Raw genomic sequence first — 230,686 nt, 5'->3', positions numbered from 1 at the left:
CTTCACAGGAAAGCTCCGGTACGGGGGCAAGCTCACAGGCTGCTTCGAGCACGTCGTCGGGCACGTCGTCGTCTCCCGTTACGCTGCCCAAGGGCGTGAAGGAAATGAGCATTGCCAATTCCGGTTCCCAATACAATAATATATGGGTAAAGAATACGAATAAAAACCATACGGTCGACATCGCTTCGGAGCTTCAGAAACAGCCTGCGGTAAAAATCGTCAAAAATTCGACGCCGCAGGTCCTGATTTACCACACCCACACAACGGAGGCGTTTCTGGGCGATACGCGCAGCCAGGACAAAGCGAAAAGCGTGGTCGCCGTGGGCGACCAGATCGCCGCCCAGCTGAAGGCCGCCGGAATCAACGTGGTGCACGACACCACCTTGCACGACTACCCGAGCTATAACGGCTCGTATGACCGTTCCAAGGTGACGATGCAGAACAACCTGAAGAAATATCCGGGCATCCAAGTCACGCTCGACATCCACCGCGACGCGATGGGCACCTCCGACGGAACCAGGATCAAACCGACCGCGACGGTCAACGGCAGGAAGGCCGCGCAGGTGATGATCATCTCCGGCTGTGACGACGACGGCACGCTCGGCTTCCCCAACTGGGAATACAATTTCAGGCTGGCCGTGCGGCTGCAGAAGTCGCTGGCGGATTTATACCCCGGTTTGGCGCGGCCGCTGAATTTCTGCGCGAGGAAGTATAATGAAAATCTGACGAAAGGTTCCCTGCTGATCGAGTTCGGCACCGAGGTCAATACCCTTGACGAGGCGGTGTACTCCGGGGAGCTGTTCGGGAAAGCGCTGGTCAACGTTCTGAACGGCCTGACATAAGCGGAAAGGAAAAGATGTTAAAAAAAATGGAAAGAAAAAGAAAAAGGATTTTCTTTGCGTCGTTTTTCAGCACGCTTTGCGTCTTTGCACTGCTTTTCGGCATGGCGGAGGTCGACGCCAATTCCCGCAGAATCGGCTTTGGCGACGACAAAACCCTTATTTACCAGATTACCGGCAAAACATGGCAGGAAACTTGCAATGTGGCGAAAGTATGGTATAATAATTTCGTATTATCATTGAGAGAGAATGCTGTGGAGGAAACGTATCATGAATCAACATAAGAAAATATGGTTTTCAGTATTCATATTGATCTTTATGTTTTCATTGTACTCCGTCACCGCTCTGGCAACTGAGATAACGCCGGAACAGGTGGAACAGATCCTGAACCAGCAGTCCTCCCAGGCTCCCTCACAGTCCGTCGCGAGTACCGTTTCCAGCAAACCGGCCGTCAGCTCCAGAAGATCGGTCACGAGCAAAAAGCCGGTATCCTCGGAAATTATCTCCGGAGCTTCCAGAGATGCCTCCGGTGACGTTTCCGGTGGGGTTTTCAGCAGCGGTGAAGAATCCAGCGAGATTGTTCTTCCCAGCGTGGACAGCATAGAGGAAAACAACCCGCTCAGCTCCGTGATCGTAGATACCGCGGCCAACAAAAAAATGAACTGGATCGGGATTCTTTCGTGGGTGTGTATCGCGCTGGGCATCGTGGTGGTGCTGATCGTCGTGTTCAGCAACCGCCGTCCGCCGAGAGGCGGAGGCCGCAAACGCTACCGCCGCCCGAACCGCCCGCACAAGAAACGCCTGCTGAACGACAAGTATTACAGAAATCTGAAATATTGATCATGGCGGCGCGCCGGAGAAGAAATTTTCCGGTACGCCGCTGTTTTTGTGCGCGTCTCACAGCCCGGACTTTACCGGGCTTTATTTCGCGCGTTTTATAAAAATTTTTCCCTGCCGCACATAAAATTTCTCCCCGCCGCAAGGCATACTATTCAGAATTCGTGATCTGTGTTATAATATATTATTCATTATCTTTCCAGCATTTTCAGTCTGACTGCCGGGTCGTTTTATGTTTTTTCCCGGAATTGGCCGGAAAACGGAAGCCATATTATCTTTGAGGATTAGGTGATAAATTTGTCGATACCACGCGAGAGAATACGGAATTTCAGCATTATCGCGCACATTGACCACGGGAAAAGCACGCTGGCCGACCGCATTTTGGAGCAGACGAAATCCGTCGCGCTGCGCGATATGGAAAATCAGCTGCTGGACAACATGGATCTGGAGCGCGAACGGGGCATCACCATCAAGGCGCACGCCGTTACGCTCGTTTACAGCGCGCAGGACGGTCAGGACTATGTTTTCAATTTGATCGATACCCCGGGCCATGTGGACTTTAACTACGAGGTTTCGCGTTCGCTCGCCGCCTGTGAAGGCGCGGTGCTGGTGGTGGACGCTTCCCAGGGAATCGAGGCGCAGACGCTGGCGAACACCTATCTGGCGGTGGACGCCGGGCTGGAAATCGTTCCGGTCATCAATAAGATCGACCTGCCCAGCGCTCAGCCGGAAAAGGTGCGCACGGAAATAGAGGACGTCATTGGGATTCCCGCGGACGAGGCGCCGTGCATTTCGGCAAAGCTGGGAACGAACATCGACCAGGTGATGGAGCAGATCGTCAAACACGTTCCGTCTCCGCAGGGCGACGAAAACGCGCCGCTCAAGGCGCTGATTTTCGATTCCTACTACGACGCGTACAAGGGCGTAATCATCCATGTGCGGCTGAAGGACGGGCAGGTGCATCCGGGCGACACCATCCGACTGATGGCGACGGGCGCGGAATTCACCGTGGTGGAGTGCGGCTACGGCCGCGCGACCTGTCTGGAGCCGAGCGCGGGGCTCAGCGCCGGAGAGGTCGGTTATATCGCCGCTTCCATCAAGGCGGTGAAGGACGCCCGCGTGGGCGACACCGTTACGCTGGCGGACAACCCCGCGAAAACGCCGCTGCCGGGTTACCGCTCGGTGCAGCCGATGGTTTTCTGCGGGATTTACCCCGCGGACGGCGCGCGCTATCCCGATCTGCGCGACGCGCTTGACAAGCTGCAGCTGAACGACGCGGCGCTGTCGTTTGAGCCGGAGACGTCCGTTGCGCTCGGTTTCGGTTTCCGCTGCGGCTTTCTGGGCCTTCTGCATATGGAAATCATTCAGGAACGGCTGGAACGCGAATACAACCTCGACATTATTACCACCGCCCCCAGCGTGGTTTACCGGATCACGAAAACCAACGGGGAAGTGATTCATATTGACAACCCGACCAATTACCCCGACCCGTCGCTGATTTCGCAGGCGGAGGAGCCGATTACCAACGCCCATATCTATACGCCGAGCGAATATGTCGGCAATATTATGGAGCTTTGCCAGGACAGGCGCGGTGTCTTCAAGGATATGAAATACATCGACACCGACCGTGTGGACATCCATTACGAGCTGCCGCTGAACGAGATCATCTACGACTTTTTCGACGCGCTGAAATCCCGTACCCGCGGCTACGCCTCGTTCGACTATGAGCTAAGCGGATACAAAAAGAGCAGCCTCGTCAAGCTGGACATCATGCTCAACGGCGACGTGGTGGACGCGCTTTCCTTTATTATCCACGCCGACAAGGCGTATCCGCGCGCGCGCAAGATGGCGGAGAAGCTGTCGGAGAAAATCCCGCGCCAGCTTTTTGAGGTGCCGATCCAGGCCTGTGTGGGCGGCAGGATCATCGCGCGCGAAACGGTCAAGGCGATGCGCAAGGACGTTCTGGCCAAGTGCTACGGCGGCGACATCACGCGCAAAAAGAAGCTGCTGGAAAAACAGAAGGAAGGCAAGAAGCGCATGCGCCAGCTCGGCACGGTGGAGGTGCCTCAGGAGGCGTTTATGAGTGTGCTGAAGCTGGATGAATAACAGAAAGCCTTTCGGCCTTTATCTCCATGTGCCATTCTGCGACGGCAAATGCCCGTACTGCGACTTTTATTCCCAGCCCGCCGTCGGAGAAAAGATGGACCGGTACGCACAGCGGGTGATGGAAGCGCTCGGGTCGTACGCGGGGCGGTACGGGCGGCGGGCCGACACGCTGTACTTCGGCGGCGGCACCCCGAACCTGCTCGGCGCAGAGCGGCTGTCCGCAATCCTTGCGTGCGCGAAGGAATGCTTCGGACTGGACGGCGCGGAAATTACCGTGGAGGTCAATCCCGCGGAGGACTTGCGCGGCTTTTTGCAGGAAATCCGCGCGGCGGGGGCAAACCGCCTGTCGATCGGCCTGCAGTCCGCAAACGAGGACGAGCTTTCGCTTCTGGGCCGGCGGCACACCGCCGCACAGGCGAAAAAAACGGTTGCTTACGCACAGGACGCGGGTTTTGACAATTTCTCCCTCGACCTGATGCTTGCCATCCAGAAACAGACAAAGGAAAGTCTTCTGTACTCCATTGATTTCTGCGCGGACGCGGGGATTCAACATCTTTCCGCCTATCTGTTGAAAATTGAGCCGGACACGGTTTACGGAAAAAAGAAAGAAACGCTGTGCGTTCCGGACGACGACGAAGCGAGCGGGCTCTATCTGTTCGCCTGCGAAGAGCTGGAAAAGCGCGGGTTTCACCAGTACGAAATCTCCAATTTTGCGAAACCGGGCTTTGAGAGCCGACACAATCTGAAATACTGGCGCTGTGAGGAATATCTGGGAATCGGCCCGGCGGCGCATTCGTTCATGGAAGGGAAACGGTTCTATTATCCGAGAAGCCTTTCGGAGTTCCTGAACGGCGGAGAACCCGTGCCGGACGGGGAGGGCGGCGGATTTGAGGAATACGCCATGCTCGCCCTGCGCCTGACGGAGGGGCTTACGGACGAAGGCTGCCGCGCGCGTTTCGGCACGGGGCTTCCCGCGCGGATGCTGAAAGCGGCAGAGCTTTATGAAAAGGGCGGGCTGACCGTCTGCACAGACAGCGGGTTCCGCTTCACGCCGCGGGGATTTCTGGTTTCCAACATGCTGACGGCGGAGATTTTGTACAGCGCGGAGAACGGATAACGAAAAGAGCCGCGGGATGCTCCGCGGCTCTTTTTTCACGTGACGATGAAACTGCACAGCTTGAATCCGGGCCGGTTTACAAACAGACCCCGCTGCGAAACGCGCGGCCTACCATTTTTTCAGCCATGCGACCGTTTTTTTGAGGGAATCGGCGCGGCTTTCGGCACACTCTTTCGGGCGGCGCCTTTCAATGGCAAACGCTTTGAAGGGGGCGGATTCCGGCGTTGGGGCGGGAATCAGGAAATGACTGGCGTATGGATAATCGACATGCTCGTACGGAAAAGGAAAATCCTGTTCTTTCAGCCTTTGTACCGCACGTTCGGCAAATTCACTGCTTGGGCAGATGGAATCTTCTCCGGCTGTGAGAAAAAGAACGGGCCCGTTGATTTTTTCAACCGGAATCCATACGTTGTCGGGCGCGGACCCGATCCCTTTTTCATAAAAATGTTTGGTATACAGCTCCTTATGGCGAACGCTCATGGGAATGGCGCCGATCAGGGAGTAATTGATTTCCATATAAGGCACGGGCTGATTCCTCCACGTCCAGCAGGAGGTGTTTTTATAATGGACACCGTTGTCCGCCTGGGAAACGGCGCACGGTGCAGAGACCGCGACGGCACAGGTAATCCGGGGAAGAAGGGAAGCCGCCAGCAAGGCGTATTCGCCGCCGCTGGAAATACCGTACATGCCGATTTTGTCAAACCCGTTTTCAAGCAGCCACTGAACGGCGTTTTCTGCGCTTTCCACAGGGGCTTCAACGGTATGCTTGGGTAAACCGGGAGCGTTCACGTAAGCCAGTGCCAGCACATGGACGCCCTGACTGCAAAAGGTTTCGCCCAGCTGCTTTGTCAAGGCAAAATCGCCGTCGCTTCCGCCGCAGACAATGACGGCCTTTTTTTCTTCCCATGGCCGTTCCGAACAATAAAAACAGCCCTGAAAGCCGTGCGTTTCGACAGTAAAGTTTTTTGTTACAGACCAATTCTGATTCATATATGCACTTCCCTTTACCCGCCGGTAATAGAACGCAGGCTGTCGCCTGACGTCAATACTCAGTAACCGGCTGGATTATATTTTAGCATAATCTGGAAAGGCCGTAAAGCGGGTTTCTTTTTACAAACACGCGCTACCATGCCGACGGGCGGCGCAGCCCGTCGGGAAGCCGGGTGTTCCTGTTGCCCTTCGCGGAGTTTATCTGCATTTGTGTCAGAAAAACGCTCCTGCTCAAATCGGTATTTTTCAGGTTTGCGTCGCGGAGATCGGCCCCTAAAAAGACGGTTTTGTCCAAACTGCAGCCTTCCAGATCAGCCGCGATCAGGAGCGACATGCTGAAGTCTTTTCGGTCAAGGCTCGCTTTCCTGAAATTTTTTCCTAAAAAGTCGGCCCTTTGGCGTGATTCAGGGTCTTCAGATGAAATGCTCCCGATGATTTTTTTCAATATACGGTTCGCTTTTGATTTGTGCCCGGCAATGTCCGGCTCCAAAAGACTGCCGCGGGAAAATTGGGACATTTGCTGATTTTCCTCGATAAGAGCGTCGACGGCTGCCGCCGTCTTTTCGTCCGAGGTCAGGGAAGCCGCTTCTATGAGGTACCATAAAATCTGGTGGAGCTGAAAAAGAACGGAAAAGGTTTGAAAGATCGCTTCCGCCTGACCGGGGGCTGTCTTCCAGTCGCCGACGGAAGAATAAATTTGTGTCGTTTTCTGTCCCGCTCCCAGGCATTCGTAAGCAAGGCAGCCGCTCATTTTTCTGCCTTTTAAATCGGCGTGAATCCCGCAGCGGAAATCAGGCGCTAAATATCGGCAGGGCTTTCCGGCGTCTTTATCGTCCGGAAAGCCGTCCGTTTTTGCGCAGTACAGCGCTACACAGCACAGGCCGCTGCATTTTTCGCAGTCCGGCTCTAACTCTTTGATCAGGCGGGCGTAGTTGCCGCCGAAGGGATTCTGTTCCATGGTTTCTCCATTTCCAATGCCAAATAATATTCGTTCGGTATGAAAATAGTTTAGCATAACTCCATAGAAATGAAAAGCGGCGTTCCCCGTTCGCCGGAAGAACATAATTTTTACGATTTCACAAAGAGTTTACAAATACTATATTGACAATGGGGTAAAGTAATGGTAAATTATTAATTAGATTTAGCACTCGAACTATTAGAGTGCTAAAATATAAAACAGGCGAGGTGAAAGGGTTGGAGTTAAGCGAACGGAAACAGAAAATTCTGGCGGCTGTCGTTGATTTGTACGTTGCGACCGGCGAACCGGTGGGTTCCAAGGCGCTTTGCGACACCCTTGATTTCACCGTGTCCTCCGCGACGGTGCGCAATGAAATGAGCGACCTTGCGGAAATGGGGCTGCTGGAGCAGCCCCACACCTCCGCGGGAAGAATTCCTTCCCACAAAGGCTACCGCGTTTATATCGACACGCTGATGAAAAAGCATTCGGTTTCCAGGGAAGAGCAGCGTTATATCGACAGCCTGCTGCTGCCGAGCGCGTACGACCCCGAAAAGCTGCTGGACGGCGTTGCGCGGGCGCTGGCGGGAATGACCCGGTTCGCGGCCGTTTCCACCACACCGAGCGGAAGCTCGGCGGACATCCGTGCCATTCAGTTTGTGCAGACCAGCCGAAGGACCGCGATGGCCATTATGATGACCTCCGCGGGCACCATGAAAAGCCGCGTTTTCCACTGCGATTTCGATATTACCCCCGAAATCCTGCGCGTGTTTTTCAGGGTGCTGAACGAAAAGCTGGTCGGGCTGCCGGTTTCCACCATTACGCCGGCATACATTCAGTCCCTTGCCGCGTCTCTGGGGAACATGACGATGCTGATGAGCGACGCGCTGATGGCGGTGCTGGACGTGGCGCAGGACACCATGCAGACGGAGGTCTGTCTGGACGGCGAAATGAACCTTTTATTCTGCAGCGAGCTGGGGCAGGCGGGCATCCGCCGCATTATGGATTTCCTCTCCCGGCCGCAGGAGCTTTCCCGCCTTCTGATGCAGCAGAGCAACAGCATGAAGGTGCTGATCGGTCAGGAAAGCAAGCGGCCCGAGCTGAGCGAATCCAGCGTGGTGGTCTCCCGGTACTCGGTCGGCGGCAGGGACGCGGGCGCGATCGCCATTATCGGCCCTACACGCATGAACTACGGAAAGGTCATTTCCAATATTGAATATCTCTCCGGCTCCGTCGGAAGAATGCTGACAGAGCTATTGGATATGGAATAGAAAGGGGTCACTGTTTTGGAAAAAAACCAAAAAGAACAAGCGGATAAAAAGAAAACTTCCGGAACGCCCGAAAAAACCTCTGCGGGCAAGCCGGAGGAAACCTCTAAGGCAGAGAAGGCCTGTGCCGGGGAAACTGCGGCGGCGGAAAATCCGGCCGGACAGGAAAAACCGAAGGACGACGCACAGACTCAGTTAGAACAGGCGCAGGAGGAGCTGAAAAAGCAAAAAGAGCTTTTGCTCCGCACAGCCGCGGAATACGACAACTACCGCAAACGTACGGAACGCGAAAAAACGGCGGTATACGCCGACGCGACAGCCGCTGCGGTCACGGAATTTCTGCCCGTGGCGGATAACCTTGAACGGGCGCTGGAACAGCAGGACTGCACCGTGGAGGACCTTCGCAAGGGGGTCGAAATGGTCGGCACACAGCTCAAAGGCGCGCTCGCAAAGCTCGGCGTAACCGAGATGGGGGAAGCCGGGGAAGTCTTCAACCCGGACCTTCACAACGCGGTTTCCCATGTGGAGGACGAAAACGCCGGGGAAAACACCATAGTGCAGGTGTTCCAGAAGGGCTACAAAATCGGGGATAAGGTCGTGCGCCACGCGATGGTGCAGGTTGCTAACTGATTTGGCCGATTTCAGGTGATTTTAAAAATTCTTATAGATTGATTATTCAATTCAAAAACTTATTTTTTGGAGGTAAACAGTATGTCAAAGACAATAGGTATAGACTTAGGTACTACCAATTCCTGTGTTGCGGTTATCGAGGGCGGCGAGCCGGTCGTCATTGCGAATGCAGAAGGCGCCAGAACCACCCCTTCCGTTGTTGCTTTTTCCAAGACGGGCGAGCGTATGGTCGGTCAGGTTGCGAAACGTCAGGCGATTACCAATCCGGACCGCACCGTCTCTTCCATAAAAAGAGAAATGGGTTCCAACTATAAGGTCAATATCGACGGGAAAAGCTATACTCCTCAGGAAATTTCCGCAATGATCCTTCAGAAGCTGAGGGGTGACGCGGAAGCTTATCTGGGTGAAAAGGTCACTTCCGCGGTCATCACCGTCCCGGCGTATTTCACCGACGCACAGCGCCAGGCGACAAAGGATGCCGGTAAGATCGCCGGACTGGATGTAAAGCGCATCATCAACGAGCCGACAGCTGCCGCGCTTTCCTACGGCATCGACAAGGGCGACGACCAGAAGATCATGGTTTACGACCTTGGCGGCGGTACATTCGATGTTTCCATTATTGAAATGGGCGACGGCGTGCAGGAAGTTCTGGCCACCGCGGGCAACAACCGCCTTGGCGGCGACGACTTCGACAAGCGCGTCATGGACTGGATGACTTCCTCCTTTAAGGCGGAAACCGGCATTGACCTTTCCGGCGACAAGATGGCGATGCAGAGACTGAAGGAAGCCGCGGAAAAAGCGAAAATCGAGCTTTCCGGCATGACCTCCAGCTCCATCAACCTGCCGTTCATCACAGCGGACGCCTCCGGCCCGAAGCACCTTGACCTGACCCTGACCAGGGCGAAGTTCAACGAGCTGACCGCAGACCTTGTGGAAAAGACCATGGGTCCGGTCCGTCAGGCGCTTTCCGATTCCGGTCTGAAAATTGAGCAGATCAACAAGGTTCTGCTGGTCGGCGGTTCCTCCAGAATCCCCGCCGTGCAGGACGCTGTCAAGGGCTTTACGGGAAAAGACCCGTTCAAGGGCATCAACCCGGACGAGTGCGTTGCCATCGGCGCGGCGATTCAGGCCGGCGTACTGGGCGGCGAGGTCGAAGGCCTGCTGCTTCTGGACGTTACCCCGCTGTCCCTCGGCGTAGAGACCATGGGCGGCGTCATGACCAAGATCATCGAGCGCAACACCACCATCCCGACCAAGAAGAGCCAGATCTTCTCCACCGCGGCGGACGGCCAGACCCAGGTTGAGGTCAACGTCCTGCAGGGTGAGCGCGAATTCGCCCGCGACAACAAGCAGCTCGGCCTGTTCAAGCTGGACGGCATTGCCCCGGCGCCGCGCGGAATCCCCCAGATCGAGGTCACCTTTGATATCGACGCCAACGGCATCGTCAACGTATCCGCCAAGGATATGGGTACCGGCAAGGAGCAGAAGATCACGATTTCCTCCAGCTCCAACATGAGCAAGGACGACATCAGCAAGGCTGTTCAGGAAGCCGAAAAATTCGCGGCGGAGGATAAGAAGCACCGCGAGGAAGTCGACCAGAAGAACGAAGCCGAGAATATGTGCTACGCGGTCGAGAAGCTGCTTAAGGACAACGGCGACAAGATCGACGAGTCCGACAAATCCGACCTGAACGCAAAGGTCGCCTCCCTGAAAGAGGCCATCTCCGCAAGCAATGTCGACGATATGAAGGCAAAGTCGGAAGAACTGCAGAAGGCGATGTACGCGGTCAGCGAAAAGCTCTATAAGAGCGCGGCGCCGCAGCAGCCGGCCGATGGACAGCCCGTCCCGCCGGCGCAGGACGCAAACGGCGGCAACGTCTACGACGCAGAGTACAAGGACGTAAACGACGATGACAAAAAGTAATCTCCGGCTTGCTTTTTACAATGAATAACGATTCATGAAAGATGAATGACTGTGGTGGCCAGCTCTTCGTTTGGGGAGCTGGCAATCATGGGTTGAGCGGCAATTTCAGCAATAACAGTTAAAATGCATTTTGAAGGAACGCCAAGGGACTCTTCCTCCTTCATTTATTCATTTTTCATTATTTTAGGAGTGATTTGGTTTGGCTGATAAAAGGGATTATTATGAAGTTATGGGCGTGCCGAAAAATGCCACGGACGAAGAGATCAAAAAGGCTTACCGCAAGCTTGCGAAGCAGTATCATCCGGATTTAAACCCGGGGGACAAGACAGCCGAGGCAAAATTCAAAGAGGTAAACGAAGCATACGAAGTGCTTTCCGATAAGGATAAAAAGGCGCGCTACGACCAGTTCGGCCACGCGGGCGTCGACCCCAACTTCGGCGGCGGTGCGGGCGGCGGAAGCCCCTTTACCGGCGACATTGATCTGGGCGACATATTCAACAGCTTTTTCGGCGGCGGGTTTGGCGGCGGCCGTTCCGTCAATCCAAATGTGCCGCGGCGCGGCAGCGACACCGAAGCGACGGTGAACATAAGCTTTGAGGAAGCGGCAAAGGGCTGCCGCAAAAATATATCCTATCAGAAGATAGAAACCTGCGGCGACTGCGGCGGCAGCGGCGCGAAAAAGGGAACCTCCGCGAAAACCTGCCCGAACTGCGGCGGAACGGGACAGGTGCGCATCAGCCAGCGCACGCCGTTCGGCGTGGTACAGACCAGCAGGAGCTGCGACCGCTGCGGCGGAACCGGAAAGGTGATTGACGATCCCTGCGGAACCTGCGGCGGGACCGGACGGATACGCCGGCAGAAAACGATCGAGGTCAACATCCCCGCCGGGATCGACAACGAGCAGATTCTCAGCGTAAGCGGACAGGGAAACGCCGGAACCAACGGCGGCCCGAGCGGCGATCTGCGCGTGTATGTCAATGTGCGGCCCCATCCCATTTTTGAGCGCCGCGGCAACGACATCTGGTGCGAGGTGCCGATTACCTATACTCAGGCGGCGCTCGGCGCGGAAGTCGTCGTGCCGACCATCGACGGCCGCGTCAGCTACCATGTGCGCGAGGGCACACAGCCCGGCGACGTGTTTAAGCTCAAGGGCAAGGGCATCCCCCGGATCGGCGGTCGCGGTCGCGGAGACCAGTTCGTGCGCATGACGATTGAAGTGCCGAAAAACCTGACCCAGAAGCAAAAGGAAATTTTACAGGAATTCGACAATGTCGCCGAGGAAAAGAATTATCAGAAGCGCAAGAATTTTATCGATAAGATCAAGGATATGTTCGGCGAATAGGAAACAGACCGAAGAGTATCCCCGCCGGATTTCCACGTACTCCCTCAGTCAGGCGCTGCCCGCCAGCTTCCTCAAAGAGGGAGCCAAAAGGTTGCGCGGCTTGATCGACAACAGAAAGACCCGCTGGGAGGCGGGCTTTTTTGTTGCGGAAAGGAAAATTTTTTCACCGCGGCGGACTCTGTATTGAACGGAGGATTTCCTGCATAGAATTGAAACAGGAAAAGGGAAACCGGGCTGCGGCGAAATACGCCGCGGCGGTCAGATGAGGAGGGCGGTCATATGGAGTATTTCGGCTTGTTTTTTCTGGCGGTCATTGTGGAAGGGGTCATTACTTATATCAACCAGTTCTTTGTCAAAGGAGTCCTGAAGTGGGAAATGGTATTTTCCATCCTGCTGGGCGTATTTGTTACCGTCGCCTACGGGGTCGACATGCTGGCCATGGTGGGGATGAAAACCTCGGTTCCGCTTGTCGGCAGCATCCTGACGGGAATCCTCGTCAGCCGGGGCAGCAATTACGTGTTCGACCTGGTCAAAACCCTTACTTCCGGGCGCGGAGGCATGAAAACATCCAAATAGAAAACAGCATGGAGTTCGGTCGGACTCCATGCTGCTTTTATTTTGGCGCGGGGGTTGGATTATTTGTCCGGCCCAGGAGATAATCGGTGGAAGTATGGTAAAAATCAGCCAGACTGAGAAGATGCTCCACGGGGATGGTCTGATACCCTCTTTCGTACCGGGAATAGACCGTCTGACTGATCTTCAGGACCGCCGCGATATCCTTTTGCAGCAGATCCCTGTCGTTGCGTAGATCCTTCAGCCTTGGGAAATACAATTGCACCACACCTTCACCTAGTACTTTTTTATACTATTGACAATACCATAAGCAGGTGTTGTTCTGTTTTATATAGTACTTATAAGTTCTATATAGGGAATGCAGAAAGGAAGAATGATGATGTCTGATTATCGAAAAATGTATGGCGTTTTATTCTCTGCACCAGGCGGGAAGGGAGCCTTTTACCGCCCACCAGCGCCTGACAATGCGTGTTGAGAATCCTGCCCTTTCGTAAAGCCGGATTGCGTTTTCACTGGCGGCGTCCAGAAAGAGCAGCTGATTTGAAGCTTCGGCTTTGATTGCTTCCATTAAGGCCGCCGCATAACCGTTACCGCGGGCGGACGGGGTGGTGTACAAGTCGCTGATGTATGCAGCGCCCTTCAAACATCCCAGCAGCGCCATGCAAACCGGACTGCCGGATTCGTCATACGCGGCAAACAGGCGGTATCCCGCTTTGATCTGACGGTTGATCATATCCACGCCGTAGGTTTCACCAAAATCCTGTTCAATGCAAAGGGCATATTCAGCACCTGTCAACGGTTGAGTAAACAGACGAATGACACATTTTTTGATGTGCCGTGCTTTCGGGAGCTTTTCAAAAATCATGAGTCTCTCTTCAAATTCGCGCAGTTCATAACCGTGTCTGTCAAAATACGGACGAAGGAGACTGAGTGGCAATGAATCCGGTTGGTAAAAAATTTTTGGGACGATTTCTCTTTGATTGTAATAGGCTTCAATCTCCCCAATAGCCTGATCAATATCAATGTTCTTGTTGATGAGCGCGTAGTTGGACATGTAGCTTTCCTTGTTGTCTTCGTCGCTGAAGATTCTTCCCCATACAGTGAGCTCATAATCCAGATATTCCATAGGGCTGTTGATGGTATAAAAATCGGTCAATTCCGAATTTGTCATAAGAGGTCTCCTTGAAAAAACAGGAGAGAATGCCTGGCACTCTCTCCTGATAATTATTCGTCTTTACCGCAGCATTTTTTGTATTTTTTGCCGCTGCCGCACGGACACGGGTCGTTGCGCCCCGGCTTCTTGCCTTTGCGCACGGTGCGGTTCGTGTCGCTGCCGTCGCCGCCGCTGCTCATGGTCGGCGTGGCCACCTGCTCACGCTTCGGCTCTTCCGCAGAACGGAGCTGGACGGTGAGCATCATGCGCGCGGTGTTTTCACGGATGGTCGCGATCATCGCGTCGAACATGTCGAAGCCTTCCAGACGGTACTCGACCACCGGGTCGTGCTGGCCGTAAGCGCGTAGCCGGATGCCCTTCTGCAGCTCTTCCATGGCGTCGATATGGTCCATCCACTCGGAGTCGACGTTTTTCAGAAGGATGACGCGTTCAAGCTCACGGGCGATTTCCTCGCCGAACTGCTGCTCGCGTTTTTCATACAGCGCTTTCGCTTTTTCGATCAGCTCGTTCTTGACAAAATCGGGCTCCAGGCGTTCGATCTCTTCCTTGCTGTAAACCAGGTCCTCCGAGGTGAGCAGCCAGCCCATGTAGTGGTCGCGCAGACCCTGGAAATTCCAGTCGTCGTGAAGCGCGGTTTCGGGCATGTACTGGTGTACCTGGGACTCGATGGCCTGCTCGATCATCTTGATGATCTGGTCCTTGATATTTTCTCCGTTCAGCACCTGGTCGCGCTGTCCGTAGATGATTTCACGCTGACGGCTCATAACGTCGTCGAACTGGAGGACGTTTTTGCGGATGCCGAAGTTGCGGCCTTCGATCTTGCGCTGGGCACCCTCAATGGTATTGCTGAGCATTTTGTTTTCAATCGGGGTGTTTTCATCCACATTCAGGCGTTCCATCAGGTTGTTGATACGCTCGCCGCCGAACAGACGCATGAGATCGTCTTCCAGCGAAATGTAGAAACGGCTCATACCGGGGTCGCCCTGACGGCCGGAACGTCCGCGCAGCTGGTTGTCGATACGGCGGGATTCGTGGCGCTCCGTACCGATGATGTAAAGGCCGCCGGCGGCTTTGACCTCTTCCGCTTCCTGTTTGATCTGGGCCTTGTATTTTTCATCCAGCTCCGCAAAGGTCTTGCGGGCGTTTAAAATTTCTTCATCCGCTGTCTCGGAGTAGGCGGTGGACTCGCTGATGAGCTCTTCCGAAAACTGCAGGCGGCGCATTTCCGATTTCGCCATATATTCGCTGTTGCCGCCCAGCACAATGTCGGTGCCGCGTCCGGCCATGTTGGTGGCGATGGTAACGGCGCCCTTGTGGCCGGCCTGAGCGACGATTTCCGCTTCCTTGTCGTGGTATTTCGCGTTCAGCACTTCGTGCTTGACGCCGCGGCGGCGCAGCAGTCCGCTGAGCTCTTCCGACTTTTCAATGGAAATGGTGCCGACCAGAACCGGCTGCCCGTTTTCATGATGCTCGATGATATCCTCGATGACCGCGTTAAATTTCGCTTTCTCCGTCTTATAAACAACATCCGGGAAGTCCTTACGGACCATCGGCTTGTTGGTCGGGACCTCGACAACGTCCAGCTTGTAGATTTCACGGAATTCTTCCTCTTCCGTCATGGCGGTACCGGTCATACCGGAAAGCTTGTCGTATAGCCGGAAGAAGTTCTGGAAGGTGATCGTGGCGAGCGTTTTGCTTTCGTGCGCGACCTTTACGCCCTCTTTGGCTTCAATTGCCTGATGCAGGCCCTCGTTGTAGCGGCGGCCGTACATCAGACGGCCGGTGAACTCGTCGACGATGATGACTTCGCCGTCCTTGACGACGTAGTCGATATCGTTCTGCATGACGCCGCGCGCCTTGATCGCCTGGTTGATGTGGTGCTGGATCGTGATGTTGTCGGCGTCGGTCAGGTTGTCAAGCTTGAAATAAGCTTCGGCCTTCTTCACGCCGGACTGCGTCAGCGTGGCGGTCTTTGCCTTTTCGTCCACAATATAATCGGCACCCTTGTACAGCTCGTCGTTGTCCTCTTTGTCGTTCAGCTCCGCGACTTTCACCATTTTCAGGGTCTGTGCGAAGTGGTCGGCCACATTGTAAAGCTCCGTGGATTTGTCGCCCTGGCCGGAAATGATCAGCGGGGTGCGCGCCTCGTCGATGAGGATGGAGTCCACTTCGTCGACGATGGCGAAGCTGTGGCCGCGCTGCACTTTGTTTTCCTTGTAAATGACCATGTTGTCGCGCAGGTAGTCGAAGCCGTACTCGTTGTTCGTGCCGTAGGTGATGTCGGCGTTATACGCCTTCTTGCGCTCGTCGTTTTCCAGATCGTGTACGATCAGACCGACGCTCAGGCCCAGAAAGCGGTAGATTTTGCCCATCCATTCGGAGTCGCGGCGGGCAAGGTAGTCGTTGACGGTTACAACATGGACGCCCTTTCCGGAAAGGGCATTTAAGTAGGCCGGAAGGGTGGCGACCAGCGTTTTTCCTTCGCCGGTCTTCATTTCGCTGATGCGTCCCTGATGGAGCACGATCCCGCCGATGATCTGCACCGGGAAGTGGCGCATCCCCAGAACGCGGTCCGAAGCCTCGCGGCAGACCGCGAAAGCGTCCGGCAGGATGTCGTCGAGCGTTTCCCCGTTGGACAGGCGCTCCTTCAGCGCGGGGGTCTGGGCAATCAGCTCTTCGTTGGACATTCCTTTATACTTGTCCTCCAGTGCCAGAACGGCATCACAGATTGGCTGAATGCGCTTCAGTTCGCGTTTGCTGTAATTGCCGAAAAAGGCGGTCAGAATATTACTCATAAAGTCACCTCTGAAATATCATAGAAAATCAATAGTATAGATTTTGCATATAAAATCAGTATATCATACGGCTCAATAAAAATAAAGAAGAATTCATGAACATTGGCCCCGCAGGGTCCGAAGAAAAAAGACGGCGGAACCCTGTCCGCCGTCTGCGCTGAACCGATCAGTAACTTGCCGTTCCGATGGAATAAAAGAACGAAAGCAGGCTTGCTCCGAAAATGATGCTGAGAACAAGGACGACCAACATCATGATCAGGACTGCCCGGGCATAGTTTTTCCTGTTGGTGTTGGCGCTGCCGCTGAACGCCCACACAAGCATCATGACGAGGCCCACCACGGGGATCGCCCCCACGAGCATCATGACCAGATAATTGCCAATGGAAAGAGGCGTGCTGTCTTCGTAGACCGCAGGGTTTTGGTACGCAGAGTTTGGTTCTTGCATTTTTATCTCCCCAATATATTAGATTTGTCTCTATCGTAGCATTTTTCGACGGCTCATACAAGAATTCGACTTTTATTTTTTTGTGGGAATTTATGGCAGGATTTCAAGCCCCCGGCTTCCCGCTTTTTATTTGTTAAATTATTAATTATTGGGCATGTTTCTATTGATAAAAGGCGAAAGATAAACTATAATAAAACAGTATGTTTGGTTATATGGTAATAAAACCAAAAGACACTGAAACCGAAAGGAGTACCGATATGAATTATTCCCCAGAAGTGGAAAAAATGTGTACTGTAACAAAGGGACCAAAACACGGCCCCGCACCGATTCCTGAAGAAGGAAAATGGGTCAAGGCATATGAAATCAAGGATATATCCGGTTTAAGCCACGGCATTGGCTGGTGCGCTCCGCAGCAGGGCGCCTGCAAGCTGACTCTGAATGTGAAGGATGGTATTGTGCAGGAGGCTCTGGTGGAAACCATCGGATGCTCCGGCATGACCCACTCCGCGGCAATGGCCGCCGAAATCCTGCCGGGCAAAACCATGCTTGAGTGTCTGAACACGGACCTTGTCTGCGACGCGATCAACGTCGCCATGAGAGAAATCTTCAAGCAGCTCGCCTACGGCCGCAGCCAGACGGCGTTTTCCGAGGGCGGACTTCCGATCGGCGCAGGTCTGGAAGACCTTGGCAAGGGGCTCCGTTCCCAGGTCGGCACCATGTACAGCACCGGCGCGAAGGGCGTCCGCTACATGGAAATGGCGGAAGGCTATGTTTTGAAAACCGCGCTGGATGAGAACAACGAGGTAATCGGTTATCAGTTTGTCAAGCTCGGCAAGATGATGGAGGACATCCGTCACGGCGTGAGCCCGGAAGAGGCTTATAAAAAGAATATCGGTCAGTACGGCCGCTTTGACAACGCGGCAAAGTATATTGACCCGCGTGAAGAATAATAAAGACCATAAAGGAGGACAAACTATATGGCTAACGATGTCATGTTTGAAGGAAAAGAAAGAAGAATGGCCAAAATAGAGAAGTGTCTTGCCGAGTATGGCCTTGCCAGCCTCGAAGACGCTCGCGACCTTTGCCTTTCCAAAGGGATCGATGTAGATAAAATTGTCAAGGGCGTACAGCCCATCGCATTTGAGAACGCAAGCTGGGCCTATACCCTCGGCTGTGCAATCGGAGTCAAGACCGGCGTAAAGTCCGCCGCTGAGGCCGCCGAAAAGATCGGGGCCGGTCTGGAAGCGTTCTGTGTTCCCGGTTCCGTCGCCGAACAGAGAAAAGTCGGCCTGGGCCACGGCAACCTGGGCGCTATGCTCCTGCGTGACGAGACGAAGTGCTTTGCTTTCCTGGCGGGCCACGAATCCTTTGCCGCCGCCGAAGGCGCCATCGGAATTGCCCGCACCGCGAACCGCGCCCGCAAGGAGCCGCTCCGGATTATCCTGAACGGCCTCGGCAAGGACGCCGCGTATATCATTTCAAGAGTCAACGGCTTTACCTATGTAAAGACCGATTTCGACTTCTTCAACGACGAGCTGAAGGTCGTTGAGACAAAGGCTTTCTCCGACGGTGAGCGCGCGGCGGTCAAATGCTACGGCGCGAACGACGTCCGCGAGGGCGTTGCGATCATGCAGGCGGAGGGCGTCGACGTTTCCATCACCGGCAACTCCACCAACCCGACCCGCTTCCAGCACCTGGTCGCTGGCACCTACAAGAAGTGGGCGCAGGAAAACGGCAGGAAGTATTTCTCCGTTGCCAGCGGCGGCGGCACCGGCCGTACCCTGCATCCGGACAACATGGGCGCCGGCCCCGCTTCCTACGGACTGACGGATTCCATGGGACGCATGCACGGCGACGCTCAGTTTGCCGGCTCCTCTTCCGTTCCCGCACACGTGGAAATGATGGGTCTGATCGGCATGGGCAACAACCCGATGGTTGGCGCTACGGTAGCCTGCGCGGTTGCGGTTTTCGAGGCACAGAAATAATCTTTCAGAAGAAGCAACCGTTACACGTCTGTGACAATCCAAAGCAAATAATAACAATGATTACAAGGGCATGACAGTTTTGTCATACCCTTGTTTTGTACTTCCCAAAAAACAGGTTTTGGGGTATAATAGAACCCGTTGGAACGTTCCAAAATCAGCACGACAGTGAGGGCAACAAATCAAGAGGGAGTATCGAATTACGGTTTTTCTTAATGCGGAATAAGAAAAACCGTTTGAAATATCGTCGCTTTATTTTGCAGATGGCTGTCAGTAAACGCGGGGTGCAGTTATATGCAGGTTACAAGGTACAAACAATACAAAAGAAGGCGTTTTTTTCGAAGATTGGCCATTTGTATCTTTCTGGCGGGAGTTCTGTATCTGATCGGGCTGGGCACCTTTGCCGCCTTCAGGGGAATCAGCCAGATGGTCCACGGGGCAACGCGGACGCAGAGCTCCGTTCCGGAGATATCCGCGGTGAGCAGCTCTCCGCCGGTGAGCAGCAGTCCGTCAAAGGCAGAGTCGGCAGCGGTCAGCCTTCCGCCCGAGGTGATTTCGTCGCCCGCCGTACCGCTCAGCAGCACCCCGCAGGACGCTGTTGCTCCGGCGGGATATTTTGACGACGCGCTGTTGATTGGGGACAGCCGGACGGAGGCGCTGCGAAATTATGACGGGCTGGACAATGCGACCTACTATGCCGTAAAAGGGCTGATGGTCAGCACGATCTTCACGAAGCCGTCCATTGAAATCCACGGTAAAAAATTGCCGGTGATGCAGGCGCTTAAAGAGAAGAAATATGGGAAAATCTATATTATGCTGGGCGTAAACGAGCTTGGCTGGAGCAGCTTCAACACCTTTGTTGGGGACTACCAGAAGGTCATTGACGAAATGAAGGCCAGCCAGCCGGGCGCTGTGATTTACGTGCAGTCCATCCTTCCGGTGACGGCGAAAAAATCCGGAACGGATAAGGTGTATAACAACCAGAAAATCGAAGCATACAATCAGGCGATCGAAGAGATGGCCGCGAAAAGCAAGGTGCGCTATCTCGCGGTCAATACGGCGGTTTCCGATTCGGAGGGGAACCTGCCCGAAGACGCTTCGGCCGACGGAGTGCATTTGAACAGGGAATACTGCAAAAAATGGTGTGAGTACCTGAGGGCGCACACGAATGGGGAAAGGGATTAGGAAGAAATGAAGAGAGCGATCATGGTGATTTTGGCGGGCGCGCTGCTGTTTGCGGCAGGCTGTGCCGCGAGCACCCCGAAGTCGGTAGACACCGGGGCGGTTGCAGAAAAACTGATATCCTCGATCCGGTTTGCGGATCAAATGTCGAAGCTCGACAGCAAAACGGCGCTTAAGCTGTACGGACTTGACGAAAGCACCGTTTCCAAATCGGACATTTATGAAAGCACCGGGGCCACGGCGGAAGAGGTGGCGGTTTTTGAAGCGAAGGACGAAACTTCCGCCGGGAAGGTGGAAGAGGCCGCGCAGAGCAGAATTGAAGACCAGCGGGCGGGTTTTACGGATTATCAGCCGCAGGAAATGGCGAAGCTGAAATCGCCCGTTCTGGTGAAAAGCGGAAAATATGTCATCCTGTGCGTGTCCGACGACAACGCCGGAGCGCAGAAAATTATCGACGGCTTTCTGAAATAGCCGATTCACGGGAGCGGACTTTGCAATCTCTCGTGGATGGAAACAGAAAAAAGACCTGAAAAGACGGAACGTCTTTTCAGGTCTTTTTTAGTTGCTTATCAGGGGTTTCCTTTCAAGGGGGAACCATTTCGGCATCCGGTCGCCGAAAAATTTAATCAGCGGCCCCATGCAGAACGCGGTGATGACGGTGCCGATCCCCGCCACGCCGCCCAAAGCGGCGCCGATGAGGACAGCCGTAACGTCGTAGCCGACGCGGCACCAGCGGTACTGCGCGTGAAGGAAGCGGGCGAGGATAAAGCCGATGCTGTCGTAGGGCGAAACGCCCAGATCGGGATACATGTAAAGCGCGGCGGTAAAAGCGAGAATGCCGATGCCCAGAAGCATGCAGGCGATCCTGAGAAAAAGCGGCGGCACGGGCGGCAGGAAAAACGTGAAGAGCCAGTTGAAAAAATCCACCAGAAAACCGATGGCGATCATGTTGACGATCGTACCGAAGCCGATCTTATCGCGGGCGAAGAAAAAGGTGAAAACCAGCATGATGCTGTTCATGATCAGCTGCCATACGCCGAAGCTCATGCCGAGCAGCTGCGCCAGCCCGGTATTCATACAGGTGCAGGGGTCCGTTCCCAGGCGGGCATATACGGAAAGGGACACGGCAAAGCCCATGATCAGGGTGCCGACGCACACCATCGCCATGCGCTTATAAAGGTCTTTCTTCATGTGTTCTTTCTCACAATCCGTGTTAAAATCAAGGCTTGCGAAGCCTGGGCACAATCAGGATTGCCGCCGCCCAGAACAGCTCGTAAATCATCAGCGCGGTGACGGTCAGCTGGCCGAGCCCGGAATAGCAGGTCAAAAACGCGACCAGCAGAAGGCCGAGAATCACCGCAACGTTCTGCAGGGCAAGCGCAATGGAGATGTTGCTGCGCTGGCGGACGCACGCCGTCAGCAGACGCATCATGGCGGTCGGACGGCCCTTTGTGGCCATGACCGCTTCGGAACGCTCCTGCGGGGAAGCCGTCATTTCGGTATAGATGCTCCCCAGCCGCTCGGGCAGCACGCGCACGGAGTGTTCTTCCAGCCCGAAGCATTCCGCCAGCAGAGCCGGGGTGATGTTCGGGTCGCAGGTGCGCACGATCAGGCTGATGCCGTTGTCTTCCATGCGCCTTAGCTCCATGGCGCGGCGGCGGTCGGAATTGTAGGAGACCACAAACATGGCGACCAGTTCCCCGCCGGAGGCCAGATAAACGATTCTCTTTCCGGTGCGGATGTATTTTTCTTCATAATCGCGCGAGGGCGGCTCAATGCTGTGGGCTTCCATCAGCTTGCGGCTGCCCACCAGAATCCTTCGCCCGGAAACCCACCCGGTAACGCCCTTGTCGTCCTCATAGACCGTATTGTCGATTTTCGGAAGCATGTCGCGGCGGCTCTTGATGATCTGGTCGAACAGGTCGCTTAACGGCCCGCCCACCGCGCACATCAGGGCGGTGGCGTCCACAATGGCGTCGTCGATGCGCTGCCCGCCGAAGGTTTTGATCGCGTTCAGCACGACGGTCCCCTTGGGGAACAGCTCTTTCGCGTCCACCAGCACGGCGTTGACCCCGCTGAACCGGTCGATCGCGGGATAGCCGACGATCATTGCGCCGCAGCGGGCGGCGATACGGCTGACCCGGTTGACCGGAAGGTTGACGCTGAGCATATTGACAAAGGGGACGCAGATGCACGCGGCAGCCGCGAAGGCGGTCAGCGCGCTAAAAATATCCTTAAATAATATGAGCGTAACAATGCACAGTATGAGAGAAGATACGAATCCGATGGGAGCCGCTACCTGTGAGGACTGCTCGCTTGGGTCCGGCTCATAGGAAAGGCTTAGGAACTGTTTCAAAAAATTCGTCTTTGTCTGATAGGCGATGACCGGCGCGTCCATCACGCAGCCGCTCGTCATCTGCAGCGCGATGTTGTGGTCGTCGAAAAGCTGCACGGCCTGTTTCTGGTCGGGCGAGGCGACAAAATGGAAATTGCGGTCGATCCGCCTGGCAAAGCTGAGCTTCCCTGCGGCGTTTAAAAACAGGGCCATCACCACAAGAATAGAGTACAGATGCAGATTCCCGGTCTGCAGGCTCTGCACGGAAAACAGCAGGGAAATATTCTGGATGAGCGCGGCGATATCCGCAACGGCGACGCCGCTGTCCGCGTTGGCCTGGAACGTTACCAGCCCCTTTAATCCGTTCAGGATGGGCGTGATGCTGAAAGCGGTGGCAGTCAGCAGGAATACAAGGTTCAGAATTATGTACGGCTGCGCTCCCGTCCAGTCCCGGACCGCTTCCGGCAGCAGGGAGGAATAATCCCGCAGGACACCGGAAATAAGGAGAATCACAAAGCTGATGCCCGTAACGGCCAGCCGGAGATACAGCGTTCGGATATTGGCGCTGAGGTCGTGGAAGATGGAGGGAGCGTCCGACGGACTCTGGTAGTCGTCCAGCTCCTCCGGCTCGCCGGGCAGGTTGTCGGTGGAGTCGTTGTCCTCTTCCTCGTTTCCGAACACGCTGAAGCTTTTCTTTTTCTCCGGTTTGGCTCCGTCCTCTTCCTCCGGCTGGAAAGAGCTCTCGAGCGCTTCTCCTTCTTCGGGGTCCATGGCCAGGGAAGGGACGGGCTCGGGGAAGGGGATGGGCTGCGGAGCTTCGTCGGAAAAAACTTCCGCCTGCTCCGTGCCTTCCTCCAGCACGCCCGCGCCGCCGGACGGTTCGACGGGAATCCGGATCGGCGGCGGAGGCTGCTTCGGCTTGGCGGGCGGATAGCCCGCCGCCGCTTCAGACAAAACTTCCTCATAATTATTCAGCTGGATAAAATGAACGGGTTTTCTGAAATCCGCCCGGTAGCTGCGGACGTTTTCCGCCGACCGCGGCACCGGCTTCCCCGGTTCCCTGACGGGGGGCGGAGGCGGGACTTCTTCCTTTACCGCCGGCGCCGCCACAGGCTCCTTGACAGGCTCTTCCGAAAGCCGGCAGCGGATGGAAGGAACGGCGTCGGGCTGGAACGGCGTCTGCGGGGTCATCGGCGGGGCCGGCGGCTGGAACACCGGTTCCGGGTGAGGCTCACGTATTTCCGGCTCCGGCGCGGGGCCGGGCGCTATCTCCGGCTTTGGCTGGGGAGCTGGACCGGGGGCGGGCCGCGGTGCGGGAGGAATCACGGTGGGAGCATACGGCTCCTCGGGTTCTTCCGGCTCCGGCGGCGGTTCTTTTGCCTTCGGACCTTCGCCGGCCGGCTGGTCCTCGTACAGGGAAAAGATATCGTCCTCATCCAGGCCGACCTGGCTCATGATTTTTTTCACGCGCTTTTTGCGTTCGCTGTGAAGGCGCTCAAACCGTTCGGCAACCTCGTCGTCCACCACGTCGTCGCCGGTTTCGCTGAAAAGATAGGAAAAGACCGAGTCTCCCTCTTTCTTCTCCGAATGGGGCACGGGGGGCTCTATTTTTCCGTATTCCGCGCGGTAGTCCTCCAGCGACCGCAGCTGAAGGCCGTAGTAAATGTCTCCGTCCTCCTCCGGCTCCGGAAAGTCCTGCTTGCGGCGTTTGAAAAATCCCCTGCCGCGGCCCTTTGTCTTTTCCGGTTCCGGCGCGGCGGGGTGCTGCGGAAGGGAGGACACTTTTGCGTCCAGAGCGATTTTTGCCTGCCGGGCAATTTCCTCCGGTGTGGCAACCGCTTTTTTTCGTCCCGGGTCAGCCTTTGCCTTTTGTTCGGTGGGCGCAGGCTCCTGTTTTCCTGTTTCCAAAGTGCGCGCTTCCGCTAAAATCTCGTCTAACGAAAATTTGTCGCGCGGAGCTTTTTGATTGTCGCCCATATTGATCGCTCCTGTATTATTTTGTCTTAATCCCACTGCGCTGGCGTGCAATTTCATAACAGATGATGCCGCAGGCGACCGAAGCATTAAGCGAATTTATTTTACCCTTCATCGGCAAAGATATGACAAAATCACATTTTTCTTTTACCAGCCGCCCGACACCCGCGCCCTCGGAGCCGATCACAATGGCGGCCGGGCCGGAATAATCCACGCCGCACCAGGGCTCTCCGTCCATATCGGCGGCGTAAATCCAGACGCCGCGCTTTTTCAGCTCGTCGATGGCAGCGGTGATGTTCGTCACCCTGGCAACCGGGACGTATTCCACCGCGCCCGCGCTGGCCTTTCCGACCGCGTAGGTCAGGCCCGCCGCGCGCCGCTTGGGAATGATGACGCCGTGCGCGCCGGCGCATTCCGCCACCCGCAGAACCGCGCCCAGGTTGTGCGGGTCCTCCAGCTCGTCGGCCACAATGATGAACGGGGGCTCGTTCCGCTCTTCGGCAAGCCGGAAAATATCGTCGACGGTCGCGTATTCCCTGACCGCTGCTACGGCGACCACACCCTGATGATTGGCGTTGCCGCACAGGAAATCCAGCTTTTTGCCGTCCGCTTCCTTAATGGCGATCCCTTTCTCCTTTGCCTTGGCGATCAGCGCGCTCAGGCTGCCGGTGTGCGCCCCGCGGACAACGTAAAGGCTGTCGATGCTGCGTCCGCTGCGCATGGCTTCGCTCACGGCGTTCCTTCCCGCAATAATATCGTCGCCGCGCTGTTTTTTTTCTTCGTTCATCTATTTTTACTCCCTATTTTCATAAATATGGCACAATCTTCCAAAATTCGCCCGGAGTCCGGGAAAGGGCGGATTTTCCCCGCCTACTTTGAATTTCAAATTAACTATACATTTTCTATTTTAGCAGATATGGACATGCCCGTCAATGAGCGGAACTTCAAAACTTTTCCGGTTTGCTCATACTTTTCCCCGTCTGTGCATAGGAAAGATTCAGGAGGTACGGCAATCATGATCGTCACAAGACATAGTATTCCGCGAATTATCATAAAAAAACGGTTTTGGGCAGCCGCCGGCATCCTGCTGATGGTGCTTCTTCTGATCGTTTCCGTTGTAAAAAGTTGCGCCGGGCAGAAGGAAAGCCTGAGGGAATACGCGCTGGAAACGGTGTCGGAGGATTTCAAGCCCCTGGTTTCACAGGTGCTCCTGCGTACCCCTCAGGGGGAACAGATCAACACACAGCTGCTGTATGCCGTCTACATCACCCTGTTTGACAACAGCCGGTACCCGAACAAAAGCAATGTGAGGGAGCGCCTTGTAAAATGTTTCTATAGAGAGGAAAAGGATACGCCCATACCCTTTGAGGATACGGACGGGATTTTTGAGAGGATCGAGCTGGAATTCGGCCTTTCGGTCGACAGTGCGCAGAGGAAGTCGATGACGGGACTGAGTACGGAGCTGGCGCCCGGGTATGTCGATTCCGTTTCCCTGCTGCAAAAAAATCTGAAAAGCGGGGATGGGCTGAAAAACAATATCGGCCTTGCCAATTTCGCCTGGAACGCGCTGGCCTGCAAAAGCGGCTACGTTTACGGGGCGGTCGGCCAGACGATCCGGATGCCCTTTCTGCAAAAACAGCAGCAGCGGTTCGACGGGGTGGACCGGGCGGACCTGAGCGGGGAGCAGGTAAACGCCATCTACCTGAATTTTGGGGGGAGGCCGGGCTTCGACTGCAGCGGGCTGATCAAGGCGTATTGCTGGCTGGACGAGTCGACGGGGGAAATCTCCGCAAAGCGGCAGGGCGCTCTGCCGGACTGTACGGCGGACGGCCTTTTCGAGTCGGCTGAGGTCAAGGGCGATATTTCCGCGATGCCGGACACCCCGGGGCTGGCGGTCCACAGGAGCGGCCACATCGGCGTTTATGTCGGCGGGGGCGAGGTGATCGAGGCCAGGGGGAACCGGTACGGCGTTGTAAAGACCGAGCTTGCAGGGCGCGGCTGGGAACATTATCTGCAGGTGCCGACCCTTACCTATGTCAGGGACGGAACCTACAGAATACAGGACCGCAAGGTCGTTCTGTGCGACGGGAAAATTGAGGATGCAGAAGAATAGAGCAAGAGACCGGCGTCAATGCAGAAGCATTGACGCCGGTCTCTCCAGATGGAAGAAATTGTGCGTGAGTGAGATGGAGATGTATCATCATGAAATCTTGTAATCTTATAAATTTGCCCTGAAAAAGGCCTGAATATCCTTGAATGTCTGCTCCTCGTCGGAGCCTTCCACCGTAACCGTAACCTCTTCGCCCTTTTTGGCCGCAAGGCTCATAACGGAAAACAGTTTTTTTGCGTTTCCTTTTTTTCCGGTTTTGCTGATGGTGACTTCCGAGGCGTGCTTCTGTGCTTCCAGAACCAAAAGGCCGGCGGGTCTGGCGTGGATTCCTTCCTTATCCTGAATGACATAGCGGAACTCTTTCATCATTTTTCACCCCTTTATTGTTTTAAGAAGAGCGGAAACTTCTTTTCCGGTCGCAAGGTTTTCGGAAAATGCGCTGGCGCTTCCGGCGGCGATCCCGGTATGGAAGGCTTCGAGAAGGCTCCTGTTTTTCAGGTATCCCGCCAGGAAGCCGGCCACCATGGAATCCCCCGCGCCGACGGTGTTGACAACCCTGCCCTGCGGGGCCGCGCTCTGATAAACGCCGCCTGTTTCACTGACAAAGATTGCTCCGTCGCCGCCCAGCGACACAAGAATGTTGCACGCGCCAAGCACCTGAAGGTCCTTGCAGGCCAGGATGATTTCTTTTTCGCCTTTCAGCGCCCGTCCGCTCAGCTCTTCGAGTTCCTCCCGGTTGGGCTTGATCAGAAACGGCCGGAATTTCAGGACATTCAGAAGCAGCTGCCCGGTGGCGTCCACCACAATAAGGATCTTTTTTTCCTGCAGCCGTTCCATGATGGTCTCATAGGTGTCGGCCGGCAGGGAGGAAGGAATGCTGCCTGCAAGAACGAGGATATCTCCGTCGGAAAGGGAGCTGAGCTGCAAAAACAGTTCGTCAACTTTTTCCGGAGGGATGGGCGGGCCGCCGCCGTTCACCGCTGTTTCGCGTTTGGAACGGATTTTCAGGTTGATACGGGACAGTCCGCCGTCCAGCCGGATGAAATCGGTGTTGCAGCCGAAGGACCGTACGCCCCGTTCGATTTCATCCCCGGTAAATCCGGCGATGAAGCCGAGCGCCGTGCTGTCGATCCCAAGGTTTTTCAGCACAATGGAAACGTTGATTCCCTTTCCGCCGCTCAGGATTTTTTCACCGCTGCTCCGGTTGATTTCGCCCTCGCGAAAATCAGGGACATCCGTGATGTAATCGAGCGCGGGATTAAATGTTACGGTATAAATCAATGGTGTGTACCCCCGCAGTCCTATTGATAAGTTTTCAGCCGTTCAGTCCGTAATGCGCAAACAGAATCTGTTCCGCTTCGCTGTTCCACAGGCCGCTGTGCTTTTCGCAGCTGTCCGCCAGCTTTTTGAACAGCTCATCCTTTTCGCCTAAAGCGCGGAAATCGTCGATGGCCGTCAGCGGCAGATTGATATGGGTGTAAATCAGCTTTTTGCCGCCGGGGATAGAGGGCAGGTTTTCGGTTGCGTCGGCGACACAGTCCAGGCCGCCCACATGGGTGACCATCACCGACGGATTGATGGTTCCGGCGGCGGACAGGTCGAGCGCTTCCACAAGGTCGTCGGTGTTGCCGCCGGTGGAGCCCATGATGTGGGTGCTTATATAATGGGTGTTATACATATTGATATTGGCGGAAAACTTGTTGTCCGTCGGGCCCGCAAAGAAATTGAGGCAGCCGTCAAAGGCGAGCAGGCTGTCCGCCTGTTCTACCAGAGGACGGATGGGCGCCATGACGAGGATGTCGTCGTAGCCCTTGCCGCCGGTCAGCGCTTTCAGGCCTTCGTACTGGTCCGCCAGCTGATTCGGATTGACATATTTCAGCGTTACGCCCTGCGCGGCGGCCTTGGAAACCGGGACCACCGTTTCCGCGCGCGCGATGCGGTCCTCGCTGACGTCGGTCACAACGACCAGGTGGGGCTTTTTCTCAAGGCAGATGGCGTATTCCACCGCGCCTAGGCCCATGGGGCCCGCGCCGCCCATGATCAGTAGCGCACCGTTTTCTTTGACGCCGGAGGCGTGGTCGTAATTGCGCTTATTGGTGTGGTAGTTGGAATGGAAGCCGCCGATGATACAGGACATCGGCTCGCCGAGCGAGGCCTCAAAATAGCTGGGGCCGTGGTAGTGCAGCAGGCATCCCAGCTCCATCACCTCGTGCGGGATGATGCAGTAAGTGCAGTCCCCGCCGAAAAATTCATAGGAATAGCCGGGGGAATTGAGGCTCCCCTTGTAATTCAGGGCGGGCTGCTGGGCGAATTTTTCGCCCGGGGTGAATTCATCCTGCCACTTTGCCCCTACCTTTACAATGTCTCCGGCAAATTCATGCCCGACAATCACGGGATTCGTGTCAATATTCTGAGGGGCGCGCTTGTGCTTTTTCCCCTGCTTTACCAGCTTATAGGTGGACATGCAGATACTGTCGCTGACAACCTTGACCAGTATTTCATCGTCCTTTATTTCCGGCAGCTCGAATTCCTCAAGCCGCAAATCGTCTGCTCCATACATTCTGACTGCTTTCGTCTTCATAGTGATTCCTTTCTCCGGCCCAAGCGGCCGGAAGCCAAAATTCAATCGCCGCTGAATAAACGGTAAATCTGATCGGCGTCCCCGCTTTTTACAAGGGATTCCACCTTCTCCGGCGTATCCAGCTTCTCAACAATATTTCTTAAAATTTCCAGATGCTCGTCTCCGACCGCGGCGATGCCCACCACAAGGTAGACGGTTTCGCCGTCCCATAAGATCCCGTCCGGATACACCAGGACCACCAGCCCGGAGGACGCGATTTCCTTTTTCACTTCGCTTTCTCCGTGGGGGATGGCGATGCTGTTGCCGATACAGGTAGAGAGTTTTTTCTCTCTCGCGAGCATGCCGTCGACGTAGGGTTTTGCGACATAGCCGCTTTCGACCAGCAGCTCTCCCGCGCGCCGGATGGCCTCCTCTTTGTTTCCGGCGCTGCAGTTCAGGATAATGTTCCGCTTCATCAGAAGCTCCGGCTTTTTTGTGCTTTTCTTAAAAAACATAATGTGTGTACCACCTTCTTTGAATGGACCGGCTTCACAGGTAGAGCTCTTTGATTTTCTGTGCAAAGTAGCCCTCCAGGATCTCCTGTATTTTTGCGTAGGAAACGTCCCGGTCCCCGGATTTGAGCGCGTTCAGAAAATCTTCGTCTTCAATCAGCGCGCTGCTGAGTTTCCCCATCATCTGGCTGTTTTCCTTCCCGTCGGAGCCTGTGGGGATGAGCATGACGACCGCCAGCACGGCGCCCTTTAAATATTCGCTGCAGAAGGGAGGATGGTTGGGCAGGATTACGGAGAACACCGGTTTTCTTACGCCGCCGGTCCTCGCGTGAAGCAGGGCGAACTGATAGCTGACCACCACCTGTGAACTGATTTTCTCCCTGGCGAGAAGATCGTTGAAAATCAGCCTGCGGTCTGTGTCGCTGTCGCCGAAGCGCTGGCTTGCCTGATTGACAAGCTCCGCGAACTTGATGTTCTCATCCGTGTACGAAATCCCGAACTGAGAAAGCACGGACTGGATGCTTTCCGCCATATCCCAGGTTTTGTGCAGGTGGCCGGAGGAGCTCCCGTTCTTCGTTTCAGGCGGGAGCTGACCCGTTTCCACATAGGCGCAGCGGTTGATCTCTTCCCGAATTTTTTCCAGATCCTCATCTGTAGGCAGGGGGCTGACCAGCAGATACGGGTACGGAATATCCTTGAGGGGAAAGGAGGAGACGAGGATGTCGATATCCGGCGGGGTCCCTTCGGCCAAATCCTCCTGTGCGTATGTCTTTAGCAGGACATCCGCCTTAAACGTGTTTTTTATGCGGGAGGACATCAGATAGGAAATCCCGATTCCGCTTGCGCAGACAACGCCGATAGTGACGACCTTGCGCTGGAGCTTTCTCTCTTTCAGGCGGATGACCGCCGCCCCGAAATGGGTGGCAAGGTAGCCTGTTTCCGCGTCGGGTACGGCAAAGCCGTAGCTTTCCCAGATGACCTGCGCGGCATTTTTGCTTTTCTCAAAGATATCCGGATACATGGCGCGGATCTGGTCCAGCATATTGTTCTGGATGGCCATGTTGTGCTTGAGCCGGATCAGGGTGGGGTCCAGGTGGACGATCAGCCCGCTCAGCAGGACTTCATCCGTTTTCAGCTCCTGAGCCATCTCCGGGTCGAACCGCTCGATCATCCGGTAAATCATGCGGATCAGGTCATAATGGTCGATAAAGAAATCGTCGTCCGGATTTTTATCAATATATTTTTGTTTTGCACTTTTAATATGGATACAGATATATGCCCTTTCCTCGTCGCAGATTTTGAACTGGAAAGAATCCTCCAGCATATCCGCGATGGTGTCGGCGAGCACATAGTCCTCAGTTGCTTTCAGTTTTTCGATGGTTTCCGGTTCCATGGAGATTGTTTTCTGTCTGATAATTCTTTCTACCGCGATGGAAAGATAGATGACCAGCCTGAAGCGGGAGGATTCCGTGAACCGTTCCAGCTTCCTGTTCGGAATCGTTTTCAGCGCGGAGATCACCTGATTGAAAATTTTGGCATCCAACAGGGGATAAACGTCTATTTGCTCAGCCGGGTTTCCGCTGATACCGGAAGATGCCTCCCAGTATTCCTCGCGGCCGATATTTTCATAAATAAATTGGGAAAGCGCCCGGCGGTAGGCTTCCTCGGTGCCTTCCAGAGCAACACCGTAGCCCTGCCGCCGGGATAGATCCAAATCGTTTTCCCGGAACCAGTCGGCAATGACGTCCATGTCATTGCTGACGGTCCCTTCACTGACTTTGAACAGATTAGAGTAATAGTAAAGCTTCTGTACGCTTTGATTTTTCAGAATCTCCAGAATCAGGCGTTTCCTTCTGGATTCCTTATCCATGGGTTCCGGTTCCTCTTCACTGAGAAGCGCCTGGGCAAGTCTTTCCCTGTCCTGTTCGCTTCCTTCCAGCCGGATTCCCACCCCTGACTTTGCGTTGATTTTCAGGTGAAAGGCGCGAAGCTGGGAGTCGACGTTTTCCATATCGCGGAAAAGCGTCCGCTTGCTGGTGTTCAGCAGAGAAGCAAGCTCGCTTACAGAAACGGGCTCCGTATTTTTCAGTAAAATACGGAACAAATGATTTAAACGCGGTGTAAAAGTCATTTGTAACCCCTCCTGATACCCAATGGTACTATTTTTTGCGCGCTTCGTATACCGTGTTTATGTACGGATTGAAACCGGTTTTCTTTGCTATATTGCCGAAGCGAGGCCGCCCAGCTGATTGACCAGCTCGTCATACTCCGGCGCCGCCATAAAGTTGGTAATGGTTACGAGCTGCGCGTTCGGAACGGCTTTCTTCACTCTTTCCATCAGCTCGTGATGGGTAACGACGATCTGAACGTCGCGCGGAATGTCCTCGATCGAGGAATGGAGAACCTGAATGTCCAGACCGGCTTCCCTCAGCTTTTTGCTGAGAACGGTTGCGCCCATTGCGCTGGAGCCCATGCCTGCGTCGCACGCGAAGACGATTTTGCTGATGTTGACTTTGCGCAGAGCGGGTGCGGTTTTTCCGGCTTTTCCGGCCTTCATTGCCTTTACTTTGTCTTTGGCTTCGTCAAGGTTGTCTTCGTCCTTCGCCGTTGCCTTCAAAAGTACGAACGAAAGCGCGAAGCTGACTGCCGCGGCGCAGGTTACGCCGACAATGGTAGAAAAGAATCCGCCCCTCGGGGTCATCAGAAGAAAAGCGATAATGCTGCCCGGAGCCGCGGGAGCGACGAGTCCTGCACCCATGATACCCTCTACAAAAGAACCGGTAATGCCGCCGGCAATAACTGCCAGAAACAGAATGGGGTTCATCATGACAAAGGGGAAATAGATTTCATGGATACCGCCGAGGAAATGGATGATGATCGCGCCGGGAGCGGAGCTCTTCGCCGAGCCCTTTCCTGCGATACAGTATGCAAGCAGCAGTCCAAGGCCGGGGCCCGGGTTTGCTTCGAGCATAAAGAAGATGGATTTGCCGACCTTGCCGGCCTGCTCAATTCCGAGCGGGGTCAGGATGCCGTGGTTGATCGCGTTGTTGAGGAACAGAACCTTCGCGGGCTCAATAAAGATCTGTGCCAGCGGCAGCAGGCCCGCTTTTACGAAGAAATCGACGCCGGCAGCCATGCCGTTGGTCAGAGCTACGCACAGAGGGTTGATCAGCAGGAACGAAATGATTGCGAGGATGCCGCCGATGATGCCTGCTGAGAAGGTATCGACCAGCATTTCAAAACCGGCTTTGATTTTTCCCTGTACCAGATTGTCAAACTGCTTGATCAGATAGCCGCCCAGAGGACCCATAATCATAACGCCGAGGAACATTGGGATGTCCGCGCCGATGATTACGCCGATGGAAGCAATCGAACCGACGACGGCGCCTCTCTGTCCGCCGACCATGCGGCCTCCTGTGTAACCGATCAGGAGCGGAAGCAGGTACTTCAGCATCGGGTCCACCAACGCCGCAAGCTTTTCGTTCGGCGTCCAGCCGGTGGCGATAAACATTGCAGTGATAAGGCCCCACGCAATAAAGGCACCGACGTTCGGAATAACCATGCCGCTTAAGAATCTGCCGAAGCTTTGAACTTTCTCTCTCATTATTTACTCCGCCTTTCAATAAATTGTTCCGAAATATTTCTGCTATGATTATAAGCCGGAGCGTAATACTTTCTCAAGAGAAACAAAAACAGATTTGGCACACGGAAATGATGCCAAATTTTAATAACTGCAATTCTATATTTTGTGCAAAGTGCCAGATTTGATTTTTGCGGAGCCAAAAAATCCCCATGGAATCCCGCTTTGAAGCGCCAAAAAATGGAGACGGGCCGCCGCCTTTTCGACTCCTATACAGAGAGTAACTGGAATATGCGCCGCTTTTTTCCAGTCGTGGAGCCATTTATACACACAGTATTTGCAAAAGTTTACATAACGTCGTGGAATACTCCCGATTCTCTGTTGAAAACTCTGTTGAAAATGTTAATAAGTGTGGAAACCACCCCGCTTTCCCGGTTGTGAATAGGAAATGTATACATAATTATGTCAACCCGCCATTTAAAACTTTGAAAACAATCAGTATTCTAACCTTTACCTAACTGTGCTATAATCATTTTGTGATAGAAACGGAAGCAAAGCTTTCCGGTCTGCGGACGAACCGGCAGACTGCGGCAGAGCCGCGTAACGCTTTGGAAAAGGGGGACGGATCTACGGGGAAGAAAACAGACAGCTTCGATCTGGAGCAGACGCTGGACTGCGGGCAGTGCTTCCGCTGGGACAGGCAGAAGGACGGTTCCTACACGGGCGTCGCCTCCGGCAGGATTTTAAATATTTCTGAGGAGAACCGGGAACAGGCGCTGCGGGACCCCTTCTGGCGGAATTATTTCGATCTGCCGCTCGACTACGGGAAAATCCGGGAAGACCTGGCGGCAGGCGACGCCGCGCTGGCCCGGGCGGCCAAATTCGCGCCCGGCATGCGGATCCTGAATCAGGAGCCGTGGGAGGCGCTGTGCTCCTTCATCTTTTCGCAGAATAACAATATTCCGCGAATCAAGGGAATCGTGGCACGGTTCTGCACCGGCTTCGGCGAAAGGATCGGGGAAGGCGTTTTCGCTTTTCCGAAAGCCGAAAAAATCGCGTGCCTGCGGGAGGAAGAGCTTGCGGAAATCCGCTGCGGGTTCCGCGCCAAATATATTCTGAGCGCCGCGCGCAAGGTGGCGCAGGGAGAAGTCGACCTGGAAGCGCTCAAAACCGCGCCGCTCCCCGAAGCCCGCGAACGCCTGATGACGATTCACGGCGTGGGGCCAAAGGTGGCGGACTGCACCCTGCTTTACGGGCTGCACCGGCTGGAGGCGTTTCCGATGGACGTGTGGATGAAGCGCGCGATGCGGGTGCTGTTTCCCGGCAGGGAGCCGGAAAGCTTCGGCCGCTACGCCGGGATCGCCCAGCAGTACATCTTTCATTACAGCCGCAGCAATCCGGCACTGTTTGAAAAGGACGCCTGACGCAGGAACGCCCGGTTTGAAGGGATTTTGCGGGTTGTTAAAATTTAATCTTTCCCTTTCCCTTTTTTTGGGATATAATAGTCTTATCATATCATTGGGAGGTAATTACCATGCCATTAGTCAATACAGTAGAAATGTTCAAAAAAGCATATGCCGGGGGATACGCCGTCGGCGCGTTCAACGTCAACAACATGGAAATTGTTCAGGGTATTACCGAGGCCTGCCAGGAACTGAAAGCACCGGTTATTCTTCAGGTTTCCGCGGGCGCGCGTAAATATGCGAACCACACCTATCTGACAAAGCTTGTCGAAGCAGCCGTAATCGAAAACCCCGATATTCCGATTGCCCTGCACCTTGACCACGGTTCTTCCTATGAGCTGTGCAAGGACTGCATTGACGGCGGATTTACCTCCGTAATGTACGACGGGTCCTCCAAGCCCTACGAGGAAAACGTGGAGGAAGCCCGTAAGGTAGCGGAATACGCGCACAAATACAACGTGACCGTCGAAGCCGAGCTGGGCAAGCTGGCCGGTGTGGAAGACGACGTAAAGGTCGAGGACGACAAGGCCCAGTTCACCGACCCGGACGAGGTGCAGGACTTTGTCAAGCGCACCGGAGTGGACTCCCTTGCGATCGCGATCGGGACAAGCCACGGCGCTTATAAGTTCAAGCCGGGCCAGAATCCGAAGCTCCGCCTGGATATCCTGCAGGAGGTCGCCGTCCGTCTGCCGGGCTTCCCGATTGTGCTGCACGGCGCTTCCTCCGTCATTCCCGAGTTCGTACAGCAGATCAACCAGTACGGCGGGCAGATGCCGGACGCCATCGGCATTCCGGAAGAAATGCTCCGCGAGGCCGCGAAGATGGCTGTCTGCAAGATCAACGTGGACTCCGACCTGCGCCTTGCCATGACGGCGAGCATCCGCAAATATTTCGCGGAAAATCCGAGCCATTTTGACCCGAGACAATACCTTGCTCCCGCACGCACGGCAATCAAGGACATGGTAGCGCATAAGATCACTACCGTTCTGGGCTGCGCGGGCAAAGCATAAAATAGTTCGTTTCCATGTAAAAAGGTCCGTCCGGTTTCCGGACGGGCTTTTTTACGTCTGCGGCCGAAAAACACCCGTTTTGGCTGTGCGCGGCGGCAAAGGGGCTTTCCGGGGCAGATTATTGCATGAAAAGCGGAAATTTTAGCAATTTGGGATTGTAATCATTGTAAAAACAAGCTATAATTATCGTAAATTTGGTTGCACAATTGTATGGTTGTAACAATCAATCCCTGAAAGGAGTATCTATAATGAAACAGTATCATGCAAAGAACATTCTCAACATTGCAATTGCGGGACACAGCGGCGCCGGGAAAACCAGCATCGCGGAGGCTATGCTGTATCTGTCCGGTGCTACCGACCGTTTTGGCAAGGTCGGCGAAGGAAGCACCGTCTGCGACTTTGACCCCGAAGAAATCAAGAGAAAAATCACCGTGACGACTGCGGTGGCCCCTTTGGAATGGAAAAATCATAAAATTAATCTGATAGATGCTCCGGGTCTTTTCGATTTTGAGGGCGGCATGTGCGAGGCGGTCCGCGCGGCGGATTCCGTCCTGGTTGCCGTCTCCGGAAAAAGCGGCGTGTCCGTGGGTACGGAAAAGGCGGTGGAAGCGGCGAATAAACGCGGCCTTGCGAAAATTTTCTTTGTCAACGGCCTTTGCGACGAAAGCGCGCGTTTCTATAAGGTGTTTGAAGATTTGAAGGCCAGCTTCGGCCCGTCCGTCTGCCCCGTTGTGGTTCCGTTTATTGAGGACGGCAAGGCGAACATATACATCAACATGCTGGAATACAAGGCTTATGATTACCAGAACGGCAAACCGGTGGAAGTGAAGATGCCGGACATGGGAACCAGGCTGGAAGGGCTGCGCACCGCAATTTACGAGGCGGTCGCGGAGACCAGCGACGAAATGTTTGAAAAATATTTTTCCGGCGAGCAGTTTACGCCGGAGGAAGTGATCGTAGGCGTCAGCAAGGGTGTGAAATCCGGCGCGATCAGCCCCGTGTTCTGCGGGGACGCGCTGCTGATGCGGGGAATGGAGCAGTTTTTGGACGGCCTGACCTGGCTGGCTCCCTGTGCGGAGGAGAAAAGCGGGGAAATCGGCTCGGATGTGGACGGCAACCCGGTGGAGCTTTCGGTCAATGACGACGCTGCCGCCGCCGCGATCGTGTTCAAGACCATCGCCGACCCGTTTATCGGCAAGCTGTCCTACCTGAAGGTGATTTCCGGGAAAGTGGGGACGGATTCCCAGCTGATCAATATGCGCACGGGAAATGTGGAGCGCATCGGCAAAACGGTCATGATGCGCGGCAAGAAGCAGGAGGACGCTCCCTATATCGGCGCCGGCGATATAGGCGCGGTACTGAAGCTGCAGGGCGTCAGCACGGGCGACACGCTCTGTTCTCCGGCAAGAAAGGTCACTCTGGAAGGGATCACTTACCCGAACGCCACGCTTTCCATGGCGGTGGTGCCGAAGAATAAGGGCGAAGAGGATAAGGTCGCACAGGGCATTTTCCGCCTGGTGGACGAAGATCCCACCATTCAATTTACAACCAACGCGGAAACGCATCAGATGGTGCTGTCCGGTATGGGCGAGCAGCATCTCGATATTATCATTTCCAAGTTAAGAAATAAATTCGGCGTGGAGGTCACGCTGCAGAAGCCGCGCGTGCCTTACCGCGAAACCATCCGCAAGAAGGTGCAGGTGCAGGGCCGGTACAAGAAGCAGACCGGCGGACACGGGCAGTTCGGCGATATCTGGGTCGAATTTGAGCCCTGTGACAGCGAGGGCCTCGAGTTCGGCGAGCGCGTCGTGGGCGGCGCGGTGCCGAAGAACTTCTTCCCCGCGGTGGAAAAGGGTTTGCGCGAGTCCATTGGAAAAGGGCCGCTCGCCGGATACCCGGTGGTCGGGCTGAGGGCGACGCTGTACGACGGCTCGTACCATCCGGTGGATTCCTCCGAAATGTCCTTCAAAATGGCGGCGAACCTCGCTTACAAAGCGGGTATGCCGATTGCGAACCCCGTGCTGCTGGAGCCGATCGGTACGCTGAAATGCACGGTGCCGGACGCCAACATGGGCGATGTCATGGGCGAGGTCAACAAGCGCCGCGGCCGTGTGCTGGGGATGAACCCGGCGGAGAACGGCAGGCAGGTCGTGGAGGCCGAGGTGCCGATGGCGGAGATGCACGATTTTACCACCTTCGTGCGCCAGTCCACCCAGGGCAGAGGGTCGTTCACCTTTGATTTCTGCCGTTATGAGGAGGCCCCGCCGCAGGTGGCCCAGAAGGTGATTGAGGAAGCGAAAGCCGCGGAAGCGCAAGAATAAAAGACGAATGCAAACAGCCGCCGGAAACGGGGGCTGTTTTTGCATTTTTTTCCGTCCTCCCGCATATTTATCTTTATACAAGGGGGCGGGAATATGTTTATTTTTTCGATTAAAGCCGGCAGAAAAAAGATATTGATCGGGCTGGCGGCAGTTTTACTGGTGGTGACCGCGGCGATCGTTGTGACGAAGCTGTTCCATTCCGGACCGGTTGCTTCGGCCGACGGGAAGAAGTATACCCTTACCGCGGGTTCAAACGACCAGCGCGTTTCCTTTTTGAAACAGTTTGGCTGGCAGGTAAACACCGAACCGATTGAAGTGAAGGACGTGATGATTCCGGCACAGTTCGACGACGTCTATCTCCAATATAACAATATCCAGAAAGAACAGGGGCTTGACCTGACCCCATACGCGGGGAAAACCTGCAAGCAGTGGATCTATGCGGTCACAAACTATCCGCAGACAACCGACGTGCGGGCCACTCTGCTTGTTTACGACAACAGGGTGATCGGGGGCGACCTGAGCACCGTCCAGCTTGACGGCTTTATGGCGGGTTTCTCCGGGGAGAAGAGCAGCAACGATTACGGGGAGCCAATCCAGGAGAATCCGAACGCGGCTTCCGCTGATCCGAACGCGGCCTCGGCGGACCCCAATGCCGCTTCTGCGGCGCCCAACGCGGCTTCCGCCAGCCCGAACGACGCTGCCGCCGCCGCTGCTTCTGAAATTCCGGCAAACGCCTGGCCTACGGACTGAACGGGCGGGGGCAAAGTGCGCATTGACCGGCGCGCCGGAATCGTTTAAACTAAAGGGACAGTGAAAACACGGGGGATGAGCAAATGAGCATGGAACGGCTCGACAAAATACTGGCTTCGCAGAATCTGGGCAGCCGCAGGGACGCCGGGGCGATGATTCGCCGCGGCGTTGTTGCGGTGAACGGCAGCGTGGTCAGAAAAGCCGACTACAAGGTGGACACGCAGTCCGACGAGGTGACGGTGAACGGGGAGCCCCTGAATTTCCGGGAGTTCCTTTATCTGATGATGAACAAGCCCGCCGGGGTGCTCTCCGCTTCCCGGGATACGCGCGCGCGGACCGTGGTGGACCTGCTGCCGCCGGAGCAGAGGCGGCGCGGGCTCTTCCCCGCGGGGCGGCTGGACAGGGACACGGAGGGCCTGCTCATCATTACCGACGACGGGGCGTTCGCCCACCGGATGCTCGCGCCGAAAAGCCATGTGTACAAGCTTTATGAGGCGGTTCTGGCCCGCCCGGTCGGCCCGGAGGACATCGCCGCGTTTGAAAACGGGGTGGAGCTGAAAGACAGGACGTGCCTGCCGGCGCGGCTGGAGGTCCTGGAGGACGGGGAGCATCCGCTTGTCCGCGTACAGATCCGCGAAGGGAAATTTCACCAGGTGAAGCGGATGTTTCTGGCGCGCGGCAACGAGGTGCTGAAGCTGAAGCGGGTACAGATCGGCGGTCTGAAGCTGGATGAAAAGCTGGCCCCGGGAGCCGTGCGGGAGCTGGACAAGCAGGAGAGATCCGCCATTTTCAGCCAATCTTCGCTATCCAATATACACTAAATTCGGGACCTGTTTTTGTGTTTTATCAGATTTCCATAATTCTAAAACGCAAAGTTTGGATAAAAAACGGCTGTTAATCCCCGGTCGCATCTGTTATCATGAATTCACGAAATGAGAAACGGTTTGATTTTACAGCGTGCCGTTGTTCCCCCAAGTGCGGATTGGGTTTCTTTCCCAATGGAAATGGAAACGCTGTGGGAGCCGTTGAGACGAACAGTATGAGATTCAGGAGGATAATTATGGCAAACGTTACATTAAAGCATATTTACAAGGTTTACGAAGGAGGCGTGACCGCGGTTACGGATTTCAATCTGGAAATCGCCGACAAGGAATTCATTATTCTGGTCGGTCCGTCCGGCTGCGGAAAGTCCACCACCCTACGGATGATCGCGGGACTGGAGGAGATCAGCAAGGGCGAGCTGTTTATCGGGGAGACGCTTGCGAACGATATTGCGCCGAAGGACCGCGACATCGCAATGGTGTTCCAGAACTACGCGCTCTATCCCCATATGACGGTTTTTGACAACATGGCTTTCGGCCTGAAGATCCGCAAGGTGGCAAAGGAAGAAATCAAGCGCCGCGTGGAAGAGGCCGCCAAGATTCTGGATATCTCCCATCTGCTCGACAGAAAGCCGAAGGCTCTGTCCGGCGGCCAGCGCCAGCGTGTCGCGCTCGGACGCGCCATTGTCCGCGACCCGAAGGTTTTCCTTCTGGACGAACCTCTTTCCAATCTGGACGCCAAGCTGCGCGCGCAGATGAGGACCGAAATTTCCAAGCTGCACAAAAGGCTGGGCACCACCTTCATTTATGTAACGCACGATCAGACCGAGGCCATGACCATGGGCGACCGCATCGTGGTGATGAAGGACGGCTTTATCCAGCAGGTCGATACGCCGCAGAACCTGTACGATTACCCGGTAAACGAGTTTGTGGCCGGCTTTATGGGTTCCCCGCAGATGAACTTTATCGACGCGGAGGTCGAAAACAGGGACGGCCGCTTCTTCCTGAAATTCGGCAAGTACAGCGTTGCCGTTCCCGAAGGAAAGGACAAGGACGGCGTGCTGAAGGATTATGTGGGCAAGACGGTTGTGTTCGGCATCCGTCCGGAAGACGTGCACGACGAGCCGGACTTTCTTGCAAAGGCGACGGAAGGCATTGTAAAGGCCGGGGTGGAGGTAACCGAGCTGATGGGCGCGGAAACCTATCTGTACCTGAGCTGCGAGAACAGCGACATTACGGCCAGAGTGGAGCCGACCTCCACCGCCAAGACGGGAGACACCATTGAGATCGCCTTTAACCTCCAGAAAATGCATCTGTTCGATAAAGATACGGAAAAGACGATTCTGAACTGATGGGAGCATCCCTTCTGTGAAGAGGCAAAACCCTTCCGCAAAATTGTAAAATAAGTTTTACGACATTCTTGGGGCCGTGTGAACACGGCCCTTATTTTTTATTGAGAAAAATAAAAACGGTTTTTTCCCGACAGAGAAGCGATAAACAGGCAAAAAAGGGGATTTTATTGTCAAATTTCTCCTTAAAATGATATTTTTTTATTTTATGTTCAATACATAGTTGAAAAATGCATTGAATTTATGTAAAATGTATGTAGCATACTATAATATTTCAGCAGATTACACAAGTTATATAAAGTGAGGGAGAGCTATGTCAAATAGATTATTTCAGGGAGTTATCCACCAAATGCGCGACGCAATCGACCGTACGATCGGTGTGATCGATGAGACCTCGGTTATCATAGCTTGCAGTGAGCTTGGCCGTATCGGCGAAGTGAACGACAGCATTACCGCCGAGGTTCTGGCGACGCCGGGAACTTTTGTGGTCAACGGCTATACTTTTAAGTCGTTCGGCAGCCGCCCAAGACCGGAATACGCCGTTTTTGTTTCCGGCAGCGATCCGGAGGCCGGCCGCTACGCTTCCCTGCTGGCTGTTTCACTGAGCAGCATCAAGCAGTATTACGATGAAAAATACGACCGCAGCAACTTTATCAAGAATGTGATTCTGGATAATATTCTGCCCGGCGATATCTATTTGAAAGCCCGGGAGCTCCGCTTTAACGCTGATGTGAACCGCGTATGTATGCTGATTAAAATTACGAACAAGTCCGATATTTCGGCTTACGATGTGGTACAGAATCTTTTCCCGGATAAAAACAAGGACTTTATCATTAATATTAACGAAAACGATATCGCGCTGGTCAAGGAAATCCGTGCCGGCATTGAGCCGAAGGATCTGGAAAAACTGGCGAGTTCCATTGTGGACACCCTTTCCAGCGAGTTCTACACCCACTGTGTGGTCGGAATCGGCACCACGGTGACCGGAATCAAGGATCTGGCCCGCTCCTTCAAGGAAGCCCAGGTCGCGTTGGAGGTCGGCAAGGTGTTCGACACGGAGAAGCCGATCGTCAGCTATGACAACCTCGGGATTGCCCGCCTGATTTACCAGCTGCCGACGACGCTGTGCGACATGTTCCTGAAAGAAGTCTTCAAGCGCGGCTCGATCGAATCGCTGGACCACGAGACCCTGTTCACCATCCAGCGCTTCTTTGAAAATAACCTGAACGTTTCCGAAACCTCCCGCAAGCTGTTTGTCCACCGGAATACGCTGGTTTACAGGCTGGAAAAGATCAAGAAGATCACCGGTCTGGATTTGCGTGAGTTTGAAGACGCCATTGTTTTCAAGGTCGCTCTGATGGTCAAGAAGTATCTTTCTTCCAACCCAGTTAAATTCTGACAGGGAAATGAAAAAAGAAATCAAAAATATTACAGATTTATTACAAATTAATTCTATAAAGGAATAATAAATCAGCTGCCCATTGGTATTATGTAAACATGCCAATGGGTTTTGGTTTTTTTGGTTTTTTATGGTGGATTTTGTGGGAAATGAATCCTTATCCTGACCTTTTATTTACGCAATGAAAGATCAGTATGAATGAATTTAATGGAGCGATTACATTGATAGAATTTCAGAATGTAAGCAAAACATATTCCAATGGGACAAAAGCGCTCAAAGATGTGAACCTGAAAGTGGACAAGGGCGAATTTGTCTTTATTGTCGGCTCTTCCGGCGCGGGGAAAAGCACCTTCCTCAAGCTGATTATGTGTGAGGAAAAAGCCAGCGAGGGCGAAATTACCGTCAACGGCAGAAGGCTTTCCACGCTGAGAAAGCGGGACGTGCCGTATATGCGCCGGACGATGGGGATCGTCTTTCAGGATTTCCGGCTGATCGACAATATGACGGTGTTCGACAATGTGGCGTTCGCCATGCACATCGTAGGGGCGACCAACAGGGAAATCCACAAGCGGGTCCCGTACATCCTGAGCCTTGTCGACCTTCAGAACAAGGCGATGTGCCATCCGGCGGAGCTTTCCGGCGGGGAGCAGCAGAGAGTGGGCCTTGCGCGGGCGCTGATCAACAACCCCAAGCTGATTATTGCGGACGAGCCTACGGGCAACATTGACCCCGCTCTTTCCTTTGAAATCGTGGATTTGCTCAACGAAATCAATCGCCGCGGCACCACCATCCTGATGGTGACGCACGAACATTCTCTCGTCAAGCACTTCCACCGCAGAGTGGTGGAAATCCACGGCGGAAGCATCGTGGCGGACACCGCTTTGCAGAAGGAGGCGCGCCATGAGGATTAACGGACTGGGGTACCTGATGAAAGAGGGTATCAAAAATATCTGGAACAACCGCACCATGAGCTTTGCGTCTGTCGGCGTGCTGATTTCATGCCTGCTGCTGACGGGCGCGGCGGTGCTTTTTTCCTATAATATCGATTCCGCGATGAAAACGCTGGAGGGCAACAATTCCGTCAGGGTCTATATGACGCAGGACCTACCTACGCTTTCCGCCATCAAGGTCGGGGAGGAAATCAAAAAGCTCGACAATATCGAAGCCTGTGAATTCGTGCCGAAGGACGACGCCATCCAGCAGTATATGGATATTCTGGGCGATAAGGACGGCACCATGCTGCAGGGCATGACCGGGAAGGAAAACCCTCTGCCGGACGCTTTCAAGGTTTCGTTCAAGGACCTTTCCAAGTATAAGGAAACCGCGGCGCAGATCCAGAAGATTTCCGGTGTCGCGAGCATCAACGATTATTCGGATGTGGCGCAGAAGCTGACGAATCTGGACCGCATGATCACCATGGTGGGCTTCTGGATCATCCTGCTGCTCAGCCTGGTTTCGCTGTTCATTATTTCCAATACCATCCGGGTCACCATGTTTTCGCGGCGGGTGGAGATCAGCATTATGAAGTCCGTCGGCGCGACGAACTGGTTCATACGCGTCCCGTTTATCGTGGAGGGCATGATCATCGGAATCCTTTCGGGGCTGATTTCCAGCCTGATCCTGCTTTTGCTCTACGATAAAATGATTACCTCCATTACATCCATTATGATGTTTTCTCCCGTTGACATACAGCCCCTCGCGTGGAGCATTACCTTGGCGTTTATTCTGGCCGGAATGCTGTTCGGCGCGGTCGGCGGAGTGATTTCCATCAGCAAATATCTGAAAAAGGAAGGAGGGGAGATCGTTGGCTGGTAAAAAATGGGTCAAAGGATTGCTCGCCGTCGTTCTGGCGCTGGCGATGATTTTTACTCCTCAGGTCGCCATGCCGGCGTCCGCCGCCAAAAGCCTGAGCCAGCTGCAAAAGGAGCAGGCCGATCTGAAGAAAAAGCAGGCGGAGGTTGCCGCCAAGCTGAAAACGCTGAAAGCAGATAAGGCCCAGAAGCAGCAGTATAAAGCGGCGCTGGACACGCAGGTAAGCACCGTGCAGAGCCAGATCGACGTTTTGAATCAGCAGATCAATACTCTGGATTCGGACATTTCCCAAAAGGAATCGCAGATCGCCGATAAGCAGAAAAATATCGACGCAAACTACGAACAGCTCAAACAAAGGCTGCGCGCACTCTATCTGACGGGCGAGGCGTCCAACCTTGAAATTATCCTAAGCGCCAAAAGCGTGGTGGATCTTGCGGATAAAACAGAGGCGATTCAGGCCATTACCACGCATGACACCAATTTGATCAATACGCTGAAGTCCGATATGGACAGCATTAAGGCGCAGAAATCGGAGATTGAGACCAACCGCAAAAGCGTTGCCGAAGCGAGGGTGGCGCTGGACACAAAGCAGGGCGAGCTCACTTCGCTGGTCAATGAAACAAAGGCGGTCATTGCGGAGATTTCCCAGAACGAATCGAGCGCCAATCAGGAGAACGCGAAGCTGGCCGAGCAGCGCAAGAAAGCGGATGCCGCAATCGACCAGTGGTATAAGGATTATTACGCTTCCCAGAAAGGAACCGGCGGCAGCGGCGGCTACGTGAGCAAGGGCAACTTTGGCTGGCCTCTGCCGGGCGTTACCAATATTACCAGCGGCTACGGCTACCGGTGGGGCAGCCTGCACAAGGGAATCGACATTTCCTCCGCGGGCGTTTACGGCAAGCCGATTGTCGCGGCCGATTCGGGCAAGGTGATGATGGCGGGCTGGGGCAATTACGGAACCGGCTACGGCGGGTACGGCAACGTGGTGGCGATCGACCACGGCGGAGGGTACTCCACCCTGTACGGCCATTGCAGCAGCGTGGCGGTCAGCAAAGGACAGACGGTGAAAAAGGGACAGGTAATCGCCTATGTCGGCAACACCGGAGATTCGCAGGGGGCGCATCTTCATTTTGAAATCCGTGTGAACGGTGTGGCAAAGAATCCGCTGAACTGGTTCAGCAAATAGGCGGAAGGAAAATCCAGAATAAGGAATGATTGATTCGATATGAGCAGAAAGCTGACCTGGGGCGCGGCGGTTGCCCTTGTTGCCGTTACGGCCTCCATTACGGTTTCCCTCACCTACGTTTACGCGATGAAAAACTTCAACACCAAGGTCGCGGATGTCAACGCTCGCCAGGCGATGTATACCAAGCTGAGCGAGATCGACCAGAAGGCAAGGCAGGACTATATCGGCGCGGTGGACGAAACCGCTTTGAACGACGGCATCTGCGCCGGATACGTGGCCGGGTTGGGGGATTCACAGGCAAAATATTTGTCGGCGGAGAAATATAAGGCGTATGTCAGCGGAAACAGTGGAAAGAATATCGGCGTGGGCATCAAGACGGCCCGCGACAACGACGGCAACATGGAAGTCATTGAAGTAATGCCGAATTCCCCCGCCGAAAAAAGCGGAATCAAAAAGGGCGACACCATTGTCAGCATGGATGATAAGGAAATCGTACGCATCACCTACGGCGATGCGCTCAACAAGCTGGACGGCGTTTCCGGTTCCAAGGTAAAGTTCGGCATCCTGCGCAGGACGGAGGACGCCGGAGCTTCCAGCGGGACGGAAACGAAAACGGAAAAGCTCAGCATTACCGTGACCCGTGCGGAGTACACCGAGCGGACGATCACCTCCTCCATGATCAACGGCAACGTGGCCTATCTGAAAATCAGCGAATTTACCGATAACAACGCGGAGCAGTTCAATACGCTGCTCGCCCAGCGCATCAAGGAAGGCGCGGCGGGCATTGTCGTCGACCTCAGAAGCAATTCCGGCGGAAGCGTCGGCGGGATGGCCGCCATGCTGGACACGCTCTTGCCCGCGGGCAATACGGTCAGCTACAGGAACAAGGCCGGAAAGGTTACCGTGGAGTACACCTCCAACGCAAACGAGGTCAGCCTGCCCATTTCGGTGATTGTCGACCGGAACACCTTTGGCGCGGCGGAAATTTTCGCGTCCGATATCAAGGACTATAAAAAGGGACTGCTGGTCGGGGAAAAGACGGCGGGCTTCGGCACAAAGGATGAAGTGATGCCGCTTTCCGACGGGTCGGCCATTATCCTTTCCGTGGCAAATTACCTGACTCTGAACGGCAATGTCTTTAACGGCAAGGGGATTGACGCGGATGTCAGCAAAGAGCTTACCGACGCCCAGCGCGAGCTGCTGGCGAAGAATCAGCTGGCGGGCGATCAGGACGCGCAGCTGCAGGCCGCGGTTTCCGCGCTGATCCGGCAGGGAGCGAATGTTTCCCAGGCCCCCGGCGCCGCTGCGGAGGTACCGGCGGAAAGCGGAGCCGCGACGGACTGAACCGGTCTTGGGGATATGCGTTTGCATATCCCTGTTTTTTCTGGAAAATCCGCCCGCCGGGGCGGATTTTATTGACAGAACGGTACGGCATCACTATAATGTATTTATTATAGAAAAATATAGCAATCCTGTTTACAGTGACAGGTGGAAGGGTGTTCCTCCCCCGCCGAAAGCGGAGGAGGAACACGGAATTATTCTGCCATTGTAAGGGAAAACGCTGTAGAAAAAGTGCAAGAAATTGCATTGAAAAGGTGGTTATTATATATGGTTAAACAGGTAATTTTGACAAAAGAAGGTCTTGAAAAGCTTGAAAACGAGCTGGAAGAGCTGAAAAGCGTCAAACGCAAGGAAGTGGCGGAGAAAATCAAGATCGCTCTTTCCTTCGGCGACTTGTCTGAAAACAGCGAATATGACGAGGCGAAAAACGATCAGGCGATCGTGGAAGCCCGTATTGCGGATATTGAGGTCATGCTGAAAAACGTCAAGGTAATCGACGAAGACGAGCTCAGCAATGAGAATATCCATATCGGCTCCAAGGTAGAGGTAAGGGTGACAAACCCCTCGACCGGAAACAGCAGCGTCGCCAACTATAAAATTGTCGGCTCCAACGAAGCCGACCCGGTGAACGGAAGCATTTCCGACGAATCGCTGGTCGGAAAATCCCTTTTGAGCCACGGCATCGGCGATAAAATTGAAGTTGAGGTTCCCGCCGGAACGATGGAATACGAGGTTCTCACCATCTCCAAATAACGTTTTTCAGCGGGAGTGAATTTATGATTTAGGAGAGTTACAAATGAGCGAAACAATCAATGAGACGAAGGAAACCTGCCAGCCGGAGCAGGATGTCAGCGAACTGCTGCAGATACGCAGGGATAAGCTGACGGCGCTTCAGCAGGCCGGCAGGGACCCGTTTGCCATTACGGTCTGCCCGCGGGATACGACCGCGCAGGAAATCCGCCAGTCCTTTGAAAAGCTGGAAAACAGCGACGTATGCATCGCCGGCCGCGTTATGAGCTGGCGCGACATGGGCAAGGCGAGTTTTCTGGATATCCACGACCGTACTGGCAGGATACAGGTTTACCTGAAAATCGACCAGGTGGGCGAGGAAAGCTATAACGACCTGAAAAGCTACTGGGATCTGGGCGACATTGTCAGCGTAAAGGGATATGTTTTCAAAACCCGCAGGGGAGAAATTTCCGTTCACGCCAAAGAAATAAAGCTGCTCTCCAAATCGCTGCTGCCCATGCCGGAAAAATTCCACGGGCTGAAGGACACCGACCTGCGCTACCGCCAGCGCTACCTTGACCTGATCGTCAACCCGGAGGTAAAGGATACCTTTATCAAGCGCAGTGAAGTCATAAGGACCATCCGTAACTTTCTGGATGAGAAATCCTATATCGAGGTGGAAACGCCCGTGCTCAGCAATATTGCGGGCGGCGCTACCGCACGGCCGTTTATTACGCATCACAATACGCTTGACATCGATATGTACTTAAGGATCGCGACGGAGCTGCACCTGAAAAGGCTGATCGTCGGCGGGATGGAGCGCGTCTACGAAATCGGCCGCATTTTCCGCAACGAGGGAATGGATGTCAAACACAACCCGGAATTCACCACCATCGAGCTTTACGAAGCGTACACGGATTACCGCGGGATGATGGAAATTACCGAGAATATGATCCACGAGTGCGCCGTGAAGGCGTGCGGGTCCGATCAGATCACCTATCAGGGCGAGGACGTCAGTCTGGCCCTGCCGTTCAAGCGCCTGTCCATGAACGACGCGATCAAGGAATACGCGGGAATTGACTTCCTCTCCTTCAAGGGCGACACCGAAAAGGCGAAAGCAGTCGCAAAGGAGCTGGGGCTTGTAACCAAGAGCACCGACAAATGGGGCGATATCATGTCGCTGGCGTTTGAGGAAAAGGTGGAAGAGCATCTCCTGCAGCCGACCTTTATCTACGATTATCCGGTGGAGGTCTCTCCGCTGACCAAGCGCAAGCAGGACTGCCCGGAACTGGTGGAGCGGTTTGAGCTGTTCATTACCCGCCGCGAGCTGGCGAACGCCTACTCCGAGCTGAACGACCCGATCGACCAGCGCGGACGTTTTATGCACCAGATGGAGCTGCGCGCCGCGGGCGACGAAGAAGCCAATATGATCGACGAGGATTTCCTGACCGCTCTGGAGTACGGCATGCCGCCGACCGGCGGCATGGGCATGGGTATCGACCGGCTGGTCATGCTCCTGACCGACAGCGCGTCCATCCGCGACGTGCTTCTGTTCCCCACCATGAAGCCGAAAGACTAATCAGAATCTTTACAAAAAAACAGGCAGCCCTTATAGCCCCGTGTCAATAAGGATGTTTTCAGTTTTTAAGATTTGCCGTAGGATATCAAGTCCTACGGTTTTTCTCTTGCCTACACTTTGCCTACAAAGTTGAAATAGACATCAACCTGCTAGGTATCGTTTTTCTTCCTCCATGGCTCGAAACGCTGATTCACCACTATCTTCTCGACAAACTCCCACACGATTTCGGGTGTCCGCTTCTGAATATCGGTGTACCTGTCCATAATAGCCAGAAAACGGTCGGCATTCAGCATGGTGCCTTTCCCCGAACTGATTGCCTGTTCCAGCTTGCCAAAACGCTGGGTAAGCTCTCGTCGTTCCGTTTCGTAGTTTCCAGACAATGCTTTAAACTGTATCTCAGACAAGTTTTCCAGTGCCATTCGCACTTTTTTGCCTCTGTGGAGCAGGAAAACTATCTGTGCACCGCAAGGGGCGAGGACGAATGTCCGACAGATAGGACGCTTGCCACACCCTTTGGGCGTGAATCCGTCTCCGTTGTCTGAGGCTCTTCCCAAAAAGAGAAGAGAGTAAGAGTGCAAAATACCCTATATAGGCAGTTTTCCATTCTTACCCGCAAATGGACGCAAAAATAGCTCAGTGCGAAAAATTACACAGAGCTATTTGGTCAAAATGCTATTCTGCAAATGAACATATTATCCCCTTGGAACCGGCTGTTTCTTTTTAAAAATATGGTTTTATAGTGCATAGGCCTGTGAAATTGCAAAGCATGAGTACCATCATAAAAACATAAATTTTTGCATTTGCTTGTAGCATGCCATAGACAGATGAAATGATTCGCCCGTATTAAGAACATCATAAAACATTTGTTTCATTTCATCCAGTGAATGAGAAATATGACCTTGAATCATTAACTGTGTTTCTTCTGTGCTATACATTTTTAATAATGCTGGAAGCAGAATCCACATTGGTAAATAATATAGTGCTTGAGGGTATATTTTCCACGCATGTATTTTTAATGTGGCGCATACTTTAAAACCTTCGCGAATTACTTTTACTGAGTGTCTGATATATTGAATATCCGAAACGTAGTTTACACTAGTACCCGCTTCCATGACACCTGCGACCAGTCCATTTGCCTCAGCATAATGGGTATAAAGCCATGCAAGAATATCCTTGCTTACTTTAGGATTTAAATTAGCTTGTTGTATCAGTTTTTCGATTCTTATTACCTGCTCTGTTTTACTTCCGTCTTTTTTTCCTATCATAGTCGGTGCAGCTTTATTGCCGAAAATAGTACATGTAATAATATTTCCTTTTTTTCCACCACCCATAATATGAGCCTGCCCATATATAATTCTAGAATCAGGAAGGTAGCTTTCAATAAGCCCTATGTGCTTTACCCATAAGTTTTGTAGAAAAAGAACATCTATATGTTTTTCCGTCTGAGCTATTATTGGTAAAATGGATTCAAGTTGATTTGCCTTGACTGGGACAATAATCAAATCATATATATCATTTATTTGTTCGGTCACTTCAGGCTGGTATAATGTTTCTACGACAGTTTTGTCAGCTTTTCTGGCATCAAGGCAGCGAATTAAAAATCCTTCTTTATCAATATGTTCTTTTTGCCCTTTCCGAACAAAATGTGTAATCACATTTCCGGATTCATACAACTGCCATCCATATATACACCCAATTACACCTGTTCCTATTATTAATATTCTCAAAACTATTTTGCTCCCTTCTCTGTTATATTTATACTTTTATAAACTATCAAGTATTAAATTAAGCCCATACATAAACTCTTCGTCAATATTTCTTTGTGAAAGGTTTTGGAATGCATTCAAAAGATTAGGAAGTGTTTTCAAATTTTCCTCGTCTTGATAAAATTGTTTTTCATTCGATTTTTTATTTTCTTGCTGGCTAGTTAGGCTCATTCCTGCATGTCCAATGATATAGGCAACTATAATATGCATAAGCGAAAAAGCACATAATCCTGCCTTATTTATCCCATTTAAAATAGAAAGAATTTTTTCCGCTTGTTCTAATCCTTTTGCTGTAACAGGTGAATGTGTAGATATGATCGGAATGACGTTAGGGTGGCGAAGCAAAGTGGCATGAAAAGAACATGCAATACGTCTCAAATCTTTTTTCCAATCTGATGTAGGTTCTGGGATTAAGACTTCCTGCAAAATTATTTCTACAACACCGTTCAATAGGTCTTCTTTGTTTTTTATATGATTATACAAAGACATCGCTTTCACGTTTAAATGTTTCGCAAGGGTTCGCATGCTAAGGGCTTCAATACCAGACTCATCTAAAATAGTAAGTGCTGTTTTTAAAATAATTTCGCGATTCAGGGCAGTATGGTTAGGCCTCAATATACATCACCTCATTTTAATAAGATCGGCAAAACTTACACTGTAAGCTTTGCCGATCTTATTGTATACCTAATTATGATTTTGTCAATACAAGAAATAAATTACTATAAATTTTCTAAAAAAGATTTTATGGTTTACACTTAAACAAAGAGAAGGATTATCTATTTTAATAAAAAAATATGCAGTACAATTCATCTGCAATTTCTTGCGTCAATCCGCATAAACGAGTACGTTCCAAGGTATTCCCCAAGTTGTCAAGCTTGGCTTTTCAGTCAATTTCAATATTTGGATACAATAATCCATCAATCTCTGTGTATTCAAAGCTATAAAACAAATCCTCCAATAAAGATTATTTACAATTCATCGGTAATTGTTCGGCTGCGAGCTGAACAATTATGATTTTCGTAAACATCCTTATTGGAGGATTGTTATCGGGGCCGCCTGTTTTTTTGTACTCTTTATGCGTAGGGAGAAAAGGGATGCAGCCGGCTGCTGAGCCGGTCAAAGTCAAGGTGATTCACGTTCTCCAGCTCACGGACCAGGGAATCGGGAAAGTCCGGGTTCATTCCTCCGCAGATCGCCGTGGAGATGGCCCCGATGGTATCCGTATCCCCGCCGAGCGACGCGCTGATTTTCGCGGAGGCCAGGGGGTCCCCTTCGGACAGCTCTATCACGGCGAGAACGGACGGAATGGTCTCGATGGTTTCCACCCCGGTGCCGACGACGTCATAGAGTCTTTTCATCGCCTCCGCCGCGGTGCGGTTTTGAATCAGCTGTTTTGCCAGCTTCATTCTTTCCGTGAGAGAAGCCGACGGGATCTGGAACCCGCTCGGTTTTGCCCGTACGGAAATCTCCTCCGCCAGCTCCCACATTGCAGGAATGTCGTTTCCTCCTGAAACGGCATAGCTGACCATTGCCGCGACAACGCTGGCGCCCTGAATGGCGATGGAGGTGTTGTGGGAGGGCTTGCAGATCGCGCTTACGCTGCCGATCAGGGCGTCGGGTCGGCGGTAGTCCGAAAGAATTCCCACAGGGCTTATTTTCATTGCGGCGCCGTTTGTGGTGCCGAGCTTTCCGGTTACCTCCACGGATACGCCCCGCTCGATCGCCTCCAGAGCCTTTAAGGTGCTGGGGCCGCATACGAGGGCGGCCACCTCCGATTCGTTTTTCCACGCGATGAGCCTTTTAAGATAGCTTTCCGTATTGATCGTGCCGTGATTTTCCGCGAGCATGTCCGCAATCATGACGGTATTGATGGTATCGTCTGTAATTTCTCCGGCAGACATGCTCCTGCCGAAAAAGTCATCCGGCTGGGAAGGAAGAAGACCGCCGACCCCCTGAGGGAATCGGGAAAGGATGTGCTCCTGCGTCCAGAACTCCGTGGGCATTCCCATGGCATCCCCGTAGGCCCCGCCGATCAGAACGCCCCTGATTCTGGAATAGAGCGCCGTGTTTTTTTCAGTTTTCATTTAAGCCTCCGCCAATTTTCCGGCGTTTTCCTTTTTATTGGGCAGCACCCGGATCAGCTGCTCCAGATAATCGACGCTTTCACTGGTGGTTTCTACAATATCGAAATAGTCGTCGCTGTTTGTGACGAGCACGGGGGTAATCAGGCTGTAGCCTTCCTTCGTGATGGCGTCAATATCAAATTCCACCAATACGTCGCCCTTTTTAACCCTGCTGCCCTGCTTTGTACGGATCGTAAAATATTTGCCGTTCAGCCGGACGGTGTCGATTCCCACGTGAATTAAAATCTCGCATCCGTCGTCGCTGGTAATGCCGAGCGCGTGGCCCGTTGAAAACAGGTTGGAAACGATTCCGTCGCACGGGGCGACCAGTTTTCCCTCCGACGGCGAAATCGCGATTCCTTTTCCCAGAACGCCTTTTGAAAAGGACGCATCCTGCACGTTCTCCAGCTTGACGGTTTTCCCTTTCAGAGGGGAATGAATCAGAAGATTGGCCGTTCCGTCGCCGCCGGACGCCGAAACCGCGCCGGGGTTTTGCTCGTTAAAGGTGAAGAAGGTCAGCAGGAAGGAAACAACCATGGAAATGAGGGTGGCGATAATGGCAATATAGAATCCGCCCATATCGCCGTTCGGATTAATAAACGCAACGGTGCCCAGCACGCCGACGCTTACCGCGTACATCTTCGCGCCGAACAGGGAAATAATCACGGCGCCTACGGTCGCACCGGCAATGCTGAAGGCAAAACGCTTTTTGACCGGCAGGGTGATTCCGTAAATCGCAGGTTCAATAATGCAGAAGCAGCCTGAAATCATGGCGGGAACGCAGATGTTTTTGATCTTTTTGTCTCTGGTTTTGCAGTACACCGCCAGAACGACCGCCGTCTGCGTAAAGGAAGCGGTGAAGATCATCGGGATAATGTAGTCGGAGCCCACTGCCCCCATATTGGTGATGCCGATCGTAATCAGGGGCCAGTGCAGCCCCAGAATGACCAGCGGCTGATAGACAATGCCCACGACAATCGAGGTGATAACGGGGGACAGGTTGTTCAGGTAAGTAATGACGGCCGTTATCAGCAGGGAGAGAAAGTTGGCGATGGGTCCGACGGCAAGGATCGTCAGGGGGACGCAGACCGCTATTGTCAGAAAGGGGACGATCGTAAAGGCGACGATGTCGGGAATGTGATTTTTCAGGAATTTTTCAAATTTAGAGGTGAAATACATGGAAATGATGATGGGCACGACCGTGGAGGTATAACCCGTCGTCGGAAATATAACCGGGATCCCGAAAAACGTTTTATAAACGGGCGTACTGAAAATGGTTCCGGCAAACAGAGTAAACAACGGGTCGCCTGACGTCAGGTTTGCCAATATGGTCGGAAAGACCAGACAGGCGCCGATCGCCATACCGACAAATCCGTCCATCTTGAATGCCTTCGCGGCGGTATAGCCCAGGAAAATGGGGAAGAAGTTAAACAGGGCGTTTCCCATCACGTTCAGAATGATGTACGCGCCGTCGGTGGTTTGTAAGACACCGCAGGCCACCAGCAGGGCCAGCACGCCCTGAATCAGGCCGGAGGCCATCAGAACCCCCAGAACAGGGGTGATCGATTTTGTAATAACCTGAATAATTCTGTTCAGAAGGGAATCGCTCTTTTCCGCCGTTTGGGAATCGTCGCTTTTCAGTCCCAGAAAAGAGGACAGTTCTGCGTGGATCTCCCCCACCATTGTTCCGACCACCACCTGATATTCTCCGCCGGCTTTCTGCGCGGTGGCGATTTTGCTGTTGGAAGCGATGTTCGCTTCATTGATCAGCGAGTAATCCTTCAGATGGAACCTTAATCTCGTCATACAGTGGCTTACAGAAAGAATATTGTCTTTTCCGCCGACATTTTCGACAATGAACGATACCAGATCGCTGTATTTTGCCATTTTGCTCTCTCCTTTTTATGGTTGATTTATGTGCTGCTCATAGAGCGCTCAATGTGAATGGATAAATATATTTTTTCCTCGTCCGTGACCGACAGCCCGCATTCCGTTTCCAGATAATCCTCGATTTTGAGGACGCATCCGTAGGCCATGGAATACTTCTCCTTGACCATTGCAAACAACTCGTTGTCCATGGATTCATCGCTGTAGGTTTTGTTCGCCAGAGTCCTTTGGACAAAAAACCGCAGGTGGGTAATAAAGCGGTGGTAGGAAAGGGAAGTGACATCGAAGTCCCGCGCATAGGTATACTTCACAATGTTTGTCAGGTCCTTCATGATCTGTGTGACGCGGTACATATCGTCGTCCGCGTCCTTCTGGTCCGCATTGACAATGTGCAGGGCAATGAAGCCCGCCTCGTCGTCGGGCAGCCGGATGCCGTACTGTTCCTCGATCAGATTCAGAGCCGTCAGGCCGAACCGATATTCCTCCGGATAAAATCTCTGAATATCCCAGAGCAGGGAATTCCGGATATTCACGCCCTCTTTGAACCGCTTAATGGAAAAGCTGATGTGATCCGCCAGGGAGATATAAATTGCGTCACTGATCTTTTTCCCAAGCTGAAGCCGCGCCTCGTTGACAATGCGTTCTGCCAGCTTCAGCTGATCCAGCGGTAGCTTCATAATCAGCTCCTCAAGCCTTGCTGCCTGCGTTTTGTCCTGCAGGTAAAATATTTTTTCGACTTTGCCGGTTTCGACGGTCGCACCGACTTTTTTGCCGAAGCAGACGCCTCTGCCCATAATAATTTTTTCGATGCCGTCCTCTTCTTTTACAATTGCGAAATTGTTGTTCAGAATTTTCACAATTTCCACGTTTTCACCCCCTCTTTGTAAAAACAAAAAAACCTATCATCCGTCCTGAACGGATGATAGGTTTAGCTTGTTTCATGAAACAACAATTACTACCCTGTGACCTTATTATAATAAAAAATTCATAATTGTCAATGACTATTTGACAAAAAAAGCGTTTGCTTCCAAATATTTGACAACAGATTGCCGATTTTTTGTCCGGAAATAAGAAATTTGCGAGGTCCCCTGAAAGGTGTCCGGTTGCAGGAAGCAGGCATAGGGCATGTCGTATTTTCCCCGTTTACGCGGCGGTCATTCTTCAATAAAGCCTTTCAGCCCCGCTTCATCCAGAATCTGCACCTCCCGGTAGCGGGCGGCGGTCCAGCCCCTTTGGGCGAACCGGGTCAGGATGCGGCTGACGGTCACGCGCGACACGCCCGCGAGCCCGGCGAGATCGTCGTGGGTGGCGGAAACGGTTCCGCTTTTTTCCAGGCTGAGCAGCAGCCGCGCAAGCCGCTGGTCGGCCTGCAGAAAGGTCATGGAATTGACCTGGGCGGAAAGCATGCGGATGGTCTGCGACAGGTAGGTCAGCAGGTACATGGCGAGCTGCGGCTCCCGGCGGATACAGTCCATCAGGCTTTGCCGGGTGACCGTGATGATCTCGGATTTTACCAGCGTTTTGGCGCTGGAAACTCGTGGCATTCCGTCGAAAAAGGCCGCTTCGCCGAAGATGCTTCCCGGCTCCAGAACGGTGAGGGTTTTTTCCATGCCGTTTTCCGAGCTGAGGAAAATTTTTACCTTTCCGTGCTTTAAATAATAAAATTCACCGGCGGGGGCTTCCTGCCAGTAAATCATACGGTCTTTCCCGTAGCTACGGGGCGTGTGGGATTTTTCCAGCACGCTCCCTATATTTTTTTGCGGAAAAAGCTCCATTTTCATCCCTCCGGTTTCTCCTTTTGCGTCGATTCTCTGCTGCAAATCGAATCGGTGGTTCTCCCTGTCCCGGACGGGGGGAGAGCCGATAATATTTCTATAATTGTATCACATGTTACATTCTTTTTTCAAGTTTCCTGCCATAATACGATTAATGACACGGCCGCTGGCCGCCGTCCGATGCGGGAACGGTGGAAGGCGGACGGATGATAGGAGGATATCACGATGGGAATGACGATGACGCAGAAGATTCTGGCTGCGCACGCCGGGCTGGAGCATGTGGAGGCCGGGCAGCTGATCGAGGCGAGGCTGGACCTGGTGCTCGGCAACGACATCACCTCGCCGGTGGCCATCAACGAGTTTGAAAAATGCGGGGCTTCGTCGGTTTTTGATCAGGATAAAATCGCGTTGGTGCTGGACCATTTTACGCCGAACAAGGACATCAAGGCGGCGGAGCAGTGCCGTCAAGTGCGCGGCTTTGCGGAAAAATACAGCATTACCAATTTTTTCGACGTGGGGCAGATGGGTATTGAACACGCGCTGCTGCCGGAAAAGGGGCTGGTCGGCCCGGGCGACTGCGTGATCGGTGCGGACTCCCACACCTGCACCTACGGCGCGCTCGGCGCGTTTTCCACAGGCGTCGGTTCCACCGACATGGCGGCGGGCATGATTTCCGGAAAGACATGGTTCAAGGTTCCTTCCGCCATCCGGATTGTGCTGAAAAACAAACCCGCCAAATGGGTCAGCGGTAAGGACGTGATTCTGCACCTGATCGGAATGATCGGGGTGGACGGCGCGCTGTACCGCTCGCTGGAATTCACCGGCGAAGGGGTGAAGGCGCTTTCGATGGACGACCGTCTCAGCATTGCGAACATGGCGATCGAGGCCGGGGCCAAGAACGGCATCTTCCCGGTGGACGAAGTGACGCTTGCCTACGAAAAGGACCGCTTCCAGCGGGAACCGGTGGTCTACGCGGCGGACGAAGACGCCGTTTACGACGAGACCTATGAAATCGACCTGTCGCAGCTCAGGCCGACGGTTGCGTTCCCGCATCTGCCGGAAAACACCAGAGTCATCGACGACGTGGGGGAAATCAGGATCGACCAGAGCGTGATCGGCTCCTGCACCAACGGGCGGATCGAGGACCTGCGCATCGCGGCCTCCATCCTGAAAGGCAGGAAGGTGGCCAGGCACGTGCGGTGCATTGTCCTGCCGGGAACACAGGCCATTTACCTGCAGGCCCTGCGCGAAGGACTGGCGGAAATTTTTGTGGAGGCCGGCGCCGTGTTCAGCACGCCGACCTGCGGTCCCTGCCTCGGCGGGCATATGGGGATATTGGGCAAAGGGGAGCGCGCGGTTTCCACGACGAACCGCAATTTTGTGGGCCGCATGGGACATGTGGAATCGGAGGTATATCTTGCCAGCCCGGCCGTTGCCGCGGCGAGCGCCGTGGCGGGATATATTGCCGACCCGGATAAACTGGACTGAGGAGGGCTTGAAATGAACGCACACGGATTTGTACACAAATACGGAGACAATGTCGACACGGACGTGATTATTCCCGCGAGATACCTGAACACCGCCTCCCACACGGAGCTGGCGTCGCACTGCATGGAGGATATCGATCGGGATTTTGTAAAGAATGTAAAAAAAGGCGACATCATTGTCGCGGCGAAAAATTTTGGCTGCGGTTCGTCGCGTGAACACGCGCCGATCGCGATTCAGGCCAGCGGGGTGTCCTGCGTGATCGCGTCCACCTTTGCCCGTATTTTTTACCGCAACGCCATCAACATCGGGCTGCCGATTCTGGAATGCGCAGAGGCCGCCGAGGATATCCGGGCGGGCGACGAGGTGGAGGTCGATTTCGACACCGGCGTGATTAAAAACCTGTCCAGCGGGAAAAGCTATAAGGCTCAGCCGTTTCCGCCTTTTATTCAGAATATCATCGCAAAGGGCGGATTGTTAAACAGCATCATGAAATAACGGGCCATGCGGCTCTGTTGCCATGAACTTTGAAGGGGGCGCTGCGGCGTTCCCTTTTTTTATGACGGAAACCCGCGTGCCCCGGAGCGGTACAGCAGGCCTGCAATTCATATATTATTTAAAAACTTTTATAAAAAATTCATGACTTTTCGGGGGAATTCCCTTATAATCAGATATATACATTCAGATTGGAGGCAGTTGAGTCCGGAATCAAAAATCAGGTGTATTTTCGGATGCCGTCCAATTTAAAACGCTGCGGCTGCGGGGTATGAAGGAGGAAGTAAAAAATGCCGGCTGGAAAAATTTTAGTGGTTGATGACGACCAGAATATATGTGAGCTGTTAAGGCTTTATATCGAAAAGGAAGGCTTTGAGGTTGCGATCGCCAACGACGGACGCAAGGCGCTGGAGGCTTTTGACGCGGAAGCCCCCGACCTGATTATGCTTGACATCATGCTGCCCGAGCTGGACGGCTGGCAGGTCTGCCGGGAAATCCGCAAGAAATCGCAGTGCCCGATCATCATGCTTACTGCAAAAGGTGAGGTCTTTGACAAGGTGCTCGGCCTGGAGCTGGGCGCGGACGACTACGTGGTGAAGCCGTTTGAGGCAAAGGAGGTCGTGGCCAGAATCAAAGCCGTGCTGCGCCGTCTGGGCAAAAACAGCGAGGAGCTGGTGAAAGAGGTCAAATACGACAAGCTTTCCATCAACCTTACAAACTACGAGCTGCGGGTCAACGGCGTTCAGATCGACACGCCGCCGAAGGAAATGGAACTGATTTACCACCTTGCGAGCAACCCGAACCGCGTTTTTACGCGCGACCAGCTGCTTGACGAGGTGTGGGGCTTCGATTATTACGGCGACAGCCGGACCGTGGACGTACACGTCAAGCGTCTGCGCGAGAAGCTGGAAGGCGTCTCCGACAAGTGGGCGCTCAAAACAGTCTGGGGCGTCGGTTATAAATTTGAAGTTAAGGAATAAAAAATGCAGAAAACACTGTTTAAAAAGTATCTGCGGATTACCTCCTCGATTATTTTCATCAGCTTTCTGTTCCTGAGCTTCGTCATGCTGATTTTCTTTTCGAACTACTGGCAGACGGAAAAAAGGAACCTGCTGAGGAAGAACGCCCAGAGCGTGGCGGCAATTGCGGCGGACAGCGTTACTTCGGTGGAGGACAACGTCTATACGATCCACACCGACCGGATGAAGGCATTTATCGCAGCCTTTTCCGACAACATCGACGCGGATATCTTTGTGACAAAGCTGAGCGGCCAGATTGTGATTGCCTCTTACGACAGCACCAGCGGGATCAACGACGGCCGGAATGTCAGCGAGGAAATCATGAAAAAGGCGATCTCCGGCGGGTACAACAATCAGGGAACCATGGGCGGAATTTACAGCCAGCCTTATTACATTGTCGGGGTGCCGATCAACGTGGTGAATACCGACGGCAGCAAGACCGCCATTGGCGCCGTGTTCACGGCTTACAATGTGCGGTCGTTCAATTCCTTCCGCGGGGAAATCCTGCGGATGTTCCTGCTGGCCGCCATCGCCGCGTTTATGGTATCCTTCTGTGCGGTGTGGCTGTTCTCCTATAAGCTGGTCCAGCCGCTTCGCAATATGGCCGCGGCGGCGCGCTCCTTCGGGGACGGAAACTTTTCCGTGCGCGTGCCGGTCACCAGCCAGGACGAAATCGGCCAGCTGGCGATCGCCTTCAACAACATGGCGAGTTCCCTCTCCACGGGCGAAAACGTAAGGCGGAATTTTATTGCGAACGTATCGCACGAGCTGAAAACACCGATGACGACGATCGCGGGCTTTATCGACGGAATTCTGGACGGCACGATTCCTGCGGAGAAAGAGAGCCACTATTTGAATATCGTCTCGCAGGAGGTCAAAAGGCTGTCCCGGCTGGTGCGCACCATGCTGGACCTTTCCAGAATCGACAGCGGCGAGATGAAGCTCCGCCCGGGAAGGTTTGACCTGACCAATACGATATTGATCGCGCTTTTGTCCTTTGAAAAGGCGATCGAAGACAAGAAGCTGGAAATCCGCGGGCTGGAGGATACGGAAAGCCTGTTTGTGGACGGCGATCCGGATATGATCCATCAGGTCGTATACAATTTGATCGAAAACGCGGTCAAGTTTACCAACGTGGGCGGGTATATCGAGATCAAAATTCTTGACCAGCCCGACAGGAGCAGCGTCGCGATCAAAAACAGCGGCCCGGGGATTGCTCCGGAGGAACTTTCGCTGATTTTCGACCGTTTCTACAAGACCGATAAGTCCCGCAGCCAGGATAAAAACGGGATGGGTCTTGGACTGTATATTGTCCGTACGATTATTAAGCTGCACGGTGGGGAAATTAATGTCAGCAGCGTGCAGAATGAATACTGTCAGTTTGAATTCTGGCTGCCCAAAATCAACGAACCGCACCTGTTAAAGGACGGATCATCCGAGCAGGTCAAAGAATAAATCATTTTCAGAAAGGGTATTTCTTATGAGTGACAGCGAGTTCGATCACAATCATAACGGGGAAAAAGACCCGTGGGATACCGGAGACATCAACCAGCCCGCGAACGAACAGCCCCCGGCAGCGGAGCAGGGGAGTGAACCGGAGCAGGAGAAGCCGGAGGACCGCCGGGGACAGGACGCACCGGCTTCCGCTGAACAGGAGGGTACGCCCGGTTCCCGCGGCCCGGAGCCGGACAGCCGGAATACGGAACAGACGCCTCCTCCTTACGGCCAGCCGCCGTATCAGGATCCGCAGAATCCTTATCCGCCCTACGGCCAGTACAACAACAACCCGTATGGCCAGTATCATCAGCCCTACGGGAACTATAACGGCCCCTACAGCGGCTATCGTCAGGATCAGTATGGTCAGCAGCCGTACTGGTCGTATCAGCCGTACGGCGGTCTGCATCCTGACCAGAATCCGCAGGATCCGAAACCACCCAAACGGAAAAACACCGGCCTGCGCGTGTTCCTCTGGATTCTGGGAGGGCTGACGGCGGCGTTCGTGCTGGGCTTCTGCATTTACGGCGTTCAGACGGCCGTCAGCCAGCAGAGCGGCTGGCCGCAGAGCACAACCTCGCAGCCGGAATATAACGACGGGGAGGATTCCGCCAGTTCCGGGAGCGCATCCAGCCAGGCGCAGATTCAGGGCGGAATCAAGGGCGACGGAACCAATCCGAATTCTTCCGGAATTACGATTGTACCGGAGCCGGGCACCGGTCAGCTGAGCGCCAAGGACGTCTACAAGAACGTAGTGGAAAGCGTGGTCGGGGTGGAAACCACCGTGGCCGGCACAACGGCCAGCCAGGGCGGCGTGATTCAGGGCACCGGCATTGTGGCCAGCAAGGACGGATATATCCTGACGAACGCGCATGTGGTCAATTATTCCCGCGCGAACAAGGTAAAGGTCATCCTTCACGATAAAAAGGAATATGAGGCGACGGTCGTCGGCTACGACAAAACCTCAGACCTCGCCGTGCTGCGCATCAACGCGAGCAACCTGAGCGCCGCGGTGTTCGGCAATGCGGATCAACTCGAAATCGGGGACGAGGTGATCGCCATCGGCAATCCGGGCGGCATGGAGTATTCCAGCTCCCTGACGGGCGGCTATGTGTCCGCGCTGAACCGCACCATCGAAAGCCACAGCGACAACGGCATGACCTACATCCAGACCGACGCGGCTATCAATCCGGGCAATTCCGGCGGTCCGCTGGTCAATATGTACGGGCAGGTCATTGGCATCAATTCCAATAAGATTGTCGCCACCGGCTACGAGGGAATGGGCTTTGCCATTCCCGTCAGCAAGGCGAAAACCATCATCGACGACCTGGTCGCGCGCGGATATGTCAGCGGGCGCAGCCGTCTGGGCATTACGGCGACCACCATCACCGATATCCAGTCGCAGCTTTCCGGCTATCCGACCGGCGTAATGATCCGTGAAATCAGCTCGGAAAGCGACCTGACGAAATCCGGCGTCGTCGTGGGCGATGTGATTACCAAGGCGGACGGCCAGGCAATCGCCAGTCTGGACGATCTGTACGCGGTGCTGAACAAGCACAAGGCGGGCGACACCATCTCGCTGACCATTTTCAGAATGAGTACCGGACAGAGTACCACCGGCAGCACCCGGACGGTGAAAACCAAGCTGCTGGAAGACAAGGGCGAAACACAGGCAAAATAATGCAAAACAATGCGCCTCGACAGGGCTTTTCAAAGCCGTACCGGGGCGCTTCCTTTTTTGGGGACTACGACGGATTCCAATAGAGAGAGGGAACGAACTCCTTTTGCCGCGACGGGCGCGGCACCTCCCTCACGGAGGGAGGCGGGGATGGGTCGTCCCGTCCTTTCGTTCCGGCGGTTTAACGGTGTGTGCCGAGGAAAAACAGCGCGATGGTTCCCGGGCCGGAGTGTGCCCCGATCACCGGGCCGACGTAGTTGGTCACGACGGTCTTGACGCCGAATCTGCTTTTCACCTGTTCCGCCACATAGTCGGCGTCCTTCTGGGAATCGCCGTGGCTGATGAACACGACCTGCGAAGTGGGGTCGATTGCCGTTTCTTCCATATGATCGACCAGCGCGGTGAGCGACGCGCGGCGTCCTCTGGTCTTGCCGACGTTGATCAGGTGGCCTTCGTCGTCCACGTGCAGGACGGGCTTGATGTTCAGCATGGTGCCGATCAGGGCGGTCGTCGCGGAGATTCTGCCGCCGCGTTTCAGGTGGTTCAGATCTTCCACGGTGAACCAGTGGCAGAGGTGCAGCTTGTTCTCTTCCAGCCAGGCGCGCACCTCGTCGATATTTTTGCCGCTGCGTTTTTGCTGGACGGCATGGTAGATCAGCAGTCCCTGCCCCAGAGAAGCGCAGAGCGTGTCCACGGCGTATGCCCGGCGCTCCGGATATTTTGCCGCCAGCTCTTTGCAGGCCATCTGCGCGGCGTTGCAGGTATTGCTCAGCCCGCTGGAAAACGCAATGCAGAGGACGTCTTTTCCGGACTGGAGAATCGGCTCCATTGCGCCGGCAAAGGCCTCTACATTCACTGCGGAGGTCGTACAGGTTTCCCCCGCGCGGATACGCCGGTAAAATTCCTGAAAGGAGAGCTCACGCCCGTCCAGATAATTGCGGTATTCCTTTTCTGCCAGATTAAAGGAGAGAGGGAGCACGGTAAGCTCCAAATCCCGGGCCATTTCCGCAGTCAGATCACAGGAGGAATCCGTCACTATGACAAAATCGTTCATACGCTTCTCCTTACCTTCTGTAATAAAATTTACCCATTAAAAACAACCGATTTTAAGAATATCCACAGCATTTCCAGTTGATTCTGAAACAAGGTTGTGTTCCTTTCCCGCCGAAGGCGGGGGAGGAATATGTTTTATCTTGCAAACTGAAATAGATTTGCTGCAAAATTCTCTTATCATAAAATATATTCTATCATTTTCCAGTTAAAATATAAGTCGAATTTAGAATTAATTCGGGAATGCAATATAAAAAATAAGATGATGTAATATGGAATATTAGGTTCAGCTAACAAAAAAAGGAACGGATTTCCGTTCCTTTTTTTAATGCCCTAATTTTCTTTGTTGTCCAGTATCTTACAGGAGATATAATAGGAAACCACGGAAAAAATCACGAGAAAAACGGGTGAGATTTTCAGCAGAAACAGAATCTGTGCGTCGCTCGGTGCGGCGAACCGCGCCTGTTTCAAAAGGTAAGCGCCGAGTGTGGGAATCAGAACGACCACCAGAAGCGCGAACCTTGCTTTCTGTGTTCCGAACCGGTAAAACAGCGGGATCAGAATTTCGCAGAGCAGCAGAGCTGCCCCGGAAGCGGCGTAGATAGTGAGACCGGTTTCTTCCGACAGGCTGCCGGACAGCAGGTTCGCCAAAAACGGAATCAGGGCCGTCAGCAATATCAGCGAAAACGAAAGCAGATATTTGCTGAAAGCAAGCGTCCCTTTGGTGATGGGAAGGCTGAGCGCGTAGGTGTTCCATTTTGACAGTTCATCGTAGGCGAAGGAGTTGACGATGACAACAGTCGGCAGCATGGCGATCAGCGTGATAAAAATGGAGTTGAAGTGCTGGATTCCGTCGTCGGATAGAAAAGAAAGAACGGCGTAAAAGGCGAAAATGACCAGCAGAAATTTCCCCTGCCTTTTCAGGTACAAAAGGTCTTTCCGTAAAAGTCCCGTCATGATCTGCCCCCCTTTACATAAATCAGCATGATATCGTCTATGGTGGCCGGGTCGACGACCAGGCCGGAATATTTCCGCCGGGCGGCGTCCCGGTCCGTTACCAGCGCTTCATAGCCGAAATCGGTTTTGCGCCAGCGGACAAGATCGTCCGGATCGATCCGCTGGAAATCCTTCGGGCCGCATTTTATAATCCCGTACTGATAAATCAGGTCGTCCTTGGAGCGGTCGAAGATGATTTTTCCTTCGTGGATGAAAACGACATAATCCGCGACCTTTTCAAGATCGCCGGTAATGTGGGAGGAAAACAGAACGGAGTGGGATTCATCCTGAATGAAATCGAGGAAAATGTCGAGGATTTCGCTGCGCACGACCGGGTCAAGCCCGCTGGTCGCCTCGTCGAGAATTAAAAGGCGCGGGCGGTGCGCCAGTGCGCTGGCAATGCTCAGCTTCATCTTCATCCCCTTGGAATATTCTTTTATCGTTTTATTTTTCGGCAGCTTGAACTGGTTCAGATACCGGTTGAACAGCTCGTCGTCCCATGTCCGAAAGACCGACCGCAGGATGGAAGCGATGTCCCCGGCTTTAAACTCGCTATGAAAGTAGCTTTCGTCGAACACCACGCCGATCTGTTCCTTGATTTTCTGTTCGTCCTTTCTGTTGTCCAATCCGAAAATCTGAACGGAGCCGCCGTCCCGCTTCATTTCATTTAAGATCAGCTTGATGGTGGTTGTTTTCCCCGCCCCGTTTTCGCCGACAAAACCGACGATGCTGCCGGACGGGACCGTAAAGCTTACGTCCCGCAGATGAAACGACGGGTAATCCTTACAAAGATTGCTGACTTTGAGAATGTCCATAGTTACCTCCATGGCGCTGTGCCAGAATTTTTAATCGCCGTTGTACAGAAGGGCGAGTATTTCGCTGAGCTCCTCCAGCGTGATTCCGCCCGACCTTGCCACATCCACGGCGCTTTGCAGAAGATTTTCCGCTTTGCGCAGCTGCTCCTCGCGGATAAACTCCATGTTTTTCTGCGCGACAAAGCTTCCCTTGCCGGCGACCGTTTCAATAAACCCCTCCCGCTCCAGATCTTCGTAGGCGCGTTTGGTGGTAATGACGCTGATGTGCAGTTCCTTTGCCAGCAGCCGCATGGACGGCAGGGCCTCGCCGGCCTGCAGCGCGCCGGTGATGACGCTGTTTTTGATCTGCTCGGTAATCTGCTCATAAATCGGTTTCCCACTTGCGTTGCTGATGATGATGTCCAAATAATCACCTCGAAGCGAATCAGGCTGTCGATCAAGCCGCGCACACTTTTCCGACGCCCGACAGTTTTTTGATATGCTAATATTGTATATATCGTATATATACAATAACTCGTTTATCCTCCTTTGTCAAGAAATAATTTTTGGTTTCCTTTCCTCTTTTTGGGAAATAAACGGGGAAATGTACCGGAGGGTTGAAAGGAGGCTGAAGGTTTGGAAAGCAATTCGGAAACAGGCGAAAGAACCCGCAAACGGGTGCGCAGAGGATACGAAAGGCTGGCCTACGGCGGGATTGCGGACGCGGTGCGGCTGCTGTTTACGGAGGAGCCCGATCTGACGGCGCTGGACAAAATGGACCTGTACAACATTGCGGAAATCAAGCGGCCGAAGGGCGGCGGGATGGAAATCAAATTTTTTGACCGCATCAAAGCCCTGCAGAGTCTGGAAGAGCTGAGCGGGACCGGCGGGGATTCCCTGCCGCTGTACCGTACCCTGCAGGAGTGCGCAAGGTCCCTCGGCGGGAGCGAAGATGGAGTTTAAGGCTTTTTCGAGAAAGCAGCTTCAGGCGCTTTCCTGGTGGTGCCCGGGCAGCCCGTATGAAAGCCGGGACGCGGTGATCTGCGACGGGGCGGTGCGCAGCGGAAAAACGCTCTGCCTCGGGATTTCGTTCGCCGCGTGGGCGCTCTGCCGCTTTCAGGACCGCTCGTTTGCCATCTGCGGCAAAACCATCCGCTCCCTGAAACGGAACCTGATTACCACGCTGCTGCCGGCCCTGCAGGAATCGGGCTTCCGATGCGAGCTGAAGGCTGCGGAAAACCGGCTGGACATTTCCTGCGGAAAGCACAGCGACCGCTTCTATCTGTTCGGCGGGCGGGACGAAGGGTCGTCCGCGCTGATTCAGGGAATTACCCTCTCCGGCGTTCTGTTCGACGAGGTGGCGCTGATGCCCCGCTCGTTTGTGGAACAGGCGCTCGCGCGCTGCTCGGTGGAAGGCTCGAAATTCTGGTTCAACTGCAACCCGGAAAACCCGCAGCACTGGTTTTACCGCGAATGGATTCAAAAAGCGGAGAGAAAAAACGCGCTGTACCTGCATTTTACCATGGAGGACAACCCGTCGCTCAGCCCGCAGATCCGCGCGCGGTACCGCGGGCTTTACGCGGGGACGTTTTACGAGCGCTTCGTGCTTGGGAAATGGGTGGCGGCACAGGGGCTTGTCTACCCGTTTATGACGGACCCAATGCTCTGCGCCGCGCCGAAGGACTGCGAAAGCTACGCCGTTTCCTGCGACTACGGCACCGTGAACCCGTCCTCGTTCGGGCTGTGGGGGAAAAAGGAAGGCGTGTGGTACCGGGTGGACGAATATTATTACGATTCGCGCGCCGTCGGCGCTTCCCGCACGGACGAGGAGCATTACGCCGGGCTGGAACGGCTTTGCGGGGAACACGAAATTGAGAGCGTCACCGTCGACCCTTCCGCCGCCAGCTTTATCGAGACGATCCGGCGGCACGGAAAATACCGCGTCCTGCCCGCGCAGAACGAGGTGCTCGACGGGATCCGGCAGGTCAGCGTCGCTTTGAAGCAGGGGGACGTGAAAATCTGCCGCAACTGCACGGACGCGGTGCGGGAATTCGGCCTGTACCGCTGGAACGACGACAAAAGCCGGGACGCGCCGGTAAAAGAAAACGATCACGCGATGGACGATATCCGGTATTTTGTAACGACGCTTCTCCGCAGGGAGGACGCCTTTTTTGCAATTGCCGCGCCGCGCGGGAAAGGAGAGCAATGATAGGAAAAAGACAGAAACCGCAGCCGGTCGCCCGGGCGGTGCAGACCGCGGCGTCCGCTTCGCCCTTTCCGGCGCTGGACAGCTACGTGCCGCTGCAGACGGGCGAAAACAGGCTTTACAGCGCGCTGCGCGAGGCGGTGCCGATCATCGACGCGGGCATTGATAAAATCATCCGGCTGATCGGCAGCTTTACCGTGCGCTGCGGCGGCGGGAATACGGAAGCCAGCCTGAATTCCTTTTTACAGAACGTAAAGGTGAATTCCATGGAGGCGGGCGTACAGAGCTTTTTAAACGACTATTTGTCGCAGCTTTTGACCTACGGCAACGCGGTGGGGGAAATGGTGGTAAGCGGCGGGACCGTCGCCGCGCTGTACAACGCGGGGCTGGAGGATGTGGAGCTGAAAGCCGTCAGCCCTCTGCACACCGAGATTTACCGCCGCGAGCCGGGCGGAAGCGTAAAGGTGAAATACCCGGAGCTGGTGTTCTGCTCCGCGCTGAATCCCCCGCCCGGCAGCGCGCGGGGGGTATCCCTGCTGCACGGACTGCCGTTCGTCAGCGGAATCCTGATCCAGATTTACAATACCATCGGCGTGAACTGGGAGCGGCTGGGAAACGTGCGCTTTGCCGTGACCTATAAGCCCACGAACGACGCGGCGGACAGGGCCTACGCGAAGGAGCGCGCCCAGCAGATCGCCGGGGAGTGGAGCCGCGCGATGCAAAAGGACAGCGTGAGCGATTTTGTGGCCGTTGGGGACGTGAGCATCAAGGCGATCGGCGCGGACAACCAGATACTGGACAGCTCCGTGCCGGTGCGCGAAATGCTGGAGCAGATCGTGGCGAAGCTGGGACTGCCGCCGTTCTTGCTGGGGCTTTCGTGGTCCTCCACCGAGCGAATGTCGAGCCAGCAGGCGGATATCCTGACCAGCGAGCTGGAAGCGTACCGCCGCATTCTCAATACGGTCATTCACCGTATCTGTTCCCTGTGGTTGCGGCTGAACGGGTACGAACCGGAGTTTACCGTCGAATGGGAGGACATTACGCTGCAGGACGAAATCGAGTCGGCAAACGCGCGGTACCTGAACGCCAAGGCGGCGCAGATGGAAGCCGCCGCGAAAACGTGAGAAAGGAAGGATGACTTGAAAGAGGGATATGTGCTGAAAAGCAATCAAAAGCCGGACAAGGACGCGCTGGAAAAAATCAACCGCTATACCCGCAGGGAGTTTTCCGCCGATGAAATCTATACATTTTCGGTGGTGCTGTGCGACAACGAAATCGACCGCGACTGCGAACGGTTTACGGTGGAGGCACTGGAAAAGCTGGCGGTGCTGTTTGTGGGGAAAACCGGGATTTTTAACCACAGCATGCAGACGCAGAACCAGACGGCGCGCATTTACGACTGCGCGGTGGAACGGGACGGCGAACGGACGACCGAAGCGGGCGAGCCGTACTGCCGCCTGGTTGCGCGGGCGTATCTGCCGAAAAGCGACAAAAACCGCGATTTGATTCTGGAGCTGGACAGCGGCATCAAAAAGGAAGTCAGCGTGGGCTGCGCGGTCAAAAAGATCACGTGCAGCATCTGCGGCGCGGACCTGAAAAAAGGCGGCTGCGCCCATGGGAAAGGGAAAAGTTACGGCGGGAAAACCTGCTGCGCGGTTTTAAGCGAGCCGACGGACGCCTATGAATGGTCGTTTGTGGCGGTGCCCGCCCAGCGCGAGGCCGGAGTCATCAAGAACTTTTCCACCGAAAACGCGGAAGAGGTGGAAAAAGCGCTCGCGCTCGCAAACGGAGAGGTCACCCTGAGCACGGAGCAGGCGCACCGGTTTTCCAAAAGGCTGGAAGCGCTGAAAGAGCAGGCCGAGTGCGGAAAGCTGTACCGCGGCGAGCTGGAAAACAGCTTCGTGAAATACGCGGGCATCGCGCAGCCGGAAATCCCGGCGCGGACGGCGGCGCGTGTCGCCGCCGAAATGGAGCTCGGGGACCTGAAATGCTTTGAAAAGGCATACCGCAAAAAGGCGGAGGAGGTTCTGCCCCTGGCACCGCAGCTTGCCGCGGTGCGCCGGGCCGAGACTTCCGGTTTCAATGCGGAATTTAAAATATAAAACAAACGGAGGAGAGAAAATGAACATTTCTTTGAACGGTTACGGCGAACAGATGGCAACCTTTGAGGCGGAAAGCGGCGTGGCGCCGGGCATTCCGGTAAAAATGACCGGAAACGGCCTTGTCGGCGTGGGGCAGGCACAGGACGAATTCTGCGGGGTGGCGGTTTCCGTGCGCGGGGGTTTCGCGGCGGTACAGCTGCACGGCTATGTGACGGTGGCGTATTCCGGGACCGCTCCGGCGGTCGGATACCGGTTTTTGAGCTGTGACGGGAACGGCGGAGTCCAGGCCGAAAGCACGGGCAGAAGCCTGCTCGTCACCGACGTGAACGCCGCGGCGCAGACCTGCGGAATCATTCTTTAAATAACGGGAGGAAAAAAGATGGCATTTTATGAATCGGTAAAACTCGAAAAAGGAATGTACGGCACACCGGGGAAAAGCTTTACGGAGGTTCTGGAAAGCCTGGACCCCACCGAAAATTACGCGGGTACCGGGCTGGAAGGGCTTGACGCGTACCAAAGACAGCTGAAGCGCTTCGATATCCGCGTGAGCGGGACGGATTCCGACCGGATCGAAAAGTTTTTCCAGACGGCGGATAGCTCGGCACTTTTCCCGGAGTACGTCAACCGCGCGGTGCGGCAGGGAATGGAGCTGGCGAACCTGCTTCCGAACCTCGTCGCGACGACGACCAACATCGGCTCCATGGATTACCGCACCATTACGTCCAATCCGGGCAGGGACGACAAGGCGCTCAAGCCCGTCGCGGAGGGCGCGCAGATTCCGCAGACCGTCGTCAGGACCCAGGACCATCTGGTGAAGCTGCAGAAACGCGGCAGGATGCTGGTCGCGAGCTATGAGGCGCTCCGCTTCCAGAAGCTGGACCTGTTCACCGTCACCCTGCGCCAGATCGGCGCTTACATTGCCCGCGCGCAGCTTGCGGACGCGGTGGAGGTGCTGTTGCGCGGGGACGACGGCCAGTCGCCCGCCGGTGCGGTCCAAACGGCCGGGTCCAAACCGGATTACGCCGATATGGTGAACCTGTGGGGCTCCCTTGCGCCGTATTCGCTCAATACCATGCTGGCTTCCACGGCGACCGTGAAGGACATCCTTTCCATCAGCGAGTTTAAGGACGCGAACGCGGGACTGAATTTTCAGGGTACCGGTAAGCTGGCCGCTCCGCTCGGCGCGAACCTTCTGCATGTGCCGGATCTGGCGGACAACCAAATCATCGGGCTCGACAAAACCTGCGCGCTGGAAATGGTGCAGGCCGGAGGGGTGCGCACCGATTACGACAAGCTGATCGACCGCCAGCTGGAGCGTGCCGCCATCACGGCGATCGCGGGGTTTGCCAAGATTTTCGACAGTGCCGTCAAGGTGCTGAGCTATCCGTTCTGAGGGCACTGATATGGTAATTGAGGATGTGACCGAACGCTTTGCGCTGATGGCGGACTTAAGCGCCGAGTCAGCCGCCCGGTTCCTTCCCCTGTGTGAGGACGCGATGACGGAAATCAGCCGCCGCGTGAAAGAGGACATTCCCGAAGCGCGGGGGCTTCTGTGCGCGGCGGCGGCTTCGCTCGCGCTGTACCGCTGGGCGGTGATGACGGCGGGGTCCGGGGTGGAGAGCTTTTCCGCGGGGGATATCAGGGTGACGAAAAGCTGCGCCGGGGTGGAAATGGCCAGACAGGCGTGGCGGGAATCCGTCGCCGCCGCGGCCCCGTATTTAAAGGACGACGGTTTTTTATTTGAGAGGATTTGCCCATGAAGCGGAAGGAAGCGCTGGAAAGGCTCTTTCAAAAATACGGTGAAAAAGTAACCGCACGCGACCGGGAAGTCAGCGCGATTTTACGGCCGTTGCAGTACAAAAGCGGCGCGTCCCTGAATCTGCCCACGGAATATTACGATAACCTGCATTACCTTTACACCGGCCCCACAGGAGAACCGCTTTGTACCGGGGATGAGATTTACGGCGGCGGGCGCAACTACGTTGTCAAGCGCGCCGACACGGCCCTGATGGCGGGGGAGGAGCTTTACGTCTGGGCGGTTTTAAAGGTGCTGGACGACGGTGCGGACAGGGAGGTCTATCTGGAAGCAGACGGGAAGCGGGCCGCGGTCGCGGACAGCTACACGGTAAAATGTGTGCAGCAGAGCCGCACGGTTTCGGCCTGGGGCGAGCAGGACGCGGTTTCCACCGCGCCCGGGCGGATCAGCTATGAGCTGACTGTTCGAAATGTCCGGCCGGAAAACGGCGCGGATTTGTGCGCGCTTTCCGGCTTCCGCCTGATTGCCGCGGGAAACGGTGGTCGGGTGGTCTATTCCGGGTGCAGATGGAAAAACATCACTGCGGAGGGCGGGGCGGGCAACACGCCCCGTCGGAGCATGGAACTGGTGGCCGCGGCGCGGACACAGGAAAAGGAGGAGGAAAGCGGTGAACGATGAGCTGGACGAAATTTCGGAAGGGCTGGAACGGGATTTCCGCAGGTACCCCCATCCGCTGGACACGGGGGAGGAAAACGCATGAAAATACAGCCCATGAGCTATAAAAATTATGTGTGGCCCTTTAACCCGAAGCAGGTGGAGGTCGCTTATTCCAGAAATATTCAAAACCTGAAGCTGCCCCTGTACGGAAGCGTTCTGCAGGATATGGGCTTTGACAAGCGGGTCGTGACCGGGTCGGGGGAATTTATCGGCAGCGGGTGCATGGAGGAGTTCAGCCGTCTGGCGGCGGTGTTCGCCTCCGGAGAAAGCGGGCTGCTACGCCTGCCGGGGGACACGCCGTTCCCGGCGGCGTTCGCGTCGCTGAAAATGATCGGCGAAGCCCAGCCGGACTGCGTTTCCTACAGCTTTGTCTTTGTGGAGGACGACGCCGGTCCGGGGGAGACCTCACTTTCCGAAACAAGCTATGTCTGTAAGGGCGGGGAAAGCCTTTGGGAAGTGGCGGACCTTTATGGGACGGACGTGGATACGCTGAAAAATCTGAATCCGCTGATTCAGTGGCCGAACGCGCTGGAGGCCGGGCAAAAGGTGGTGCTTCCGTGACCTATGTGGGTGTAACGCCGCAGGGGGTGGGGATTTTGCTCCTGCCCCCGGTTTCGGCAAGGCTGGTTTGCGGGGAGGATGCGCCGGCGGACGGCTTCACCGGCGTGTTCCCGCTTAAAAAAAGCCTGGGGCGGCTGACGGGGCTGAAAATCTATGACCGGACCCGAAAGCTGTGCTTCGACGGAATCGTGGACGAGCAGAAGGAAAGCGTTGGCGGCGGATGGAAGCTGACGCTTTCCGCCCGCAGCCGCGCCGCGCTCCTGCTGGATAATGAGGCTGTTCCGCAGACCTACTGTATGCCGTCGCTGAGGACCGTCTTTGAAAGGCATGTGAAGCCCTATGGCTTTTCGGGCTTTCTGGGCGACAGCCGGGCCTTTAACGGAACGTACACGGTGACAAAGGGAATGAGCGAGTGGCAGGCCGCCGCCGGCTTCTGCACCCGGTTTTTGAAAGTGGCGCCGCGGATTGCGGACGACACGTTCGACGCGTCAGGCGCGAGGCCGCAGGGGGAGCTGCTGTTTGACAATGCCGTCGGGATCGGGTATACCTCCGTTTCGGTGGAAAACCTGTACTGCAACGCTCTTTCGGAGGTTCTGGTAAAGTCCGGCAGTGCCGGGGTTTACAGCCCGGCGGCACAGAGCGCGGAGGCGGTTTCCCTTGGAATCAGGCGCAGGAGATGTCTTGCTCAGGGCGACGCCGACGAACTGATCCGCGCCGCGGAGAAAAAGGCGTACCGGGTGACCGCGGACTGTCCGGGAGAAATCGAGGCCGCCCTTTTTACAGCCGCAAGGGTGCGGGACCCGGCGCTCGGCACGGTGGAAAAGCTGTATGTCTCACAGACGGAGTACCGACTGAACGCGGACGGGGAAAGCACCCGGTTTACTTTGAGGAGGTGAGGACCATGTGGCTTTCACAGCAGGTGATCGCCGCGCAGAACCGCAAAACCGCCGCACAGGTGGCGGAAGTGACCGGTGCGGCGGTAATGCAGGGAGAAAACGAATACAGGAGCATTCCGCTTTTGGGGCCGTGGGGCATTGCCTATCTGCCGCCGAATGCGGCGAAAACGGTCGTTGTCGGCACCGGCTCGGGAAATGCCTGTATTGGCGCGGTGACGGAGGAAAAAGGAATCGCCCCGGGCGAGCTGCTGCTGTTTTCGTCCGGCGGCGCGAGCATTTACCTGAAAAACAGCGGAGAGATCATCATCAACGGACAGGTTTTTGCCGCTCAGAAGGAGGATTAGCATGGATACGGCGTTAATCGAAGGGGATTTTCTGCCCGGTTCCAACGGCCGTCCAAAGCAGATTGGCGGCGCGCGGGAGCTTTTGCAGCGTGCCGCGGTCCGTTTGACCGTGCCGCTCGGCGGCTTCGTGTACGACCCTTCCCTTGGAAGCCGGTTGTATGAACTGAAGCCGGGCGGCAGCGGGCTGAACGAAAAGGCCCTTGCCATGGCGCAGGAAGCGCTCAGGGTCCTGCCGCAGGTCACGGTGGAGCGCGCGGAATGTTCGGGGGACCCGCCGGCCGCGGTGATCACACTGAGCTGCGGCGGGGAGAAAGCCGAAATAGAGGTGAAATTTTAGTGTACAGCTATCAGGAAATATTGACGCGCATGCAGGATCAGTTTACGTCCCTTGCCGGATACGCCCCGGACGACGCTTCGGATATCGGCATCCGCATGAAGGTGCTGGCAGGGGAGCTTTATTCGATCGGCAGCGCGGTGGACTGGCTCAAAATGCAGACGTTCGCGCAGAGCGCGCAGGGGGAGCAGCTTGAGCTGCGCGCGCAGGAGCGCGGGCTTCAGCGCAAGCAGCCGGTCGCGGCCCGGGGACGCATTGCCTTTCAGCGTACCACGCCGCTCTGGTACGACGTCCCGGTCCCCGAGGGAACAGTTTGCGCGACTTCCGGCGACGAGCCGGTACGGTATGTCACGACCGAAAGCGCCCTGCTGAAAAACGGCGAGCTGAGCGTTGAGGTCCCGGCCAAGGCGGAACAGGGCGGGAAAAGCGGGAATACGCAGCCGGGCACCGTCTCCGTCATGGTCACGCCGCCGCCCGCAATAGAAAACGCGGCGAATCCGTCCGCCTTCGCCGGAGGGGAAGACGGCGAAAACGACAGCGAGCTGCGCGCCCGCCTGATGCAGAGCTACGCGAGCATTTCCAACGGCACCAACGCGGCCTTTTACCGCGAATGCGCTTTGAAGTACGACGGCGTCTATTCCGTGGGCGTGGTACCGCGCGAAAACGGGGCGGGAACGGTCGGACTCTACCTTGGCGGCAGGGGCGCGGCTCCCCTGCCGGAAATCATCAGCCGGGTGCAGAATGATCTGAACCTGCTGCGCGAAGTGAACGTCGACGTGAAGGCTGCGGCGGCGCAGACCGTCCCGGTGGAGATCGACATTGCCGTTACCCCGGCGGACGCCGTTTCCGAGCAGGGTGCGAAGGCCGCCTGCGAACAGGCGGTCAAAGCGTATTTTGACGAGCTGTCGGTTGGGGAGCCGGTGATCGTGACCGCGCTGGGCGTACGGGTTTTCGCAACGGGAAAGATCAAAAATTATCTTTTTAACACATCCGTGACCATGGACAGGAAGATCGGCCCGAACCAGCTGGCGGTCTGCGGCACGGTGCATGTGGGGCATTACGCGGGGGTTGGGCAATGAAAGCTTTGGAATCGATGACCGCAAAAATGAAAGCGGCAAAGATCTATTCGCTCAGTGGGAATACCACCGTTGACTATGAGCTGCAGGCGTACGCACAGGGGCTTGACATGGTTTGCGGAGAGCTGGAAACGCTGCAGCGGGAAAGCTTTGTCGCCACCGCGTCGGATTACGGACTTGAAAATGCGGAGAAGCTTTTGCGGATCGGCGCGCAGGAAAACGAGGAAGAACGGCGCAATGCCGTCATGAAGCGCTGCGCCGTTACGCCGAACGATTTTACCGTGGGCGATATGGAGCGGATTTTTGCGATGGAGGGCATTGACGCCCGAATCTGCGAACGGTTTACCGATCAATGCATTTATGTAAACTGCATGGACGCGTCGCCCACGGAAGAAAAAAAAGAAGCCGTTTTGCAAACTGCCAAAAACTACCTTCCCGCACATTTAAACGCGGAACTGGATTTTAGAAGCATTTCATGGAACAATATCGACGGTGCGGATGAGACGTTTGATACAAAAGACGCTTTTTCCTACACATGGGATGCGATCGACGGTTTCGGCGGCGGAGTGGTAAAAATCTGAAGGAGGAAGCAATGCCTACAAACAATAAAACATCCCTGGGACTGAACAGCTGGGTGGGAACCGACAAACCAATGCGCAGCGATTTTGTGGCGGACAACACGCTGCTGGATTCGCTGCTGGCCGCCCATTTCGGAAATACGCAGATGCATTTGTCGCCGGAGGACCGGACTTTGCTTACGCAGGCGTTTGCCGTCGGAAGCTACTGTGGAAACGGCGAGGCCTCACAGGTGATCACGCTGCCGTTTGCCCCCGGATTCGTGCTGGTTTTTATGGAAGGGATGCCCGCAAACGACTATTTTCCGGGCGGCGGATATAACGAAAACAGCTTTGCAGTCGCTACCCAGACGGGGAGCAGCAAGGGTGTTTTCCTTTCCGAAGGCAAGCTGACCGTGTACCAGACACAAAAAGCACAGACCGGAGGATTTTTTAATAATTTAAATAGTGATACGATGAGTTATCTCTATGTCGCTTTTCAATAGAATTTGCATTATTTCGGATTTTGAGATAAAATAATAGCGAAAAAACAGCGGTTTATGCTGGAAGGGGATGGAAAAACTGGATCTGTACGAAAATGAAGAAAAACCGGAGCGCGCGCTGCTGGTGGAAGTCAATACGGGCGAATATGACGCGGAGACTTCGCTGGCGGAGCTGTACGAGCTTGTCAGCAGCGCGGGAGCGGAACCTTTCGGCGCAATCACGCAGAACCGGCCCACTTACGACAATGCTACCTGCGTCGGGTCGGGAATGATGGAGGAAATAGCGGATTTCTGTGAAAAGCATGAAATCGACCTGCTTATTTTTGACTGTGAACTTTCTCCCACTCAAATCCGAAATATTGAACAGATCAGCAAGGTGCGCGTCGTGGACCGTACCATGCTGATTCTGGATATCTTCGCGGCGCGCGCGAAAAGCAAGGAGGGCCGACTCCAGGTGGAGCTTGCGCAGCTGAAGTATCTGCTGCCCCGGCTGTCCGGCAAGGGAACGTCGCTTTCCCGCCTCGGCGGCGGAATCGGCACGCGCGGCCCGGGCGAAAGCAAGCTGGAAACCGACCGGCGTCATATCCGCAGGCGGATTGACACGCTCAGGGAGCAGCTGGAAGCGGTGGAAAAGCACCGCAGCCAGATTACCCGCCGCCGTCAGAAGGACGGGGTCGTCACCGTCGCGCTGGTGGGCTACACCAACGCGGGAAAATCCACGCTGATGAATACCCTGACACAGGCCGGGGTGCTGGCGGAAGATAAGCTTTTTGCCACGCTGGACCCCACCGCCCGCTCGCTGAAGCTGCCGAACGGCGCCACGGTGATGCTGATCGACACCGTCGGGCTGGTGCGCCGCCTGCCGCATCATCTGGTGCAGGCTTTCCGTTCCACGCTGGAACAGGCCGCCACCGCCGACATTATCCTGAATATCTGCGACGCTTCCAGCGCGGAAGCGCAGGAGCATTTGAAAATCACGAAGGACCTTTTGTCGGAGCTCGGCTGCGAGGGAAGGCCGGTGATCCCCGTGTTCAACAAATGCGACCTTCTTCCCGCGGCCAACATCATCCCGTTTATGGGCAATTCCGTTCGGATCAGCGCGGCGACGGGCGCGGGGATCGACAAGCTGCTCAGCGCGATCGAGGATAATCTGCCGATCAAAAGCAAACGGGTGAAGCTGCTGCTTCCGTTTTCGCAGAGCGGCCTTGCGGCGCAGATCCGCCGCGAGGGAACGGTGGAAAACGAGGAGTACACCGATATCGGACTGGTGCTGACGGCACAGGTCCCGTCGACCCTGGACGGTTCCATCGGAAAATATATCATTGAATGAAAAGAGCCGCTGCAAAATTAATTTGCCGCGGCAAATTGTACAGGACAACAGCTTTCATAATAAAGAATGCACCTTAAAACGGGGTTTTAAAGCCCACTTAAGGTGCATTTTTTGTGCGTTGTTTTATTGAGAGCCTGTTTTGCAGCAGCCCCTTTTACGCTCCTTTTTTCAGAAAAGCGAACGCCCTTTCATAATCGCTTTTCCGCACGTAAACATAGAACTGGTTTTCATAGGCGGGATCCATCCCGAAGGAACTCAGCCTGCCCCGTGTCCCGCTGCAGCGCGCGTTGACAATGCGCGTTTCACAGGGAATGCCCGCTGCGGAAAGCATCTCGCGGACATGGGAAAACTCCCTTTCGGAAAAGCCCAGATAGACTTCTTTGCGGTTCCAGGGCAGCACGGCGCTCACCTCAGCTTTCAAAGCTACGCTTTTTCCAGTACCTTTACGATTTCACCGACGAACATCTTGTGGTAGTCCTTCTGGGGATAGCACTTTCCGTCGATCGCGGGGTCGATAAAGCAGGCGGGGTCAATGGGCTGCCCGTGCAGCTTGCGGCAGATGAAAACGAGCTTTGCCTCTTCAAAATAAGGCGTGGCTTCGTCGTAAACGGGAGTAAGACCGGCGTCTTTGATCTTGTCGGTATCGCGGCCGGAGCGGCTGCCGCAGTAGTTCAGGGCCTTGCGCTGCGACTCGTCGAAGAAGCAGAGGGAATAAAAATCCTCTTTTTCGATGAATTCGAGAGTATAACGCTGCGGACGGATAAAAATAAAGGAAACGTATCGGTTCCAAAGCTCGCCCAGAGCGCCCCAGCTGGCCGTCATGGTGTTGCACTTTTCCTCGCTGCCCGCGGTAATCAGCATCCACTCCTTATCGATTTTGGTGAATGGATTAAAATTCATGGCTGTAATGTCGATTTGTTGAAACATCAAAAACACCTCCGTTAAATTGGTCCTTGTTTCTATTTTATTTTATCACGTTTGGATATATCCCACAATCAAAAATAATCTTATTTGGCTGTTTTTATCTATTAAAGATAAAATGAATATTTATGCACAAAATGCTTGAATTTCCGTATAAATAGTGTATAATAAAACACAACAAAACAAAACGGGAGGCCTATGCAATGGAAAACAAGATTAAAAAAGTAGTTCTCGCCTATTCCGGCGGACTTGATACTTCTATTATTATCCCCTGGCTGAAGGAAAATTATAACAACTGCGAGGTCGTCGCGGTCGCCGCGGACGTCGGGCAGGGCGCGGAGCTGAACGGCCTTGAGGAAAAGGCGAAAAAGACGGGCGCGTCAAAGCTGTATATCGCCGACCTGAAGAAGGCGTTCGCCGAAGATTATATCTGGCCGACGCTCAAGGCCGGGGCAGTGTACGAGAACAAATATCTGCTCGGGACCTCCTTTGCAAGGCCGCTGATCGCAAAAAGGCTGGTGGAAATCGCTCAGGCCGAGGGCGCGGACGCCATCTGCCACGGCTGCACCGGCAAGGGTAACGACCAGGTGCGGTTTGAGCTTGCCATCAAGGCGTTTGCGCCGAAGATGAAGATCATCGCCCCGTGGAGGGAGTGGTCCATCAAATCCCGCGACGAAGAGATCGACTACGCCGAGGCGCACAATATTCCGCTGAACATTACGAGGGAGACGAACTACTCCAAGGATAAAAACCTGTGGCATCTTTCCCACGAGGGCCTCGATCTGGAAGACCCTGCGAACGAGCCGGCCTACCAGAAGCCGGGCTTTCTGGAGCTGGGCGTTTCGCCGGAGCAGGCGCCCGACAAGCCGACTTACATCACCCTTACGTTTGAGAAGGGCATTCCGGTGTCCCTCAACGGCAGTAAGCTCTGTGCGGTCGACATGATTGCGCAGCTGAATCAGATCGGCGGGGAAAACGGCATCGGCATCGCGGATATCGTGGAAAACAGGCTGGTGGGGATGAAGTCCCGCGGCGTGTACGAGACCCCCGGTGGCACCATTCTTTACCACGCGCACAACAAGCTGGAAGAACTCTGCCTTGACAGGGACACCTATCACTACAAGCAGGGCGTGGGCAATAAATTTGCGGAGCTGGTTTATTTCGGCCAGTGGTTTACTCCTCTGCGCGAGGCGCTTTCCGCCTTTGTGGAAAGCACCCAGCAAACCGTGACCGGAGAAGTGAAGCTGAAGCTGTACAAGGGCAATATCATCGACGCGGGGGTCACTTCCCCATATTCTCTCTATGACGAGGATATTGCGACCTTCAGCGAGGACGAGGTCTACAATCAGGCGGACGCCAACGGGTTTATCAACCTGTTCGGGCTGCCGATTCAGGTACAGGCGCTGAAAAAGCAGAAAAATAAGGGATAATCCATTTTGGGGCAGGCATACGGTCTGCCCCACATTTCAATAAACGGAGTGTGTGTGACTTGAAGCTGTGGGCGGGAAGATTCCATAAGGAACTCGATCAGAAAACCAATGATTTTAATTCATCCATTTCCTTTGACAGCCGGATGGCAAGGGAAGATATAGAGGGCAGCATTGCCCACGCGACCATGCTCGGAGCCTGCGGGGTAATCGACGCGGCGGAGAGCGAAAAAATCTGTGCGGAACTGAAAAAAATCCTCGCGGAGATCGAAAACGGAACGCTTTCCATCGACGGGGAAGCCGAGGATATCCACACCTTTGTGGAGGGCGAACTGACCGCGCGGCTGGGAGCCGCGGGAAAACGGCTGCACACCGCGCGCAGCCGGAACGACCAGGTTGCGGTGGATGTGAAGCTGTATCTGAAAAAACAGTGCGCCCTGCTGCATGGGCAGATCAAAGAGCTGATCGGCGTGCTGTGTAAAAAGGCGCTGGAAAACAGCGGCGTGGTCATGCCGGGCTACACCCACATGCAGCGCGCGCAGCCCATTACCTTCGGGCATCATCTTCTGGCCTACGCGGAAATGTTCCAGCGCGACCTGTCCCGTCTGGAGGACACCGGAAAGCGCATGGACGAATGCCCGCTCGGTTCCGGCGCTCTGGCGGGGACCACCTATCCGCTGGACCGCGAAATGACCGCCTCCCTTTTGGGCTTTTCCGGGGCGACGAACAACAGCCTTGACGGAGTTTCCGACCGGGATTTCTGCATGGAGCTTGCCGCGGACATCGCCATCGCCATGGTGCACCTTTCCCGGTTTTCGGAGGAAATCATCCTCTGGTGCTCGTGGGAATTTAAGTTTGTGGAGCTGGACGACGCGTTTTCCACCGGTTCCAGCATTATGCCGCAGAAAAAGAACCCCGATATCGCGGAGCTGGTCCGCGGCAAGAGCGGGCGCGCCATCGGCGACCTGACCACGCTGCTGACCATGATGAAGGGCCTTCCCCTTGCGTACAACAAGGATATGCAGGAGGATAAGGAAGCGATTTTCGACGCGGTGGACACCCTGCATATGTGCCTGACCGCCTTTATCCCGATGGTGGACACCATGCGGGTGCTGCCTCAGAATATGCGGAAAGCGGCGGCGAAGGGCTTTATCAACGCGACCGACTGCGCCGATTATCTGGTCGGAAAGGGAATGCCCTTCCGCGACGCGTATAAAGTGACCGGCGAGCTGGTGGCGTACTGCATTGAAAACGGGCTGACGCTCGAAACCGTGCCGCTTGAAAAGTACAAAGAATTCAGCGGGCTGTTCGACGGCGGGATCTTTGACGCGATTTCGCTGGAAAACTGCGTGAACGGCAGGAAGGTGCTGGGCGGCCCGGCTCCGGAAAATGTGCGCGCACAGGCGGAAAGGGTACTGAAAAAGCTGGAGGTGCAGCCATGATCCGGGCGGGCGTGGTCGGCGCGACGGGCTACGCGGGCGCGGAGCTCTGCCGGCTGCTGAGCGGTCACCCGCAGGCGGAGCTTTCCGCGGTCAGCTCGGTCAGCTTCGAAGGGCAGGCCCTTTCGGACGTCTACCCGGCTTACCGCGGCGTATGCGACCTGGTCTGCGGCACCCAGAGCGAGGTCGTTGAAAAAAGCGACGCGGTTTTTGCCGCGCTGCCCCACGGCCTTTCACAGGAGCTGGCCGCGGAATGCTTCGCAAAAGGAAAGGTCTTTATCGACCTCGGCGCGGATTTCCGGCTGGAAAACGAAGAGGATTACCGCGAGTGGTACGGCGGGACGTTCCTGCATCCCGACCTTCACGAGCTCGCCGTTTACGCCCTGCCGGAGCTTTTCCGGGAACAGATCAGGGGCAAAAAAATCATCGCGAACCCCGGCTGCTACACCACCGCGGTGCCGCTCGCACTTGCGCCTGCTTTGAAAAACGGCCTGATACAAAAGGACGGCATCATTGCCGACTGCAAAAGCGGCGTGACCGGCGCGGGCAGAAAACCGAGCCAGAACACCCATTACCCGGAGCTGAACGAGGGCATGAGCGCCTATAAGGTCGCCTGTCACCGCCATACGCCGGAGATGGAGCAGAGCCTTTCCCATGTGGCGGGTGCGCCGGTCAAGCTGACCTTTGTGCCGCATCTGCTGCCGGTCAACCGGGGGATTCTCGCCACCTGCTACGCGAAGCTGGCCGCGGGAGCAACCATGGAACAGATACAAAAAGCTTATCATGACGCGTACGATTCGGAATATTTTATCCGGCTGCTGCCGCAGGGCATAGAGGCGGACATCAAAAATGTGCGATATTCCAATTTCTGCGATATTTCGCTCCACGCCGATTTCCGTACCGGGACGCTGATCGCCATCTCGGCGATCGACAATATGGTCAAGGGCGCGGCGGGGCAGGCGGTCCAGAATATGAATCTTGCGTTTGGAATAGAGGAAACAGCCGGGCTGAAAGCATTGCCCCCGGCATTTTAAGGGGATAGTGAAAATGGAATGGATCGAGGGCGGCGTTACCGCCGCACAGGGGTTTACCGCAGCGGGGATTTACAGCGGAATCCGCAAAAATAAATCAAAGCCGGATCTTGCGATGATTTATGCAAAGGTTCCGTGTTCCGCCGCGGCCGTCTATACGCAGAATTTAGTCAAGGGCGCGCCGGTTGCGGTGACGCGGAAAAATATCGCCGACGGCAGAGCGCAGGCGGTGATTTGCAATTCGGGCAACGCCAATACCTGCAACGCCGACGGCGAGGAAAAGGCGTGGAGGATGTGCGAAATCGCTGCGAAGGAACTGGGAATCGCGCCGCAGGACGTGGTCGTCGCCTCCACCGGGGTCATCGGCCAGGTGCTGCCGATCGAGCCGATCGAACAGGCCGCTCCCGCGCTGGCAAAGGCGCTTTCACCCACCGGCTCCGGGGACGCCGCCCGGGCGATTATGACGACGGACACCGAAATGAAAAATCTGGCGGTCGAGCTGAATATCGATGGAAAGCCCGTCCGTATCGGCGGTATTGCGAAGGGCTCCGGCATGATTCATCCGAATATGGCGACCATGCTCTGCTTTCTGACCACGGACGCCGCGATTTCGGCCTGTGCGCTGAACGCCGCTTTGAAGGAAGCGGTGCACGTCAGCTTCAATATGGTCAGCGTCGACGGCGATACCTCCACCAACGACATGACCGCCGTCCTTGCTTCCGGTCTCGCCGGGAACGGGGAAATCACGGGGGAATCCGAAGATTACCGCCTTTTTGTGCAGGGGCTGACCGCCCTTTGCACCGCGCTTGCGAGAAAAGTCGCAAAGGACGGCGAGGGCGCGACCAAGCTGCTGGTCTGCCGGGTAACGGGAGCAAGAAGCGAAAAGGACGCGCGGCTGGTTGCCAAAAGCGTTATTTGCTCCAGCCTGTTCAAGGCGGCGATGTTCGGCGCGGACGCGAACTGGGGACGCGTTTTGTGCGCGATCGGTTACGCGGACGCGGATGTGGACGTAAGCTTGGTGGACGTTGCGTTTGAATCGAAGGCGGGCCGCATAGAGGTTTGTAAAAACGGCGCGGGAATCGATTTTGACGAGGATGAGGCGAAGAAAATCCTGACGCAGGATGAAATCAATGTGGATGTGGCGCTGAACGGCGGAGAGTTCCATGCCTGTGCGTTTGGCTGCGACCTCACCTACGACTATGTAAAAATCAACGGGGATTACCGGAGCTGAGGAACGCGGACGGAGGAAGGAACAGTATGGATATCAGCAATGCGGACCGGGCGCGGGTTCTGGTTCAGGCCCTGCCGTATATACAGAAATACGCGGGCAGGACGGTCGTTGTAAAATACGGCGGGAACGCCATGGTGAACGAAGACCTGAAGGACGCGGTCATGAGCGATATCGTTCTGATGCAGCTCGTCGGCATCAACGTGGTGCTGGTGCACGGCGGAGGGCCGGAAATCAGCGCGATGCTCAAAAAGATCGGCAAGGAAAGCCGTTTTGTCGGCGGGCTGCGCGTGACCGACGCGGAAACCGTGGACGTTGTGCAGATGGTGCTGGCGGGCAAGGTCAACAAGGACCTCGTTCAGCTTCTGGAACGGCACAACGGCCGGGCCATCGGCCTTTGCGGGCTGGACGGCGGCATGATGAAGGCGAAAAAGCTCGCGGCGGGGGAGGACCTCGGCTTCGTGGGCGAAATTACCGAAGTGAACACCGAAATCGTTTCCCAGACCACGGCAAACGGCTATGTGCCGATCGTGGCGACCGTCGCCGGCGGCGAAAACGGGGAAGTATACAATATCAACGCGGATATCGCCGCGGCGCGCATCGCGGCGGAAATGGGCGCGATCAAGCTGATCCTGATGACGGACATCAAAGGGCTTCTCAGCGATAAGGAAGACGAAAGCACCCTGATTCCGGTCGTCAACGTCAGCGACGTGCCGAAGCTGCAGAATCAGGGCATTATCAGCGGGGGCATGATCCCGAAAATCGACTGCTGCGTCGAAGCCGTGCGGCGGGGCGTAAGCCGGGCGCACATCATCGACGGGCGTATCCCGCACTCCATTCTGATCGAGCTTTTTTCAGACGAGGGCATCGGCACGATGTTCTGCTGATTGATCGAACGACTGGAGAATGCCGTTTAGACGGAAATGTAATAATAGGGGTGACAGAAATGACCTTGGAAGAAATTCAGGAGCAGGACCACAGGTATCTTATGCAGACCTACGGGCGGTTCCCCGTGGCGCTTGTTTCCGGCCACGGCGCGACCGCGGTGGACTGTGACGGAAAAGAGTATATCGATTTTACAAGCGGAATCGGCGTCAATTCGCTGGGCTACTGTGACGAACGGTGGACGCGGGCCGTCGCGAAGCAGGCGGCGACATTGCAGCATACCTCCAATTTATACTATCAGCCCATGCAGACAAAGCTGGCGGAAAAGCTTTGCACCCTGACCGGGTTTTCAAAGGTCTTTTTCGGGAATTCCGGCGCGGAGGCAAACGAATGCGCGGTCAAAACGGCACGGAAGTACGCCGCCGATAAATACGGAAAAAACCGGTACCGGATCGTCACCCTGCAAAATTCGTTTCACGGCCGCACGCTCACCACGCTGGCGGCGACCGGGCAGGACGCGTTCCACGAAAAATTCACTCCGCTGACACAGGGCTTTTCCTACGCGTTTCCCAGTATGGACAGCGTAAAGGAAAACGTGTCGGGGGACACGTGCGCGGTGATGATCGAGCTGGTGCAGGGAGAGGGCGGCGTTTTGCCGCTGGAAGCCGGCTTTGTAAAGGAACTGGCCGCGTTCTGCGGGGAGCGGGATATCCTGCTCATCGTCGACGAGGTGCAGACGGGCGTGGGCCGTACGGGGAAGCTTTACTGCTTCCAGAATTACGGGATCATGCCGGATATCCTGACCAGCGCGAAGGGACTCGGCGGCGGGCTGCCGATCGGCGCGTGCCTCTGCACCGAACGCCTCGGCGGGGTGATGGACGCCGGTTCGCACGGTTCCACCTTCGGCGGGAACCCGGTCGTCTGCGCGGGAGCGCTCGCGGTGCTGGACGTGGTCGGCAACAGGGACTTTTTACAGGAGGTACGTGAAAAGGGCGCGTACCTTACGGAAAAGCTTTCCGCCATGGAGGAAATCGAGTTCGTCCGCGGGCTGGGCTTGATGCTCGGCGCGAAGCTGAAAAAGGGGAGCGCCAAAGAGGCCGCGCAGAAATGCGCAGAAAACGGCCTTTTGGTCCTGACGGCAAAAGAGCTGCTCCGCTTCCTGCCGCCTCTGACGATTACCTATGAAGATATTGACAAGGGTCTCGCGGTCCTGCAAAAAGTGATCCGGACCCTGGAATAAAGGAAGATAGAAAAACGGTAAACTACGGCAATTCCATTTCAGTTTGCGAGATAAAACACGGTTCTCCCCCGCCGAAGGCGGGGGAGAACCACAACCTTGGTTGCAGAATTAACTGGAAATGCTGTAACATTTGATTTTTAGGAGGGCAACTATGAAACATCTGCTGAAAATGCTTGACCTGACCAGCGAGGACATCACCTCTGTTCTGAACCTTGCCGACCAGCTCAAATACGAGCAGAAGCACGGCATTGAACACCGGCATCTGGCGGGGAAAACGCTGGGAATGATCTTTGAGAAGGCTTCCACCAGGACCCGTGTTTCCTTTGAAGTCGGTATGTACCAGCTGGGCGGGCTGCCGATTTTCCTTTCTGCGAAGGATCTTCAGATCGGCCGCGGCGAGCCGGTACAGGACACCGCCCGCGTGCTTTCCCGCTATCTGGACGGCATCATGATCCGCACCTTCAAGCAGTCGGAGGTCGAAGCGCTGGCGCAAAACGGCACGATCCCGATCATCAACGGCCTGACCGACTTTTCCCACCCGTGCCAGGTGCTGGCCGACCTGATGACCATCCGCGAGTACAAGGGCAGCCTTGACGGGCTGAAGCTGTGCTACATCGGCGACGGGAACAATATGATGAATTCGCTGATTGTGGGCGGACTGAAAATGAAGATGGAGGTTGCCGTCGCCTGTCCGAAGGAATACCGGCCGGCCGCCGCGGTCCTCGATTTTGCGGTCACGCATCCCGCGTTCAGCATGACCACCGACCCGAAGGAAGCCGCAAAGGGCGCCGACGTGGTGATTACCGACGTGTGGGCCTCCATGGGACAGGAGGAGGAAGCGCAAAAACGCCGCGATGCGTTCAGGGGCTTCCAGATCAATGAGGACATCATGTCCGCCGCCAAGAGCGACGCCATTGTCCAGCACTGTCTGCCCGCGCACCGCGGCGAAGAAATCACTGCGGAAATGTTTGAAAAGCATGCGAAGGAAATTTTTGACGAGGCTGAAAACCGTCTGCACGCGCAGAAAGCCGTGCTGGTCAGCCTGATGGGCGGAAAATAAGAGCTATTTGGTCAGCATCCCGCTGTCGGAAATCTGCATGATCAGAATCTGTTCCTCCAGTCCGGTGGTTGCGTTGATATAGACCAGAACCTGTTCGTTATTCTGTCCGCTGCATACAAATTCATAGGTGAGCACTTCGCTCAGACCGGGGGTTGGAATCAAAGCCAGCCCTCTTTTTTTGACCGTCAGCTTTTTACTGACGGAAGCCTGCGCCTGGTCGGCGGTGATTTTCGCGGCTACCGTACGGTCGTGGTGGTTCATGATATAGCCCGTAGAATTGAACAGTACGATTTCTCCGTCGTCCAGCGCGACGGAAATTTTGATCAGATCGGGGTAGTAGATAATATCGTCTTTATAATAGGCGTAGTTGATCGTGCAGACGCCGTCGTTGATGACGTAGTAGCTCTGCTTCATATTCGAAATGCCCCGGCCCTTCAAAAAGGCGGCGGCTTTTTTGGACGCGTCCTCGTAGCTGAGGTTTTCGGCGGTCACGTCGCGAGAATTCTCCATGCTGGAGACAAACCCGCCCGCCTTTGTCACACAGATGCGGATACCGCCGTTGTTTGCGGTGAAATTATAGGTGGGCAGATTTCCCGCCGTGTCCTGCGTATGCGCAAGCTTGTCCTGCGTGACCCCCAGAAATTCCGCCGCGATATTCTGGGCGTTGCCCTGGGCGATCTGTTCGCGCCCCTCGGTCAGCATCGGCTTCATCTGGCTGATGTGGTCGGAGAACGGGCCGTCGTAAATCAGCGAGGGAAAATCGGTAAAGTCCTCCGAGGTTTTCTTGAACTCGCTGGAAAGCTGGTCGGACTGGATATCGGTCTTTACGTTCTGCAGGCCGGACTGCAGCGTTTTGGCGTATTTTTCCAGCTGGCTCATGGTCTTATAGTCCTCTTCGCCGATCTTCTGTCCGGAAGAAATTTTGGTGGACAGCGTCATGGCGAAATCGCCGACCTGAGTAATAAATTTGGTCACGTTGTCCAGCGAATGGTCGGTGACCGGCAGCACCGCCAGCGCGGATTTCGCCATGCTGGATTCTCTCATCAGCTTGGCGGCCAGCCCGTTCTGCTGGGTTGACGTATTTGCGTAGGAGGCCTTGTTCAGCGCGGTCTCAATGTTGGAGACACAGCCGCTCAGGTCGCCTACGGCACGCTTGTAGTTGTATTCCAGATTCATTTTATATTTGTTTGCGGAAACATAACCCATTGCAGTCGTCGCTCCGAGCGTTACAATCAGCGCAACCACGGCGATCAGCGAGATAATTCTTTTTTTATTCATCATTTTTCACCCCATGACGGTATTTTTTACACGTGAGGCAAAAATATACAGATTTTTCGGTTTGAGGCGGAATCAACATGATATAATAATCGCAAGCGATTATTATATCCGCTTCGCCAATTTATAAAGATACCACAACGGCGCTTTGCGCCTGTGGTATCATAAAAAAAATCAAAAGCGGGAGGAATTTTTATGGCAAAACCGGTCATCGGCTTAACGCCGCTTTACGATACGGAGCAGGAGCGGTTCTGGATGCGCCCGAACTATCTGCGCGCCGTTGAGGAAGCGGGCGGCGTGCCGCTGGTCCTGCCGCTGACGGGCGGGGAAGAGGACATTGCCGCGCTGGCCGGACTGTGCGACGGATTTCTGTTTACCGGCGGGCCGGACGTACACCCTTCGCTGTTCGGCGAAGAAACGCTGCGTTTTTGCGGGGCGATCGATCTGCGGCGCGACCGGTTTGAAATCCTTCTGCTGAATCGGGCCGTAAAGCTCGACAAGCCCGTGCTGGGCATCTGCAGGGGCATCCAGCTGATGAACGTGGCGCTCGGCGGCAGCCTTTATCAGGATATCCCGGCGCAGGTACAGGGCCTGCCGGTCGCCCACTGTCAGAAGCCTCCCTATGATGTGGGGGTGCACGGCATTGTCATTGAAAAGGAAAGCCCGCTTTGCGCCATCCTTCATAAGACGGAAATGATGGTCAACAGCATGCACCATCAGGCGGTCAAGGACCTTGCACCTCCGCTCCGGTGCGCCGCCCACTCGGCGGACGGACTGGCGGAGTGCGTCTGGATGCCGGAGAAGCGGTTTTTTCTGGGGGTGCAGTGGCATCCGGAGTATTTATCCGGGCCGGAGAGCGAGGACCTTTTCCGTGCTTTCCTCCGCGCCGCGGAGGGATGATTTCCCTTGCCGTGTGCGGCGGCAGGCCGTTTTTCTTTGCCATTACTTGCTATTTTTTGTGGGCGAAAGTATAATAGGTAGTATTGCAGTACCGATATTACGGAAAAAAAACCGGAAAAGAAAATTGCTGTGACTGAAAAACAAGCCGGAGGCATTTATGGATATTCAGAAATTTTACAGTTCGATACAGGGAAAGAGAGTGGCCTTCTGCGGCATCGGCGGAAGCAATCTGCCGCTGATCAAAATCTTTGCGCAGCACGGCGCGGCCGTAACGGCCCGCGACCGGCGGACGGAGGAAAAGCTGGGCGAAACAGCCGGTGAGCTGAAAGAACTGGGCGTCACGCTGAAGCTGGGGGAGGGCTATCTGGAAAATCTTGACGAAGACATCATTTTCCGTACGCCCGGCATGAAATATTATCTGCCCGAGCTGAACGCCGCCCGTGAGCGCGGCTCGGCGGTCACCTCTGAAATGGAAGTTTTTTTCGATCTGTGCCCCTGTAAAATTTTCGCGGTGACCGGCAGCGACGGAAAAACCACCACGACCACCATCCTTTCCGAAATGCTCAAAGCGGCCGGAAAAACCGTCCATCTGGGCGGAAACATCGGCAATCCCCTTCTGCCTGAAATAGAAAGCATTCATCCCGACGACGTGGCGGTGGTGGAGCTTTCCAGCTTCCAGCTGATTTCCATGCGCCGCAGCCCGGACGTCGCCGTGGTGACCAACGTCACCCCGAACCATCTGGACATGCATAAGGACATGCAGGAATATATCGACGCGAAAAAGAATATCCTCCTGCACCAGAACGCCTTCGGGCGCGCGGTGCTCAACGCCGACTATGAAATTACGGCCGGCTTCGCAAAGGACGTCCGCGGGGACAAGCTGATGTTCAGCCGCCGGGGCAGATGCGCGCGCGGCGCGTGGCTTAACGATCAAAATGAAATCATTCTGTCGCTGGATGGGAAGGATATCCCCGTGATGAGCGCCTCGGAGATCCGGATCCCCGGGGGCCACAATATAGAAAACTACCTTGCCGCCGTCTGCGCCCTGTGGGGGACCGTCGGTCCGGACGCGATGGTTCAGACCGCGCGCACCTTTTCCGGAGTAGAGCACCGCAACGAATTTGTGCGGGAGCTGGACGGCGTGAAATACTACAACGATTCCATCGGAACCACCCCGAGCCGCACGGCGAACGGAACGCTGAAGCTTTTCGACCGCAAGATCCTTCTGATCGCGGGCGGCTACGACAAAAAAATTCCGTTTGACTCCTTCGGCCCCGCCGTTGTGGACAGCGTAAAGACGCTGGTGCTGATGGGCGCGACCGCGGACAAAATCGAGCAGAGCGTCAAGGCGTCGCCGAACTACCGGGAGGGCGGCCCGAAGATCATCCGGGTGCAGTCGCTGGAAGAAGCGGTTGAGGCCTGCCGGGCCGAGGCGGTGCCGGGCGACATTGTATCCCTTTCGCCGGCCTGCGCCAGCTTCGACATGTTCCCGAACTACGAAACGCGCGGAGAGGAATTCAAAAAACTGGTGGAACGGCTGTAATCCGGCCGTTTTCCCTTTACATAGATCAACACAGTAAAAAACTGACCAGTCAGGAATATAGCAGATAACGGAGTGAATACCATGGATGAACTGAAGAGGCTTGTTTTTCGTCTCTGCGCGGCTCCCGGCACACCGGGGGACGAAAATGCCGCGGCGAAAACAGCGGTGGAAGAGCTTTCCCCATATACACAGGCCCGCATTGACAAAATGGGCAACGTGATTGCGAAAATGGGGAAGCCCGGCGCGGAAAAGCATATTCTGCTCGACGCGCATATCGATCAGATCGGACTGATCGTGACCAATATTGATAAACACGGATTTATCCGGGTTGACCGCAGCGGCGGGGTGGACCGCCGCGTAATGCCGGGCAGCCCGGTCACCATTTACGGCAAAGAAGTGCTGACCGGCATTGTCTGCTGCACGCCGCCCCACCTTTCGGACGGCAGCGAGGACAAGGTGCTTCCGGTGGAGAAAATGGCGGTGGACGCGGGGCTTTCCCGGGAAGAGGCGGAAAAGCTGATTCGCCCGGGCGACCGGATTCTGTTCCACGCCGCGCCGAAAAACCTTCTGGGCACGCGGGTAACCGCCCCCGGGCTGGACGACCGCGCGGGCGTCGCCGCGCTGATCCGCTGCGCGCAGCTGCTTTCCGGCTGCGACCTTGGCTGTGAAGTCACCATTCTTTTCAGCAGCAGGGAGGAGGTCGGCGGTCAGGGCGCTTTGACGGGCGCTTATTCCGTCAACCCGACCCATGCGGTGATCGTAGACGTCAGCTTTGCCGAACAGCCGCATGTCCCGCCGGAAAAATGCGGGAAGCTGGGCGGCGGCCCGATGATCGGCATCGCGCCCCTGCTCGACCGTGAAATGGTCGACGGGATGATCGAAACGGCGAAGAGGAACGGGATTCCCTATAAGCTCGACGTAATGGGCGGCTCGACGGGAACCAATTCCGACGAGATCGCGGCAACGCGCCGGGGCGTGAAGGCGGAGCTGATCTCTATCCCGCTCCGGTACATGCACACGCCGGTCGAGGTCGTCGACCTTACGGATCTGGAAGATACCGCCCGGCTGATCGCGGAATACATCAAGGGGGTGGAGTGATGGACTGGAAGCTTTTGGAGCGCCTGTGCACGGCGCGCGGCATTTCCGGACAGGAGGATGAAGTACGGAAGATCGTTCTGGAGGAAATCCGGCCGTACGCCACGAGCATTGAAACCACTCCGCTCGGCAGCCTCATTGTCTTTAAAAAGGGCGCGAAACGCCCCAAAACCAAGCTAATGCTGAACGCCCATATGGATGAGGTCGGCATGATCGTGACCGATATTATGGACGACGGTCTTTTGAAGTTTGACACCGTCGGCGGCATAGACCGCCGCGTCCTCTGCGGCAGGCCGGTCACAGTCGGCGCGGAGGTCGGCGGGGTGATCGGCGCGAAGCCGATTCATCTTCTGGAAGGGGAAGAAAAGGAAAAATCCGTGCCGGTGAAGGAATTGTATATCGATATCGGCGCTAAGGACCGGGAAGAAGCGGAGCGGTATGTCACCCCCGGGGACCCGGTCACCTTCGACTCCGTTTTCGACACGTCCCACGGCATGATCAAGAGCCGCGCGCTCGACGACCGGGCCGGGTGCGCCATGATGATCCATATGATTCAGAGCGAGCTGAAATACGATCTGTATTTTGTGTTTGCCGTACAGGAGGAAACCGGTCTGACGGGTTCCCGGACGGCGGCCTTTGCGGTGGAGCCGCAGGCGGCGATCGTTCTGGAAAGCACCACGGCGGCGGATGTGGCCGGGGTGGATAAAGAAAACCGGGTCTGCTGCGTCGGCGGCGGCGCGGTGATTTCCTTCATGGACAAGCGTACGATTTACGATAAGGAATACTATCAGATGGCGTTTCAGGCGGCGAAAAAGGCCGAAGCGAGCTGTCAGCCGAAACGGGCTGTCGCGGGCGGAAACGACGCCGGAGCCATCCACGTTTCCCGCGGCGGGGTAAGAACCGTTGCGGTTTCCCTCCCATGCAGGTATCTGCACTCCGCGGTGAGCCTGATATCACAGGAGGATTTCATTTCCGCGCAGAAGCTTGTTTGTGAGCTTGCGGACAGGATTGCGGGCGAGGAACAAGATGATTAAAAAAGTAGAATATGAAGAGGCTCTTTCCCCGTTCGGCTCTACGGCGCTCGGGTGTCAGATTCTTTCCACCGCACAGGCTTACGGCCTGAACGAGCCGTTCGCCCAGTTCTGGGTGCAGGAGGAAACCGGTACGCTGCTGTGCAAGCTGGACGATACGGTGATTCTGGACGCCGGGGAAGCGGATTTTGAGGAGCTGGCCGATTTTATCCGTATGACGGGCGCGGAACGTTTGCTCTGCGCCTCCGCGGCGGCGGGGAAAATCGGGTTCCCGGTTACAAAGCGCGGGCAGATCATGATGTATGACAATGCTTCGCCCGTACAGCCGCGGTTCCTGTTTGAAACGAACCCCAGCCTGCGCGACATTCACGCGCTCCTTTCGGCCTGCGCTTCGGAAAGCTTTACGCCGCCGGAGTTTGAGCCGTTCTATATGGATATGTCCCACCGCATCCGTCACGATACCGCCGTGACGGCGGGAATCCGTCAGGGGGACAGGCTGGTTTCCTGCGCGATCTGTTCCACCCGGACGGAACAGACGGCCGTGCTGTCGGCGGTCTGCGTAGACCCTGAACATCGAAGAAGAGGCCTGGGGCATGAAACGCTTTCGGCGCTGATTTCCCAGTTGCCGGACAGAAGGATTTTTATTCTGCGCGCTCAGGATGAAAACGAGGGTTTCTACCGCTCCTACGGCTTTTCAGAATGCGGGGAGTTTTCAGAAATGAAGATTTGAGGAGAAAGTTCCGATGAAAGAAAAGAGATTCAAGGCCATTTATTCGCAGGGGACGGTGGATGTGCAGAGAATCCTGGTGGACACGGAGACCGGCGTCCACTACCTGCAGACATCGTGGGGAAACTCCGGCGGGCTGACTCCGCTTCTGGACCGGGACGGCAGGCCTGTGGTCCGTTTTGTCAATGATGAGGAATAGTTGAGGAACAAACATGCTTTACCCTTATTTTACAATCGATAAAAAGATAAAGGACGCCTCGGAAAAGGCGTCGAAAATGATTGCGCCGGTTTTGGAAAAAATCGACGGGACTACCGATTACAACCAGCAAAAAATGATGGCGGCGTTTAATCAGGCGGGGGTCAGCGAAAGCCATTTTGCGGCGTCCACGGGCTACGGCTACGGCGACCGCGGGCGCGACGCGCTGGACGCGGTTTATGCCGCGGCGCTCGGCGCTCAGGACGCTCTTGTGCGCTATAATTTCGTCAGCGGCACCCACGCGCTGACGGTGGCGCTGTTCGGGGTGCTTCGCCCGGGCGACGTTATGCTCAGCGTAACGGGGATTCCCTACGATACCCTGCGCGGCGTCATCGGCCTTACCGGCGACGGAAACGGCTCTTTGAAGGAGTTCGGCATCCGGTACGAACAGCTGGAACTGAAGGCGGACGGAACGCCCGATTATGAAGAGATCGGACGGCGGGTCAATCCGGGAACCAGGATGGTCTATATCCAGCGTTCGCGCGGATACAGCCTGAGGCCTTCCCTTTTTGTGGAGGATATTGAAAAAATAGCGAAGATCGTAAAAGCCGGGGCGCCTGACTGCATCGTGATGGTGGACAACTGCTACGGCGAGTTTGTCCAGACGACGGAACCGGTCGGCCGCGGGGCGGATTTGATGGCCGGTTCGCTGATAAAAAATCCGGGCGGCGGCGTCGCGCCTACCGGGGGGTATATCGCCGGACGGAAAGACTTGGTGGAAAGCTGTTCCTACCGCCTGACCACGCCGGGCACCGGCCGCGAAATCGGCGCGACTCTCGGCAACAACCGGGAGCTGTTCATGGGCGCTTTCCACGCTCCGCACGTCACCGGCGAAGCGCTGAAAACCGCCTCGTTTACCGCGGCGCTGTTCAGCCTTTTCGGATACGATGTCACCCCAAAGTACGACGAGCCGCGCGCCGATATCATCCAGGCCGTGCTGCTGCGCAGGGAAGAGGCGCTGATCGCCTTCTGCAAAGGGGTGCAGAAAGGCGCTCCCGTGGATTCCTTTGTGACCCCGGAGCCTTGGGATATGCCCGGCTACGACTGCAAGGTCATTATGGCCGCGGGTGCGTTCACGCTCGGCGCTTCCATTGAGCTTTCCGCGGACGCGCCCCTGCGCGAGCCTTATGCCGCGTGGATGCAGGGCGGGTTGAACTACCACAGCGGCCGCCTCGGTGCGATGCTGGCCGCCCAGTCCATGTTGGAGCAGGGGATTCTGGGCGGATAAAGGGCTTGCAAAAAAGCTGTCACTACGGTATAATAGCTTTCGCACGCGGATATGGTGGAATTGGCAGACACGCCAGATTTAGGTTCTGGTGAGTAACCCTCGTGCAGGTTCAAGTCCTGTTATCCGCACCATGCCGAGTGTTCTTATAGTATTTGAAAGTGCTGTAAGAACACTCGGTTTTTTATATGCTTATCCTGCCATTTGCGCTTGGGAGTAGCTTACGGCTACTCCTTTTCTTGTCTGTATCAGAACATCCGGTTCCTGTAGAGATGAAACATCCGGTATTTCAATGGAGCCGATACAATTATAATGAATAGTCAGCTTCTGGACGTATACGCCGTTTACCTTCTCAGCCTGATGGACTTCAATGTGATCGATCAGTTCGTTCAGCATACGCGGTGTGAGCTTTCTGGCTCTGGTATATTTACGCACAGTGGCAATGAACATATCCGTGCCCACAGATTGACGGCTTTCTTTATCAAGCTCGGCCCTCAGCGTTTTTATCCGCCCTGCTAATCCGCTCTGCTCATCTTCATACTGCTTGGTCATTTTTGAAAACCGCTCGTCGGAAATTTTCCCGGCCACATTGTCCTCATACATTCGATCAAACAGTCGGTCAATCTCTTTATCGCGGGCCAACAGAGCATTGTATCCTTTTTGCTTTTTCTGCCGCTCAAGTTCCACCGTTTGCTGAGAATGTCCCATAACCGCTTTGACAAATTCATCTTCATACTTGCTCGCAAATTTTGTGAGCCTGTGGATTTCTCCCAGTACGACCTGTTCCAGAAAGTCGACACGGATATAATGGGTAGAAGTACAAGTACCCCGATTACCTTTGTAATTGGAACAGTTGAAATACTTGATGTCCGGGTTGCCCTGATTGAAGTGGTAATGCAGATTGTGACCGCAGTCGGCACAGACAAGCAAGCCGGAAAACATATTGGTTTCTCCCTCATTGGTTTTCCGCTTACGGATTTTGCCGCGCTTCTGCTGTACTTTTTCCCATGAAGCGCGGTCAATGACCGGATCATGCACATCCTTAAAGATAACCCAATTGTCACGGTCGTTCTCAATTCGCTTCTTATTCTTGTAGGATTTGCTGTACGTCTTGAAATTGAGAACGTCCCCGCAATACTCCTGTAAGGAAAGAATCTTCGTGATAGTTGAACTGTTCCATTTCGTGGGCGGTGCGTCTTTATGCTTGCCAGGGCGGTTGACACCTCGTGTTTGCCAATAAGATATTGGAGTCAGGATGCTATCCTTTTCCAGTGCGGCGGCGATCTGCTCCGGCCCAGAGCCGTCCAGCGTCATCTGATAAATCCGGCGAACAACGATAGCGGCTTCCTCATCCACAATCCAGCGTTTTGAATTGTCCGGGTCCTTGATGTAACCGTAAGGAGGCTGTCCCATCGGTTCCCCGGCATTTCCTTTGATCTTATTGCTGATACGTCGTTTTTTGCTGATATCACGGGCATACCACTCGTTGAACAGATTGCGGATCGGTGTTAGCTCATTTTCTCCCTCGGCGGTATCCACATTGTCGGAAACCGCGACAAGCCTGATGTCGTGATCGGGGAGGAATTCCTCCGTGAGTTTTCCAACCTCTATGTAGTTTCTACCCAAGCGCGACATATCCTTTACGAAAACAGCCGCCGCGTGGCCTTCCTCAAGCTCTTGAATCATCGCAACAAAACCGGGCCGCTCCATTGTGACACCGGAAATGCCATCGTCCGAGAAGTGGACAAGGTTCCTTTGTGCCTCTTGTAAATCTCGCTGCTGTTCCTTTGTCAGGGTGATTCCCTGTTCCGTCATCATCCGTTTGCTGCCTGCTATTACGACATTTCCATCTATGTCAGCACGAACTCCAAATCCTTTCAATGTCTCACTGGCAACCGCTTTTTCCACTGTAACATCCCGCTTCTTTACATAATTCACAATTGCCTTTGCCAGCGGATGATCGCTTGTACTTTCTAAGGCTGCCGCCAACTTCATAGCACCTGGAATATCTTCTGTGTAGCTGTAAACATTTGTCACATCAGGATGACCTGTAGTAAGTGTTCCTGTCTTATCAAACAGGAAGGTATCCACCTTGGCGAAGGTTGTCACGCTGTCACCGCCTTTTAACAACACACTGTCTTTCGCACCGCGGCCGATACCAGCCACGTTGGCTACCGGTGCCCCAATGACCAGGGCTCCCGGACATGCAAGGACAAGAACGGTGATCGCCGTATCCAGGTTACGGGTAATGAGCAGAACAAGTGCTGCAATTACAACGACTGCGGGTGTATACCATTTGGCAAACCTGTCAATAAATCGTTCCACCGGAGATTTCGCATCCTGTGCCTCCTCCACCAGTGCAATAATCTTGGAAAAGGTGGTATCCTCTCCCACACGGGTTGCACGCATCTGTAAGATTCCACTGTCAAGGATGGTTCCGGCATAGACCTGATCTCCAACCACCTTATGAATTGGAACGGATTCGCCGTTGATGCTTGCCTCATTCAGATACCCTTCTCCGAATTCGATGATACCATCAACGGCTACCTTTCCACCAGTCTTGACCAGCAGCAGGGTATCCTCTTTCACCTCATCTGCATCAATCTCCTCTGGTTCAGCTGTCTGGCTCTCTAATCTCCATGCAGTGGCGGGTACCATCTCTGTAAGCATCCGGATGGCACTGCGGGTCTTCTGCAACGTACGCTGTTCCAGGTATGTTCCGAATTGGAAAAGAAATGTCACGATAGCTGCTTCGCTGTACTCTCCGATAAACAGTGCGCCAAATACTGCAATGCTCACTAAAACTTCAATGCCAATGGCTTTCATCCTCAGTCCTGTGATTGCCCGGAAGAAGATTGGCAATCCTGCTAGCACTGTGGCAACGAGATAACAAATGATTGTGGCTGTTCTCATATTTGTCACTCGTTCTGCCAGATACCCTAAGACTGTCAGTATGCCTGCTGCAAATGTAAAAGGTGTCGTATACTTTTTAAGGAATTGATTCAGTTTTCGATTCCATTTACTCATGTGTATCTACCTCCTAACTGTCTGAATCGTAGCAGATCCTGTCAGGGAAGTAATTGACGTGTGTCAAAAATCTAATGACACGCTAAAATATTGATTAAATCAGAGAAAAAGTTTTTAATTGTATACTGTTACGCATTTAATTTGATGCAGGAAGCCCACGCATAATCCATTTATAACTTTCTATCTCTTGGGAAAGTCCCAACATCGCAGCTTTTACAGAATATTGTTGTGAAAGCGTATTATATCTAATTTTAGCGTAATCCATGGTGGAGAGAATTCCTGCTTCATGTTTTTTCAAAGCCTGTTCTTGACTAAATTCCGCGGTTGCTAGTTTTTGCTGTTTAGCAGTCAGTACAACCTTTTTTTCTTGTATGGTTTTATACTGCTTATCCAGCGATGAGCCTATGTTCTGTAACTCAAGTTCCATGTCATCATTGAGAGCATTTTTTTTATCTTTTTCTTTATATGTCTCGTCACTTAGAACTGCGCGCTGCTTGCGTTTAATTTTTATATTATAGCTTGCATCCTGTGCTGCAGTGAGATCACTGTCCAGATCAATTTTATTTGTATAATCGGTGTCCGGATTTGGAACATTTCCAAATACAATCGTATCGTTATAAGAATGTCCAAGTAAAATATTCATTTCAGTGTCGATAGCTTTCGACTGATTTTGTAGATTGGTTATGCTGCAATCCAAAGTGTTTAAGGCATCTTGGGCTTGCGCGACATCAAGGCTGGTACCCTGCTTCAGGTTGTATTTCGTTTGGGCAGTCGAAAGAGTGTTTTCTAGCAGTGCGCGGGAATCTGTCAGGTCCTCTATATTGTATTGGAGCTGATAGTGAGTAGAAAACAAACTTTGAGCGGTTCTCACAATCTGATAATTTGCCAAATCAGTTTGTAAATCCGTCAATTCAAAATCATCCTCCGAAGTATCTTCCTGCATATCTAATATTTTAGACAAGGTAGAAAGCGTTACGCTGGTACCCTTTGCAACAGTTTTCAATTCTTCCGAAGCATCCGGATCATTTAGAATTGCTGTAAGACTTTGAGAGGTTTTTGAAACCGTATCCAGAATATTTTCATATTTTTTCTTCAGCTCATTTTTATTATCAAGGCTGTCAAGGCTTAGCATGTTACTGTTTACCTGCAAATTATTTCCCAAAACAGTTTGTTCCACCTTTGAATATTCAATTGTATAGGGCGTCTTTTTTTCAGCAGTATCCTCTGCAAACGCGGGTACCGTCGTATTCAGGGCAAACAGTACCACCATTGTAAATAAAACGGCTTGTTTTCTCACTTTCATGAGATTTACTCCTCCTTATATCCTATTAAGTAATTTGCATAGCAAAATTCACTTCCGATAGGTAAATTCCGTTGTTAATCATTGCTGCTTTTATTTTTCATTCCCGACACATTGTTTTTAATAGAAAAATGGACGTCCGATGTCAAACCGGGTTTTATATATTCGCTGTTTTCATCCGGCTTCACTTGTACTTTAACAACACGGTCACCGTCGTGATCCACCGCCAAACTTGGAATTTTGGTAATGTGTCCTGTGATCTTTAAGTTTTTGTTAGACGTTGGCACAATATAGACCTTGCTGGTTGCTGAGATTTCTCCAATGAATTCCTCCGGTACTTCCGCGCTGACATAGATGCTGTTCGCATCAATTAGGCTGATTACATTTTGGGCTGTTTGGCCACTGATGATGGTTCCCCTTTTTACATTGATTTCTTTCACAATGCCGGATGCCAGGTTAGAAACAATATTTGCCCCGGAAATGTAGGGCTCGTCAGCTTTTGAACTCATTATGTCAAGATTTGCCTGTGCCGCTGTAACATTAGCTTTCTGTTGATTTAGCTGAACCTGCGCAGTTTTCAATGAGATGTTTAACGAATCGATCGCCTCTTGCAAAGCGCGCTTTGTCTTTGCAATGTTAGCTTTCGCATCATTAACAGCTTTACTCTTTTGATTCAGCGCATCGGAATATGTATTAAAATCAGATTGAGATATTGCCCCACTTTTAAGCAACGTTTTGTATTTATCCAAATCTTCACGCGCCTGTTGTTCTTCCTTTTGGGCAAGATTTAGGGCATTTTTGTATAATTGCAAATCCGGACTACTCCCGTTATTGAGCTCTTTTATCTTGTAAGCAATTTGATTCTTCAGAACTGAAATCTGCTCTTGCAGAGAGGCTTGATCAACGTTGTCGGCGGAAGCTTTTGCCGAGTCAACTTTTGCTTGTAACTCTTTTATATTGTTTTCATATGCATCGGTAGAAAGTGTGATCAGCTTGGTTCCTTGTTTTACATTATCACCTACACTCACGTTGATGTTTTCCACTTGCGCGGGAAAATCAATGCTGATTTGGGACTCGCTGCTGTATAAGACTTCCCCCCAAGCAACAATATCCGTATTAGTTGCCGAACTCCCAGAAGACACGCTTGTTTGTGGTATATTATCAGTCTTTTGGCAGCCTGTGAGCAGCAAAAGCAATGCGGTTAGCAAAATTGCATAATACTTTTTCATATGTGGCAGAACCTTCCTTTATCAATCATTCAACGCTTTTCAGCGCCTGAAGCATATCAATGGATTTAATTTTTTTGCGGACGACATGGTTTACAATGGCTGCGAAGATCAACGTTATCAGTGCTGCAATCAATATTCTGTCTACCGTCACATGGCTGATTAAATCAAAGTCATCGCCAAACCCTCCAGCTATTGTATTAGCAAGAATTTTTCCGATCGGAATTCCTAAAAAGATACCAATTATTGTAGAAAATAAATTTTCCATAAGAACAAGCGGCCGAATTTCTTTTTGATGGAAACCAAGGACTTCCAATGTGGCGAGGTCTCTTACCCGTTCGGCAAAATTCAACATCCCCATGTTATAAAGTACTACAAAAGCCAGAATCGCACCCGATAAAATCAGGAGGAAAGAGGTCCCGAAGATAGCGCTGAGATTACTCTCAAAATCTGATTTCTGGGTTTTCCTGTCTGTATAGCTGGCAACATAATCGCTGTTTAAAAAATCGTTATCCTTATGCGTCCATTTTACAAGCACTGACGTGGGACTATATTTTTCGCCGATTTCCTGCCAATAACTGTCTGTCATGTAAATGCCTTGTGAACTTGGCATATAAACAATCTTAATGATTTTAACGGGATAGTACGAATTGCCGCTTCGCTTCAAGTTCACCGTATCGCCGGCTTTCACGTGCATGAGTTCGGCCAGTTTCCTTGTCATTGCGATTCCGGTATCTGGCAGGGTAACACTATTGCCGTGCAAATCCTTTAGATGGATCAGCGGACTTTCCTTTGAAAAAACAGAGATGACGGACATTTTTCGCAGTCCGCTCTGAGTGGTAAGTTGAACGGAAGTTTCCTCTAAATTCTGTACAGTCCCATCAAGATGCAAATTCTTTAAAACTTTGTCTGTAGTACCGCTGGTGAGAATGATTTTCTGGTCATAGGAGTATGTTTGATCATAAAGTGTTTTTGGAATTCCAGATACAAGATCAAACAGGGCCAAGGCGCCTATAATCAACCCCGCGCAGCCCGATACGCCGAGAATGCTTACGATGATTCTGAATTTATTGCGCATTGCATTTCGCATAATCAGTTTCTGGCTGAATTTCAGGCGGTTCCAGATGTAGGGCAGATGCTCCAGTAAGATATGGCTTCCTCTCTTTGGTGCTTTGGTCCGGAGCAATTCAGACGGTGTTTCATTCTGGAGCTTCAGGCACGAGTAGCAGGAGATTCCTCCGGTAAAGAGCAGAATAATGGAAGCGCCGATCAGAAACTTAGGAATGTTGACAACCATATCCTCAATGGGAAAAGTCATAAGGTGTTCCAATTTGGAAAGCAGCAACCTTCCAATCACATTTGGACCGAACAGGACTCCAACGAGGATACCCACTACACCAATGTAGACACCATAGGAGGTGTAATGCCACAAGATGCTTTTCCTGCTATAGCCTAACGCTTTTAATATCCCTATTTGGTTGCGCTGGTCTTCCGTCAGCCTCATCATAGTGCTGAAAGTGATAAGAGCGGTAACCAAAAAAAACATAAAAGGAAAAATTGTGGCAAGGGACTGGAATTGGATAACCTTAGCGTTCGCAAAATTGACGCCTCGATTATCGGTTTGTGTTATCACAAAGTTGAGCTTTTTTCCGAATATGGAATCCATTTGGCTTTGGACTGCCGCAGTATCCGCTCCCGGAGTAAGCTGAACTTCGATTTGGTTATAGGGTTTCACGCCGCCGTAGGCGGAAGCAATCCGGTCTTCATCCATCACAATAAACCCATAGCCCTTTGGGTCCGGCATCATGGAAGCGGTATCTTTAATCGCATAGATATTTTCACTGCTAAGAGCGAGTGCTTCAATTATAACCACAATTTTGTGATCGTTTACCTTTACGGTCAGGGAGTCTCCAACAGAAAGACGATTGGCCTCTGCGAACGAACGGTCAAGGATTGCGCCTCGTTTGCTCACCCTTTTTCCCGTCATCACCTCCGCCATATCAAGCGTGTTTTCCGAGGGAACGGCATAAATCTGCAAAGATGGTTTTCCGTCTATCTCGGCGGTGGCATTGTTGATCGAAAACCGTTTTTCCGCCTTCTGCACACCTTCAATATTCCGGACCCTCCACAGATTCAATTCGGAGGGATTCGAAGCGGATATCCAAAAATCTGAAAGGTCGGTGGCTTTGTAAAAACTTTGAGAATGTTCATATACTGTGGTCCATATGGTATCCAGCCCGACCGACATACCGATAGCAAGTACAGCCATAATGAAAATAGACAGAAATTGAGATCGGTTTTTCTTCATATCCTGAATCGATTTTTTAAAGAGTGCACCCTTTACCATACAATTTCCTCCACAGGTCGCGGATGCTCAGTATGCCGGGTTTCAGTGATCTGCCCATCGCGCATGTGGATTACAGTATCCGCCATTTCGGCGATCGGTGCATTATGTGTGACCACGATTACTGTTTTTTTCATATCACGTGCTATATCGCGAATCAGCTTAAGCACGATTCGACCGGTACCGGAGTCCAAAGCACCGGTGGGTTCGTCACAAAGCAAAATCTGCGGATTTTTTGCCAGTGCCCGGGCGATAGATACCCGCTGTTGTTCACCGCCGGACATCTGGCCCGGGAAATTGCTTTTTCGTTCTCCCAGACCTACCCGCTCCAACATCTCCACAGCATTCAGTGGCTCTTTGCAAATTTCTTCTGCAAGCTGTACGTTTTCTAGCGCTGTTAGGTTGGGAACAAGGTTATAAAACTGAAATACAAATCCAATTTTGTCCCTGCGGTATGTAGTCAGTTCTTTGGCCCCAAAATTTGATATATCTTCGCCGTTTACTGTGATAGTTCCTTTCGTCGGTGAATCCATGCCGCCCAGCATATTCAACACCGTTGTTTTTCCCGCCCCGCTTTGCCCAAGCACAACGTTAAATGACCCTCCTTCCAGAGAAAAACTGATTCCTTTCACAGCTTTTATGATACTATCTCCTACGATGTATTCCCGCTCCACTTCTTCAAATTGAATAAAACTCATTCCAGATCCCCCTTATAGAGAAATAGGCCATTTGAAAACTTGATTTTTTTTCACTTAATATCGGTATTGGCTTTGATGCCTGCTTAAAAAACAGATTTTCCAACTATAAATTCTCCTTTCATTTTCATTTCATTTGTATTATAATCTAAAGCAACAAAAATAAGAGTAACACAGGTTACTCTTTATAAAGAAGATGATAAAATTATGGAAGACCTGATCCCAACACTTGCATTGACCAACTTATTTCGGTGCTTTTCAACGGAAGAATTGTCAGTCCTTTTAAAAAAAGAGCATTACCATGTCAAGCGATATGCCAAAGGCGCTGTGATACACCTTCAAAACGAGAAGTGTGTCAGTCTTGACATTGTTTTACATGGGACGGTTTTGGTTCAAAAAATTGATTCAAACGGGGATATGCTTACCCTTTGCAGTTTTATGGCCGGTGATTCTATAGGCGAAAACCTTCTTTTCTCGCGGAATAATCCGTATCCTATGACAATGACCGCAAAATCTGATACGGATATTCTCCACGCTGACAGAACGTTAATTCTATCACTGTGCCAAAATAGCAGTGGATTTCTGGAAAATTTTCTTCAGTCAATCTCCGACAAAACACTGATTCTGGCAGGAAAAATTAATACTCTTTCCATGAAAACGATTCGCCAGTGCATGATCGAATTTCTACTTTATGAATACCGAATTCAGCATAATGCAACGATACGATTGGAAGTATCAAAAAAGGAGCTTGCTGAAAAATTAGGTGTTCAAAGGCCGTCACTATCCCGGGAACTGAAGAAAATGCGCAATGAAAAACTGATTGACTTTGATGCAAAAAGCATAACCATCAGGGATATGAAAGCACTGAAAAGGCTTCACACCGAGTGATAAATGAAAAGGTTGTTAAAAAGGAGTGACAAGGTTCATGGAGAAATGCGATGTATGTGCTGCACAATGCTTACATAAGCTTTGCATGCACAAGGTACCGATTTTTTCATCACTAAATCAGAATGATTTGATTCATATTGCTTCTGTTATCCATCATAAAAAATACCTGAAAGGAGAAACTCTTTTTTTCGAGGGAGATAGACCAGACGCCTTAGTGATTGTCAATGAGGGAAGTGTCAAGGCCTTTAAAATTACTCAGGATGGTCGGGAACAGATCCTTTATGTGTTTTCGGAAGGAGATTTTTTCGGCGAGCGCAATCTTTTCAGCAGACAGGCATCTGCCTACTCCGTGGAAGCGTTGGAGCCAGTTAAGACCTGTTTCTTTACTAGGGAGAGCTTTTACGGGTTGCTCCGAGCATACCCTGATATCGCGGTAAAGATTATTGAAGAATTGGGAGAACGCATGAACCGCATGGAAAATGCGCTGCAAAGCATGGGGGTGCGCAGCGTTGACGAGCGTGTCAGCGCACTACTTCTCGATTTTGCTGAAAAATATGGGACTTCCGTGCCGGGCGGTACCCTAATCCGTCTACCACTGAGCCGTGAGGGTATGGCCAATTATCTGGGAATTGCAAGGGAAACAGTAAGTCGAAAACTTGGTCTATTGGAAAACGAGGGAATCATCCGATCGAACGGAAATAAGAACATTTTGTTACTGGATCGCAATATGCTAGAATCATCGGCTGGAAAATTAATTGATCATTAATTTTTGAAACCAAATAAAAAATTTGATTGCAATCACAGAAATACCTTTCACAGCCTGTTACAATGACGATGAAATCAGATGCAGGCTGCGGGAGGTATTTCTCTATATTTGAAAGATAAGATAAATTTCTGGTTTGATTAGGGCAATGTATGAATTGTGACGCGACGATTCGGGAATCACTAAATGTTGGCAGTAATTGGTCTCCATGTTATCCCATAATCGGATATTGCAGTGGCGGACAAGTTTATGGTAAATCTAAAGAGAACAAGAAAAAAGATCAGACTTGCAGCCATAAAACAGGCACAGTTACAAAATTGAGGAGGAATCCACATGAGTGAGGAAATCAATAACCGGGAATATCGCCAAAGAGTTCTGAAAGAATTGATTACACAGCTGCATAATGGCAAAAGTGTTGAAGAGGTCAAGGGACGGTTTGCCGCTGTGTTCGGAGGAGTATCAGCAGAGGAAATCGCACAGGCGGAGCAGACTCTTGTCGCAAACGGTTTGCCGGTTTCCGAAATTCAGCGCCTTTGTGATGTGCATGCGGCTGTGTTTAAAGGCTCTATTGAAAAAATTCATCAGCCGTCAGACCCATCGGAGATTCCCGGACATCCAGCTAATACCATGAAACGTGAAAACGAAGCTATTGAAAAATTGATTGCAGAAATCCGAAAAGTAATAGATCAATCATCGGGTGAAAAAGATGTGGAGACCTCTCTCAGTCGGCTCGCCGAGATCGACTGCCATTATCTTAAAAAAGAGAACCTTCTATTTCCTTACATGGAACAGTATGGTATTACAGCTCCTCCAAAGGTAATGTGGGGCGTGGACGATGAAATCCGCACGCAGCTCAAAGAAATAAACGTGCGGCTTAAAACAACTGATGTTTCACATTTGAAAGGGCAAATTGAAGAACTACTTGCGAAAATCAGTGAGATGATTTTTAAAGAAGAAAGCATTATGCTTCCGATGCTGCTTGAAAACCTGACACAGGATGAGTGGAAGCATATTGCCGACGAGAGCGGCGAACTTGGCTATTGTTTCATTGATCACGTACCGGAGTGGTCGCCGGTCGTCCGAAAAGAACAGAAAATTGTTCGGCAAGAAGAGACCTCTCCAGGTGTCATTACCCTGCCGACCGGAGTGCTGAAAACCGAAGAACTTGTGAGAATGCTCGATACTCTTCCCATTGACATTACCTTTGTGGACAAGGACGACACAGTAAAGTATTTTTCACAGGGAGATGAGCGCATTTTTCCGCGAACAAAGGCAATTATAGGTCGGAAGGTTTCCAATTGTCATCCACCGGCAAGCGTGCATATCGTGGAAAAACTCGTAGAGGATTTCAAAACCGGACGGAAAGAGAGTGAAGATTTTTGGATTGACATGGGTGAAAGATACATTCTTATCCGGTATTTTGCTGTGCGCAGTGAAAAAGGTAAGTATCTCGGCGTACTGGAAGTGACCCAAAATATCAAGCCCATTCAGAAAATCAAAGGTGAAAAGCGCCTAGTTTCAGAATAGTATTGAGATTGAAGAAAGGTGATTTAAAGTATGGAAACGCATTATTTAAAGAATATTGAATTTAAGAGTGCATTAGAGTTGTCCTCACTGGTCGAATACCAGCAGGGACAGGTTGTGAGCCGGACTCTTGCGCAAAACAAGGCAGTAAGTATTACCCTGTTCGCATTTGATGAAAACGAAGAAATCAGTTCGCACTCATCGGATGGTGACGCGATGGTGACTATTCTTGAGGGAACGGCGCATATTACCATTGAGAACCAACAATTCTCACTTTCCGAAGGGAAAACCATTGTGATGCCAGCAGGAGTCCCTCATGCTGTGGCGGCAGACGGAAAATTCAAGATGTTGCTTACGGTTGTATTCCCACAGTAATAAACATGTTCTTATATCAATTATTTGTTACAGTTTGAAAGGATGAGAACTTTATGAAAGCAAAACTTGACAGAAGTGGATGCATCTCCTGCGGGCTCTGCGCGGAAACCTGCCCGGATGTTTTCCGGATAGCTGACGATGGAGTGGCTGAAGTTCATCAGGAAAACGTTCCTACAGAAGCCGAAGACAAAGCCGTGGAAGCACGGGATGGATGCCCCGTTTCTGTAATTACGGTTGAATAACCTTTCTTTGCTGAATGAAAAAATGAGCGATAGCCTTCATGTAAAGGAGCGTCGCTCATCTCTTCTGTATCGGCTAATATTGGCCATACCAAAGTAAAAATATGCTTTTCGTTGCATATGCAACATAGTTTTCATGAACGACACAGTATACTGTTAATATCACCACAAGTAAAAAGGAGAACAAAATCATGAACAATCTGGAGATGTTAAAGAAGCAGCACGGGGAGATTTATGAACTCATCAAAAATATAAACGCTTTGGTTTCCGCTAACCTTGAGTCAAACATAAATGATATTGCTTTTCAGATCAATGCCCTGTCTGGAAAACTAAAAATGCATCTGATGTCGGAAGACAAATTTCTGTACCCCTCACTTATGCATAGCAACCGTCAGGAAGTAAAGGATAAAGCGAAAGAATTCAATCATGAGATGGGTAGCCTTGCGGAACAGTTTGGAGCGTTTGTCCAACAGTATAATACGCCCTTTAAAATTCTTCAAAGCAAGGATCCTTTCCTTACAGACAGCAAAAAAATGTTCAGTCTGATTGAAGAAAGAATTCGCCGCGAGGACGGAATCTTGTATCCGTTGGCAGAAGATTAGCGAGCAGGAAAAAGAGTGAACCCAAAACAAATGCTTTGGACATTTCCGTGGAGAACGCTCCTGCCCAGAACTATAAGGAGACAGCCATTGCCGCAAGAGGGATGAATCCTTTCTCAGCAATGGCTGTCGTTTTGCCAATTCTATTATTCTATTTTGTTTCTATAAAGCTCCATTACAGCGGAGAATTCATTTTCAATAATCAGCCCATGCCCCGGAGCAATTAGCCGGATTGGCAGGTCCGCCAGTTTTAAAACCACTTCTTTTTCTGATTGTGACGCGGACCCGAATACTTTTTCGTAGTAACGCTCTGCCGCTTTTAAAAGCGTGTCTACTGGGTAATCAAGGTCTATCGGAGGTTCCGCCGCCGCATATTGTCCAAACAAATCGTTAGAGAAAAGGATATTGTTCCTGTTCCAGAAAGTTACCATGTTATCATCCCAGTGCAATCCCGGAGTCTCATAAAACGTGAACTTGTATTCCCCATATTCAACAGCATCACCGGTTTTAACCGCATGAAAATTGGCTTTCGGGAGTGCGCTCATAAGACGTTTCTTACAGGCTTCCGTGCACAAGACGGGAACGTCCGGGTATTGCTGCAGCACCATTGGAAGAGCACCGCTGTGGTCTTCTTCGGAATGGTTCAGGATGATGGCATCCAGCGGCTTTTCTCCAATGACAGAAACGATTTCATCCGTTAGCATGGAAGCAGTTCTGTCGGGGAGAGTGTCAATCAAGATGTTTGCTTTCCCAGTGATGAGGTAAGCCAGAAAAGAAAATTCCTTATCCGGCTTTATGATCGTCTTTCCGATAGCATAACATTGTTCGGATAGTTGATATTTCATGGTTCTCCTTCTTTCTAAACGGATGCAAAAACACTTCATCGCTTCCATGAACCATTTTTCCGGAAAGCTATTTTCGAACAGTGTCCGAATACCGTTCCATAAAGAAATCTTCCCGATTCATTTTTTCCGCCAACTCGGTCATCCTCTGAACCACACCGGGATCAAGATTCCTTTGCGCATAGGGATATACGACTGTGTTCTCTTTTTCCATATGGCGCTCCAGCAAATTGCAGTAACCGACGGCGTTGGCTATGATATCAAGCATGTTCTTGGTGGATCTGTTTTTTTCATATGCATCCAGTGCTTTCTCCAAATCAGACACCAGAAGTCTTGCCCAATCGTGTTCCACCAACATGCCATGCTGGACCAGATTGACCGCAACGCTGCCCAAACGGTCAAGCATTTCTTGAAACAGAATTTTCTCTTCTTTTCGGTGGTGATGTCCGTCCGCGTAATCGCGGATAAATTGAACCATACTACGGAACTCTGCAACATGAACGCTTTGGCTCTCAATGCAATTTGCGCACGTATTCCGAACATAACCGCAGAATGTCAAGATGCGGTCATGTTCTTCTTTTAATGTTTCAAAAATTGTTGTATTCATATTACCCTCTTGAAATTCGGAAGGTGAGGCCGTTCAGTTGCTCAAATGCAAATGACTTTTGAAATAAGAATCCTTTGATCCATTCAGCACGTAAACGATAAAAAACGGCTGCATCTGCGCCGAGTGCTTTCCAATATTCTTCGTGGATACCCCCGACATAACTCCAGATAACTTCATCCTGACTTTCGGTCTGAACCTCTACTGCGCTGTCGCAGGGCATTCCGTCTAAAAGAAAATCGGTGATTTCGGTGTAAATTTGCATACAGTCAAAATTGGAGGAGGACGATGTTCCTTTTTCCTGCCCATCCTGATAAAATACAGATAAAATGCTCTTAAGTCTTTCTTCATGGCCGCTCAACAGCTGAGTGACGGCATATGCCAAACGGTTTTCAACACATGCAACACGCTCATAGAGCCAACCGTGGATATTGTTCCCGTCAATAATTCCTTCCAGCGGACCTTGCTCAAGCTCTCCGTACTTTTGATTGATTTCCTGCCGAAGACCGCTACTCCAACCCTCTGACTCTGAAAGTGAGAGAATGGCCTGAACGAGAAATTCCTGTCCTTTTATTTTTTGATACATCCACTCATGAACAGGACCTAAAAATGCACTCATGAAATTATCCTCCTAAAAGGAACCGGTGCGGCAAAGTCGCACCGGTTCTGCCGTTCATTATTTCAAAAATTGATTCAATCTGTGCAAAACTTCGTCTACGTTGATTCCGTGAACCGCGCATGCGTCATTCAGAGATTCCATCTGAGAGGCGGGGCAACCGAGGCAATGCATCCCGCAGCCTGTTAAAATTCGCTCCGCTTCCGGATTGAAACTAAGAATATCGCCAATGAGCGTATCGCCTGTCACCTTTGCTTCCGGCTCCTTTTCCTGCGGACCAAAGAAGTTCTGAATATCATCATCCACGGTCGAGACCCCTGCAATTCCGAAGTTTTCCACCAGGACTTTCGCAACATTAGGAGACAGAAATGCGGGCAGCGTCGGGCCAAGATGAATGTTTTTTACACCGAGGGCCAGAAGCGCCAGCAGTACGATGACCGCTTTCTGCTCATACCATGCAATGTTGTAGACAATCGGCAGGTCGTTAATGTCGTCAAGCCCGAACACTTCCTTGAGCTTGAGGGCAATCACCGCCAGAGAATAGCTGTCATTACACTGACCGGCATCAAGCACGCGCGGAATACCGCCGATATCGCCTAGGTTCAGCTTATTGTACTTGTATTTGGCGCAACCAGCCGTCAAAATAACCGCGTCTTTCGGAAGTGCCTTCGCAAAATCGGTATAGTAATTTCTGGATTTCGCCCGCCCGTCGCATCCGGCCATGACAACGAATTTCTTGATAGCGCCGGATTTTACCGCAGCCACAATCTGATCCGCGAGTGCGAGGACCTGGTCGTGTGCGAAGCCTCCGACAATTTCACCGGTTTCAAGTTCAGTCGGCGGAGCGCAGCGTTTAGCATGGGCAATCAGTGCAGAAAAATCCTTTTCTTCACCGGGTCCGCCTGAAATGTGAGGGCATCCGGGGTAGCTTACAGTGCCTGTTGTGTAAACCCGGTCTTTGTAGCTGTCCTTTGGCGGAACAAGGCAGTTCGTTGTCATAAGAATTGGGCCGTTAAAGGCTTCAAACTCTTCCTTCTGCTTCCACCATGCGTTGCCGTAATTGCCGACAAAATGGGAGTATTTTTTGAATGCAGGGTAATAATGTGCAGGCAGCATTTCGGAATGGGTGTAGACATCGACGCCGGTGCCCTCTGTCTGCTTAAGAAGCATTTCAAGATCGCGCAGATCATGGCCTGAAATCAGAATGGCAGGATTTTTACCGACGCCAAGCTTTACCTTTGTGATTTCCGGTTTTCCGTAAGCGGATGTATTTGCGTCATCCAACAGTGCCAGCGCATCAACACCATATTTTCCGGTTTCCAGCGTTAGAGCCACCAGCTCATTGACACCAAGAGAACTGTCCATTGTTTTGGCAAGCGCACTCTGCAGGAATGCGTCAACTGCTTCATTTTCCTTGCCAAGCGCGTTCGCATGCTTTAAATAAGCCGCCATGCCCTTGAGACCGTAGAGGATCAGTTCACGCAGGCTGCGGATATCCTCGTCTTCAGTGGCAAGAACGCCGACCAAAGAAGCTTTCGCCGCGTATTCCACTTTCTGCGCATCCCATAATGCTGCTTCAGAGAGACTCTCGCGGTTATTTAACTGGCCCAGCAACTCTCTTTTATGGTTTAGCGTAGTCTGAATGCGGTCAGTAATAAAATCAGGGTCAAAGTTCGCGTTGGTGATGGTCACAAAAAGATTTTCCGTAATAAGATGATTAATGTCCGTAGAAATCGTTTTTTTCTCTGTGCGAAGCTGTGTAGTTACTTCGGACAGACCTTTTGTTACATAGATAAGCAGATCCTGCAAATTAGCCGTTTCGGGTGTCTTTCCACAAACACCCGTTTGCGTGCAGCCGGAGCATCCGGCTGTTTCCTGACATTGATAGCAAAACATTTTGTTTCCCATTTCTTGTTCCTCCTGTTCTTCATTCAAAAAATATTTTTTGATTTTATGATACAAATTCATAATCACTCACCTGCCAGTCTTTTTGAGTCTGCAAGAAGCCCCCGAAGGACCTCGCTGTGGGAACGACGTCTTTTAGTGGCTGTACCGATCAGGCATACACAGGAGTAGTTCCCGTAATGCTCCTGAAAGTAACTAATGGCGTTTCGGGCTTCCATAGCAGACCGATACTCTGCAGAATATTGATCCCACTGAATCCAATGATGAAGATAACGGTCTAGAAGCTGCGGTTCCGGCGTGAAAAAGCGGTCGTGGACATAAGCAGCATGACAGATTTTGGGGACAAAGAAAGTTAAATCTTTTTTCTTTGTAAACCCGCAAAGCTGTGAATCGTTTTTCAACCGTACATCCAGCACAAGATCCGCGTGATTTTGCAGAATTTTATCAAAAAATTCGGATGCCGATGTCTGATAAGCACTGATTTCAAATATGCTGCTTATCTCTCTCACCCCCGTTTCTGTTCTCGATTGTACAGGATTTTGGGGTATGATGATGTTGCAAATGCAACATCATCATAATTTTTATTTATATATACTGAGAAAAACCTTTTCTGGGAGAGATACCATGAAATTTGAAACTACTCCAATAAAAGCATATCAAGGAGACGAAAAAATCGCATTTCCCGAAAAACTGGCCTACGGTTGTGGCGGTCTCGCGGACGTTGGTATTGCAGTAGCCATGAGCACATATCTTCTGTTTTACTATACGGATGTCATAAAAGTAAACGCTGCCGCAGTAGGAACAATTTTCCTCGTTTCGCGGCTGCTCAGCGCTTTCACCGATATACTGATCGGTCTTTTGGTGGATGCAGGAAAATCGAAGCAAGGGAAAGCCCGTCCATGGATTCTACGCATGTGCCTGCCATTTGCGGCTTCCGGCGTTCTGCTATTTTCATTGCCAAATCTGCCTGATATCGGAAAATACGTTTATATCTTTATTACCTATACCACATCCAACTTCTTTTTATCTTCGTTGAATATTCCTTACGGGGTTCTGAATTCCCTGATGACACAGAATCCATACGAACGGGCATCGCTGAATATTTTCCGCATGGTAATGTCGCTGATTGGAACACTTGCTGTCAATAATTGCATGCTGCCGCTTATAAAACTTTTGGGCGGCGGCAGGGTCGGCTGGCAACTTGTTTCTGCCCTTTATGGCACACTGTCGGTGCTTTTATATCTTGTTACTTACTGTTTTACAAAAGAACGGGTTGGGCAAGCAATTCCGGTTAAAAAAATCCGAATCCCGGTCCGGGAAGATTTCGGATTTTTAAAACAGAACAAATACTGGTTCATGCTGTTCCTCGCAGCGATCGCATCCTACATCTCGGCTCCTGTTTCGGGCGGAATCAAAATTTATTACACGCAATATGTTTTGGGGAACAGCACGCTGATTGGGCTGCTGACAACCGTGAATACCTTGGCTAAGGTTGCGGGCCTTTTCTTACTGTCACCCCTTGTCAAGCAATTCGGAAAACGCAATTCGGTCATTCTGGGACTTAGCATTTCTGCCGCTGGGATTCTAATACAAACGTTAAATCCGCACAGTATCCCTCTGGCGGTGACGGACAACCTGCTGCGAGGAGTGGGGAATGCACCGATTACCGGCGTCTCTATGGCGATGCTTGCCGATACTGCCGAATACGGCTACCTAAAAAGCGGTGTACATAGCGAGGGAATTCTATTCAGCATGACGAGCTTTGGTAAGAAGATCGGCGCTGCGATTGGAAGTTCCGCCCTTCCACTGACGCTTTCTTTATGCGGATACTCAGCACATACTGAATCGCCCTCGGCATCCGCGGTCAATGCAATCCAATGGCTTTCTCTTGCTTTGCCGCTGGTAGTCATTGTATTTCAGATCGCGGTTCTTTCACACTATAAACTGGATCAAGAATATCCAGTGATTCTGGATGATTTAAAAAGGCAGAGGAAAGCGTAAAATGACCATCTGGGAAGCCGTGTTGAATAGCTCACCAGATGGTCGATGCTGATAAACAATTTTAATGCAATTTGTGCATTTAACTCAGTACCTGATTCCCTGCCAATAAACCGGTGAAACGACTTCTGCAATTTCAGGAAGAGAAATGTCATGGAGCGCCCAATTTTTGAATTCTTCAAATCCTGTGCGATCGACAATATAGCCAATGTGCTCCTTGCCGCCTACGGCGTTGGGGTCGATGTAGTGCTCTACATAATCGTATGTATTCAGAATAATTTTTACAATGCTGTCTTCATCCGCCCATTTGATGAAGTCTTCCCCTAGCCGGGGATTTTTCTTTCCTGAGCGGCCTAACAATGTCAGGCGGTAATATTTTTGACTGCTTCGCGTCCAAGCACGAGTTGGGCAGTTGAGCACACATTCTCCGCACCCAATGCACTTTTCCGCATTCCGGTGTGGACGATATTTCTCAACGGTGAGCGCACCAGCCGATTTTTTTTTGCAAAATTTGACGCAGGCACCGCAACTTACACACCGTTCCGGTTCCAGATGCGGTTCGGTCATGCCCATAATTCCAAAATCATGCATCCGAACCTTTGCGCAATCATTTGGGCAACCCGTGAGGGCAATCTTGAAATGCAGATCGTTTGGGTATATTGCCTTTTCAATTTGCTGTGCAAATGCCGTTGTATCATAGCAGGCATAGGGACAAACCCTACTTCCGACGCAGGCGGTGACATTACGGGTTCCGGACGCCGGATATCCTTTTCCCGCTTGTGTCTGGTTGATACCAAGCCCTTCGATCACCGGCTGGAGCATTTCGTTTACTTGCGGCATGTCCTCAAAACGGATGCCAGGCAATTCAAAGCCCTGACGGCTGGTGATATGGACGGTTCCGTTTCCGTAGGTTTCCGCAATGGTTTGAATCATGGATAAATATTTCGCATCCATATGCCCGCCGGGCACACGAATTCGTGAAGCCGTTAGTCCGCGTTCCTTGGTAACGCGAAAGGCGTTCTTTTTCAACACTTTCGTATCAATATCCAATCAAAACACATCCCTTCTCAGTCTGCCAGACATTTGCCAGCAGCATAATTGAACACCGGACCGTCAAGGCACACGTAGCTGCTGCCAATTTTACAGTGTCCGCATTTACCGACGCCACAACACATTTTCCGTTCCTGTGAAATCCAGATATTCTTTTCCTTAAAATCTTCTTTTAGCAGACCCTGCACGGCAAACTTCATCATCACCGGCGGACCGACTACCGCCGCGACTGCATCGGGACAGCTTTTCAGCTTCAACTGAGGAATATATTGTGTGACCAGCCCTTCCCGATAGGAATCGTCTCCATGCGCGTCGTCCACGGTCAAAATGATGTGAATTATCTTCTCCCAGCGTTTCAGGTCTTCTTTAAATAAAATATCATTCGGAGATTTAAAGCCTGCAATCAACGTCATACCCAGCATTTCATCCGGATGGCGTGCAAAATAATCCACTAATCCTTTAACCGGAGAAAGGCCTGTACCGCCGGATATAATGACAATCTCCTTCTCTTTAAAATCATTCAGGTCAAAACCGTTGCCATAGGGCCCGCGCAAAAAGAGCCGTTCCCCTACGTAGCGTTCAAAGACTTCGTCCGTGACAAGGCCAACCTTTCGTATGGTAAGGTCTATCGTACCATCTCCCATGCCACTGACTGAAATAGGAGCTTCTCCGTATTTTGGCATGGATACCTCAAAAAACTGTCCAGATTTTATTTTGCCTTCATATGCCATTCTGAAAGTATATTCGATCTGTGTATGCTGAATAACTTCCTTAATCTCAGATGGGAACGAAACATATTCATTTTGCGGCATAGTCTTTTACCTCCTCAACTGCATCCTGCAAGCGGTTGACACAATGGGAAAAAGAGATATATTCCGGACAGATATCGTCACAACGGCCGCAGCCGACACACATTTGATAGCCGAAACGTTCCTTGAAATCATAGACCTTATGCAAAACCTTATATCGCATCCGCTCACCGTTTTTCTTTCGGAAGCTCCCGCCGCCCGCAATGTCGGTAAAACCATTGACCATGCAGGATGCGTGTACACGCCGACGCTCTCCAACAACTCGACTTTCCGAAATATCCTGCATCGTGAAACACGTACAGGTCGGACAAACAAAATTGCAGCGGCCGCAGTTAATGCACCGACTGTCATACTCATCCCATATTTTCGATTTGCCTACTTCGGGGGAAAGCTCATTTGGTATCAAAACATGATTTTTCGTCTCCGAAACATGAGAAGGGATCACTACCCTCTGATCCATACAATGCTCTTTCAAAAGCCTGCTCCATTCGTCACAACGATTGTCTACGAGGAAACCTCCGTCTGTTGGCTCAAGGCTCATATCATATTCGTTCGTTTGGTTAGTTCCCATATCGACGCAAAAGCAGCTGTCAAATGCTTTCCTGCAACCCATTAAAATAAATTTTGTTCTTTCCCGTAGCCTTTTGTAATAATAATCTTCATTGCGGCCATTTTGAAGGAAGATTCCATCCAGCCGCTTGACTGCATGCAGGTCGCAACTGCGAAGGAAAACGATACTACCTTTTTCCTCCGGTTCCGCTTCACATATCCGCTCGTCCGTAAAAGACAGAAGTGTCTGAGAGACAGGAAACAGCACTTCTTTGAATGAATAATTTGATTTTTGGTCAAACACAATATCCCTGGCTTTTTTAATAACCCCGTACCGAATACAATCCACGTCAGAAAAAGTATTGCCACCGGTGATTCGGATTGGCCCATAAATCTTATATTCTTTTCCTAAGCATTCCAAGATAGCATTCAGGCCATTCTCGTTGAGATAAAAGCCCATCTATTTTTCCTCCTTAATAAAGCACTTGTCCGCAATCTTTTTAATATCTCAACTTTTTATTATAATGTTCAGTTTCCACAATGACGTTGCAATCGCAACATACAGAAGTGAATTTCAAATTTATAATGAATATTACTTCCTTCGACTGCTATAGGGGGCAATCAAATGTATAAAGAAGAAAATCCTCAAATTGCGAAAGGGCAATTGATAGGAGCTCTAATTGGACTTGCACGCGCAACAGATGGAAACGTAAACAGACCAACGGAAGAAACAGATAGGGCTTTTCTCAAAGGAATGCAGATGTGCTTCCCACATTGGGAGGAATCCTGCCAGCAGATTCACGATCAAATTGAGGTGATTCATGAAGAAAAGTGGAAACTGGTGTCCCGGTGTCTGGAATGTGCCTCGCCTTGCGGACGTAATAATGATTGTGATATTGCAGGGTTAAATGGAATGAAAAATGCGCAATTGAGATACGTGCTTCTCTCAGGTTTGCTTTTTATGGCTTCTTCGTCAATTTCTGATGTAAAGCTCTTGAAGGATCACAAAATAATGGGATTTTTTTATAGGGCTTTTTTCTTCATCGGTTACGATTGTGATGAAAAAGACCTAATCTTGTTTATTAATGAGCTTGGAGAATGGCAATACAAACTCTCTTTCCAGATGGACTCTGACGAATGATTTGCAAAAAAAATGGTTCCCGGCAATAGCGGGAACCATTTTAAAGAAAGATTCTATTATGTTAGCCTTTCCATGGAAAATGTATTTTTATCGTAATCCAGCAACCCGTCAGTTTTCATTCGGGATAGTTCCCTAGTTAAGGCGCTGCGGTCTACACATAAATAATCAGCCAGCTCAATACGTCCCAACGGCGACTCGAATTTATCACTTTGGTTTATCTGTACCTGCTGAGAAAGCCATGTTAAAACACGTTCCCGTATGGACTTTTTAGACAGAATATCCATCTTTTCCATCAGCTTCACGTTTTTTCGTGCGATTAAAGTCACCATATTTTCAATAAGCTTATGATGATAAACGCAGGATTTATTGCATGAACAAAGTACGCGATGGAATGACAGACATAGTATTTTGCAATCAGTTGCCGCCTGAAAGGATACGGCGCTGCTACTGTAATCTCCGCATACGAAACTTTCTCCAAAGATTTCCCCAGATGTCATGGTGGCAAAAATTGTCTTTTCACCCCATATATCTTCTTTGACCATATGAACGGTTCCCTCAATCACCACACCGATTTGTTTGAGTTCCGAACCTTCTATAAAAATAAACTCTGATTTTTGGAAACTTCTGGTTACTGCCCCCAGACAATTTAACATGGCGGTCAGCTCGGTTTCCTGAATATTTTCGAACAAGCGCGAGCCTTTAATTTTTATAATTTCGTTTGGCATACACTCTCACCCCATTTACGATCATAGCATACACAAAGTCATGTTGCAATCGCAACGTAAGGAGTATACTATGTTAAAATATCCAAGGATTATTTTGAAACTGATTCTTATGCACAGGCGACAGGAAATCAACCATCCATTTCGCTTTTACATAGCTTCTTAATCTTTGTTTTAGTCAAGAAATCCCAGAAAATTTTTGTTTTTAATATTATCTTCCCTTGTGAGATATAAATCAGTATCATCATAGGGTTCGCTATCTTCTGGCACATTGTAGACATCTACAAACGGAACATCTTCAGGTCTGCGAACGGGAATTTCGGTCTTTCCCGACACATCCTCCCAATTACACTCAATAACATACATATTGATAGCCTTGATACCTTTAGGATTTTTACATCCGCTACGGTGTGTCTTTTTAAATAGAGCCTGAAGTGCAGTTTTACAGTATTCAGGTTCCTTATCCAATTCTATCATGTGAATTTTTCCAAAAGCCATAACAGACCGAAAATCATGGACATGTCCTTTATAAGGATGATCAGGATAATTTCTCCATGCTGCAAATGACAAACAGACATTTGGATTATTTTTAATCAATTTTAACTTATAACCTTCTTTACCTGTATGAACAAAAATCAAAAGCTTATCTTTTGTAACACCATATCCGTAATTCATGGGAACAACGTAAGCGTTATTTTTGTCCATGAACCCAACATGAACAATCTCACATAAATCAAGAATTGCAGTGATAATGTCGTGATCGTAAACATATCTCTCATATCGAACCATAATTTTGCTTCCTTTACACTTATTTTATTTTTGCTTTCCTGAATGTTTTCAAACAAGCATGAATCTTTAATTTTACAATTTCGTTTGGTATATACTCACCCCCATTTATGATCATAGCATATACAAAGTCATGTTGCAATCGCAACGTAAGGAGTATACAATGTCAGGACATCCAAGAATTATTTTGAAACTGATTGATCAAAGAGGCAATCATAAATGCCATCATGGTCATAGTATTGGTGATGAATTTGATTTTGACGCTGATAGAGGGAAACTATGCCCAATGGCCATGCATACTGCATTTCCATACGTAGATATCTTGCGTTATGGTGGGAATGTTCCAAACAGCGAGGACTATGGGAAAATTGCTTTCTGCTGCCCCGATGCAGACGTTATTAATGTGTTTGAGATTGATGTTATCTCAAATTAATTACAAATTCAGTTGAAAACGCATTGATGAACTTGTTAAGCGTTTTGATATACAATTTATTGTCTGCCAACATGTTGTTAGGACCCTTGCCTTCGGGCGAAACCTTTAAATCAACCCACTCCGCAGAAATCGAGAAAGATTAGAAAGCTTGCCATAGCCCTGCGTAAGATTGATATAAAAGGCATCCGTTCTCTATGTCTTAGGCGGCTTCCAGCCGCCAATCGCCTACCGGCTTTAAGCCAGTAGTGGCTCAGATTATAGATATATTCTGATCAGCGGTCAGGATAAGCCTGCATTGTTTATCCTCTCTAACCATGCTGACTATAACTTAAAATAGCGTTCTTTGAAGCTGCGAGTAAGCGCGCTTGGATACATGTCTCGATTTGGAGCCGAATATTCTTGACTGAAACGGAGAGGCATCAACACCGTCAAACGCCACCAGTGCCGCCTTGCTGGTAAAGCGCCGCACGTCGCCGATTTCAGTCATGAGTTTTGGCCTCGTGTTTCTTCTGCACCTTGCATTGACATTACAATATCAGGTTCAGGCAGCAAGGAAGCTAACCGTATCATCTCCGCGCGATAGTATTTAGGGTATCATAGACAGCGTTTAAACTGTCTGCCGCCAACCGTACAGCGCGACTTTTACGCTGTATGGGGTCAAACTCATGGTAGTTATCACTAATTGTTGATAATAGTGGCAAGCAATGCATCGTGGTACCCACGATGCCCATTTCCCGATTTTTCGCTTGCGCGAAAACCGTGAAATTGCTTGTTGGTGGCAGGCCCCCAATCCCCTCTGATCGCACAATAAATTGTGCGGCTGCGCGTCCTGCGGACGCTTTAGATACTAAAGGAGCATGAACTGTATATCGTTCATGCTCCTCTCGCTTATTTGAACACTTGTTTTCATTATAAAAAATGAAACGTTGGCTACCTCACAATGTCGACTTTAGCGTATTCCAGTTCGTAGCAACCCGCAATTCTACACCATCCTTCAACGCCTTGAAGTGTTGTCTACCGCAGTGAATTTTAAGCTGTTCTTTCGTCCGCAAATCCATAAAGTTGGTGCTACCCTTTGTCTCCAAAATAAAGTATAATTTCTCTTCGCCATTTTTGGTCAGATACACTGCCCAATCAGGATTATAGGTGCCAATGGGTGTTTCAATCTTAAAACGATCAGGTATTTTGAAGAACATCTTTACATCCGGGTCATTGTCCAGCGCGACGGCGAAGGGACGTTCAATAGTGCTACTGTCATAGACAATATAGTCGTAGACACTATGTTCAACCTTGACTGCATTGCGATCAAGGTTGGCAATCAGTTCAGCAGTGTCAAAAATCTCCTGCACATAGTATTCCTTACCATCCAGTTTTACATAACTAATACCGTCGATAGCCAGAGCATGGCGGTTACTTCGGATGATCTCCGTAGCCTTTTCCATGAAGGCTTCCGGATTGTTCAAAAAGTCGCCACACCGCCCGCTACGTACAAGAATTTCATTGACCGTAACAGGCGTCAAAAGTGTCTCATCACTGATAGCGGTAATCAGGTCAGGCAGTGTCTGATAGGAATTATCGATATCCATTGTGCGCATTTCGCGCTCCGTGTGATATATGCCAGCTTTTTCAATATGAATATCCGCTGTCTGAGAAATGAGCCGTGTTTTTGGAATGACTGGCATTTCCTGCAATGCCTTGATGCAGTTTTCAATCAGCTTATTTGTGTCAATGTTAACGCGGTAGACTGTTTTCTGTTTGATCTTGTTCCACAGCTCCAGAAATTCCGGAGACATCATGACCTGCTTTTTGATGCGCACTACCACGTCCTTGGAAGCGTCGCGCACCGGAGGCCTGCGGTCAGCATTCGCAATAATCGTCTCAAAACGATTCCGCGCAGTTTCGTACTTTTTCGGTAGATCAAGCGTTCCGGCTTTGAGGGCGTTTTTCATCGTGTCTTTCATCTTGCCAGCGCTGGTGATGTAGCCTTTTTTCTCAAAATGTTCCATCAGATCCTGTGCATCCTCATAGGTCATCTGTTTTTCCTCGGTCACAGTTTTCGTGTAGATCGCACCAGCAAAAGTTTCCGGCGCAATGGTATCTGTATGTTCAATTACCGCGGCCACAGTTTGTTTGATCTCGGACAGTTCTGCTGGAAGGATGATTTCTTGCGGTTTTACAGCATTATCCACTTTGCCGTTCGCCGCAATGACCCCGCTAGCCTTGAGAGCTTCTACGACTTTCTCCGCCTGTTCCGACGTGACAGCCTTTTCAACCTCTCGCTTGTCTTCATAAACCATACCAGAAAACAAATCGAGTTGTAACATACCGAACTTCATGCCGGTGTCGTCCTCGATTTCCTTTTGCAGGTTATCCGCAAACTCCGCGAAACTCTCGTTTGCCATAACATGAAGGATATTGATATTCCTATCCTCAATTCGTTCGCCATCCTGATTGACGCACAGGCGCATACCGCGTCCGATTTTCTGACGGCAAGTAAAAGTGGATTTTTGGTCAATCAGCGTGCAGACCTGAAACACATTTGGATTGTCCCAGCCCTCTTTCAACGCAGAATGGGAGAAGATAAAGCGCAGCGGACAGTCGAAGGACAGCAATATTGTAGCATTAAATAATGTATAATTCAACAATAAACATATTGATCAATATGTTTATTGTATAGTGAGTATGATTTGGTTTATCATTACATTACTCTTTCATTTTTGGAGAAATAAATTTGATTTACGAGCATCATTTTGTTACAACACATTCTTTGGATGCTTTCGAAGCATGGACAGCTCAACGTTGCTCATGTTCTTTTTCTTTCTCCGATTCGCTCCTGTCAATGCCAAGCAGATGATCCACATTGGCCTTGACGGTCAAAAGCTCTCTCATTTCGTCGCGGGCCTTGCGATAGTCGGCGTAAGCCGCCTTTTTCTCTGCCAGAAGCGCCGCGTATTCGGCCTGTAAACTCTTGACGGTGGGAAGCTTTTTCACTTTCAACACATCAAACGCTTTCTTCGCCGCCCTGTGCAGAAGGATGTCGCTCTCATGCTCTTCAAGGAATTCTTTAGAGTAGCCCGCCTTGTGGTAGGCAACATAGGTGTCACGGGTTTTGGCGTAATTAACGATCTGCGTTTTCAGAACGGCGATTTCGGCCAAACGCTTTTCCGCCGCCTTGATCTGTGCAGAAAGCTCGTTGTAGCGAGCGATTGCCGACGCCGTTTTAGCGGCCAGCACATCATATTCCAACAGGCTGTGCTCGGCGAGATAATTCACTGTCTGTGCCATTTGCTTGAGGTTAAATACCTTGGCCCAACGCTCATAGCCCACGCCTTTTCCAGCGCGGAGCTTGGCCTGAATATCCACCAAAAGATTGACTTGCTTTCTCGGCATGGGCTGGATGATTTTTTTGCGCGGCTGATGTGCCTTTTCACCGGAGAGGACGGCCCGAAGCTCCGCTTCACCGTAGCCGCTGCCCAGCGTATCCAGCCGGATAAAACGCTTCTGATTCTTCCCGCGCAGGGCTGGGATTTTTCCCGTCTTGACTTCATATCCGGCGTCCCGCAAGAGCTTCAGAAGCGCGTCAAAATCGGCGGGCTTTTGAGCTAAAGCCGCGTCTATTGCCACATGCAAAAGTTCCCGGTTGGAGGGCTTTGCCTGATCGCCCATCCATTTGTTGTAGCTCTTTCCGTGCCGCTGCGGATTCTCCACGATAGAAAACCCATTCTCGATGCACAGCGTATCGTTTAGCCGCCGCACGGCTCTGGTACTTCCCCAAAAGTTTCGGAATTTTCGGGTGCAGTCGAGGGACGTGGAATTCCAGATGATATGATTATGAATGTGGTGTTTGTCAATGTGGGTGCAGACGATGAAAGCATGGTTTCCATTCGTAAAGCGTTTGGCAAGCTCACAGCCGATCCGGTTCGCTTCCTCCGGGGTGATCTCACCGGGGACAAATGACTGCCGGAGATGATAGGCAATCACATCGTTCGAGCCGTGCGTCCTGCCGGTAAGCCCGGTATACTGTCGTTTGGAAAAAAGGAACTCGGCGTCGGCTGTCCGGCTGTCGCATTCATAGCCGGTGATAAGCCTGCCGTAATCCGTTTTCTCCGGGTTTTCCGCGTAATCAATAATATCGCTGATTGCTGTTCCGACGTCCCGGCCCTTGCCGGTATGCAGTGGCATCAGCCGAGTGGTTGCCATAAACACTCCTCCTTATAAATGAAAAAGGAAGCTATAAAGCTTCCTTAATTTAATTCTGACAAAAGCATGCAGATAACTTACAAATTGTTGTTAGATTTGCTATAATATATGCGATAATCTGCCGAATAGAAATATCCATCATAGAATCTCCGATTAATGGTATCTATCAGTATAATGTCTATTCAAAACAATGTCACCATAAAATTGTACCTATTTTTCATCTTCTCTTTCAAAATCAGGGAACAGATCAAGCTCGGCGTATTCCTCATCACTCATGCCCCGGAGTTTTCCCAGTACAGAATCCGCCAGAGCCAGAAGCTCCGTTTCATCCGCGCCAAGATAGCCGCGCATCTGCGTCAGCTCCGCGATCAGGCCCTCCCGCGTTCCAGTATTGTAAATGCACATCAGGTTTATTTCGTCGTTGGTAAACATATCACCGCTCCATTTCCGCGCCTCTGTCGGGCGCTGATTTTTTGTGTTCCCGGCTGACCGGCTGGTTTCTGAGCTGTTCCACGACGGATTTTTTCTTCTCGTCGTTTTCCCGCCGAGACGCCTCGGCAAGCTCCAGAAGGGAAATCGGATGACCGGTTTTGGCCTGCTGCTCCAGTTCCGCGACGGTGGGATTCTTTCCGTTGTCGATGATGCCGTCGATCATGTCGTAATCGTCCTCCATCGACATTTCCGCGCTTTTAAGGTAATTTCCCGGTTTCAGAAAATCTGGAATCTCCTGAAAACCGAAGCTGTCCACATAGTGACAGGATACAACGCCGTTCTGCTTTAAGGCAACGATGTCGCTGACAGATAGGCTCGGCCTGTGATAATCGGCGGGATGGTCGTTGTTGAACCTGTCCCACAAAACGGACAGCCTGTCATCTGTGTTGCCCGTATTAGTGAGCGGCGCTGTGTAGGCGAGATCATAATTGCCGTGGTCAACGGCGATACCTTTGGAATCCAGCCAGCTCAGCGGCTCAAACCGGATGTCCCGCAGCTCGTCGCCGTCCTTCACCTGATAAATGGCGAAAGCGTCCTGAGAGGTTTTCAAAAAAGCGGATTCCCGCTGCTCCTGATGCTTCATTCGGCCCTCTATAGCGGATGAAAACTCCCGGCTTTCCTCCCATTCCTCGCGGCTTACGGCGAACAGGCCGCTGTGGGCCTGAATCTCATCCGGGTCGAACGCCATGCTTGCGCCGCCGTCTTCAATCATGTAAACAGTGAGGTCCTGCTCAAAAAGTTCCAGTGCCCGGTCTTTGGAGAGGGGCAGCAGGTCGCCGTCCAGATACCCGCAGGCTTCCAGATTGGCCACGATCAGGTCAGAATCCGGCATGGGGTATTCATCGAGCGCCTGTTCCGGCGCGTCCGGCAGCATGTCCGCCGCTTTCGGCTGGTCGGGCGCTGTCTGCATCGCCGGGGCGTCCGGCTCACGGTCGCCCAAATTATTTTTACGGATATATTTCTGTATGTCCTGTTCACGCACAGCGACAATCTCGTTTAGAATGTCAAGCGGCACCTTCTCCGAGGCCGCAGGGGTCAGGTGTTCAAGGGCAAGCGCCTGTTCGTAAGCGGTCGGAATGGAGCTGACGCCCTCATCGGCAAACCCGTTTGCCGTTTCCCGCAGGCTCTCCTTATCGTAAAGGGTATAGCTATATCCGTCCTCGTTTTCTTTCAGATAAAGATAGGCGGCGTTATCCAGCAAATACATCGCCTCGGTTTCCCTTGGCGGGTAGATTTTTTCGATTTCGTTCAGCCGCAGCAGCAGTTCATCCGGGGAGGCCGCGCCCTCAACTTTGGCGGCGCTGAGAATGGCGTCGCGGGTGTCTTTTCCGTAACCGCTTTTTAAATCTTCCACGGTAACCGGGACTTCTTCCTCAATGGAATGCAAAGGAAACGGCGGTTCCAGGACGGAAGCCGTGTACCGGTATGCGTCCGCGGCGAATTGTTCCAGTTCGCTGTCGTACTCTTTCTGAACCTCGCGGAAATTCTGGTCAATGTCCGAGATCAGGCCGGAAGCGGTTTTGCTGATGGTTTCCAGAGAGGCCCGCAGCTCCGGCAGTTCCTTGTTGCGGCTCCAAGAGGCGATATAACCAAAGCTGTTGTCGCCGGTCTGGATGCCGTAATACTGGCAGACAGCGTAGGAGACGCTTTCGGCCTCCACTTCCTCGGTGCGCCGGTCCTTCGGTTTGGGCGGCTCGGCGGTTTCGTCACCCTTGGCGGCGGCAAGGCGAGTCTGCTCATAGTTGTGCAGCGTGGCGTGGGTGATTTCGTGAACGGCGGCGGAGACGGTCTGCACCTCGCTCATGCCGGACCGGATGGCGATACGTTGGTCTTTTTCGCTGAAATAGCCGTCCGTACTCGGTTCCATTCCCTCAAAAGCAAGCGGAACGGGGGACGAGCGCCTCAGCGCCTCTATGAAAATCTCATATTGCTTCACATTTCCCATGAGATCATTTGCAAGCGTCGGCAGCGGCTTTCCCTCGGTCTGCGACACATCGAAGACCGACACCACCTTGTACATAGGAATTTTGATTTCCTTTTCATCCATGATGACCTTGCCATCCGCATCCAGCATGGGAACCTTGGTATCGGGGTCGAGTTTTTCTTCCTCGATTTTCTTTTTGAACGGCGTGGGCGCGATGATTTTGATACCCTTTTCGCCCCGCATCACGTTCCGGCTGAACTGATCGTGCCATTTATTGAATCCGGCGATGAGGGTGGCGTCTGGCTTTTGCATGTAAATGAGCATGGTGTTGTTGACGGAATAGCGGTGGAACCGGGACATAGTACGGAGGTACTGCGCGTACCGGTCGCTCTGGAACAGGTCTTTGATACCCTGTTCGATACTGTCGGTGATTTCTTTCAGCCTTTCCTTATTCTTTTCAGCCATAGTTTTGCTCCTTTCGCGGCTCATAGAATCGAAAAAAGCACGCCCCCGCACAGGCCGGGATAAACCTATGCGGGAGCGCGCCCGTTATTCATTTTCGGAGCGTATGCTCCTGTCGGGAGGACGTATTTTCGCTGTTTTGGCACGCAAACTGTCGGCTTCGCGCCGCCGGTCGCTGTACGGTTCCCTAACGGAAACACAGCGTTTTGGGACGAGATAGCTGATGGCCCCGCGATGCTCCGGGCGCTCCGGTTTCACTTTGTCGGGATATTTTTCCGAGAGGCGTTTGAGCTTTTGGATAAGTTTCTGATTATGCGTATAGACGCTGGCCGTCGCTTCTTCCTCGTTATAGCAGATGATCGTCTCTTGCTCATATTTCGTAAGTTTCATGATCCGCCACGCTTTTTCGTCCCCGAATCAAATTCCAGCTTGAAATTGACGTTCTCCCCGGTGTCCTCTAAAATCACCGTCGCGTCGTAAGTCTTTCCGGCTTTTTCGGAATAACAGCCGGTGAGCCTTACGCGCCCGTCCTTCAGGAGCGCGGCGGCGACGGCTTTCGTCAGTACCTTTTTCTTGGCGGCGAAAAACCGGTTGTCCTTCCAAAGCCCGAATCGGCAACCGTCGTTTTCGCAAAAGAATCCTTTTTTGCTCTCGGTCACGCTGCCGCCGCAGCGGGGGCATTTGCCGACCTTCTCACGCCCGGAGGGGAACAGCACCTCCGCACCCTTGACCGGTGTGTATGTTTGTATCAGTTCCCGGAGCATGGATGAAATCCCGTTCATAAAGGCGTCCGGCTCCAGTTCTCCGCGCTCCACCTGTTTGAGCCGGTTCTCCCATTCGGCGGTCAGCAGCGGGGATTGAAGCTGTTCCGGCAGGACGGTGACGAGTGACACGCCGACCTGCGACGGAATAAGATTGGCGGTTTTCTTGGCCTTTTTCCGTTCCACGAATCCGGTGGCGACGAGCTTTTCCAGAATAGCCGCGCGGGTGGCGGGGGTTCCGAGGCCCTTGCGCTCCGCATCGTCGGGCATCTCCTTTGCGCCCGCCGTCTCCATCGCGGAAAGCAGAGTATCCTCCGTGTAATGCTTGGGCGGCGAGGTTTTGCCATCCTTGACGGAAGCGGAAGCAACCGAAATATTCTGTCCTTCCGTCAGTTCCGGCAATGGCTTGTCGGCTTGTTCCTGCAAATAGGTTTTCCAGCCCGGAACGAGGATCGTTTTGCCCTTGGCAGTAAATCCATACCCGGCGCAGTCCAGCGTGACGGCGGTTTCGGCGTATTGGTGCGGCTCGCTGACCGCGCAGAGAAACTGCCGGGAGACAAGCCGCAAAATTTCCCGTTCTCCGGCAGGCAGCGCGGAACTGTCCGCTTTGCCCGCGCCGGAGGTGGGAACGACGGCGTGATGGTCGCTGACCTTCGCACTGTCACAGACCTGACCGGCATTGCATTTCTCGGGAACGTCCATATCGCAGATCGCGGCGGCAACGGAGGCAAGTGTTGAAACAGAGGCTTCCATATCGTTTGTCAGGAATCGGCTGTCGGTGCGCGGATAGGTGCAGAGCTTCTTTTCGTAAAGGGATTGCAGATAGTCGAGCGTCTGCTGGGCCGTGTAGCCGAGCAGACGGTTGGCGTCGCGCTGGAGAGTGGTCAGATCGTAGAGGGCGGGCGGCTTCTCGGATTTTTCTTTTTGCTCCACGGCCCTGACGGTAACCGATTTGCCTTTACAGGCGGCGGCAACGGCTTCGGCCTCCGGTTTCTGTTTGAGCTTGTCGCCGGTAGCGGTGAAGCCGCCGCAGTCGAGGCTGACCGTATAGAACGGCTCCGGCTGAAACGCGGAAATCTCCGCTTCCCGCTGCACGATGAGCGCCAGCGTCGGGGACATGACGCGCCCGACGTTCAGGGTGCGGTGGTAGAGGACCGAAAACAGGCGCGTCGCGTTGATGCCCACCAGCCAGTCGGCTTTGGAGCGGCAGAGCGCGGACTGATGCAGCCCGTCGTAGTCACGTCCGGGTTTCAGGTCGGCAAAGCCCTGCCGGATAGCCTCATCTTCCATTGAGGAAATCCAGAGCCGTTTCATCGGCTTGGAACAGCCTGTCATGTCATATACGGTGCGGAAGATCAGTTCGCCCTCGCGTCCGGCGTCGCAGGCGTTTACAACCTCATCCACATCGTTGCGGCGCATCAGGGCGCGGAGAATATCAAATTGTTTTTGTTTATCCCTGCTTATGATAAACCGCCAGTTCTCCGGCAGAATGGGAAGATCCTCACGCCGCCATTTGGCGTATTTTTCATCATAGGCGTCGGCGCTTGCCAGCTCCGCGAGATGGCCTAGGCACCATGAAACGAGGTAGCCGCCGCCCTCCAGATACCCGTCGCCGCGCTGCTTCGCGCCGATCACGGCGGCGATACTTTGGGCAACCGAGGGTTTTTCACTGATTACAAGCCGCATTTTTCATTCTCCTTCCGCTTCGGCGTGATGATAAGGTCGCGGTAACAGTCACGGGAACGGTCAAGCTGGCTTTTCGGCGGGGCGAGAGGCCGTTCCTCCCGTCTGTACTGGGGCTTCTGCACCATCATCCGCTCGAAAGGGCTGTCGGTGAAAAAGGTCATTCGTCCTCACGCTCCGTTTCACCGTCGGGATTTTTCGATTCGCCTTTTTGCTCTGTTTCCTCATCAGGTGAATCTGGTTTATTATCCGGGCCGGATTCTTCATCCTCATCTTCGGTGTAATCGTAATCGTCCGGGTCGGGCTTGTTATTATCTTTTTTATCCGGCTTGCGGAATTTGAAGAACCAGACCGCCGCGCCGACGAGAACGGCTGCAAGCACGGCGACTGCCGCGATTCCGGCGCTGTTATTCTGTTTTTCCGGCCGGGAAACGGATGAAACCGTGGGCGTCGATGCGGTCGGCGCAGAGGATGTCTCCGGGGTGGAAGTAACCTTGGGTGAGGAAGAGCCGGAAACGTCCTCGTTGTCGCTCTTTGCCAGCGCAAGCAGGTCCTTGTCCGTCACAGCGTCAAGGAAATAGACGTTTTCGGCGTTTTTCTGGCGGTCGATAATCAGGTAAAAGACGTGCTTGCTCGGCGTGGTGATCGTGAAAAACTCCTTGCCGTCCTCGTTGGTCACGTTGTCGATCACCGTCCCGGTGCCGTCCGGCGTCAGCGGCTTGAGAGATGTTCCGGACGACGTTGCGGATGATGCTGCCGACGATGCGGTGCTGCTCTGCGCGGCGCTGGAACTGTTCAAAGTCGGAGAGGTCGCCCCTGTACTGTAGGCGAGGGCGTTGACGGAAAAAGCCGCCGTGCAGGACATAGCGGCCATCAGGCAGACCAATACGCGGATTTTAGATTTCTTCATGAACATTTTCCTCCTGTTTGTTCTGATCGGATACGGGCCGGTTTTCGCGGGACGCTTTCATGAGCGCGGACAGTTCCTCCGCCGTCATGCCCATGCCCCGCACAAGGCCGACAATATCGAGATTTTCCAGTTCACGGCGCTGCTTTTCCAGTTCCTTCTGCCGGTTTTGCAGTGCGGAGATTTTCGCCGCGTTCTTTTCATACTCGGCGTCGATTTTTTTGAATTTCGGATTCACAGTGATTCCTCCAATCTGTTTGTTTATGGATTCGGTAAACGCCCAAATGTTAGAAAATGGCTTTGCCAGTAGCTTGTGTTGAGGTTTGAATAGCCAATGGGGTCCCCCGCCGCGAGCATCATGCCGTTTCCCACATAGATGCCCACATGGGACACACCGTCGGTATCGTAGGTATGTTCAAAGAAAACAAGATCGCCGGGTTTGGCGTCGGCGGGAGAAACCGGAGTGCAGATGTCGCAGAGGCCCTGCGCCCCCAGCCGCCCCACGTTCCACCCACTGTGATTGATTACCCACGACACGTAACCCGAACAATCGAACGAGGTTTTTGGGCTGCTGCCGCCCCAAACGTAGGGGTATCCGATGTATTTTTTCGCTTCCGTCATCATGGCGGCGAACCGTGCGTCCGTCATTTCCTCCGGGGGAATGTCATACTCCGTGGGCTTTTTGACGGTGGATGCGTTCGGATAGGCCGACGAAGGAAACAGGTCGGGCCGGTTGCCGAGAGTGGACATGTACATCGAGTACACGCCGACCTGATCCTCGTTCATGATGGAAATGGGAAGATGGGACAAATCCTCGTTGTGCAGCTTTACGGTGCAAATGGTGTAGCTGTATGGCACCTGAACCTCATAGGTATAGGTTGATGTGGTAGTCTGCCCGGTATCGGGGTCGGTGTAGGATGTGGTGCCGGTTCGTGTTTCCGTGCGGTATCGGGTTTCCGTCTCCACAGTCTGCGTCAGTTGGTATTCTTTTGAGAACAGAGTGGAAAGTAAGTCCCGGACTTCATCCAGCGTCCATTCGCCGCCGTGCCACGCGGTCAGGATGGAAACCAGCACATACGGGTCATGCCCGATTTTATCGAGCGTATAATGATATTCGTTATACCCGGGATGCCGCACCTGATAATGGTCAATCTCGTTCTGAAGGTCCGCTTCCTTTTGGGCGTAAGCGGCCTCCGCGCCGAGCATGGCGTCGTCCGTGGAAGGATAGGTGGACATGGTAACGCCGGACAGCGCCCCTTCCAGCAGAACCGAACTGGAGGACAGGACGTTCAGAAGCAGGACCAGCACCAGAAAGACGCCTGCGGCGATCAGAAAGCCGTTCTGGTGCCGCCTGACAAAAGCCGCCGCCCGCTTGCTCTCCCGCGCCGCCGTCTTTGCCGCTTTAGAAGTGTTTTGGGCAGTTTTCCCGGCGGAACCCGTGAACTGCCCGGCCCGTTTCGCGGCGACATACTGTTTTTTGACGGCGCGCTTTTGCCGCCAGTGGGCCAAAGGATTGCCGGAGGGCTGCGGATTATCCCGCGCGGCCTTTTTCTGCAAATAACCGAGGTTGGCGCGGTCGAGCCGTTTTTCCGCTTTGGCCGATTTCCGGTAGGGTTTCAGTTTGTGGGAGCGATAGGCGCTGCGCGCCAGACGCCCGCCCATTTCGGTGGCTTCTCCGCTTTTGTGCGCGGCCTCCACGCCGACGTTTTCATCCTCGGACTGCCGGATTTCCCGGTGAAACTGCATCAAAACAGCGTTTTGGGGCGCGTCCCGGATGGCGTGAGTGAGTTTGGATGGTTTTTTCTTGTCTACTTCCTCAAAATACAAGCGCATCTTTGCTTTACCCGTGGGCTTATCAAAGGTGTGCTGCTTGCGAAGAACTTTCTTTTTCGGTATTTTCTCCTGCGTCTGATCCGCTGCCGTCGCCGCTTTCTTCGCCCTGCGGACAGATTCCTTTAATACGGGGTCAGTTTGTTCCTCATCCGTGAATTGCAGGCGGGGTGCACGTTTTTCCATTCCGTATCACCTCCGATCCCGTTGAATAGGAACGCTCATGTTGCCGCCACTTCCTGCGGCTTGGTGGTCATGATGCGGTACAGCTCCGTGTCTTTCGGGAAATGATCAATAAACGGCAGAATGACGTTGCCATAAAATAGCAGCCCTTCGCCCTCGCCGGAATGGGTGACGTAGGAAAGCTGGTGTGGCGAAATGCCGAGCTGCTTGGCGAGAATCTGCCGGTCGCCGGACGCCTGATTGAGCATATAGATGTAATCCGAGTTTTCAAAGATGTTCTCGATCTCGTGGGAAGAGAGCAAATCCTTTATGTTCTGCGTGATTCCGGTCGGAATACCGCCCCACTTGCGAAACCGCTTCCAGATTTCCACGGAATAGGCGGCAGTCTGTTCTTCTTTTAAGAGCAGATGGAACTCGTCGATATAGTAGCGCGTGGATTTCCCCACGGCCCGGTTGACGGTAACGCGATTCCAGACCTGATCCTGCACGATGAGCATCCCGATTTTTTTGAGCTGCTTGCCAAGCTCCCGGATGTCGTAGCTGACGACGCGGTTTTTCACGTTTACGGTGGTGCGGTGGTTGAACACGTTGAGGGAACCGGTGACGTAGATTTCAAGCGCCGTAGCGACGTACTGCGCTTCTTTTTCGTCCTGCCGCCGCAGCTCGTTGTACAAATCCTCCAGAATCGGCATGTTTTCCGGGCGCGGGTCACTGAGGTAATTCCGGTAAACCAGCCTCACGCAGCGGTCGATGACCGTCTTTTCCACAGGCTGCAATCCTTCCTTGCCGCCGACGATCAATTCGCAGAGCGAAAGGATAAAATCCGACTTCAAGGATAACGGGTTTTCTTCCTCGGAATAGTTGAGGTTGATGTCCATCGGGTTGATATAATCGGTGGACGCGGGCGAAATTTTGATGATCTGCCCTTGCAGGCGCTCAATCAGCGGGCCGTATTCGGCCTCCGGATCGCAGACGATGATGTCGTCGTTTGTGACGAGGAATACGTTGACGATCTCCCGCTTGGCGGCGAAGGATTTGCCTGCGCCCGGTGTGCCGAGAATCAGGCCGTTCGGATTTTTTAGCAGCTTTCGATCCACCATGATGAGGTTGTTGCTCAAAGCGTTCAGCCCGCAGTACAGCGCCTCGCGCCCGGTCTGGAACAGTTCCTGCGTGGTGAAGGGGATAAAAATAGCGGTGCTCGACGTGGTCAGGCCCCGCTGAATCTCCACCTGATTCAGGCCGAGCGGCAGACTGCTCATCAGTCCTTCTTCCTGTCGGAAGTCGAGGCGGGTCAGCGCGCAGTTGTATTTCTGCGCGAGGGAGCTTGCCTGAAACACGTTGTTATCCAGCCGCTGCCTGTTCTCGGCCACATTGAGGACAAGAAAGGTCACGAGGAACATACGCTCGTTACGGGACTGCAAATCCTGCAGCAGCTTCTTCGCCTCCTCGCCGTAGGTGGCAAGATCGGAAGGGATGATGTCCATGTCGTAGCCGGAACGGATGGCCTTTTTCTGCTCCTGAATCTTCATAGAATCCAAATCCGTGATTTTCCGCTTCACCGTCTTGATGGCATTCACCTGGTCGATGGATTGGATGTGCATGGTGACGATGAGGCTGGATTCCATATCGAGAAAATCAGCCAGCATTCGGTCGTTCAGCTCCGGAGCGAGAATTTGCAGGAACGATACCGCACCCACCTGATGCCCCATACCGAACATGTTGCCGCTTTTGAACTCGAAAGAGCTGGGCGCGATGAAATCCTTGACGGAGAGTCCGGATGGAGCCAGCCAGTCCCACGAAAATCGGAACGGCTCCGGCGTGTCCATGCGGAAGATGTCGTGCAGCAGCTTCAGACGGTCCGCGCCGTTCAGAGAAGCGGCGGTTACGCCGAGATGTTTGAAGTTGTTGAGAATGTCGATTTCGACGCGTTCCAGCCGGGGCTTGGCCGCTTTCAGGCTGTCCGCTTCGATGCCGAAGGTCAGGTATTTGGTCTTGATGAGGCCGTTGTTGCCTTTGGCTAGCTGATTCCGGAGCATTTCCGTGTACTCCGAACGCAAGCTGTCAAAATCGTCGCCCTGCGGCGGGATGGTGACGCTTTTCGCAAAGCTGTCCCGCGTTGCAGAGAGGTTTAAAAACGAGAGTTGAAATTTGATGGAGCTGTCGAAATAGTTGAGGAAATCGCACCAGCCTTCAAAAATGGCGGTCTTGTCCTCGTTCTGATTGAGCTGATAGTTGATGTCCTGAAACTGAACGGTTTTCGTGTAATAGCTGTCGGTCACACGGCAGATTCCGTCCGGGAACATCCGCTGAAACGGGATGCTGTCCTGCGCCGACTGCTTTTTCTTATCGGTCTGCCGCGCCTTTGTGACGGCGGCTTCGATCTGACGCCTCTCGGCGCGGGTCAATGACCGTTTCATGGCTGGTTTTTGCTTTTTTACCGACAATCCGATGCACCTCCTTGTCGAGCTTACTTTGCCGCGCGAGCACGGCGTAAAAATTGTTGGTCTGATAGGGCCGCTGTTTTGGACGGAGAAACAGCACCTGGGCAATGTTGCGGACGATTTTTTCCAGCGGCAGGCCGTTTTTCTCGTAGATGGCCATCAGGAAAAACGGCAGCATCACGAGAACCATGCAAAGGGAAGCGGCTCCGGTGCTGAACCCCACAGGCCCCTTGAGCAAAAAGAAAAGCGGTACACCAACAAGCGCGCCGCCGCTGAAACAAACAAGCTGCCGTTTTGTTAAATTGAACAGAACCTTCGTTTTCACTGCGGTCAGGTCCTTGGGTACGGGAACATAGGCCATGTCAGCGCGCCTCCTGTTCTTTTGTCGGGCGCGCGGCTTTCGCGGCAGTATCGGCGGTATGATGAAGCTGTTCCAGAACGGACGGCTTTTCTTTCCGTTCGTAGTCCCGGAGCGCGTCCTGCTTGTCGAACACCTCGTCGAGCGCGAAGCTGAAATCGCTCAGATCTTCCGTGCGTTCCAACCATTTATCCGCGACGACCTGCAAGGGATTTTCAAACAGAAGAAGATAGTCGATTTCCTCCGGTTCAAAGCCGTGACTTTCGGTCAGATAATAATGGGCGTCCCTGATTGCGGTGATTTCGCGGGAACCGTCGATCAGCTTTGCTTTATCGCTGGCTTCCCACGTTTTCCGAAAATCCTCAAGATTGGCGTCCAGCCTGTCAAGAAGCTCCTGTAATTTGTCCTGCATTGAATATCACCTCCGTTAATGCACGCTAAAAATTGATTTTGCGAGGCTTCCGGTCTTAAAGAGCGTAAAGCACAGCAGCACCGTGTACCCCATGCAAGTCCAGATGGCCTTGCTGACATCCGTGCTCACGCTGATACTTTTTACAAGAACGGCGTAAATCGCCACGCAGACGATGATGAGAAAGCCCTGAAATCCCAGCGCGAACAGGGAACGCAGATAATTCTGCCCCATGCCGCCCGATTCCCGGTTTAGCATCGTCGCCATCGGGATTGGCGCGATGGAAGTGGCTAAATAGATCTCGATCATCCTGCCGTACACGATGATGAAAATGCAGATCGTGAGCGCCCACATGGTAAAGCCCACGAAAATGCTCTGAAACCACAGCCCGAACAAGGGGCCGAGGTCCATTGCCATGAGCCGCGTCTGAAGGTTTGCCGTGACGGAACTGATGTCGATGGACGTGTCGGAAACGATGATTCCCGCCGCGCTGTTTACCACGCTCTGCGCCACGTCGAATATGCCCATGACGATATTCCATGTGTTGGTCACGATGAGGATGGCGCAGGCCGTTTTGAAAATCCACCGAAAGAAAACAGCGCTTTCGATGTCGTGAAAATTGTTCTTATCGGTAATGATCTGAATCAGCTCCAGCGTCATGACGAACGCGAGAATCAGACCCGCGATGGGCATCATGACGTTTTCGGACAGGGTCCGTATCATGTTGTAAATGCCAGTGTTCCATGCCTGCGGCGTCGTTTCCACCTGAGAGGCGATCTGCCCGACTTGGCTGTTCACGTTGTCGAACATGCCCGACAGGTTGTTCATGATGCCGCCGACGAGTATTTCTTTCAGCCATTCGGTAATCTGCTGCTTGATGAAATCCAAGCGGCATCACCTCCTTTCCCGCGCCCCCGTGAATGGGGACGCGGAGTGTTTTCGCGTCGGCATCAGCCGAACAGGTTGGAGAGCAGAGGAACCAGCGTAATGCCGATCAGAGCCACGCCGCCGCCCGCCATGAGCTGTTTAATGCCTTGCGATTTCGCTCCCGGATTGTCGTTGCCATAACCTTCCAGAAGATTGATCGCACCCCAAATGGCAAGGCCCGCGCCGAGGGCGATTACGAGGGTCTGGAGAACGCCGATTGCGGAATGAAAAAAACTCATAATACTACCTCCAATTCTGATTTTGAAAATAAAAAAAGCCGCTATTCTGCGGCCTTTCCTGCTAATAGATTTATATATAAAAAGGCGGCTTTGGATACGAACATATCGATCCAAGAGCCGCCACGTTTAAGAAAAGATAGACTTCATTCTTCAAATGTCAAATTTTTAGGGAAATCGGGGAAAACATCATCAGGTGTAAAGTCAGTTGTTGGTACACTACAATCCACTTCCTGGAAATTGGCGTTATCAAGCCACACTTGCCCTGTCCCGTTTAACAGGACCCCAATGCTTATGACACCGCTCGTTTCAGGGACATCCAACACGCATGAATAATGGTTCCACTCTGTCGTTCCGGTAATTGCGCGGTTTTGCATGTTGTCCAGCTTTAATGTAACGCCCAAGGCATTATCAATTCTCATCCACAAACCGCACCGGCCATCCACCTCCAGAGTTTTGACAAAACCGGAGAAGCGCGCCCGTTTGCCCAAAAAATTTCTGGCGCTGAACTGCTGCATAATTGTTGCATACTCATCGGCTTCAAGACTATCAGCGATTGATTTGAGCGTCGCTGATTTTGTTCCGGTATTGTAGATCTTGTTATCAATATCTGCCTCGAATTTTTCGGGTGCTGTCCCCGTAAAAAGCCATTCTTTGATTTTAGCACTGTTGTCCATAGGAAATCCTCCGCAGATTAAATTTTTAATGGCCGCCCGGTATCTGCCCGGCGGCATTTGATACACGCTTTTGAACGCCCTGGTAAAGGCTTCTTGAGATTCAAAGCAAAAAGTCAAGGCGATGTCGATAATAGGAACGTTTGTGGAAAGCAGGAGAGATGCCGCTTTTGCGAGTCTGCGTTTTCGAATATAATCATATACGGATATTCCAATTTCACTCTGAAAAGTCCTATGAAAATAGAACTTTGAATACCCCACAGCATTTGCAATTTCATCTAAAGACAGTTCTTCGCATAAGTTCATCTCAATGTAATTTAAAGCTGCTTGAATTTCTTTGCTGTGCGTCATCGGCATCACTTCCCTGCAACTTTATTATAGCATGACATCCCCCCTTATTATTTGATTATTCTTGCCTCCTTTTATTCTGCGGCTTTCGGTTCCCCGGAGAGGTCAACGGAATACGTGTTGAACACATCGTCCGGTTTCGGTTTTAATTTGGTGGACAGAAACTTCTCGATATGGAAAGCGTTGCGGGGATCATAGTCGGACAGGTATTTGTAATTCGGATGCTTTGTGATATCGTACTTGTCCGAAAGGAAAGGGCGAACGCCGCGAAGCTGGAGGATGCACTTGCCGCCGTCGAGGACGGACAACTCATCGACCGAAGCTAAATCTTTCCCCAATTTTTGATAATTGAGGCTGTGGGAAACCTCACGGCCTCGACTTTCGCCGGTGTTGTAGGTGTCGATTGTCTCTTTCCCAAGCGATTCGGTCAGTTCCTTTAAGGTCGTGCGTTCCTTGCCGCCGAGGAAGATGGCGCTGTCGCAGTTGCCGATGATCGTATCGGCGTTGTCTTTGTACAGAGCCTTGAGCTGACTCTGCGCCTGCAAAACAAGGCAGGCCGAGATTTCGCGGCTGCGGATGGTGGCAATCAGCTTTTCAAACTTGGGAATCTGCCCGATGTTGGCAAACTCGTCGAGCAGGCACCGGACATGGACAGGCAAGCGCCCGCCGTACACGTCGTCAGCCTTTTCACACAGCAGGTTGAAAAGCTGCGTGTAGGCCATCGAAACTAAAAAATTAAAGGTGTCATCGGTGTCTGAGATGATGATGAACAGGGCGGTCTTGCGGTCGCCCAGCGTGTCCAACTCCAATTCGTCGTAGGCCGTCAGATCCCGAAGCTCCTGAATGTCGAACGGGGCCATTCTTGCGCCGCAGGAAATAAGAATCGATTTTGCTGTTTTGCCCGCCGCCAGCTTATATTTCTTATACTGCCGGACGGCGAAGTGATTTGGTTTTTCCTTTTCCAGCGCCTCGAACATGAGATCCACGGGATTTTTGAATTCCTCATCATCCTCTCGAACCTCCGAAGCGTTGATGAATTCAATGAGTGTAGCGAAATTCTGTTCTTCGACCGGGGCCTCATAGTGGATGTAGCCGATGAGCGCCGTATAAAGGAGTGTCTCGGCTTTTACCCAAAAATCGTCTCCTTCCTTGCCTTCGCCCTTGGTGTTGGTAATAAGCGCCGTGACCAGCTTCAAAATGTCTTTCTCTGAATGAATGTAAGCGAAGGGATTGTAGTGCATCGACTTTTTGAAATTGATGGTGTTGAGAATTTTGATGCGGTAACCCCTGCGCCGCAGGAGGTTCCCGCACTCCACGACAATGCTGCCCTTCGGGTCCGTGACCACGAAGCTCGTCGGATAATCCTTGGAATCGCACTGCATCAGGTTCGGCTTTATGAAAAATCGCGTTTTGCCGGAACCGGAGCCACCGACAACCAGCACGTTTTTGTTCCGGGACGTTTTGGGGTCCTTCGGACGGCTGTTCATGGTGAGCCGCTCCGTCTGCGTGAGAATGACGTTGTTTTCAAAAACGGGGTCAATATAGGGTTTAATATCCTCGGCCTTGCCCCAGCGGGCCGAGCCGTATTCCACGTTTTTGCGGAATTTCTTGGCGTTCCGGCCTTTGACGTAAACCGCCAGTCGGAGTGCGGCGGCGAGAAGGACACCCACGCCGAGGTCGGCCGGATAAAAGCTCGGCAGCGGAGAGGAAAACGCGGCGGTAAGACCATCCATCAGGTGCAGGAGTTTCCCCGAAGCGTCCGCGCCTGCGGCCAGCCGCCACGCCTGTCCGAATTTGGTGGCGAGCAGAGCGACGAACAGGTACGGAAGGTTCATCAGAAGCAGCTTTTTTGTTTTCTCTCTCATCGCGCCCGCTCCTGTTCCTTATGTCTCACCCGGTCAACGGTATTTGCCTTGATCAGATCTTTGAACTGCCGGAGCCGTGAGAGGACGGAGGGCTTTTTCTCCCGGTTCACTGTTTTCGCTGTAAATTCGGTGAAAGCGGCGGTGAGCGCGTCCGCGTCCCTTGCCTTGAAAAAGACAAGATATTTGGGCGGCGACACGCTGCGGTCCTTTTTGACGGCGTAATCCACGCCATATTTCCGCGCCACGCGGTCAAAAGAGCGGATGTTGCTGTCGGTGATTTCCATGTTGGACACGCCCGCATTCTGCCCGACGAGCTGTTTCACCGTCTGTCTGCCATGGGCAACCACGGGACCGGCGCGGGCCTTTGCGTTTTTCTTCTCCTTTCGGTGGGCCAGATATTTGGCAATTGCCGCCTTGAGCACCCGGCCCGTGAGCTTCGCGCTACTGATGATGAGCGTCACGGAGCGGTTTTCTATTTCTTCCTGCAAACAAAACACCTCCTGTCATGGCGAAACCGCCCCGTCACCGTTCATCGTGAGAGGGCGGCTTTTTCCTTGCCGGGGCCGGGTTCCGGTCATTTTTCTGTTCCTCACTCTCTTTTTAAGGAACGGGGTGAGGACGGTTTCTTTGCTGTCCATGTACATTTCCTCGGTTTTCTGCTGCGCCTGCTGGAGCTTTGCGATAGCGTCGGTCACGTCATTGAACAGCGAGTGATACATTTTCTGATAATCCGGCACGTTATCTCCGCTCCTTTTCCGCGCCTTTTTCCCGGCCCTGTCCCTTGACAGTAAGAATGCCATCCAGCGTGGTGGCGGTGATGTGTAACCGTTCCGCCGTGGCAATATCGTTTTTTACAGTTTCGTCCACGTTTCTGCCGCAGACCACCAGCACATGGGCGCGGCGCAGAAAATTGCAGGCGATGTCCGTGCCGTCCTTGTGCTCCTGCGGAATGGCGTCGTTGAGGAAAAGCGGCAGGAACAGAACCGGGCAGATGGGTGAAAAGCCCGCGTCGTAGACCTTGCGGCAATATTGCGCCGCGTCCTCGGTGTTTTCGATTTCGTTTCCACTCCACGGGGCGGTGATGTATGCAAGGGGACGTTTCATGGTAAAAATTACTCCTTTCCAATTTTTTGTCGGGTATGAAAACAGCCCGCGCGGGACGTTTACCGTCCGGGCGGGCCGCTTCCGTACATGTCGTGATTGACCAGCGCCGAGTAGTAGCTGCTGATGGTGGTCGGTGCTTGATACAGCGCGGTCAGAATGTAGTTTCGGATATTGCGGACGTCGGTGGTGTTTTTGTCCAGGCACTCAAGCACATATTCGATGTGGCTGTCGTCGAGCTTTAAAAGCCTGCTTTTCACCGCTTCGGCGGGCATGTCCTCACTGGCGATCCGGATTTCCTTTTTCCGGCTGCACACGGTGTCGAGCAGGATGCCCACGATTTCATCCAGACGCTCCGGGTCGCACCGCTGACGCAGGACGTCGTAGGAAATATTCTTCTTGATGATTTCGCGGTAGGCATCCGTCGCATCCATCGAATCAGCCGGGGTACCGGTCTCCGGCTTTTGATCTGCCGGATTGGATTGATAAGGATTTACTCCATACATATTTGATATTTTAGGGATATTAGTTCCCTTAGTATTTAATTGCGCGGGATTTTCCGTATCCGGTTTTTCCATATCCGGGTTATCCAGATACGGCTTTTCCGTATCTGGTGAATCCGTATCCGGGAAAGGCGTACCCGGCGGCTTACGCGGCTGCTCATAGATGGTGTATTCAGTGTCTGTGATGCGCCCGTCTTTGCCGCGAAGCTGACGGCGCTCCATATAGCCCGCGTTTTCCAGTTCCTTGAGCGTCTTTCCGATGGCGTCCACACCTTCCCGGCAGATGGAGGCAAGGCCCCGCGTGGTGTAATCCCAATCGTCCGGAAGGGAGAGCATCATGGACAGCAGCCCTTTCGCTTTCAGGGACAAGGCCCTGTTTTTCAGGTGATGGTTGCTCATAACCGTGTAATCCCGCGTCCGTTCAACACGAAAAACAGCCATTTTATTTCACTCCCTTCAAATTGAAAATAGACATAAGAAAGGCCGTCCTTCACACGGACGGCCTTCGCTTTGATGAATGATTTTTTATTTACAGTTTCAGCAAATCGGCGATATTTCCTCCCAAAACCCTTTCCGTGATTTCTTTACTTGGACTCAGATATTCCACCGTCTGTCTGGAAAGGGCGGGATCGCCGTAGGGTGTATCGGAACTGAATAACGTGCGTTCCGGCAATTCCTCCATGGCAAAGCGCGGTGCGACTGCTGTAAAAGCAGCAGACAGGTCAAGGTAGATATTCGAGTGCTCTTTTGCAAGATGGATCGCATCCAGCCAGTTGACGCCGCCCATATGGCCGAAAATCACCGGCACGTTCGGAAACTGGCTGCACTGCGCCGCAATTTCCATGATATCCTCTCTTGTGACGGGATGAAACGTATGGAGCCAGAGCGGCAGGCGCACATATTGGGAGGCGGCTTTAAAAATCGGGGGCAGGAGTTTGACCGTGCCGCCTGCCGGAGAGATTTCCCCGATTCCTTTCAGACCATTACCTACGATATTTTCTTCTATCCACGCCGCTGTTTCTCCGTCGGTCAGGGAAAACGGCACCATGCCGAATCCGTAAAACCTGTCGGGATGGGTTTTCAGAACCCCACACAGTTCCGCAATCGTCCGCTTGACGCCGCGACAGCGTTCCTCTTTGGTAAAATGGCCGGCAAGAACCGTATTGAGTACCTGAAACTCCTGCTCAAATTCTGCGAGGTTTCGTGCTTTCTCCGGGTGCGGGGTCGTGGTAAACAAAACGGTTTTCTCTACTCCGGCGTCGTTCATCCCTTTAAGTTGCTTTTCCGTGGACAGCATAACGTGTTCGTGACTGTCGATAATCATATGAAAAACCTTCTTTCCGCCTCGATTGTAACACGCCAGACATAAGCGCATAAGTACGCACCTTATTGAAACGGGGTATCCTTTATGATACGATGGAAAAAGAAAAGCAGGTGGTAACATGGCAAAGTTGCAGAATATAGATGAAAAGTGCCCGATGGAGATCGGGATAAACATGATTACAGGAAAATGGAAAATCCCGATTCTCTGGCACTTGCTTCGGGGAAAAAGCCGTTTCAACGAATTGCAGCGGTCACTTTCGCCTATCACGCAGAAAACGCTGACACAGCAGCTCCGGGAAATGGAGCGCGACGGGCTGATCCGGCGGCACGTTTACGCCGAGGTACCCCCGCGGGTGGAATACAGCTTGACCCCATTGGGCGAGAGCATCCTCCCGATTTTCGACGTGCTTTGCGAATGGGGCAAGGAATATCAAAAGCAATATTCGAACAGAAAACCGGATGCAGACTAATCGTTAATATCAAAATTCAACGTCAGCTCATGGGACACGTTCGTTACCTTTACCCATGCCAGACCGAATTTGGCGGTAAGCGCCAGATTCCCCGACGCTCCGTTTGCACCGAGCGTTCCCAAAGGGATTTCCGACGCGAGGTTGCCCGTATAAACAGGCGTTTCCCGGTCAACCGCCGTCCAGCCCGAACCGGATGTTTTGCTGATTCCCACGCCGAGCGCGATTCCGCTTCCGGTCTGCGCCGCCGTCAGGCTGTTCCAATCCGAATAGGACGTGGGGGCGGCGTCACCGATACCGGAGGTCGCTTTTAGGCCCGCGACAGAAACCCGGACGGGGAAAGTAGAATTATTGGTAATCGGAATGTCCGGCGCGGTGAACGGGGTATTGCTGTTTGGGTCGATGGAATAGCCGATACTGACCGGATGCGTCACGGAAACGAGTTCATCCGTATGGTAGTGGGTGACAGCCGAAATATTTCCTGCTTTGTCCACGGCGGCAATATGAATGTAAAAGCCGTTGCCGGACGGGCGCGGAAAAGTATAACTGTTTGCTGTGGTCGTAATGCTCCCGTCCGGGACGGTATCCGGTTTGTTGTCCACCACGATGGAGTAACCTTTCATCCCGGTTTTTAGTGATGTCGATATAACCGGAGAATCGTATTTCACGCCGTCGTTCTGTCCGGTGGCCTCCACATAGTATTGATAGCCGGTCGCATTGTCCTGCGAGGAATAGTTGACGGTGTACTGCGTTCGGTCGGGATTGTGCGTAATACCGGAAATGGCCGGTCTATCCGGCGCGTCCAGATCCTGCCCTTTGTGATCGTTCCAGCTTGTATCGGTCGTAATCTGCGCAAGGTAAAACAGGGTGTTAGCCGTAACGCGCTGCTCGTCCGGTGTCGCCTCGCCGTTGGAATGGCCAGTTTGAATCATGGCGCAGTTCGACCAGCTTGTCAGATAAAACGTGTTGGTGCCCTGTCCGCCGGAGCCGGTTGCTTCCGCGCTGCCGTTATAGGTATAGGGCGGCTGATAGGTCATCCACACATCCCCGAAAGCAAGCTGATTGGAATGGGACATTGGGACGTTCAAAACCGTGCCCACGTCCCCGATTTTCCATGGGTAGTTGGTGAGCAGGCCCTTCTTGGAAACCTTGATTTGCGAGCTGCCGAGCACCGTATAATGCGGGATGGTCTGAATATCGCAGTAATGGGCCAGCTTGAAGAAATTCGGCATGGAAATACCGTCGTTGTCCACCATCGTGTCATGCCCGAACAGGACACCGCGCCCGGTTTTGATAAAGGCATCGGTTTTACTCTCTGCCGCAGCGGATAAATCCTGACTGGCGAAAGCATCCCACGCGCCGAAGTACAGCACGTCGTATTTGTAGCTGCCGTCCGCGTTTTTCAGGTAAGCGTCCGGGTTGGCATTGAAATCGGAAATCGACACGGTGTCCACGGAAATGAGGCCCTTGCCGTAACCCTTGGAATCGTATTCGTTAGGCGTTTCCATCCACATTTTAAGGGATGCCGATTTCGGCAGGGTGTAACTTTTGCCTTGCCATGTCGTAAAGGAAACGGTCGGCGTGACAACAGGATAGATGTTCAGAACCTTCGCGCTGTCTTTGGCGGGGATGCTCTGAAAGGTCGATTCATGCGCAGATTTGGAATAGAGCATGTAGCTGTACGGCTGACTTTTGTCGCTGTTCGTCCAGTTCAGCGCCACATAGTTTCCCGACGGGTTCGGCGTCGCGGTCAACGTCAGCACCGACACGGCGGAGGCCGCGAACGCGGGTGAAGCGCCGGACAGCAGAACCCCGGCGGCAAGCAGCGGGACGAGAAAAAGCCGCCTGAATAAATGTCTCAAATAGAAATCCCCCTTTCAGCGTGGAAGGTTGGCCGGGAAAATCCCGGCCAATTCCCACTCATGTCTTTATGCAAGCTGGAACTGGAAAACAAGCTGATGGTTGGCCGTGTACGCCCCGTCGAACGCGAGACCGTAGTCTGCCGTCAGGGACAGCGCACCGGAAGTGCTCGGATTCAGCATTCCGATCTGCATAGGCGAATCATTGACCGCCCAATGGGTGGAAGTGCTGTACCCGCTGTTCCAGCCGGAATTGCCTTTCGCCGCAATGCCGAGAGCAATGTACTTTTTAGAATCCGCGAGGTTGAGGGAACGCCACGCTTTTGCGGACGGGTCAACGTCGGTGAAGGTAAGCGTTCCGCCCGACGCGGCTTTCAGGGATTCCACCGTAGCGATCACCGCAACCTTGGTGTTGTTGGTCACTTTAATGTCGGGCGCGGTGAAGGTTTCGGCGTCCGGGCTGATGGCGTAGGCCACGTTGATCGGGTGGGTAACGGAGATGGTCAGCGGCGAAATGGAGCCGTTGATCGTCACGTTGCCCGTAATGCTGCCCGTGCCGGTGTCGGTTTTGTCGGCGGCGAATGCCGGGACTGCCGCCGTCACGCCGAGCACGGCAAAGGTGACGATGCCCGCGAGGACCTTTCTGAGTTTGCTTTTCATTGAGAAGCCTCCTTGTGAATTTTTATATCAACCGGACCATCCGGCTGATTACGAAACGGAAAGACGGATTTTGTAGTCGGCCATGCCGAGGTAAGCCTTGGTTGCTTTGTTATAATACTTGATTGCTGCGGTCACGCTGTAGTTTCCAGATGAAACCGGCTGGGAAAGAGTAAGGCCGTCGATGTGCTGACCCGGATAGATCGGCTCGGATTTTGCCACTACTTCGCCGTTCAGCGTGATTTCGCATTGCATAATGACGGTATTGGAAGCCGGATTTTCCACTTCCCATGTTCCGGCACTGCCTTTCGCCCCGCTGGAAAAGGACGCCTGCGCGCTTACCCTGTCGGTGACGGTGACTTCTTGCTTTTGAAGCCGGGACAGGATTTCCTGCCGGGACGGGGTGCTGCCGCTTCCTGACTCCGCGCTCCCGGTATCGTCCAGAGACGGAGCAGACGATGATGGAACGGAACTGGAAGGCGGCGGGTTCGGGCAGGGATGCTGATTTCCGCAACTATGCAAAAGTAGCAGCAGGAGAAGCAGCAACAGCAAAAGAATCGCAAGAATGTACGACCATTTGCGCTTTCGCTTTTTATCCTCCTTTTTACCTTTGCTTTCGTTGATTTTTTCAGTTGTCATGCGGTTTCCTCCTTTATCAATACATGAAAAAAGGCGCTCCTTTCGGAACGCCTGAAACGACGGTTGTTACCTTTCCTGATCCCGCTGCCGCTTTTTCTGCCATCCGTCCAGAAGCCGGATGATGACCTGTTCCATCTGCTGCGGGGTATACGACTTGGGAAAATATTTCTGGAGCTTATCCGCCTTGATGGTCAGGTCGTTTTTCTCCGGCTTCTTTTCCTCAGACATGATGGCAAGCATGCTGTCCTCGTTCAGATGACCCTCCTGACTGAAATTCTTCAGCCGCTGGGCCTGTGAGAGCGAGGGGGTGGCCTGTTCGCTTTCGATGGTGTCGAGCAAAAGCGTCTGTTCCTCCGGCTTGAGGTACGACAGCTCCACGGCGGGAGTCATGGCGATTTTCTTATCATCTACCATCTGCTGAAGCTGCGGCGTCAGCTCATTCAGCCGGATAAACCGCTGGATTTGCGTGGAACTGTCCGGTGAATTTTCAGCCAAGAGATCACGGGAAGTCTTACCCTGAAAATTCTGTCCCACTTGGACAGAATTTTCTTTGGACGGTCTGCCAGCCTGACGCCGTATGGCGTCCAGCTTCATTTTGTATGCTTTCGCCCGCTCGCTCGGCAGGATATTTTCACGCTGAATATTGCTGTCAACCATGATAATGGTCGCGGCGTCATCGTCCAGATCGCGGACAATGACCGGCATGGTGGGAAGCCCCGCCAGCTCGCAGGCGTGTTTGCGCCGATGGCCGGAAATAAGCTCATAGCCGCCGTCAGTGCGGGGCCGGACAATGGCGGGAACCAACACGCCGTATTCCTTGATGCTTTCCACGGTTTCTTTCATGGCATCATCGTCCCGCACCTGAAACGGATGGTCGGGGAACGAATGCAGCTCCGAAAGCGGCATATCCGTGACCTTTTCCCGCTTGGCATCCTCACGGGTTTCTTCCGTGGAGAAAATATCATCGTAGCTGTTCAGACTTATGTTTTTGGCGCTGCTTTTCAATCTTTAACACCTCCTTCGTCAGCTCACGATATGCCTCGGCAACCTTGCCCTTCGGGTCGTGGGCGAAAATGCTCCTGCCCTCCGCGCTGATTTCGGCGGCACGGACGGAGTGAGGTATCTCCACATCAAACACTTTCAGCTTTGAGCCGTAGGTATCCCGTAGCAGGGCGCTAATCTCTTTGGCGTAGTTGGTACGGCTGTCCACCATCGTCAGCAGAATGCCGTCGATTTTGAGCTTCGGATTGATCTGCCGCCGTACCTTGTTGATTGTCTGCAAAAGCTGTTCGAGGCCCTTTACCGGAAGATACTGCGCCTGAACGGGAACGAGAACGCTGTCGGCTGCGGCCAACGCGTTGACGGTGAGCATTCCCAGCGAAGGCATACAGTCCAGAAGTACATAGTCGTATTGGCGCTTCACGCCGTCCAGATACTGTTTCAGGATTTTTTCACGGCTCATGGCGTTGACGAGCGATACCTCCATGCCGGAAAGCTCGATGTTAGCGGGCATCAGATCGACGCCCTCATTGTGATGCAAAAGTCCCTCACCGGGGCCGATGGGTTCTTCGTTCAGTACCTTGCCCATGATCGTCGCCAGCGTCACGGACAGTTGATCGGGCTGTGGATTTCCTAAACTGATGGTCAGAGAACCCTGCGGGTCGCTGTCCACCAGAAGTACCTTCTTTCCTTCCTGCGCCAGCCCGATGCCGAGATTGGCGCAAGTCGTAGTCTTGCCGACGCCGCCCTTTTGGTTGGCGACGGCAATTACATTGGTCATTTGACTTTTCACCTCCCGCTGAAATAGAAAAAGGACGTTCCATAAGCAGGAACGTCCTTAAAATATGATGATCTTATTCGATTTTTAGGGGTAAATACTGCTTCTTAACTGCCCGTAAGCCCTTGATATTACTGACTTTTTTGAATAAATGCCGTAAGAACACTCGCACCAACAAATCCGAAATTTTTTGTCATCGGAAAGAGTTTCGGAATAGCATTTAAAATGCCTGGCGGTTGATCTGCCAGGCATAGTCTTTATATAAACAATGGAGGCGATCTCATGACCCGCGAAATAATGATGCTCTTAATGGTCATTTCCGCTGCACTGCTCACTATCGGCCTGTCCCGTATCGTGATATTGTTATCCCACCGGGTCCGTAAACCTGAATCGGCCTGTATGATAAGTGCGTTACTCGGGGGTAGTTTTGGCGATTATCCTGGTGATTCTGGCGTACTGGGTGCTTCCGGCGATAAGCAGGACGATGATGCCAGGCATCGGGGCGGCGGTGGCGGTGGCGGTGTAGTACCGTCTATTTCTTCCACTTCCAGGCCATATACTGCTCCATCAGATCATGAATAGGTAGATTATTTTCTTTCGCCCACTCTATCATAAGTTTGCGCAGTTTCGGAAAGCCACTTCCAAATGGGTCAACAATTTCCTGTATTCGTTTATCATAGCGTTTCCAATCTTCTGCAGTCACGTCATCACCACCTTGTCAATATTCTATATAGATATTATACTACACAATTCGACAAAGTGTAATTAGGGAATAAAAAAAGCCCACCGGTTAATCCAATGGGCCTAAGTTTTATTTATTGTGATCTTTGATCTTTTAAATCAGATAATTATTATCCTTATTCGCGACTTCTAAAGTGCGTAGTTCAAATGTCTTGTATCCCTCAGAAATAAATGGATCAGATTCTGCAATTTTTTTCGCTTCCTCGAAACTGTCTGCAACCAATATCTCAATCCCTCCTGCATAGTCTGTGAATGGACCACAAAGATAAAGTTTTCCATTCTGCTCAAGAGATCGCAGATGATTAACATGCTTTTGCACTATTTCTAAATTCAGATTCCTTCTGTTCTCCATTAGCATGACATAAAGATATTTCATTACTTTCACCACATCTTTGTTTAGTTTCTTGAATTGAGAATATCTAATGCTATACCGTTTGTCAATATGTTATGTGGTATATAATAAAAAATCCCCCGTCAACCAATAGGCCAGCGGGGGATACTTCTTTATCATTTTTGTTATTAAGAGCAGGTTAATATATCTTATGGTGCAAACGCTATATCGGTGTTACTCTGTCTTTTCGCTACCAGACAGTGCCGTATTCTGCTTGACCTCCGCTGCCTGATCTGTTCCGGTCTGTGCAACTTCAGCTGGCGTGCTATCCACCGTACCGATAACCGGCGCGCTGCACTGTGTGATCGTTGCCGCCTCGGCGCTTGCTGCGTCCACAAGGCCTTCACCAACGATGTACGCTACGACTGTTGCACCGGCCATGATGATCGCCGTTGCCTGCGTGGTCTGTGCCTCCGCACCGCCGGAGTAGCCGAGAAAAGTGCCGTAATCAATGGATCGGTGCGGAGCTGGCGGAGGCGAGAGGGGAAATCTTGTTCATCCATCGTTTTACTCCTTGATTTCTGGCAGATTGTTAATCCAGTGCGATTCTTGCGGCATTGTCCTTCTGCGGTCTAAGTACAAAGCAATCGAGAACTTTGCTGCCGTCTGAAACCTTGTAGACGTTGTATTTGACTTTTAGCCCATCGCTTTCACTCCTTTGAATGATTTTATTTGACATTTTTTCTAAATTGATTTATACTTAATTTCAATGCTTACCTCGTTAAGCATATATTTAGAAATTGAGGTATACTACTTACATGTACGAAGACAAAACTTTAATTTGCAGAGACTGCGGGGCCGAATTCGAATTTACTGCGAGTGAACAAGAATTTTATGCATCCAAAGGTTTTACAAATGAACCCCAAAGATGCAAATCCTGTCGTGATGCACGTAAAAATTCCAGAGGGAATTCAAATGGTGGCGATCGAGAGATGTTTGAAGCCACTTGTGCATCTTGTGGAAAAACTTGCAAAGTCCCTTTTAAACCTCGTGATGATCGTCCTGTGTATTGCAGCGATTGCTTTGCAAACAGAAGATAACACATAAACTGGGTTTTGAGTGCGCTTCGAAAGAGGCGCATTTTTTATTTCCGGTTCTTGCTTTACGGTGGGAGGCGCTTGACTTTTTATTTATAAAGAAATTTTGCATCGCTCGCACGTCCCAGCTTCAACCTCTTTGGAATAACCGGCCAGTTTCACGCGAATGTCACAGGTGTTCCGATATATCTGTTCCCAGCGCTGGTTGTCCGTGAATCGGGCGAGCAGCGCTTTTTTTTCGATCTGCGCCTACTCACGGTCGATCTTCCCGGCGTGGTACGCTATGTTCAGGCACCGAAACGACTGGAATAGAAGCTGTTCAGGTTGGGTCAGGCCTGCCAGCAGGGGATCACCGTTTCCCGAAATGAAGGGCCATATTATCAAGGTTGATTACGCCAAAACTAACAATCTGTCACACAAAAAGACTTTTTATGGGTTTGTGGATCAGAGCTGTAACAGAGCAGGATCGAAACAGTTGCTTGACAGATGCCGAAAACCTTTGTTTTATGCGGGTTCCCGAGTTTGTCGTTATAAACACTCGCACCTTAAAGAAAACCTGTCGAAAAAGCTGAAATTGCTTTTGCGATAGGTTTTTGTTATAATCAGGCTATGAACAGTATTTATATTAGTGGAGGTCAAAAATTTTAGAGATGGAAGATTATACCGGTAAAAAAATTGCTGCAACTCATATCCCATTGATCATTAATCCTGATTCGGGTTTTTTGTATTTTGATGAAAAAGGTATTGTTTTTACAACTACTTTGGGTGATTCAACAATAAAAATAGATTATTGCGATATGAGAGAAGTTCTTAGGAAAAGAGCACTATTTGGTATAATTTCTTGTTTTTGTATACTAACAAATCATGGCGAAAAATATAAATTCATTGTTTTTAAACGTGCGGCTGTTGTAGAGTTTTTGAAAAGCAAAATATAAACAAAATATTTCAGACATAGGTTATCAGTATTTTTCTGAGGTAATTAATAATCGCCTACAAAATAATCATTTTCTTCTTTGTATCTTTTTTGTCAGTGCAGCACAGTTTGATTAGGCTGAAATCGATGTAACTTTGTATCTTTTTCAGTCTGATTTTTATTATACTTAAAATAATACTGGACGAAAACGTTGAATTCCTGATTATTTATATAAGATGACTTGGGAGGAAGGGTAGATGAAGTATGTGATAAAGCCGCCAGGAACAAATAAAAAGCTGAGTGCGCAATTGTTAAGTAATGGCTGGCAAAAGCTACAGGAACCCCGGAATTTGGCAACTGCATCATTGATATCGCTTCCGCTTGCTTTTTTATTTGGAGGTGTCATTCTGTGGCTTGCCTACTTGCTTAAGCCAGGACTTTTCTATTTTGTTTCATCGGAATCATTGGAAATTTCTTTGAATATTAATTTCAAACTGTTACTGTTTGTAGCTGCGATTTTTGCATATATGTTGCTCCACGAATTGACACATGCCGTATTTATTCCAAGCTTTGCTAAGTCAGAAAAAACGTTTTGGGGAATAAACGGCTTGTTTGGATTTGTCTATACGACAGGACCTATCAAAAAAGGGCGGTTCCTTATTATTTCGGTTATGCCTTTTATACTGTTATCGTTAGCGCCGTTGTATTTGCTAAATATATTTAGCTTACTCAATTGGTATACATTGGGCTTATGCGTTATCAACGCCGCCGGTTCATGTGTGGATTTTTTAAATATTTTTTTGGTCGCTTTTCAAGTTAAGAACGGACATACCATTATCAATAATGGTTTTGAAACCTTTTACAAATAGTCAAAATGAATAAACTTTGAAACGAGATTGTGAAGCGAATGGAATTATTTTAAACCTGCTCTATCTGCAAGGATTCGGCAAACTATAACTGAACGTTACAAATGCATAACATGAATTTTGTGAAACATGTCCTGCTGATAATAATCGGGCAAGTTGTAAATGCATCTATTTTGTAATGACACAAAATGAAAGCCTTCTTTCAAGGCTTTTTGCTTATCCTAATATTGAATCGGCCGTTATTTGGCCTTCGTTGAATAAGAAAGGTTTGAAAATGCGGTACAGTAAAGCAACAAATACGGTTCATATGATGGGGAAACGGCGCGTCAGATCGACTTCAATTGGTATGCTGTTGCTTGTTATCAGCATGTTGTTTTTTTTGACGTTGTTCATCCATCTGGACAAAGAAGATAATATAATTCTGTATGCTTTGACATATAGTGCATACGCGGTGGTTTTTATCGGAAATCTGTATTTGCTTGTCGATACAGAATCAAAATTATTCACCGCTCCATTATGGGTTGGTCTGTCTTTCCTGGTGTTTAGCATTACGCTGTTTGTTGCTTGTGCTTTCCAGCTATGGGGATCGTCGTCTATGAAGGTTTTTCTTACTACGGCAGTTTACTTTGTAGTGCTTATCTTGATAGGATGTATTCTCAAAGCGATCAGATTCCATAGCTTTAAGAATGGGAGCAAAGTTGGCTCGTCGGTATTTACTGGTATCTTTGGTGTTGGAGTTGGCCGTGCTTTATATGCCTTTGTTAAAGAAACGTATGGCGAAACTGCAGTTAATGCAATGATTTCGTCACTATTATTTCTTTTATCTGTAATTTTCGGTATAGCAGGAATTCTTTACATAAATCAATATTTTCTTATCAAAGGTCGAGGCTATCGAAAAAACATTCGCTTCGATGATTAAATAAAATCAAGATTTGAGCTGAAGAGATTATTAAGTAGTTCAACTTAACAGAGAGATAATCAGGGCTTTGATGGTAGTGATAAGGGAGGATATTTATGAAAGCGCAAAAGGACGATTGGTATAAACATGGATGGACTCTTGATATCAAAAATCAATCATGGGTAGAGGACACTGAAAACCAAGTTGACTTTATTATTAAAACTCTTAGACTAACCGGTAAAGAACGTATTCTTGATTTAGCATGCGGGTATGGCCGGCATACCCTTTCCCTTGCACGCAAAGGGTATCCGGTTGTAGGGGTGGATATCACACCTGAATATATTGATGACGCCAGAAAAACAGCAAAAACCGAATCATTGAACGCTTGTTTTATTAACTCTGACACCCGCGCTGTTCGATTTGAAAATGAGTTTGATGTTGTGCTAAACCTTGCGGATGGTGCAATCGGATATCTTGAAACCGATGAAGAAAATCTGAAAATATTCGATGCTGTTTCACATGCCCTAAAATCCGGTGGTAAGCACTTTATGGATATTTGTAACGCTGAACATGCCGAACATTATTTTCCCAGATCGAATTGGGAAGCAGGGGAAAAAGCGTTGGCTTTAGCAAAATTCGAATGGGATGAAAAAACTCATAGAATGCTTTATGGAGGATGCGATATTCCTTATGGTATCCCGGCGGAAAAGCCTGATATTACCACAGGAGATCCTACGCGATTATATTCAATAGCGGAACTGAATTCAATTTTGCAACAACGGAAAATGAATATCATACATACTTTTTCAAATCACTACGGGAAAGAAGCGTCTCCTCAGGAATTACAACTCTTAGTTTATTCCAAGAAGCAATAGTCAAATGCACATTATAAGCAAAAACAATAGTGTAGTATTTGCCTGTTTAATGCCAAAAACCTTATGCGGGATGGCTGCGCCCTGACACCAGCGCAGACCAGCGTATGCTCCGTCCGGATGTCCCCGTATCGATCGGTGGCGATCTATTGCAGACGGCCGTCAACTTTTTGGATCGACAATAAATCAGTTAAGAACATTCAAAGGCCTTACCGCTCTAACCACGTCATCATTTGCAGAACAGTAAATAGGTAAGAATTACAAGCAACGTACTCAACAAGGTGCCGAGCAAATAATATTCAGCGAATGGCGGTTCTTTCGATATTTTATCGTATCGGGCAACTGATTTTGCGGTTAATACCAACCCTATCGCGGCATATTGATTCACACTCAACAGCAGGACGATGATGATCCTTTCAAGCGTTCCAATAAAAGCTCCGACATTTTTGATGGTTTTATCGCTGTTTCCGTTTTTGCTGTTTGGTTTGTATTTGGATAGCATTTTCTTAATCGTGATATTAGCAGGCTTGCAAACAATCAAAATCATACAGGCCCATCTTAAAGCGGAGGCCATACCGTTCTCAGGAAATATGTTTAGAAAACTTTTCGCTTCAGGTAAAAATGTGATATTGTAATTGCAGTATTTGAAAATGATGACCGCAATGATCAGGGACAAAATATGTACACATTGATCCGTGCAATAAACAATGGATTCTGAGACGTGCTTGTAATATTTAACACAGAGGTACTTAACCGAATCAATCAAAAAGTGTAAAATGGATAAGCCGAAAGCCGCGATAGCAATTTGCGAAGACCATATTAAGATAGTGCCCGCACAGAATACGGCGGCATAAAGGACACTATGAAGCAGAACGTACTTGTACTCGGAGATTTTCTTCTCAGAAATCGTATCGGTTTGGAGGTAAAAATCTCCAAGTACATGAAGAAGTACAAAGAGGACCAATAAATTTTTATACACCTTTATCCTCCTTTATGTCCGATAGAACTTTCGCAATGTTTTCTATCGCTTTTCGATAAGTGTAATAATTTGCGGAGGACAACGCTTTTTGTACATTGGATTGATTGATATTTAGGATTCTTGCCGCATCCTTTTGCGTGCCGCCGGTTTTTAAATAAGAATTGATGATCTCGACTTGACGAGGGGTCCATGTTTCTTTTATTGTCGTTAATAATGAAAAAACGGTATTGATTAATTCGGACATATCAGGATTGCCTTGTACTTCGATTCTAACATTAACCTTTGATTCCATCTTCTTTTTTTCAGATGCCTTTAGCCCGTCGATGATTTTTCTTGCATTATAATAAGCTGGGCCATCGGCTCCCAGCGGCATATTGGAATTGATATCCGTGGTTATTTCTCCAACGCCAAGGCCAAACCGCAATTGAATCGGATACATTTCCCTTTCAATTTTATCAATAATGAATATCGCAGAGGAGCCTGTTTTTAAAAGTCCCTGAAACTCGTCACCAAGCGTTATCATGAATTTTGAAGCGATGTCGTCTCGGTACTCATGATTGACTGCATCCAATACTTCTTTCAGACGGATCTGCACAGCACGTCTGTTTTCTAATTGCTTTGAGCTTTTGATATCTCCGATTATGGCGACCAATGGATTGTAATCAAAGAAAAAAAACATTGAAAACACCTCTGTTATTGATTATAACTTTCTTTTGAAAACACGTCAATAAAATATGCGCTTATTAGCATATATTTTATAATTATGCGCGGTTGGTAATGTCTGGATATATTATGCACTAAATTGGGTGTTAATATACAATATGTGTTAAAATGCGCATATTGTATATCTCTGTATTTATGCGGCGGGGTGTAAACAGCAAGTCCTATAGGGACATTTGTGGTTAGTACGATGAAAGGACTTATTGTATGAGGTTAATTTTTAAGGTATAATCCATTTAAATAATAATATTTCAAGGCAAACATGGAACAGAATTGTTTAGGTACAGATATTAACCGGTTGAGGAGGCTAGTATGCAGAGGAAAAAAATGATTCTATGGGCAGTTGTTGTTTTACTGGTGATTGGGATTGCGTATGGCGTCAGATATTTTGTAGAACTTAGAAATTATAGGCAGGGGATAGCGGCTATCCATGTCCAAAATATAGATTTATCAGCAATCCCGGATGGGGAATATTTTGGCGACTGCGATGTTGATTTTATTCGTGCTCGGGTCCGTGTCCTGATGAAGGATGGCAAAATGCAGGAGCTTGAATTGCTGGAACACTACAACGATCGGGGAGAAGCGGCAAATGTATTGCCGTCCAGAATGCTGGAAGAGCAGCGCATAGATGTGGATACGATATCCGGGGCTACGTCTTCATGCAAAGTTATCCAGCAGGCCGTGTACAATGCGTTGGTAGGAGAACATGCGAAGTAAGCGTATTTATCATTTTATCCGGACGGAGAAGGAACCAGGAAAGCTGCATGAATGGGGGCTTTCCCGGTCCTTTTTTTTCCGTATTAGTCCAGCAATTCCATTTCAGTTTGCGAGACAAAACACGTTCCTTCCCCGCCTTCGGCGGGGAAGGAACGCAATCTTGTTGCAGAATCGACTGGAAATGCTGTAAATGAGGGTTGTTGGGGTTTTATGGGCATACTGGCTTTATAGAGTAGTGATTGTTATGATTGGTATTCAGTATAACAATGAAAAAGTAATACATTGTAAGCAAGTAAGGTGATGAAATGCAAGATCATAAGAAAGACTGTGGAACGAAAAATTTAGATACTTTTCCGGCAATGGATTTTGCTTCGATAGAATTCCCAAAAGAGGAATTCATAGCGTATGCTGTTTGTGGAAAAGAATGCGGAACCAGAGAATTCATTGTTGATGGTGAAACGCAGGTGTGCGCGCGTTGCGGAAACCCGATGTTTCGCACAGATGTAAGAAAATATTTACTGGCCGAAGAGGATGGGCGACATAATAAGTCGTTTAGAATTGTCACAGAAGGGCCTGTTGAATTAAAATACAACTTAACCCTTGAAGATTATCCGGAAGTTGAGTCTAACTCAGTGCTCTTTCCGAAAGAAATCTATACGACATTTGTAGTATGTACCGAAGACTGTGGCGCTTGCGGATTTATTGTTGAAGGTCAGACAGATATTTGTGAATATTGCGGACATCATATGCTCCACACAGAAGTCAGAAAATACATTTTACAAGACCCAAAATAATATCGCTGCCGCCCTTGTTACGGGGCGGCAGTGAAACCAAAGGCAAATATTTATATCATAGGAGTAGACAACGTCTATACTTATCTTTTGCGGCTGCAGACCAGACGCTCAATGACATCGGCCAGTATGCGCAGATCGCTATTATTTAAATCGTCCAGCAAGGAAAGAATGCACTTCAATGCTCTTGCACTTTCACTATCACAACTGTTTCTACAATTGCAACGATCCGATGCTGATTCAACCGCATCGCTGTTGACATAACGATTCAGACTCATGCAATACCTCCTTCATGAAAGATTACTACATAATATGTGAATCGTCGACAGCTTGTCAATATGGCTGTTAGGAATCCCGGACAGGCAGATACAAAAAGTGCCGCCCAAAACAGGGCGGCAGGGGAATTACATGGAAGGAAGCCATATTGTATGGCCAAAAAAGATTTTGGACGAATATTATAAAATGCAAGGAGTGAATTTTATGGAAAAGCCAGATTTCATAACAGCACAAAAGAATATCAAATATAGAAAATCATTAGCTGACAGAAGGGGGAACATCAATGGGATCAATATGGCGACAGCTGATTTAGCCATTGAAGCCCTTGAAAAGCAGATACCGAAGAAGCCAATAGCAAATATATCGGATGTTCCTGTTCGGATCGACCATGTTATGTTCAGACCGGGGATTCCATTTTATACTTGCTTAATATGTGGAACACCTACGGCACCCACACGGCAATATTGCATTGAATGCGGCCAGCGCTTCGATTGGAGCAAAAGCGGTGGATGAGGAAACCTTTCCGCCGTTTCCCACCGGCTGTGCACCGGTTATTTGCCGGGCAGTGGCTGTTTCCGTCCGTATGCAGGGACGCAAATCAATGATAAGTGGCACAATAATAGCAATGGCACTCACCGACCAAAGTGGGTGCCATTGCTTATTAACTAGAGGGGTATATGAGACGACCTAAAATTTATTTGAGCCCTCGAAAGGAGACACTACATACTATGCTTTTAAGGGACAGCTTGTCAATATGAGATACAAAGATATTCATACGGCATCTTACTAATAAAACAATGGCGTTCACTCATGAAAGCAAGCGCCATCGCCTATTCATCAATTAAAACCACCAGCGGCGGCGACGGCAGCGGCATCCGCACCAGCCGCATCTGCGCCAACGACGATTCCAGGACATGCACTAATCACTCCTTTCCATAAGGAGATATGACATAATATGAATTCTTTGAAAGGCTTGTCAATATGGGATATTAAGATATTTATACGGCATTGTCAGAGGATAGCCTGAAGGCTTCGGATTACTCCGAAGCCCTCATTTTTTATGACAGTGTTTTTTCTTTACCGGTTTTAGAAAAACGACAATGCAGCCCAGTACAAGTCCGAGAAGCATCGACAGTATGAATTTCATAGATAGCACAACTCCTTTATCATATTATTGTACTCCTTTTTTTCAAAATTAGACACCTCTGATTGGCTTCCTGGAAGATTTTGCTCGTATGCCGATTTTATCCATTGGCTTATCATGGCATTGTACAATTGATTCGGCAAAAATGGCCCTCTCAACTGCTTCTGGCAGCCGAGAGGGCTTTCTGCTCTTTATTTGTTTTCCATCAAGCTGGATACAGGTACATTGATCTTGGTAACCGGATCGTTAAGATAATGTATCACACAGCATTGATCGGGTTCATTCAGCCTCTCCATATAGACCTTATTCCCATTATGGGTCACATTTGCCATAACAAGCGATGAAATAATTTCTCTTGCACGTTGATTATCCATAATAAACACCCCTATATTAGCATGTCTTTTTTCTAATCATAAATTCACGGAAACGGCAAAGAATGACGCGCGGCAGGATAGGAATTTTCAATCCGGAAGACCTGCTGGTTCATCTTATTCAAATATTATAAATCAATTGAACATAATGCCTTCACAATTACGTGATATATTTACAGTAATGATTTAGGAGGCAGTTTATATGATGATGATAATGATCGGCATGATTTTAGCCTTCGTGGCGATAACATATTTCAGTATAAGAAATCAAAGTCTGAACCCGGCATATGTGAAAATCCGTCCTGATGAAATAGAGCTTCTCGACGACAGGCTTGCTAACGGCGAGATCAGTTATGAAGAATATCAAATAGTAAGGAATCAACTGCTGAAATAGAGAGTAAAATCCTCGCCCTGCAGTGGACGGCTGGAGGAATTCAGGCACGGGCACAGCAGGCATGGGACACCGCATCAGTGAAAGCCGCATCGGAATCATTTCCGATGCGGCTCTTTTCATGGAAATTATTTCTTTCAGGCAGCCGTGTACGCTCAAGAGGCGAAAATCCGCAGGCTATCGCTGATCGCTGATTACCGCAGCGCTGTTGTTAGAACTGAGCGTTGTCAACGGATCATAGGGAGCACCTGTAGCGGTTCCGACCAGCAACGCAATATCAACCGCGTTTATCGGAATCCCCCAGGAATTTCCTGAAAAGAAAAAGACTGCTCTGTCTACGACCCAGCCACGGGTATTATAAACAATATTGTTGATGATGTTTCCCGTCGAATTGGGATTAAAATAAGCCGGTTGCCTCAAAGAATAAAGAATATTGTCCTGTACTTTTAAATTCGTTACATTGCCCTGTGTCAAAAATCCGCGGTTTACAACCCAATCGGTTGACGGCCCCGCCTGTGGGGGGCCAAAGATTACGCTGTTCAACAGCGCATGATTTGTACCGGCAAATTGTATAAACTCCACGGCGTAGGGATTGTTACTGGTAATGGTCAATCCGTCGATCGTTACTCCTGTTCCCGTAACCAGAAAAGCAATTACCTGCGCCTGTAAAATGATGGATGTGTTTGGATAGCCTTTTACGGTCACATTTGCTTTGTTAATGGTTATCGTTGAAGTGATGGGATAAGTTCCGCTTAGGATATGCAGCGTGCCTGTCGGCGATACCGCGGTCAAACCTTGTTGTATTGTACCGAACGGAGCGGCTTGTGTCCCGTCTCCACCGACAGCGCCTGCCTGAACGTATACTTCAAACGGATTTGGCTGGACAGTGCCGGTAGGCCCCGTTGGCCCGGTAGGTCCGGTTGGGCCGGTATCGCCGGTGGGTCCGGTGTCGCTCGTTGGCCCAGTGGGTCCGGTTGACCCGGTCGGACCGGTTGGGCCGGTATCCCCGGTTGGACCGGTATCGCTTGTCGGTCCGGTCGGTCCCGTGTCACCAGTAGGCCCCGTTGACCCGGTATCCCCTGTGGCGCCACCCGGAGGGCCCGCCGCACCGGTAGGTCCGGTAGGTCCGGTTGGCCCGGTTGAGCCTGTATCACCTGTCGATCCGGTTGGACCGGTATCGCCCGTTGCTCCGCCTGCAGGTCCAGTGGGTCCGGTGTCACCCGTTAGCCCGGTCGGCCCCGTATCACCCGTGGGTCCAGTTGGGCCTGTGTCACCTGTGGGGCCGATTGGTCCGGTATCTCCCGTAGGCCCGGTCGATCCCGTATCTCCCGTGGGTCCGGTCGGCCCGGCGTCTCCTGTGGGTCCGGTCGGCCCGGCGTCGCCTGTGGGTCCAGTCGGGCCGGCGTCGCCTGTGGGTCCAGTCGGGCCGGTGTCGCCAACAGACCCTGTTGGTCCTGTGTCTCCAGTTGCTCCCGTAGGACCTGTGTCACCTGTGAACCCAGTCGATCCGGTATCACCTGTGGGTCCAGTCGGGCCGGTATCTCCTGTGGGTCCGGTCGGTCCGGTATCTCCTGTAGGCCCAGTCGGTCCAGTGACACCTGTGGGCCCGGTCGGTCCAGTGCCGCCTGTGGGTCCAGTCGGGCCTGTGTCTCCCGTTGGCCCGGTCGGGCCTGTGTCTCCTGTGGGTCCGGTCGGCCCGGCGTCGCCTGTGGGTCCAGTTGGGCCTGTATCGCCTGTGGACCCGGTCGGTCCGGTATCGCCTGTGAATCCAGTTGGCCCTGTATCTCCCGCAGGTCCGGTGGGTCCTGTGTCACCCGTTGGTCCGGTGTCTCCAGTTGCTCCCATAGGACCTGTGTCACCCGTGGGTCCGGTCGGTCCTGTGTTACCCGTCGGTCCGGTATCGCCCGTGGGCCCTGTCGGACCTGTGTCACCCGTGGGTCCGGCTGGACCGGTATCGCCTGTGGACCCGGTTGGTCCGGTGTCGCCTGTGAATCCAGTTGGCCCTGTATCTCCCGTAGGTCCGGTGGGGCCTGTGTCGCCAGTTGCTCCCGTAGGACCTGTGTCACCTGTAGGTCCAGTCGGGCCGGTATCGCCCGTGGGCCCCGTCGGACCTGTGTCACCCGTGGGTCCGGTTGGTCCGGTATCTCCCGTGGGCCCGGAACCGGAAATATCGTCCTCCACCACAACAAGCGTTGCGGTCAGCGGCACGTTTGGCGAGTAAAATACGGTTCCTGTACTGGCATTGACGAGCGAAACCGTAGTGCCCGGTACAGTCACATCAATAATCCCAATTCCTACGACTTCTCCGGTTTTTATCGGGGAATTGCCTTCCAGAAATTCGCCCTGTGATGAGGAAAGGGCAAATACCGTACCGTTTGTAGAGGAGGCCGACTGTGTTGCAACCCACCAATCGATCACATATCTTCCGGCTTCAAGAAAAGTAATGAAGCCTGTCAGGCTGTTGTAGCTGATATTTCCCGCCGAATAGACCGTGTTGTCGAAAATGACGTTTGACCCCAGAGCCACTGACCCGGCTGTCGAACGTTCTATTTGTAATGCGATGTCACTCACTTTATATCACCGTTTATCAATGAATTTGGAAAACAAATTGGATATTGACAAAATCGTCTGTTTCCTCACCCTATAATATTTGAACCGTGAGTGCATCGTGCATGACGCGGGAAGACAATTCATACATCGATAGGGGAAAGAAATCCCGGTTCCTTTGAATTCGGCCCTTACGGTCCGGTCCGACCGTGATCGCAAAGGCGCGTGAAATATTCAGGAGAAGTTGTTATTTCATGTTAAATGATTTATAATGAAGAAAACACTGTCCATCTGTGCACGGGGCTGCACAGCGGGTTCTCTGGAGGAAGCCATGCGGAACAAATACGATAAATATAATATTGGAAAAGAAGTCGGACGGGCCGTACGGCGTGCCGTGCGCTCCGGCAATTTTGAAGAAATCGGCCGGGCGGTGGACAAAAGCGTCCGGAAATTTACCGGCGATGACGAGGAAGACCTGCACAGCCGGAACGATGAGAGTCAGCGCCCGGCTTATACCTACGGGCAGGCATCACAGGATACGCGGACTGCCTATCGAGAACCATCCGTCCGTACCGCGTTCCGAAACAGGATGCCGGGGGGGATCTCCGGCCTTGTTTATGCAATTGTCGGCGCCAGTGTGGGGGTTCCGATGCTGATCGCGGACATTTCTGTCCTCATGGTGGGCGTTACCGGATATATGACTTTTTCGGATTTTGCCGTGGCCTTTTCCGTTTTAATGCCCATTACGCTGGGCGTTTTCGGCATGATGGGCTACGGGATCGCCCTGCGCCGCCGTGCGCGCCGCTTTGCGAGGTACCGCGAGGCGATGGGCAGCGCAGCTTTCTGCACGGTGGCCAAGCTGGCCGACACGGCGGGGGTAACGCAGGAACGCGCGAAGAAAGACCTTAAGAAGATGATCGCCTGCGGCGCATGCCCGCAGGGGCATCTGGACCGTGATGAAAGCTGCTTTATGGTGGACGACAAGACGTACGGCGAGTATCTGGAAGCGGAGAGAGCCTATGCCGCCCGCACGGAAGCCGCACGGACACAAGAGGCGAAGCAGGAGGACCCGAAGGAAGCGGAGCTCGCGGCCGCCAGGGAAGAGGGCAACGGGTATCTGCAGCAGATTCGCGCCGTAAACGACGCCCTGCCGGGCGAGGTGATCTCTGAAAAGCTGGACCGGCTTGAAAACGTGACGGCCCGTATTTTTGAGTGTGTGCGCAAGCATCCCGAAAAGCTGCCGGACATCCGCCGGTTTATTCGTTACTATATGCCCACGACCCTGAAGCTGGTCAAGTCTTACGAGGAGTTTGAAACGCAGCCGGTACAGGGGGAAAATATTACCAAAGCCAAGGAAGAAATCGAGCAGGCGCTGGATACTGTCAACAGAGCCTTTGAAAACCTGCTGGATACCCTGTTCGCCGACGACGCGCTTGACGTTTCCGCGGATATTTCCACGCTGGAAACCATGCTCAAACAGGAGGGCCTGACCGGCAGCGACTTTGCAAAAGAGCCGGACGAAAGCAAACTTTCTTAAAAGGAAACCGAATGATAAAGAATTATAAATTGGTATGGAGGCTTTACCATGAATCAGAATGAGATCCCTGTTCCCGAGCTTACCCTTGACCCGGCTCCCGAGCAGCCCGTTTCCGCACAGACGATTCTTGCGCAGGCGGTTCCCGCGCAGGACGCTGCCCCGGAACCGCAGCTTACTCCTGCCGAACAGAAGATGGTGGCGGATTTCGCCGCGAAGATCGACCTGACGAACAGCAACCAGATTCTCCAGTACGGCGTGGGGGCCCAGAAAAAGATGGCCGATTTTTCCGAAAGCGCGCTGGAAAACGTTCGCACCAAGGATTTGGGCGAGGTCGGAAAGATGCTTTCCGGCGTAGTGGCAGAGCTGAAAAGCTTTGAGGTCGACGAGGACGATAAAGGCTTTTTCGCGCGTTTCAAACGCGGCGGCAATAAAATCATCGCCCTGAAAGCCCGTTATGCCAAGGCGGAAACCAACGTCGATCAGATCTGCGACGTGCTGGAAGCACATCAGGTACAGCTTTTAAAGGATGTTTCCATTCTGGATAAAATGTATGAGGTCAATAAGACCTATTTCAAAGAGCTTTCCATGTATCTGCTCGCCGGAAAGCAGAAGCTGGAGCAGGTGCGCGTAAACGACCTTCCCGCCCTGCAGCAGAAAGCGCAGGCTTCCGGTCTGCCGGAGGACGCACAGGCGGCAAACGACCTGTCCAACATGTGCAACCGTTTTGAAAAGAAGCTGCATGATCTGGACCTGACCCGCATGGTATCCATTCAGATGGCGCCCCAGCTGCGCCTGATACAGAACAACGATTTGATTATGAGCGAAAAAATCCAGTCCACCATTGTCAATACCATCCCTCTGTGGAAAAGCCAGATGGTGCTGGCGCTGGGCGTGGAGCACTCCACACAGGCGGCCAAGGCCCAGCGCGAAGTCACGGATATGACAAACACCCTGCTGCGCAAGAATGCCGACGCGCTCAAAATGGCGACGATCGAAACGCAGAAGGAGTCCGAGCGCGGCATTGTGGACATCGAAACGCTGAAGCATACCAACGAGACGCTCATCTCCACGCTGGACGAGGTCATGCAGATCCAGAAGGACGGCCGCGAAAAACGCACGCAGGCGGAGCAGGAACTCAGAAAGCTGGAGACCGACCTGAAAAACAAGCTCCTGCAGCTGCGCTGATCCTTTTTATCAAATATGAAACGGCGGTTTGGCCCAGCGGGCCGGGCCGCCGTTTTTCGCGCTTCTTCGGCAGCAGTGTGCAGCGGATTGCCGCGCTCCTTTTGCGCGCATGGGATGTTGGGGATTCTCACTGTAAAGTCGGACGATTCTGTTGCCATTTTTCAACAATATGTGCTACACTGTTATATAATTATCGATTCTGCATATGGGAAACGCGGCCTTGGCGCCCGCTTCTTTCCATCTTGCGCCGCTTTTTTCGGTGGGGAACATGAATCCAGAACATGGAAAGGTCTGTGGAATATGAATTTGGACCGGATCAAAAACGCCAGAATTCGCAATCTTTCCGTTTCACGCAGATTGCTGTATTCGTTTCTGCTGATGGCCATTGTGCCGCTCCTGATTTTCGGTATCATCTCCTATCAGGTGTCCAACAGCGCCATCAACAGCAAGATCAGCAATTCATCGATCCAGGTACTGAAGCTGGTACAGAAAAACATTCAGTACGAGTCGGACAAATACCAGAAAATATCGGACGCGCTCATGGTAAACAAAACCGTTCAGGACGGCCTGTACCGGTTTGACACTTGGGATTATATGCAGAAAAACAATTTCATTGTGCAGATGAATTCCGTTATCTCCGGCCATATGTCGAACTCGCCGCAGATCATGCAGATTTTTCTGACCGACAGGGACAATAACCCTATTTACAGCCAGGGCTGGTTTTATGTCAGTCAGGAAACCATTGACCGCATGATCGATTTGTGCGGGAAGAACATCAACTGGCTCAGTGTCAATGAAGGAAATAAAAATTATATTATCTATACTCATCCCGTTATTTCCGAGCGGGGTTCCGGGGTGATCGGGCATACCCTGATTTTTATCGATGCGGCTGCCTTTTACAACTGTCTGTCCGGTGTCGATATGGGTACGGGCGCCGATCTGATGGTGATGGATTACTACGGAAACAACGTCGCGAATCAGGACAGGACCTTCCGCCCCGGCTCCGCCGTGGACGGCGGGCTGTTCTCATACTGCAGGGAGAACCCGGACCGGAATATCATCCGCAACTACAAATTCAACGGCAGGCTGGGCATGATCGCGTATTCCTTTTTTACCCAGCAGGGCTGGCTTCTGGTCGCCGCCATCCCGGATGCCTACCTGCGGTCGGAGACCTTCTCCATTGCCGTCACCAGCCTGATTTCCATCGTCCTCTGCTTCCTGTGCGCGGTGATCGTGTACCGTCAGATGTGGAAGAGCATCAGCGTGCCGATCAACCGGCTGGTACAGCTGGTCGGCAAAATCGACAATACGAATTTTGACCAGATGACCTTTTACGACGACAGCAAGGATGAACTGGGCTTTTTAAGCCGCGCCTTCCGCGAGATCCTTCAGAAAATGCAGGACCTGGTCAAGCAGGTGGAAACGGAGCAGAAGCAGAAGCGGGAATATGAGCTCAAAATGCTGCAGGCGCAGATCAACCCGCACTTCCTGTTCAATACGCTGAATTCCCTGCGATGGACCGCCCTGATGAGCCGGGCGACCAGTGTCAGCAACGGGCTGGCCGCGCTTTCCGATTTGCTGAGGAACACCATTCTTGATAAAAACGAATTCATTACGGTGGAGGAAGAGCTGAAAAACGTCAGCAATTATATCGTCATCCAAAAAATCCGTTACGGCGATATTTTCTCCGTCACCTATGAAATAGACGACAATATTCTGCACTGCTACATGATTAAATTTCTTCTGCAGCCGATTGTGGAAAATTCCATTATCCATGGAATGGATGAGGACGGTACGCAGAAGGAAATCTATATTTCCATGAACCGGCGGGAGGATACCATCCTTACCGTTATTTCCGACAACGGGAAGGGGTTTGATGTGGAGAAAACGCTGGACGCGAAGAAGAATAAGCGGCTGACGGGAATCGGGATGCAGAACGTTCAGGAGCGTATCCGGCTGTGCTTTGGCAGGGAGTATCCCTTTAACATAGAGAGCAGGATCGGCGAGGGAACCACCGTCACCATGGAATTTCCCTACATCGGTACCCTGCCGGAATCCACAAAAGAACTGACACAGGGAAAGGAGCGCGAGGAAGATGATTCCGGTGCTGTTCGTTGATGATGAAATGATTGTCCGCGTGGCTTTGAAGTCGATGGTGGATTGGGAGAAAACCGAGTTTGAAATCGTGGGCGCGGTTTCGGACGGGGAAACCGCTTTGCAGTATATCGAAAAATACAGCCCCCGGATCATTGTGACGGATTTGAAGATGCCGCATCTGGACGGAATCGGTCTGGCAAAGGAACTGTATGAGCGGGGGTATCCGGGAAAAATTATTATCCTCACCAGCTTTGGGGAATTCGAGCTGGCCCGCGAGGCCCTCCGCTACGGCGTTACCGACTATCTTTTAAAAGCCAATTTTACCGATAAGGAGCTTCTGGAGGCCTTGCGGAAAGCCGTCGGAAAGCTGCCGGAGGACCGCCGTCCTTCCCAAAAAACAGAGCAGGCGCAGAGCGAGTTTGACCAGCCCCGGATTTACAGCATGCTTTACGGCCCGGATGAGGAAAAGCTGCGAATTCTGGCTTCGGGCAGGACCTATTCAGGGACGTTTTCCGCGCTCTATGTCTTTAAAAAGGAACTGCTGACGGCGGGGCGGCCCGCCGCGCGGCAGAACGAACCGGATATGACGTCCAAGGAAATGCTTTCCAGTTTGATCAGCGAAACGTTTGACGCCGGTTCCGGGATGAAGGTCATCCCCTTGACACCGGTGGACGCGCTGATCATCCTGCCGCCAGAGTCCGGCGGACCGGCGGAGGGGATTTTGGAAAGGGTTCTGCTGCGCATCCAGAACTCTGTAAAGATGTATATGAATACAGAGGCCGGGTTTGTCCTTTCGGAGCCGTTTGCTTCGGAACCGGAGCTTGCGGCCAAGCTGAAAGGCTGCGCCGGGGCCGCCTCCGTCAGCTTTTACAAAGGTTTTGGAAGCCTGATTCGCCAAGAGGACGGCGGCCTTTACGTCAACGGAGTCACGGAAGACCAGCAGGACGCCATGGAGCTGATCTGTGCGGGGATCGCGTTTTGCGAATACGAGGAAGCGGAAATTCTGGCGGCATCGATTCTGGAAAGCTTTGAAAAACAGAGAATCCGCCCGGACGGTGCCTGCGATTATATCCGGAAGCTGTTCCGGAACATCCTGCTTTTCGGCTCCGCCGGAAAAAACAGCGGCAGATTTGAACGCCTCGCCGCCGACTGCAGGGAATGCGGCACGGTTTCCGAATTCGAGTCCGCCGTCACGGGACTGATCCGCGCGGTCAGTGAGAGCGCTGCAGACGGCCGCACGGGAAAATACCGCCAGGATGTCGTCCGCATCACTGCGTATATCAAAGAGAACATCACGCAGAAAATCACGCTGGCGCAGATTGCAAAGCTGGTGAATATGAACGAAAGCTATGTCAGCAGGCTGTTCAAAAATGAGACTGGGGTCAATCTGACGTCCTATATCAATCTGCTGAAAATGGGTAAGGCGATAGAACTTTTAAAGGACCCCGACGTCATGGTGAAAGAGGTCGCGAACAGGCTGGGCTTTGACGAGCAGTCCTATTTCAACCGGATTTTCAATAAATACCTGAGCTCAAGTCCTTCCGAGTTTAAGAAGCGATATAAAAAAAGTATCAAAGTCGGTCAAAATAGTATCAATCCTCCCGAAAGATAAAAAATCTATCAAAATAGTGAAAGGAATCCGCAATATATTTTATTTAAATAGGATAAATTCATCTCTATAATTACGGTAGAATATTTCAGCAGAGGGAGGAAAATTAATGAAATTGAGAAAAGCAGTTGCATGTATCTGTGCATTGTCGCTGGGCGTTTCGGCCCTGGCGGGCTGCCAGAAGGTAAGCGATTCCTCTTCGGCGGCACAGAGCCAGACATCCGCCGAGGCGCAGAATCAGGAGCTGAACATCGCGGTGTTCGAGGGCGGCTACGGCCGGGAGGTCTGGGACGACCTTGCAAAGCAGTTTGAGGCGAAAAACCCCGGAGTGAAAATCAACGTTACGGCAAACGCAAAGCTGGGGGACGTCATCCGTCCGCAGATTATGAACGGAAATCCTCCGGACTTTATTTTCCTTGCATCCACCAATGAATCGGGAATTCTGCAGTCGCTGATTCAGGATAAAAAGCTGGAGGACATCAGCGATGTTTTCACAGGCGACCTCAAGGATAAAATGATCGACGGAACGCTTTCCGCACCGACCATTTCCCCTTACGGCGACGGCAAAGTCTACGCGGCGCCGCTTTCCTACAGCACGATGGGCCTTTTCTACAACAAGACCCTGTTCAAGGAAAACAACTGGGAAGTGCCCGAAACCTGGGACGAGTTCTTTGCTCTGGGCGACAAGGCAAAAGCAAAGGGGATTGCGCTCTTTACCTACGCTGCCGCGAACGATCCCTCCTACAATGAAATCGTGGTAAACCCAACCATTGCGGTCGCCGGCGGCGAGCAGGCTTTGCAGGACTGCCTGAACTATAAAAAGGGAGCCTGGAAATCGGACGCGGTGAAGAAAACCTTTGATCTCTATCAGAAAATCAAGGACGGCGGCTACCTGCTGAACGGAACGCTCGCCATGACCCACACCCAGTCGCAGCAGCAATTCCTGCAGAATAAATGCCTCTTTATTCCGAACGGAAACTGGCTGGAGACGGAAATGAAGGATGCCCCGAAGGCGGACGCCTTTGAATACGGCTTCGCCGGGCTGCCAACCTTCAGCAAAACGGATAAGAAATTCATCTGGGCCAACTGTGAGGAAATGTATATCCCGAAGGACGCGAAGAACATTCCGCTCGCGAAGAAATTCCTTGCTTCCCTCTATGAGGACGCAAGCATCCAGACACTGGCAAGCAAAGCAGGAATCATTCCCCCGATCAAGGGTGCTGCAAATCTTGTAAAGGATTCCATCGACCAGTCCGTTTACGACACCTTTACGATTACGGACAAGGGCTACACGCCGGTTACCGGTTCTTACGCGCTGACCTCCCAGACAGAAGTGAATTTAAGAGATGACTTATATCAGGACCTGAACCAGATTATGGCGGGGACACTGACAACCGACAAATGGTCGGACAATCTGGAAAAAGATGCAGAGACACTCTCTTCATTGATTTTAAAGTAAGACATGAATTGGTGAGGCCGTCTACGACCTCACCAATTTTATCTCCTGATGCAAATTATGATGTGAGGGTGAAAGTGATCATGTTGACTGCCATAAAGGCAAAGGACGGGAACCCCCGCGCGCTGCGCAGCAGAAAAAAGCAGCGCGCCGGTTTTATTGCCGTCTGTACCGTACCGACCGTAATCCTGTTTACGGTGTTTATGTTATTTCCTACCGCCAATGTTTTTTATATGTCCCTTTTCAGGATGAGCAGCCTTTCGCTCAACAAGGAATTTATCGGGCTGCAGAATTTTCAGATCCTTTTCCGCGACGAAAAGTTCTGGCAGGCGTTTCGCAACAACCTGTTTTTCATCGTGTTCGTAACGGCCGTGACCATGACGGTCTCCCTGTTCTTCGCGGCGCTGCTGGCGCAGACGCAGCTGATTGAAAAGCCGTTTTACCGTACGGTTTTCTTTTTTCCAAACGTGCTTTCGCTGGTCGTGATCGGGGTGCTTTTTGTGCAGATTTACGACCCCACCATGGGAATTCTGACCTCCACCCTGAAAACCATCCATTCGGAGGGCCTGATTCACGCGTGGCTGGGGGAAAAATCCACCGTGCGCTGGTGCATCTCGGCGGCAATGGTCTGGCAGGCCGTCGGGTACTATATGGTGATGTATATGGCCGGGATGGACGGAATTCCTAAGGATTTATACGAAGTGGCCAGTATGGAGGGAATGGAGAAGTTCCGGCAGTTCTTTTCCATCACGCTGCCGCTGATGTGGGAAATTATCCGCGTCACCATTGTGTTTTTTATCATTTCAACCATCAACATGAGCTTTGTGTTCGTCAAGGTCATGACGCCGACCGGCGGGCCATCGGGCCAGTCGGAGGTGCTGCTGACCTACATGTATAAACAGGCGTTCACGAATTCCAATTTCGGATATGCAATGGCTGTGGGCGTGTTTGTGTTCCTCTTCTCGTTTGTACTGGCACTCATCAGCAACCGCCTGACTTCAAAAGAAGTCATTGAGTATTAAAGGGAGAATACGGATGAAAAACGCTAAATTACAAAAATGGTCGGGCAAATTTTTTGTCAGGGTGGTTCTTCTGCTGTTTACCGCCGTCGTATTGCTCCCGATTATCTGGACATTTTACACCTCGTTCAAAACCAGCTCGGAGTTTCTGACGAATGCCTGGGCGCTCCCCGCCGGTTTTCACTGGGATAACTATAAGAACGCGCTGGAAAAGGGAAATATGCTCGCGTACTTCTGGAATTCGGCCTACATTACACTGATTGCCCTGGTGTTTGTCGTCTTTCTGGCGGTGCCAACCGCCTATGTGACCAGCCGGTTTACCTTCCGGTGCTCCAAAGGACTGTCCGTCCTCTTTATGGCGGGCCTGTTTGTAAGCCAGAATTATATTGTGATCCCCATTTTCCTGTCGCTCAATAAAATTCAGAACTTTCTCAATCAATACGTAATCTTTCAGCATCTGGAGATCACGAACAACCTGACGGTTCTGGCGCTGATTTACGCGGTTTGCGAGCTTCCGTTCACCATTTACCTGCTGACTGGATTTTTCCGCACCATTCCACACGATTATGAGGACGCCGCGCAGATCGACGGGTGCGGGTATTTCGGCACCCTGTTCCGCATCATCGTCCCTATGGCAAAGCCCGCCATGATTACCGTCGTCATGTTCAATTTCATGAGCTTCTGGAATGAGTATATTATGGCTACCACCATCCTGAAAGAGCAGAAATGGACGCTTCCGGTCGGGCTGGCGAACCTGATGGAACAGCAGAAATTCGCGACGGACTGGGGCGCGATGTTCGCCGGGATGGTGCTGGTGATGATTCCGACAATGATTCTCTACAGCCTTGTGCAGAACAGGCTGACGGAGGGCATCAGTATGGGCGGCCTGAAGGGCTAGAAGGGAACGATGATGAACAACAGAGAAATTTATGGCCCTTCCGGGCAAAAATGGGCACAGTTCCGCCCGGACTGTGCGGGGATCGACCTTTTTTCGCTGAACCTGCCCGCACCGTGGGAATATATCTATCAGAATCACGACGTGCTGTTGAAGGTGGATCAGTTCGGACCGGTGTACGCGCAGGCGAATCCACCGGGCGGGATCCAGCTTTTCAGGAGGGAAAATGGGCAGAAGTTTTCCAACTGGGCCGTCTGGCTTCAGTCCGATGAGCTGGAAGACAGAAAGCCGTTCACCAACTTTTTCCGTCCGCTGATCGACGGGAGCGACCCGTCCAAAGAGCCGCAGGATTTAAAAATCACGTTTCTGCCTCACTGCGCGTCCTATGAATACCGGTATCAGGATCTGCTGGTAAAGACGGAATTTTTTGTTCCCCTGCACGGAACGGAGATCGTCATGAAGCTGCGCGTGAAAAACCTGCGGAAAAAAGCGATGGGCCTTTCCGTGTCTCCGGCCTTTGTCCCCTACGTCAATCCCGCCCAGCTTGCCCCATGGGACAAATACGAGTGGTATCTGAAAAGCGGAGTCGGCAGGGAGGAAAAGGAGCTTTTCTGGTCGCAGCTTCTCAGCAGCACGTCCGACCCGGGCGAACGGCGGACAGCCGCGCTTTGGACGGACAGCGAAGGGCTGTGCGGCACGGAAATCAGCTATGAAAAATTTGTGGGCTGCGGGGACCTTTCCTGCCCGCAGTCGGTGACGGACGGGAGTTTCCGGATGAAGCCGGAACCGGCCGCTTCCTTCGGGGAATACCGCGGGGACAACGCCATCTGGGGGTACCCGCCGGTTTACGCGGCAAAGTACGGGTGTCATCTGGAACCCGGCGGCGAAAGGGTGTTCACGCAGGTGATCTGTATGCCGCAGAACGCGGCGGACGGAGGGCTTCCCGCCGTTGATGACGTAAAAAAACCGCTGGTCTATTTTGAGGCCCCGGCTTATGAGCGGAAAAAAGAAGAGGCGCGCCGCCATTTTTCGGCGCTGTGCCGTAAAAACACCGTACGGACCGGCCAAAAGGACTGGGATTATTTCATAAACAACTGGCTGCCGCTGCAGATGGAGTGGGTCGCCTCGCTGGACCGGGGATGGCCGACGGCGATGCGCGGCACGCGCGACTGCGCGCAGGATTATACGGCGATGCTGTCAATCGATGACACCGCAGGCCGCGTAAGGCTGCTGGAAATGCTCAGCTGCCAGCGGTCGGACGGATGGTTCCCCCGCCAGTTTTCAACGGAAGGAAGGACGGGGCGGCACGACCTGCGCGGACATGTGGACGCCGGCGCGTTCGTGATCGAGTTTGTTTATGAATATTTGTCGTACAGCGGCGACAGCGGCGTGCTGGACGCGGTCCTGCCGTGGCTGGACTCCGATGGAAAAAACACCGTTCTGGAGCATTTGGTCCGTGCCATGGAGTATTATATCGACCCCGAAAATCTGGGCGAACACGGTCTGTGCAAAATCGGGGAGGGCGACTGGCTGGATTCCGTGAACCGGGCGGGCGTGCTTGGCCGCGGGGAATCCGTGATGGTGAGCGAGCAGGCGGTGATGTGCCTGCAGTATATGACTGAGATTCTGGAAAACAGAAGCGGCCCTTCGGCAACGGCTGTTGTCTACAGGGAAAAAGCCGAAGAAATGAAAAAGAATCTTCTGAAGCACGCGTATAATCAGGACGGCTTTTTTAACGGCATCTTTACGGATGAAGGGAAATGGATTTTCTCCGATCAGGACCCCGACGGCGAAAAGAGGCCCTACGGCCCGGCCAACTGGTTCGCGCTGATTTCGGGAGTGGTTCCGGAAGAGATGAGGAAGTCGGTTCTGCGGGTCATGGAGCTGCTGAAATGCGAGGCGGGGTACCGGCTCTATTGGCCGCCGATGGGAGAAATCCCCATCCGCTGTGTCGGGCGCGCCGCCAGCGGGGACGCCCCGGCGGGCTTCGCGGAAAACGGCAACGTGTACAACCACGGCGCGCAGGGTTTCTTAGCACGGGCGCTTGCCGCCGCGGGCAACGGGGACGGGCTGTTTGATGTGCTGCAATGGCTGCTGCCGTACGACCAGTCGCGTCATCCGTCCAATGTTGTCCTTTCCCCGCCGTACGCGATTGTGAACTGCTGGCAGGAACTGCCCGTGTTCAGATTCCGCAGTCTGTTCAGCTTTCTGACGGGAAGCGTGGGCATGGCCCAGCGGGCTGTTTACGAGTGGATGTTCGGGATCCGGCCCACGCTGGAAGGCCTTGTCATCGACCCCTGCATCCCCGGGTGGATGGACAGCGCCAGCGTGGAATTTACCTACCGGGGAAAAAGGGTCAAGATGGAAATTAGAAATCCGAACGCCCGCAGCTGTACCCCGGAAAAGGTGGAGCTCAACGGCGTAAGCGTTTTCAAGACCCGAAAAGACCCCTTCCATTTCCGTACGGTTTTCGTTTTGGGAAGCGAACTTTTTCAGGACGGAGAAAATACCATTCGGGTTATTCTTTAGGCATACGGCATGCCCGTAAAACGGAGGATTGTCAATGATTAAATTTGGAACAGGCGGGTTCCGCGCGGTGATCGGCGAGGATTTTACCAGGGAGAACCTGGAGCTTCTTTCCCTTGCGCTGGTCAGAATCATTCGGAAGAACGGCAAAGAGAACGAGCCGGTCATCGTCGGCTACGACCGCAGATTCCTGTCCGATATTGCCGCAAAATGGATGGTGTGCGTGTTCGCGGCAGAGGGAATCAAAACGCATCTGATCGATTACGACGCGCCGACCCCGCTGATTATGTTTGAAGTCATGAAGGAAAAGGTATCCTATGGGCTGATGATTACCGCGAGCCACAACCCGGCGGAGTACAACGGAGTAAAGGTTTTCACGTCCGGCGGGCGGGATGCGGCGGAAGAGGTCACGGACGAAATCGAAGCGCAGATCGCCGGAATACAAAAGACGGAAATCAGAAGCATGGAATACGCAAAAGCGCTGGATTTCGGGTTTGTCAGAATCATTAACCCGCAGAATGAATACATAGACAGTATTTTAGGCGTCATCGATATCGAAGCTATCAAAAAAAGGCATTTGAATGTCCTGCTTGACCCGATGTTCGGGGTAAGCAAAACAACGTTACAGACGATTCTGCTGACCTGCCGCTGCAATGTCGAGGTGATTCACGACAGGCACGACACACTGTTCGGGGGAAGGCTGCCCGCTCCGAACAGCTCCACGCTGACGCACCTTTCCCAGCTGGTGGTGCAGGGGAAATACGACCTCGGCATCGCGACCGACGGCGACGCCGACCGCATCGGGCTGATCGACGCGAACGGCGCTTTCATTCACCCGAACGATATTCTGGTGCTCCTTTATTATTATCTTCACGAGTTCAAGGGCTGGAAAGGAGCCGCCGTCCGGAACGTGGCGACCACGCACTGTCTGGACGCGATGGCGGCCCGCTTCGGCGAAGCCTGCTGCGAGGTCCCGGTGGGCTTCAAATATATTTCTTCCAAAATGGAGGAGACAGATGCGCTCATCGGTGGAGAGTCCTCCGGCGGACTGACCGTCCGCGGCCATATCCGCGGAAAGGACGGCGTCTACGCGGGGGCGCTGCTGGTGGAAATGCTCAGCGTGATCGGCAAGCCGCTGTCGGAGATGCTGAGGGATATCCATCGGACATACGGCAGCTGTTTTATGAACGAGTTCGACTGCCGTATGACCGCGCGGCGGAAAGAAGAGCTGAAGCATCTGCTCTTTGAGGAAAAGCGGGTACCGGAGTTTGACAGGGAAGTCGAGCGGATCTCCTATCTGGACGGCTGCAAGGTCTATTTCAAAAACGGCGGCTGGGTTATCTGCCGTTTCTCCGGTACCGAACCGGTGCTCCGTATCTTCTGCGAAATGGCTTGTGAGGAAGAGGCCGTGAAAGTCAGCATGACCTTCCGTAAATTTCTCAATCTGTAAGGACCCGTAAAGTCCCCGTTTTTATTTTTTCTGTCCGCCCCATACCCCCGGCAACAGGTGTTCCTGCCGGCTGTATGGGGCGGACGTTTCCTTTTACCCGGATTTTTTAACCTGTTGCGGGCGGAAATGAGACCGGACGGCGTTTTCCCCTTTTCATCCTGCCGCAAACCCGCTATACTATCTGCAGAGGGGGTGGTCAGGTGAAGATACGCATTGAGGTAGTCAATGATCTGGATGAGGATGAGGTGCTGATCCGCTGCGGCCGCGTGGACGACACCATTCAGAAAATACACCGCTATGTTCTGGAACAGTCCTCCCAGAATACCAAGATCACCTTTTTCAAACAGAATCAGGAATTCTATTTTCCGCTGGATGAGGTCCTGTTCTTTGAGACAGAGGGGGAGCATATTTACGCCCACACCGCAAACGACGCTTACCGGATCAAATACCGGCTGTACGAGCTGGAGGAAATTCTTCCGAAAAACTTTGTGCGGGCGGCGAAATCCACCATCGTCAATATCCTGCAGGTGTACTCCGTCACGCGGAACCTTACCGCTTCCAGTCTGGTTCAATTTATTAACAGTCACAAACAGGTATACGTGTCGCGGTACTATTACAGCGAGCTGCGGCAGCGTTTAAACGAAAGGAGCACTTATGAAAAGTAGAAATTGGTTTTGGGGGATTTTCTTCCTGCTCTCGGCGGTATTTGTCATTGCCAGCCAGACAGGGTCTTTTGTACAGATTGGATTTGTCAGCGTTCTGGCGACGGTTCTGCTCGCGGCGCTGCTGATCAGCAGCGTGGTTCACCGCAATTACTTCGGTATTTTCGTACCTTTGGCATTTCTTTATGTCATTTACCAGCAGCCGCTTCATCTCGCCCGGATTTCCCTCTGGCTTTTGATTCTGGCCGCGGTTTTTGCCAGTATGGGCTTCAGCTTTCTCTTCCACAGGCACCCGAAAAACCACATGTACTGGCACCACGGGTCGGGGTCCATTCAGCCGACGACGGAAAATATCGACGACAACAACCCCTACGCAAAGGTGCATTTCGGTTCTTCCAGCAAGTATCTGCACGGCGAGTGCCTGAAGGGCGGACAGTTCGATGTTTCCTTCGGCGCTTTGGAGCTGTTCTTCGACCAGTCCCAGCTCAGCCCGGACGGCGCTGAGATTTTCCTTGACTGCAGCTTCGGCGCCATCCAGATCTATGTGCCCCGCAGCTGGAAAGTCATCGATAAACTGAACACCAGCCTCGGCGGCGTGGACAACGATATCCGGCTGGCGCACCCCGAGGAAAACGCCCCGCAGCTTACCCTGACGGGCAACGTACAGTTCGGCGGCATAGAGATCCATTATATCTGATCCGGTTTACCAAAGCCGCGGCTTTCTGCCGGGGCCCCGCCGAGAGTCTGCGGGGTTCGGCGGAAGGCCGCCTGTTTTCTCATGTTTTGAAAGAAGATGTTGCTATGTATTTTTACGGAGATACTTATTTTCCCGGCGCGGTTCTGAAAAACACTTTTCAGCTCTTGCTGATTGCGGTATTGCTGATGGAAACGACGATCCTGCTGCTGACCGCCCGGAACAATCAAAAGGGTGAAAAAAAGAGCGGCGAGGACAGAGGGTCCATGCTGCTGATTATCGCCGGGTTCTGGCTGTCCGTTCTTCTGAATCCGTTCTATATCCGCCTTTTTCCGGTCGTGCTGCCCGTGCCTGTTTTCTGGCTGGGGTTCGCGGTTGCCGTTTCCGGTATGATTCTTCGGCTGTATTCCGTCTGGACCCTGAGGAAGTTTTTTTCCATGGCGGTGCGGGTCGGTTCGGAACAGAAGATCGTACAGGATGGGCCGTACCGGCTCATCCGCCATCCGGCGTATACCGGAAGCATCCTGACGCTGTTGGGAATCTCGCTGGCCTTCCGGTCCGTCCTTGGGATCCCGGCCACCCTGCTGATTGCCGCCGCCGTGTACGGCTACCGTATCCGCACGGAGGAAAAAGCGCTGGAAAAAAGCTTCGGTGCGGTTTACAGGGACTATGAACAGCGTACCTGGAGGCTGGTTCCCCACGTCTGGTGACAATCAAAATTTTTTATCGCATAGAAGCCGTCCGGCTGTCAATAATAGACCGGAAGGTGATAAAATGTACCCGGAACGCGTCTATTATGAGCCGGACGCTCTTTCCTATGAACTGGGGGAGCAGCTGCGGCAGAAATTCAATGAAGTACCGTGGATACCGATCCACAGCCATAACAATATCGAGGAGCTTCGTGGAAATTCCAACCGGGAATTCGGCCATATGAAGCGGTACCTGATCGTCGGCGTCCGCAAGACGCACAAATATGTGGAAAATCATAAAATCTCCGATTTTCTGGTGCCGTATACCTCCTCCGGCTGCAGCGCGGCGTGCCTTTACTGCTATCTGGTCTGCAACTACAACAAATGCTCGTATTTGAGGCTGTTCGTCAACCGGGAGCAGATGCTCGGCAAGCTGATGAAAACGGCTGCCGCCGCGGACCGCGACCTGACCTTTGAAATCGGCAGCAACAGCGACCTTGTACTGGAAAACACCATTACGGGAAATCTTGGCTGGACGATCGAGCAGTTTGCAAAAAGCGAAAAGGGCTTTCTTACGTTCCCGACCAAGTTCGACATGGTGGACCCTCTGCTGAATCTGGAACACCGGGGCAGGGTCATTTTCCGTATGAGTGTCAATCCTCAGGAAATCATCAGCAGGGTGGAATTCGGGACCTCTCCGTTAAAAAACAGGATACAGGCCCTGAATAAGATGTGCGAAGCCGGGTACCGGGTGGGGCTTTTGATTGCCCCGGTCGTTCTTCTGGGCGACTGGCAGAAGCTTTACGCGCAGCTGATTCATCAGCTTGCCGACGAACTGTCCCCAAAAGCAAAGGAAAATCTGACCATTGAGATCATCTTTATGACCTACAGCTATGTTCACCGGGCGATCAACAACGAAGCGTTTCCCAACGCGGCGGAGCTTTACGACGCTTCGCTGATGACGGTGAGAGGGCGCGGAAAGTACTGCTACCGCAACGAGCTGCGCGCGCAGGGGGAAGAACTGCTCCGGCGGGAGATTGCGGAAAAGCTCGGCGGCTGTTCCATCCTTTATGTCGTGTGATAAAATCCTGAATCCTTACCGCTTTTTCCGGCATATGATGGGGCGGAGGGATGAAAATGTACGAACCGAATTTCAGCGCGGAACTGACTGCTCAGAAGGTCGAGCGGGAATTCCAGTATGAGAATACCGCAGTGATCACCATGACCGCCGAATTTCCGGAGATAAGGCTCAGGGGAAACCGTGCGGCCGAAAGCCGGATCAACGGCATGATCCGGATGCAGACGGAAAATTTCTACCGCTATGTTGCAGGAACCCTGTACCGTCAGGCTGTTCAGGAATACCGTGATTCCCAGACAAACGGATTCCCGTTCCGGCCGTATGACGCCATTTTGAAATATGAAACGGCTTATAACGAAAACTGTTTTCTGAGTCTTTATCGCGACCAGTACGAATATACGGGCGGGGCGCACGGCAACACCGTCCGGCGTTCCGACACGTGGAGCCTGCAAAACGGCAGGCGTTATCCGCTCGCGCGGTTCTTCGGGCCGCACAGCAATTACCGGTACCGGCTTCTGCAAAATATTTTAAAGCAGGCCGACCGGAATATGGCGGAAAATCCGGGCGTCTATTTTGATGATTACCGCAAGCTGATTGCCCAGTATTTCAATGAGGAGCAGTATTACCTGACTCCACAGGGCGTCGCGATCTATTATCAGCAGTATGAAATCGCACCCTATTCCACCGGAATCGTCGTCTTTACCGTTCCGTATGACGTTTTGGGCTGGAAGCCGTCCTGTATGCTCCGCTGAAAAAAATTCAATAAAAACACACGAAAAAGCTGCTTTTGCGGCTTTTTTTTATTTCGGCGCGCCTGCGTCGGTGTCCGATTTGGAGAGAGAGCCTGGCTCCCTCGACGGGGGCCGGCAGGTGAAGCCTGACCGGGGGAGTTCACTGCCAGGATGCTAAAAAATGATACAAACAGGTTTTGTTATTGTAAAGACTTAAAAGAAAGGATGCACTACAATGGAAACGAAATAAGGGGGGCGATCCCCCGGAAGCGGAGGAGAAAAATTTGAAAAGAATACTTGCTGCAATTTTAACCGTATGCATCGCGGGCCTTGCGTTAGGCGGGTGCGCGGGTACACCTGCTGAAAAGACCGCGTCGGCGGGCACACAGTCGGGAGCGGAAGTCGTTTCCAAGGCAGAGGGCAACAAAAAGCTGACGGTCGGCTTCGCGCAGATCGGGCAGGAATCCGGCTGGCGCGACGCGGAAACGGCGTCCATTCAGTTCTATGCCGGACAGCATGTGGACACCATCGATTTCAAGTTTGCGGATGCACAGCAGAAACAGGAAAATCAGATTAAGGCGATAAAATCCTTTATTGAGATGGGCGTTGACGTCATCGGCCTTGCCCCGGTTGTGGAAACGGGCTGGGACGCCGTGTTTACAGAGGCGAAGGACGCGGGAATCCCGATCGTTCTGCTCGACCGCAGGGCAAAGGTTTCCGATGACCTGTACGCCACGTTTATCGGCTCCGACTTCATCACGGAAGGGCAGAACGCCGCCGACGAGCTGGCAAAGCTGCTGAACAACAAGGGAAACATTGTTGAACTGGAAGGAACCGTGGGCGCTTCCGCGGCGAATGACAGAAAGAAGGGCTTTGACGACCAGCTGGCCGCGAAATATCCGGACATGAAGATCCTCGCCTCTCAGACGGGCGATTTCACAAGGGCCAAGGGCAAGGAAGTCATGGAATCCTTCCTGAAAACCTACGGCAATCAGATCAATGCGGTTTACGCGCATAACGACGACATGATGCTCGGCGCGATCGAGGCCATGAAAGAAGCGGGAATGAAGCCCGGCAAGGACATCAAGACCGTTTCCTGCGACGGCGTCAAGGGTATTTTCCAGGCTATGGTCGACGGAGAAGCGAATGTCACCGTAGAGTGCAACCCGCTGCTCGGCCCCCAGTTCTTTGAGACCTGCCAGAAGCTGAAGGACGGCGAAACGGTTGAAAAGTGGATCAAATCCGACGAAAGCGTTTTCCGTGCCGATACCGCCGCCAAAGACCTTCCCACCCGCGTTTATTAACCTTTTTCATACAATTCTCCGACTCTCTTTAAAATCCGCTCCGTCTTTGTTCGGCGGAGCGGATTTTGCTTCATGGCACACGGGAAAACAATATCACAAAGGAGGAGTCCGCTCATGAGCAGCGAAAATATGCTGATTCGGATGGAACATATTTCCAAAAGCTTTCCGGGGGTGGCGGCGCTGGACGATGTTCCCCTCGAGCTGAAAAGCGGAGAAATCCATGCCCTTCTGGGAGAAAACGGCGCGGGAAAATCGACTCTGATCAAGGTCCTGACGGGTGTGGAGGAACGGGACGGAGGGTCCGTTTTGCTGGAAGGCGTCCCCATTTTTCCCCAGAGTCCGCAGGACGCGCAGAAGCTGGGGATCAGCACGGTCTATCAGGAAGTCAACCTCTGCCCCAACCTCTCGGTGGCGGAAAATATATACATAGGAAGGGAACCGAAAAAAAGGGGAAGCATCGACTGGAAAAGAATCAATCAGGACTCGCGCGACCTGCTGAAACGGTTCAATCTTACGATCGACGTGACGAAGAATCTGGATTTTTACTCGGTCGCGGTGCAGCAGATGGTGGCCATTGCGCGCGCGGTCGACATTTCCGCGAAGGTGCTCATCCTCGACGAGCCTACTTCCAGCCTGAGCAGCGTGGAAGTGGAAAAGCTTTTTGAAGTGATGAACATGCTGAAGGCGCAGGGAATGGGAATCCTTTTCGTCACGCATTTTCTGGATCAGGTGTACGCGGTTTCGGATACCATTACCGTGCTGCGCAACGGGCGTTACGTCGGCACCTACGCGGCCGCCGAGCTGCCCAAAACGCAGCTTGTCGGCAAAATGCTGGGAAAAGAGTACGCCGAGCTGGACCTTTCCTCCGAAAAGGAGGAGCTGACCGGCGGGGAGCGAGATGGCCTTCTGGAGATGAAGCGGGCCTGCGGGCCGGGGACCATCAGCGACGTCGACCTGAAAATCTACAGGGGAGAAGTGCTCGGCATTTCCGGGCTGCTCGGTTCGGGACGCTCGGAGATCGTCCGCCTGATTTTTGGGATCGATCATCTGGAGCAGGGGGAGATCAGCCTGGACGGCCGGAAGCTGGCGGGGAAAGGGCCCCTTCCGGCGATTCGCTGCGGCGTTGCGTTCTGCCCCGAAAACCGGAAAACAGAGGGCATTATCGGGGACCTGAGCATCCGGGAAAACATCATTCTCGCCCTGCAGGCGAAGAAGGGCATGCTCAAGTCGATTTCCCGCGCACAGGCCGAGCGCATTGCCGACAAATATATCAGAATGCTGGAAATCAAGACCCCGTCCCAGGAACAGCGGGCGAAAAACCTGAGCGGCGGCAACCAGCAGAAGGTCATTCTGGCAAGATGGCTTGCCACAGACCCCCAGCTGCTGATGCTTGACGAACCCACCCGGGGCATCGACGTGGGAACCAAGGCGGAAATTCAGAAAATGATTGTCGGGCTGGCCGAGCAGGGGATGACGGTGGTCTTTATTTCATCCGAAATCGATGAAATGCTCCGCTGCTGCAGCCGTATGATCGTTCTGCGCGACAAAAAGAAGGTCGGCGAGCTCAGCGGAAAGGATATTGCCGAAAGCGCGGTCATGAGCTTAATTGCGGGAGGGGTCAAAAGTGGAGAAGATCAGGAAGCTGTCTAAATACCAGGGGTTCTGGCCGGTCGTTGTGCTGCTCGCTATTCTGCTGATCAACGGGATTATTTCGGGCGGGGCCTTTTTCGAGATCAAAATCGTGGATGCGCACCTGTATGGAAGACTGATCGATATTCTGCGCAACGGCAGCAAGCTGATGCTTCTGGCGACCGGCATGACGTTCGTCCTTGCGACGGGCGGGACGGACATTTCCGTCGGCTCCGTCATGGCGATCAGCGGCGCCATCGCGTGCAGCATCGTGGACGGCAGAATTCTGCCGGGCGCGGGGCAGAATGTCCAGGTCGCTATTTTGCTGGCGCTTCTGGGCGGCATGCTCTGCGGCGCGTGGAACGGCTTTCTGGTATCTAAAATCAAAATCCAGCCCATCGTCGCGACAATGATCCTGATGGTGGCGGGCAGAGGCATTGCCCAGCTGATTACCGACGGGAAAATCGTCACCGTCAATTCGGACGCGTATTACTTCATCAACGGCGGCTATATTCTGGGCCTTCCGTTCCCGCTTTTCATCGTGCTTTTTGTGGTGGCGCTGGCGCTGCTTTTCACCAAAAGGACGGCGTTCGGGCTTTTTCTGGAATCCACGGGCTGCAACCCGGTCGCCAGCCACTTTGCGGGCATTAACGTCAACAGCGTGAAATGGATGGTCTACACCTTCTGCGGCATCACGGCGGCGGTCGCCGGGCTGATCGAAAGCGCGGGCATCAAGGGCGCCGACTGCAACAACGCCGGTCTCTTTATGGAGCTGGACGCCATCCTCGCGGTGGCGATCGGCGGGACCTCGCTCAGCGGCGGGCGGTTCTCCGTTCCGGCCAGCCTTGCCGGCGCGCTGATTATCCAGAGCATCACGACCTCCGTCTACGCCATGGGAGTGGCGCCGGAAATCACCGCGGTGGTGAAAGCAGTCATCGTTATCTGCATCTGCCTTTTCCAATCGGCGGAATTCAAGGACAAAATGAGAAAGAGATTCTCCGGTCATAAACAGGAAAGGACGGTGAAACCGGCATGAGCGAATCGGTAAAAACAATGAAAAGGTTCCGTATACGGAATATGTCTCTGCTGGTCACTGCCCTGCTGTTTATCGGCCTTTTTACGGCGGGTTCGGTCGCCTACAACAGATTTCTTTCGCTGTCCACGTTCTGCAATCTGCTGAACGACGGCTCCTATATGATGATCGCCTCCATCGGCATCACGTTTGTCCTGCTGACGGGCGGCATCGACATCTCCATCTCGTCTACCATTGCGTTTACCTGCGTGTTCTCGGCGTTCCTGCTCAGAAGCGGGGTGCCGGCGGGCGTGGTGATTCCGCTGGTGCTGCTGATCGGCCTTCTGTTCGGCGCGCTGATGGGCTTTATGATCCACTCCTATCAGCTCCAGCCGTTCATCGTCACGCTGGCGGGGCAGTTCTTCATGCGCGGCCTGTGCGCCGTCATCAGCACGGAGTCCATTCCCATCACGGACGATTTCTATAAAAAAATGGCGCTGAACAAAATTGCTTTCGCGGGCGCGAAAATCTATTATTACGTCTTTATTGCGGCCGTGGTCCTGATCGGGGCGATGTTCGTGCTGAAATTCACCCGGTTCGGCAGGACCGTTTACGCGGTGGGCGGCAACGAGCTGTCCGCTTCGCTGATGGGCCTGCCCGTGGGGAGAACCAAGGTGGCGGTTTACGCGATCAGCAGCTTCTGCGCGGCGCTGGCGGGCGTGGTGTTCAGCTTTTATACGCTGGCGGGCTATTCCCTTCAAAACGTGGGGCTTGAGATGGACGCGATTTCCTCCGCGGTCATCGGCGGCACGCTGCTGACCGGCGGCGTCGGCACCGTGATCGGCACCACCGTGGGCGTAATGATTCAGGGCGTCATTCAGACCATTGTGACGTACCAGAACCTGAACACCTGGTGGACGAAGGTGTTCAGCGCGGCGCTGCTCTGCCTGTTCATCGTCATTCAGCGCATTCTGGCGGGCAGGTCGGAAAAAATCAAGGATGGAAAGCTGGAAAAGCTGCATAAATATGGCAAAATAATTTGATATTTTTTCTTAAATATTATATAATTACACAATTCTCAATTCAAAAATCAGCAGCCGATGAGGTGAGCGTCTTGCGAAAGATATTGGACAAATTTTTGAACATCCGGTTCCGGAACAAAATGGTACTGTCCTATCTTTTTATGGCGCTCATTCCGTTTGCTGTTTTTTCCATTGTCAGCGGCCTTGTGTTTGTCAATCAGGCGCAGCAGACCGCAATGGACCACACCGCCCAGACGATCAATCAGGTGTGCGACTCCATCGACGTATACATAGGTACGATTGAAAAAACCGCGAATTATATTTCCGTTGAGCTGAAAAACAACGACTTCTGGAACCTTCAGTCGGAGGAAGACCCAAAGTGGAAAACGCAGACCGGCCAGATCAGGGAGCTTCTGCAGAATATCGCTTCCTCCCACGACGAGATCGCCGGAATCCTGATCGCCACCAAAAACGACCTCTATGTCAGCACCGGCATGTCCCGGATCTCCCGCGATTCGTTTCACAACGAGTCCTGGTACCGTCAGGCGGAGCAGTCCCCGGAGGAGATCCGCCTCATCAGCGACGCGACGGGCAGGAACATCGTGACCAATCAGGACTACAGCGTGGACGACGTTTTTTCGCTTACCAAGGCGGTCAGTGACCCCAAAACCGGGGAAGTGCTGGGCGTGATCCTGTTCGATATCCGCCACGACATCATCAAAAAGTCCATCAACAGCGTCACCATCGGCGAAAAGGGCTTTGTGTTTGTCACGGATGCGGACAACAGCATTGTCTACGCCCCGGTCAACGACGTGGTGTACCGCGTCAGTCCGCTCTGGCTCGGCGGCAGCGGAAACGCGTTTGTCACCGCGAATATCCGGGGCGGGAACTATCAGATTCATTCCGAAAAATCGGAATACACCGGCTGGCGCACGGTGGGGGTGTTTTCCAACGACGAGGTCATGGCGGGCGTCAACACCATCATTTATATCCTGTTCGGATGCATCCTGTTTACGGTGCTATTCGTGCTGTTTTCTTCCTTTGAGCTGGCCGAAACCATTACAAAACCCATTTTCAAGCTGCAGACCCTGATGAAGCAGGCGGAGGGCGGCGACCTTTCGGTGCGCTTCAACAGCAAATACAACGATGAGATCGGCGAGCTGGGCCTGAGCTTCAACCATATGATCGACCAGATCGGGAACCTGATCCGCATGGTGTACGTGGAGCAGCAGAACAAGCGGTTTGCCGAGCTGAAATCCCTGCAGGAGCAGATCAAGCCGCATTTTCTGTACAATACGCTGGACACCATCAGCTGGATGGCGAGGGACTACGGGGCAAGCGACATCGTCCGGCTGGTCGACGCGCTGACCAGCATGTTCCGCATCGGGCTGAGCCACGGCAAGGATATGATCACCATCCGGGAGGAAATCACCCATGTGTCCAATTATCTGTATATTCAGAAAATCCGCTACAAGGATAAGCTGAATTACCAGATCGAGGTGGATGAAAAGCTCGCCGGCTGCAAGGTCCCCAAGCTGATTCTGCAGCCTCTGGTGGAAAACGCCATCTATCACGGCGTCAAGGAAAAGCGCGGGGGCGGCACCATTGCGGTGACCGCGCACAGGAAGGGGAATCTGGTGGTTTTCAGGGTGCACGACGACGGCGCGGGGATTCCCGCCGACCGGCTGGAGCTGCTGAACCATCAGCTGAACAACCATACGGAGCTGGACCAGAAACAGAGCTTCGGCCTCTTTTACATTCAGGAAAGAATCCAGCTATGCTACGGAAAGGAGTACGGAATCTCCATAGAGAGCCAGGAGGGCGAGGAGACCACGGTAACGGTGATCCTTCCGGCGGATGACGACAGCTGAGCGAAAGGAGAGGAGATATGTATAAGGTGCTGATCGCGGACGATGAAGAGATCATCCGCAGAGGGATCGCCGGACTTTTGAAGCAGGACCGGGAAATGCAGGTGGCGGCGCAGGCGGAGGACGGGGAGACCGCGCTGGAGCTTGCGGAAAAATTTGCGCCCGATCTGCTGTTCGTCGATATCAACATGCCGTTTCTGAACGGCATCCAGTTTATTGAAAAGCTGAAGGGCGTTTTAAAGGACGCGCTCGTCATCATCATCACCGGGTACGACGATTTTCAGTATGTCCAGAGCGCGCTGCGGCTGGGCGTTTACGATTACCTATTGAAGCCGATCATGGAGGATGTGTTTTATCAGTCGCTGGACCGCGCCAAGGAAGAGCTGAAAAGGAGCCGGGAGCAGACGAAGTACCTGGAATGGGCAAAGGTGCTCCTTGAAAAAAACAAGGCGAAGCTGACGGAGAATTTTTTGAATGACTGGCTCGGCGGCCATTTCTGTGAAGAGGAAATCGACGAGCGGGTCAGCTTTCTGGAATTGAAATTCCCGGAAGCGTTCGGCGTCGTCATCGCCGGGCTGGACTATAAAAACAATATGGAAATCGGCGGGGACTGGAACGACGACCTGCTTTATTACGCGGCGGAAAATATTGCGCGGGAGCTTTTCCAGCCGTTTTGCCCGGTCGCCCTTTTCCGTAATCCCGCGGGGAACCTGGTGATGATCTCCTCCTGTCAGCCGCAGGACGCCTGGCAGGACACGGTAAAACAGCTTCGCCGCCTGCTGGAGCAGCATCTGCCCGTGCGGGCGACGCTGGTTCAGGCGGAGGGGAACGGCCGGCGGGAAATACCCGTGGAATATGAACATGCCCTCAGCCGCTTTTATGAGCTCATGGAGGTCCCTCAGCTGATTAAGGACGTTCAGAATTATATCGACGAAAATTATAAAAACGAGGAATTTTCGCTTCAGGACGCTGCCTGCGCGTTCCATGTGTCCCCTCAGCATTTGAGCCGCGTTTTCCGCCATTCCATGGGGATCACCTTTGTGGATTACGTGACCCGCGCCCGTATCCGCAAGGCAATCGAGCTGCTTTCCAACGAGGAAATGAAGATTTATGAAATCGCCGAGCTGACGGGATACTCCAGCCAGCACTATTTCAGCAGCGCCTTTAAAAAGGTGCTCGGCGTTTCTCCGGCGGAGTACCGGAAGAACGGACAGAGTAAAATATCTGTGGCAATGTGAGGGAAAGGGAAATGAGAAAACGGATGCGAGGCTTTCTTGCGGCGCTGCTCTGCGCCGCAGTTCTGCTTTCCCTGTTCCCCGGCTGCAGCCGGCAGGAGCCGGAGAAGGTGGAATACCTGATCGGGGTTTCCCAGGCGAACATGAGGGAATCGTGGCGGCTGGCGCTCATCAGGGAGCTGAAGGAGGAAGCCGCGAAGCATCCCGGCGTCCGGCTGATTTTTACGGATGCCACGCAGAACAGCGACAAGCAGATCGCGGATATCCGGCGGCTGCTCGCGTGCGGGGTCGATCTGCTGATCGTATCGCCCTGCGACGTGAAAAAAATCACCCCTGTGGTCAGCGGCGTGTACAAATCGATCCCGGTCATCGTGATGGACCGTGTGGTAGAGGGCTACGATTATTCTCTGTTCATCGGGCCGGACAACCGCAGCATCGGCAAACAGGCGGGGGAGTCCGTGCTGCGGATGCTGGACGGGATTCCGGGCGGCGTGCTGGAAATCTGCGGAAGCACGGGCTCCCAGACGAGTGCGGAGCGCAGCGAGGGCTTCCAGAGCTTTCTGAAGCCGTACCGCCAGCTCGACATCCGCAAAATTTCCATTGAGAACGAATCGCGGGACAGCACGGAGGACTATCTGCTGGCAAACAGGGAAAAGCTGAACGGGGTGCGGGTCATTTTCGCGCACAACGATTACATGGCCTTAGGCGCCTGCCGCGCCATTGAAAAGCTGGGGCTGAAAAATATCCGGATTATCGGGGTGGACGGCTTTACCGGGGAAAACGACGGGATCGGGCTGGTCAGGAAGGGCATGATCGACGAGACCATCACCTGCCCCACCGGCGGGCGGGAGGCGATTCAGTTTTCCCTGGATATCCTCCGGAATGTGGCGGGCGTGCCGAAGCAGGAAATCCTGCACAGCCATAAGGTGACGAAAGAAAATGTGGACGCGTTTGTGGAAAATCTGAACAAGCCGCAGACCGCCCCTCCGCAGACCATCCGCGTGGGCTACGCGCAGGTGGGGACGGAAAGCGCTTGGCGCCTTGCCAATACGGAATCCATCCAGTCCGCGGCAAAGGAATTCGGAATCCAGCTTTTTTATGAGAACGCCGACCAGTCGCAGCAGCGGCAGATACAGGCGCTCCGGAAATTTATCGCCATGAAGGTGGACGCGATCGTGCTTTCCCCGGTGATCGACAGCGGCTGGGACGAGGTGCTGCGGGAAGCGAAGGAGGCCGGAATCCCCGTCATTTTGTCCGACCGTGAAATCACGGTGAAGGACGACGACATGTTCCTGACCTTTATCGGGGCCGATTTCGTGGAGGAGGGCCGGCGCGCCATGCGCTGGATCGCGCAGAACGTCCCCTCCGGCGGAAAAAAGGGCGGGGTCCGCATTATGGAGCTTCAGGGGACGGTGGGCGCATCGCCCGCCGTGGAGCGGACCGTCGGCTTTGAGGAGATTTTGAAGGAATATTCCGGGTATCAGATCGTTTATTCGCGCAGCGGGGACTTTACCTACGACGGCGGAAAGCGGATTGTGGAGGAATACCTGAAAAACCATAAATGGGATATCGACGTGGTCTACGCCCACAACGACGATATGGCGCTCGGCGCGGCGGAGGCGCTGGAGAAAAACGGGATCGCTCCCGGAAAGGACGTGAAAATCATTTCCATAGACGGTACCAAGAACGCGCTGAACGCCATTTTGAAAGGAAAAATGAACTGCGTGGTGGAGTGCAACCCCCTGCTCGGCCCGCAGCTGATGAAAGCGATTACCGACCTGATGTCCGGCAAGGAGCTTCCCCTGCGGATCATCACCGACGAAAAGGTCTTTACCAAAGAAAATACGGAGGAGACCATTCAGAGCCGGAAGTACTGAAACCGGCCTTTCCGGGAATATACTTGAAGCAGCGGCTCCGTTGTCGGCGGGGCCGCTGCTTTTACCATTTAAAGGATGTTAGGGGGAAATACTTGACAAATATGCGGGGGGAGAATACAATCAATTGTATTAACTGATTAGTACAGTTTGCAGAATCATTTTAATCGAGGGCTCCGCAAAGCGGAGAAAAGGAGAAAGGGAAAATGAACAAAAAGCAGATCGCGGGATTGGTTGCGGCGGCACTGGTCTTCGTCTTCGTATGCGGCGCCAATTTGCTGGTCAAAAACGCCGCGGACAACCAGAGCAAAAAGGCGCTTGCCGAAAGCCTGCTGGATTCCGTCGGCTCAAAGGTGACGCTTCCGTTCGAGCCGTTTGTCGGGGTGGTCAAGGTGGACGGCACGATCATGAAGTCGGCCTCTTCGTCGTCTCTGTTCCCGACGGAAGGGTACGACCATGAGAAGACGCTCAGCCTGATCGACCAGTACCAGCAGTCCGGGGACAACAGGGGCATCCTGCTCTATGTCAACACGCCGGGCGGAAGCGTGTACGAAACGGATGAGCTGTACCAGCGGGTGCTGGAGTACAAAAAGGACACCGGCCGCCCGGTCTGGACCTATATGGCCAACGAAGCCTGCTCCGGCGGATATTATGTTTCCATGGCTTCGGATAAAATCTATGCGAACCGGAACACCTGGACGGGTTCCATCGGCGTGATTCTGTCGCTGTCCAACTACAAGGGGCTGATGGATAAGCTTGGCGTGGACACCATCCTGTTTACCAGCGGGCCGAACAAATCCATGGGCAATCCGGGCGTGGACGTGACACAGGAGCAGAAGAAGATTTTTCAGAGTCTGGTGGACGAATCCTACGAGCAGTTTGTAGGGATCGTCGCGCAGGGTCGGAACATGAGCGTGGAAACGGTCAAGCCGATTGCGGACGGCCGCATCTATACGGCGCAGCAGGCGCTTGACCTCAAGCTGATCGACGGCATACAGAACTATGAGGATACGCAGTCCCAGATGGAAAAAGAACTTGGGGAAAACGTGGCCTTTTTCACACCGAAAAACAGCGAGCTTGCTTTGAGCTCCCTGTTTTCCATGGCGAAAAGCTATACCAGCACCGATGTGGATAAGGTAAAGGAATTCCTACAATCACAGGAGAGCGGGGTGCCGATGTATTATGCAGCCACAGGAAAATAACAACCCGGCCTGCGGCGGATTTTTCGTCCGCCTGGCGGCGTACCTCATTGATATGCTGCTTGTGGGAACGATGCTGCTGATCGTGAAGATTCCCATGTTTTTCGTGCGGCTCAGTCACCCGGACAATTTCCTGACCGGCGCCCTGCTGTTCCGGTTCAGCCTGCTGGACATTCTGCTGTATCTGGCCGCTTCCGCCTATTTTGTGATTTTGACCTATCAGACGGGCGCGACCGTGGGGAAACGGCTGATGAACCTTCGGGTCGTTTCCGTGAACGGCGAGCCGCTCACCCTGCTGAACGTCCTTTACAGGGAAACCATCGGGCGGTATCTGTCCTCCCTGCTGTTTGTCGGCTATATTCTGGTGGGATTAAACAATGAAAAACGCGGCCTGCACGACATGATCTGCGACACCAAAGTGATCTATGTCTGCAAATGCATGCAGCTGCCTCCCAGGCGGGCGTATCAGCCCATGCCCGCGTATATGCCGTATTACGGGCAGCCCGTGCCGCCCGTGGCTCCGGTGCCGCAGCAGACGCCTGCCGAGCCGGAACGGAACCCCGCGGATGACGGGAGTACGGACAGCGGACAGGGGGACGCCGACGGCTCAGCCGATGGCCCACAGGAATGATGCAGCCCCTTTCTGTGATAAATTTTCAAAACGGCATGACATTCCGGGCGTTCTGCCTTATAATAAAACGATAAGGACATCGGTCTTTGTGAGTAAAACGGCAATGCGGTCGCTACGGCGGCCGCATTCTGCTTTTTAGGAGGTATTGATATGAGTATCAGATGGGTTCCTAACCGGATTCCCAAAACGGACGACAGTTATCTGCAGGTCATGTCCCTGCAGAATGTGGAAAAGGCAGCCGCCTTCCACAGGAGCTTCCCGCAGTATGCCCCCACGCCGCTGGCACCGCTTACCCATATGGCCCTGCGGCTTGGACTGGGCGGAATTTATATCAAGGATGAATCCTTCCGCTTCGGCTTAAACGCCTTTAAAGTGCTGGGCGGCTCCTACGCCATGGGCCGGTTTATCGCGCAGAGGCTGAAAAGGGATGTTTCGGAGCTGCCGTATGAGGTGCTGATTTCCCAAAAGCTGAAGGAGGAATTCGGAAGCTTCACCTTCTTTACCGCCACCGACGGGAACCACGGGCGCGGCGTGGCGTGGTCGGCCAACCGGCTCGGCCAGAGGTCGGTTGTGCTTATGCCGAAGGGGTCTTCTCCGGTCCGGCTGGAAAACATCCGGAAAGAGGGCGCCGCCGCGACGATAGAGGACGCGAACTACGACGAATGCGTCCGCATCGCGGCCGCGCAGAGCGCAAAGACGCCGAACAGCGTGGTGATTCAGGACACCGCGTGGGAAGGCTACGAAGAAATTCCGGCATGGATCATGCAGGGGTACGGCACCATGGCTTCGGAAGCCGCCGCGCAGCTGAAAGGGTTCGGCGTGGAACGCCCGACCCACATTTTTATTCAGGCCGGGGTGGGGTCCCTCGCCGCCGCAGTGCAGGGATATTTTGCAAACCTGTTTCCGGGGAATTGCCCGGTTACGGTGATTGTGGAACCGGACGCCGCCGACTGCATTTACCGCTCCGCCGCCGTGGGCGACGGACAGATCCGCGCAGTCCGGGGGGACATGAAGACCATCATGGCGGGGCTCGCCTGCGGTGAACCCAACACCATCGGCTGGGATATCCTGAAAAACCACAGCGCTTATTTCGTTTCCTGCTCCGATGAAATCACGGCGAAGGGGATGCGTACTTTGGGCGCGCCGCTCAGGGGGGACCCCCAGGTGATTTCGGGGGAATCCGGCGCGGTGACCATGGGCCTGCTTTGCGCGGTTATGGAGCGCGAGAGCTTGAAGGACCTGCGAAGGGACCTCGGGCTGGACAAAAATTCCCGAGTGCTGCTGTTTTCCACCGAGGGGGATACGGACCCGGAAAAATACCGCAGGATTGTCCATGATGGGGAATACCCCTCGTTCCTTTGACGGCTGCGGGGAATGCATACCAAATGACCGATTCGACGACAGGAGGGAACGGATATGATACCGGATTATCGGGAGATTCGCCGCAGGGCACAGGACTATGAGGCCGCGATGACCGCTTTTCTGCGCGATCTGATCGCAATCCCGGGGGAAAGCGGAAAAGAAAAGCAGGTAATTGCGCGTATTGTCCGTGAAATGCGCGCGCTGGAATTTGACCGGGTCGACGTCGACCCGATGGGGAATGTTCTGGGCCGCATGGGTGCGGGGGAAAAGCTGATCGCCTATGACGCGCACATTGACACCGTGGGGACCGGCGACAGAAGCAACTGGAGCTTTGACCCGTATGAAGGCTATGAAACCGATACGGAGATAGGCGGGCTCGGCGCTTCCGACCAGCTGGGCGGGATGGTCAGCGCGGTCTACGGGGCAAAAATCATGAAGGACATGGGCCTTCTTTCCGAAAAATACACCGTGCTGGTGACTGGCACGGTGCAGGAGGAGGACTGCGACGGGCTCTGCTGGCAGTATCTTCATCAGGAGGATCAAATCACCCCGGAATTTGTCGTCAGCACCGAACCGACCGACGGCATCCTCTGCCGCGGGCAGCGTGGGCGGATGGAAATCCGGGTGGAGGTAAAGGGCATGTCCTGCCACGGCTCCGCCCCGGAGCGCGGCGATAACGCCATCTACAAGATGGCCGATATCCTTCAGGACATCCGCGGGCTGAATGAACGGCTTCCCGCCGACCCGTTCCTCGGGAAGGGAACCGTCACCGTATCGGAAATTTTCTTTAACTCCCCGTCCCGCTGCGCGGTCGCGGATTTCTGTGCCGTTTCGCTCGACCGCCGCCTCACCGGCGGAGAAACGTATGAAACGGCGCTGGAGGAGGTGCGCGGCCTGGAGTTCTGCCGAAAGCACGGGGCGTCCGTCTCGATGTATACCTATGAGCGCCCCAGCTATACCGGCCTGACGTACCCCACCGACTGCTATTTTCCGACCTGGGTACTTCCGGAGGACGCGCCCGCCCTGCGGGCCGCGGTGGAAGCGCACAGGAACCTTTACGGCGAGCCGGAGGTCGGAAAATGGACGTTTTCCACGAACGGCGTTTCCATCATGGGCCGTTATGGCATCCCCTGCGTCGGTTTCGGCCCCGGGAAAGAAAAAGAGGCCCACTCCCCCGACGAGAAAACCTGGAAGCAGGACCTTGTCCGGTGTGCAGCCGTCTACGCGGCGATCCCTTCCGTTTACTGCGGGTAACCGCGTCCCGCTGCAATATAAATTCGCGGAAGAAAATTGTATGAAACAACAGCTTTTATAATTTATAATAAGGAAACGCACCTGAAGCGGGAATTTCAAAGCACGCTTCAGGTGTGTTTTCTGTGTTTGCTTTGTTGAAAAGCTATCTTGCGGCAGGTCTTCTTTGCCGGGGACAGGGCCGTCCCGAACATCGGGCGGTTTCTCCAGACAGGGTCCGAAGACCTGTTGATTTTTGTCGAAGGTATGCTATGATAGAAGTATCACGACGCAGGCAGATCCCGCCGTCCTCCGCTGGAGACGGGGAGGGAACTTGCCGCAGAAACGGAAGGACAGTATGATCGACATTCAGATAGGCTCCTTTAAGGAAGCACAGATATTATTTCTCTATGAGGACGCGGACCACACCTCGCTGCCGGTGCAAAAAATGTTCCGGGCGGAATTCCTTGAAAGCTTTCCGCTCTGGCAGGATTCCCGCCTGACCCTCTATATCGGGCTGGGAAAACGCGGGGAGCTGAGCGCCCGCAGAATGACGGACGCCGTCGCCAAGGGTGCCCGGGAGCTCCGGAGGCTCCATCAGTACGAGGCGGAAATCAATCTGTCCGCAATGGTGCCCGTCTGCGGGCTGGATTGTATCCGCAGCGCGGTTTTGGGCGTTAAACTGGGTCTGTATGAGTATTCTCCGTACCGGGCGGACAGCCGGGAGGATTCCTTCCGCTTCTTTCTGCACGGAATTCCGCAGCGCCTGACGGAAACGGCGGAGGAATATCTGGAAAAGGCCGTCCATCTGGCGGACAGCGTGGTGCTTGCCCGCAATCTTGTCAACGCCCCCGCCAATCGGATGACCCCGTCCATCCTAGCGGACACCCTGAGACGGGAAGCGGGGAAATGCGGGGTGCAGGCCGAGATTCTGGACGAAAAGGAGTCCGAACGGCTGGGAATGTCCGCGTTTCTGACGGTCGGCAGCAGCAGCGCGAACCCGCCGCGCCTGATTGTTCTGCGCTATCTTGCGGACCCCCAGTCCCCGCTGAGGACCGCGCTGGTGGGAAAGGGAGTTACCTGCGACACGGGCGGATACTGTCTGAAAAGCAAGGACTCCATGCTGGGCATCAAGGGGGATATGGCCGGCGGCGCGGCGGTGGCGGGCGCGATTTTCGCCCTTGCGCGGAATCAGGTGAAAACGAACGCCGTGGCCGTGATTCCGGCCTGTGAAAACCGTATTTCCAGACAGAGCTTTCTTCCGGGGGACGTTATTCGGTCCATGTCCGGCAAGACGATCGAAATCCAGAACACGGACGCGGAAGGCAGGCTGATTCTGGCGGACGCCGTTACATACGCCATCCGTGCGGAGGGCGCGACCAGGGTGCTGGATATCGCCACGCTGACGGGCGCGGTTGTGGGCGCGCTCGGCTTCACCACGGCGGGTGTCCTGACGGACAGCGACCAGCTGTGGGACGACCTGTCCGCGGCGGCGCGCGTTTCCGGCGAACAGTACTGGCGGCTGCCTATTTTCCCGGAATATGAGGAAATGGTAAAAAGCAAGATTGCCGACGTCAAAAATATGGGCGAACATTATTGCGGGACGATTTCCGCCGGTTTGTTCATCCGGGAATTCGTTGAGCATCTGCCGTGGATTCATCTGGATATTGCCGGAACGGCGTGGGTGGACAAGCCGGTTTTCGAGCATCAGTCGGTCGGTGCCACCGGCGCGGGAGTCACCACGCTTTACGACCTGCTCAATACGGAAGGGCAGTGCAGCGGGCAGAAGATATAAAAAGGACAGGAGCCGCGCCAGTTGGCGCGGCTCCTGTTTTCGGGGACTCTATCAAAATAAGGGAATATTCAAAACTTTGCGGCATTCAGCCGTTTGGAAAGATTTCGCGGACTTTCTGTTCGATCAGTTCCGCCATCTTCCGGTGGCCCGCCTGGGTGTAATGGATGCCGTCCTCCGGCCCCACTTCCACGCTTCGCCCCGGATTCAGAAAATGCACGCGGTTCCGTTTTGCGGTCTGCTCATACTCTTCCGCCAGCAGAAGGCTGTTTTTCATTCCTTCGCCGAACATCAGGCGCCAGGCGCGGATACCCACGTCGGCGATGGGGACCGGCGCGACCAGAAGCACCTGTGGGGCGCCGCCTCCGCTGCCGGACTCCGATTTTAAAATCGTCCGGATCAGATTTTCCATACCCGACGCAATGTCGCACACCGGCAGGGAAAAGCGCTTCTTCAGATCGTTTGTACCCAGCATGATGACGACCAGGTCCAGCGGCTTGTGGCTTTCCAGACAGGGGAGAAGATAAGTTTTTCCGTTTTTATATTCTTCAATCGGGTCGTCCCAGACGGTCGTTCTGCCGCCCAGCCCTTCTTCGATCACATAATACCCGCCGCCGAGCAGCTTTTGCAGCAGGCCGGTCCAGCGGACGTCCCGCGCGTATCTGCCCGTCATTCCGGGTTTCATCCCGTAGGTATTGGAATCGCCGTAGCAAAGAATATTTCTCATTTTCTCAGCCCCTATTTGCAGTATTGGCCGACGATCTTGGCCATAACGTCCCACTGCCGGTCCATTTCCTCCACCAGCCGGAACTGGGTTCGGGCGCGGTCAAGGTTGTGGCTCTCGCGGCTGATCTTGAAATAGGTGTCGCCGGCAAGATAATCCGCCAGAAAGCGGATGCCGCATTCCAGTGTCATCATTTTCGCGCCGTCGGGCAGCCTTCTGATTTCCTCGTTGGTCAGAACCTTTCCCGCAACCTCCAGAAAGCCCTTGGTATACGCTTCAAACAGCCCGAGGTCAAAATGCACTTTGGATAGATCCTGTTCGTCCTCCGCCGCCGTGCTTGCCCCGAAGCGGATGGAGTCGCCGAAATCGTAGAGGGAAAGGCCGGGCATTACCGTGTCCAGGTCAATGACGCATACGCCTTTGCCGGTTTCGCTGTCGACCAGCACGTTGTTCAGCTTGGTGTCGTTGTGGGTGACCCGCAGGGGGAGCTCCCCCCGCGTCTGCATATCCACCAGAAGACGGGTATATTCCTCCTGCCCGAAAACGAAAGCAATTTCCTCTTTTACACCGGCCGCCCTGCCTTTTACGTCCGCGGCGAGCGACTCCTTAAATTGAAGGATACGGTTCGGCGTGTCGTGGAACAGCGGGATGGTTTCGTGGAGCGTGGACGCCGGATAGTTGGCCAGAAGCAGCTGGAACCGGCCGAAGGCCCGGGCGGTATCATAAAATTCCTCTTGGGTCCTTGTCTGCTGAAGGGTCACGGTGTTCTCGATAAAATAATAGGAGCGCCAGTAACCGCCGTCCCCGTCGACATAATAGTACGCGCCGTCCCGTGTGGGAATCAGGTTCAGCGTTTCGCGGTACGGGTCGCCGCCGGCAGCAGCGATGGCGCTGTGCAGGTAACGGGTAACGCCCACCACGTTTTCCATCAGCTCCACCGGCTTGCGGAACACGTTGGTGTTGATCCGCTGAAGGATGTATCTGCGGGTTTGTTCCTCAAGCTGGAAAAAGACGGAAAAGGTGTCGTTGATATGTCCGCTTCCATAGGGCAGGATTCCCACATACTGGCCCTCAAACTGAAATTTCTCCGCAATCGCGGGAAGAAGCTCCTTTTTCACCGGTTTCATGTATTGCCCTCCCAAAGCTTATCAGGATAGATCCCCTGTTTTCTCATTTTACGGATTGCTTCCACCACCACCGGTTTGTCCTCGCGGTAGGTGACCCCGTACCATTTATCCGGGGACCGCAGCACTTTTACGCTGGCTTTTCGGCCCTTGAGCAGCTCATCCACCACGGTGGGCAGGAAGAACTCAGCTTTTTGCGGGTCCTTTTCCAGAGCGCCGTCCAGAAACGCGGGAAACCTCGCCGCAATTTCCCCGAGAATCGATTCGGAAAAGCCCCACAGATTCATGGAGACAACGCTCCCACTGGGGATGGTTACCCACGTGTTTCCGCCGTCCTCGGTGTACTGGGCCGCGTTTCCCCGCTTTTCAATGTGGGTGCGCTCGTGGATATCCTCCAGAAATCCGTCCGGGGTGGCGACGCAGACGCCCCTTGCCACATGGCCGTGGTCCGTCAGCGTGTTTTCCAGCGTGTAGCCCACCATCGCGTAACGGTACAGCCCGTCGTCCCGGCTGTGGAGTAGATAATCGTAAATCAGGCGGAACGCGTCTTTTCCGTAATAATCGTCGGCGTTGATCACCGCGAAAGGCCCGTCGATCGCGTCGCGGCAGCAAAGCACCGCGTGCGCGGTCCCCCACGGCTTCCCGCGCCCCGGTGGCACCCGGTACCCCTCGGGCAGTACGCCGACCTCCTGATACGCATATTTCACCTCTATGATTTTGGACATTCTGTCCCCTATAATTTCTTTAAAATCCGCCTCAATGGATTTCTTGATCAAAAAAACAACCTTTTTGAAGCCGGCCTTTACCGCGTCGTAAAGCGAAAAATCGATGATGATCTCCCCGTTGTCCCCCACGGGGTCAATCTGCTTCGGCCCGCCGTATCTGCTGCCCATTCCCGCCGCCATGACAACGAGTACAGGTTCCTTCATGCTGCATTCTCCTTTGTACATTTGCTTTTTTTACACTCTCTGCCCTTATTTTAGAGGATGATTGCTTTAAAATAAATATCTTATCCATCACAAAATTTGCACAAAAAATCATTTTTGCACAAAAAGAATCCGTCCAGGATTCCCGGACGGGCGAAGAAATTGACAATTCTGCCAATCAATGATACGATCAGATTCAGAATAATTTCTATTCGACATTAAAAGGGACGGCGGTGGAATTCTCTCATGGAAAAAGGAAAGAGATGTGCGGGATACAGGAAGATGGTTTTGGCCGTTTGCGTTTTGGCCCTTGTCCTTGGTCTGACGTCCTGTGGAACGCTGGGGGCTCCCAGTGGGAATTTTCCCGATGAAACCAGCGTGGTTTCCGGCGGGAATTCTCTCAATGAAACCGGCATGGTTTCCGGGTTGGAGGAAATCCCCACAGTGACCGGCGATTTGCAGGTTCAAATTTTCATGCCGGATACACTCTACGCGCCCAAGACATGGAAAGAAGAGGATGAGCTGTCGCAATACATCGTGCGAGGGCGTCTGCTGGACGATGCAAAGCAGAAATTATATTATTATACGCCTAAGGATGATCCATCTTATGGGATTACGGTTACTTCGTTTGAAATATCGCAGGTTTATAAGGGAAACTTAAACCCCGGGGATGTTATTCCACTGGGGGAAGATTATTGGACAATCGAAAGAAAGGGGGAATTCATTCGTTACGAGAGATATGAACCGTCGTCTGCCGGTAAGGAATATATTCTCTTTTTAAGAAAGGGAGAGGACAGCAGTGAACTTCGCAAGGGATTATATTTGCCGACAATAGCGGAAACCGGTATATATCCCGTCGTCGATCCCGCTGAGTTTGATGTCGATTCCAAGACGGCGAAAGAACTGAATCTGGTTGTCAGGCAAACGGAGGACTACCGTGCGATTTACAAGGAAGTCATCCGCAAATATATGCGGTAAGCGGAAAGAAAGGAACTGTTGCAAAATAAATTTGCGGCAGCAAATTGCATGGGACAACCGCTTTCAGAGTAAGAAAATGCACCTTAAAACGGGTTTTATAGCCCGCTCAAGGTGCATCTTTTGTGCGTTATTCTGTTGAAGGGCTATTGTGCAACAGCCTCTGCATTTTATGCTGTTTTGTTATGGTATCAGCCTCACTCAAAATGGGGCGGGCGGCCCCTCTGGCTGTCGGTCCGCAGCTTGACGGAGGAGGAGTACTCCGAGGGGGTCATCCCGGTCACCTTTTTGAAGTGGCGGGAAAAATAGTGGATGGATGAGTACCCGAGGTCGTTCGCGATTTCGGTGAAATTCTTCGTCCCCTCGCGGATGGACTGCTTGGCGCTGTCCACCTTCATCTTCCCGAAGTATTCCATCACGCCGCCGCCGGTTTTTTCGCGGAACACCTTCTGCAGAAAGGAACAGCCGCACATGTTGTCCCGGCACACGTCGCTCAGGGTGACCTTGTCGTGTATGTTTTGGCTCAGGTACGCCACGATCCGGGAAAAGGTGTCCTGACCCGATTTTTCCTTAATGGAGGAGGAAACGCGTTCCTCGCCGGTCCCGCCCTTCCGGATCAGGCTGATGAGCATCAGCTCCAGACAGAGCTTGATGACCTGTTCACAGGCGAAAGCACCTTTGCCGCTGCGCACCAGTTCCTTCATATCCACATCGTCCAGCGGGGAGGAAAAGGCATCGAAGGATTCCTCGATCACGCGGCCGAGCAGGTCGCGTTCAAAATCGCCCACCTTCAGAATCTTGTTGTCGAAGAAATGCATGGCGGGGGAGTCGCATTTGAACGTGATGACCACAAGGTTCGGCGCAATCACGCCGTTGGCCCACAGGCTGTGAAATTCATAGGGCTTGTGGAAAATGATGTCGCCCTTTTTCAGCACATAGTTGGTGTTTCCGGCGGTCACGTCCACCTGCCCCTTGTCCACGTACAGAAATTCCCAGAAATTGTGGGTTTCGCCCGGAAAATAGAAATCGCTGTTGTACTCAAAATAATGGACGGTTACCAGTTCGTTGATTACGATTTCGGGTTTTAAAAAGGTGCTTACAAATTGCGTCATCAGTCTCAGCTCCTTACCTGCGTCAAGCCATTTTATAATATTTAATCATAGCATTCCTTTTCTCTGCTAATATTTCAATACGGAAATATCCGGGATGGGAATCATCGGCTGGAGAAGGTTTGTCATTCTGCGCATAAAATTTGTACAATGGCCGTTTTCCGGCGCTTTTATCCGTTTTGCGAATTGACAAATGAAATGGCCGTTGCTATAATACGAGCAACACAAGGCAAAGGCGCTGCGTTCGGCTGAACGGGGGCGCCTTTTTTGTTTTCCGGGGATCAGGCTGACACAGAATTTGTCGCGGGACGGGGCCCGCCCGCAAAACGGGAAGAAAACCGTCCCTGTGAAAGCAAAAGACCGTTTGTGCAACTTGAATGGATTGTGCAAATTTAATGCAAAAAATTCTAAATCAATATTGGTGAAAACACCGTAAAATAGGGATGTTGAACGGCGAATTGGATAAAAATGAAACACTCAAATCCAATTTATTGGTCAATATGCAAATTAGGTATGCCTCAAATTCAAACATAAAACTAGGAGGTCTGAAAATGAAAAAGAAATTATGTTCTCTTATGGCCATTGTTTTAATCTGCGCCATGGCGCTCGGCGGCTGCGGCGGAGCTGCTCAGTCATCGGCCCCGGCTGCTTCCGGCGAAGCGTCCACCGGAGACGCGAAGAGTGACGTAACCGTTACTTATTACTCCATGTGGAACGAAACCGAGCCGCAGGGACAGACCATTGCGGAAGCGGCGGAAGCCTTCAAGGAGAAGACGGGAATCACCGTCGACATCAACTGGCAGGGCCGCGATATCCGCAAGACCCTTCAGCCCGCGCTGGACGCCGGACAGGAAATCGATCTCTTTGACGAGGACGTCGAGCGTGTAAACGGCACGTGGGGCAAATACCTGCTCAATGTGGAAGACCTGGCCGCCAAGTCCTACGACACCACGGACGGCAAGCCGCTGACCGATGTGATCAACAAGAAGCTGGTCGACCTTGCCCGTTCCCTCGGGCCGGACGGAAAGCTTTCCACCATCCCTTACCAGCCGTCCACCTTCCTTGTCATGTACAACAAGGACATCTTCAAGACAGCCGGGATTACGGCGGTTCCCAAGACCTGGGAAGAGTGGCTCGACGCCTGCGCCAAGATCAAGGCGGCCGGCAAGACCCCGATTACCGTGGATGACGCGTATATGGCTTCTCTGTTCGGTTACCATATGGGCCGCCTGATCGGCAAGGACAAAACGCTTGCCATGGTCGAGAACAAGAAGATCGATGATCCCGCCGTTCAGACCTTCGGCGAGCAGTGGAAGGAAATGTACGACAAGGGCTACATATCCAAGAACGCGGCCGGAAATATCTATCCCGCGGGCCAGCAGGAAGTCGCAAGCGGCAACGTAGCCATGTATCTGAACGGGACCTGGCTCCCAAATGAAATCAAAAATTCCGCTCCGGCGGACTTCAACTGGAGCACCTTCGCGTATCCGGCGGTCGGCAAAGACGGCGACGGACCCGAGGCCAACCAGTACGGCGCGCAGTGCTTCGGCATCAATAAGGACAGCAAGCACGCGGAGGAAGCTTTCAAATTCATCGTCTTTATGACTACCGGCGAATGGGACACCAAGCTCGCGCAAAATTCCATCGGCGTTCCGATGGCGAACGACGCGACGTGGCCGACGCAGCTTGCGGACGCCAAGGCGGTTCTGGACGCGACCACCACCCGGTATCCCTGGGCGGTCGGCATGGAAAACGACGCGGACATCAACGCGAAAATCAAGACCAATTTCGCCCTGCTGGTCAGCGGCAAGCTTGACGCAAAGGGCTTTGCAGACGCAATGAAGAAATAATTCAATAACACAACGGCGGGGAAAGGGCGGCATCGTGTTTACGCTGCCGCCCTTTTGTCCATGGAATTCTCGGGAGGTTCTTATGAAAACAAAAAATAAATCAATGATTGTTATTTTTCTGGCGCCCGCGATTTTTCTGTACACCGTGGTTTTCCTGTACCCTACCATAAGGACCGTCATTATGAGCTTCTTTAAAGTAGAGGGCGTTACGGATGCCGTCTCGGCATGGAAGTTTAACGGGCTGGGGAATTTCAGGACCCTTTTCCATACTCCCCTTTTTATGAGCGCGATGCAGAATATCAGCCTGATCTGGCTTGTGGGCGGTGTCGGCGTCATGCTGGTCTCGCTGCTTTTCGGGGTGATCCTGACCAGCGGAGTCCACGGGAAAAGCTTTTTCCGCTCCGTTATCTACCTGCCGAACGTCATTTCGGCGGTCGCCATGGGGACCATGTGGATCAACTACGTTTACAATCCCAATTTCGGCCTTCTCAGCTCGATCCTGAAAACCCTCGGCTTTTCGGAAGCGGCCGCCACGCAGTGGACCGGTCCTGAAATGGTGTTCTGGAGCATGCTCGTCGCCTACTGCTTCGGCATGGTGGGGTACCATATGCTGATCTGGATGAGCGGGATCGAGCGAATACCGGTGGATTTTTACGAGGCCGCCACCATCGAGGGGGCCAACGTGTTCCAGCGGTTTTCAAAAATTACGCTTCCCCTTCTTAAGGGGGTCTGCCGCACCAATATCGTGCTCTGGACCGTCAGCACCATGGCTTTCTTTGTATGGAGCCAGCTGTTTTCGCCCGTAAACCTGAGCGCGAGCACCGTCACGCCGATGTCCTATATGTATGAGCTGGTATTCGGCGCGAGCAACTCTGCCATTACGGTGCGCGATTCCGGAGCGGGAGCGGCGATCGGCGTCATCCTGACCATTGTGGTCGTGATCGTCTTTCTGTTTACGCAGCTCATTGTCCGTCACGACGACGTTGAGCTTTAAGGGGGAATGAACAATGGCTAATAAAAAAATCAGGCAGAAAACCAATTGGAAAAAAGAACTGGCCCTTGCTCCGGGCTATCTGATTGTCGGAATCTGGGTCGTTTTTACCTTTGTGCTGATCGGCTGGATTATCCTGGCGTCATTCTCCACTACCAGAGAGATTTTTGACGGTAATCTGTTCAAATTTGCAACCGGGCTGCACCCGGAAAACTACGTGAAGGCGTGGAAAACCCATAAGGTGTCCAGCTATTTTATGAATTCCCTTGTCTACACGCTGATTTCCTGCGCGGTTGTCATTATCGTTGCCGCGCCGGCAGCCTATGTGCTCAGCCGCTTTAAATTCCGCGGCAACGGGTTTCTCCAGAATTTATTCGCGACCGCGCTGGGGATTCCCGCAATCATGATTATTATGCCTCTGTTCGCACTGTTCAGCCAGATGCATGTCAGCCAGTCCAGAGGGCTGCTGATTTTCCTTTACATAGCGATCAACGTTCCGTTTACCGTCTTCTTTTTGAATACCTTTTTCCACAATCTTTCGGTTACGTTTGAGGAGGCCGCGGCCATCGACGGCTGTTCGCCCATGAAAACGTTCTGGATGATTATGCTGCCGCTGGCGCAGCCCGGTATCATCACGGTGACGATCTTCAACTTCATCACCATCTGGAACGAGTATTTTATTTCCCTGATTTTCGCCAATACGGCAAAGACCCGCCCGGTCGCCGTCGGCCTGTACTCCATGATCCAATCCATGCGCTATACGGGGGACTGGGGCGGCATGTTCGCGGCGGTGGTCATTGTGTTCCTGCCGACGTTCATTCTGTATGTCTTCCTTTCGGAAAAGATCATTGCCAGCGTGACCGGCGGAGCTATCAAAGGGTAAGACCGGCATTGCGGTCAATAAAACAAGGGGGACGTTTCGATTGAAAATTTATCCGTCGCTGCTGAAAATACCCGGCGCCGCGCTGGAAAACGGGAATCCTCTGCCGCGCTTTCGCGACCGCGCGCAGGAGAAGCCCCTGATCGACGCGGGCCTGCTGGAAAGCGAGAAAAAGGGCTTCGCCTACCAGACCGGTTTCCGCGAGCTGCCCTATACGGTTCAGGACAGCTTCCACCGCGACCTGAAACCGCGGGAGATAAAAACCATTGTTATGGAGAACGATTTTTTGCGCGCCGTCTTCCTTGCCGATTTTGGCGGGCGGCTGTGGTCGCTTTTCGACAAAAGGGCGGGGCGCGAGCTCCTGTTTTCCAACCCGGTTTTCCGCCTTGCCAACCTTGCAATCCGCAACGCGTGGTTCTCCGGCGGCATCGAGTGGAATCTGGGGCAGTTCGGCCACACCTGCCTGACCTGCGAGCCGATGTTTTTTGCCCGCTGTACGGGAAAGGACGGGGAACCGTTCCTGCGCATGTATGAGTACGAGCGGCAGAAATGCTTCTTTCTGCAAATCGATTTCCACCTGCCGGAGGATTCCGACCGGCTGTTCGCCCATGTGAAAATTCTCAATACGCAGCCCCGCGCGGTGCCGCTTTACTGGTGGACCAATATCGCGGTGCGCGAGGAACGGAATGTCCGCGTCCTGTCGCAGAGCGACGGGGTCGTCTGCATCAGGCCGGAAACCATGGGCTCTCAGAATTCCGCCCACGGCTTTGCCCACGACACCATGCCGTATTTGAAAAGCCTGAACGGGCTGGACGCGAGCTATCCGCAGAACCTCACGTATTCCAGCGAATATTTCTTCCAGAACCGGCACGCCCTGTCCGACGCGTGGGAGGCGGCGGTGTACGACGACGGCTCCGCGTTCTGGGAACGCTCCACCGCGGCGCTGTGCTACCGGAAAATGTTCTGCTGGGGCATGCAGCGCGGGGGCTGCCACTGGAAGGACTTCCTTTCGCGGGACGGGGAAGGGAACTACCTTGAGATTCAGGCGGGCTTATCCCCTTCGCAGGTGCACGGCGAGGATATCGGGCCGAACGGCTGCGTGCGGTTCACTCAGGTTTTCGGCGGGATGGAGGCCGACACGCAGAAAGCCTTTGCCGACTGGGAAGCCTCCAAGCAGTATATTCACAGCCTGATCGACCGCCGCCTGAGCGAGGAAGAACTGCTGCGGGCGGACAGCCTCTACGAAGCATTGGAGGATACCCCGCCGGACGACGTGCTGCATTTCGGCAGCGGCTGGGGCGCGCTGGAAGCCGCCCGCGACCCGGAGATGATTCCGAAGGGCCTCGTTTTCCCAACGGAAACGCTCGGCGAAAAGCAGGCACCGTGGCTCGCCCTGCTGCAAACGGGCCGGATGCCCGAACAGGAAAAAGGGCTGCCCGTTTCCTGGATGACGGATTCCCGCTGGACGGCGCTTCTGGCCGCTTCTCTGGAAAAAGAGGAAAACAGAAGCGCACAGGCCCTGCTCCACCTGGGGCTGATGCTTTACGAGAGCGGCAAATGGCAGGAGGGAATCGGCGCGATGGAGCAGTCCCTCGCCATCCGTCCCACGGCGATCTGCTGCCGGAATCTGGCGCAGGCCATGATGCAGGACGACCGGCTGGAAGCGGCCTGCTCCTATATGGATCAGGCGCTGGCTCTGGGCGGCGCCGAACAGTCCGAGGTCATGGCGCAGGACGCGATCGATCTCTTCACAAGGGCCGGGCGCTGGCAGAAGGCGTGGGACTGCTACTGCGCGCTTCCGGATTCGCTGAAGGCCGCGGAGCGGGTGCGGCTGAACACTGTGCGCGCCGCGTTTGAACTGGAAAAGTGGGATTTTCTGGAGGAACAGTTTGCGTTTCCTTTCGCCGTGATGCGCGAGGGGGAGACCATGCTGCTCGACACCTGGTTCATGACGCAGGCCGTGCGGCTGGCACGGCAGAGGGGGGAGCCGGACTGGAGAACGCTTCTGAACGAAGCGCGGGCCACGCTTGACCCGCCCTACAATCTGGATTTCCGTATGACGCTGCCTTCGCGCTGAAAAAGCGCGTTCTTCACAGGGCGCCGCTGGGGTTTGCTGAATCCCCACGGCGCCCTGATTTTTTTAGTAAAAGTCCGGGCATAATTCTCATAAATCTTTTTTCACTATTGACTTCGAGTACACTCGAGGGTTTAGCATAAGATCAGTACAAAATCATCAGACAGAGAAGGAGAATGATGTTATGAAAAGCTTTGACTATTATATTCCCACGCGGATTCTGTTCGGCAGAGGGCAGCTGAACCGTTTAAGCCGTCAGGCCCTGCCGGGGAAAAAAGCGCTGATCGTCACTTCCAGCGGGACTTCCGTCAAAAAGTTCGGCTATCTGCAGCGGCTGGAGGAACAGCTTGACAAGGCCGGTGTGAAACACAGGCTGTTTGACAAGATCCTTCCCAACCCGATCAGGGAGCATGTGATGGAAGGCGCCCGCGCTGCGCAGGAAAACGGCTGTGATTTTGTCATCGGTCTGGGAGGCGGAAGCAGCATAGACGCGGCCAAAGCCATCGCGGTCATGGCGGTAAACGAAGGCGATTACTGGGATTACGTTTCCGGCGGAAGCGGAAAAGGCCTGCCCGTCCCGAACGACCCGCTGCCCATCGTGGCCATCACCACAACCGCGGGAACCGGTACGGAGGCGGACCCGTGGACGGTCACGACCAAATCGGACACCAATGAAAAGATCGGCTTCGGCTATGACAAGACTTTTCCCGTCCTGTCCATCGTCGATTCCGAACTGATGATGAGCGTTCCCGCTCACCTGACGGCCTATCAGGGGTTCGACACGCTATTCCACAGCACGGAGGGATACCTGAACAAAACGGCGAACGCCATGAGCGACATTTACGCGCTGAAAGCGATTGAGCTGATCGGCAGAAGCCTTGCGGCGGCGGTCAGAAACGGGGACGATGCGGCGGCCAGAGACGCCGTCGCGCTCGCGAACACGCTGTCCGGCATGGTGGAGTCGACCTCCGGGTGCACCTCCGAGCATTCGCTGGAGCACGCGTTAAGTGCGTTCCATCCGAAGCTTCCTCACGGCGCGGGCCTGATTATGATCAGCCGGGAGTACTATACGCATTTTGCCGGATGTCCGGCCTGCGCGGAGCGCATGACGGCCATGGCCAGGGCACTGGGAAAAACGGACGCTTCCAAGCCCACGGACTTTGTCGAAGCGCTGGTTGCGCTTCAGCAGGCCTGCGGTGTCGACGGCCTGAAGATGAGCGATTACGGAATTAAGCCGGAGAATCTGGAAAAATACGAGGCGAACGCAAGAGAGACCATGGGCGGCCTTTTCGAGGTCGACCCGGTGCCGCTTTCCAGGGACGACAGCCTTGCAATACTGAAAAACTCCTACAGATAGCCGTTCCCGGACCGGCGAAAAACCGCGCAGCCGTCCTTTGCATTTGGCGGCGGCATTCTGTCCCGCATGATTTACGCGCCGAGCTTTGCTCGGCGCGCTTTTCGTAACATAATTGATACTGTTCATTTTTGCTATATAATGATATAATAAATAATCAATATAAAAAAGAAAGGCGTGGTGAAATGAAGCTGAGAGCCGTTGCGATGGCGCTTGTAATGGCGGTGACCCTGTCGGGCTGCTCCTTTATCGGACTTGACGCCCAGACGCTGATGCACCCGCCGAAACCGACCGGGGAAAAAGCGGATATTCACGCGCTGCTGGAAAGCAAAACCGACGGGAAGATGACGCTGAAATATCCGAAAAGCGGGGACTACCGCTCCGCGATTATCACGCACGACCTGTGCGGGGATAAAAACGACGAGGCCATGGCGATTTACCAGAAGGAAGACGAGACCTCCGGAACCAACATCATGTTCATGAAAAAGGACGGAAAATGGGTGGATATGGGCTCTTTCAGCAATCCTGCCGCCCAGGTGGACAAAGTCTGCTTCGGCGACCTTGACGGCGACGGAAAGAGCGAGGTCGTCGTCGGCTGGGGCAGCAGCCTGAACAATACCAGCACCATCTGCGTCTATTATTATAAAAACGGGAAAATGAACGAGCTGAAGCTGGAACAGACCTACACCGAGCTTGCGGTGATGGATTTTGACGGCGACGGCAGGGATGAGATCTTCACCGCCAACACCAGCGTGGGCGACCAGCCCGCGCTTGCCCGGCTGTTCCGGGTCAAGGACGGCGCCGTGGAGGTAATGGGCTCCTGCCGTATGGACGGCGGCGTTACCAAATACGCCTCCGTGAAGGCCGGGCTGATCAACGAGCACCAGAACGGCATTGTTCTGGACGGGATCAAAAATGAGGGCTCCCTCGTGACGGAGCTCCTTTACTGGGACCAGAAGACAAAGCGCCTGAGATCCCCGTTTTACGACGTGAAAACACAGACGGCCAATTATACGATGCGCAATACGTCCGTTGTTTCCAAGGATATCAACGGCGATAAAATTATAGAAGTTCCGATCGTCAACCTGATGCCGGGCCACAGCGGCGAAAAAACGGATGACGCGGATTATATTACCAACTGGCACCGCTACGACACCCAGACCGGCACGTTTGTCCGGGTGATGAGCATGGTCCTGAATTATTCCGACGGCTACTGGTTTCTGATACCGGACATGTGGCGCGGCAAAGTGACCACCAAAACGGATACCGTGACGCGTATGATTACGTTTTACCGGTGGAATGCGGCGGGAAAAAATTCGGGGTCCCTCGGCCCGGCGCTTCTGAAAATTCAGGTGTTTTCCCAGAAGGAATGGGACAGCGGTACAGGAACGGCAGGCTTTTACAAGCTGCTTGACTCTGACAATCTGGTATTTGCAGCCAGTTCCCCGTCGCCGACCGACGCGCTTTCCCTCAGCATCGGCGACGTGAAAAACAGCTTTGAACTGATCAGCCAGGATTAAACCAGGATAATGGAGGAACGGGTATGAAAAATATCCTTGTTGCCGAAGACGAACAGGCAATCCGGGAATTTGTAGTAATCAATCTGAGACGGGCCGGCTACAATGCTTTTGAAGCGGCCAGCGGGGACGAGGCGCTCGCGGTTTACGACCGGGAAGCGGGCAATATCGATGTGGCGGTGCTGGACATCATGATGCCCGGCAACAGGGACGGCCTTGCCGTCTGTAAGGAGCTGCGGCAGAAAAGCGGCTCCATCGGCATCATCCTTTTGACCGCGCGCACACAGGAAATGGATAAGGTCAGCGGCCTGATGATGGGCGCCGACGACTATGTGACAAAACCGTTCAGCCCCAGCGAGCTTGTCGCAAGGGTGGACGCGGTGTACCGCCGCGTCGCGCTGGAGCAGATGAGGAACGAAAACAATTTCAAGGAGGAAATCCGTTCCGGAGAATTCGCGCTCAACCTGCGCAACCGCACCCTGATGAAGAAGGGCGTGCCGATCGAGCTGACGCAGGTGGAGTTTCAGATCATGGAGTATTTCTTTTCCAATCCGGCCACCGCGCTCGACCGCTCCGACATTTTAAAGCATGTGTGGGGGGACGCGTATTTCGGCGAGGAGAAGATTGTGGACGTGAACATCCGCCGCCTGCGCATGAAGGTGGAGGATGAACCCTCCAACCCCAAGCACATTGTCACGGTCTGGGGGCTGGGGTACAAGTGGGAGGCATAGCCTTCCCGGGGCAGACTAACGATCGTTAAGGAAAGGGGAAATCGGCATGAGAACGAACGGCATTACCAGGCGATGGCTCTTAAACAGTCTGGGTGTCATTCTGCTCATTCTGGTTACCTTGATCCTCGTCCTTTCCTATGTTGTGCGCGGCTATGTGTACAATGGAATCCAGACGGCGCTGAGCAGCCGCTCCGACGAGCTGACCAACGTGTTCGCGGACTACGGCAGAAAATCGCCGCAGGAATTCAGCACCGCCGCCCGCAATTATGTGGAAAACTTCCCCAATAAAGAGAGTATGGAATTGATGGTGTTCAATTCCAACGGGAAGATCATCATTACCTCCGTGGGTTTTGCGCCGGACGAAAGCCAGCCCATGCCGGACTATAAGCTGGCGCTGGAAAGCACGGGAGGCTACGGCACCTGGACGGGCAGCCTGACCAGCGGGGAAAAGGTGATGGCCGTTACGCGCGTCATGCGAAACAACGAGGGCGGCTTTGTGGGCGCCATCCGCTATGTGGTTTCGCTGGAGGAGGCCGACAAGCAGGTCGCCATAATTTTGGGGTCCCTGATTCTCGCGGGGCTTCTGATCATTCTGTTCGTGATTGTTTCGAGCTATTATTTTATGAATTCGATTATTACGCCGATCAAGGAAATCGGCGCGACCGCCAAGCGGATTGCGCAGGGTGACTTTAAGGCCAGAATAGAAAAAAGCAACGACGACGAGATCGGCCAGCTCTGCGACACCATCAACGACATGGCCGACGAGCTGGGCGCCGCCGAAAAAATGAAGAACGACTTTATCTCCTCGGTGTCCCACGAGCTGCGCACCCCGCTGACCGCCATCAAGGGCTGGGCGGAAACCATGCAGGGCGGCGGGAACGACAAGGAGACGCTGGACCGAGGCATGGGCATCATTATCCGTGAATCGGAGCGCCTGTCCGGGATTGTGGAGGAGCTTCTGGATTTCTCCCGGATGCAGAGCGGGCGCATGACGCTGACCATGGACAAGATCGACATTCTCGCCGAGCTGGGCGAAGCGGTCTATATGTTCAGCGAACGCGCCAATATGGAACATAAATTCCTGCTTTACGAAGAGCCCGCCATGCTTTCGCCCGTTCTGGGCGACATCAACCGCCTGCGGCAGGTGTTTGTCAATATCATCGACAACGCCCTGAAATATACCGAGGAGGGCGGCACCATCAGCGTGACCGCGACGGAGTCCGGCGGGTTTATCCGCGTCGTGATCAGCGACAACGGCTGCGGGATTCCGGCGGAGCATCTTCCAAAGGTGAAAAAGAAATTCTACAAGGCGAATCAGACCATCCGCGGTTCAGGAATCGGCCTTGCGCTTGCCGACGAAATCATGAAGCTTCACTCCGGCAGCCTGGAGATCGAGAGCCATGAAAACGTGGGGACCGCCGTCACCATCTTTATACCGACCTTAAAACAGCTGGAAACCCAGCCGCAGACCGACGAGACAACGAACGAAGAAAGGAATTCCGAAAATAATGGCTAGAGAAAAGACGAAATGCATCACGTCCATCGGGGGACAGGCGCTGGTGGAGGGAATCATGATGCGCGGCCCGAAAAAAACGGTGGCCTCCGTGCGCATGAGCGACGGTTCCATCTCCACGCAGGAAATGAGCGCCGGCCAGATGCGGGATAAATATTCCATCCTGCGCCTGCCGCTGCTGCGCGGAATCGCGGGCTTTATCGATTCGCTTTCCGTGGGGTACAAGGCGCTTTCCTATTCCGTGGACAAGGCGGGTCTGGAAGAGGACGAGGAACCGTCCAAATTTGACAAATGGGTCGAAAAGACCTTCGGCGATAAAATGATGAACGCGATTATGGTGGCGAGCACCGTGCTGGGCCTTCTGCTGGCGGTGGGCCTGTTCTTCTTTCTGCCGACGATCCTTTTCAATCTGATCCGCGACTACGCGGCGGGTCCGGCCATAGCGCCGTGGCGTTCCCTCATCGAGGGCGCCATGCGCATAGCGATTTTTATCGGGTACATTTATTTCTGCTCCCGCATGCCGGAAATCCACCGGCTGTTCCAGTACCACGGCGCGGAGCATAAAACCATCTTCTGCTATGAGAATGACGAGGAGCTCACCGTCGCAAACGTGCGCAAGCACAGCCGGTTCCACCCGCGCTGCGGGACAAGCTTTCTGGTCATTATGCTGCTTTTAAGCATTATCGTGGGATTCTTCATTCCGTTCGGCAACCCGTTTGTCAGGACGGTGGTCAAGCTTTTGTGCGTCCCGCTCATCGTCGGCGTCGGCTACGAATTTATCCGCCTGTGCGGCCGTCACGACAACGCCTTCACGCGCGTCATTGCCGCCCCGGGACTGTGGGTGCAGCGGATTACCACCAAGGAGCCGGACGACAGCATGATCGAGGTGGCGATCGAAGCCATGAAACAGGTCATTCCGGAAAACGGCGAGGACAAAATCAAGATCGGCGAATAAAGGAAAAAGCGGGTGCGAGCAGCTTGACACTGGGCGAAACATACCGGATGGGAAAAAACATACTGGCCGGCGCGGGGATTGAAAGCCCCGCGTTCGACGCTGCCTGCCTGTTTGAGAAGGTATTCGGCCTTGACCGCCAGAAGAGAATCGTCCATGCCGCCGAACCGGCGGGGGAACAGAAGGCGGAGGGATATCTCCGCCTTTCGCGCGAACGCGCGGGCGGCAGGCCTCTGCAGTATATTCTGGGCAGCTGGCCCTTTCTGGGGCTTACGCTTGCGGTCGGCGAGGGCGTGCTGATTCCTCGGGAGGAAACCGAGCTTCTGGTCCAGACGGCGGCGGAGCTGCTCCGCGGCGGGGAAAGCCCGGAAATTATCGACCTCTGCTCCGGAAGCGGCGCGGTGGCGCTGGGGCTTGCTTCCCTCTTTCCGGGCGCGTCCGTACTCGCGGCGGAGCTTTACGGCGAGGCGCTTTCCTATCTTGACCTCAATATCCAAAATACGGGGCTCCGTCGGGTGAAATCCGTACAAACGGACGTTTTAGATCCCGAAAGCGCGGCGCGGTTCGCTTCCTTTGACTGCATCGTCTCCAACCCTCCCTATGTGACCGCCGACGAGCTGCGGACGCTCCAGACCGAGGTGCGGCGGGAACCGCGCACGGCGCTTTTGGGGGGAGAGGACGGCCTTTTGTTTTACCGTGCGATCGCTTCGCTCTGGCTGCCGAAGCTGAAGCCCGGCGGCGCGGCGGCGGTGGAGATCGGCGAGGGGCAGGCGGAACCGGTGGCGCGCCTTTTTCAAAACGCCGGGCTGTCTGAAATCCGCGTAGTCAAAGACTTTAACGGCTTTGACCGGGTCGTTGCGGGTATCCACAAAAACAATTAAACATTTGTTCGAATTTTTCTTTCCTTGTCTTGATTTTCGGCAGGAAATACGATATAATTTTTTAGATGATAAAAAATTTGAGGCCGCGCTGCGGGGGAATCCGCACAGCCGCGGCCTGTCATAAACCGGAGGGAAAAATGGCGACAACAGATAAAAACGCGGCGCTTGAAACGGCACTGGCACAGATTGAAAAGCAGTTCGGAAAGGGCGCGGTCATGCGTCTGGGTCAGAATGAGGCCATGCATGTGGAAGCCATCCCGACCGGCTCCCTGTCGCTGGACCTTGCGCTGGGGATCGGCGGCCTTCCGCGCGGCCGTATCGCCGAGATTTACGGGCCGGAAAGCTCCGGTAAAACCACGCTCGCTCTCCACTGTATCGCACAGGGACAGAAAAACGGCGGCAACGCGGCGTTTATCGACGTGGAACACGCGCTGGACCCCGTGTACGCCCGCGCTTTGGGCGTCGACGTGGATTCCCTGCTGGTTTCGCAGCCGGACACCGGCGAACAGGCGCTTGAAATTACGGAAGCGCTTGTGCGCTCCGGCGCGATCGACGTGATCGTCGTCGACTCCGTTGCGGCTCTGGTGCCGCGCGCCGAAATCGAGGGCGAAATGGGCGACAGCCACGTCGGCCTGCAGGCCCGTCTGATGAGCCAGGCCCTGCGCAAGCTGGCCGGTGCGATTTCCAAATCGAGCTGCGTCGCTATTTTTATCAATCAGCTGCGTGAAAAGGTCGGCGTAATGTACGGCAGCCCGGAAGTGACCCCCGGCGGCCGCGCGCTGAAATTCTATGCTTCCGTAAGAATCGATATCCGCAAGATCGAAACGCTGAAAAACGGCACCGAAATGATCGGTTCCCGCACCCGCGCGAAGGTCGTAAAAAATAAAATCGCCCCGCCGTTCCGCGAGGCGGAGTTCGATGTGATGTACGGCAGGGGAATTTCCCGCGAAGGCGAGCTGCTGGACCTTGCGGTCAAGCTGGACGTCATCCAGAAGAGCGGCGCGTGGTTCTCCTACAAGGAAACACGGCTGGGACAGGGCCGCGACAACTCGAAAGTATTTTTGGCGGAAAACGCCGATATTGCAAATGAAGTGGAAGCCCTTGTCAGGGAAAACGTGGGGAAGCTTTACACAAAGACCGCTCCCCCGGCTCCCGCCGTCAAACCGGTGGAGGTCGCGCCCCCCGCGCCCGCGAAAACGAGCAGCCGGGGCCGCTCCGCGAACATTGACATCTCCGCGGACGACTGATGCTGATTACGGCGGTGGAACCGCGCAGGAAGGGGCTTTCCGCGCTGTTTCTGGACGGAGAATTCGCCGGGAATATCGACACGGAAACGCTTCTGAGGTCGGGCCTTCGGCCCGGCCGCGAAATCGACGACGACCGGCTGCACGAGCTGATTCTGGAAAGCGACAACCGGCGCGCCGGGGAAAAGGCGCTTTATCTGCTGGAACACCGGAACCATTCTCAGAAGGAGCTTGCCGATAAGATCAGCCGGGTCACCACCCGGGAAGCCGCCGAGGCGGCGGCCCGGCATATGGCGGAGCTGGGCCTTGTCAACGATGGGGAATACGCGCGGGACCTGGCGGCCGACCTCTTTCGCCGCAAAGCCTATTCCGCTTCGCGTGTGCGGCGGGAGCTGCTGCAAAAAGGGATTGAGGAAGAGCTTGTACAGCAGATTCTGGACGAAAAGGCCCCCGACCCCGTGGAGAAAATCCGGGAACTGCTCGATAAAAAGTACGGGCGGCTTCTGGGCGACGAAAAGGGGCGCCGCAGGAGCATTGCCGCGCTGCAGAGACTCGGCTACGGCTGGGACGATATCCGCGCCGCGATCAATCAATTTGAAAATGAGGACGAATAGATGGCATATAGTGTAGGACTGGTGAGCCTTGGCTGCGCCAAAAATCAGGTGGACGGGGAAATGATGATGGCCACCCTGCAGAAAGCGGGCTACGAAATCCGCGACGACGCCGCTCTTGCGGACGCCGCAATCGTAAATACCTGCGGGTTTATCGACGCGGCGAAAAAAGAATCCATCGAAGAGATTCTGGAGCTTGCCAGGCTGAAGGCGGAGGGAAAGATCAGGGCGATCGTCGTTACCGGCTGTATGGCCGAGCGCTACCGGGAGGAAATCCTCAAAGAGCTGCCGGAGGTGGACGCCGTTGCCGGTATCGGCGCGGACAGCGACATTGCCGCGGTGATTGAAAAAGCCCTCGGCGGCGTAAAGGTGGAAAGCTTTCCCGAAAAGACGCTTTTGCCGCTCAGCGGCGAACGCCGGCTGTCCACGCCGGGATATTTCGCTTATCTGAAAATCGCGGAAGGGTGCGACAACCGCTGCGCCTACTGCGCGATTCCGTTCATCCGCGGGCCCTACCGTTCCCGGACACAGGAGGATATTGTAAGCGAGGCGAAGGACCTTGTCCACGGCGGCGCGAAGGAACTGATCCTGATCGCGCAGGACACCACCCGTTACGGCTGGGACCTTTACGGGGAGCTCCGGCTGCCGAAGCTGCTGCGGGAGCTGTGTAAAATCGACGGCCTTTCCTGGGTTCGCGTGCTGTACTGTTATCCCGATTATATTACCGACGAGCTTCTTACCGTCTTTGCGCAGGAGGAGAAGATCGTAAAATATATGGATCTGCCGCTCCAGCACTGCAGCGAAAGGCTTTTAAAGGCGATGCGCCGCACGGGAAGCCGCGCGGAGCTGACCGCCCTGATCCGCAGAATGCGGGAGAAAATTCCCGGTCTGGTGCTGCGCACCACGCTGATTACGGGTTTCCCCGGCGAGACCGAGGAGGACTTTACCGAGCTTGCGGAATTCGTCCGCGAAATCCGGTTTGAACGGCTGGGCTGTTTCACTTATTCGCAGGAGGAGGGCACCGCCGCGGCGGAAATGCCCGGCCAGATCGACGAGGACGTGAAAAGCCGCCGGATGGAACGGATTATGGAAGACCAGATGAACATCATGCAGGAGTGGGGCGAAAAGCAGGTCGGGAAGACTTACCGCGTACTGGTGGAAGGGTTCGACCGCTACGCCGGGTGCTGGTTCGGCCGCTCGTACGCCGATTCTCCCGATATAGACGGGAAAATATTCTTCACCGCAAAGGGAAGAAGACCGAAAGCCGGAAGCTTTGCGGATGTGAAAATAACCGAATGTATCGACTGTGACCTGACCGGAGAAATCATACTTAAGGAGGAAAGGAAATGAACCTGCCGAATAAACTGACCGTTCTGCGCATTGTTCTGGTTCCTTTTTTTGTAGCGGTGCTTTTGATCCCCCAGATTCCGCACCATTATCTTTGGGCGGCGATCCTGTTTTCCGGCGCGGCGCTGACCGACCACTACGACGGAAAGCTGGCCCGCAAGAACAACCAGATTACGAATTTCGGGAAATTCCTGGACCCGCTCGCCGATAAAATCCTTGTGGTGTCGGCGCTCGTATGTTTTGTCGACCTCAGGCTGGCCGCCTCCTGGTGCGTGATCCTGATCATCGCGCGGGAATTTATGGTGACCTCTATCCGGCTGGTCGCGGTGGACAGCGGCGTTGTGATCGCCGCCAATAACTGGGGCAAGACAAAGACGGTCAGCCAGATCATCGCGGTCGTCGCCATTCTGCTTTTCCAGTATGCAGAGGAGCTGGTTTCCATGGGATGGATTCCCGCCTTTACCTTCGGCGGGGTGCCGGGCGCGGCGCTTTTTGACGGTGTGGGCTACGCTCTGATCCTGATTGCGACCTTCTTCGCGCTGCTTTCCGGCGTGATTTATATTGTTCAGAATATCGGGGTCATCAATACGACAAAATAAACTCACCGAAAAGGGATATGATAAAGCATGGCCTTGACGGGGGTTTACTTCACTAATATTTTGGTATATACTATTGTCACATTCTTTGAAAATCGTGCTATATTATCAGTACGATTGAAATGCGTTGAGCGGAAGAAGTAACCGCAGTGCGGGCATCAGAGAGAAAGCGCCGGGGCTGGAAGCGCTTTTTGCAGGGCAGGCGGCGAAATGCATCCGTGAGCAGGCGGGGGGAAGATCAGTATCTCCGCACGGCCGGCACCGTTAACCGCTGATATAGTGATAAAACGGAGTGGAACCGCGGTACAATGACCGCCTCCGTCCCTTTCGGGGGGCGTGGGCGGCTTTTTTATTGGAGGCAGGTATGTTTAACAATCTGAAAGAAGAACTTGATTCGGTGATGGACCGCGACCCGGCGGCAAGGTCGCGGCTGGAGGTGTATTTCCTCTATTCCGGCTTCAAGGCGGTCCGTGCCTACCGCAGGGCGCACTGGTTTTACCAGCGTAACATGAAATTCATCGCGCGGTATTTATCGCAGCGGGCGCGGCATAAAACCGGGATCGAGATCCACCCCGGCGCGCAGATCGGAAAAGGGCTGTTCATCGACCACGGCATGGGCGTGGTGATCGGCGAAACCACCGTCATCGGCGACAACTGCACGCTGTACCAGGGCGTGACGCTCGGCGGCACCGGCAAGGACCACGGCAAGCGCCATCCCACCCTCGGCGACAACGTGATGGTCGGTTCCGGCGCGAAGGTGCTCGGCCCCTTCCGCGTAGGGAACAACGCCCGTGTGGCGGCGGGCGCGGTGGTGCTGGACGAGGTGCCGGACAACGCCACGGCGGTGGGCGTACCGGCGCGGATTGTCCGTCTGAACGGCGTCAGGCCGTGCAATCTGGACCAGATCCACGTTGCGGACCCGGTTGCGCAGGAGCTTTGCCAGATGGAAGTAAGACTGAAAAACATACAAAATCTGCTTGAAGAAGCGCTCGGAAAAAGAGAGGAAAAAGAAGATGAAAATTTATAACACGTTAACGCGCCGGAAGGAAGAGTTCGTTCCGCTCACTGTGGGGGAAGTCAAAATTTACGCGTGCGGCCCTACGGTGTACAACTACATCCATATCGGCAACGCGCGGCCGATTTGTGTGTTTGACGTGCTGCGCCGTTATTTCGAGTACCGCGGCATGAAGGTGATTTTCGTCCAGAACTTTACCGACATCGACGACAAAATCATCAATAAGGCAAACGATGAGGGCACGGATTACCTGACGGTCTCCGAACGGTATATTGAGGAATACAAGACCGACGCGAAGGGGCTGAACGTCCGCCCCGCGACCATTCATCCGCTCGCGACCCAGAACATCGACGAGATCATCAGCATTATTTCCGATCTGGTTGAGAAGGGCTACGCTTATCCCGCCGAAAACGGCGACGTGTATTTCCGTACCAAAAAGGATGCGGGCTACGGCAAGCTTTCCCACCAGCCGCTGGAGGATTTGCAGGCCGGCGCGCGTATCGCCACCGGGGAAATCAAAGAGGATGCCATGGACTTTGCCCTCTGGAAGGGCGCCAAATCGGGCGAACCCAGCTGGCTTTCACCCTGGGGAGAGGGCAGGCCGGGCTGGCACATCGAGTGCTCCGCCATGGCGCGCCGCTATCTGGGCAAGACCATCGATATCCACTGCGGCGGTCAGGATTTGATCTTCCCTCACCACGAGAACGAGATTGCGCAGAGCGAATGCTGCAATAACGTGCCGTTCGCCAATTACTGGATGCACAACGGCTACATCAATGTGGACAACCGCAAAATGAGCAAGAGCCTCGACAATTTCTTTACGGTGCGCGACGTTGCCGAACGGTACGGCTATGAGCCGATCCGCTACCTGATGGTCGCCTCGCATTACCGCACGCCCGTCAACTACAGCACGGAGGTCATCGAACAGTGTCAGGCGGCGCTGGAACGGCTTTACAACTGCCGCGACAACCTGGAATTCCTGATGGAGCACGCGCCCTCCGGCGAAAAGAGGGGCGAGCACGACATCCGCCGCAGGCTGAGCGGATATGAGGACCACTTTATCGATGCGATGGAGGACGACCTCAACACCGCCGACGCGATTTCCGCTTTGTTTGATCTGGCGCGCGACATCAATTCCAGCCTGAACGTTTCCACCGCGCCGTCAAAGGAGCTGTGCCGTTTTGCGCTGAACCTGTTCCAGGAGCTTGCCGACGTGCTCGGTCTGCTCTATGTCAAAAAGGAATCCGCGCTTGATGAGGAAATCGAAAAGCTGATCGCGGAGCGCACAGAGGCCCGAAAGAACAAGGACTGGGCGACCGCGGACAAAATCCGCGACGAGCTGAAGGCCCGCCATGTGGTTTTGGAGGACACTCCGCAGGGAATCAAATGGAAAATAGAGCAGTAATTTCGTTACGGCGACGAAAGGCAGATTGAGAATGGCAAAGGACAACAACAAAACGAATGTAATGCGGATTCTGGATCAGGCAAAAATCTCGTACAACCACTATTTTTACGACCATGAGGACGGAAAGATCGACGGCGTTTCCGTGGCGCACAAGCTGGGACAGGACGTGGAACAGGTCTTTAAAACCCTGGTCACCCGTGGGGCCGGCCGGGAATATTTCGTGTTTGTCATCCCCGTCGCGCAGGAGCTGAACCTGAAAGCGGCCGCCAAAAGCGTGGGCGAGAAATCGGTGGAAATGATCCATGTGGACGAAATCAACAAGGTGACCGGGTACATCCGCGGCGGCTGTTCGCCCGTAGGGATGAAAAAGCAGTTCCAAACGGTGATTGACAGCAGCTGCGAACAGCTGCCGGCCATCATCGTCAGCGCCGGAAAAATTGGCGCGCAGGTGGAAGTCGCGCCGCAGGACCTGCTTCGGTTTATCGGAGGAAAGACAGCCGCGCTCACCCTGTAGGGATACCGCAATAAAGGATATGCGCTTTTCAGGAAAAAGCCGCGAATACCGTTCGTGTTCGCGGCTTTCCGTATGGGAAATTTACTCTGGCGCGGGAGCCCTGCCGGGCACCTCCTTTTTTAGACATATCCCCCTGTTTGTCGAAAAACAGGACAAAACCGGAAACTGTCTATTTTATTCCGCGGGGATCCATTCTATAGTGGTACTACCGGCATTTTATTTCAGGCGCGAAACTTTTATCCGTAGCCGGGGGATGCCGTAAAAATATCGGTTTGCAAACGGAGCGTAAAAAATGGAATACAGACATAAGATGATGCGTACCGCCGTGGGCGCGGTCATAGAAAAGGCAATCCGGGATATTCGGGACGACCCCCGGCGCAGTATCCGCAATCTGGCGGATATGGGCGACAATTTTTCAAAAACGGCGGCTCAAAAGCATTTTTTTGAAATTGCTCATGAGGTTTTAAAAAATCCCGATAATCCGTACTATGAGCTGATTTTGAATATGATCCGGAATGTTGACGTGGAGACGGTCAAAACCGTCAGCCTGAATTTCGGGTACAGCTGTCTGAATTACGGGGCGGAGCTCCTTCGGACAAAGGAAGCCGCCGTAAAACGAAAACTCCCGTGGCTGCTGCGGTTTGCATGCGGTCCGGACCATGCGGATTCGCTGGGGCTGCACCGGGTGGAGGAAATTGTTTCGGACGCCGTTTCCCTCGGTATCTATACCTATGTTTTTCAGATTGAGGATTCCGCCGAACGGCTGGGGCAGATTCTGGAGCTTTGCCAAAATCATGAGGAATGCTGCTTTTTTGCGGCGGTGACGCCCAACTTTATCTTTGACCGGAATAAGGAACAGCTGATGAAAACGCCGAACCTGATTCTGTCCGTCGATATGTCCGCGGGCTGCGGGGAGGATGAAGCAAACTGTGCGCTGCGGCAGCTGCACGCGGGGAAATGCTTCTACGGCTTCCACGTCGGCTATACCGGGGAGAATGCGCAGCGGCTGACCTCCGAGGAATTCCGGCAGCGGATGATTGACTGCGGCTGTATTTTCGGTTGCTATGTCAACGCCGGGCGCGGCGATGGGGAACTGGAGGACAGAATTTACGAGTACGTCTGTTCCAAACGCGGGAAAAAGGGCGGGCCGCTGTTCGTTTTTGATCTGGATCGGGATGAACGGTATATCGGAAACAATATCCTGTGCGGAACAGACCTGTTTGTCGGCGCGGACGGAAGGGCCCGGCTGGCCGACGGACGCCTGGCCGACCTGCACAGCACGACGGTTTCGGAGCTGGCCGTTATGCCCGAGGTACGCTTTGCTTAAAAAGTTTACTGTTTATTTAGATATTTTCCACCTCCGTGCGCTATAATTATATTATTGAGGTACGCTGGGAAATCCTGCCGACCGTACAATGAAGGAGAGAGTATTGCCCGATGGATTGGTTCAGAAGAATGATGATGGGAAGATACGGCACCGATCAGTTTTCCGTTGCGCTGGCGGTGTTCTATGTGCTGCTGTCCCTGATCGCGCAGCTTTTCAGGCTGCCGGTTTTGCTGCTGTTGGCCTATGTTCCCCTTGTGCTTTGCTTTTACAGGATGTTTTCAAAAAATATCAGCAGGCGGTATCAGGAAAACACCCATTTTCTGAAATGGTGGGGTCCCGTTCAGGAACGCCTTCGCCGCACGTTTTACCGGCTGCGGAGCTGGATGCATAACACCTCGTACAGAATGAAGGACAGAAAGACCCATCGGTACTACAAATGTCCCCATTGCTCCAATGTCCTGCGCGTTCCGAAAGGAAAGGGAAAAATCAGCATTACCTGTCCTGTTTGCCGGACGGAATTTATTAAAAAAACCTGATAAGTGGCTGCTTTTCACGTTCCGAAATAAATCGCAGCCATATATTGCCGTACATCCCGCGGATTCTGCCGCGGGATGTATTTTTTTATAAATTTTAGCAGACGATTTTTCAAAATATTTCCAAAAGGCATTGATAAACAGGATGCAATTTAATATAATTTGAATGAATATGTAGAAAACGCTTTCATTCAATCCCATGGCGCAGATGGTCAGATATTTCTGCACATACAGTTTAAAAAACGGAGGGTTCTCAAATGGAGAACAGTCAAAGCACAATCATAAAAGAATATTCCGATCTGATAGACAAGCTGCCGGGCGTAATGAAATCCAGTATTGTCCAGTCCGGCGATGCGATCACTGAAATCCATGTGCTTTCCGATATGAGCCGCTCGCCAAAGCAGATCGCGCGTGACATTCAGTCCGCCATCCTGGTACAGTTCAATACGACGATTGACCATAAGCTGATCAGTATCGCTCAGATTCCGTCGGAAAACAGCCGGAAAATAAAGGACAGGCTCGTTTTCGAAGAGATCAGCATTGCAAAGAGCAAGAACCGTTCTACGGCTGCCGTTTCCCTTTGCGACGGAGAGTCCACCTTCAGCGGGGAAGCCTCCGCCTTAAATGACAGTGTGGACGTCAATAAAATGATCTGCCAGGCGACTCTGAATGCGGTTACTAACTTTATCGAGCCGGATATGTCGCTTTCCCCTATAGATGTAAAGCTGTTCGACCTTACCGAAGGGAAAGCGGTTGCCGTTTGTATTGCGGTCAAATTCAGAAACAGCGTGGAGCGTTATCTGGGCAGCTCCTTTGTCGGCGACGATGCCGGTTATGCGGTCGTAAAAGCCACGCTTGACGCGCTGAACCGCAGAATTTCCAGCATCTAGCGCATTTCATTCGGAAAAAATCAGGTTTGCAGCCAGATCCATTAGCGTAGCGGATATAGCCTGTTTATTCAGCGGAGAACAGAGATTGTTTTACGGAGGGCTATATTCAATGAAAAAAGTTCTGTTTGCCTTAATGTCCATACTTTCTGTTGTGGCAACTGCAGGCGCAAGTTTTTCTTGGAAGTAATTACTTAAAGTACTGTAAACCTGATTTTTTATATAGAAGGAGGTACATATGAGCCGTTCTTCAAAAATATATGCTTATTTGGTTTCAATAATCGGACTCACTCTTGGCTCATACTGTGTTTATTCATATTTCAGTTCTGTTTATTCAAGTGCAAATCGAACAAGTGAAATAGTGCAGTTTATCATTCTTTTATTTTTATACATAATTTGTCGTTGTTTTCCTATTTATATCAGAGATGATTATGCTATTGACATGTCTTTTATCTGTAATCTGGCGGCAATCTTGTGTAAAGGGCCCACTGTTGCGGCTACAATGGTTTTTATCAGTACAATTTTTGTAATAGAACCGTCCCATACTGAAGAAAAAAAGTTTATCCATATTTTTAACACTGAGCCTATTAAAACTGCATTCAACACGTCTAATTTTATTATTTCGGTTTTTTGTGCCGGAGTGCTTTACCAGGCTATGGGTGGAGTAGTGGGCTTGCTGAGACTGCCCGATATTCTGCTTCCCGGTATTCTGGCTTCCTTTTTTTATTTTTTTGTTAATTGTACTCTCTTATTGATGCTGTTTTCACTCAATTTGAAAACACCTTTTTTCCACTCCTTATGGAAAACACTGATTGATTTTTGGCCCAATATTACGGTTTCCACTCCCATAGCATACTTTACTGCAAGGTTTATGACTATGGAAAACGGGCTGTATCTGGTTATTTTAATTATGATACCGCTGCTTTTGGCGCGGTATAGTTTCGTGTTGTATTTAGATGTAAAGAAAAATTACTATGCAATGGTCAAAACCCTGACGGCCGCGCTGGAGGCAAAAGACAAGTATACCGAAGGCCACTCGCACCGTGTGGAGGAATATGCGGAAATGATTGCTCGGAAAATGCACTATCATCCGGGCGATATCGACGACATCAAGGTGGCCGCCCTTCTGCATGACGTGGGCAAAATCGGCATCGATGAAAAAATACTGAATAAGCCCGGCCCGCTTACGCCGGAGGAACGCGCTGTTATTATGACGCATCCGGTGATCAGTGCGTCCATTCTGAAGAATGTAAAGCTGAACGACGCAGTCCGCGAAGCGATTCTGCATCATCACGAGCGGTATGACGGCGGCGGCTACCCGGACCATACGAAAGGCGGGGAGATCTCCACCGCGGTCTATGTGATCGGCGTGGCGGATGCTTACGACGCCATGACCAGCGACCGCCCCTACTGCGCCAGCATGCCGGTGGAGCGGGTGGTGGAAATTTTAAAAGAGGAGAGCGGAAAACAGTTCCACCCCAAGGTGGTTTGCGCTTTTCTGGAGGCCCTGCGTGAGCAGGGTGTCATTTCATAGAAGCGGAGATAAAGAATGGTATTGTTTGTTTTTGTGCTGGCGGGCTTTCTGATTGCGGCTGCCGTCAACCATATAAGGGGCGTAAAAAACCAGTACGGCAATCTTTCCTCCGTCCGCGGCCTGTGGCTTCCTGTGGCCGGTCTGCTGGCGGAGCTTCCGTTTTCCCGGTTCCCTGATTTTGCCGCGAAGGTTCCGTGGCTTTTTACGGGGATCAGCTATCTGTGCATTATCGCCTTTCTGATTTTGAATCGGCGCCGGCTGACCGCGGTGACCCTTGCCGGAGCTGGTACGCTCTGTAACCTGCTTGTCATTGTGTGCAACAATTTTCGCATGCCGGTGTCTCCTGCGGCGCTTGCGATGTTCCCCGGCATGACCCCGGAGGCCGTCTACGCGAAAAAAGCCAACTATTTCGTCGCCACCAACGGAGCGAGGTTCTATTTCCTGGGCGACGTGATCCCCGTGCCGGCCCCGTATATCGGCAGCTTTATCAGCGCGGGGGATATCCTGCTGGGATTGGGGATCGCCTGTCTGATTGTTTCCGTTCTGACAGAAAGGAAAAGCCCGCGCCACCTTGCGCGGAAATAAGCCTGGGCAGCCGGGCCCGTTTTCCTCCATGGCAAAATTACTCTTGAATCATAATCGTGTTATATAGTATAATATACATTATGGATGAGTGTTTGTTTTATCTATTTTGCTAAAATGGCTGAATGTTAAAATGGAGGAAAAAACATGGAATATGCATCGCAAACCAAGCAGCAGCTTGCAAATTCTTTGAAGGACCTGATGAGCCGGACCCCATTCAACAAAATCACCGTCCAGAATGTAACCAGTAATTGCGGATTAAACCGGCAGACGTTTTATTACCATTTCAAAGATATGTACGAGCTGTTGAGCTGGATTTACCGGAACGATATCGTCAGCCAGATGGGGGAAGTACCGGACGGGCAGTGGGAAACGGCGGTCGTGCAGGCCATGAGGTACTGCAAAGCCAATCGCGCGTTCTGCAGAAATACCATCCGTTCCATCAAAAAAGAGTATATGGAAGGGTTTTTACAGCCCGTCGTGCACTCTTGGGTGGAAAAGCTGGGGATCGATCTTGAAAACTGCAAATACATAAGCAAGGAGGATGCGGATTTTCTGGTCGATTTTTTTACCACTGCATTTGTAAATTACGGCATCCAGTGGGTCAGCCGGGGAATGCAGGAAGACGAGGATTTTGTCATTAAAAAAATCAAGGCTCTGCTCCGGATGATTTACCACGGCACGGAAAAACAAAAAAGAATTGCAATATGACTTTGATTCCCGTACATCCAGTACGGGGATTTTTTGTTATACGGAAATATGGTGTATCCATTTTTGCTAAATAGCATGAATCCTTTATAGAAAAATTAAATAATGCAAGTAGCACCATACACAAGAATAACCAAAAAAAATAATTGAATCATATGATAATTATCAAATCTATACAAAAAACGCGAATTGTCTAAATACAAAATTCCTTTTCAGTGTTATGATATGGGCATAGATGGTAATACGGCGCAAGTCGGAAAACCAAAGTTATGGGAAGGTGCCTTAGGGCAAACAAAGATACAATTTATTGTATCGGAAAAACATTTTAGGGGAGGTTTTTTTATGGCCAAGTATGTCATGGCGCTGGATGCCGGCACAACGAGTTCCCGCTGTATTCTTTTCAATGAGAAGGGTGAAATGTGCAGCGTGGCACAGAAAGAGTTCACACAGTATTTTCCGAAGCCGGGCTGGGTTGAGCATGATGCGATGGAAATTTGGTCCACCCAGATCGGTGTTGCTCAGGAAGCAATGCTGAAGATCGGTGCGGTTGCGGCGGATATAGCGGCAATCGGTATCACCAATCAGCGTGAAACAACCGTTGTGTGGGATAAAAAAACAGGCGAACCTGTTTACCACGCCATCGTTTGGCAGTGCAGACGTACATCACAGTACTGCGACACCTTAAAAGCGAAGGGTTTAACAGAAATCTACAGGAAAAAGACAGGTTTAATGATCGATGCTTACTTCTCGGGCACAAAAGTAAAATGGATTCTTGACAATGTTCCGGGCGTAAGGCAAAGAGCAGAAGCCGGCGATTTACTGTTCGGCACGATTGAAACATGGCTGATCTGGAACCTGACAAAGGGCAAGGTTCATGTAACCGATTATTCCAATGCTTCCAGAACCATGCTGTTCAACATTACGGAACTCAAATGGGACAAAGAGATTCTTGATGAGCTCAATATTCCTGAGAGTATGCTCCCGACTGCGAAACCGTCCAGCTGTGTATACGGCGAATCCGATCCGTCCTTCTTCGGCGGGGCGATTCCGATTGCCGGCGCCGCGGGCGACCAGCAGGCAGCCTTGTTCGGCCAGACCTGCTTCACTCCGGGCGAAGCGAAGAATACATACGGAACAGGCTGCTTTATGCTGATGAACACAGGCGAAAAGCCGGTTTATTCAAAGAACGGCCTGGTTACCACCATTGCATGGGGCCTTGACGGGAAAGTAAATTATGCGCTCGAAGGTTCCATCTTCGTAGCCGGCGCTGCAATTCAGTGGCTGCGCGACGAGATGCGTCTGGTTGACACATCGCCCGATTCCGAGTATCTGGCGACAAAGGTAAGCGATACAAACGGCTGCTACGTTGTTCCTGCGTTTACGGGCCTTGGTGCTCCGCACTGGGATCAGTACGCGAGAGGCACCGTCGTCGGTATCACCAGAGGCGTCAACAAGTATCATTTTGTCAGAGCTACGCTTGAGTCCCTTGCCTATCAGACTTATGACGTGCTGAAAGCGATGCAGGAAGATTCCGGTATTACGCTGAACGCTCTGAAAGTCGACGGCGGCGCGTGCGCCAACAACTTCCTGATGCAGTTCCAGGCCGACGTGATCAACGCACCCGTACACAGACCGGTGTGCATTGAGACAACGGCAATGGGCGCTGCTTATCTGGCCGGTCTTGCGGTTGGCTACTGGGCAAACAAGGAAGACGTTATTAAGAACTGGCAGATTTCCAAGATCTTTGAGCCTGCCATGGAGGCCGCTCATCGTGAAGAAATCATCAAAGGCTGGAGCAAGGCTGTTAAGTGCTCCTTTGGCTGGGCCAAGGAAGACTGATTTTTCTGTTTTGCATTACGGTTAGCGAGTAAACGATTAAAATTCAGGCCGGCCCCTCGGCAGGGGAAACCTCCTATCGAAAGGGGCCGGTATTTAAAAAAGATTGAGGTGTATTGTTAATGTTACCATATCTTGCGGAGTTTTTGGGAACAATGATGCTGATCATCCTGGGCGACGGTGTCGTCTGCAACGTAAGCTTGAATAAATCCGGACAAAAGGGCGGCGGCAGTGTCCAGACCGGTATTGCATGGGGCCTCGCTGTTATGATTCCTGCGTGCATTTTCGGTGCTGCTTCCGGCGCGAGCTTCAACCCGGCACTGACTATTTCTCTTGCGGCGATTGGTAAGTTCAGCTGGGCTATGGTTCCCGGTTATATTATTGCTCAGATAGCGGGCGCTTTTGTCGGTGCTGTCGTTGTCTATCTGATGTTCAAGGATCATTTCGACGCAACAGAAGATGCCGGAACGAAACTGGGCGTTTTCGCGACAGGTCCGTCCATCCGCAATATTCCCCGTAACATTTTCTGCGAAGCAGTTGCTACCTTCGTGCTGGTCTTTACACTCCTCGGCTTCGGCAACGTAGCCGGTGCCGGCACAGTGGGCGTTTCCAACCTGTATGTATTCGGAATTATCACATCCATCGGCATGTCCTTAGGCGGGCTGACCGGTTACGCTTTGAACCCTGCCCGTGACCTCGGACCCCGTATCGCTCACGCCATCCTCCCCATTAAGGGCAAAGGCGATTCCAACTGGAGCTACGGCCTTGTCGTTCCGATTATTGGGCCCATCATCGGCGCTCTTGTCGCTGCATTTGTATTCCAGGCAATTCCGTGGTAATTCATGGTTGTATCAGGTTATATTAAAGAATTAATATGCCTTGTAAGTACCTAGCGATGAATTGATAAAATATTTGCAGGGGCGAATAAAATTTGCCCCTGCATTATTTTAAAAAATTCCAAATAAATTAAAGAGTGGTGTTCACAAAATGGTAGATGTAATCATCATCGGCGGAGGTGTCGTGGGTTGCGCGGTGGCCAGAGAATTGTCAAGATACAGCCTGAACATTGCCTTGCTGGAAAAGACCGATGATATCAGCAACGGCCAAAGTAAAGCAAATACCGCGATTATTCACGGAGGCTATGATGCGCATCCCGGTACTCAAAAAGCGAAGTTCAACGTGCTCGGCAACAAAATGTACGATCAGATCTGCGAAGAGCTGGATGTTCCGCATAAATGGAATACCTCCCTGGTTGTTTCTTTCAGCCCGGAAGATCATGAAAGCCTGGAAGCTTTAAAAAGGCAGGGAACAGAAAACGGAGTTCCCGGACTCAGCATTATTGGACAAGATGAACTTAGAAAAAGAGAACCGAACATTGGCAGCACGGCGTGCGAGGCACTTCTGGTCACCAACGGCGGAATCGTCTGCCCCTATGAACTGACCGAGGCCTTTGCCGAAAACGCTGCGATGAACGGTGTTAATTTCTACCGTGAAGCAGAAGTTACTGCGATTGAAAAAGAAAAAGACGGATGGAAAGTTATAAGCAAGGCTGGTACCTTTACAGCGAAAGCAGTCGTGAACTGTGCAGGACTTTATTCCGACGTAATCAACAATATGGTTTCCGAGGATAAAATCACCATTGTCCCCCGCAGAGGCGAGTATTACATCGTCGATAAGAAATTCAGCGATGCCTTCCACGCGTCGATTTTCCAGCTGCCGACCAAAATGGGCAAGGGAATCCTGGTGACCCCCACCGTGGACGGAACCATCCTGATCGGGCCGACCGCAGAGGATATCGACGATAAGACGGACACAAGGACCACACCTGAGGGACTTGAGAAGGTTCTGAAATTCGCTGCCCTTACCTGGGAGCACATTCCCGCCAGAAATTATATCACAACGTTCTCCGGACTGCGCGCGCACTGCGACAGAAATGAATTTGTCCTCGGCGAAGCGCCGGACGCGCCGATGTTCTTCAACGCGGCGGGCGTGGAATCCCCGGGACTGACCTCGTCCCCGGCGATTGCCGTGTATCTGGCAGATATGATCACCGACAAGCTCGGAGCGAAGAAAAAGGATGATTTCAATCCGATCAGAAAAGGGATACCGAAGTTCAGGGAGATGACGGACGAAGAGAGGGCAATGGCGATCTCCGTCAACCCGGATTACGCAAAGGTCGTCTGCAGATGTGAAACCGTGACGGAAGCTGAAATCAGGGAAGCAATCCGCAGGCCGGTCGGGGCGAGATCGGTCGACGGCATCAAGAGAAGGACAAGAGCCGGAATGGGCCGGTGCCAGGCGGGCTTCTGTACCCCAAGGACTCTGGAAATATTGTGTGAAGAGCTTCATATATCCCCGCTGGAAGTGACAAAGTTCGGAGGAAACTCCAAATATCTGGACAGTTACCTTTTTGAGAAAGGGGATCATGAAGATGCGTAATGTAGATATTTTGATCATCGGCGGCGGACCTGCCGGTCTGGCGGCCGCGGTTTCCGCCTACGAAGCGGGTGCGAGGGACATTCTGATTCTCGAAAGAGAAGAGAACCTCGGCGGTATTCTGAAGCAGTGCATCCACAACGGCTTCGGGCTCCACACCTTTAAGGAAGAGCTCACCGGCCCGGAATACGCGCAGAGATATATCGACAAGGTGCTGGAGTACGGCATCCCCTCCCAGTGCGACACCATGGTCATCGACATCACCCCGGACAAGGTGGTGACCGCGGTCAGCAGGGGCGCGGGGCTGGAGCATTTCAAAGCAAAATCCGTCATCCTTGCCATGGGCTGCCGCGAGCGCCCCAGAGGGTCCCTCGCCACACCGGGCTGGAGATGCTCCGGTATTTACACGGCGGGAACCGCGCAGAAATTTACGAATCTGAAGGGCCTGATGCCCGGCAGGCGCGTCCTCATTCTCGGTTCCGGAGATATCGGGCTGATTATGGCGCGCAGAATGACTTTCCTGGGCGCAAAGGTTCTGGCGTGCGTGGAGCTGATGCCCTTCTCCGCCGGACTGAAAAGAAATATTGTACAGTGCCTTGACGACTACGATATTCCGCTCCTGCTCAGCCATACTGTAACCGATATTGCCGGCAGGGAACGCCTGGAAGGCGTAACGGTTGCAGAGGTCGACCCCAAAACGCTCAAGCCCATTCCCGGAACGGAAGAGTATTACGAGTGCGACACCCTGCTGCTTTCCGTCGGCCTGATTCCTGAAAATGAGCTGTCCACCATGGCCGGCGTAAAGATTTCCCCGGCGACAAACGGCGCGGAGGTAAACGAGAATCTCCAGACCTCCGTGGATGGAATTTTCTCCTGCGGGAACGTGCTGCATGTGCATGACCTGGTCGACTTCGTATCCGAGGAATCCGCCAAAGCCGGCGCCAACGCCTACAAATATGTACAGGGCCAGCTTGCGAAGGAGGAAGAGACGCTGGAAGTGGTCAACGGTTTCGGCGTGTCCGGCGCGGTCCCCCAGCATATCTCAAAGAAGCTGGATGAGCCGATCACCATTATGTTCCGTCCGAGGGGCGTTTACAAGGATGCAAAGGTTTGTATAGATGTCGGAGACGTTCAGGCAGCCGAGAAAAAGAGCCGGATTTTGACCCCCGGCGAAATGGTGACGCTGAAATTCACTCCGGAATATCTGCAGAAAAATGCCAATGCTGACAAAATCACTGTAAGAGTGGAGGCGCAGCAGTCATGATAAAAGAAATTACCTGCATCGGCTGCCCGATGGGCTGCCGGATCACCGCGGAGGTGGACGGCGATCAGATTTTATCCATCGAGGGCTATACCTGCAATATTGGTAAAAAATATGCACAGGAGGAGCTGACGC

Annotated in this window: 218 protein-coding genes, 1 tRNA gene, 4 pseudogenes and 1 other annotated feature (2 of these 224 running past the window's edge); of the genes and pseudogenes, 138 read left to right on the top strand and 85 right to left on the bottom strand. The window is 52.8% G+C overall.

Features of this window, described 5'->3' with window-relative positions; translation table 11 throughout:
• The 5 genes from spoIIP to hemW form a co-directional block, all read left to right on the top strand.
• On the top strand, positions 1 to 842 hold the 3' portion of the coding sequence (gene spoIIP, locus ACRQU7_RS18340; RefSeq protein WP_444642511.1) for a stage II sporulation protein P. The gene continues 250 nt to the left of window position 1, outside the view; only the last 842 of its 1,092 coding nucleotides appear in the window; the start codon falls outside the window, past its left edge; its stop codon occupies positions 840 to 842.
• Between the two features lie 26 nt (positions 843 to 868).
• Positions 869 to 1,123: a hypothetical protein gene (locus ACRQU7_RS18335; protein WP_038326106.1), complete on the top strand. Its 255-nt coding sequence runs from the start codon at positions 869 to 871 to the stop codon at positions 1,121 to 1,123.
• Positions 1,110 to 1,679 carry a hypothetical protein gene (locus tag ACRQU7_RS18330; protein ID WP_444642508.1) on the top strand — a complete coding sequence of 190 codons (570 nt, stop codon included), beginning with the start codon at positions 1,110 to 1,112 and terminating at the stop codon, positions 1,677 to 1,679. Before ACRQU7_RS18335 ends, ACRQU7_RS18330 begins: the two co-directional genes overlap by 14 nt.
• 294 nt (positions 1,680 to 1,973) lie before the next feature.
• Positions 1,974 to 3,782: a translation elongation factor 4 gene (gene lepA, locus ACRQU7_RS18325; RefSeq protein WP_444642506.1), complete on the top strand. Its 1,809-nt coding sequence runs from the start codon at positions 1,974 to 1,976 to the stop codon at positions 3,780 to 3,782.
• Positions 3,775 to 4,899 carry a radical SAM family heme chaperone HemW gene (gene hemW / locus ACRQU7_RS18320; RefSeq protein ID WP_444642504.1) on the top strand — a complete coding sequence of 375 codons (1,125 nt, stop codon included), beginning with the start codon at positions 3,775 to 3,777 and terminating at the stop codon, positions 4,897 to 4,899. Before lepA ends, hemW begins: the two co-directional genes overlap by 8 nt.
• A gap of 108 nt (positions 4,900 to 5,007) precedes the next feature.
• On the opposite strand, the gene ACRQU7_RS18315 is transcribed toward hemW, so the two are convergent.
• Positions 5,008 to 5,889, bottom strand: coding sequence for an acyl-CoA thioester hydrolase/BAAT C-terminal domain-containing protein (locus ACRQU7_RS18315; protein WP_444642502.1), 882 nt, complete (start codon positions 5,887 to 5,889; stop codon positions 5,008 to 5,010).
• A gap of 133 nt (positions 5,890 to 6,022) precedes the next feature.
• Positions 6,023 to 6,847: a pentapeptide repeat-containing protein gene (locus ACRQU7_RS18310; RefSeq protein ID WP_444642500.1), complete on the bottom strand. Its 825-nt coding sequence runs from the start codon at positions 6,845 to 6,847 to the stop codon at positions 6,023 to 6,025.
• A 236-nt stretch (positions 6,848 to 7,083) separates the two neighbouring features.
• Here ACRQU7_RS18310 and hrcA point away from each other — a divergent pair, with 236 nt between their 5' ends.
• From hrcA to ACRQU7_RS18285, 5 genes are all read left to right on the top strand, one after another.
• Positions 7,084 to 8,115 carry a heat-inducible transcriptional repressor HrcA gene (hrcA, locus tag ACRQU7_RS18305; protein ID WP_444642498.1) on the top strand — a complete coding sequence of 344 codons (1,032 nt, stop codon included), beginning with the start codon at positions 7,084 to 7,086 and terminating at the stop codon, positions 8,113 to 8,115.
• Between the two features lie 15 nt (positions 8,116 to 8,130).
• Positions 8,131 to 8,742 carry a nucleotide exchange factor GrpE gene (gene grpE, locus ACRQU7_RS18300; RefSeq protein ID WP_444642496.1) on the top strand — a complete coding sequence of 204 codons (612 nt, stop codon included), beginning with the start codon at positions 8,131 to 8,133 and terminating at the stop codon, positions 8,740 to 8,742.
• 81 nt (positions 8,743 to 8,823) lie between these two features.
• Positions 8,824 to 10,665, top strand: a complete 1,842-nt coding sequence (gene dnaK, locus ACRQU7_RS18295; protein WP_141826621.1) for a molecular chaperone DnaK — start codon at positions 8,824 to 8,826, stop codon at positions 10,663 to 10,665.
• Between the two features lie 199 nt (positions 10,666 to 10,864).
• Positions 10,865 to 12,007, top strand: a complete 1,143-nt coding sequence (gene dnaJ / locus ACRQU7_RS18290; protein ID WP_444642493.1) for a molecular chaperone DnaJ — start codon at positions 10,865 to 10,867, stop codon at positions 12,005 to 12,007.
• Between the two features lie 279 nt (positions 12,008 to 12,286).
• Positions 12,287 to 12,583, top strand: coding sequence for a hypothetical protein (locus tag ACRQU7_RS18285; RefSeq protein WP_038326097.1), 297 nt, complete (start codon positions 12,287 to 12,289; stop codon positions 12,581 to 12,583).
• Between the two features lie 37 nt (positions 12,584 to 12,620).
• On the opposite strand, the gene ACRQU7_RS18280 is transcribed toward ACRQU7_RS18285, so the two are convergent.
• From ACRQU7_RS18280 to ACRQU7_RS18265, 4 genes are all read right to left on the bottom strand, one after another.
• Positions 12,621 to 12,845, bottom strand: a complete 225-nt coding sequence (locus ACRQU7_RS18280) for a helix-turn-helix domain-containing protein (RefSeq protein ID WP_444642491.1) — start codon at positions 12,843 to 12,845, stop codon at positions 12,621 to 12,623.
• Positions 12,846 to 12,989: 144 nt separating this feature from the next.
• Complete coding sequence (locus ACRQU7_RS18275; protein ID WP_444642489.1) at positions 12,990 to 13,751, bottom strand: GNAT family N-acetyltransferase; 762 nt, start codon at positions 13,749 to 13,751, stop codon at positions 12,990 to 12,992.
• Positions 13,752 to 13,804: 53 nt separating this feature from the next.
• Positions 13,805 to 16,549: a preprotein translocase subunit SecA gene (secA, locus tag ACRQU7_RS18270; protein WP_444642487.1), complete on the bottom strand. Its 2,745-nt coding sequence runs from the start codon at positions 16,547 to 16,549 to the stop codon at positions 13,805 to 13,807.
• A 166-nt stretch (positions 16,550 to 16,715) separates the two neighbouring features.
• Positions 16,716 to 16,994 (bottom strand): hypothetical protein, encoded by a 279-nt coding sequence (locus tag ACRQU7_RS18265; RefSeq protein ID WP_444642485.1) that lies wholly within the window; start codon positions 16,992 to 16,994, stop codon positions 16,716 to 16,718.
• Between the two features lie 257 nt (positions 16,995 to 17,251).
• On the opposite strand from ACRQU7_RS18265, the gene ACRQU7_RS18260 reads away from it, so the two are divergent.
• The 4 genes from ACRQU7_RS18260 to ACRQU7_RS18245 all read left to right on the top strand — a co-directional run bounded on the left by ACRQU7_RS18260 (position 17,252) and on the right by ACRQU7_RS18245 (position 20,629).
• Positions 17,252 to 17,944, top strand: coding sequence for an iron-sulfur cluster assembly scaffold protein (locus tag ACRQU7_RS18260; protein ID WP_038326094.1), 693 nt, complete (start codon positions 17,252 to 17,254; stop codon positions 17,942 to 17,944).
• A 27-nt stretch (positions 17,945 to 17,971) separates the two neighbouring features.
• On the top strand, positions 17,972 to 18,979 hold the full coding sequence (locus tag ACRQU7_RS18255; RefSeq protein WP_038326093.1) for a GGGtGRT protein: 1,008 nt from the start codon (positions 17,972 to 17,974) through the stop codon (positions 18,977 to 18,979).
• A gap of 342 nt (positions 18,980 to 19,321) precedes the next feature.
• Positions 19,322 to 20,161, top strand: a complete 840-nt coding sequence (locus tag ACRQU7_RS18250) for a GDSL-type esterase/lipase family protein (RefSeq protein WP_444642482.1) — start codon at positions 19,322 to 19,324, stop codon at positions 20,159 to 20,161.
• A gap of 6 nt (positions 20,162 to 20,167) precedes the next feature.
• A complete protein-coding gene (locus ACRQU7_RS18245; RefSeq protein WP_444642480.1) occupies positions 20,168 to 20,629 on the top strand; it encodes a DUF4358 domain-containing protein in 462 nt (153 codons plus the stop codon).
• Between the two features lie 87 nt (positions 20,630 to 20,716).
• On the opposite strand, the gene ACRQU7_RS18240 is transcribed toward ACRQU7_RS18245, so the two are convergent.
• Genes ACRQU7_RS18240 through rlmB form a run of 3 tightly spaced genes read right to left on the bottom strand, consistent with a single transcriptional unit; the run spans position 20,717 to position 25,254 of the window.
• Positions 20,717 to 21,349, bottom strand: coding sequence for a YczE/YyaS/YitT family protein (locus ACRQU7_RS18240; protein ID WP_444642478.1), 633 nt, complete (start codon positions 21,347 to 21,349; stop codon positions 20,717 to 20,719).
• A 28-nt stretch (positions 21,350 to 21,377) separates the two neighbouring features.
• On the bottom strand, positions 21,378 to 24,470 hold the full coding sequence (locus ACRQU7_RS18235; RefSeq protein WP_444642476.1) for a hypothetical protein: 3,093 nt from the start codon (positions 24,468 to 24,470) through the stop codon (positions 21,378 to 21,380).
• 16 nt (positions 24,471 to 24,486) lie between these two features.
• Positions 24,487 to 25,254 (bottom strand): 23S rRNA (guanosine(2251)-2'-O)-methyltransferase RlmB, encoded by a 768-nt coding sequence (gene rlmB, locus ACRQU7_RS18230; protein ID WP_038326090.1) that lies wholly within the window; start codon positions 25,252 to 25,254, stop codon positions 24,487 to 24,489.
• Between the two features lie 228 nt (positions 25,255 to 25,482).
• Here rlmB and ACRQU7_RS18225 point away from each other — a divergent pair, with 228 nt between their 5' ends.
• A complete protein-coding gene (locus ACRQU7_RS18225) occupies positions 25,483 to 26,580 on the top strand; it encodes an NlpC/P60 family protein (protein WP_444642473.1) in 1,098 nt (365 codons plus the stop codon).
• Between the two features lie 105 nt (positions 26,581 to 26,685).
• On the opposite strand, the gene ACRQU7_RS18220 is transcribed toward ACRQU7_RS18225, so the two are convergent.
• The 6 genes from ACRQU7_RS18220 to ACRQU7_RS18195 all read right to left on the bottom strand — a co-directional run bounded on the left by ACRQU7_RS18220 (position 26,686) and on the right by ACRQU7_RS18195 (position 33,253).
• Entirely contained in the window at positions 26,686 to 26,946 is a 261-nt protein-coding gene (locus tag ACRQU7_RS18220; protein ID WP_444642471.1) for an HPr family phosphocarrier protein, read from the bottom strand.
• A gap of 3 nt (positions 26,947 to 26,949) precedes the next feature.
• Positions 26,950 to 27,858 (bottom strand): 1-phosphofructokinase, encoded by a 909-nt coding sequence (gene pfkB / locus ACRQU7_RS18215; protein ID WP_444642469.1) that lies wholly within the window; start codon positions 27,856 to 27,858, stop codon positions 26,950 to 26,952.
• Between the two features lie 34 nt (positions 27,859 to 27,892).
• Positions 27,893 to 29,158, bottom strand: coding sequence for a zinc-binding dehydrogenase (locus tag ACRQU7_RS18210; RefSeq protein WP_444642467.1), 1,266 nt, complete (start codon positions 29,156 to 29,158; stop codon positions 27,893 to 27,895).
• 41 nt (positions 29,159 to 29,199) lie between these two features.
• Positions 29,200 to 29,652, bottom strand: coding sequence for a PTS sugar transporter subunit IIA (locus ACRQU7_RS18205; protein ID WP_444642465.1), 453 nt, complete (start codon positions 29,650 to 29,652; stop codon positions 29,200 to 29,202).
• 34 nt (positions 29,653 to 29,686) lie between these two features.
• Positions 29,687 to 31,780: a BglG family transcription antiterminator gene (locus ACRQU7_RS18200; protein WP_444642463.1), complete on the bottom strand. Its 2,094-nt coding sequence runs from the start codon at positions 31,778 to 31,780 to the stop codon at positions 29,687 to 29,689.
• Positions 31,781 to 31,867: 87 nt separating this feature from the next.
• Entirely contained in the window at positions 31,868 to 33,253 is a 1,386-nt protein-coding gene (locus ACRQU7_RS18195; RefSeq protein WP_444642461.1) for a PTS mannitol transporter subunit IICB, read from the bottom strand.
• A 512-nt stretch (positions 33,254 to 33,765) separates the two neighbouring features.
• Here ACRQU7_RS18195 and ACRQU7_RS18190 point away from each other — a divergent pair.
• The 13 genes from ACRQU7_RS18190 (at position 33,766) to lysS (ending at position 48,989) form a co-directional block, all read left to right on the top strand.
• Positions 33,766 to 34,653: a DNA-3-methyladenine glycosylase family protein gene (locus ACRQU7_RS18190; protein WP_444642459.1), complete on the top strand. Its 888-nt coding sequence runs from the start codon at positions 33,766 to 33,768 to the stop codon at positions 34,651 to 34,653.
• A 110-nt stretch (positions 34,654 to 34,763) separates the two neighbouring features.
• Positions 34,764 to 35,702, top strand: coding sequence for a class II fructose-1,6-bisphosphate aldolase (gene fba / locus ACRQU7_RS18185; protein ID WP_444642457.1), 939 nt, complete (start codon positions 34,764 to 34,766; stop codon positions 35,700 to 35,702).
• A 248-nt stretch (positions 35,703 to 35,950) separates the two neighbouring features.
• Complete coding sequence (locus tag ACRQU7_RS18180) at positions 35,951 to 38,023, top strand: elongation factor G (protein WP_038326078.1); 2,073 nt, start codon at positions 35,951 to 35,953, stop codon at positions 38,021 to 38,023.
• A gap of 93 nt (positions 38,024 to 38,116) precedes the next feature.
• Positions 38,117 to 38,773 carry a DUF4830 domain-containing protein gene (locus ACRQU7_RS18175; protein ID WP_444642454.1) on the top strand — a complete coding sequence of 219 codons (657 nt, stop codon included), beginning with the start codon at positions 38,117 to 38,119 and terminating at the stop codon, positions 38,771 to 38,773.
• Positions 38,774 to 38,856: 83 nt separating this feature from the next.
• On the top strand, positions 38,857 to 39,594 hold the full coding sequence (locus ACRQU7_RS18170) for a pseudouridine synthase (RefSeq protein ID WP_444642452.1): 738 nt from the start codon (positions 38,857 to 38,859) through the stop codon (positions 39,592 to 39,594).
• A 239-nt stretch (positions 39,595 to 39,833) separates the two neighbouring features.
• Complete coding sequence (locus ACRQU7_RS18165) at positions 39,834 to 40,946, top strand: ABC transporter ATP-binding protein (protein ID WP_038326075.1); 1,113 nt, start codon at positions 39,834 to 39,836, stop codon at positions 40,944 to 40,946.
• Between the two features lie 310 nt (positions 40,947 to 41,256).
• Positions 41,257 to 42,342 (top strand): PucR family transcriptional regulator, encoded by a 1,086-nt coding sequence (locus ACRQU7_RS18160; protein ID WP_038326074.1) that lies wholly within the window; start codon positions 41,257 to 41,259, stop codon positions 42,340 to 42,342.
• A 221-nt stretch (positions 42,343 to 42,563) separates the two neighbouring features.
• Positions 42,564 to 43,253 (top strand): cell division ATP-binding protein FtsE, encoded by a 690-nt coding sequence (ftsE, locus tag ACRQU7_RS18155; protein ID WP_038326073.1) that lies wholly within the window; start codon positions 42,564 to 42,566, stop codon positions 43,251 to 43,253.
• Positions 43,243 to 44,157 (top strand): permease-like cell division protein FtsX, encoded by a 915-nt coding sequence (gene ftsX, locus ACRQU7_RS18150; protein ID WP_038326072.1) that lies wholly within the window; start codon positions 43,243 to 43,245, stop codon positions 44,155 to 44,157. Before ftsE ends, ftsX begins: the two co-directional genes overlap by 11 nt.
• Positions 44,147 to 45,340 carry a murein hydrolase activator EnvC family protein gene (locus tag ACRQU7_RS18145; protein WP_141826605.1) on the top strand — a complete coding sequence of 398 codons (1,194 nt, stop codon included), beginning with the start codon at positions 44,147 to 44,149 and terminating at the stop codon, positions 45,338 to 45,340. Before ftsX ends, ACRQU7_RS18145 begins: the two co-directional genes overlap by 11 nt.
• Positions 45,341 to 45,379: 39 nt before the next feature.
• Positions 45,380 to 46,684, top strand: a complete 1,305-nt coding sequence (locus tag ACRQU7_RS18140) for a S41 family peptidase (protein ID WP_444642449.1) — start codon at positions 45,380 to 45,382, stop codon at positions 46,682 to 46,684.
• A 264-nt stretch (positions 46,685 to 46,948) separates the two neighbouring features.
• Positions 46,949 to 47,434, top strand: a complete 486-nt coding sequence (gene greA, locus ACRQU7_RS18135; RefSeq protein WP_038326069.1) for a transcription elongation factor GreA — start codon at positions 46,949 to 46,951, stop codon at positions 47,432 to 47,434.
• 43 nt (positions 47,435 to 47,477) lie between these two features.
• Complete coding sequence (gene lysS, locus ACRQU7_RS18130) at positions 47,478 to 48,989, top strand: lysine--tRNA ligase (RefSeq protein WP_444642446.1); 1,512 nt, start codon at positions 47,478 to 47,480, stop codon at positions 48,987 to 48,989.
• Between the two features lie 149 nt (positions 48,990 to 49,138).
• Here the strand turns inward: lysS and ACRQU7_RS18125 are convergent, their stop codons facing one another.
• The 7 genes from ACRQU7_RS18125 to ACRQU7_RS18095 all read right to left on the bottom strand — a co-directional run bounded on the left by ACRQU7_RS18125 (position 49,139) and on the right by ACRQU7_RS18095 (position 56,540).
• On the bottom strand, positions 49,139 to 49,408 hold the full coding sequence (locus ACRQU7_RS18125; protein WP_444642444.1) for a DUF4368 domain-containing protein: 270 nt from the start codon (positions 49,406 to 49,408) through the stop codon (positions 49,139 to 49,141).
• Between the two features lie 357 nt (positions 49,409 to 49,765).
• The gene (locus ACRQU7_RS18120) at positions 49,766 to 50,716 is read right to left on the bottom strand and encodes a ketopantoate reductase family protein (protein WP_444642442.1); all 951 of its coding nucleotides are present in this window, start codon (positions 50,714 to 50,716) and stop codon (positions 49,766 to 49,768) included.
• A 36-nt stretch (positions 50,717 to 50,752) separates the two neighbouring features.
• The gene (locus tag ACRQU7_RS18115) at positions 50,753 to 51,370 is read right to left on the bottom strand and encodes a TetR/AcrR family transcriptional regulator C-terminal domain-containing protein (RefSeq protein WP_444642440.1); all 618 of its coding nucleotides are present in this window, start codon (positions 51,368 to 51,370) and stop codon (positions 50,753 to 50,755) included.
• 458 nt (positions 51,371 to 51,828) lie between these two features.
• Positions 51,829 to 52,839 carry an ADP-ribosylglycohydrolase family protein gene (locus ACRQU7_RS18110; RefSeq protein ID WP_444642438.1) on the bottom strand — a complete coding sequence of 337 codons (1,011 nt, stop codon included), beginning with the start codon at positions 52,837 to 52,839 and terminating at the stop codon, positions 51,829 to 51,831.
• The gene (locus ACRQU7_RS18105; RefSeq protein ID WP_444642436.1) at positions 52,840 to 54,765 is read right to left on the bottom strand and encodes a beta-glucoside-specific PTS transporter subunit IIABC; all 1,926 of its coding nucleotides are present in this window, start codon (positions 54,763 to 54,765) and stop codon (positions 52,840 to 52,842) included.
• 26 nt (positions 54,766 to 54,791) lie between these two features.
• A complete protein-coding gene (licT, locus tag ACRQU7_RS18100) occupies positions 54,792 to 55,631 on the bottom strand; it encodes a BglG family transcription antiterminator LicT (RefSeq protein WP_444642434.1) in 840 nt (279 codons plus the stop codon).
• Between the two features lie 288 nt (positions 55,632 to 55,919).
• Positions 55,920 to 56,540, bottom strand: a complete 621-nt coding sequence (locus ACRQU7_RS18095) for a Crp/Fnr family transcriptional regulator (RefSeq protein ID WP_444642432.1) — start codon at positions 56,538 to 56,540, stop codon at positions 55,920 to 55,922.
• Between the two features lie 225 nt (positions 56,541 to 56,765).
• On the opposite strand from ACRQU7_RS18095, the gene leuC reads away from it, so the two are divergent.
• From leuC to ACRQU7_RS18070, 5 genes are all read left to right on the top strand, one after another.
• Positions 56,766 to 58,028, top strand: coding sequence for a 3-isopropylmalate dehydratase large subunit (leuC, locus tag ACRQU7_RS18090; RefSeq protein WP_444642430.1), 1,263 nt, complete (start codon positions 56,766 to 56,768; stop codon positions 58,026 to 58,028).
• A gap of 12 nt (positions 58,029 to 58,040) precedes the next feature.
• The gene (gene leuD, locus ACRQU7_RS18085; protein WP_444642428.1) at positions 58,041 to 58,523 is read left to right on the top strand and encodes a 3-isopropylmalate dehydratase small subunit; all 483 of its coding nucleotides are present in this window, start codon (positions 58,041 to 58,043) and stop codon (positions 58,521 to 58,523) included.
• Between the two features lie 287 nt (positions 58,524 to 58,810).
• Positions 58,811 to 59,500 carry a response regulator transcription factor gene (locus ACRQU7_RS18080; protein WP_038326061.1) on the top strand — a complete coding sequence of 230 codons (690 nt, stop codon included), beginning with the start codon at positions 58,811 to 58,813 and terminating at the stop codon, positions 59,498 to 59,500.
• Between the two features lie 3 nt (positions 59,501 to 59,503).
• Complete coding sequence (locus ACRQU7_RS18075) at positions 59,504 to 60,994, top strand: ATP-binding protein (protein WP_444642426.1); 1,491 nt, start codon at positions 59,504 to 59,506, stop codon at positions 60,992 to 60,994.
• Positions 60,995 to 61,019: 25 nt separating this feature from the next.
• Positions 61,020 to 62,714, top strand: a complete 1,695-nt coding sequence (locus tag ACRQU7_RS18070) for a trypsin-like peptidase domain-containing protein (protein WP_444642424.1) — start codon at positions 61,020 to 61,022, stop codon at positions 62,712 to 62,714.
• A gap of 178 nt (positions 62,715 to 62,892) precedes the next feature.
• Here the strand turns inward: ACRQU7_RS18070 and ACRQU7_RS18065 are convergent, their stop codons facing one another.
• The 4 genes from ACRQU7_RS18065 to ACRQU7_RS18050 form a co-directional block, all read right to left on the bottom strand.
• Entirely contained in the window at positions 62,893 to 63,765 is an 873-nt protein-coding gene (locus ACRQU7_RS18065) for a DegV family protein (RefSeq protein WP_444642422.1), read from the bottom strand.
• 329 nt (positions 63,766 to 64,094) lie between these two features.
• Positions 64,095 to 64,718, bottom strand: a complete 624-nt coding sequence (locus ACRQU7_RS18060) for an ABC-2 transporter permease (protein WP_038326058.1) — start codon at positions 64,716 to 64,718, stop codon at positions 64,095 to 64,097.
• Positions 64,715 to 65,572, bottom strand: a complete 858-nt coding sequence (locus tag ACRQU7_RS18055) for an ABC transporter ATP-binding protein (RefSeq protein ID WP_444642419.1) — start codon at positions 65,570 to 65,572, stop codon at positions 64,715 to 64,717. The genes ACRQU7_RS18060 and ACRQU7_RS18055 overlap by 4 nt, the downstream gene beginning before the upstream one ends.
• A 30-nt stretch (positions 65,573 to 65,602) precedes the next feature.
• Positions 65,603 to 65,977 (bottom strand): GntR family transcriptional regulator, encoded by a 375-nt coding sequence (locus tag ACRQU7_RS18050; RefSeq protein ID WP_444642417.1) that lies wholly within the window; start codon positions 65,975 to 65,977, stop codon positions 65,603 to 65,605.
• A 210-nt stretch (positions 65,978 to 66,187) separates the two neighbouring features.
• Between ACRQU7_RS18050 and ACRQU7_RS18045 the strand changes: the two genes are divergently transcribed.
• From ACRQU7_RS18045 to hflX, 16 genes are all read left to right on the top strand, one after another.
• The gene (locus ACRQU7_RS18045) at positions 66,188 to 66,514 is read left to right on the top strand and encodes a hypothetical protein (RefSeq protein ID WP_141826590.1); all 327 of its coding nucleotides are present in this window, start codon (positions 66,188 to 66,190) and stop codon (positions 66,512 to 66,514) included.
• Positions 66,504 to 67,760: a PBSX family phage terminase large subunit gene (locus ACRQU7_RS18040; RefSeq protein ID WP_444642415.1), complete on the top strand. Its 1,257-nt coding sequence runs from the start codon at positions 66,504 to 66,506 to the stop codon at positions 67,758 to 67,760. The genes ACRQU7_RS18045 and ACRQU7_RS18040 overlap by 11 nt, the downstream gene beginning before the upstream one ends.
• On the top strand, positions 67,757 to 68,881 hold the full coding sequence (locus tag ACRQU7_RS18035) for a serine/threonine protein phosphatase (RefSeq protein WP_444642413.1): 1,125 nt from the start codon (positions 67,757 to 67,759) through the stop codon (positions 68,879 to 68,881). Before ACRQU7_RS18040 ends, ACRQU7_RS18035 begins: the two co-directional genes overlap by 4 nt.
• Before the next feature lie 15 nt (positions 68,882 to 68,896).
• Entirely contained in the window at positions 68,897 to 69,859 is a 963-nt protein-coding gene (locus ACRQU7_RS18030) for a hypothetical protein (protein ID WP_444642411.1), read from the top strand.
• A gap of 19 nt (positions 69,860 to 69,878) precedes the next feature.
• The gene (locus tag ACRQU7_RS18025) at positions 69,879 to 70,220 is read left to right on the top strand and encodes a hypothetical protein (RefSeq protein ID WP_444642409.1); all 342 of its coding nucleotides are present in this window, start codon (positions 69,879 to 69,881) and stop codon (positions 70,218 to 70,220) included.
• A gap of 18 nt (positions 70,221 to 70,238) precedes the next feature.
• Positions 70,239 to 71,252 carry a phage major capsid protein gene (locus ACRQU7_RS18020; RefSeq protein ID WP_444642407.1) on the top strand — a complete coding sequence of 338 codons (1,014 nt, stop codon included), beginning with the start codon at positions 70,239 to 70,241 and terminating at the stop codon, positions 71,250 to 71,252.
• A gap of 10 nt (positions 71,253 to 71,262) precedes the next feature.
• Positions 71,263 to 71,619, top strand: coding sequence for a hypothetical protein (locus ACRQU7_RS18015; RefSeq protein ID WP_444642405.1), 357 nt, complete (start codon positions 71,263 to 71,265; stop codon positions 71,617 to 71,619).
• A complete protein-coding gene (locus tag ACRQU7_RS18010) occupies positions 71,616 to 72,293 on the top strand; it encodes a hypothetical protein (RefSeq protein WP_444642403.1) in 678 nt (225 codons plus the stop codon). Before ACRQU7_RS18015 ends, ACRQU7_RS18010 begins: the two co-directional genes overlap by 4 nt.
• A gap of 78 nt (positions 72,294 to 72,371) precedes the next feature.
• Complete coding sequence (locus ACRQU7_RS18005) at positions 72,372 to 72,893, top strand: LysM peptidoglycan-binding domain-containing protein (RefSeq protein ID WP_444642401.1); 522 nt, start codon at positions 72,372 to 72,374, stop codon at positions 72,891 to 72,893.
• Positions 72,890 to 73,789, top strand: a complete 900-nt coding sequence (locus ACRQU7_RS18000; protein ID WP_444642399.1) for a hypothetical protein — start codon at positions 72,890 to 72,892, stop codon at positions 73,787 to 73,789. Before ACRQU7_RS18005 ends, ACRQU7_RS18000 begins: the two co-directional genes overlap by 4 nt.
• A 5-nt stretch (positions 73,790 to 73,794) precedes the next feature.
• Positions 73,795 to 74,133: a hypothetical protein gene (locus tag ACRQU7_RS17995; protein ID WP_444642397.1), complete on the top strand. Its 339-nt coding sequence runs from the start codon at positions 73,795 to 73,797 to the stop codon at positions 74,131 to 74,133.
• Position 74,134: 1 nt separating this feature from the next.
• Positions 74,135 to 74,470 (top strand): histidine kinase, encoded by a 336-nt coding sequence (locus ACRQU7_RS17990; protein ID WP_444642395.1) that lies wholly within the window; start codon positions 74,135 to 74,137, stop codon positions 74,468 to 74,470.
• Positions 74,470 to 75,546 (top strand): baseplate J/gp47 family protein, encoded by a 1,077-nt coding sequence (locus ACRQU7_RS17985; RefSeq protein ID WP_444642393.1) that lies wholly within the window; start codon positions 74,470 to 74,472, stop codon positions 75,544 to 75,546. The genes ACRQU7_RS17990 and ACRQU7_RS17985 overlap by 1 nt, the downstream gene beginning before the upstream one ends.
• Positions 75,543 to 76,124: a hypothetical protein gene (locus ACRQU7_RS17980; protein WP_444642391.1), complete on the top strand. Its 582-nt coding sequence runs from the start codon at positions 75,543 to 75,545 to the stop codon at positions 76,122 to 76,124. The genes ACRQU7_RS17985 and ACRQU7_RS17980 overlap by 4 nt, the downstream gene beginning before the upstream one ends.
• Before the next feature lie 11 nt (positions 76,125 to 76,135).
• Positions 76,136 to 76,603 carry a hypothetical protein gene (locus ACRQU7_RS17975; protein ID WP_444642389.1) on the top strand — a complete coding sequence of 156 codons (468 nt, stop codon included), beginning with the start codon at positions 76,136 to 76,138 and terminating at the stop codon, positions 76,601 to 76,603.
• Positions 76,604 to 76,670: 67 nt separating this feature from the next.
• Entirely contained in the window at positions 76,671 to 77,930 is a 1,260-nt protein-coding gene (gene hflX, locus ACRQU7_RS17970; RefSeq protein WP_444642387.1) for a GTPase HflX, read from the top strand.
• Positions 77,931 to 78,084: 154 nt separating this feature from the next.
• On the opposite strand, the gene ACRQU7_RS17965 is transcribed toward hflX, so the two are convergent.
• Together ACRQU7_RS17965 and ACRQU7_RS17960 are read right to left on the bottom strand one after the other, a co-directional pair.
• Positions 78,085 to 78,351, bottom strand: a complete 267-nt coding sequence (locus tag ACRQU7_RS17965) for a hypothetical protein (protein WP_444642385.1) — start codon at positions 78,349 to 78,351, stop codon at positions 78,085 to 78,087.
• Between the two features lie 2 nt (positions 78,352 to 78,353).
• Complete coding sequence (locus tag ACRQU7_RS17960) at positions 78,354 to 78,857, bottom strand: flavin reductase family protein (protein WP_444642383.1); 504 nt, start codon at positions 78,855 to 78,857, stop codon at positions 78,354 to 78,356.
• A gap of 197 nt (positions 78,858 to 79,054) precedes the next feature.
• Here ACRQU7_RS17960 and ACRQU7_RS17955 point away from each other — a divergent pair, with 197 nt between their 5' ends.
• The 7 genes from ACRQU7_RS17955 to argF all read left to right on the top strand — a co-directional run bounded on the left by ACRQU7_RS17955 (position 79,055) and on the right by argF (position 87,161).
• Positions 79,055 to 80,281, top strand: coding sequence for an argininosuccinate synthase (locus ACRQU7_RS17955; RefSeq protein ID WP_444642381.1), 1,227 nt, complete (start codon positions 79,055 to 79,057; stop codon positions 80,279 to 80,281).
• Positions 80,282 to 80,340: 59 nt separating this feature from the next.
• Positions 80,341 to 81,720, top strand: a complete 1,380-nt coding sequence (gene argH / locus ACRQU7_RS17950; RefSeq protein ID WP_444642379.1) for an argininosuccinate lyase — start codon at positions 80,341 to 80,343, stop codon at positions 81,718 to 81,720.
• Complete coding sequence (gene argC, locus ACRQU7_RS17945) at positions 81,717 to 82,751, top strand: N-acetyl-gamma-glutamyl-phosphate reductase (RefSeq protein WP_444642377.1); 1,035 nt, start codon at positions 81,717 to 81,719, stop codon at positions 82,749 to 82,751. The genes argH and argC overlap by 4 nt, the downstream gene beginning before the upstream one ends.
• A gap of 13 nt (positions 82,752 to 82,764) precedes the next feature.
• The gene (gene argJ, locus ACRQU7_RS17940; RefSeq protein WP_444642375.1) at positions 82,765 to 83,979 is read left to right on the top strand and encodes a bifunctional glutamate N-acetyltransferase/amino-acid acetyltransferase ArgJ; all 1,215 of its coding nucleotides are present in this window, start codon (positions 82,765 to 82,767) and stop codon (positions 83,977 to 83,979) included.
• A 26-nt stretch (positions 83,980 to 84,005) separates the two neighbouring features.
• Entirely contained in the window at positions 84,006 to 84,863 is an 858-nt protein-coding gene (gene argB, locus ACRQU7_RS17935) for an acetylglutamate kinase (protein ID WP_444642373.1), read from the top strand.
• Positions 84,864 to 84,922: 59 nt separating this feature from the next.
• Positions 84,923 to 86,101, top strand: coding sequence for an aspartate aminotransferase family protein (locus tag ACRQU7_RS17930; RefSeq protein ID WP_444642371.1), 1,179 nt, complete (start codon positions 84,923 to 84,925; stop codon positions 86,099 to 86,101).
• Positions 86,102 to 86,252: 151 nt separating this feature from the next.
• Positions 86,253 to 87,161 (top strand): ornithine carbamoyltransferase, encoded by a 909-nt coding sequence (gene argF, locus ACRQU7_RS17925; RefSeq protein ID WP_444642369.1) that lies wholly within the window; start codon positions 86,253 to 86,255, stop codon positions 87,159 to 87,161.
• 3 nt (positions 87,162 to 87,164) lie between these two features.
• Here the strand turns inward: argF and ACRQU7_RS17920 are convergent, their stop codons facing one another.
• On the bottom strand, positions 87,165 to 88,439 hold the full coding sequence (locus tag ACRQU7_RS17920) for a PepSY1/2 domain-containing protein (protein WP_444642367.1): 1,275 nt from the start codon (positions 88,437 to 88,439) through the stop codon (positions 87,165 to 87,167).
• A 192-nt stretch (positions 88,440 to 88,631) separates the two neighbouring features.
• Between ACRQU7_RS17920 and ACRQU7_RS17915 the strand changes: the two genes are divergently transcribed.
• The 8 genes from ACRQU7_RS17915 to ACRQU7_RS17880 all read left to right on the top strand — a co-directional run bounded on the left by ACRQU7_RS17915 (position 88,632) and on the right by ACRQU7_RS17880 (position 95,347).
• Positions 88,632 to 89,336: a gamma-glutamyl-gamma-aminobutyrate hydrolase family protein gene (locus tag ACRQU7_RS17915; protein WP_444642365.1), complete on the top strand. Its 705-nt coding sequence runs from the start codon at positions 88,632 to 88,634 to the stop codon at positions 89,334 to 89,336.
• A 157-nt stretch (positions 89,337 to 89,493) separates the two neighbouring features.
• Positions 89,494 to 90,879 (top strand): UDP-N-acetylmuramoyl-L-alanine--D-glutamate ligase, encoded by a 1,386-nt coding sequence (gene murD / locus ACRQU7_RS17910; RefSeq protein WP_444642363.1) that lies wholly within the window; start codon positions 89,494 to 89,496, stop codon positions 90,877 to 90,879.
• Positions 90,880 to 90,960: 81 nt separating this feature from the next.
• Positions 90,961 to 91,977, top strand: coding sequence for a M42 family metallopeptidase (locus ACRQU7_RS17905; RefSeq protein WP_444642361.1), 1,017 nt, complete (start codon positions 90,961 to 90,963; stop codon positions 91,975 to 91,977).
• Complete coding sequence (locus ACRQU7_RS17900) at positions 91,977 to 93,008, top strand: M42 family metallopeptidase (RefSeq protein ID WP_444642359.1); 1,032 nt, start codon at positions 91,977 to 91,979, stop codon at positions 93,006 to 93,008. Before ACRQU7_RS17905 ends, ACRQU7_RS17900 begins: the two co-directional genes overlap by 1 nt.
• A complete protein-coding gene (locus ACRQU7_RS17895) occupies positions 93,001 to 93,735 on the top strand; it encodes a GNAT family N-acetyltransferase (protein ID WP_444642357.1) in 735 nt (244 codons plus the stop codon). The genes ACRQU7_RS17900 and ACRQU7_RS17895 overlap by 8 nt, the downstream gene beginning before the upstream one ends.
• A gap of 13 nt (positions 93,736 to 93,748) precedes the next feature.
• The gene (locus ACRQU7_RS17890) at positions 93,749 to 93,931 is read left to right on the top strand and encodes a DUF6440 family protein (RefSeq protein WP_038326039.1); all 183 of its coding nucleotides are present in this window, start codon (positions 93,749 to 93,751) and stop codon (positions 93,929 to 93,931) included.
• Positions 93,932 to 93,944: 13 nt separating this feature from the next.
• The gene (locus tag ACRQU7_RS17885; RefSeq protein WP_444642355.1) at positions 93,945 to 95,216 is read left to right on the top strand and encodes a methionine gamma-lyase family protein; all 1,272 of its coding nucleotides are present in this window, start codon (positions 93,945 to 93,947) and stop codon (positions 95,214 to 95,216) included.
• Between the two features lie 45 nt (positions 95,217 to 95,261).
• Positions 95,262 to 95,347: transfer RNA gene (locus ACRQU7_RS17880), tRNA-Leu, on the top strand.
• Between the two features lie 58 nt (positions 95,348 to 95,405).
• Here ACRQU7_RS17880 and ACRQU7_RS17875 read toward each other — a convergent pair.
• The 5 genes from ACRQU7_RS17875 to ACRQU7_RS17855 form a co-directional block, all read right to left on the bottom strand.
• Complete coding sequence (locus ACRQU7_RS17875) at positions 95,406 to 98,240, bottom strand: HAD-IC family P-type ATPase (protein ID WP_444642353.1); 2,835 nt, start codon at positions 98,238 to 98,240, stop codon at positions 95,406 to 95,408.
• A 136-nt stretch (positions 98,241 to 98,376) separates the two neighbouring features.
• Positions 98,377 to 99,543, bottom strand: a complete 1,167-nt coding sequence (locus tag ACRQU7_RS17870) for a hypothetical protein (protein WP_444642351.1) — start codon at positions 99,541 to 99,543, stop codon at positions 98,377 to 98,379.
• 74 nt (positions 99,544 to 99,617) lie between these two features.
• Positions 99,618 to 100,769 (bottom strand): HlyD family secretion protein, encoded by a 1,152-nt coding sequence (locus ACRQU7_RS17865; RefSeq protein ID WP_326975367.1) that lies wholly within the window; start codon positions 100,767 to 100,769, stop codon positions 99,618 to 99,620.
• A 25-nt stretch (positions 100,770 to 100,794) separates the two neighbouring features.
• Positions 100,795 to 103,113, bottom strand: coding sequence for an ABC transporter permease (locus ACRQU7_RS17860; RefSeq protein ID WP_326975368.1), 2,319 nt, complete (start codon positions 103,111 to 103,113; stop codon positions 100,795 to 100,797).
• Complete coding sequence (locus ACRQU7_RS17855) at positions 103,107 to 103,808, bottom strand: ABC transporter ATP-binding protein (RefSeq protein ID WP_326975369.1); 702 nt, start codon at positions 103,806 to 103,808, stop codon at positions 103,107 to 103,109. The genes ACRQU7_RS17860 and ACRQU7_RS17855 overlap by 7 nt, the downstream gene beginning before the upstream one ends.
• A gap of 204 nt (positions 103,809 to 104,012) precedes the next feature.
• Here ACRQU7_RS17855 and ACRQU7_RS17850 point away from each other — a divergent pair, with 204 nt between their 5' ends.
• The 6 genes from ACRQU7_RS17850 to ACRQU7_RS17825 all read left to right on the top strand — a co-directional run bounded on the left by ACRQU7_RS17850 (position 104,013) and on the right by ACRQU7_RS17825 (position 108,196).
• Positions 104,013 to 104,693, top strand: coding sequence for a Crp/Fnr family transcriptional regulator (locus ACRQU7_RS17850; RefSeq protein WP_195464762.1), 681 nt, complete (start codon positions 104,013 to 104,015; stop codon positions 104,691 to 104,693).
• Positions 104,694 to 104,730: 37 nt separating this feature from the next.
• A complete protein-coding gene (locus ACRQU7_RS17845; RefSeq protein ID WP_444642348.1) occupies positions 104,731 to 105,459 on the top strand; it encodes a Crp/Fnr family transcriptional regulator in 729 nt (242 codons plus the stop codon).
• Between the two features lie 330 nt (positions 105,460 to 105,789).
• Complete coding sequence (locus ACRQU7_RS17840) at positions 105,790 to 106,983, top strand: DUF438 domain-containing protein (RefSeq protein ID WP_444642346.1); 1,194 nt, start codon at positions 105,790 to 105,792, stop codon at positions 106,981 to 106,983.
• Between the two features lie 30 nt (positions 106,984 to 107,013).
• Positions 107,014 to 107,355 (top strand): cupin domain-containing protein, encoded by a 342-nt coding sequence (locus tag ACRQU7_RS17835; RefSeq protein WP_444642344.1) that lies wholly within the window; start codon positions 107,014 to 107,016, stop codon positions 107,353 to 107,355.
• Between the two features lie 53 nt (positions 107,356 to 107,408).
• On the top strand, positions 107,409 to 107,597 hold the full coding sequence (locus ACRQU7_RS17830; protein ID WP_195464769.1) for a ferredoxin: 189 nt from the start codon (positions 107,409 to 107,411) through the stop codon (positions 107,595 to 107,597).
• A gap of 188 nt (positions 107,598 to 107,785) precedes the next feature.
• Entirely contained in the window at positions 107,786 to 108,196 is a 411-nt protein-coding gene (locus ACRQU7_RS17825; protein WP_195464771.1) for a hemerythrin domain-containing protein, read from the top strand.
• A gap of 143 nt (positions 108,197 to 108,339) precedes the next feature.
• On the opposite strand, the gene ACRQU7_RS17820 is transcribed toward ACRQU7_RS17825, so the two are convergent.
• The 5 genes from ACRQU7_RS17820 to ACRQU7_RS17800 all read right to left on the bottom strand — a co-directional run bounded on the left by ACRQU7_RS17820 (position 108,340) and on the right by ACRQU7_RS17800 (position 112,669).
• The gene (locus tag ACRQU7_RS17820; protein WP_195464773.1) at positions 108,340 to 109,038 is read right to left on the bottom strand and encodes an FprA family A-type flavoprotein; all 699 of its coding nucleotides are present in this window, start codon (positions 109,036 to 109,038) and stop codon (positions 108,340 to 108,342) included.
• A 67-nt stretch (positions 109,039 to 109,105) separates the two neighbouring features.
• Positions 109,106 to 109,642: a hemerythrin domain-containing protein gene (locus ACRQU7_RS17815; protein WP_326975375.1), complete on the bottom strand. Its 537-nt coding sequence runs from the start codon at positions 109,640 to 109,642 to the stop codon at positions 109,106 to 109,108.
• A 1-nt stretch (position 109,643) separates the two neighbouring features.
• The gene (locus ACRQU7_RS17810) at positions 109,644 to 110,258 is read right to left on the bottom strand and encodes a hypothetical protein (protein WP_326975376.1); all 615 of its coding nucleotides are present in this window, start codon (positions 110,256 to 110,258) and stop codon (positions 109,644 to 109,646) included.
• A gap of 57 nt (positions 110,259 to 110,315) precedes the next feature.
• Entirely contained in the window at positions 110,316 to 112,163 is a 1,848-nt protein-coding gene (hcp, locus tag ACRQU7_RS17805; RefSeq protein WP_326975662.1) for a hydroxylamine reductase, read from the bottom strand.
• A gap of 62 nt (positions 112,164 to 112,225) precedes the next feature.
• Entirely contained in the window at positions 112,226 to 112,669 is a 444-nt protein-coding gene (locus ACRQU7_RS17800; protein ID WP_266161644.1) for a DUF488 family protein, N3 subclade, read from the bottom strand.
• Positions 112,670 to 112,784: 115 nt separating this feature from the next.
• On the opposite strand from ACRQU7_RS17800, the gene ACRQU7_RS17795 reads away from it, so the two are divergent.
• Complete coding sequence (locus tag ACRQU7_RS17795; RefSeq protein WP_444642339.1) at positions 112,785 to 114,161, top strand: MFS transporter; 1,377 nt, start codon at positions 112,785 to 112,787, stop codon at positions 114,159 to 114,161.
• 84 nt (positions 114,162 to 114,245) lie between these two features.
• Here ACRQU7_RS17795 and asrC read toward each other — a convergent pair whose 3' ends face one another.
• The 3 genes from asrC to asrA are packed head-to-tail and all read right to left on the bottom strand — an operon-like array spanning position 114,246 to position 117,026.
• Positions 114,246 to 115,208 (bottom strand): sulfite reductase subunit C, encoded by a 963-nt coding sequence (gene asrC, locus ACRQU7_RS17790; RefSeq protein ID WP_326975377.1) that lies wholly within the window; start codon positions 115,206 to 115,208, stop codon positions 114,246 to 114,248.
• A 17-nt stretch (positions 115,209 to 115,225) separates the two neighbouring features.
• Positions 115,226 to 116,020 (bottom strand): anaerobic sulfite reductase subunit AsrB, encoded by a 795-nt coding sequence (gene asrB / locus ACRQU7_RS17785; RefSeq protein WP_444642337.1) that lies wholly within the window; start codon positions 116,018 to 116,020, stop codon positions 115,226 to 115,228.
• On the bottom strand, positions 116,007 to 117,026 hold the full coding sequence (gene asrA, locus ACRQU7_RS17780) for an anaerobic sulfite reductase subunit AsrA (protein WP_326975379.1): 1,020 nt from the start codon (positions 117,024 to 117,026) through the stop codon (positions 116,007 to 116,009). The genes asrB and asrA overlap by 14 nt, the downstream gene beginning before the upstream one ends.
• A 165-nt stretch (positions 117,027 to 117,191) precedes the next feature.
• Between asrA and ACRQU7_RS17775 the strand changes: the two genes are divergently transcribed.
• The gene (locus ACRQU7_RS17775) at positions 117,192 to 117,707 is read left to right on the top strand and encodes a hypothetical protein (protein WP_444642334.1); all 516 of its coding nucleotides are present in this window, start codon (positions 117,192 to 117,194) and stop codon (positions 117,705 to 117,707) included.
• A 56-nt stretch (positions 117,708 to 117,763) separates the two neighbouring features.
• Here the strand turns inward: ACRQU7_RS17775 and ACRQU7_RS17770 are convergent, their stop codons facing one another.
• Both ACRQU7_RS17770 and ACRQU7_RS17765 read right to left on the bottom strand, forming a co-directional pair.
• Positions 117,764 to 118,432: a Crp/Fnr family transcriptional regulator gene (locus ACRQU7_RS17770; RefSeq protein ID WP_195464790.1), complete on the bottom strand. Its 669-nt coding sequence runs from the start codon at positions 118,430 to 118,432 to the stop codon at positions 117,764 to 117,766.
• Positions 118,433 to 118,603: 171 nt separating this feature from the next.
• Positions 118,604 to 119,218, bottom strand: a complete 615-nt coding sequence (locus ACRQU7_RS17765) for a pyridoxamine 5'-phosphate oxidase family protein (protein ID WP_444642332.1) — start codon at positions 119,216 to 119,218, stop codon at positions 118,604 to 118,606.
• Positions 119,219 to 119,378: 160 nt separating this feature from the next.
• On the opposite strand from ACRQU7_RS17765, the gene ACRQU7_RS17760 reads away from it, so the two are divergent.
• Positions 119,379 to 119,648 carry a TIGR04076 family protein gene (locus ACRQU7_RS17760; RefSeq protein WP_195464795.1) on the top strand — a complete coding sequence of 90 codons (270 nt, stop codon included), beginning with the start codon at positions 119,379 to 119,381 and terminating at the stop codon, positions 119,646 to 119,648.
• A 328-nt stretch (positions 119,649 to 119,976) separates the two neighbouring features.
• Here ACRQU7_RS17760 and ACRQU7_RS17755 read toward each other — a convergent pair.
• The 25 genes and pseudogenes from ACRQU7_RS17755 to ACRQU7_RS17635 form a co-directional block, all read right to left on the bottom strand.
• Positions 119,977 to 120,138, bottom strand: a pseudogene (locus ACRQU7_RS17755) (transposase); the annotation flags it as partial.
• A gap of 445 nt (positions 120,139 to 120,583) precedes the next feature.
• A pseudogene (locus ACRQU7_RS17750) lies at positions 120,584 to 122,260 on the bottom strand (restriction endonuclease); the annotation flags it as partial.
• Positions 122,261 to 122,441: 181 nt separating this feature from the next.
• A complete protein-coding gene (locus ACRQU7_RS17745) occupies positions 122,442 to 123,848 on the bottom strand; it encodes a relaxase/mobilization nuclease domain-containing protein (protein ID WP_444642330.1) in 1,407 nt (468 codons plus the stop codon).
• 210 nt (positions 123,849 to 124,058) lie between these two features.
• On the bottom strand, positions 124,059 to 124,280 hold the full coding sequence (locus ACRQU7_RS17740; protein ID WP_444642328.1) for a transposon-transfer assisting family protein: 222 nt from the start codon (positions 124,278 to 124,280) through the stop codon (positions 124,059 to 124,061).
• Position 124,281: 1 nt separating this feature from the next.
• On the bottom strand, positions 124,282 to 124,596 hold the full coding sequence (locus ACRQU7_RS17735) for a DUF4316 domain-containing protein (RefSeq protein WP_444645629.1): 315 nt from the start codon (positions 124,594 to 124,596) through the stop codon (positions 124,282 to 124,284).
• Positions 124,573 to 125,550 (bottom strand): annotated as a pseudogene (locus tag ACRQU7_RS17730) (YodL domain-containing protein); the annotation flags it as partial. The gene ACRQU7_RS17735 and the pseudogene ACRQU7_RS17730, both read right to left, overlap by 24 nt.
• Before the next feature lie 275 nt (positions 125,551 to 125,825).
• Positions 125,826 to 126,741: pseudogene (locus tag ACRQU7_RS17725) on the bottom strand (ArdC-like ssDNA-binding domain-containing protein); the annotation flags it as partial.
• A gap of 72 nt (positions 126,742 to 126,813) precedes the next feature.
• Positions 126,814 to 127,116, bottom strand: coding sequence for an immunoglobulin (locus ACRQU7_RS17720; protein WP_444642326.1), 303 nt, complete (start codon positions 127,114 to 127,116; stop codon positions 126,814 to 126,816).
• Positions 127,113 to 129,173, bottom strand: a complete 2,061-nt coding sequence (locus ACRQU7_RS17715) for a DNA topoisomerase 3 (protein WP_444642324.1) — start codon at positions 129,171 to 129,173, stop codon at positions 127,113 to 127,115. The genes ACRQU7_RS17720 and ACRQU7_RS17715 overlap by 4 nt, the downstream gene beginning before the upstream one ends.
• Positions 129,161 to 129,334, bottom strand: coding sequence for a hypothetical protein (locus ACRQU7_RS17710; RefSeq protein WP_444642322.1), 174 nt, complete (start codon positions 129,332 to 129,334; stop codon positions 129,161 to 129,163). The genes ACRQU7_RS17715 and ACRQU7_RS17710 overlap by 13 nt, the downstream gene beginning before the upstream one ends.
• Entirely contained in the window at positions 129,331 to 130,080 is a 750-nt protein-coding gene (locus tag ACRQU7_RS17705; RefSeq protein ID WP_444642320.1) for a CD1107 family mobile element protein, read from the bottom strand. The genes ACRQU7_RS17710 and ACRQU7_RS17705 overlap by 4 nt, the downstream gene beginning before the upstream one ends.
• On the bottom strand, positions 130,067 to 130,315 hold the full coding sequence (locus tag ACRQU7_RS17700; RefSeq protein ID WP_444642318.1) for a DUF4315 family protein: 249 nt from the start codon (positions 130,313 to 130,315) through the stop codon (positions 130,067 to 130,069). Before ACRQU7_RS17700 ends, ACRQU7_RS17705 begins: the two co-directional genes overlap by 14 nt.
• 23 nt (positions 130,316 to 130,338) lie before the next feature.
• Entirely contained in the window at positions 130,339 to 132,093 is a 1,755-nt protein-coding gene (locus ACRQU7_RS17695) for a C40 family peptidase (RefSeq protein WP_444642316.1), read from the bottom strand.
• A gap of 35 nt (positions 132,094 to 132,128) precedes the next feature.
• Complete coding sequence (locus ACRQU7_RS17690) at positions 132,129 to 134,507, bottom strand: VirB4-like conjugal transfer ATPase, CD1110 family (protein ID WP_444645627.1); 2,379 nt, start codon at positions 134,505 to 134,507, stop codon at positions 132,129 to 132,131.
• Entirely contained in the window at positions 134,434 to 134,892 is a 459-nt protein-coding gene (locus tag ACRQU7_RS17685; protein WP_444642314.1) for a PrgI family protein, read from the bottom strand. The genes ACRQU7_RS17690 and ACRQU7_RS17685 overlap by 74 nt, the downstream gene beginning before the upstream one ends.
• Before the next feature lies 1 nt (position 134,893).
• Complete coding sequence (locus tag ACRQU7_RS17680) at positions 134,894 to 135,301, bottom strand: hypothetical protein (RefSeq protein ID WP_266161691.1); 408 nt, start codon at positions 135,299 to 135,301, stop codon at positions 134,894 to 134,896.
• Between the two features lie 15 nt (positions 135,302 to 135,316).
• A complete protein-coding gene (locus ACRQU7_RS17675; protein ID WP_444645625.1) occupies positions 135,317 to 136,126 on the bottom strand; it encodes a VirB6/TrbL-like conjugal transfer protein, CD1112 family in 810 nt (269 codons plus the stop codon).
• Positions 136,127 to 136,248: 122 nt separating this feature from the next.
• Positions 136,249 to 136,464 carry a Maff2 family mobile element protein gene (locus ACRQU7_RS17670; RefSeq protein ID WP_013485766.1) on the bottom strand — a complete coding sequence of 72 codons (216 nt, stop codon included), beginning with the start codon at positions 136,462 to 136,464 and terminating at the stop codon, positions 136,249 to 136,251.
• Between the two features lie 143 nt (positions 136,465 to 136,607).
• On the bottom strand, positions 136,608 to 137,486 hold the full coding sequence (locus ACRQU7_RS17665) for a helix-turn-helix domain-containing protein (protein WP_444642311.1): 879 nt from the start codon (positions 137,484 to 137,486) through the stop codon (positions 136,608 to 136,610).
• A 71-nt stretch (positions 137,487 to 137,557) separates the two neighbouring features.
• Complete coding sequence (locus ACRQU7_RS17660; RefSeq protein WP_444642309.1) at positions 137,558 to 139,348, bottom strand: VirD4-like conjugal transfer protein, CD1115 family; 1,791 nt, start codon at positions 139,346 to 139,348, stop codon at positions 137,558 to 137,560.
• Complete coding sequence (locus tag ACRQU7_RS17655) at positions 139,345 to 139,836, bottom strand: PcfB family protein (protein ID WP_444642307.1); 492 nt, start codon at positions 139,834 to 139,836, stop codon at positions 139,345 to 139,347. The genes ACRQU7_RS17660 and ACRQU7_RS17655 overlap by 4 nt, the downstream gene beginning before the upstream one ends.
• A gap of 15 nt (positions 139,837 to 139,851) precedes the next feature.
• Positions 139,852 to 140,085, bottom strand: coding sequence for a hypothetical protein (locus tag ACRQU7_RS17650; protein WP_444642305.1), 234 nt, complete (start codon positions 140,083 to 140,085; stop codon positions 139,852 to 139,854).
• Position 140,086: 1 nt separating this feature from the next.
• Entirely contained in the window at positions 140,087 to 140,452 is a 366-nt protein-coding gene (locus ACRQU7_RS17645) for a DUF7768 domain-containing protein (RefSeq protein WP_444642303.1), read from the bottom strand.
• Positions 140,453 to 140,511: 59 nt separating this feature from the next.
• A complete protein-coding gene (locus ACRQU7_RS17640; protein WP_444642301.1) occupies positions 140,512 to 141,393 on the bottom strand; it encodes a DUF6017 domain-containing protein in 882 nt (293 codons plus the stop codon).
• A gap of 88 nt (positions 141,394 to 141,481) precedes the next feature.
• Positions 141,482 to 142,276 carry an amidohydrolase family protein gene (locus ACRQU7_RS17635; protein WP_444642299.1) on the bottom strand — a complete coding sequence of 265 codons (795 nt, stop codon included), beginning with the start codon at positions 142,274 to 142,276 and terminating at the stop codon, positions 141,482 to 141,484.
• A gap of 118 nt (positions 142,277 to 142,394) precedes the next feature.
• On the opposite strand from ACRQU7_RS17635, the gene ACRQU7_RS17630 reads away from it, so the two are divergent.
• Positions 142,395 to 142,745: a winged helix-turn-helix transcriptional regulator gene (locus ACRQU7_RS17630; RefSeq protein WP_444642297.1), complete on the top strand. Its 351-nt coding sequence runs from the start codon at positions 142,395 to 142,397 to the stop codon at positions 142,743 to 142,745.
• Here ACRQU7_RS17630 and ACRQU7_RS17625 read toward each other — a convergent pair.
• From ACRQU7_RS17625 to ACRQU7_RS17595, 7 genes are all read right to left on the bottom strand, one after another.
• On the bottom strand, positions 142,742 to 144,604 hold the full coding sequence (locus tag ACRQU7_RS17625; protein WP_444642295.1) for a DUF5057 domain-containing protein: 1,863 nt from the start codon (positions 144,602 to 144,604) through the stop codon (positions 142,742 to 142,744). The two genes, ACRQU7_RS17630 and ACRQU7_RS17625, sit on opposite strands and share 4 nt — an antisense overlap.
• A gap of 66 nt (positions 144,605 to 144,670) precedes the next feature.
• The gene (locus ACRQU7_RS17620; RefSeq protein WP_444642293.1) at positions 144,671 to 145,261 is read right to left on the bottom strand and encodes a hypothetical protein; all 591 of its coding nucleotides are present in this window, start codon (positions 145,259 to 145,261) and stop codon (positions 144,671 to 144,673) included.
• 48 nt (positions 145,262 to 145,309) lie between these two features.
• The gene (locus ACRQU7_RS17615; RefSeq protein WP_444642291.1) at positions 145,310 to 145,897 is read right to left on the bottom strand and encodes a hypothetical protein; all 588 of its coding nucleotides are present in this window, start codon (positions 145,895 to 145,897) and stop codon (positions 145,310 to 145,312) included.
• Between the two features lie 66 nt (positions 145,898 to 145,963).
• The gene (locus tag ACRQU7_RS17610; protein WP_444642289.1) at positions 145,964 to 146,902 is read right to left on the bottom strand and encodes a ParB/RepB/Spo0J family partition protein; all 939 of its coding nucleotides are present in this window, start codon (positions 146,900 to 146,902) and stop codon (positions 145,964 to 145,966) included.
• Positions 146,859 to 147,677 (bottom strand): ParA family protein, encoded by an 819-nt coding sequence (locus tag ACRQU7_RS17605; protein WP_444642287.1) that lies wholly within the window; start codon positions 147,675 to 147,677, stop codon positions 146,859 to 146,861. Before ACRQU7_RS17605 ends, ACRQU7_RS17610 begins: the two co-directional genes overlap by 44 nt.
• 529 nt (positions 147,678 to 148,206) lie before the next feature.
• The gene (locus tag ACRQU7_RS17600) at positions 148,207 to 148,377 is read right to left on the bottom strand and encodes a hypothetical protein (protein WP_156103922.1); all 171 of its coding nucleotides are present in this window, start codon (positions 148,375 to 148,377) and stop codon (positions 148,207 to 148,209) included.
• Between the two features lie 132 nt (positions 148,378 to 148,509).
• Positions 148,510 to 148,791 carry a YciI family protein gene (locus ACRQU7_RS17595; RefSeq protein WP_038326036.1) on the bottom strand — a complete coding sequence of 94 codons (282 nt, stop codon included), beginning with the start codon at positions 148,789 to 148,791 and terminating at the stop codon, positions 148,510 to 148,512.
• A 773-nt stretch (positions 148,792 to 149,564) separates the two neighbouring features.
• Between ACRQU7_RS17595 and ACRQU7_RS17590 the strand changes: the two genes are divergently transcribed.
• From ACRQU7_RS17590 to ACRQU7_RS17570, 5 genes are all read left to right on the top strand, one after another.
• Complete coding sequence (locus ACRQU7_RS17590; protein ID WP_081928409.1) at positions 149,565 to 149,846, top strand: zinc-ribbon domain containing protein; 282 nt, start codon at positions 149,565 to 149,567, stop codon at positions 149,844 to 149,846.
• A 647-nt stretch (positions 149,847 to 150,493) separates the two neighbouring features.
• Entirely contained in the window at positions 150,494 to 150,778 is a 285-nt protein-coding gene (locus ACRQU7_RS17585; RefSeq protein WP_444642284.1) for a hypothetical protein, read from the top strand.
• 235 nt (positions 150,779 to 151,013) lie between these two features.
• A complete protein-coding gene (locus ACRQU7_RS17580) occupies positions 151,014 to 151,625 on the top strand; it encodes a DUF3267 domain-containing protein (RefSeq protein ID WP_444642282.1) in 612 nt (203 codons plus the stop codon).
• Positions 151,626 to 151,896: 271 nt separating this feature from the next.
• Complete coding sequence (locus ACRQU7_RS17575) at positions 151,897 to 152,541, top strand: hypothetical protein (RefSeq protein ID WP_444642280.1); 645 nt, start codon at positions 151,897 to 151,899, stop codon at positions 152,539 to 152,541.
• 95 nt (positions 152,542 to 152,636) lie between these two features.
• Positions 152,637 to 153,395 (top strand): class I SAM-dependent methyltransferase, encoded by a 759-nt coding sequence (locus tag ACRQU7_RS17570; protein WP_444642278.1) that lies wholly within the window; start codon positions 152,637 to 152,639, stop codon positions 153,393 to 153,395.
• A gap of 226 nt (positions 153,396 to 153,621) precedes the next feature.
• Here ACRQU7_RS17570 and ACRQU7_RS17565 read toward each other — a convergent pair whose 3' ends face one another.
• Complete coding sequence (locus tag ACRQU7_RS17565; protein ID WP_444642276.1) at positions 153,622 to 154,371, bottom strand: DUF3307 domain-containing protein; 750 nt, start codon at positions 154,369 to 154,371, stop codon at positions 153,622 to 153,624.
• Positions 154,364 to 155,050 carry a SatD family protein gene (locus ACRQU7_RS17560; protein ID WP_444642274.1) on the bottom strand — a complete coding sequence of 229 codons (687 nt, stop codon included), beginning with the start codon at positions 155,048 to 155,050 and terminating at the stop codon, positions 154,364 to 154,366. The genes ACRQU7_RS17565 and ACRQU7_RS17560 overlap by 8 nt, the downstream gene beginning before the upstream one ends.
• Before the next feature lie 353 nt (positions 155,051 to 155,403).
• On the opposite strand from ACRQU7_RS17560, the gene ACRQU7_RS17555 reads away from it, so the two are divergent.
• Both ACRQU7_RS17555 and ACRQU7_RS17550 read left to right on the top strand, forming a co-directional pair.
• Positions 155,404 to 155,808, top strand: coding sequence for an FMN-binding protein (locus ACRQU7_RS17555; protein WP_444642272.1), 405 nt, complete (start codon positions 155,404 to 155,406; stop codon positions 155,806 to 155,808).
• 305 nt (positions 155,809 to 156,113) lie between these two features.
• Complete coding sequence (locus ACRQU7_RS17550) at positions 156,114 to 156,602, top strand: hypothetical protein (protein WP_444642270.1); 489 nt, start codon at positions 156,114 to 156,116, stop codon at positions 156,600 to 156,602.
• A gap of 80 nt (positions 156,603 to 156,682) precedes the next feature.
• Here the strand turns inward: ACRQU7_RS17550 and ACRQU7_RS17545 are convergent, their stop codons facing one another.
• Entirely contained in the window at positions 156,683 to 156,877 is a 195-nt protein-coding gene (locus ACRQU7_RS17545) for a hypothetical protein (protein ID WP_444642268.1), read from the bottom strand.
• 130 nt (positions 156,878 to 157,007) lie between these two features.
• Between ACRQU7_RS17545 and ACRQU7_RS17540 the strand changes: the two genes are divergently transcribed.
• A complete protein-coding gene (locus ACRQU7_RS17540) occupies positions 157,008 to 157,388 on the top strand; it encodes a hypothetical protein (RefSeq protein WP_444642266.1) in 381 nt (126 codons plus the stop codon).
• A gap of 822 nt (positions 157,389 to 158,210) precedes the next feature.
• Here the strand turns inward: ACRQU7_RS17540 and ACRQU7_RS17535 are convergent.
• On the bottom strand, positions 158,211 to 158,393 hold the full coding sequence (locus tag ACRQU7_RS17535; RefSeq protein ID WP_444642264.1) for an H-type small acid-soluble spore protein: 183 nt from the start codon (positions 158,391 to 158,393) through the stop codon (positions 158,211 to 158,213).
• 199 nt (positions 158,394 to 158,592) lie between these two features.
• On the opposite strand from ACRQU7_RS17535, the gene ACRQU7_RS17530 reads away from it, so the two are divergent.
• Entirely contained in the window at positions 158,593 to 158,784 is a 192-nt protein-coding gene (locus tag ACRQU7_RS17530; protein WP_444642262.1) for a hypothetical protein, read from the top strand.
• 174 nt (positions 158,785 to 158,958) lie between these two features.
• Here the strand turns inward: ACRQU7_RS17530 and ACRQU7_RS17525 are convergent, their stop codons facing one another.
• Complete coding sequence (locus ACRQU7_RS17525; protein WP_444642260.1) at positions 158,959 to 159,573, bottom strand: hypothetical protein; 615 nt, start codon at positions 159,571 to 159,573, stop codon at positions 158,959 to 158,961.
• A gap of 2,026 nt (positions 159,574 to 161,599) precedes the next feature.
• On the opposite strand from ACRQU7_RS17525, the gene ACRQU7_RS17520 reads away from it, so the two are divergent.
• The 26 genes from ACRQU7_RS17520 (at position 161,600) to ACRQU7_RS17395 (ending at position 195,117) form a co-directional block, all read left to right on the top strand.
• Positions 161,600 to 162,865 carry a 5-bromo-4-chloroindolyl phosphate hydrolysis family protein gene (locus tag ACRQU7_RS17520; RefSeq protein WP_444642258.1) on the top strand — a complete coding sequence of 422 codons (1,266 nt, stop codon included), beginning with the start codon at positions 161,600 to 161,602 and terminating at the stop codon, positions 162,863 to 162,865.
• A gap of 48 nt (positions 162,866 to 162,913) precedes the next feature.
• Positions 162,914 to 164,050: a toxic anion resistance protein gene (locus ACRQU7_RS17515; protein WP_444642255.1), complete on the top strand. Its 1,137-nt coding sequence runs from the start codon at positions 162,914 to 162,916 to the stop codon at positions 164,048 to 164,050.
• Positions 164,051 to 164,350: 300 nt separating this feature from the next.
• Positions 164,351 to 166,168 (top strand): histidine kinase, encoded by a 1,818-nt coding sequence (locus ACRQU7_RS17510; RefSeq protein ID WP_444642253.1) that lies wholly within the window; start codon positions 164,351 to 164,353, stop codon positions 166,166 to 166,168.
• Positions 166,146 to 167,759 carry a response regulator transcription factor gene (locus tag ACRQU7_RS17505; RefSeq protein ID WP_444642251.1) on the top strand — a complete coding sequence of 538 codons (1,614 nt, stop codon included), beginning with the start codon at positions 166,146 to 166,148 and terminating at the stop codon, positions 167,757 to 167,759. The genes ACRQU7_RS17510 and ACRQU7_RS17505 overlap by 23 nt, the downstream gene beginning before the upstream one ends.
• A gap of 106 nt (positions 167,760 to 167,865) precedes the next feature.
• On the top strand, positions 167,866 to 169,215 hold the full coding sequence (locus ACRQU7_RS17500; RefSeq protein ID WP_444642249.1) for a carbohydrate ABC transporter substrate-binding protein: 1,350 nt from the start codon (positions 167,866 to 167,868) through the stop codon (positions 169,213 to 169,215).
• Between the two features lie 80 nt (positions 169,216 to 169,295).
• The gene (locus tag ACRQU7_RS17495; RefSeq protein WP_444642247.1) at positions 169,296 to 170,234 is read left to right on the top strand and encodes a carbohydrate ABC transporter permease; all 939 of its coding nucleotides are present in this window, start codon (positions 169,296 to 169,298) and stop codon (positions 170,232 to 170,234) included.
• Positions 170,235 to 170,247: 13 nt separating this feature from the next.
• Entirely contained in the window at positions 170,248 to 171,129 is an 882-nt protein-coding gene (locus tag ACRQU7_RS17490; protein WP_444642245.1) for a carbohydrate ABC transporter permease, read from the top strand.
• Positions 171,130 to 171,141: 12 nt separating this feature from the next.
• On the top strand, positions 171,142 to 173,655 hold the full coding sequence (locus tag ACRQU7_RS17485; RefSeq protein WP_444642243.1) for a GH36-type glycosyl hydrolase domain-containing protein: 2,514 nt from the start codon (positions 171,142 to 171,144) through the stop codon (positions 173,653 to 173,655).
• Positions 173,656 to 173,689: 34 nt separating this feature from the next.
• Positions 173,690 to 175,102: a phosphoglucomutase/phosphomannomutase family protein gene (locus tag ACRQU7_RS17480; RefSeq protein WP_444642241.1), complete on the top strand. Its 1,413-nt coding sequence runs from the start codon at positions 173,690 to 173,692 to the stop codon at positions 175,100 to 175,102.
• A gap of 200 nt (positions 175,103 to 175,302) precedes the next feature.
• Entirely contained in the window at positions 175,303 to 175,767 is a 465-nt protein-coding gene (locus tag ACRQU7_RS17475; RefSeq protein ID WP_444642239.1) for a LytTR family DNA-binding domain-containing protein, read from the top strand.
• Positions 175,757 to 176,461, top strand: a complete 705-nt coding sequence (locus ACRQU7_RS17470; protein WP_038326014.1) for a LiaF transmembrane domain-containing protein — start codon at positions 175,757 to 175,759, stop codon at positions 176,459 to 176,461. The genes ACRQU7_RS17475 and ACRQU7_RS17470 overlap by 11 nt, the downstream gene beginning before the upstream one ends.
• 104 nt (positions 176,462 to 176,565) lie before the next feature.
• Positions 176,566 to 177,168: a methyltransferase family protein gene (locus ACRQU7_RS17465; RefSeq protein ID WP_444642237.1), complete on the top strand. Its 603-nt coding sequence runs from the start codon at positions 176,566 to 176,568 to the stop codon at positions 177,166 to 177,168.
• 64 nt (positions 177,169 to 177,232) lie between these two features.
• Entirely contained in the window at positions 177,233 to 178,228 is a 996-nt protein-coding gene (locus ACRQU7_RS17460) for an SPL family radical SAM protein (protein ID WP_444642235.1), read from the top strand.
• A 56-nt stretch (positions 178,229 to 178,284) separates the two neighbouring features.
• Positions 178,285 to 178,977 carry a DUF3298 and DUF4163 domain-containing protein gene (locus ACRQU7_RS17455; RefSeq protein ID WP_444642233.1) on the top strand — a complete coding sequence of 231 codons (693 nt, stop codon included), beginning with the start codon at positions 178,285 to 178,287 and terminating at the stop codon, positions 178,975 to 178,977.
• 263 nt (positions 178,978 to 179,240) lie between these two features.
• Positions 179,241 to 180,260 carry an ABC transporter substrate-binding protein gene (locus ACRQU7_RS17450; RefSeq protein WP_141826440.1) on the top strand — a complete coding sequence of 340 codons (1,020 nt, stop codon included), beginning with the start codon at positions 179,241 to 179,243 and terminating at the stop codon, positions 180,258 to 180,260.
• A gap of 114 nt (positions 180,261 to 180,374) precedes the next feature.
• Positions 180,375 to 181,910, top strand: a complete 1,536-nt coding sequence (locus tag ACRQU7_RS17445; RefSeq protein WP_444642230.1) for a sugar ABC transporter ATP-binding protein — start codon at positions 180,375 to 180,377, stop codon at positions 181,908 to 181,910.
• Positions 181,885 to 182,925 (top strand): ABC transporter permease, encoded by a 1,041-nt coding sequence (locus ACRQU7_RS17440; RefSeq protein ID WP_444642228.1) that lies wholly within the window; start codon positions 181,885 to 181,887, stop codon positions 182,923 to 182,925. The genes ACRQU7_RS17445 and ACRQU7_RS17440 overlap by 26 nt, the downstream gene beginning before the upstream one ends.
• Positions 182,922 to 183,944, top strand: a complete 1,023-nt coding sequence (gene yjfF / locus ACRQU7_RS17435; protein ID WP_444642226.1) for a galactofuranose ABC transporter, permease protein YjfF — start codon at positions 182,922 to 182,924, stop codon at positions 183,942 to 183,944. Before ACRQU7_RS17440 ends, yjfF begins: the two co-directional genes overlap by 4 nt.
• A 71-nt stretch (positions 183,945 to 184,015) precedes the next feature.
• Positions 184,016 to 185,794, top strand: a complete 1,779-nt coding sequence (locus tag ACRQU7_RS17430) for a cache domain-containing sensor histidine kinase (RefSeq protein WP_444642224.1) — start codon at positions 184,016 to 184,018, stop codon at positions 185,792 to 185,794.
• Between the two features lie 17 nt (positions 185,795 to 185,811).
• Positions 185,812 to 187,029 (top strand): response regulator transcription factor, encoded by a 1,218-nt coding sequence (locus ACRQU7_RS17425; RefSeq protein ID WP_444642222.1) that lies wholly within the window; start codon positions 185,812 to 185,814, stop codon positions 187,027 to 187,029.
• An 11-nt stretch (positions 187,030 to 187,040) separates the two neighbouring features.
• Positions 187,041 to 188,903, top strand: a complete 1,863-nt coding sequence (locus tag ACRQU7_RS17420) for a substrate-binding domain-containing protein (protein WP_444642220.1) — start codon at positions 187,041 to 187,043, stop codon at positions 188,901 to 188,903.
• Between the two features lie 203 nt (positions 188,904 to 189,106).
• Entirely contained in the window at positions 189,107 to 190,102 is a 996-nt protein-coding gene (gene sppA, locus ACRQU7_RS17415) for a signal peptide peptidase SppA (RefSeq protein ID WP_444642218.1), read from the top strand.
• A complete protein-coding gene (locus ACRQU7_RS17410) occupies positions 190,083 to 190,730 on the top strand; it encodes an RDD family protein (RefSeq protein ID WP_444642216.1) in 648 nt (215 codons plus the stop codon). The genes sppA and ACRQU7_RS17410 overlap by 20 nt, the downstream gene beginning before the upstream one ends.
• A 150-nt stretch (positions 190,731 to 190,880) precedes the next feature.
• Positions 190,881 to 192,092: a diaminopropionate ammonia-lyase gene (dpaL, locus tag ACRQU7_RS17405; protein WP_444642214.1), complete on the top strand. Its 1,212-nt coding sequence runs from the start codon at positions 190,881 to 190,883 to the stop codon at positions 192,090 to 192,092.
• Positions 192,093 to 192,146: 54 nt separating this feature from the next.
• A complete protein-coding gene (locus ACRQU7_RS17400) occupies positions 192,147 to 193,346 on the top strand; it encodes a YgeY family selenium metabolism-linked hydrolase (RefSeq protein ID WP_444642212.1) in 1,200 nt (399 codons plus the stop codon).
• A 310-nt stretch (positions 193,347 to 193,656) separates the two neighbouring features.
• Complete coding sequence (locus ACRQU7_RS17395) at positions 193,657 to 195,117, top strand: leucyl aminopeptidase (RefSeq protein ID WP_444642210.1); 1,461 nt, start codon at positions 193,657 to 193,659, stop codon at positions 195,115 to 195,117.
• 85 nt (positions 195,118 to 195,202) lie between these two features.
• On the opposite strand, the gene ACRQU7_RS17390 is transcribed toward ACRQU7_RS17395, so the two are convergent.
• Genes ACRQU7_RS17390 through ACRQU7_RS17380 form a run of 3 tightly spaced genes read right to left on the bottom strand, consistent with a single transcriptional unit; the run spans position 195,203 to position 197,891 of the window.
• On the bottom strand, positions 195,203 to 195,841 hold the full coding sequence (locus tag ACRQU7_RS17390) for an SGNH/GDSL hydrolase family protein (protein ID WP_141826430.1): 639 nt from the start codon (positions 195,839 to 195,841) through the stop codon (positions 195,203 to 195,205).
• 11 nt (positions 195,842 to 195,852) lie between these two features.
• A complete protein-coding gene (locus ACRQU7_RS17385; protein ID WP_444642208.1) occupies positions 195,853 to 196,965 on the bottom strand; it encodes a phosphotransferase enzyme family protein in 1,113 nt (370 codons plus the stop codon).
• Positions 196,962 to 197,891 (bottom strand): nucleotidyltransferase family protein, encoded by a 930-nt coding sequence (locus ACRQU7_RS17380; RefSeq protein WP_444642206.1) that lies wholly within the window; start codon positions 197,889 to 197,891, stop codon positions 196,962 to 196,964. The genes ACRQU7_RS17385 and ACRQU7_RS17380 overlap by 4 nt, the downstream gene beginning before the upstream one ends.
• A 243-nt stretch (positions 197,892 to 198,134) precedes the next feature.
• Here ACRQU7_RS17380 and ACRQU7_RS17375 point away from each other — a divergent pair, with 243 nt between their 5' ends.
• Positions 198,135 to 198,866 (top strand): hypothetical protein, encoded by a 732-nt coding sequence (locus ACRQU7_RS17375; protein ID WP_444642204.1) that lies wholly within the window; start codon positions 198,135 to 198,137, stop codon positions 198,864 to 198,866.
• A 194-nt stretch (positions 198,867 to 199,060) separates the two neighbouring features.
• Here ACRQU7_RS17375 and ACRQU7_RS17370 read toward each other — a convergent pair whose 3' ends face one another.
• A complete protein-coding gene (locus ACRQU7_RS17370; protein ID WP_141826426.1) occupies positions 199,061 to 199,975 on the bottom strand; it encodes an AraC family transcriptional regulator in 915 nt (304 codons plus the stop codon).
• Between the two features lie 548 nt (positions 199,976 to 200,523).
• Here ACRQU7_RS17370 and ACRQU7_RS17365 point away from each other — a divergent pair.
• The 28 genes from ACRQU7_RS17365 to ACRQU7_RS17230 all read left to right on the top strand — a co-directional run.
• Positions 200,524 to 201,822: an ABC transporter substrate-binding protein gene (locus ACRQU7_RS17365; protein ID WP_444642201.1), complete on the top strand. Its 1,299-nt coding sequence runs from the start codon at positions 200,524 to 200,526 to the stop codon at positions 201,820 to 201,822.
• A gap of 82 nt (positions 201,823 to 201,904) precedes the next feature.
• Positions 201,905 to 202,816: a carbohydrate ABC transporter permease gene (locus ACRQU7_RS17360; RefSeq protein ID WP_141826424.1), complete on the top strand. Its 912-nt coding sequence runs from the start codon at positions 201,905 to 201,907 to the stop codon at positions 202,814 to 202,816.
• 13 nt (positions 202,817 to 202,829) lie between these two features.
• Complete coding sequence (locus tag ACRQU7_RS17355; protein WP_444642199.1) at positions 202,830 to 203,696, top strand: carbohydrate ABC transporter permease; 867 nt, start codon at positions 202,830 to 202,832, stop codon at positions 203,694 to 203,696.
• Between the two features lie 40 nt (positions 203,697 to 203,736).
• Positions 203,737 to 205,770: a DUF5107 domain-containing protein gene (locus ACRQU7_RS17350; RefSeq protein WP_444642197.1), complete on the top strand. Its 2,034-nt coding sequence runs from the start codon at positions 203,737 to 203,739 to the stop codon at positions 205,768 to 205,770.
• A gap of 181 nt (positions 205,771 to 205,951) precedes the next feature.
• Complete coding sequence (locus tag ACRQU7_RS17345; protein WP_444642195.1) at positions 205,952 to 207,124, top strand: iron-containing alcohol dehydrogenase; 1,173 nt, start codon at positions 205,952 to 205,954, stop codon at positions 207,122 to 207,124.
• Between the two features lie 182 nt (positions 207,125 to 207,306).
• Positions 207,307 to 208,641: an FG-GAP repeat domain-containing protein gene (locus tag ACRQU7_RS17340; RefSeq protein WP_038325990.1), complete on the top strand. Its 1,335-nt coding sequence runs from the start codon at positions 207,307 to 207,309 to the stop codon at positions 208,639 to 208,641.
• Positions 208,642 to 208,664: 23 nt separating this feature from the next.
• On the top strand, positions 208,665 to 209,369 hold the full coding sequence (locus ACRQU7_RS17335) for a response regulator transcription factor (RefSeq protein ID WP_038325989.1): 705 nt from the start codon (positions 208,665 to 208,667) through the stop codon (positions 209,367 to 209,369).
• A 46-nt stretch (positions 209,370 to 209,415) separates the two neighbouring features.
• The gene (locus tag ACRQU7_RS17330; protein WP_444642192.1) at positions 209,416 to 210,885 is read left to right on the top strand and encodes an ATP-binding protein; all 1,470 of its coding nucleotides are present in this window, start codon (positions 209,416 to 209,418) and stop codon (positions 210,883 to 210,885) included.
• Positions 210,878 to 211,837, top strand: a complete 960-nt coding sequence (locus tag ACRQU7_RS17325; protein WP_444642190.1) for a DUF1385 domain-containing protein — start codon at positions 210,878 to 210,880, stop codon at positions 211,835 to 211,837. Before ACRQU7_RS17330 ends, ACRQU7_RS17325 begins: the two co-directional genes overlap by 8 nt.
• 47 nt (positions 211,838 to 211,884) lie before the next feature.
• Positions 211,885 to 212,715: a peptide chain release factor N(5)-glutamine methyltransferase gene (prmC, locus tag ACRQU7_RS17320; protein WP_444642188.1), complete on the top strand. Its 831-nt coding sequence runs from the start codon at positions 211,885 to 211,887 to the stop codon at positions 212,713 to 212,715.
• A gap of 137 nt (positions 212,716 to 212,852) precedes the next feature.
• A complete protein-coding gene (gene recA, locus ACRQU7_RS17315) occupies positions 212,853 to 213,962 on the top strand; it encodes a recombinase RecA (protein ID WP_141826417.1) in 1,110 nt (369 codons plus the stop codon).
• On the top strand, positions 213,962 to 214,573 hold the full coding sequence (locus tag ACRQU7_RS17310; RefSeq protein WP_444642185.1) for a regulatory protein RecX: 612 nt from the start codon (positions 213,962 to 213,964) through the stop codon (positions 214,571 to 214,573). The genes recA and ACRQU7_RS17310 overlap by 1 nt, the downstream gene beginning before the upstream one ends.
• Positions 214,574 to 215,920, top strand: coding sequence for a 30S ribosomal protein S12 methylthiotransferase RimO (gene rimO / locus ACRQU7_RS17305; protein ID WP_444642183.1), 1,347 nt, complete (start codon positions 214,574 to 214,576; stop codon positions 215,918 to 215,920).
• Positions 215,917 to 216,516, top strand: coding sequence for a CDP-diacylglycerol--glycerol-3-phosphate 3-phosphatidyltransferase (pgsA, locus tag ACRQU7_RS17300; protein ID WP_444642181.1), 600 nt, complete (start codon positions 215,917 to 215,919; stop codon positions 216,514 to 216,516). Before rimO ends, pgsA begins: the two co-directional genes overlap by 4 nt.
• A gap of 115 nt (positions 216,517 to 216,631) precedes the next feature.
• Positions 216,632 to 216,836, top strand: a binding site (T-box leader).
• Positions 216,837 to 216,877: 41 nt separating this feature from the next.
• Entirely contained in the window at positions 216,878 to 217,540 is a 663-nt protein-coding gene (cysE, locus tag ACRQU7_RS17295) for a serine O-acetyltransferase (RefSeq protein WP_038325983.1), read from the top strand.
• Positions 217,527 to 218,933 carry a cysteine--tRNA ligase gene (cysS, locus tag ACRQU7_RS17290; RefSeq protein WP_444642178.1) on the top strand — a complete coding sequence of 469 codons (1,407 nt, stop codon included), beginning with the start codon at positions 217,527 to 217,529 and terminating at the stop codon, positions 218,931 to 218,933. The genes cysE and cysS overlap by 14 nt, the downstream gene beginning before the upstream one ends.
• Positions 218,934 to 218,964: 31 nt before the next feature.
• Positions 218,965 to 219,447: a Cys-tRNA(Pro) deacylase gene (ybaK, locus tag ACRQU7_RS17285; RefSeq protein WP_444642176.1), complete on the top strand. Its 483-nt coding sequence runs from the start codon at positions 218,965 to 218,967 to the stop codon at positions 219,445 to 219,447.
• A 292-nt stretch (positions 219,448 to 219,739) separates the two neighbouring features.
• Positions 219,740 to 220,774: a hypothetical protein gene (locus tag ACRQU7_RS17280; RefSeq protein WP_444642174.1), complete on the top strand. Its 1,035-nt coding sequence runs from the start codon at positions 219,740 to 219,742 to the stop codon at positions 220,772 to 220,774.
• 110 nt (positions 220,775 to 220,884) lie between these two features.
• Positions 220,885 to 221,310 (top strand): hypothetical protein, encoded by a 426-nt coding sequence (locus ACRQU7_RS17275; protein WP_444642172.1) that lies wholly within the window; start codon positions 220,885 to 220,887, stop codon positions 221,308 to 221,310.
• A 254-nt stretch (positions 221,311 to 221,564) separates the two neighbouring features.
• Positions 221,565 to 222,197 carry a hypothetical protein gene (locus tag ACRQU7_RS17270; protein ID WP_444642170.1) on the top strand — a complete coding sequence of 211 codons (633 nt, stop codon included), beginning with the start codon at positions 221,565 to 221,567 and terminating at the stop codon, positions 222,195 to 222,197.
• Positions 222,198 to 223,071: 874 nt separating this feature from the next.
• Entirely contained in the window at positions 223,072 to 223,728 is a 657-nt protein-coding gene (locus ACRQU7_RS17265; protein ID WP_444642168.1) for an HD-GYP domain-containing protein, read from the top strand.
• Between the two features lie 15 nt (positions 223,729 to 223,743).
• A complete protein-coding gene (locus ACRQU7_RS17260) occupies positions 223,744 to 224,313 on the top strand; it encodes a DUF5317 domain-containing protein (RefSeq protein WP_444642166.1) in 570 nt (189 codons plus the stop codon).
• Positions 224,314 to 224,457: 144 nt separating this feature from the next.
• Positions 224,458 to 225,021: a TetR/AcrR family transcriptional regulator C-terminal domain-containing protein gene (locus tag ACRQU7_RS17255; RefSeq protein WP_038325975.1), complete on the top strand. Its 564-nt coding sequence runs from the start codon at positions 224,458 to 224,460 to the stop codon at positions 225,019 to 225,021.
• Between the two features lie 339 nt (positions 225,022 to 225,360).
• Entirely contained in the window at positions 225,361 to 226,857 is a 1,497-nt protein-coding gene (glpK, locus tag ACRQU7_RS17250; RefSeq protein ID WP_444642164.1) for a glycerol kinase GlpK, read from the top strand.
• A 119-nt stretch (positions 226,858 to 226,976) separates the two neighbouring features.
• Entirely contained in the window at positions 226,977 to 227,693 is a 717-nt protein-coding gene (locus tag ACRQU7_RS17245; RefSeq protein WP_038325973.1) for an MIP/aquaporin family protein, read from the top strand.
• A 148-nt stretch (positions 227,694 to 227,841) separates the two neighbouring features.
• Positions 227,842 to 229,293, top strand: a complete 1,452-nt coding sequence (locus ACRQU7_RS17240) for an NAD(P)/FAD-dependent oxidoreductase (RefSeq protein WP_038325971.1) — start codon at positions 227,842 to 227,844, stop codon at positions 229,291 to 229,293.
• Entirely contained in the window at positions 229,286 to 230,554 is a 1,269-nt protein-coding gene (locus tag ACRQU7_RS17235; RefSeq protein ID WP_141826404.1) for an NAD(P)/FAD-dependent oxidoreductase, read from the top strand. Before ACRQU7_RS17240 ends, ACRQU7_RS17235 begins: the two co-directional genes overlap by 8 nt.
• Positions 230,551 to 230,686, top strand: partial view of a DUF1667 domain-containing protein gene (locus tag ACRQU7_RS17230; RefSeq protein ID WP_038325969.1) — the 5' portion only. 218 nt of this gene lie beyond the right edge of the window; the window shows 136 of its 354 coding nt (coding positions 1–136); it begins with the start codon at positions 230,551 to 230,553; its stop codon lies beyond the right edge, outside the window. The genes ACRQU7_RS17235 and ACRQU7_RS17230 overlap by 4 nt, the downstream gene beginning before the upstream one ends.

The sequence above is a fragment of the Caproiciproducens puteiluti genome (genome assembly GCF_052442865.1).
GTDB lineage: Bacteria > Bacillota > Clostridia > Oscillospirales > Acutalibacteraceae > Caproiciproducens.
The sequence above is the reverse complement of the archived record's forward strand: the minus strand, read 5'-3'. Positions and strand labels throughout refer to the sequence as shown.

Excerpts from the sequence above, each read along its gene's own strand:
- ACRQU7_RS18335 (WP_038326106.1), top strand. The coding sequence starts at position 869 with ATGGAAAGAAAAAGAAAAAGGATTTTCTTTGCGTCGTTTTTCAGCACG.
- ACRQU7_RS18330 (WP_444642508.1), top strand. The coding sequence starts at position 1,110 with ATGAATCAACATAAGAAAATATGGTTTTCAGTATTCATATTGATCTTT.
- hemW (WP_444642504.1), top strand. The coding sequence starts at position 3,775 with ATGAATAACAGAAAGCCTTTCGGCCTTTATCTCCATGTGCCATTCTGC.
- ACRQU7_RS18315 (WP_444642502.1), bottom strand. The coding sequence starts at position 5,889 with ATGAATCAGAATTGGTCTGTAACAAAAAACTTTACTGTCGAAACGCAC.
- ACRQU7_RS18310 (WP_444642500.1), bottom strand. The coding sequence starts at position 6,847 with ATGGAACAGAATCCCTTCGGCGGCAACTACGCCCGCCTGATCAAAGAG.
- dnaK (WP_141826621.1), top strand. The coding sequence starts at position 8,824 with ATGTCAAAGACAATAGGTATAGACTTAGGTACTACCAATTCCTGTGTT.
- ACRQU7_RS18285 (WP_038326097.1), top strand. The coding sequence starts at position 12,287 with ATGGAGTATTTCGGCTTGTTTTTTCTGGCGGTCATTGTGGAAGGGGTC.
- ACRQU7_RS18275 (WP_444642489.1), bottom strand. The coding sequence starts at position 13,751 with ATGACAAATTCGGAATTGACCGATTTTTATACCATCAACAGCCCTATG.
- secA (WP_444642487.1), bottom strand. The coding sequence starts at position 16,549 with ATGAGTAATATTCTGACCGCCTTTTTCGGCAATTACAGCAAACGCGAA.
- ACRQU7_RS18265 (WP_444642485.1), bottom strand. The coding sequence starts at position 16,994 with ATGCAAGAACCAAACTCTGCGTACCAAAACCCTGCGGTCTACGAAGAC.
- ACRQU7_RS18260 (WP_038326094.1), top strand. The coding sequence starts at position 17,252 with ATGAATTATTCCCCAGAAGTGGAAAAAATGTGTACTGTAACAAAGGGA.
- ACRQU7_RS18255 (WP_038326093.1), top strand. The coding sequence starts at position 17,972 with ATGGCTAACGATGTCATGTTTGAAGGAAAAGAAAGAAGAATGGCCAAA.
- ACRQU7_RS18245 (WP_444642480.1), top strand. The coding sequence starts at position 20,168 with ATGAAGAGAGCGATCATGGTGATTTTGGCGGGCGCGCTGCTGTTTGCG.
- ACRQU7_RS18240 (WP_444642478.1), bottom strand. The coding sequence starts at position 21,349 with ATGAAGAAAGACCTTTATAAGCGCATGGCGATGGTGTGCGTCGGCACC.
- ACRQU7_RS18235 (WP_444642476.1), bottom strand. The coding sequence starts at position 24,470 with ATGGGCGACAATCAAAAAGCTCCGCGCGACAAATTTTCGTTAGACGAG.
- rlmB (WP_038326090.1), bottom strand. The coding sequence starts at position 25,254 with ATGAACGAAGAAAAAAAACAGCGCGGCGACGATATTATTGCGGGAAGG.
- ACRQU7_RS18225 (WP_444642473.1), top strand. The coding sequence starts at position 25,483 with ATGATCGTCACAAGACATAGTATTCCGCGAATTATCATAAAAAAACGG.
- ACRQU7_RS18220 (WP_444642471.1), bottom strand. The coding sequence starts at position 26,946 with ATGATGAAAGAGTTCCGCTATGTCATTCAGGATAAGGAAGGAATCCAC.
- ACRQU7_RS18210 (WP_444642467.1), bottom strand. The coding sequence starts at position 29,158 with ATGAAGACGAAAGCAGTCAGAATGTATGGAGCAGACGATTTGCGGCTT.
- ACRQU7_RS18205 (WP_444642465.1), bottom strand. The coding sequence starts at position 29,652 with ATGTTTTTTAAGAAAAGCACAAAAAAGCCGGAGCTTCTGATGAAGCGG.
- ACRQU7_RS18200 (WP_444642463.1), bottom strand. The coding sequence starts at position 31,780 with ATGACTTTTACACCGCGTTTAAATCATTTGTTCCGTATTTTACTGAAA.
- ACRQU7_RS18195 (WP_444642461.1), bottom strand. The coding sequence starts at position 33,253 with ATGAGAGAGAAAGTTCAAAGCTTCGGCAGATTCTTAAGCGGCATGGTT.
- fba (WP_444642457.1), top strand. The coding sequence starts at position 34,764 with ATGCCATTAGTCAATACAGTAGAAATGTTCAAAAAAGCATATGCCGGG.
- ACRQU7_RS18180 (WP_038326078.1), top strand. The coding sequence starts at position 35,951 with ATGAAACAGTATCATGCAAAGAACATTCTCAACATTGCAATTGCGGGA.
- ACRQU7_RS18175 (WP_444642454.1), top strand. The coding sequence starts at position 38,117 with ATGTTTATTTTTTCGATTAAAGCCGGCAGAAAAAAGATATTGATCGGG.
- ACRQU7_RS18170 (WP_444642452.1), top strand. The coding sequence starts at position 38,857 with ATGAGCATGGAACGGCTCGACAAAATACTGGCTTCGCAGAATCTGGGC.
- ACRQU7_RS18165 (WP_038326075.1), top strand. The coding sequence starts at position 39,834 with ATGGCAAACGTTACATTAAAGCATATTTACAAGGTTTACGAAGGAGGC.
- ACRQU7_RS18160 (WP_038326074.1), top strand. The coding sequence starts at position 41,257 with ATGTCAAATAGATTATTTCAGGGAGTTATCCACCAAATGCGCGACGCA.
- ftsX (WP_038326072.1), top strand. The coding sequence starts at position 43,243 with ATGAGGATTAACGGACTGGGGTACCTGATGAAAGAGGGTATCAAAAAT.
- ACRQU7_RS18140 (WP_444642449.1), top strand. The coding sequence starts at position 45,380 with ATGAGCAGAAAGCTGACCTGGGGCGCGGCGGTTGCCCTTGTTGCCGTT.
- greA (WP_038326069.1), top strand. The coding sequence starts at position 46,949 with ATGGTTAAACAGGTAATTTTGACAAAAGAAGGTCTTGAAAAGCTTGAA.
- lysS (WP_444642446.1), top strand. The coding sequence starts at position 47,478 with ATGAGCGAAACAATCAATGAGACGAAGGAAACCTGCCAGCCGGAGCAG.
- ACRQU7_RS18125 (WP_444642444.1), bottom strand. The coding sequence starts at position 49,408 with ATGGCACTGGAAAACTTGTCTGAGATACAGTTTAAAGCATTGTCTGGA.
- ACRQU7_RS18110 (WP_444642438.1), bottom strand. The coding sequence starts at position 52,839 with ATGAAAACTGAAAAAAACACGGCGCTCTATTCCAGAATCAGGGGCGTT.
- ACRQU7_RS18105 (WP_444642436.1), bottom strand. The coding sequence starts at position 54,765 with ATGGCAAAATACAGCGATCTGGTATCGTTCATTGTCGAAAATGTCGGC.
- ACRQU7_RS18095 (WP_444642432.1), bottom strand. The coding sequence starts at position 56,540 with ATGGAGCTTTTTCCGCAAAAAAATATAGGGAGCGTGCTGGAAAAATCC.
- leuC (WP_444642430.1), top strand. The coding sequence starts at position 56,766 with ATGGGAATGACGATGACGCAGAAGATTCTGGCTGCGCACGCCGGGCTG.
- leuD (WP_444642428.1), top strand. The coding sequence starts at position 58,041 with ATGAACGCACACGGATTTGTACACAAATACGGAGACAATGTCGACACG.
- ACRQU7_RS18080 (WP_038326061.1), top strand. The coding sequence starts at position 58,811 with ATGCCGGCTGGAAAAATTTTAGTGGTTGATGACGACCAGAATATATGT.
- ACRQU7_RS18075 (WP_444642426.1), top strand. The coding sequence starts at position 59,504 with ATGCAGAAAACACTGTTTAAAAAGTATCTGCGGATTACCTCCTCGATT.
- ACRQU7_RS18070 (WP_444642424.1), top strand. The coding sequence starts at position 61,020 with ATGAGTGACAGCGAGTTCGATCACAATCATAACGGGGAAAAAGACCCG.
- ACRQU7_RS18065 (WP_444642422.1), bottom strand. The coding sequence starts at position 63,765 with ATGAACGATTTTGTCATAGTGACGGATTCCTCCTGTGATCTGACTGCG.
- ACRQU7_RS18060 (WP_038326058.1), bottom strand. The coding sequence starts at position 64,718 with ATGACGGGACTTTTACGGAAAGACCTTTTGTACCTGAAAAGGCAGGGG.
- ACRQU7_RS18055 (WP_444642419.1), bottom strand. The coding sequence starts at position 65,572 with ATGGACATTCTCAAAGTCAGCAATCTTTGTAAGGATTACCCGTCGTTT.
- ACRQU7_RS18040 (WP_444642415.1), top strand. The coding sequence starts at position 66,504 with ATGGAGTTTAAGGCTTTTTCGAGAAAGCAGCTTCAGGCGCTTTCCTGG.
- ACRQU7_RS18035 (WP_444642413.1), top strand. The coding sequence starts at position 67,757 with ATGATAGGAAAAAGACAGAAACCGCAGCCGGTCGCCCGGGCGGTGCAG.
- ACRQU7_RS18025 (WP_444642409.1), top strand. The coding sequence starts at position 69,879 with ATGAACATTTCTTTGAACGGTTACGGCGAACAGATGGCAACCTTTGAG.
- ACRQU7_RS18020 (WP_444642407.1), top strand. The coding sequence starts at position 70,239 with ATGGCATTTTATGAATCGGTAAAACTCGAAAAAGGAATGTACGGCACA.
- ACRQU7_RS18015 (WP_444642405.1), top strand. The coding sequence starts at position 71,263 with ATGGTAATTGAGGATGTGACCGAACGCTTTGCGCTGATGGCGGACTTA.
- ACRQU7_RS18010 (WP_444642403.1), top strand. The coding sequence starts at position 71,616 with ATGAAGCGGAAGGAAGCGCTGGAAAGGCTCTTTCAAAAATACGGTGAA.
- ACRQU7_RS18005 (WP_444642401.1), top strand. The coding sequence starts at position 72,372 with ATGAAAATACAGCCCATGAGCTATAAAAATTATGTGTGGCCCTTTAAC.
- ACRQU7_RS17995 (WP_444642397.1), top strand. The coding sequence starts at position 73,795 with ATGTGGCTTTCACAGCAGGTGATCGCCGCGCAGAACCGCAAAACCGCC.
- ACRQU7_RS17990 (WP_444642395.1), top strand. The coding sequence starts at position 74,135 with ATGGATACGGCGTTAATCGAAGGGGATTTTCTGCCCGGTTCCAACGGC.
- ACRQU7_RS17980 (WP_444642391.1), top strand. The coding sequence starts at position 75,543 with ATGAAAGCTTTGGAATCGATGACCGCAAAAATGAAAGCGGCAAAGATC.
- ACRQU7_RS17975 (WP_444642389.1), top strand. The coding sequence starts at position 76,136 with ATGCCTACAAACAATAAAACATCCCTGGGACTGAACAGCTGGGTGGGA.
- hflX (WP_444642387.1), top strand. The coding sequence starts at position 76,671 with ATGGAAAAACTGGATCTGTACGAAAATGAAGAAAAACCGGAGCGCGCG.
- ACRQU7_RS17960 (WP_444642383.1), bottom strand. The coding sequence starts at position 78,857 with ATGTTTCAACAAATCGACATTACAGCCATGAATTTTAATCCATTCACC.
- ACRQU7_RS17955 (WP_444642381.1), top strand. The coding sequence starts at position 79,055 with ATGGAAAACAAGATTAAAAAAGTAGTTCTCGCCTATTCCGGCGGACTT.
- argC (WP_444642377.1), top strand. The coding sequence starts at position 81,717 with ATGATCCGGGCGGGCGTGGTCGGCGCGACGGGCTACGCGGGCGCGGAG.
- argJ (WP_444642375.1), top strand. The coding sequence starts at position 82,765 with ATGGAATGGATCGAGGGCGGCGTTACCGCCGCACAGGGGTTTACCGCA.
- argB (WP_444642373.1), top strand. The coding sequence starts at position 84,006 with ATGGATATCAGCAATGCGGACCGGGCGCGGGTTCTGGTTCAGGCCCTG.
- ACRQU7_RS17930 (WP_444642371.1), top strand. The coding sequence starts at position 84,923 with ATGACCTTGGAAGAAATTCAGGAGCAGGACCACAGGTATCTTATGCAG.
- argF (WP_444642369.1), top strand. The coding sequence starts at position 86,253 with ATGAAACATCTGCTGAAAATGCTTGACCTGACCAGCGAGGACATCACC.
- ACRQU7_RS17920 (WP_444642367.1), bottom strand. The coding sequence starts at position 88,439 with ATGAATAAAAAAAGAATTATCTCGCTGATCGCCGTGGTTGCGCTGATT.
- ACRQU7_RS17915 (WP_444642365.1), top strand. The coding sequence starts at position 88,632 with ATGGCAAAACCGGTCATCGGCTTAACGCCGCTTTACGATACGGAGCAG.
- murD (WP_444642363.1), top strand. The coding sequence starts at position 89,494 with ATGGATATTCAGAAATTTTACAGTTCGATACAGGGAAAGAGAGTGGCC.
- ACRQU7_RS17905 (WP_444642361.1), top strand. The coding sequence starts at position 90,961 with ATGGATGAACTGAAGAGGCTTGTTTTTCGTCTCTGCGCGGCTCCCGGC.
- ACRQU7_RS17900 (WP_444642359.1), top strand. The coding sequence starts at position 91,977 with ATGGACTGGAAGCTTTTGGAGCGCCTGTGCACGGCGCGCGGCATTTCC.
- ACRQU7_RS17895 (WP_444642357.1), top strand. The coding sequence starts at position 93,001 with ATGATTAAAAAAGTAGAATATGAAGAGGCTCTTTCCCCGTTCGGCTCT.
- ACRQU7_RS17890 (WP_038326039.1), top strand. The coding sequence starts at position 93,749 with ATGAAAGAAAAGAGATTCAAGGCCATTTATTCGCAGGGGACGGTGGAT.
- ACRQU7_RS17885 (WP_444642355.1), top strand. The coding sequence starts at position 93,945 with ATGCTTTACCCTTATTTTACAATCGATAAAAAGATAAAGGACGCCTCG.
- ACRQU7_RS17875 (WP_444642353.1), bottom strand. The coding sequence starts at position 98,240 with ATGAGTAAATGGAATCGAAAACTGAATCAATTCCTTAAAAAGTATACG.
- ACRQU7_RS17870 (WP_444642351.1), bottom strand. The coding sequence starts at position 99,543 with ATGAAAGTGAGAAAACAAGCCGTTTTATTTACAATGGTGGTACTGTTT.
- ACRQU7_RS17865 (WP_326975367.1), bottom strand. The coding sequence starts at position 100,769 with ATGAAAAAGTATTATGCAATTTTGCTAACCGCATTGCTTTTGCTGCTC.
- ACRQU7_RS17860 (WP_326975368.1), bottom strand. The coding sequence starts at position 103,113 with ATGGTAAAGGGTGCACTCTTTAAAAAATCGATTCAGGATATGAAGAAA.
- ACRQU7_RS17855 (WP_326975369.1), bottom strand. The coding sequence starts at position 103,808 with ATGAGTTTTATTCAATTTGAAGAAGTGGAGCGGGAATACATCGTAGGA.
- ACRQU7_RS17850 (WP_195464762.1), top strand. The coding sequence starts at position 104,013 with ATGGAAGACCTGATCCCAACACTTGCATTGACCAACTTATTTCGGTGC.
- ACRQU7_RS17845 (WP_444642348.1), top strand. The coding sequence starts at position 104,731 with ATGGAGAAATGCGATGTATGTGCTGCACAATGCTTACATAAGCTTTGC.
- ACRQU7_RS17840 (WP_444642346.1), top strand. The coding sequence starts at position 105,790 with ATGAGTGAGGAAATCAATAACCGGGAATATCGCCAAAGAGTTCTGAAA.
- ACRQU7_RS17835 (WP_444642344.1), top strand. The coding sequence starts at position 107,014 with ATGGAAACGCATTATTTAAAGAATATTGAATTTAAGAGTGCATTAGAG.
- ACRQU7_RS17830 (WP_195464769.1), top strand. The coding sequence starts at position 107,409 with ATGAAAGCAAAACTTGACAGAAGTGGATGCATCTCCTGCGGGCTCTGC.
- ACRQU7_RS17825 (WP_195464771.1), top strand. The coding sequence starts at position 107,786 with ATGAACAATCTGGAGATGTTAAAGAAGCAGCACGGGGAGATTTATGAA.
- ACRQU7_RS17820 (WP_195464773.1), bottom strand. The coding sequence starts at position 109,038 with ATGAAATATCAACTATCCGAACAATGTTATGCTATCGGAAAGACGATC.
- ACRQU7_RS17815 (WP_326975375.1), bottom strand. The coding sequence starts at position 109,642 with ATGAATACAACAATTTTTGAAACATTAAAAGAAGAACATGACCGCATC.
- ACRQU7_RS17810 (WP_326975376.1), bottom strand. The coding sequence starts at position 110,258 with ATGAGTGCATTTTTAGGTCCTGTTCATGAGTGGATGTATCAAAAAATA.
- hcp (WP_326975662.1), bottom strand. The coding sequence starts at position 112,163 with ATGGGAAACAAAATGTTTTGCTATCAATGTCAGGAAACAGCCGGATGC.
- ACRQU7_RS17795 (WP_444642339.1), top strand. The coding sequence starts at position 112,785 with ATGAAATTTGAAACTACTCCAATAAAAGCATATCAAGGAGACGAAAAA.
- asrB (WP_444642337.1), bottom strand. The coding sequence starts at position 116,020 with ATGCCGCAAAATGAATATGTTTCGTTCCCATCTGAGATTAAGGAAGTT.
- asrA (WP_326975379.1), bottom strand. The coding sequence starts at position 117,026 with ATGGGCTTTTATCTCAACGAGAATGGCCTGAATGCTATCTTGGAATGC.
- ACRQU7_RS17775 (WP_444642334.1), top strand. The coding sequence starts at position 117,192 with ATGTATAAAGAAGAAAATCCTCAAATTGCGAAAGGGCAATTGATAGGA.
- ACRQU7_RS17770 (WP_195464790.1), bottom strand. The coding sequence starts at position 118,432 with ATGCCAAACGAAATTATAAAAATTAAAGGCTCGCGCTTGTTCGAAAAT.
- ACRQU7_RS17765 (WP_444642332.1), bottom strand. The coding sequence starts at position 119,218 with ATGGTTCGATATGAGAGATATGTTTACGATCACGACATTATCACTGCA.
- ACRQU7_RS17760 (WP_195464795.1), top strand. The coding sequence starts at position 119,379 with ATGTCAGGACATCCAAGAATTATTTTGAAACTGATTGATCAAAGAGGC.
- ACRQU7_RS17745 (WP_444642330.1), bottom strand. The coding sequence starts at position 123,848 with ATGGCAACCACTCGGCTGATGCCACTGCATACCGGCAAGGGCCGGGAC.
- ACRQU7_RS17740 (WP_444642328.1), bottom strand. The coding sequence starts at position 124,280 with ATGTTTACCAACGACGAAATAAACCTGATGTGCATTTACAATACTGGA.
- ACRQU7_RS17720 (WP_444642326.1), bottom strand. The coding sequence starts at position 127,116 with ATGAAACTTACGAAATATGAGCAAGAGACGATCATCTGCTATAACGAG.
- ACRQU7_RS17715 (WP_444642324.1), bottom strand. The coding sequence starts at position 129,173 with ATGCGGCTTGTAATCAGTGAAAAACCCTCGGTTGCCCAAAGTATCGCC.
- ACRQU7_RS17710 (WP_444642322.1), bottom strand. The coding sequence starts at position 129,334 with ATGACCTTTTTCACCGACAGCCCTTTCGAGCGGATGATGGTGCAGAAG.
- ACRQU7_RS17705 (WP_444642320.1), bottom strand. The coding sequence starts at position 130,080 with ATGAAGAAATCTAAAATCCGCGTATTGGTCTGCCTGATGGCCGCTATG.
- ACRQU7_RS17695 (WP_444642316.1), bottom strand. The coding sequence starts at position 132,093 with ATGGAAAAACGTGCACCCCGCCTGCAATTCACGGATGAGGAACAAACT.
- ACRQU7_RS17690 (WP_444645627.1), bottom strand. The coding sequence starts at position 134,507 with ATGAAACGGTCATTGACCCGCGCCGAGAGGCGTCAGATCGAAGCCGCC.
- ACRQU7_RS17685 (WP_444642314.1), bottom strand. The coding sequence starts at position 134,892 with ATGGCCTATGTTCCCGTACCCAAGGACCTGACCGCAGTGAAAACGAAG.
- ACRQU7_RS17680 (WP_266161691.1), bottom strand. The coding sequence starts at position 135,301 with ATGCAGGACAAATTACAGGAGCTTCTTGACAGGCTGGACGCCAATCTT.
- ACRQU7_RS17675 (WP_444645625.1), bottom strand. The coding sequence starts at position 136,126 with ATGAACAACCTGTCGGGCATGTTCGACAACGTGAACAGCCAAGTCGGG.
- ACRQU7_RS17670 (WP_013485766.1), bottom strand. The coding sequence starts at position 136,464 with ATGAGTTTTTTTCATTCCGCAATCGGCGTTCTCCAGACCCTCGTAATC.
- ACRQU7_RS17665 (WP_444642311.1), bottom strand. The coding sequence starts at position 137,486 with ATGACGCACAGCAAAGAAATTCAAGCAGCTTTAAATTACATTGAGATG.
- ACRQU7_RS17660 (WP_444642309.1), bottom strand. The coding sequence starts at position 139,348 with ATGAGAGAGAAAACAAAAAAGCTGCTTCTGATGAACCTTCCGTACCTG.
- ACRQU7_RS17645 (WP_444642303.1), bottom strand. The coding sequence starts at position 140,452 with ATGAAACGTCCCCTTGCATACATCACCGCCCCGTGGAGTGGAAACGAA.
- ACRQU7_RS17640 (WP_444642301.1), bottom strand. The coding sequence starts at position 141,393 with ATGGCTGTTTTTCGTGTTGAACGGACGCGGGATTACACGGTTATGAGC.
- ACRQU7_RS17635 (WP_444642299.1), bottom strand. The coding sequence starts at position 142,276 with ATGATTATCGACAGTCACGAACACGTTATGCTGTCCACGGAAAAGCAA.
- ACRQU7_RS17630 (WP_444642297.1), top strand. The coding sequence starts at position 142,395 with ATGGCAAAGTTGCAGAATATAGATGAAAAGTGCCCGATGGAGATCGGG.
- ACRQU7_RS17620 (WP_444642293.1), bottom strand. The coding sequence starts at position 145,261 with ATGAAAAGCAAACTCAGAAAGGTCCTCGCGGGCATCGTCACCTTTGCC.
- ACRQU7_RS17615 (WP_444642291.1), bottom strand. The coding sequence starts at position 145,897 with ATGACAACTGAAAAAATCAACGAAAGCAAAGGTAAAAAGGAGGATAAA.
- ACRQU7_RS17605 (WP_444642287.1), bottom strand. The coding sequence starts at position 147,677 with ATGACCAATGTAATTGCCGTCGCCAACCAAAAGGGCGGCGTCGGCAAG.
- ACRQU7_RS17595 (WP_038326036.1), bottom strand. The coding sequence starts at position 148,791 with ATGAAATATCTTTATGTCATGCTAATGGAGAACAGAAGGAATCTGAAT.
- ACRQU7_RS17590 (WP_081928409.1), top strand. The coding sequence starts at position 149,565 with ATGTACGAAGACAAAACTTTAATTTGCAGAGACTGCGGGGCCGAATTC.
- ACRQU7_RS17585 (WP_444642284.1), top strand. The coding sequence starts at position 150,494 with ATGGAAGATTATACCGGTAAAAAAATTGCTGCAACTCATATCCCATTG.
- ACRQU7_RS17580 (WP_444642282.1), top strand. The coding sequence starts at position 151,014 with ATGAAGTATGTGATAAAGCCGCCAGGAACAAATAAAAAGCTGAGTGCG.
- ACRQU7_RS17575 (WP_444642280.1), top strand. The coding sequence starts at position 151,897 with ATGCGGTACAGTAAAGCAACAAATACGGTTCATATGATGGGGAAACGG.
- ACRQU7_RS17570 (WP_444642278.1), top strand. The coding sequence starts at position 152,637 with ATGAAAGCGCAAAAGGACGATTGGTATAAACATGGATGGACTCTTGAT.
- ACRQU7_RS17560 (WP_444642274.1), bottom strand. The coding sequence starts at position 155,050 with ATGTTTTTTTTCTTTGATTACAATCCATTGGTCGCCATAATCGGAGAT.
- ACRQU7_RS17555 (WP_444642272.1), top strand. The coding sequence starts at position 155,404 with ATGCAGAGGAAAAAAATGATTCTATGGGCAGTTGTTGTTTTACTGGTG.
- ACRQU7_RS17550 (WP_444642270.1), top strand. The coding sequence starts at position 156,114 with ATGCAAGATCATAAGAAAGACTGTGGAACGAAAAATTTAGATACTTTT.
- ACRQU7_RS17545 (WP_444642268.1), bottom strand. The coding sequence starts at position 156,877 with ATGAGTCTGAATCGTTATGTCAACAGCGATGCGGTTGAATCAGCATCG.
- ACRQU7_RS17540 (WP_444642266.1), top strand. The coding sequence starts at position 157,008 with ATGGAAGGAAGCCATATTGTATGGCCAAAAAAGATTTTGGACGAATAT.
- ACRQU7_RS17535 (WP_444642264.1), bottom strand. The coding sequence starts at position 158,393 with ATGGATAATCAACGTGCAAGAGAAATTATTTCATCGCTTGTTATGGCA.
- ACRQU7_RS17530 (WP_444642262.1), top strand. The coding sequence starts at position 158,593 with ATGATGATGATAATGATCGGCATGATTTTAGCCTTCGTGGCGATAACA.
- ACRQU7_RS17520 (WP_444642258.1), top strand. The coding sequence starts at position 161,600 with ATGAAGAAAACACTGTCCATCTGTGCACGGGGCTGCACAGCGGGTTCT.
- ACRQU7_RS17515 (WP_444642255.1), top strand. The coding sequence starts at position 162,914 with ATGAATCAGAATGAGATCCCTGTTCCCGAGCTTACCCTTGACCCGGCT.
- ACRQU7_RS17510 (WP_444642253.1), top strand. The coding sequence starts at position 164,351 with ATGAATTTGGACCGGATCAAAAACGCCAGAATTCGCAATCTTTCCGTT.
- ACRQU7_RS17505 (WP_444642251.1), top strand. The coding sequence starts at position 166,146 with ATGATTCCGGTGCTGTTCGTTGATGATGAAATGATTGTCCGCGTGGCT.
- ACRQU7_RS17500 (WP_444642249.1), top strand. The coding sequence starts at position 167,866 with ATGAAATTGAGAAAAGCAGTTGCATGTATCTGTGCATTGTCGCTGGGC.
- ACRQU7_RS17495 (WP_444642247.1), top strand. The coding sequence starts at position 169,296 with ATGTTGACTGCCATAAAGGCAAAGGACGGGAACCCCCGCGCGCTGCGC.
- ACRQU7_RS17490 (WP_444642245.1), top strand. The coding sequence starts at position 170,248 with ATGAAAAACGCTAAATTACAAAAATGGTCGGGCAAATTTTTTGTCAGG.
- ACRQU7_RS17485 (WP_444642243.1), top strand. The coding sequence starts at position 171,142 with ATGAACAACAGAGAAATTTATGGCCCTTCCGGGCAAAAATGGGCACAG.
- ACRQU7_RS17480 (WP_444642241.1), top strand. The coding sequence starts at position 173,690 with ATGATTAAATTTGGAACAGGCGGGTTCCGCGCGGTGATCGGCGAGGAT.
- ACRQU7_RS17470 (WP_038326014.1), top strand. The coding sequence starts at position 175,757 with ATGAAAAGTAGAAATTGGTTTTGGGGGATTTTCTTCCTGCTCTCGGCG.
- ACRQU7_RS17465 (WP_444642237.1), top strand. The coding sequence starts at position 176,566 with ATGTATTTTTACGGAGATACTTATTTTCCCGGCGCGGTTCTGAAAAAC.
- ACRQU7_RS17460 (WP_444642235.1), top strand. The coding sequence starts at position 177,233 with ATGTACCCGGAACGCGTCTATTATGAGCCGGACGCTCTTTCCTATGAA.
- ACRQU7_RS17455 (WP_444642233.1), top strand. The coding sequence starts at position 178,285 with ATGTACGAACCGAATTTCAGCGCGGAACTGACTGCTCAGAAGGTCGAG.
- ACRQU7_RS17445 (WP_444642230.1), top strand. The coding sequence starts at position 180,375 with ATGAGCAGCGAAAATATGCTGATTCGGATGGAACATATTTCCAAAAGC.
- yjfF (WP_444642226.1), top strand. The coding sequence starts at position 182,922 with ATGAGCGAATCGGTAAAAACAATGAAAAGGTTCCGTATACGGAATATG.
- ACRQU7_RS17425 (WP_444642222.1), top strand. The coding sequence starts at position 185,812 with ATGTATAAGGTGCTGATCGCGGACGATGAAGAGATCATCCGCAGAGGG.
- ACRQU7_RS17420 (WP_444642220.1), top strand. The coding sequence starts at position 187,041 with ATGAGAAAACGGATGCGAGGCTTTCTTGCGGCGCTGCTCTGCGCCGCA.
- sppA (WP_444642218.1), top strand. The coding sequence starts at position 189,107 with ATGAACAAAAAGCAGATCGCGGGATTGGTTGCGGCGGCACTGGTCTTC.
- ACRQU7_RS17410 (WP_444642216.1), top strand. The coding sequence starts at position 190,083 with ATGCAGCCACAGGAAAATAACAACCCGGCCTGCGGCGGATTTTTCGTC.
- dpaL (WP_444642214.1), top strand. The coding sequence starts at position 190,881 with ATGAGTATCAGATGGGTTCCTAACCGGATTCCCAAAACGGACGACAGT.
- ACRQU7_RS17400 (WP_444642212.1), top strand. The coding sequence starts at position 192,147 with ATGATACCGGATTATCGGGAGATTCGCCGCAGGGCACAGGACTATGAG.
- ACRQU7_RS17390 (WP_141826430.1), bottom strand. The coding sequence starts at position 195,841 with ATGAGAAATATTCTTTGCTACGGCGATTCCAATACCTACGGGATGAAA.
- ACRQU7_RS17385 (WP_444642208.1), bottom strand. The coding sequence starts at position 196,965 with ATGAAACCGGTGAAAAAGGAGCTTCTTCCCGCGATTGCGGAGAAATTT.
- ACRQU7_RS17380 (WP_444642206.1), bottom strand. The coding sequence starts at position 197,891 with ATGAAGGAACCTGTACTCGTTGTCATGGCGGCGGGAATGGGCAGCAGA.
- ACRQU7_RS17375 (WP_444642204.1), top strand. The coding sequence starts at position 198,135 with ATGGAAAAAGGAAAGAGATGTGCGGGATACAGGAAGATGGTTTTGGCC.
- ACRQU7_RS17370 (WP_141826426.1), bottom strand. The coding sequence starts at position 199,975 with ATGACGCAATTTGTAAGCACCTTTTTAAAACCCGAAATCGTAATCAAC.
- ACRQU7_RS17365 (WP_444642201.1), top strand. The coding sequence starts at position 200,524 with ATGAAAAAGAAATTATGTTCTCTTATGGCCATTGTTTTAATCTGCGCC.
- ACRQU7_RS17360 (WP_141826424.1), top strand. The coding sequence starts at position 201,905 with ATGAAAACAAAAAATAAATCAATGATTGTTATTTTTCTGGCGCCCGCG.
- ACRQU7_RS17355 (WP_444642199.1), top strand. The coding sequence starts at position 202,830 with ATGGCTAATAAAAAAATCAGGCAGAAAACCAATTGGAAAAAAGAACTG.
- ACRQU7_RS17345 (WP_444642195.1), top strand. The coding sequence starts at position 205,952 with ATGAAAAGCTTTGACTATTATATTCCCACGCGGATTCTGTTCGGCAGA.
- ACRQU7_RS17340 (WP_038325990.1), top strand. The coding sequence starts at position 207,307 with ATGAAGCTGAGAGCCGTTGCGATGGCGCTTGTAATGGCGGTGACCCTG.
- ACRQU7_RS17335 (WP_038325989.1), top strand. The coding sequence starts at position 208,665 with ATGAAAAATATCCTTGTTGCCGAAGACGAACAGGCAATCCGGGAATTT.
- ACRQU7_RS17330 (WP_444642192.1), top strand. The coding sequence starts at position 209,416 with ATGAGAACGAACGGCATTACCAGGCGATGGCTCTTAAACAGTCTGGGT.
- ACRQU7_RS17325 (WP_444642190.1), top strand. The coding sequence starts at position 210,878 with ATGGCTAGAGAAAAGACGAAATGCATCACGTCCATCGGGGGACAGGCG.
- prmC (WP_444642188.1), top strand. The coding sequence starts at position 211,885 with ATGGGAAAAAACATACTGGCCGGCGCGGGGATTGAAAGCCCCGCGTTC.
- recA (WP_141826417.1), top strand. The coding sequence starts at position 212,853 with ATGGCGACAACAGATAAAAACGCGGCGCTTGAAACGGCACTGGCACAG.
- ACRQU7_RS17310 (WP_444642185.1), top strand. The coding sequence starts at position 213,962 with ATGCTGATTACGGCGGTGGAACCGCGCAGGAAGGGGCTTTCCGCGCTG.
- rimO (WP_444642183.1), top strand. The coding sequence starts at position 214,574 with ATGGCATATAGTGTAGGACTGGTGAGCCTTGGCTGCGCCAAAAATCAG.
- pgsA (WP_444642181.1), top strand. The coding sequence starts at position 215,917 with ATGAACCTGCCGAATAAACTGACCGTTCTGCGCATTGTTCTGGTTCCT.
- cysE (WP_038325983.1), top strand. The coding sequence starts at position 216,878 with ATGTTTAACAATCTGAAAGAAGAACTTGATTCGGTGATGGACCGCGAC.
- cysS (WP_444642178.1), top strand. The coding sequence starts at position 217,527 with ATGAAAATTTATAACACGTTAACGCGCCGGAAGGAAGAGTTCGTTCCG.
- ybaK (WP_444642176.1), top strand. The coding sequence starts at position 218,965 with ATGGCAAAGGACAACAACAAAACGAATGTAATGCGGATTCTGGATCAG.
- ACRQU7_RS17280 (WP_444642174.1), top strand. The coding sequence starts at position 219,740 with ATGGAATACAGACATAAGATGATGCGTACCGCCGTGGGCGCGGTCATA.
- ACRQU7_RS17275 (WP_444642172.1), top strand. The coding sequence starts at position 220,885 with ATGGATTGGTTCAGAAGAATGATGATGGGAAGATACGGCACCGATCAG.
- ACRQU7_RS17270 (WP_444642170.1), top strand. The coding sequence starts at position 221,565 with ATGGAGAACAGTCAAAGCACAATCATAAAAGAATATTCCGATCTGATA.
- ACRQU7_RS17265 (WP_444642168.1), top strand. The coding sequence starts at position 223,072 with ATGGAAAACGGGCTGTATCTGGTTATTTTAATTATGATACCGCTGCTT.
- ACRQU7_RS17260 (WP_444642166.1), top strand. The coding sequence starts at position 223,744 with ATGGTATTGTTTGTTTTTGTGCTGGCGGGCTTTCTGATTGCGGCTGCC.
- ACRQU7_RS17255 (WP_038325975.1), top strand. The coding sequence starts at position 224,458 with ATGGAATATGCATCGCAAACCAAGCAGCAGCTTGCAAATTCTTTGAAG.
- glpK (WP_444642164.1), top strand. The coding sequence starts at position 225,361 with ATGGCCAAGTATGTCATGGCGCTGGATGCCGGCACAACGAGTTCCCGC.
- ACRQU7_RS17245 (WP_038325973.1), top strand. The coding sequence starts at position 226,977 with ATGTTACCATATCTTGCGGAGTTTTTGGGAACAATGATGCTGATCATC.
- ACRQU7_RS17240 (WP_038325971.1), top strand. The coding sequence starts at position 227,842 with ATGGTAGATGTAATCATCATCGGCGGAGGTGTCGTGGGTTGCGCGGTG.
- ACRQU7_RS17235 (WP_141826404.1), top strand. The coding sequence starts at position 229,286 with ATGCGTAATGTAGATATTTTGATCATCGGCGGCGGACCTGCCGGTCTG.